The 229,013-nt window shown below is 42.9% G+C and carries 210 protein-coding genes; 105 read left to right on the forward strand and 105 right to left on the reverse strand.

The genetic code is table 11. From position 1 onward, the window contains the following. A partial coding sequence (locus ND16A_RS21280) for a transposase (protein WP_033077166.1) occupies positions 1 to 91 on the reverse strand: 91 nt, incomplete at its 3' end. Between the two features lie 358 nt (positions 92 to 449). Here ND16A_RS21280 and ND16A_RS10880 point away from each other — a divergent pair. From ND16A_RS10880 to ND16A_RS10855, 6 genes are all read left to right on the forward strand, one after another. Further along, entirely contained in the window at positions 450 to 959 is a 510-nt protein-coding gene (locus tag ND16A_RS10880; protein ID WP_033077276.1) for a hypothetical protein, read from the forward strand. After that, positions 956 to 1,645 (forward strand): hypothetical protein, encoded by a 690-nt coding sequence (locus ND16A_RS10875; protein ID WP_052073020.1) that lies wholly within the window; start codon positions 956 to 958, stop codon positions 1,643 to 1,645. The genes ND16A_RS10880 and ND16A_RS10875 overlap by 4 nt, the downstream gene beginning before the upstream one ends. Positions 1,646 to 2,168: 523 nt before the next feature. Next, entirely contained in the window at positions 2,169 to 2,486 is a 318-nt protein-coding gene (gene tnpA, locus ND16A_RS10870) for an IS66 family insertion sequence element accessory protein TnpA (protein WP_033077278.1), read from the forward strand. Then, positions 2,483 to 2,833 (forward strand): IS66 family insertion sequence element accessory protein TnpB, encoded by a 351-nt coding sequence (gene tnpB, locus ND16A_RS10865; protein ID WP_033077279.1) that lies wholly within the window; start codon positions 2,483 to 2,485, stop codon positions 2,831 to 2,833. Before tnpA ends, tnpB begins: the two co-directional genes overlap by 4 nt. A gap of 78 nt (positions 2,834 to 2,911) precedes the next feature. Beyond that, entirely contained in the window at positions 2,912 to 4,495 is a 1,584-nt protein-coding gene (gene tnpC / locus ND16A_RS10860; protein ID WP_033077452.1) for an IS66 family transposase, read from the forward strand. 126 nt (positions 4,496 to 4,621) lie between these two features. Further along, entirely contained in the window at positions 4,622 to 5,290 is a 669-nt protein-coding gene (locus ND16A_RS10855; protein WP_033077280.1) for a YceH family protein, read from the forward strand. 64 nt (positions 5,291 to 5,354) lie between these two features. On the opposite strand, the gene ND16A_RS19920 is transcribed toward ND16A_RS10855, so the two are convergent. Then, positions 5,355 to 5,693 (reverse strand): DUF1294 domain-containing protein, encoded by a 339-nt coding sequence (locus ND16A_RS19920; RefSeq protein WP_235282068.1) that lies wholly within the window; start codon positions 5,691 to 5,693, stop codon positions 5,355 to 5,357. 321 nt (positions 5,694 to 6,014) lie between these two features. Here ND16A_RS19920 and ND16A_RS10850 point away from each other — a divergent pair, with 321 nt between their 5' ends. After that, entirely contained in the window at positions 6,015 to 6,740 is a 726-nt protein-coding gene (locus ND16A_RS10850) for a helix-turn-helix domain-containing protein (protein ID WP_033077281.1), read from the forward strand. A gap of 176 nt (positions 6,741 to 6,916) precedes the next feature. On the opposite strand, the gene ND16A_RS10845 is transcribed toward ND16A_RS10850, so the two are convergent. Further along, the gene (locus tag ND16A_RS10845) at positions 6,917 to 7,813 is read right to left on the reverse strand and encodes a LysR family transcriptional regulator (RefSeq protein WP_033077282.1); all 897 of its coding nucleotides are present in this window, start codon (positions 7,811 to 7,813) and stop codon (positions 6,917 to 6,919) included. Positions 7,814 to 8,019: 206 nt separating this feature from the next. Between ND16A_RS10845 and ND16A_RS10840 the strand changes: the two genes are divergently transcribed. Genes ND16A_RS10840 through ND16A_RS10830 form a run of 3 tightly spaced genes read left to right on the forward strand, consistent with a single transcriptional unit; the run spans position 8,020 to position 10,355 of the window. Further along, a complete protein-coding gene (locus ND16A_RS10840; protein ID WP_081945543.1) occupies positions 8,020 to 8,460 on the forward strand; it encodes a DoxX family protein in 441 nt (146 codons plus the stop codon). Between the two features lie 13 nt (positions 8,461 to 8,473). Continuing rightward, on the forward strand, positions 8,474 to 9,331 hold the full coding sequence (locus tag ND16A_RS10835) for a pirin family protein (RefSeq protein ID WP_033077283.1): 858 nt from the start codon (positions 8,474 to 8,476) through the stop codon (positions 9,329 to 9,331). 52 nt (positions 9,332 to 9,383) lie between these two features. Continuing rightward, complete coding sequence (locus ND16A_RS10830) at positions 9,384 to 10,355, forward strand: glutathione S-transferase family protein (RefSeq protein WP_033077284.1); 972 nt, start codon at positions 9,384 to 9,386, stop codon at positions 10,353 to 10,355. 140 nt (positions 10,356 to 10,495) lie between these two features. On the opposite strand, the gene ND16A_RS10825 is transcribed toward ND16A_RS10830, so the two are convergent. After that, on the reverse strand, positions 10,496 to 11,734 hold the full coding sequence (locus ND16A_RS10825; protein WP_033077285.1) for a malic enzyme-like NAD(P)-binding protein: 1,239 nt from the start codon (positions 11,732 to 11,734) through the stop codon (positions 10,496 to 10,498). A gap of 205 nt (positions 11,735 to 11,939) precedes the next feature. Beyond that, positions 11,940 to 12,779 carry an outer membrane protein OmpK gene (locus ND16A_RS10820; RefSeq protein ID WP_033077286.1) on the reverse strand — a complete coding sequence of 280 codons (840 nt, stop codon included), beginning with the start codon at positions 12,777 to 12,779 and terminating at the stop codon, positions 11,940 to 11,942. A 324-nt stretch (positions 12,780 to 13,103) separates the two neighbouring features. Here ND16A_RS10820 and ND16A_RS10815 point away from each other — a divergent pair, with 324 nt between their 5' ends. The 7 genes from ND16A_RS10815 to ND16A_RS10785 all read left to right on the forward strand — a co-directional run bounded on the left by ND16A_RS10815 (position 13,104) and on the right by ND16A_RS10785 (position 22,651). Further along, positions 13,104 to 14,225, forward strand: coding sequence for a pyridoxal-phosphate-dependent aminotransferase family protein (locus tag ND16A_RS10815; RefSeq protein ID WP_033077287.1), 1,122 nt, complete (start codon positions 13,104 to 13,106; stop codon positions 14,223 to 14,225). Between the two features lie 78 nt (positions 14,226 to 14,303). Continuing rightward, positions 14,304 to 14,843, forward strand: a complete 540-nt coding sequence (hpt, locus tag ND16A_RS10810; RefSeq protein ID WP_033077288.1) for a hypoxanthine phosphoribosyltransferase — start codon at positions 14,304 to 14,306, stop codon at positions 14,841 to 14,843. A gap of 480 nt (positions 14,844 to 15,323) precedes the next feature. Further along, positions 15,324 to 16,577, forward strand: coding sequence for an efflux RND transporter periplasmic adaptor subunit (locus ND16A_RS10805; RefSeq protein WP_033077289.1), 1,254 nt, complete (start codon positions 15,324 to 15,326; stop codon positions 16,575 to 16,577). Between the two features lie 11 nt (positions 16,578 to 16,588). Continuing rightward, complete coding sequence (locus ND16A_RS10800) at positions 16,589 to 17,308, forward strand: ABC transporter ATP-binding protein (RefSeq protein ID WP_033077290.1); 720 nt, start codon at positions 16,589 to 16,591, stop codon at positions 17,306 to 17,308. After that, positions 17,305 to 19,716: an ABC transporter permease gene (locus tag ND16A_RS10795; protein ID WP_033077291.1), complete on the forward strand. Its 2,412-nt coding sequence runs from the start codon at positions 17,305 to 17,307 to the stop codon at positions 19,714 to 19,716. The genes ND16A_RS10800 and ND16A_RS10795 overlap by 4 nt, the downstream gene beginning before the upstream one ends. Before the next feature lie 206 nt (positions 19,717 to 19,922). Next, positions 19,923 to 21,299 (forward strand): sigma-54-dependent transcriptional regulator, encoded by a 1,377-nt coding sequence (locus ND16A_RS10790; protein ID WP_033077292.1) that lies wholly within the window; start codon positions 19,923 to 19,925, stop codon positions 21,297 to 21,299. A 14-nt stretch (positions 21,300 to 21,313) separates the two neighbouring features. Continuing rightward, complete coding sequence (locus ND16A_RS10785; RefSeq protein ID WP_033077293.1) at positions 21,314 to 22,651, forward strand: sensor histidine kinase; 1,338 nt, start codon at positions 21,314 to 21,316, stop codon at positions 22,649 to 22,651. A 136-nt stretch (positions 22,652 to 22,787) separates the two neighbouring features. Here the strand turns inward: ND16A_RS10785 and ND16A_RS10780 are convergent, their stop codons facing one another. Further along, positions 22,788 to 24,227 carry an NCS2 family permease gene (locus tag ND16A_RS10780; protein WP_033077294.1) on the reverse strand — a complete coding sequence of 480 codons (1,440 nt, stop codon included), beginning with the start codon at positions 24,225 to 24,227 and terminating at the stop codon, positions 22,788 to 22,790. Between the two features lie 938 nt (positions 24,228 to 25,165). Between ND16A_RS10780 and ND16A_RS10775 the strand changes: the two genes are divergently transcribed. Next, positions 25,166 to 26,773 carry a SulP family inorganic anion transporter gene (locus tag ND16A_RS10775; RefSeq protein ID WP_033077295.1) on the forward strand — a complete coding sequence of 536 codons (1,608 nt, stop codon included), beginning with the start codon at positions 25,166 to 25,168 and terminating at the stop codon, positions 26,771 to 26,773. Positions 26,774 to 26,879: 106 nt separating this feature from the next. Here the strand turns inward: ND16A_RS10775 and ND16A_RS10770 are convergent, their stop codons facing one another. Beyond that, complete coding sequence (locus tag ND16A_RS10770; RefSeq protein ID WP_033077296.1) at positions 26,880 to 27,314, reverse strand: GlcG/HbpS family heme-binding protein; 435 nt, start codon at positions 27,312 to 27,314, stop codon at positions 26,880 to 26,882. A gap of 124 nt (positions 27,315 to 27,438) precedes the next feature. Next, positions 27,439 to 28,227, reverse strand: a complete 789-nt coding sequence (locus ND16A_RS10765; RefSeq protein WP_033077297.1) for an IclR family transcriptional regulator — start codon at positions 28,225 to 28,227, stop codon at positions 27,439 to 27,441. Between the two features lie 358 nt (positions 28,228 to 28,585). Here ND16A_RS10765 and bhcB point away from each other — a divergent pair, with 358 nt between their 5' ends. The 3 genes from bhcB (at position 28,586) to bhcD (ending at position 32,157) form a co-directional block, all read left to right on the forward strand. After that, complete coding sequence (gene bhcB, locus ND16A_RS10760; protein WP_033077298.1) at positions 28,586 to 29,563, forward strand: beta-hydroxyaspartate dehydratase BhcB; 978 nt, start codon at positions 28,586 to 28,588, stop codon at positions 29,561 to 29,563. Between the two features lie 313 nt (positions 29,564 to 29,876). Then, positions 29,877 to 31,025 carry a 3-hydroxy-D-aspartate aldolase BhcC gene (bhcC, locus tag ND16A_RS10755; RefSeq protein ID WP_052073021.1) on the forward strand — a complete coding sequence of 383 codons (1,149 nt, stop codon included), beginning with the start codon at positions 29,877 to 29,879 and terminating at the stop codon, positions 31,023 to 31,025. 139 nt (positions 31,026 to 31,164) lie between these two features. Beyond that, the gene (gene bhcD / locus ND16A_RS10750) at positions 31,165 to 32,157 is read left to right on the forward strand and encodes an iminosuccinate reductase BhcD (RefSeq protein ID WP_033077300.1); all 993 of its coding nucleotides are present in this window, start codon (positions 31,165 to 31,167) and stop codon (positions 32,155 to 32,157) included. Between the two features lie 150 nt (positions 32,158 to 32,307). Here bhcD and ND16A_RS10745 read toward each other — a convergent pair whose 3' ends face one another. From ND16A_RS10745 to ND16A_RS10680, 14 genes are all read right to left on the reverse strand, one after another. Beyond that, positions 32,308 to 32,934, reverse strand: a complete 627-nt coding sequence (locus ND16A_RS10745; protein WP_033077301.1) for a TetR/AcrR family transcriptional regulator — start codon at positions 32,932 to 32,934, stop codon at positions 32,308 to 32,310. A 201-nt stretch (positions 32,935 to 33,135) separates the two neighbouring features. After that, on the reverse strand, positions 33,136 to 35,325 hold the full coding sequence (locus ND16A_RS10740) for a malate synthase G (protein ID WP_033077303.1): 2,190 nt from the start codon (positions 35,323 to 35,325) through the stop codon (positions 33,136 to 33,138). A 301-nt stretch (positions 35,326 to 35,626) separates the two neighbouring features. Next, positions 35,627 to 36,817, reverse strand: coding sequence for a urate hydroxylase PuuD (locus ND16A_RS10735; protein WP_033077304.1), 1,191 nt, complete (start codon positions 36,815 to 36,817; stop codon positions 35,627 to 35,629). 36 nt (positions 36,818 to 36,853) lie between these two features. After that, positions 36,854 to 38,140, reverse strand: coding sequence for a guanine deaminase (gene guaD, locus ND16A_RS10730; RefSeq protein ID WP_033077305.1), 1,287 nt, complete (start codon positions 38,138 to 38,140; stop codon positions 36,854 to 36,856). 223 nt (positions 38,141 to 38,363) lie between these two features. Beyond that, complete coding sequence (locus tag ND16A_RS10725) at positions 38,364 to 38,882, reverse strand: ureidoglycolate lyase (RefSeq protein ID WP_327144314.1); 519 nt, start codon at positions 38,880 to 38,882, stop codon at positions 38,364 to 38,366. A gap of 12 nt (positions 38,883 to 38,894) precedes the next feature. Continuing rightward, positions 38,895 to 39,236 carry a hydroxyisourate hydrolase gene (gene uraH / locus ND16A_RS10720; RefSeq protein ID WP_033077306.1) on the reverse strand — a complete coding sequence of 114 codons (342 nt, stop codon included), beginning with the start codon at positions 39,234 to 39,236 and terminating at the stop codon, positions 38,895 to 38,897. Between the two features lie 22 nt (positions 39,237 to 39,258). After that, complete coding sequence (gene uraD, locus ND16A_RS10715; RefSeq protein ID WP_033077307.1) at positions 39,259 to 39,768, reverse strand: 2-oxo-4-hydroxy-4-carboxy-5-ureidoimidazoline decarboxylase; 510 nt, start codon at positions 39,766 to 39,768, stop codon at positions 39,259 to 39,261. Positions 39,769 to 39,772: 4 nt separating this feature from the next. Next, positions 39,773 to 40,828 carry an allantoicase gene (gene alc / locus ND16A_RS10710; RefSeq protein WP_235282070.1) on the reverse strand — a complete coding sequence of 352 codons (1,056 nt, stop codon included), beginning with the start codon at positions 40,826 to 40,828 and terminating at the stop codon, positions 39,773 to 39,775. A 98-nt stretch (positions 40,829 to 40,926) separates the two neighbouring features. Next, positions 40,927 to 42,294 carry an allantoinase AllB gene (gene allB, locus ND16A_RS10705; protein ID WP_033077308.1) on the reverse strand — a complete coding sequence of 456 codons (1,368 nt, stop codon included), beginning with the start codon at positions 42,292 to 42,294 and terminating at the stop codon, positions 40,927 to 40,929. Positions 42,295 to 42,319: 25 nt separating this feature from the next. After that, the gene (gene xdhC, locus ND16A_RS10700) at positions 42,320 to 43,252 is read right to left on the reverse strand and encodes a xanthine dehydrogenase accessory protein XdhC (RefSeq protein ID WP_235282073.1); all 933 of its coding nucleotides are present in this window, start codon (positions 43,250 to 43,252) and stop codon (positions 42,320 to 42,322) included. A gap of 22 nt (positions 43,253 to 43,274) precedes the next feature. Continuing rightward, positions 43,275 to 45,644, reverse strand: coding sequence for a xanthine dehydrogenase molybdopterin binding subunit (gene xdhB / locus ND16A_RS10695; RefSeq protein WP_033077309.1), 2,370 nt, complete (start codon positions 45,642 to 45,644; stop codon positions 43,275 to 43,277). After that, positions 45,637 to 47,109: a xanthine dehydrogenase small subunit gene (xdhA, locus tag ND16A_RS10690; protein WP_033077310.1), complete on the reverse strand. Its 1,473-nt coding sequence runs from the start codon at positions 47,107 to 47,109 to the stop codon at positions 45,637 to 45,639. Before xdhA ends, xdhB begins: the two co-directional genes overlap by 8 nt. Positions 47,110 to 47,704: 595 nt before the next feature. Further along, positions 47,705 to 48,436 carry an LrgB family protein gene (locus ND16A_RS10685; RefSeq protein ID WP_033077311.1) on the reverse strand — a complete coding sequence of 244 codons (732 nt, stop codon included), beginning with the start codon at positions 48,434 to 48,436 and terminating at the stop codon, positions 47,705 to 47,707. After that, positions 48,426 to 48,794, reverse strand: a complete 369-nt coding sequence (locus ND16A_RS10680) for a CidA/LrgA family protein (protein WP_033077312.1) — start codon at positions 48,792 to 48,794, stop codon at positions 48,426 to 48,428. The genes ND16A_RS10685 and ND16A_RS10680 overlap by 11 nt, the downstream gene beginning before the upstream one ends. A gap of 245 nt (positions 48,795 to 49,039) precedes the next feature. Here ND16A_RS10680 and ND16A_RS10675 point away from each other — a divergent pair, with 245 nt between their 5' ends. The 3 genes from ND16A_RS10675 (at position 49,040) to ND16A_RS10665 (ending at position 52,741) form a co-directional block, all read left to right on the forward strand. Continuing rightward, positions 49,040 to 50,836: an acyl-CoA dehydrogenase C-terminal domain-containing protein gene (locus ND16A_RS10675; protein WP_033077313.1), complete on the forward strand. Its 1,797-nt coding sequence runs from the start codon at positions 49,040 to 49,042 to the stop codon at positions 50,834 to 50,836. 163 nt (positions 50,837 to 50,999) lie between these two features. Further along, a complete protein-coding gene (locus ND16A_RS10670; protein WP_033077314.1) occupies positions 51,000 to 51,443 on the forward strand; it encodes an SRPBCC family protein in 444 nt (147 codons plus the stop codon). Between the two features lie 119 nt (positions 51,444 to 51,562). After that, complete coding sequence (locus tag ND16A_RS10665) at positions 51,563 to 52,741, forward strand: DUF11 domain-containing protein (RefSeq protein ID WP_160173499.1); 1,179 nt, start codon at positions 51,563 to 51,565, stop codon at positions 52,739 to 52,741. Between the two features lies 1 nt (position 52,742). Here ND16A_RS10665 and ND16A_RS10660 read toward each other — a convergent pair whose 3' ends face one another. Beyond that, a complete protein-coding gene (locus ND16A_RS10660; protein WP_033077316.1) occupies positions 52,743 to 53,006 on the reverse strand; it encodes a hypothetical protein in 264 nt (87 codons plus the stop codon). 228 nt (positions 53,007 to 53,234) lie between these two features. Here ND16A_RS10660 and ND16A_RS10655 point away from each other — a divergent pair, with 228 nt between their 5' ends. After that, the gene (locus ND16A_RS10655) at positions 53,235 to 54,104 is read left to right on the forward strand and encodes a mechanosensitive ion channel family protein (RefSeq protein ID WP_052073023.1); all 870 of its coding nucleotides are present in this window, start codon (positions 53,235 to 53,237) and stop codon (positions 54,102 to 54,104) included. 66 nt (positions 54,105 to 54,170) lie between these two features. Then, positions 54,171 to 54,800 carry a DUF938 domain-containing protein gene (locus tag ND16A_RS10650; protein ID WP_235282075.1) on the forward strand — a complete coding sequence of 210 codons (630 nt, stop codon included), beginning with the start codon at positions 54,171 to 54,173 and terminating at the stop codon, positions 54,798 to 54,800. A gap of 38 nt (positions 54,801 to 54,838) precedes the next feature. On the opposite strand, the gene ND16A_RS10645 is transcribed toward ND16A_RS10650, so the two are convergent. Beyond that, entirely contained in the window at positions 54,839 to 56,197 is a 1,359-nt protein-coding gene (locus tag ND16A_RS10645) for an APC family permease (RefSeq protein ID WP_033077317.1), read from the reverse strand. Positions 56,198 to 56,447: 250 nt separating this feature from the next. Between ND16A_RS10645 and ND16A_RS10640 the strand changes: the two genes are divergently transcribed. The 3 genes from ND16A_RS10640 to bfr (ND16A_RS10630) all read left to right on the forward strand — a co-directional run bounded on the left by ND16A_RS10640 (position 56,448) and on the right by bfr (ND16A_RS10630) (position 58,012). Further along, on the forward strand, positions 56,448 to 56,918 hold the full coding sequence (locus ND16A_RS10640; RefSeq protein ID WP_033077318.1) for a hypothetical protein: 471 nt from the start codon (positions 56,448 to 56,450) through the stop codon (positions 56,916 to 56,918). A gap of 120 nt (positions 56,919 to 57,038) precedes the next feature. Continuing rightward, positions 57,039 to 57,527 (forward strand): bacterioferritin, encoded by a 489-nt coding sequence (gene bfr, locus ND16A_RS10635; RefSeq protein WP_033077319.1) that lies wholly within the window; start codon positions 57,039 to 57,041, stop codon positions 57,525 to 57,527. 20 nt (positions 57,528 to 57,547) lie between these two features. Next, on the forward strand, positions 57,548 to 58,012 hold the full coding sequence (gene bfr / locus ND16A_RS10630) for a bacterioferritin (RefSeq protein ID WP_033077320.1): 465 nt from the start codon (positions 57,548 to 57,550) through the stop codon (positions 58,010 to 58,012). A 25-nt stretch (positions 58,013 to 58,037) separates the two neighbouring features. Here the strand turns inward: bfr (ND16A_RS10630) and ND16A_RS10625 are convergent, their stop codons facing one another. Next, positions 58,038 to 58,229 carry a bacterioferritin-associated ferredoxin gene (locus ND16A_RS10625; protein ID WP_033077321.1) on the reverse strand — a complete coding sequence of 64 codons (192 nt, stop codon included), beginning with the start codon at positions 58,227 to 58,229 and terminating at the stop codon, positions 58,038 to 58,040. Positions 58,230 to 58,475: 246 nt separating this feature from the next. Here ND16A_RS10625 and ND16A_RS10620 point away from each other — a divergent pair, with 246 nt between their 5' ends. From ND16A_RS10620 to ubiB, 14 genes are all read left to right on the forward strand, one after another. Next, entirely contained in the window at positions 58,476 to 59,180 is a 705-nt protein-coding gene (locus tag ND16A_RS10620; RefSeq protein WP_033077322.1) for a hypothetical protein, read from the forward strand. A 173-nt stretch (positions 59,181 to 59,353) separates the two neighbouring features. Then, the gene (locus tag ND16A_RS10615) at positions 59,354 to 60,541 is read left to right on the forward strand and encodes an amino acid aminotransferase (RefSeq protein WP_033077323.1); all 1,188 of its coding nucleotides are present in this window, start codon (positions 59,354 to 59,356) and stop codon (positions 60,539 to 60,541) included. 195 nt (positions 60,542 to 60,736) lie between these two features. Next, positions 60,737 to 64,942, forward strand: coding sequence for an alpha-1,6-glucosidase domain-containing protein (locus ND16A_RS10610; protein WP_033077324.1), 4,206 nt, complete (start codon positions 60,737 to 60,739; stop codon positions 64,940 to 64,942). Positions 64,943 to 65,280: 338 nt separating this feature from the next. Next, positions 65,281 to 66,204, forward strand: a complete 924-nt coding sequence (locus ND16A_RS10605) for an aminotransferase class IV (protein ID WP_033077325.1) — start codon at positions 65,281 to 65,283, stop codon at positions 66,202 to 66,204. Between the two features lie 30 nt (positions 66,205 to 66,234). Next, positions 66,235 to 66,966: a hypothetical protein gene (locus tag ND16A_RS10600; protein WP_152593848.1), complete on the forward strand. Its 732-nt coding sequence runs from the start codon at positions 66,235 to 66,237 to the stop codon at positions 66,964 to 66,966. Between the two features lie 95 nt (positions 66,967 to 67,061). Beyond that, on the forward strand, positions 67,062 to 67,709 hold the full coding sequence (gene gmk / locus ND16A_RS10595) for a guanylate kinase (RefSeq protein WP_033077327.1): 648 nt from the start codon (positions 67,062 to 67,064) through the stop codon (positions 67,707 to 67,709). 174 nt (positions 67,710 to 67,883) lie between these two features. Further along, the gene (rpoZ, locus tag ND16A_RS10590) at positions 67,884 to 68,159 is read left to right on the forward strand and encodes a DNA-directed RNA polymerase subunit omega (RefSeq protein WP_033077328.1); all 276 of its coding nucleotides are present in this window, start codon (positions 67,884 to 67,886) and stop codon (positions 68,157 to 68,159) included. Positions 68,160 to 68,340: 181 nt separating this feature from the next. Then, the gene (gene spoT / locus ND16A_RS10585) at positions 68,341 to 70,458 is read left to right on the forward strand and encodes a bifunctional GTP diphosphokinase/guanosine-3',5'-bis pyrophosphate 3'-pyrophosphohydrolase (protein ID WP_033077329.1); all 2,118 of its coding nucleotides are present in this window, start codon (positions 68,341 to 68,343) and stop codon (positions 70,456 to 70,458) included. A gap of 87 nt (positions 70,459 to 70,545) precedes the next feature. Continuing rightward, positions 70,546 to 70,935: a RidA family protein gene (locus ND16A_RS10580; protein ID WP_033077330.1), complete on the forward strand. Its 390-nt coding sequence runs from the start codon at positions 70,546 to 70,548 to the stop codon at positions 70,933 to 70,935. Positions 70,936 to 71,008: 73 nt separating this feature from the next. After that, positions 71,009 to 71,719 carry a tRNA (guanosine(18)-2'-O)-methyltransferase TrmH gene (gene trmH / locus ND16A_RS10575; RefSeq protein ID WP_033077331.1) on the forward strand — a complete coding sequence of 237 codons (711 nt, stop codon included), beginning with the start codon at positions 71,009 to 71,011 and terminating at the stop codon, positions 71,717 to 71,719. After that, positions 71,719 to 73,836, forward strand: coding sequence for an ATP-dependent DNA helicase RecG (recG, locus tag ND16A_RS10570; protein WP_052073024.1), 2,118 nt, complete (start codon positions 71,719 to 71,721; stop codon positions 73,834 to 73,836). The genes trmH and recG overlap by 1 nt, the downstream gene beginning before the upstream one ends. Positions 73,837 to 74,010: 174 nt before the next feature. After that, entirely contained in the window at positions 74,011 to 74,766 is a 756-nt protein-coding gene (gene ubiE / locus ND16A_RS10565; protein ID WP_033077332.1) for a bifunctional demethylmenaquinone methyltransferase/2-methoxy-6-polyprenyl-1,4-benzoquinol methylase UbiE, read from the forward strand. A 41-nt stretch (positions 74,767 to 74,807) separates the two neighbouring features. After that, complete coding sequence (locus ND16A_RS20195) at positions 74,808 to 75,428, forward strand: ubiquinone biosynthesis accessory factor UbiJ (protein WP_160173500.1); 621 nt, start codon at positions 74,808 to 74,810, stop codon at positions 75,426 to 75,428. Beyond that, a complete protein-coding gene (ubiB, locus tag ND16A_RS10560; protein WP_033077333.1) occupies positions 75,418 to 77,055 on the forward strand; it encodes a ubiquinone biosynthesis regulatory protein kinase UbiB in 1,638 nt (545 codons plus the stop codon). The genes ND16A_RS20195 and ubiB overlap by 11 nt, the downstream gene beginning before the upstream one ends. Positions 77,056 to 77,107: 52 nt before the next feature. On the opposite strand, the gene ND16A_RS10555 is transcribed toward ubiB, so the two are convergent. Then, positions 77,108 to 78,070, reverse strand: a complete 963-nt coding sequence (locus ND16A_RS10555; RefSeq protein ID WP_152593849.1) for a hypothetical protein — start codon at positions 78,068 to 78,070, stop codon at positions 77,108 to 77,110. A 225-nt stretch (positions 78,071 to 78,295) separates the two neighbouring features. Between ND16A_RS10555 and tatA the strand changes: the two genes are divergently transcribed. Genes tatA through ND16A_RS10525 form a run of 7 tightly spaced genes read left to right on the forward strand, consistent with a single transcriptional unit; the run spans position 78,296 to position 82,953 of the window. Next, entirely contained in the window at positions 78,296 to 78,553 is a 258-nt protein-coding gene (gene tatA, locus ND16A_RS10550; protein WP_200880825.1) for a Sec-independent protein translocase subunit TatA, read from the forward strand. A gap of 2 nt (positions 78,554 to 78,555) precedes the next feature. After that, positions 78,556 to 78,903 carry a Sec-independent protein translocase protein TatB gene (tatB, locus tag ND16A_RS10545; protein WP_033077336.1) on the forward strand — a complete coding sequence of 116 codons (348 nt, stop codon included), beginning with the start codon at positions 78,556 to 78,558 and terminating at the stop codon, positions 78,901 to 78,903. After that, complete coding sequence (gene tatC, locus ND16A_RS10540) at positions 78,893 to 79,666, forward strand: twin-arginine translocase subunit TatC (RefSeq protein WP_033077337.1); 774 nt, start codon at positions 78,893 to 78,895, stop codon at positions 79,664 to 79,666. The genes tatB and tatC overlap by 11 nt, the downstream gene beginning before the upstream one ends. After that, positions 79,659 to 80,246 (forward strand): hypothetical protein, encoded by a 588-nt coding sequence (locus ND16A_RS20200; RefSeq protein WP_052073026.1) that lies wholly within the window; start codon positions 79,659 to 79,661, stop codon positions 80,244 to 80,246. The genes tatC and ND16A_RS20200 overlap by 8 nt, the downstream gene beginning before the upstream one ends. Positions 80,247 to 80,255: 9 nt before the next feature. After that, positions 80,256 to 81,053, forward strand: coding sequence for a TatD family hydrolase (locus tag ND16A_RS10535; protein ID WP_033077338.1), 798 nt, complete (start codon positions 80,256 to 80,258; stop codon positions 81,051 to 81,053). Beyond that, entirely contained in the window at positions 81,050 to 82,066 is a 1,017-nt protein-coding gene (gene hemB / locus ND16A_RS10530; RefSeq protein WP_033077339.1) for a porphobilinogen synthase, read from the forward strand. Before ND16A_RS10535 ends, hemB begins: the two co-directional genes overlap by 4 nt. 59 nt (positions 82,067 to 82,125) lie before the next feature. Next, a complete protein-coding gene (locus ND16A_RS10525; RefSeq protein ID WP_268746311.1) occupies positions 82,126 to 82,953 on the forward strand; it encodes a DMT family transporter in 828 nt (275 codons plus the stop codon). 60 nt (positions 82,954 to 83,013) lie between these two features. Here ND16A_RS10525 and ND16A_RS10520 read toward each other — a convergent pair whose 3' ends face one another. Both ND16A_RS10520 and rhlB read right to left on the reverse strand, forming a co-directional pair. Beyond that, a complete protein-coding gene (locus ND16A_RS10520; RefSeq protein WP_033077341.1) occupies positions 83,014 to 84,519 on the reverse strand; it encodes a Ppx/GppA phosphatase family protein in 1,506 nt (501 codons plus the stop codon). A gap of 8 nt (positions 84,520 to 84,527) precedes the next feature. Next, a complete protein-coding gene (gene rhlB / locus ND16A_RS10515) occupies positions 84,528 to 85,802 on the reverse strand; it encodes an ATP-dependent RNA helicase RhlB (protein ID WP_033077342.1) in 1,275 nt (424 codons plus the stop codon). Between the two features lie 309 nt (positions 85,803 to 86,111). Here rhlB and trxA point away from each other — a divergent pair, with 309 nt between their 5' ends. From trxA to rluF, 6 genes are all read left to right on the forward strand, one after another. Continuing rightward, positions 86,112 to 86,438, forward strand: a complete 327-nt coding sequence (trxA, locus tag ND16A_RS10510; protein WP_033077343.1) for a thioredoxin TrxA — start codon at positions 86,112 to 86,114, stop codon at positions 86,436 to 86,438. Positions 86,439 to 86,671: 233 nt separating this feature from the next. After that, the gene (gene rho / locus ND16A_RS10505; RefSeq protein WP_033077344.1) at positions 86,672 to 87,931 is read left to right on the forward strand and encodes a transcription termination factor Rho; all 1,260 of its coding nucleotides are present in this window, start codon (positions 86,672 to 86,674) and stop codon (positions 87,929 to 87,931) included. A 220-nt stretch (positions 87,932 to 88,151) separates the two neighbouring features. Beyond that, positions 88,152 to 88,724 carry an RNA polymerase sigma factor gene (locus ND16A_RS10500; RefSeq protein WP_033077345.1) on the forward strand — a complete coding sequence of 191 codons (573 nt, stop codon included), beginning with the start codon at positions 88,152 to 88,154 and terminating at the stop codon, positions 88,722 to 88,724. Then, on the forward strand, positions 88,711 to 89,307 hold the full coding sequence (locus ND16A_RS10495) for a hypothetical protein (RefSeq protein WP_033077346.1): 597 nt from the start codon (positions 88,711 to 88,713) through the stop codon (positions 89,305 to 89,307). The genes ND16A_RS10500 and ND16A_RS10495 overlap by 14 nt, the downstream gene beginning before the upstream one ends. Before the next feature lie 16 nt (positions 89,308 to 89,323). Then, a complete protein-coding gene (locus ND16A_RS10490) occupies positions 89,324 to 90,562 on the forward strand; it encodes a PDZ domain-containing protein (RefSeq protein ID WP_033077347.1) in 1,239 nt (412 codons plus the stop codon). A gap of 153 nt (positions 90,563 to 90,715) precedes the next feature. Then, on the forward strand, positions 90,716 to 91,579 hold the full coding sequence (gene rluF, locus ND16A_RS10485; protein ID WP_081945545.1) for a 23S rRNA pseudouridine(2604) synthase RluF: 864 nt from the start codon (positions 90,716 to 90,718) through the stop codon (positions 91,577 to 91,579). 107 nt (positions 91,580 to 91,686) lie between these two features. Here the strand turns inward: rluF and ND16A_RS10480 are convergent, their stop codons facing one another. From ND16A_RS10480 to ND16A_RS10470, 3 genes are all read right to left on the reverse strand, one after another. Next, positions 91,687 to 92,967, reverse strand: coding sequence for an amidohydrolase family protein (locus ND16A_RS10480; RefSeq protein WP_033077348.1), 1,281 nt, complete (start codon positions 92,965 to 92,967; stop codon positions 91,687 to 91,689). Then, positions 92,964 to 94,379 carry an amidohydrolase gene (locus ND16A_RS10475; protein WP_052073028.1) on the reverse strand — a complete coding sequence of 472 codons (1,416 nt, stop codon included), beginning with the start codon at positions 94,377 to 94,379 and terminating at the stop codon, positions 92,964 to 92,966. The genes ND16A_RS10480 and ND16A_RS10475 overlap by 4 nt, the downstream gene beginning before the upstream one ends. A gap of 125 nt (positions 94,380 to 94,504) precedes the next feature. After that, positions 94,505 to 94,762 (reverse strand): hypothetical protein, encoded by a 258-nt coding sequence (locus ND16A_RS10470; protein WP_033077349.1) that lies wholly within the window; start codon positions 94,760 to 94,762, stop codon positions 94,505 to 94,507. A 188-nt stretch (positions 94,763 to 94,950) separates the two neighbouring features. On the opposite strand from ND16A_RS10470, the gene ubiD reads away from it, so the two are divergent. Further along, positions 94,951 to 96,441, forward strand: coding sequence for a 4-hydroxy-3-polyprenylbenzoate decarboxylase (ubiD, locus tag ND16A_RS10465; protein WP_033077350.1), 1,491 nt, complete (start codon positions 94,951 to 94,953; stop codon positions 96,439 to 96,441). Positions 96,442 to 96,462: 21 nt separating this feature from the next. Next, positions 96,463 to 97,158, forward strand: coding sequence for an NAD(P)H-flavin reductase (gene fre, locus ND16A_RS10460; RefSeq protein WP_033077351.1), 696 nt, complete (start codon positions 96,463 to 96,465; stop codon positions 97,156 to 97,158). A 328-nt stretch (positions 97,159 to 97,486) separates the two neighbouring features. Here the strand turns inward: fre and ND16A_RS10455 are convergent, their stop codons facing one another. The 4 genes from ND16A_RS10455 to ND16A_RS10445 all read right to left on the reverse strand — a co-directional run bounded on the left by ND16A_RS10455 (position 97,487) and on the right by ND16A_RS10445 (position 100,958). After that, positions 97,487 to 98,257 (reverse strand): hypothetical protein, encoded by a 771-nt coding sequence (locus ND16A_RS10455; protein WP_033077352.1) that lies wholly within the window; start codon positions 98,255 to 98,257, stop codon positions 97,487 to 97,489. 326 nt (positions 98,258 to 98,583) lie between these two features. Further along, positions 98,584 to 99,894, reverse strand: a complete 1,311-nt coding sequence (locus ND16A_RS10450) for a hypothetical protein (RefSeq protein WP_033077353.1) — start codon at positions 99,892 to 99,894, stop codon at positions 98,584 to 98,586. Then, complete coding sequence (locus tag ND16A_RS20205; protein ID WP_052073029.1) at positions 99,884 to 100,447, reverse strand: c-type cytochrome; 564 nt, start codon at positions 100,445 to 100,447, stop codon at positions 99,884 to 99,886. The genes ND16A_RS10450 and ND16A_RS20205 overlap by 11 nt, the downstream gene beginning before the upstream one ends. Positions 100,448 to 100,658: 211 nt before the next feature. Continuing rightward, the gene (locus tag ND16A_RS10445; protein WP_033077354.1) at positions 100,659 to 100,958 is read right to left on the reverse strand and encodes a c-type cytochrome; all 300 of its coding nucleotides are present in this window, start codon (positions 100,956 to 100,958) and stop codon (positions 100,659 to 100,661) included. A gap of 209 nt (positions 100,959 to 101,167) precedes the next feature. On the opposite strand from ND16A_RS10445, the gene ND16A_RS10440 reads away from it, so the two are divergent. Next, positions 101,168 to 102,625 (forward strand): protein adenylyltransferase SelO, encoded by a 1,458-nt coding sequence (locus tag ND16A_RS10440; RefSeq protein ID WP_327144334.1) that lies wholly within the window; start codon positions 101,168 to 101,170, stop codon positions 102,623 to 102,625. Between the two features lie 58 nt (positions 102,626 to 102,683). Continuing rightward, positions 102,684 to 102,989 carry a DUF3630 family protein gene (locus tag ND16A_RS0119110; protein WP_052073030.1) on the forward strand — a complete coding sequence of 102 codons (306 nt, stop codon included), beginning with the start codon at positions 102,684 to 102,686 and terminating at the stop codon, positions 102,987 to 102,989. A 39-nt stretch (positions 102,990 to 103,028) separates the two neighbouring features. Here ND16A_RS0119110 and ND16A_RS10435 read toward each other — a convergent pair whose 3' ends face one another. The 6 genes from ND16A_RS10435 to ND16A_RS10410 form a co-directional block, all read right to left on the reverse strand. Continuing rightward, a complete protein-coding gene (locus tag ND16A_RS10435; protein WP_160173501.1) occupies positions 103,029 to 104,084 on the reverse strand; it encodes a zinc-binding dehydrogenase in 1,056 nt (351 codons plus the stop codon). A 51-nt stretch (positions 104,085 to 104,135) separates the two neighbouring features. Continuing rightward, positions 104,136 to 105,020: a radical SAM protein gene (locus ND16A_RS10430; RefSeq protein WP_033077355.1), complete on the reverse strand. Its 885-nt coding sequence runs from the start codon at positions 105,018 to 105,020 to the stop codon at positions 104,136 to 104,138. 101 nt (positions 105,021 to 105,121) lie between these two features. After that, complete coding sequence (locus tag ND16A_RS10425; protein WP_033077356.1) at positions 105,122 to 106,336, reverse strand: ATP-binding protein; 1,215 nt, start codon at positions 106,334 to 106,336, stop codon at positions 105,122 to 105,124. 3 nt (positions 106,337 to 106,339) lie between these two features. Next, the gene (locus tag ND16A_RS10420) at positions 106,340 to 107,026 is read right to left on the reverse strand and encodes a response regulator transcription factor (protein ID WP_033077357.1); all 687 of its coding nucleotides are present in this window, start codon (positions 107,024 to 107,026) and stop codon (positions 106,340 to 106,342) included. Positions 107,027 to 107,028: 2 nt separating this feature from the next. Continuing rightward, positions 107,029 to 107,457, reverse strand: coding sequence for a DUF3019 domain-containing protein (locus ND16A_RS10415; RefSeq protein WP_152593850.1), 429 nt, complete (start codon positions 107,455 to 107,457; stop codon positions 107,029 to 107,031). 8 nt (positions 107,458 to 107,465) lie between these two features. After that, positions 107,466 to 108,314 (reverse strand): MipA/OmpV family protein, encoded by an 849-nt coding sequence (locus ND16A_RS10410; RefSeq protein ID WP_033077359.1) that lies wholly within the window; start codon positions 108,312 to 108,314, stop codon positions 107,466 to 107,468. A 371-nt stretch (positions 108,315 to 108,685) separates the two neighbouring features. On the opposite strand from ND16A_RS10410, the gene ND16A_RS21860 reads away from it, so the two are divergent. After that, positions 108,686 to 113,821, forward strand: coding sequence for a S8 family serine peptidase (locus ND16A_RS21860; protein ID WP_033077360.1), 5,136 nt, complete (start codon positions 108,686 to 108,688; stop codon positions 113,819 to 113,821). Between the two features lie 178 nt (positions 113,822 to 113,999). On the opposite strand, the gene ND16A_RS10400 is transcribed toward ND16A_RS21860, so the two are convergent. The 3 genes from ND16A_RS10400 to ND16A_RS10390 all read right to left on the reverse strand — a co-directional run bounded on the left by ND16A_RS10400 (position 114,000) and on the right by ND16A_RS10390 (position 115,891). Continuing rightward, positions 114,000 to 114,194 carry a helix-turn-helix transcriptional regulator gene (locus tag ND16A_RS10400; protein WP_033077361.1) on the reverse strand — a complete coding sequence of 65 codons (195 nt, stop codon included), beginning with the start codon at positions 114,192 to 114,194 and terminating at the stop codon, positions 114,000 to 114,002. Next, positions 114,191 to 114,613 (reverse strand): hypothetical protein, encoded by a 423-nt coding sequence (locus ND16A_RS10395; RefSeq protein ID WP_033077362.1) that lies wholly within the window; start codon positions 114,611 to 114,613, stop codon positions 114,191 to 114,193. The genes ND16A_RS10400 and ND16A_RS10395 overlap by 4 nt, the downstream gene beginning before the upstream one ends. Before the next feature lie 288 nt (positions 114,614 to 114,901). Next, a complete protein-coding gene (locus tag ND16A_RS10390) occupies positions 114,902 to 115,891 on the reverse strand; it encodes an HpcH/HpaI aldolase/citrate lyase family protein (protein WP_033077363.1) in 990 nt (329 codons plus the stop codon). A 424-nt stretch (positions 115,892 to 116,315) separates the two neighbouring features. On the opposite strand from ND16A_RS10390, the gene ND16A_RS10385 reads away from it, so the two are divergent. From ND16A_RS10385 to ND16A_RS10370, 4 genes are read left to right on the forward strand one after another with little or no spacing between them, the layout of a single operon-like run. Then, a complete protein-coding gene (locus ND16A_RS10385; protein WP_033077364.1) occupies positions 116,316 to 117,437 on the forward strand; it encodes an HpcH/HpaI aldolase/citrate lyase family protein in 1,122 nt (373 codons plus the stop codon). A 20-nt stretch (positions 117,438 to 117,457) separates the two neighbouring features. Beyond that, on the forward strand, positions 117,458 to 119,137 hold the full coding sequence (locus ND16A_RS10380) for an acyl-CoA synthetase (RefSeq protein ID WP_033077365.1): 1,680 nt from the start codon (positions 117,458 to 117,460) through the stop codon (positions 119,135 to 119,137). A gap of 2 nt (positions 119,138 to 119,139) precedes the next feature. Beyond that, positions 119,140 to 120,048 (forward strand): HpcH/HpaI aldolase/citrate lyase family protein, encoded by a 909-nt coding sequence (locus ND16A_RS10375; protein ID WP_033077366.1) that lies wholly within the window; start codon positions 119,140 to 119,142, stop codon positions 120,046 to 120,048. Between the two features lie 28 nt (positions 120,049 to 120,076). After that, on the forward strand, positions 120,077 to 121,156 hold the full coding sequence (locus ND16A_RS10370; RefSeq protein WP_052073032.1) for a MaoC family dehydratase: 1,080 nt from the start codon (positions 120,077 to 120,079) through the stop codon (positions 121,154 to 121,156). Between the two features lie 138 nt (positions 121,157 to 121,294). Here ND16A_RS10370 and ND16A_RS10365 read toward each other — a convergent pair whose 3' ends face one another. Together ND16A_RS10365 and ND16A_RS20210 are read right to left on the reverse strand one after the other, a co-directional pair. Then, positions 121,295 to 121,555, reverse strand: coding sequence for a CDGSH iron-sulfur domain-containing protein (locus ND16A_RS10365; protein ID WP_033077367.1), 261 nt, complete (start codon positions 121,553 to 121,555; stop codon positions 121,295 to 121,297). Positions 121,556 to 121,815: 260 nt separating this feature from the next. After that, entirely contained in the window at positions 121,816 to 122,472 is a 657-nt protein-coding gene (locus ND16A_RS20210) for a hypothetical protein (RefSeq protein ID WP_052073033.1), read from the reverse strand. A gap of 76 nt (positions 122,473 to 122,548) precedes the next feature. On the opposite strand from ND16A_RS20210, the gene ND16A_RS10360 reads away from it, so the two are divergent. The 7 genes from ND16A_RS10360 to ND16A_RS10330 all read left to right on the forward strand — a co-directional run bounded on the left by ND16A_RS10360 (position 122,549) and on the right by ND16A_RS10330 (position 128,400). Then, a complete protein-coding gene (locus ND16A_RS10360) occupies positions 122,549 to 122,899 on the forward strand; it encodes a RidA family protein (RefSeq protein ID WP_327144386.1) in 351 nt (116 codons plus the stop codon). Positions 122,900 to 122,996: 97 nt separating this feature from the next. Continuing rightward, on the forward strand, positions 122,997 to 123,410 hold the full coding sequence (umuD, locus tag ND16A_RS10355; RefSeq protein WP_033077369.1) for a translesion error-prone DNA polymerase V autoproteolytic subunit: 414 nt from the start codon (positions 122,997 to 122,999) through the stop codon (positions 123,408 to 123,410). Beyond that, entirely contained in the window at positions 123,398 to 124,654 is a 1,257-nt protein-coding gene (locus ND16A_RS10350; protein ID WP_033077370.1) for a Y-family DNA polymerase, read from the forward strand. The genes umuD and ND16A_RS10350 overlap by 13 nt, the downstream gene beginning before the upstream one ends. Positions 124,655 to 124,800: 146 nt before the next feature. Next, positions 124,801 to 125,496 (forward strand): hypothetical protein, encoded by a 696-nt coding sequence (locus ND16A_RS10345; RefSeq protein WP_033077371.1) that lies wholly within the window; start codon positions 124,801 to 124,803, stop codon positions 125,494 to 125,496. A 118-nt stretch (positions 125,497 to 125,614) separates the two neighbouring features. Next, a complete protein-coding gene (locus tag ND16A_RS10340; protein WP_033077372.1) occupies positions 125,615 to 127,009 on the forward strand; it encodes a sodium/proline symporter in 1,395 nt (464 codons plus the stop codon). A gap of 242 nt (positions 127,010 to 127,251) precedes the next feature. Beyond that, positions 127,252 to 128,022: a peptidylprolyl isomerase gene (locus ND16A_RS10335; RefSeq protein ID WP_033077373.1), complete on the forward strand. Its 771-nt coding sequence runs from the start codon at positions 127,252 to 127,254 to the stop codon at positions 128,020 to 128,022. 18 nt (positions 128,023 to 128,040) lie between these two features. Then, positions 128,041 to 128,400, forward strand: coding sequence for a hypothetical protein (locus ND16A_RS10330; RefSeq protein ID WP_033077374.1), 360 nt, complete (start codon positions 128,041 to 128,043; stop codon positions 128,398 to 128,400). Positions 128,401 to 128,536: 136 nt separating this feature from the next. On the opposite strand, the gene ND16A_RS10325 is transcribed toward ND16A_RS10330, so the two are convergent. After that, positions 128,537 to 130,603 carry a S9 family peptidase gene (locus ND16A_RS10325; RefSeq protein ID WP_033077375.1) on the reverse strand — a complete coding sequence of 689 codons (2,067 nt, stop codon included), beginning with the start codon at positions 130,601 to 130,603 and terminating at the stop codon, positions 128,537 to 128,539. 193 nt (positions 130,604 to 130,796) lie between these two features. On the opposite strand from ND16A_RS10325, the gene ND16A_RS10320 reads away from it, so the two are divergent. After that, positions 130,797 to 130,994 carry a hypothetical protein gene (locus tag ND16A_RS10320; RefSeq protein ID WP_033077376.1) on the forward strand — a complete coding sequence of 66 codons (198 nt, stop codon included), beginning with the start codon at positions 130,797 to 130,799 and terminating at the stop codon, positions 130,992 to 130,994. Between the two features lie 62 nt (positions 130,995 to 131,056). Here the strand turns inward: ND16A_RS10320 and ND16A_RS10315 are convergent, their stop codons facing one another. Beyond that, positions 131,057 to 131,944: a LysR family transcriptional regulator gene (locus tag ND16A_RS10315; protein ID WP_033077377.1), complete on the reverse strand. Its 888-nt coding sequence runs from the start codon at positions 131,942 to 131,944 to the stop codon at positions 131,057 to 131,059. 115 nt (positions 131,945 to 132,059) lie between these two features. On the opposite strand from ND16A_RS10315, the gene metE reads away from it, so the two are divergent. Next, complete coding sequence (gene metE / locus ND16A_RS10310) at positions 132,060 to 134,330, forward strand: 5-methyltetrahydropteroyltriglutamate--homocysteine S-methyltransferase (protein WP_033077378.1); 2,271 nt, start codon at positions 132,060 to 132,062, stop codon at positions 134,328 to 134,330. A gap of 310 nt (positions 134,331 to 134,640) precedes the next feature. Here the strand turns inward: metE and ND16A_RS10305 are convergent, their stop codons facing one another. Next, a complete protein-coding gene (locus tag ND16A_RS10305; RefSeq protein ID WP_033077379.1) occupies positions 134,641 to 136,125 on the reverse strand; it encodes a M20 family peptidase in 1,485 nt (494 codons plus the stop codon). A 91-nt stretch (positions 136,126 to 136,216) separates the two neighbouring features. Then, positions 136,217 to 136,423, reverse strand: a complete 207-nt coding sequence (locus ND16A_RS10300) for a hypothetical protein (protein WP_033077380.1) — start codon at positions 136,421 to 136,423, stop codon at positions 136,217 to 136,219. Between the two features lie 163 nt (positions 136,424 to 136,586). Here ND16A_RS10300 and ND16A_RS10295 point away from each other — a divergent pair, with 163 nt between their 5' ends. Continuing rightward, positions 136,587 to 136,844: a hypothetical protein gene (locus tag ND16A_RS10295; protein WP_033077381.1), complete on the forward strand. Its 258-nt coding sequence runs from the start codon at positions 136,587 to 136,589 to the stop codon at positions 136,842 to 136,844. 169 nt (positions 136,845 to 137,013) lie between these two features. Then, positions 137,014 to 138,306 (forward strand): YdgA family protein, encoded by a 1,293-nt coding sequence (locus ND16A_RS10290; RefSeq protein WP_033077382.1) that lies wholly within the window; start codon positions 137,014 to 137,016, stop codon positions 138,304 to 138,306. A 102-nt stretch (positions 138,307 to 138,408) separates the two neighbouring features. Here ND16A_RS10290 and ND16A_RS10285 read toward each other — a convergent pair whose 3' ends face one another. From ND16A_RS10285 to hppD, 3 genes are read right to left on the reverse strand one after another with little or no spacing between them, the layout of a single operon-like run. Next, positions 138,409 to 139,416, reverse strand: coding sequence for a fumarylacetoacetate hydrolase family protein (locus tag ND16A_RS10285; RefSeq protein WP_033077383.1), 1,008 nt, complete (start codon positions 139,414 to 139,416; stop codon positions 138,409 to 138,411). Beyond that, on the reverse strand, positions 139,416 to 139,961 hold the full coding sequence (locus ND16A_RS10280; RefSeq protein WP_033077384.1) for a VOC family protein: 546 nt from the start codon (positions 139,959 to 139,961) through the stop codon (positions 139,416 to 139,418). The genes ND16A_RS10285 and ND16A_RS10280 overlap by 1 nt, the downstream gene beginning before the upstream one ends. Positions 139,962 to 139,971: 10 nt before the next feature. Then, positions 139,972 to 141,048, reverse strand: coding sequence for a 4-hydroxyphenylpyruvate dioxygenase (gene hppD, locus ND16A_RS10275; RefSeq protein ID WP_033077385.1), 1,077 nt, complete (start codon positions 141,046 to 141,048; stop codon positions 139,972 to 139,974). Positions 141,049 to 141,206: 158 nt separating this feature from the next. On the opposite strand from hppD, the gene ND16A_RS10270 reads away from it, so the two are divergent. Together ND16A_RS10270 and ND16A_RS10265 are read left to right on the forward strand one after the other, a co-directional pair. Next, positions 141,207 to 141,665, forward strand: a complete 459-nt coding sequence (locus ND16A_RS10270; protein WP_033077470.1) for a MarR family winged helix-turn-helix transcriptional regulator — start codon at positions 141,207 to 141,209, stop codon at positions 141,663 to 141,665. Positions 141,666 to 141,937: 272 nt separating this feature from the next. Next, positions 141,938 to 142,720, forward strand: a complete 783-nt coding sequence (locus tag ND16A_RS10265) for a 3-hydroxybutyrate dehydrogenase (RefSeq protein WP_033077386.1) — start codon at positions 141,938 to 141,940, stop codon at positions 142,718 to 142,720. A 135-nt stretch (positions 142,721 to 142,855) separates the two neighbouring features. Here ND16A_RS10265 and ND16A_RS19925 read toward each other — a convergent pair whose 3' ends face one another. The 6 genes from ND16A_RS19925 to ND16A_RS10235 form a co-directional block, all read right to left on the reverse strand. After that, positions 142,856 to 143,677 carry an alpha/beta hydrolase gene (locus tag ND16A_RS19925; RefSeq protein WP_235282077.1) on the reverse strand — a complete coding sequence of 274 codons (822 nt, stop codon included), beginning with the start codon at positions 143,675 to 143,677 and terminating at the stop codon, positions 142,856 to 142,858. Positions 143,678 to 143,948: 271 nt separating this feature from the next. Beyond that, entirely contained in the window at positions 143,949 to 145,307 is a 1,359-nt protein-coding gene (locus ND16A_RS10255; RefSeq protein WP_033077387.1) for a sensor histidine kinase, read from the reverse strand. Further along, complete coding sequence (locus ND16A_RS10250; protein WP_033077388.1) at positions 145,294 to 146,667, reverse strand: sigma-54-dependent transcriptional regulator; 1,374 nt, start codon at positions 146,665 to 146,667, stop codon at positions 145,294 to 145,296. Before ND16A_RS10250 ends, ND16A_RS10255 begins: the two co-directional genes overlap by 14 nt. A 155-nt stretch (positions 146,668 to 146,822) precedes the next feature. After that, the gene (locus tag ND16A_RS10245; RefSeq protein ID WP_033077389.1) at positions 146,823 to 149,246 is read right to left on the reverse strand and encodes an FtsX-like permease family protein; all 2,424 of its coding nucleotides are present in this window, start codon (positions 149,244 to 149,246) and stop codon (positions 146,823 to 146,825) included. Positions 149,247 to 149,251: 5 nt separating this feature from the next. Beyond that, complete coding sequence (locus tag ND16A_RS10240; RefSeq protein ID WP_033077390.1) at positions 149,252 to 149,989, reverse strand: ABC transporter ATP-binding protein; 738 nt, start codon at positions 149,987 to 149,989, stop codon at positions 149,252 to 149,254. A gap of 89 nt (positions 149,990 to 150,078) precedes the next feature. Beyond that, positions 150,079 to 151,335, reverse strand: a complete 1,257-nt coding sequence (locus ND16A_RS10235) for an efflux RND transporter periplasmic adaptor subunit (RefSeq protein WP_033077391.1) — start codon at positions 151,333 to 151,335, stop codon at positions 150,079 to 150,081. Positions 151,336 to 151,689: 354 nt separating this feature from the next. On the opposite strand from ND16A_RS10235, the gene ND16A_RS10230 reads away from it, so the two are divergent. Together ND16A_RS10230 and ND16A_RS10225 are read left to right on the forward strand one after the other, a co-directional pair. Further along, positions 151,690 to 152,349 (forward strand): alpha/beta hydrolase family protein, encoded by a 660-nt coding sequence (locus ND16A_RS10230; protein WP_033077392.1) that lies wholly within the window; start codon positions 151,690 to 151,692, stop codon positions 152,347 to 152,349. A gap of 135 nt (positions 152,350 to 152,484) precedes the next feature. Then, positions 152,485 to 153,336, forward strand: coding sequence for an alpha/beta hydrolase (locus ND16A_RS10225; protein ID WP_235282078.1), 852 nt, complete (start codon positions 152,485 to 152,487; stop codon positions 153,334 to 153,336). 131 nt (positions 153,337 to 153,467) lie between these two features. On the opposite strand, the gene ND16A_RS10220 is transcribed toward ND16A_RS10225, so the two are convergent. Further along, positions 153,468 to 155,327 carry a serine hydrolase domain-containing protein gene (locus tag ND16A_RS10220; RefSeq protein WP_033077393.1) on the reverse strand — a complete coding sequence of 620 codons (1,860 nt, stop codon included), beginning with the start codon at positions 155,325 to 155,327 and terminating at the stop codon, positions 153,468 to 153,470. A gap of 238 nt (positions 155,328 to 155,565) precedes the next feature. On the opposite strand from ND16A_RS10220, the gene ND16A_RS10215 reads away from it, so the two are divergent. Further along, positions 155,566 to 157,836: a winged helix-turn-helix domain-containing protein gene (locus tag ND16A_RS10215; protein ID WP_033077394.1), complete on the forward strand. Its 2,271-nt coding sequence runs from the start codon at positions 155,566 to 155,568 to the stop codon at positions 157,834 to 157,836. A gap of 49 nt (positions 157,837 to 157,885) precedes the next feature. Here the strand turns inward: ND16A_RS10215 and ND16A_RS10210 are convergent, their stop codons facing one another. From ND16A_RS10210 to ND16A_RS10200, 3 genes are read right to left on the reverse strand one after another with little or no spacing between them, the layout of a single operon-like run. Next, a complete protein-coding gene (locus tag ND16A_RS10210; RefSeq protein ID WP_033077395.1) occupies positions 157,886 to 159,388 on the reverse strand; it encodes a winged helix-turn-helix domain-containing protein in 1,503 nt (500 codons plus the stop codon). A gap of 57 nt (positions 159,389 to 159,445) precedes the next feature. Further along, complete coding sequence (locus ND16A_RS10205) at positions 159,446 to 159,712, reverse strand: hypothetical protein (RefSeq protein WP_033077396.1); 267 nt, start codon at positions 159,710 to 159,712, stop codon at positions 159,446 to 159,448. A gap of 22 nt (positions 159,713 to 159,734) precedes the next feature. Continuing rightward, positions 159,735 to 161,393, reverse strand: coding sequence for an alpha-amylase family glycosyl hydrolase (locus ND16A_RS10200; protein WP_052073035.1), 1,659 nt, complete (start codon positions 161,391 to 161,393; stop codon positions 159,735 to 159,737). Between the two features lie 270 nt (positions 161,394 to 161,663). Between ND16A_RS10200 and ND16A_RS10195 the strand changes: the two genes are divergently transcribed. Together ND16A_RS10195 and ND16A_RS10190 are read left to right on the forward strand one after the other, a co-directional pair. Then, positions 161,664 to 162,176 (forward strand): YgjV family protein, encoded by a 513-nt coding sequence (locus tag ND16A_RS10195; protein WP_033077397.1) that lies wholly within the window; start codon positions 161,664 to 161,666, stop codon positions 162,174 to 162,176. 124 nt (positions 162,177 to 162,300) lie between these two features. Beyond that, a complete protein-coding gene (locus tag ND16A_RS10190) occupies positions 162,301 to 163,491 on the forward strand; it encodes a DEAD/DEAH box helicase (RefSeq protein ID WP_033077398.1) in 1,191 nt (396 codons plus the stop codon). A 144-nt stretch (positions 163,492 to 163,635) separates the two neighbouring features. On the opposite strand, the gene ND16A_RS10185 is transcribed toward ND16A_RS10190, so the two are convergent. Together ND16A_RS10185 and orn are read right to left on the reverse strand one after the other, a co-directional pair. Next, positions 163,636 to 165,291: an Hpt domain-containing protein gene (locus ND16A_RS10185; RefSeq protein ID WP_033077399.1), complete on the reverse strand. Its 1,656-nt coding sequence runs from the start codon at positions 165,289 to 165,291 to the stop codon at positions 163,636 to 163,638. A 188-nt stretch (positions 165,292 to 165,479) separates the two neighbouring features. Next, on the reverse strand, positions 165,480 to 166,025 hold the full coding sequence (gene orn / locus ND16A_RS10180) for an oligoribonuclease (RefSeq protein ID WP_033077400.1): 546 nt from the start codon (positions 166,023 to 166,025) through the stop codon (positions 165,480 to 165,482). 104 nt (positions 166,026 to 166,129) lie between these two features. Here orn and rsgA point away from each other — a divergent pair, with 104 nt between their 5' ends. Further along, positions 166,130 to 167,161, forward strand: coding sequence for a small ribosomal subunit biogenesis GTPase RsgA (rsgA, locus tag ND16A_RS10175; RefSeq protein ID WP_033077401.1), 1,032 nt, complete (start codon positions 166,130 to 166,132; stop codon positions 167,159 to 167,161). Between the two features lie 113 nt (positions 167,162 to 167,274). After that, positions 167,275 to 168,147 carry an archaetidylserine decarboxylase gene (gene asd, locus ND16A_RS10170; protein ID WP_033077402.1) on the forward strand — a complete coding sequence of 291 codons (873 nt, stop codon included), beginning with the start codon at positions 167,275 to 167,277 and terminating at the stop codon, positions 168,145 to 168,147. A gap of 78 nt (positions 168,148 to 168,225) precedes the next feature. Here asd and ND16A_RS10165 read toward each other — a convergent pair whose 3' ends face one another. From ND16A_RS10165 to gspC, 12 genes are read right to left on the reverse strand one after another with little or no spacing between them, the layout of a single operon-like run. Continuing rightward, positions 168,226 to 168,975: a type II secretion system protein N gene (locus tag ND16A_RS10165; RefSeq protein ID WP_033077403.1), complete on the reverse strand. Its 750-nt coding sequence runs from the start codon at positions 168,973 to 168,975 to the stop codon at positions 168,226 to 168,228. Between the two features lie 39 nt (positions 168,976 to 169,014). Beyond that, a complete protein-coding gene (gene gspM, locus ND16A_RS10160) occupies positions 169,015 to 169,485 on the reverse strand; it encodes a type II secretion system protein GspM (RefSeq protein ID WP_033077404.1) in 471 nt (156 codons plus the stop codon). Then, positions 169,485 to 170,705: a type II secretion system protein GspL gene (gene gspL / locus ND16A_RS10155; protein ID WP_033077473.1), complete on the reverse strand. Its 1,221-nt coding sequence runs from the start codon at positions 170,703 to 170,705 to the stop codon at positions 169,485 to 169,487. Before gspL ends, gspM begins: the two co-directional genes overlap by 1 nt. Beyond that, complete coding sequence (gene gspK / locus ND16A_RS10150) at positions 170,705 to 171,814, reverse strand: type II secretion system minor pseudopilin GspK (RefSeq protein WP_235282082.1); 1,110 nt, start codon at positions 171,812 to 171,814, stop codon at positions 170,705 to 170,707. Before gspK ends, gspL begins: the two co-directional genes overlap by 1 nt. Continuing rightward, on the reverse strand, positions 171,801 to 172,427 hold the full coding sequence (gspJ, locus tag ND16A_RS10145) for a type II secretion system minor pseudopilin GspJ (RefSeq protein WP_033077405.1): 627 nt from the start codon (positions 172,425 to 172,427) through the stop codon (positions 171,801 to 171,803). Before gspJ ends, gspK begins: the two co-directional genes overlap by 14 nt. Further along, positions 172,424 to 172,822 carry a type II secretion system minor pseudopilin GspI gene (gene gspI, locus ND16A_RS10140; RefSeq protein ID WP_052073036.1) on the reverse strand — a complete coding sequence of 133 codons (399 nt, stop codon included), beginning with the start codon at positions 172,820 to 172,822 and terminating at the stop codon, positions 172,424 to 172,426. The genes gspJ and gspI overlap by 4 nt, the downstream gene beginning before the upstream one ends. After that, on the reverse strand, positions 172,809 to 173,384 hold the full coding sequence (gene gspH / locus ND16A_RS10135) for a type II secretion system minor pseudopilin GspH (RefSeq protein ID WP_033077406.1): 576 nt from the start codon (positions 173,382 to 173,384) through the stop codon (positions 172,809 to 172,811). The genes gspI and gspH overlap by 14 nt, the downstream gene beginning before the upstream one ends. Before the next feature lie 46 nt (positions 173,385 to 173,430). Then, positions 173,431 to 173,868 (reverse strand): type II secretion system major pseudopilin GspG, encoded by a 438-nt coding sequence (gene gspG / locus ND16A_RS10130; RefSeq protein WP_033077407.1) that lies wholly within the window; start codon positions 173,866 to 173,868, stop codon positions 173,431 to 173,433. Positions 173,869 to 173,877: 9 nt separating this feature from the next. Next, positions 173,878 to 175,092, reverse strand: coding sequence for a type II secretion system inner membrane protein GspF (gene gspF / locus ND16A_RS10125; protein ID WP_033077408.1), 1,215 nt, complete (start codon positions 175,090 to 175,092; stop codon positions 173,878 to 173,880). Between the two features lie 2 nt (positions 175,093 to 175,094). Beyond that, on the reverse strand, positions 175,095 to 176,690 hold the full coding sequence (gene gspE / locus ND16A_RS10120; protein WP_081945548.1) for a type II secretion system ATPase GspE: 1,596 nt from the start codon (positions 176,688 to 176,690) through the stop codon (positions 175,095 to 175,097). Continuing rightward, on the reverse strand, positions 176,683 to 178,809 hold the full coding sequence (gene gspD, locus ND16A_RS10115; protein ID WP_033077409.1) for a type II secretion system secretin GspD: 2,127 nt from the start codon (positions 178,807 to 178,809) through the stop codon (positions 176,683 to 176,685). Before gspD ends, gspE begins: the two co-directional genes overlap by 8 nt. Before the next feature lie 12 nt (positions 178,810 to 178,821). Next, positions 178,822 to 179,775: a type II secretion system protein GspC gene (gene gspC / locus ND16A_RS10110; RefSeq protein ID WP_033077410.1), complete on the reverse strand. Its 954-nt coding sequence runs from the start codon at positions 179,773 to 179,775 to the stop codon at positions 178,822 to 178,824. Positions 179,776 to 180,213: 438 nt separating this feature from the next. Here gspC and hslR point away from each other — a divergent pair, with 438 nt between their 5' ends. From hslR to ND16A_RS10090, 5 genes are all read left to right on the forward strand, one after another. Then, positions 180,214 to 180,627 (forward strand): ribosome-associated heat shock protein Hsp15, encoded by a 414-nt coding sequence (gene hslR / locus ND16A_RS10105; RefSeq protein WP_033077412.1) that lies wholly within the window; start codon positions 180,214 to 180,216, stop codon positions 180,625 to 180,627. A 3-nt stretch (positions 180,628 to 180,630) separates the two neighbouring features. Next, positions 180,631 to 181,488, forward strand: coding sequence for an Hsp33 family molecular chaperone HslO (gene hslO / locus ND16A_RS10100; RefSeq protein ID WP_033077413.1), 858 nt, complete (start codon positions 180,631 to 180,633; stop codon positions 181,486 to 181,488). Between the two features lie 468 nt (positions 181,489 to 181,956). After that, the gene (pckA, locus tag ND16A_RS10095) at positions 181,957 to 183,564 is read left to right on the forward strand and encodes a phosphoenolpyruvate carboxykinase (ATP) (protein WP_033077414.1); all 1,608 of its coding nucleotides are present in this window, start codon (positions 181,957 to 181,959) and stop codon (positions 183,562 to 183,564) included. Between the two features lie 273 nt (positions 183,565 to 183,837). Further along, positions 183,838 to 184,104 (forward strand): Rho-binding antiterminator, encoded by a 267-nt coding sequence (locus tag ND16A_RS0119125; RefSeq protein ID WP_081945550.1) that lies wholly within the window; start codon positions 183,838 to 183,840, stop codon positions 184,102 to 184,104. Between the two features lie 252 nt (positions 184,105 to 184,356). Beyond that, a complete protein-coding gene (locus tag ND16A_RS10090) occupies positions 184,357 to 184,704 on the forward strand; it encodes a hypothetical protein (protein WP_152593852.1) in 348 nt (115 codons plus the stop codon). A 4-nt stretch (positions 184,705 to 184,708) separates the two neighbouring features. On the opposite strand, the gene envZ is transcribed toward ND16A_RS10090, so the two are convergent. The 3 genes from envZ to greB form a co-directional block, all read right to left on the reverse strand. Continuing rightward, complete coding sequence (gene envZ, locus ND16A_RS10085) at positions 184,709 to 186,001, reverse strand: two-component system sensor histidine kinase EnvZ (protein WP_033077417.1); 1,293 nt, start codon at positions 185,999 to 186,001, stop codon at positions 184,709 to 184,711. 25 nt (positions 186,002 to 186,026) lie between these two features. Continuing rightward, on the reverse strand, positions 186,027 to 186,752 hold the full coding sequence (ompR, locus tag ND16A_RS10080; protein WP_033077418.1) for an osmolarity response regulator transcription factor OmpR: 726 nt from the start codon (positions 186,750 to 186,752) through the stop codon (positions 186,027 to 186,029). Positions 186,753 to 186,898: 146 nt separating this feature from the next. Continuing rightward, the gene (gene greB, locus ND16A_RS10075; RefSeq protein WP_033077477.1) at positions 186,899 to 187,378 is read right to left on the reverse strand and encodes a transcription elongation factor GreB; all 480 of its coding nucleotides are present in this window, start codon (positions 187,376 to 187,378) and stop codon (positions 186,899 to 186,901) included. Between the two features lie 262 nt (positions 187,379 to 187,640). On the opposite strand from greB, the gene ND16A_RS10070 reads away from it, so the two are divergent. Then, positions 187,641 to 189,974, forward strand: a complete 2,334-nt coding sequence (locus ND16A_RS10070) for a Tex family protein (RefSeq protein WP_033077419.1) — start codon at positions 187,641 to 187,643, stop codon at positions 189,972 to 189,974. A gap of 61 nt (positions 189,975 to 190,035) precedes the next feature. On the opposite strand, the gene ND16A_RS10065 is transcribed toward ND16A_RS10070, so the two are convergent. Both ND16A_RS10065 and ND16A_RS10060 read right to left on the reverse strand, forming a co-directional pair. Beyond that, the gene (locus ND16A_RS10065; RefSeq protein WP_033077420.1) at positions 190,036 to 190,710 is read right to left on the reverse strand and encodes a hypothetical protein; all 675 of its coding nucleotides are present in this window, start codon (positions 190,708 to 190,710) and stop codon (positions 190,036 to 190,038) included. A gap of 181 nt (positions 190,711 to 190,891) precedes the next feature. Next, positions 190,892 to 191,071 carry a carbon storage regulator gene (locus ND16A_RS10060; protein WP_033077421.1) on the reverse strand — a complete coding sequence of 60 codons (180 nt, stop codon included), beginning with the start codon at positions 191,069 to 191,071 and terminating at the stop codon, positions 190,892 to 190,894. 140 nt (positions 191,072 to 191,211) lie between these two features. Between ND16A_RS10060 and ND16A_RS10055 the strand changes: the two genes are divergently transcribed. Then, complete coding sequence (locus ND16A_RS10055; RefSeq protein WP_235282084.1) at positions 191,212 to 192,264, forward strand: hypothetical protein; 1,053 nt, start codon at positions 191,212 to 191,214, stop codon at positions 192,262 to 192,264. Between the two features lie 470 nt (positions 192,265 to 192,734). On the opposite strand, the gene ND16A_RS10050 is transcribed toward ND16A_RS10055, so the two are convergent. The 5 genes from ND16A_RS10050 to ND16A_RS10035 all read right to left on the reverse strand — a co-directional run bounded on the left by ND16A_RS10050 (position 192,735) and on the right by ND16A_RS10035 (position 196,188). Further along, a complete protein-coding gene (locus ND16A_RS10050) occupies positions 192,735 to 193,229 on the reverse strand; it encodes a S24 family peptidase (protein WP_033077422.1) in 495 nt (164 codons plus the stop codon). 40 nt (positions 193,230 to 193,269) lie between these two features. Then, positions 193,270 to 193,611, reverse strand: coding sequence for a hypothetical protein (locus ND16A_RS10045; RefSeq protein WP_033077423.1), 342 nt, complete (start codon positions 193,609 to 193,611; stop codon positions 193,270 to 193,272). 43 nt (positions 193,612 to 193,654) lie between these two features. Then, positions 193,655 to 195,628, reverse strand: coding sequence for a replication endonuclease (locus tag ND16A_RS20215; RefSeq protein ID WP_052073037.1), 1,974 nt, complete (start codon positions 195,626 to 195,628; stop codon positions 193,655 to 193,657). Further along, positions 195,628 to 195,864 carry a hypothetical protein gene (locus tag ND16A_RS10040; protein ID WP_033077424.1) on the reverse strand — a complete coding sequence of 79 codons (237 nt, stop codon included), beginning with the start codon at positions 195,862 to 195,864 and terminating at the stop codon, positions 195,628 to 195,630. Before ND16A_RS10040 ends, ND16A_RS20215 begins: the two co-directional genes overlap by 1 nt. A gap of 93 nt (positions 195,865 to 195,957) precedes the next feature. Continuing rightward, the gene (locus ND16A_RS10035) at positions 195,958 to 196,188 is read right to left on the reverse strand and encodes a hypothetical protein (RefSeq protein ID WP_033077425.1); all 231 of its coding nucleotides are present in this window, start codon (positions 196,186 to 196,188) and stop codon (positions 195,958 to 195,960) included. 169 nt (positions 196,189 to 196,357) lie between these two features. Between ND16A_RS10035 and ND16A_RS0119135 the strand changes: the two genes are divergently transcribed. From ND16A_RS0119135 to ND16A_RS10025, 3 genes are read left to right on the forward strand one after another with little or no spacing between them, the layout of a single operon-like run. Further along, positions 196,358 to 196,999 carry a LexA family transcriptional regulator gene (locus tag ND16A_RS0119135; RefSeq protein WP_081945551.1) on the forward strand — a complete coding sequence of 214 codons (642 nt, stop codon included), beginning with the start codon at positions 196,358 to 196,360 and terminating at the stop codon, positions 196,997 to 196,999. 2 nt (positions 197,000 to 197,001) lie between these two features. Continuing rightward, positions 197,002 to 197,271 carry a DUF5763 domain-containing protein gene (locus ND16A_RS10030; RefSeq protein ID WP_033077426.1) on the forward strand — a complete coding sequence of 90 codons (270 nt, stop codon included), beginning with the start codon at positions 197,002 to 197,004 and terminating at the stop codon, positions 197,269 to 197,271. Further along, positions 197,264 to 197,620, forward strand: a complete 357-nt coding sequence (locus ND16A_RS10025; RefSeq protein ID WP_033077427.1) for a hypothetical protein — start codon at positions 197,264 to 197,266, stop codon at positions 197,618 to 197,620. The genes ND16A_RS10030 and ND16A_RS10025 overlap by 8 nt, the downstream gene beginning before the upstream one ends. Positions 197,621 to 197,664: 44 nt before the next feature. Here ND16A_RS10025 and ND16A_RS10020 read toward each other — a convergent pair whose 3' ends face one another. Genes ND16A_RS10020 through ND16A_RS10010 form a run of 3 tightly spaced genes read right to left on the reverse strand, consistent with a single transcriptional unit; the run spans position 197,665 to position 201,685 of the window. Next, on the reverse strand, positions 197,665 to 198,543 hold the full coding sequence (locus ND16A_RS10020; protein WP_033077428.1) for a DNA adenine methylase: 879 nt from the start codon (positions 198,541 to 198,543) through the stop codon (positions 197,665 to 197,667). Beyond that, positions 198,543 to 200,087: a ParB/Srx family N-terminal domain-containing protein gene (locus ND16A_RS10015; RefSeq protein WP_052073039.1), complete on the reverse strand. Its 1,545-nt coding sequence runs from the start codon at positions 200,085 to 200,087 to the stop codon at positions 198,543 to 198,545. Before ND16A_RS10015 ends, ND16A_RS10020 begins: the two co-directional genes overlap by 1 nt. Positions 200,088 to 200,101: 14 nt before the next feature. Further along, on the reverse strand, positions 200,102 to 201,685 hold the full coding sequence (locus ND16A_RS10010; RefSeq protein WP_200880823.1) for an AAA family ATPase: 1,584 nt from the start codon (positions 201,683 to 201,685) through the stop codon (positions 200,102 to 200,104). Between the two features lie 101 nt (positions 201,686 to 201,786). On the opposite strand from ND16A_RS10010, the gene ND16A_RS10005 reads away from it, so the two are divergent. From ND16A_RS10005 to ND16A_RS09995, 3 genes are all read left to right on the forward strand, one after another. Further along, on the forward strand, positions 201,787 to 202,755 hold the full coding sequence (locus tag ND16A_RS10005; RefSeq protein ID WP_033077430.1) for a phage integrase: 969 nt from the start codon (positions 201,787 to 201,789) through the stop codon (positions 202,753 to 202,755). A gap of 213 nt (positions 202,756 to 202,968) precedes the next feature. Then, positions 202,969 to 204,123: a glycerate kinase gene (locus tag ND16A_RS10000; RefSeq protein ID WP_235282091.1), complete on the forward strand. Its 1,155-nt coding sequence runs from the start codon at positions 202,969 to 202,971 to the stop codon at positions 204,121 to 204,123. 82 nt (positions 204,124 to 204,205) lie between these two features. After that, on the forward strand, positions 204,206 to 204,781 hold the full coding sequence (locus ND16A_RS09995) for an NADPH-dependent FMN reductase (protein WP_033077432.1): 576 nt from the start codon (positions 204,206 to 204,208) through the stop codon (positions 204,779 to 204,781). A gap of 261 nt (positions 204,782 to 205,042) precedes the next feature. Here the strand turns inward: ND16A_RS09995 and ND16A_RS09990 are convergent, their stop codons facing one another. The 6 genes from ND16A_RS09990 to ND16A_RS20220 form a co-directional block, all read right to left on the reverse strand. Next, on the reverse strand, positions 205,043 to 205,603 hold the full coding sequence (locus ND16A_RS09990; RefSeq protein WP_033077434.1) for a hypothetical protein: 561 nt from the start codon (positions 205,601 to 205,603) through the stop codon (positions 205,043 to 205,045). After that, positions 205,600 to 206,115 carry an RNA polymerase sigma factor gene (locus tag ND16A_RS09985; RefSeq protein WP_052073040.1) on the reverse strand — a complete coding sequence of 172 codons (516 nt, stop codon included), beginning with the start codon at positions 206,113 to 206,115 and terminating at the stop codon, positions 205,600 to 205,602. The genes ND16A_RS09990 and ND16A_RS09985 overlap by 4 nt, the downstream gene beginning before the upstream one ends. After that, a complete protein-coding gene (locus tag ND16A_RS09980; RefSeq protein WP_033077435.1) occupies positions 206,112 to 207,260 on the reverse strand; it encodes an ABC transporter permease in 1,149 nt (382 codons plus the stop codon). The genes ND16A_RS09985 and ND16A_RS09980 overlap by 4 nt, the downstream gene beginning before the upstream one ends. After that, on the reverse strand, positions 207,254 to 208,018 hold the full coding sequence (locus ND16A_RS09975) for an ABC transporter ATP-binding protein (RefSeq protein WP_081945552.1): 765 nt from the start codon (positions 208,016 to 208,018) through the stop codon (positions 207,254 to 207,256). Before ND16A_RS09975 ends, ND16A_RS09980 begins: the two co-directional genes overlap by 7 nt. Before the next feature lie 9 nt (positions 208,019 to 208,027). Continuing rightward, positions 208,028 to 209,395 carry an alpha/beta hydrolase gene (locus ND16A_RS09970; RefSeq protein WP_081945553.1) on the reverse strand — a complete coding sequence of 456 codons (1,368 nt, stop codon included), beginning with the start codon at positions 209,393 to 209,395 and terminating at the stop codon, positions 208,028 to 208,030. A gap of 126 nt (positions 209,396 to 209,521) precedes the next feature. Then, positions 209,522 to 210,025: a Spy/CpxP family protein refolding chaperone gene (locus ND16A_RS20220; RefSeq protein ID WP_052073041.1), complete on the reverse strand. Its 504-nt coding sequence runs from the start codon at positions 210,023 to 210,025 to the stop codon at positions 209,522 to 209,524. Between the two features lie 191 nt (positions 210,026 to 210,216). On the opposite strand from ND16A_RS20220, the gene ND16A_RS09965 reads away from it, so the two are divergent. The 3 genes from ND16A_RS09965 to ND16A_RS09960 all read left to right on the forward strand — a co-directional run bounded on the left by ND16A_RS09965 (position 210,217) and on the right by ND16A_RS09960 (position 213,405). Continuing rightward, the gene (locus ND16A_RS09965) at positions 210,217 to 210,912 is read left to right on the forward strand and encodes a response regulator transcription factor (protein WP_033077437.1); all 696 of its coding nucleotides are present in this window, start codon (positions 210,217 to 210,219) and stop codon (positions 210,910 to 210,912) included. 7 nt (positions 210,913 to 210,919) lie between these two features. After that, positions 210,920 to 212,323, forward strand: coding sequence for an ATP-binding protein (locus ND16A_RS0119150; RefSeq protein ID WP_052073042.1), 1,404 nt, complete (start codon positions 210,920 to 210,922; stop codon positions 212,321 to 212,323). 74 nt (positions 212,324 to 212,397) lie between these two features. Next, positions 212,398 to 213,405, forward strand: a complete 1,008-nt coding sequence (locus ND16A_RS09960; protein WP_160173503.1) for an alpha/beta fold hydrolase — start codon at positions 212,398 to 212,400, stop codon at positions 213,403 to 213,405. Between the two features lie 97 nt (positions 213,406 to 213,502). Here the strand turns inward: ND16A_RS09960 and ND16A_RS09955 are convergent, their stop codons facing one another. After that, on the reverse strand, positions 213,503 to 214,408 hold the full coding sequence (locus ND16A_RS09955) for a cation diffusion facilitator family transporter (RefSeq protein ID WP_033077439.1): 906 nt from the start codon (positions 214,406 to 214,408) through the stop codon (positions 213,503 to 213,505). 109 nt (positions 214,409 to 214,517) lie between these two features. On the opposite strand from ND16A_RS09955, the gene trmL reads away from it, so the two are divergent. After that, positions 214,518 to 214,982, forward strand: coding sequence for a tRNA (uridine(34)/cytosine(34)/5-carboxymethylaminomethyluridine(34)-2'-O)-methyltransferase TrmL (gene trmL, locus ND16A_RS09950; protein WP_033077440.1), 465 nt, complete (start codon positions 214,518 to 214,520; stop codon positions 214,980 to 214,982). An 85-nt stretch (positions 214,983 to 215,067) separates the two neighbouring features. Here the strand turns inward: trmL and gpsA are convergent, their stop codons facing one another. The 4 genes from gpsA to ND16A_RS09930 form a co-directional block, all read right to left on the reverse strand. Then, on the reverse strand, positions 215,068 to 216,072 hold the full coding sequence (gene gpsA / locus ND16A_RS09945; RefSeq protein ID WP_033077441.1) for an NAD(P)H-dependent glycerol-3-phosphate dehydrogenase: 1,005 nt from the start codon (positions 216,070 to 216,072) through the stop codon (positions 215,068 to 215,070). 3 nt (positions 216,073 to 216,075) lie between these two features. Continuing rightward, complete coding sequence (secB, locus tag ND16A_RS09940) at positions 216,076 to 216,582, reverse strand: protein-export chaperone SecB (RefSeq protein WP_033077442.1); 507 nt, start codon at positions 216,580 to 216,582, stop codon at positions 216,076 to 216,078. Between the two features lie 69 nt (positions 216,583 to 216,651). Beyond that, entirely contained in the window at positions 216,652 to 216,915 is a 264-nt protein-coding gene (gene grxC / locus ND16A_RS09935; RefSeq protein WP_033077443.1) for a glutaredoxin 3, read from the reverse strand. 20 nt (positions 216,916 to 216,935) lie between these two features. Beyond that, complete coding sequence (locus ND16A_RS09930; protein ID WP_033077444.1) at positions 216,936 to 217,361, reverse strand: rhodanese-like domain-containing protein; 426 nt, start codon at positions 217,359 to 217,361, stop codon at positions 216,936 to 216,938. Positions 217,362 to 217,587: 226 nt separating this feature from the next. Between ND16A_RS09930 and gpmM the strand changes: the two genes are divergently transcribed. The 3 genes from gpmM to ND16A_RS09915 all read left to right on the forward strand — a co-directional run bounded on the left by gpmM (position 217,588) and on the right by ND16A_RS09915 (position 221,331). Then, positions 217,588 to 219,132, forward strand: a complete 1,545-nt coding sequence (gene gpmM, locus ND16A_RS09925) for a 2,3-bisphosphoglycerate-independent phosphoglycerate mutase (protein ID WP_033077445.1) — start codon at positions 217,588 to 217,590, stop codon at positions 219,130 to 219,132. Positions 219,133 to 219,212: 80 nt separating this feature from the next. Further along, entirely contained in the window at positions 219,213 to 220,337 is a 1,125-nt protein-coding gene (locus tag ND16A_RS09920; RefSeq protein ID WP_033077446.1) for a murein hydrolase activator EnvC family protein, read from the forward strand. A gap of 205 nt (positions 220,338 to 220,542) precedes the next feature. After that, positions 220,543 to 221,331: a divergent polysaccharide deacetylase family protein gene (locus ND16A_RS09915; protein ID WP_235282085.1), complete on the forward strand. Its 789-nt coding sequence runs from the start codon at positions 220,543 to 220,545 to the stop codon at positions 221,329 to 221,331. Here the strand turns inward: ND16A_RS09915 and ND16A_RS09910 are convergent, their stop codons facing one another. The 4 genes from ND16A_RS09910 to ND16A_RS09895 form a co-directional block, all read right to left on the reverse strand. Further along, positions 221,332 to 222,120 carry a S1 family peptidase gene (locus ND16A_RS09910; protein ID WP_033077448.1) on the reverse strand — a complete coding sequence of 263 codons (789 nt, stop codon included), beginning with the start codon at positions 222,118 to 222,120 and terminating at the stop codon, positions 221,332 to 221,334. Then, positions 222,113 to 224,854 carry an XrtA/PEP-CTERM system TPR-repeat protein PrsT gene (gene prsT, locus ND16A_RS09905; RefSeq protein ID WP_033077449.1) on the reverse strand — a complete coding sequence of 914 codons (2,742 nt, stop codon included), beginning with the start codon at positions 224,852 to 224,854 and terminating at the stop codon, positions 222,113 to 222,115. The genes ND16A_RS09910 and prsT (ND16A_RS09905) overlap by 8 nt, the downstream gene beginning before the upstream one ends. Before the next feature lie 133 nt (positions 224,855 to 224,987). Next, a complete protein-coding gene (prsT, locus tag ND16A_RS09900) occupies positions 224,988 to 227,732 on the reverse strand; it encodes an XrtA/PEP-CTERM system TPR-repeat protein PrsT (RefSeq protein ID WP_033077450.1) in 2,745 nt (914 codons plus the stop codon). Between the two features lie 201 nt (positions 227,733 to 227,933). Further along, on the reverse strand, positions 227,934 to 228,596 hold the full coding sequence (locus tag ND16A_RS09895; protein ID WP_081945554.1) for a PEP-CTERM sorting domain-containing protein: 663 nt from the start codon (positions 228,594 to 228,596) through the stop codon (positions 227,934 to 227,936). Between the last annotated feature and the right edge of the window lie 417 nt (positions 228,597 to 229,013).

A 229,013-nucleotide genomic window follows, 5' to 3' on the forward strand; every position in this document is an offset into this window, starting at 1 on the left:
TTCTGGATGCTTCTGCTTGCGAATAACCTTGTTCTTTTACTAAGGCTATTGCATCTTGTTTAAATTCTTTTGAATATTTTTTACGTGTCATTTTACTATCTCCAGTTAAGACTATTATCTCTTATCTGGGGTAGTGGAATCCATTAAACCATGTCACAGCTTACGAGAGCGACTTCGCAATATTTCAGTTATCTAAGTTATGCTATCAAGTATTAACATCAAAAGACGAAATACATATTTATAGTCAAATATTTGCGTTTGTAGATGATTTAAACATCGTTAATAATACTTTAAAATCTAGTTCAAGCTTTCAACTAAAAAATGTTAAGGATATTACATGGACTGGAGGGACTCATCCCTTAGAGTGTGATTTTAATTTTCATTATAAATTAGAAAAAGATAATGGAATCGAAGATTCGAGTACTGTTCTTACGTTAAGCAGCAAGGAGTTGTATAATAAGTTAAGTGCAAGTATCCCCACCAGTATTGCTGATCATACTTATTGCATATTATTTGAGAATGAGCCTCTAAATATATCTCTTATTAAGCCAAGTGAATTAAAAAAATCGCTCATGGCTATATGCTCTTACAGTGAAATTGACAAGCTAACCCAGTTACATACCGTAATGAAAGGAGTCTGGGAGAATAAAAAAAATGAGCTTACTTCTGTAAGTGACTTCTTATCAGAGATAGGAAAAATCACTCCCCATTTTTTACGTTCCTTTACTGCTAATGCTGTGCTAGAATCGCGTATTGTTAAAATCCTTGAAAATATTGATGGTTTTTCATACGAAGTCTTTGAAAATCAATTGAAATACAGCTACTCTTGTGATAGAAATAGTTTTAGTTTTGAAGGATTTTTGGAAATGGATTCTGATGATTTTGAAAATCTCTCGAAAGTAATAATCAAGGAAAATCCAAGTACATTTAGTGAACTACTAGGGTTGGAGCTATTATGAAAAAATTTAATAGGATTTATAATTTTGAAAATAAGCCTGATGTGGTTTCTGCATTGGATGCACTTCTTTCAAAAGAATCTCCTGAAGTTTATCAACAAGCAATGTATCGACTAGGTGTGTTCTTAGCTGATGAACTTATACCGAAGCTTGATAAGAGTAAATCTTATTGTCTAGCTTCGACTGCAGAAGATGTAGATTATTTAGCTAGAGGTCTATTAGACCGTATTAGTAATCATGTTAGCAAAGTATCGCTAGCTTGCTTTTGGAATAATCATCACACACCAATAGATGGTAAAGCTTCTACAGCTCCGATAATAAAGAAATTTATTGATGCACCTGCTCTAGAATCAGATGATATCATTATAGTTAAGTCTGTTATGTCTGGTTCTTGTGTAGTAAAAACCAACCTTACAGAATTAATACATCAGATGACACCTAGTACGGTTCATATTGTTTCTCCTGTTGCTCATGTAAACGCTGAAGGTAAATTAAAGCAGGAATTTCCTTCTGATATAAGTGATAAATTTGATTTTACATTTTTAGCGAAAGATGAAAAACGCAATAAGGATGGGGAGGTAATACCTGGCATTGGCGGAAACGTTTACCAGTTACTAGGTTTTACTAATCAGGCGGCAAAGAATCGATATACACCCAAAGCCGTATTAGAGCGAATGTCATTTGCTTAATCCATAAAAAAGAGCCAAAAGGCTCTTTTTTATTATCTAAAAGATTTCTCTTATCATTATACTTAGATAAATTCAGAATGTATCACCGACAAATATGATCTCACAACAACTCCTTGTTGGATTTCTTCGTAGGTGCGCTTGATGATCAGCAGTACGCCTGATATCTTCCTATATTGTTATTCCGTTGATTTTCGCAAATGAATATATAATTGTGAGCAACAAATGTATTTCTCATGGGAACGTGGAATTAAGTAGGTTAAATCATTATGCGTTCAATACAGTTGTCCCCTCCTGAAAAATCACCTAAGTATTAACATGAGAAGGATCGCTCAATAACATCCATGGAGATCACTTTTGAGTGAAAATGTTATTGGCTGATCTTCATGCGTGGTAATATGCAATCACCTAAGTCAAAAAACAAATCTTAATGGTGGGCTAATCGTAAGCGGTCTTTTAACCCCCACATACCCATTTTCACTTAGTTCTTAGATAATTATTTCGTAATTTTAAATGCGAGGTAAATATGGATATAAATCAAAAAAAGCAACACTGGCTTACGGTCATCGAACAGCAAAAGCAAAGTGGCTTAAGCATCTCCAGCTTTTGTAAAAATAACCAAATCACGGTTTCCACTTTCTATCTCTGGAAAAAGCGACTTTCCGAAGATAAAGCTGATGAACCTGCACTCGATAAAAAACACCAATTAGTGCCATTGTTTGTTACCGACTCTGTTCAATCAAATTCAACGATAACACTGACGACACCAGATGGGTATCAGCTCTCCTTTGGTGAACAATTGTCACCGACAAGTTTATCGGCCTTTGTAAAAGCATTGCAATGATACCTTCAAAGCAAGTTTATCTAGTGACTGGCTGCACGGATATGCGTAAGTCCATTAATGGTCTAAGCGTGATTGTAGCCGAGCAACTTGAACTCGATCCGATGAGTGAGGCTTGGTTTGTGTTTTGCAACCGACAGCGCGATAAGTTGAAAATTTTGTTTTGGGACACCAACGGTTTCTGGCTGTATTATCGTCGCTTAGAGCAAGGTCGATTTCAGTGGCCGCAGGCCAATGAAACTGGTCTTGCGATGCACATCGAATCACGTCAGTTGCAATGGTTATTATCCGGTTTACCTGTTCAAAATCAGACAAAACATCCAACCCTATCGGGTTTATCCGTCATGTAAAAAGGATCGTCTTTAAAGAACTTGAACGATCCTGTGAGTATGTCATGCTTTGCTCACTTTTGGCCTTTGATGATAAGCATGACAAAGAAAACTGACAACCTTTCTCTTGAAGAACAACTTACCGCTTTACAAGCACAGGTTGAATCGTTGCAGGCTGAAAAAGCATCTTGGTCAAAGAAAGATGAAACATTATCGAATGAAAATAAATCCCTCACTCAAACGGTTCAGCGGTTAGCTAAAGACAACGCCAGAATGAAAGCCCGCATAGATAAATTGCTGGCCGATCTTCAGTTAAGTAAATCAAGAGCGTACGGTAAAAAGAGCGAAAAATCCCCGCGCGGTATGTTTAACGAAGCAGAAAAACATCAATCAAAAGATGCGCCGAAACACCACAAAAAAGGCAAGAAAGTGTTGGCTGAGCACTTTGAACGTGAAGAAATCAATCATGAGTTAACCGAGCTTGATTGCCCTTGCTGTGGGCATGATATGCACTCATGCGGCAGTGAAGATACCGAACAAATCAAAATCATTCCGGCCCAAATCAGTGTGATTAAACACAAGCAATTTAAATACGCTTGTCGTCATTGTGAACACACCGGAACGCACAGTAAAATCATTACGGCGCCAAAGCCAAAGCAACCAATACCAGGCAGTATTGCCAGTCCTGAAGCGATTTCAGCGGTGGTTACCGCCAAATATTGTGATGCACTGCCTCTGTACCGACAGGCGGAAATTTATAAGCGTGGAGGTTTAGAAATCTCTCGCAGCACGTTAGCGAATTGGTGCATCAAAGCGGGTCACCTAATTAAGCCATTGGTTGAAGTGATGCAAGAGCACTTGGTGAATGAGTACAGCTTATGCGCTGATGAAACGCATGTTCAAGTGCTCAGTGAAGAAGGTAAACTTGCTCACAGCAAATCCTATATGTGGGTATATCGCAGTAATGAGGTAAGTAAGCAACCGGTGGTGCTTTATGATTACCAACCAGGAAGAAGTCGTGCTTGTGTGCAAAGCTTTTTGCCTGATTATCAAGGCTATTTACAATGTGATGGTTACAGTGTCTATGACAACATTGAGGGTATTACCCCGGTTGGCTGCTGGGCACACGCCAGACGAAAATACGAAGATGCCTTAAAAGCTGAGTCGAAAATCAAAGGTCGAGCGAACAAGGCCAAAAGTTTCATCAGCAAACTCTACGCCTTGGAAATAAAGGCGGACAAGCAACAACTCACCCCAGAGGAACGGTATAATCTCCGGCAAGAAAAAGCCGTTCCTATCTTAGATAACTTCAAGCTCTGGCTTGATGACACAAATAGCAAAATCATTAAAGGCAGTCATATTGGCCAAGCCATCAACTACACACTAAATCAATGGGATAAACTCATTCGTTATGTTGAAGATGGTCATCTGGGCATTGATAATAACGTAACCGAACGAGATATTCGGCCGTTTACTACGGGTAGGAAAAATTGGTTATTCAGTAAATCCGTGACTGGAGCAAAAGCCAGTGCCTGGCTATATAGTATCGTCATGACCTGTCGGGCAAATGACATCAATCCTTATTACTACTTCTTGCATTTGTTCAGAGAGTTACCAAGCCGAAATACTGGTGATGACTTGACCGACCTTATGCCCTGGAATGTGCAGCTAACGTTCGATTAAAGTTAGGCGCACTGCTTAATTGTGCGCTTACAAACACTAAATATTATTTTCAATAAAATTACATAGTATTATTCCATGTTGCTTGTTATAACATGCAGTACTACTGTCATAAGGATACTCTCTATAATGATCTCATTATCAGCGCAACAGTGTCGTGTTATTGGTGTAACACTAGAAAAAGAAATCACTACACCCGAACAATATCCCCTATCATTAAATGCTCTCACCAATGGTTGTAACCAAAAAAGTAACCGCGAGCCGGTAATGTCACTCTCTGAAAGTGAGGTGCAAAATGAAGTTGATCAACTTATTCAAATGAACCTGTTGATGATCGATCAAATGGCATCAGGCCGGGTGAATAAATATATCCACCGTTTCTGCAATACTCAATTTAGTGATTTGCAATTTACGCCACAACAAAGAGCCGTTATCTGTGTGCTGTTACTTCGGGGGCCGCAAACTCCTGGCGAGTTAAGAACCCGCACTAACCGATTAGCTGACTTTAGCGATGTCAGTGAAGTAGAAGCGACAATCAACCAACTGCAACACCTTAATGACATAGAGTTTGTTAAAAAGCTTGCGCGTGAGCCTGGCAAACGAGAATCTCGCTATGTACATTTATTTTCGGATTTTGACGAAAATATGATCGTTGAAAACGAAACATTTACCCAAGCAGTGCAATCAACGCCAGGAAACCAATCAGAACTTGCCGCACGAGTTGAGATGTTGGAACAACAGGTTGCATCATTAACTGAGGATGTTGCTCTCTTAACCGAATTACTTGAAAGCAAATAGTTATGAATTTAGTGAATAGGTAAACGTTATTTAAAACCTTTACCTAATCTTTTATCCATAGTGCTTATAAAACCATACTCATTAAGTATGTGCCGTTTGGTGACATCAACCAACATAAAGCCACTGTATTCACAATAACGGTAAGCCAAAAACCAATTCTAAATTCCCTTTTTTGAGATTTATGCCTAAGCAGTTGCTGGGCCATGGCAGCTCCTGGCCAACCACCCAGTAATGCAAAGAGATGTAAGGTGCTTTCTTTTGTGCGCCATACGTTTCGCTGCGCTTTAGATTTATCCAGCGCATAAATGAAGAAAGTAACGATGCTTAGGCCGAAATATACAAATACGAGTTGCTGCGGAAAGTGGCCAAGAGTAAATGCGATAGCAATAAAACTTAAAAACACTACTGATAAATATATGGAGAATTTATTAATTTTTTCAGCTTCCTTTTACTTTAACTTTGATATTTTGTGCCAGAGCGTACGATAACTGCTTCATCGTATTTTTTAAATAAGTTTCTCTATTCATCTAGCCACGCTCACCCAACGAATCAATAATTACGGCATAAACTCATATTAAAACTGCCGCATTTGATTAAAAAGCACTGATATTCATCTATATTCTCCAATATTCAGCTTTTTATCCCTGCAGGAATAACCAAGAATAAAGCATGCAAAACACAGCAAATGTGTTCTAAAATGATTAACAATGCATGGAGTATGAAAATGACTTTTGGTAAACAATTAAAAAAACTACGCAGTGAACGAAATTTAAGTCAGCCGCAATTGGCGGAGCTGGTGGGAATAGAGCAGTCGTATTTATCGAAACTGGAAAACGATAAATCGGTTCCGTCTAATGAAATCTTTCGGCAAATTTTACAGGCGTTAAATATTAAAATTGCTGATTTTTTAAAGAGCATCAATTCGGCTAGCGACAAACAAAACCTGGTTCAAATACCCGACGTAGAATTATGGTATATGCAGCAAGACAACAAAAACTTTAAACACCAGCGTCGTTATTTATATTTTTGCAGTGCCTTAATTGTGTTGGCGGTGACGTTGTTTTATACCGGCTTTAGCAAACTGGTGTTCAGTGAGGTGCGGTACCAGTATTATTCTGCGGGAGTGATTTTAGAGGGCGAGCCGAAGAATATTTTTCACGAGTGGAGCCGAATGATTGATGCCCCAATAGGGCAAATGGCGGATCTTCGCAGGACAAAAGAAGTTGAAATGACCAACCGCAAAGATGAGGTCGAGATTGATATGCCAATGTACCTTGGCAAGTCGTATATGCAAACGGTAGAAGGTGGACAACGACACTTCTCGGAACGTGGCACCATTAACATTCCTCGTGCCATTAATTCCTGGTTACAGGTTCTTGGCGTATTACTGTTTGCCTGTGGTGTTATGGGCTTTGTGTTAGAACGAAAACTGTTTTCAACTGAGCGGTAGTCTATACCAAGTTGACTAAATATCTGCTCATTTTTAATGGCTAAAACGAATAACTACGGCTTTATAAAATTGATAAGTATGAATAACTACTTATTAAATTTTATGCATTGTATTTATCCGTTTTCCCTCATGAAAAAGTAGATCATATACTTAATCAAATTGGTATTAGTCCCTCTTTAATACTTATCCCAATAGGGGTTATCACCAAACCTTGCCACTAAAAAGTCGATTAACGTTCGGGTTTTGATTGGCAAGTAGCGGTTTGGTGGATACACCGCATAAGCATGCATCGGCGCAATGCTGTAATTGCTTAATACCAAGGTTAACTGCTTGGCTTTCAGAGCTTGCCAAACAATGAAGGTAGGCTCTAATGCAATACCGTGGCCCGATATGGCAAGTTGCGTTAAGAAGTCACCATTGTTGGCACTAATTTTACTGCTCGAGAGTATGGAGTGTGATTTTCCATGTTCATCGAAAATGGTAAATGGCTGATTTTTGTATTTTAAAATACTGTGCCCAGGCAAATCCGTGTGGTCAACAATGGCGTTATTGGCCTTAAGATAATCCGGGCTGGCACAAAGCACGTGGTTTATTCTGGTAATTTTGCGAGCTTGCAAGCTGGAATTTTTTAAATCGCCAATGCGAAAGGCTAAATCAAAGCCTTCATCAACGATATCGACATGCCGGTCGGAAAAATCAATTTCCATGGTCAAATCAGGGTGTAGTTTGGCAAATTCATCCAAAGCCGTATTTAAATGTGCCAGACCAAAAGACAACGGCACCGACAACTTTAAATTACCCGCCAGTTCCCGGCCACTGTCTTTGGTATTGGCATCGAGTTCGTCAACTTCATCAATGATCAACAAACTGCGCTGATAATAATTAGCGCCCGCCTCGGTAAGGCTGGACGTACGGGTTGTGCGATTAATCAGCTTACTGCCCAATTCCTCTTCTAAATCTGCCAGGCGTTTGCTTACCGCCGATTTCGCCAGGTTCAGTTGTTCCGCGGCTTTGGTAATACTGCCCGCCTCAATCACCCGCACGAATAAGCGCATGTTTTCTAACTTACCCATTACATCACCTACTTATACCAAGTTAGTCAACTTGGTATAAAGCCAACCATTGTTCTCATTTTGAGAACTATCATTTCATATTTTTACTGTTTTTCTATTTATCGTCAACAAATATACTTACCCCAACTTAACGAAACAGAGCTCAGATTCACTAATATCGGGCTTTGTTAACACTGACTTATTAGACATTTATTTGGAGAATCAAGATGACGACGACTACATTTTCAACCACAAACGAAACTAGCACAAATGCAACCAGCTTAAATGAAAGCAAGGCGAAATACGCAATCCCAGCAGCACGATTTTTATTGGCGATTATGTTTTTAATGTCGGGGCTGACTAAGATGGGTCAATACGCCGGTACGCAAGGTTATATGGAAATGATGGGAGTACCGGGAGCATTGCTACCCGTAGTGATATTAACGGAGGTACTCGGTGCCTTAATGATTATCTTTGGCTTTAAAGTTCGAGTTACCGCCCTAGCCCTTGCCGGCTTTAGCGCCGCCTCAGCGATATTATTTCATAACGACTTTAGCAATGCGGCGGAGATCAATAACTTTATGAAAAACTTCACCATCGCCGGCGGCTACTTATTATTATTTGCTGTTGGCGCCGGTCCATTATCATTAGATAACCGTAATAAATAAGGTGGGAGCAATTATGAGTACACAATTATCTAACAGCCAAAGGGAGTTGCGTTATGCAACTCCCGGCATCCCCGCCAGTGATGGTGCGGGCGTGAGTATGACCCGAATTATCGGTTCACCACAATTAAATATGCTCGACCCATTTTTATTACTCGATGCGTTTGGTAGCGACCAACCTGATGATTACCTTGCCGGTTTTCCTACCCACCCGCATCGCGGTTTTGAAACCGTTACCTACATGCTGGCTGGTAAAATGCGTCACAAAGATAACGCCGGCAATGAAGGTGTGATTGAAAAGCACGGGGTGCAGTGGATGAGTGCCGGTAAGGGCATACTGCATTCGGAAATGCCAGAGCAAAGTGAAGGGCTATTAAAAGGCTTTCAACTGTGGGTGAATTTACCGAAGCAACACAAAATGATGGCACCGAAATATCAGGAGTTTCCGGCCGCCGAAATTGCCGAAGAAAATCAGCAAAATGGTACGCATATTCGAGTCATTGCCGGCACCACCAATGCCGGCACTACGGGCCCGGTACGCAATGAGTTTGTTCACCCTACGTATCTGGATGTCACGCTAAAACCCGGGGAAAGTTTTCAACAAGACTTAGCCACTGAGCACAATGCGTTTATTTATATGATTGCAGGCCAGCTAACCATAGGCGATCAGGGTAAAACCCTAAACCACAAAACGTTAGGCGTGTTAACCCAGGGCGAGTCGGTATCAGTGGTTGCCGGGCATACCGATACGCGATTTTTATTGGTCGCCGGCAAGCCTTTAAATGAACCAGTAGCACGTGGCGGTCCGTTTGTGATGAATACCAAGGCGGAAATTATGCAAGCGTTCGACGACTACCAAAACCATAAGTTTTAACAGCAGAAATTTTAGCAGCAGCTTTTAACAACAGAATTTTAAGGAATTTATCATGGGATTATTAGTAAATGGCCAATGGCATACCGACTGGTATGACACGGCATCAAGCGGAGGTCGCTTTGTTCGTAAAGATTCCTCTTTTCGTAACTGGATCACCAAAGATGGCAGCGCCGGCCCCAGTGGTAAAGCCGGTTTTAAAGCAGAATCCGGCAGGTATCATTTGTATGTGTCACTGGCTTGTCCCTGGGCACATCGCACCATCATCTTTCGCAAATTGAAAGGCCTGGAAGAAATGCTTTCGTTATCTGTAGTGAATGCTTTTATGGGTGAGAGTGGCTGGCATTTTGCTGATGGCGATGGCGTAGTGCCGGACTTTGTCAATTACAAAGAATTTATGCATCAAATCTATAGCCTGGCCGACAGTGATTACACTGGCCGGGTAACAGTACCGGTACTTTGGGATAAAAAACTAAATACCATCGTCAGCAACGAATCTGCCGACATCATTCGCATGCTTAATTCTGCCTTCGATGAAGTTGGTGCGTTAGCCGGCGATTATTATCCGCCAGCGTTGCGTTCTGATATCGATGGCTTAAACGAATTTATTTACCCAACCATCAACAACGGCGTTTATAAAGCCGGCTTTGCTACCACGCAACAAGCTTATGATGAAGCGGTGACCGAATTATTTAACGCGTTGGATATTTTAGAAAATAAACTGGCCAGCAATCGCTATTTAACCGGCGATAAAATCACCGAAGCTGACTGGCGGTTATTTACCACCTTAGTGCGTTTTGATGCAGTATATGTAGGTCATTTTAAATGTAATTTAAAACGTATTGTCGATTACCCGAACATTTGCGGGTATTTACGCGAGTTGTATCAATACCCAGGGGTTAGCGATACGGTAAATATTGCTTACATCAAGCAGCATTACTATGGCAGCCACGACACAATCAACCCTACCCGTGTGATCCCGAAAGGACCTGTAAGTAACTTTATGGAACCACACGGGCGCGGTTGATAGGTTTGAACCTCTTTGAAGCACAAGCAGCTGAGCTATTACTGCCCTGTGCTAATACTGCTCAGTGCTGATGCTCAAGGGTATTTGGTCTGCTGTGGGGGCAGGAGACCATCAATCCGCTTAAGTGGCGTTAATATCTTTTAATCATAGTGATTTGGCATTGGCAATGCGGCCACACCAGAGTCTACTGCCGCTTGTGCTACGGCTTTCGCTACCAGGTTACACAACCTTGGATCCATCGGCCGTGGAATAATGTAATCACGACTGAAACTTAACGACTGTTCACCACTGGCGATTAACACACTTTCTGGCACCGGCTGTTTTGCCAATGCGCGTATCGCATGCACCGCTGCCAATTTCATTTCATTGTTTATTTTTCGCGCTCGCACGTCTAATGCGCCGCGGAAGATAAACGGAAAACACAGTACGTTATTTACCTGGTTCGGGTAATCAGACCGGCCGGTGGCCATGATCAAGTCATCGCGAGTGGCATGGGCAAGTTCAGGTTTGATTTCTGGGTCTGGGTTAGAGCAAGCAAATACGATGGGCTTATCGGCCATTTTTGATAACTGTTGCGCAGACAATAAATTAGGGCCGGACACGCCAACAAATACGTCCGCTTCTTCAATCGCGTCATCTAAGGTGCGTTTATCGGTATTGTTGGCAAATAAGGTTTTGTATTCATTTAAAGCGGTGCGACGAGTGTGTACTACACCTTTGGTATCCAGCATGTATATTTTTTCACGCTTAGCACCACACTGGATCAGCAGCTCCATACAGGCAATAGCGGCAGCCCCTGCGCCTAAACAGACAATGACGGCATGGCCGATATCTTTGCCTTGAATGTCTAAGGCATTCAGCATGGCCGCAGCAGTAACAATGGCGGTACCGTGTTGATCGTCATGAAACACCGGAATCTTGCAGCGTTCATTCAGCGCTTTTTCAATGATAAAACAATCCGGCGCTTTAATATCTTCAAGGTTGATGCCACCAAACGTGTCGGCGATACTGGCCACAGTATTGATGAATTCTTCCGGGGTATTATGGGTGACTTCAATATCAAAGGAATCAATATTGGCGAACCGTTTGAATAGCAAGGCCTTGCCTTCCATCACCGGTTTCGACGCCATCGGTCCTAAATTGCCTAAGCCTAATACCGCACTGCCGTTAGAGATAACCGCTACGGTATTGCCTTTGCCGGTGTACTTATAGACATTGTCGATATCTTCGGCGATCTCGCGACAAGGCTCGGCCACGCCTGGACTATAAGCAAGCGATAGATCATCGCTGGTTTCGGCAGGTTTGGTGATTTCAATGGCAATTTTTCCGGGTTTTGGCTGGGCGTGATAATCCAGCGCGCGTTGTTTTAACTCGCTCATAGGTGACCTTTAAATGATTCTCAATGTATTAAGAAATAAGTAGTAAGTAAAAAATGTTGCTGCGAACAGGTAAAAAGTAAAATCAGCTGCATGTCCAGTACAGCTGATTTTGGTGCCAGTTGTTAAGGTATAACAAACAGCTTTTGGGAACTTGATATGCTGGCGGTTAAGCGGCTAAACCGCCTTAACGCCTGTTTCGAAATGATTAGAAACGCCACACCGCTAAAAATTGTACGGCATTATCATCGGTGTCTTTTTCACCCAGCTTGTTTTGCCAGTATTGGTATTCGATACCAACGAATAACTGGCCGGCTTTGTTACCTAAAACTTCACCTAAATCTAAGCGAACTTGTGGCTGGAATAAAATCCATGATTCAAGTTCGGTAGTACCAAAGTTATTGGTTTGTTCACGGCCATCGATGTATTCTAAGTGACCTTCGATGCTCCAGCTGGTTGAACCAATGTTGAACGGGTAGGCCCAGGCAAAGTCGACCATGAAACTTGAGTCTTCATCAACCACGGTAAACACCGGAGAGTTTTTGCTACCGCCGCCTTGATGTACGTAACCAGTCACATCAATTTGAGCAAAAGCAAAACCAGGCAAATCTAATGAAAAGCGCACGCCGGGTAATAACCAATAGCTGTCAACTTCCGGGGCAAAATTAAAACCGGCAACAATACCTATGTCTTTTACCGGACCAAACGCCAGTTTATTGCCGCTGATCGCACCTAAACTGAAGTTTGAATACCACTCGCCATAAAATTCACTGCTGTCATCAACAGGAAAGTTAGCATCATTGTTTTCGCTGTAACGTAAATGGTCGACGAAGAAAAAGTTATCTCCATATTCCCAGCCGCCGGCATGTTGAAAAGTAATGATAGTGGTATCGGCAGTACCACCGGTACCTACTCGCTCTAACTCACCAAAGGCTTGCAGGTGTACTTCGGTGCTGCTCCAGGTTTCCGCAAAAGCTGTGGCACTCACTAATGCCGTTGCGGCAATCATGGTAGTGGCAACAGCATTTAACATTTTATTCGTTTTCATAGTTTACCCTTATGTATATTTATATTGTTTCTTGATTCGTTTGTTTATTAATTTCGTTTGTTTATTATAATTATTATCAATGGTAGATGAACCAGATTTATTAAAAGAACCTGTGCAACCCCAATCAAAAAAAAATTAACATTTGCTTAAGTTTTCATTAAATCTGGATTTAAAATTACAAATCCTGACACTGATGTCAATTAATCATTTTCCACCATGTGGATAAAAAAGTTTCGAACCAGCCTAAAACTTGACACTTGTGACAGGTTTTGTTATCAATTAAATAAGTACTCGTCATTTCAACAAATAAAGGCATAAACTAATATGAACTTTCAATCATTCAATCCTCCTCGCAGGATCTTAATGGGCCCAGGCCCGTCAGACATTAGCCCAGAAGTATTATCGGCATTATCACGACCGGTGATCGGTCATTTAGACCCATTATTTGTCGGCATGATGGATGAAGTAAAAGCATTACTTCAGTATGCTTTTCAAACAAAAAATGAATTTACCATCGCCCTTTCAGCGCCTGGCTCGGCGGGTATGGAAGCCTGTTTTGTTAATCTGGTAGAAGCCGGTGATAAAGTTATCGTCTGTCGTAATGGCGTATTTGGCGACCGCATGATCCAAAATGTAACCCGCAGTGGTGGTGAAGCAATTGTGGTTGATTCCCCCTGGGGCCGCGCGGTTGAAGTAGACAAAGTAGAGCAAGCCTTAATTGCCAATCCGGATGCGAAATTTTTGGCTTTTGTCCACGCTGAAACCTCTACCGGTGCAGTATCTGACGCGAAAACCTTATGTGCGTTAGCGCAGCAACACGACTGTTTAACTATCGTAGATGCCGTTACATCCCTTGGTGGCATTGAGCTTAAGGTAGATGACTGGGGCATTGACGCCATTTATTCCGGTTCACAAAAATGTTTATCTTGTGTACCAGGCTTATCGCCGCTGTCATTTAGTGAAAAAGCGGTAAATGTGATCAAAAACCGTAAAACAATAGTACAAAGCTGGTTCCTGGATCAATCACTTGTGATGAGTTACTGGTCTGGTGATGGTAAACGAACTTATCACCATACCGCCCCGGTTAATTCACTGTACGGTTTGCATGAGTCTTTAGTACAATTGCAAAATGAAGGCATTGAGAACCGCTGGGCACGCCATCAGGCACAGCATGAGATGTTGGCCGAAGGCCTGAAAAAACTGGGTATTGAATTTATCGTGCCGAAAGAACAGCGTTTACCGCAATTAAATGCGATTGCTATTCCTCATGGCGCTGATGATGCGAAAGTAAGAGATTACTTGTTAAACAAATACAACCTGGAAATTGGCGCCGGCTTAGGCGATTTAGCAGGCAAAGCATGGCGCATCGGCTTAATGGGATATACCGCCAGAAGTGAAAATGTCGCGTTATGTTTAGCCGCTCTGGAAGATGCATTAAACCAATAAGAGCAGCAATAAGCCCAATTTATTGACAAGATTTACTGACAAATTCTTTCCATAATGTGGAATCAAAAAGAGATTACAATGGAACATACAATTGAAGTAATGATCTCAGAACAAGAGATCAAAAGTCGAGTTGCCCTGTTAGGGCAACAAATCAGCGATCATTATCAAGATAGTGATAATTTGGTTATGGTGGGGTTGTTACGCGGTTCATTCGTGTTTATGGCCGACCTTGCCAGAGCAATAAATGTTAACCACAGTGTTGATTTCATGACGGCGTCCAGTTACGGCAACAGCATGGAAAGCTCTCGTGATGTTCATATCCTGAAAGATCTCGATGATAACATTGAAGGCAAAGATGTATTGCTGGTAGAAGATATCATCGATACTGGCAACACCTTAAGTAAAGTGTTGCAAATTCTGCACTTGCGGGAACCAAACTCTATCCAAATCTGCACCTTACTCGACAAGCCAACGCGCCGTGAAAAGGAAGTCGAGGTGAAATGGGTAGGGTTTGAAATCCCGGATGAATTTGTCGTTGGTGTTGGTATTGATTACGCCCAAAAATATCGCCATCTGCCCTATATTGGCAAAGTCGTGCCAATAGTGGCTGATACTTAACGCAATCTCTGAATATTCGACTAACAACTTTTAGCTTTACCCGCAAACAAGCTGAATGTTGACAAAAAATTAAATGCTCGCGCATGATACCAAGTCTACTAAATTTTTTCCCACTCAGTGAGAATTAAAAGACTCAATGCCTTTTAATTCTCACCCATGGGAGCTTGTCAGTGGCTCACTAATTGCACAAAATTTCATTAATATAGAATAACTATATCAATAAAATTTAGTTTATTATTGAACCACTGACATAGCTCTGAGTTGGAAAAAAACTTAATAGAATCGGTATAATCAAAAGCCTGAACTGCATCTGCAGTTTAGGCTTTTTTCTTTTTTGATTTCGTAAAAACTCTTTTATGAAATCGGGAAAACTGTATGTTACAAACCCCACCAAAACAAATTATTTACTGCAAAATCAATTAATTACAAGTATGGCATATCGTTTGCAGCTTAAGGTTATCACAAACTTAGGAGCAAACCATGGACGTTAAAATCAAACAAACAAAAAATAACCAGGCGAGCAAAACCAAGCTGATCTGGGTCGTTGGAATTTGCGCACTAAGTGTATTTGGCTGGCTGGCGCTACAGCCAAGCGGTGCACATAAAGTATCGCGCGATAATATTTGGTCGGCACAAGTTCAACAAGGCGATTTGGCGGTACAGGTGCAAGCCTACGGTAAACTGAAATCGAAAGCGCAACGCTTATTAACGGCACCTGCCGATGCGGTTGTCGATGAAATCGTATTAAAACCAGGGGCGATAGTGACTGCCGACACTATCTTGTTACGGCTATCAAATCCTGAAATTGAGCAACAAGTAAAAGATACCCGCCGGGAGCGTGAAAACCGTCTCACCAACTATCGTCAATTGATGATTAACCAACAATCTGAGCTGTTATCCCGACAAGCCAGTTTGGAATTGTTGCTCTCGGATTTGGAATTGGCAAAGCTCAAGGTGGAAGCGGAAACACCACTGGTGGCCAATGGCATTATTTCAACCATTAATTTCAAACGCTCTGAGCTCGAACAAAGGCAACTGTCTCGCCGTTACGACATCGAGCAACAACGGTTAGCGCAATTGAAACAATTGCATCAAGAAAATCTGCTGATTGCGCAAGATCGCATCGAGCAACAAAATGAACAAGTTGCCGTGCTCAACCAGAAGTATGAACGCTTAACCGTTCGCGCTGGCATCGACGGGGTATTACAAAGCCTGCCTTTGGAGTTAGGGCAAAGTGTCAGTTTTGGCCAGCAACTGGCACTGGTAGGCAGCATGGATAAACTCATTGCCACGTTGACCATCCCGCAGTCACAGATGCAAAAAATTCAACTTCAACAAGATGTCAGTATCGATACCAGAGCAGGTGTTGTTGCCGGTACAGTCAGCCGCATCGATCCGGTGGTCGTTGATGGCAGTATTCAAGTTGAAGTCGCCCTTAGTGGCGAGCTACCAAAAAATTCTCGGCCTGAATTAAACATCAACGGCACCATTTTTACCGCCAGCTTACACGATGTCTATTACCTGAAAAAACCGGTCAATGCACAGCCTGGCGGCATCGGCACACTATTTAAATTACAACAAGATTCATCCGTCGCCCAGGCAGTAGATGTTACCTATGGCGAAGAAACGGGTGAATTTATTCAAATTTTAACTGGAGTCAACTCCGGTGATTCATTTATCCTATCTGATATGTCCCGTTGGCAGGACCTCACTCAGATAACAATAACAAAATAACGGGAACCATTATGAAACCAACAGACAACAAAGCATTAATCATCGAAATGAAAAACATCACCAAGGTATTCCTGACCGATGAAGTAGAAACGCATGCGCTACGTGGCGTAAACCTGGCGATTGCCGATGGTGATTATATTTCAATTTCCGGTCCGTCTGGTTGCGGTAAATCGAGTTTATTATCGATTCTTGGCTTGCTCGATAGCCCTAATGACGGTAACTATCTGATTGAAGGAAATGATGTCAGCACCCTTTCGGTTAATGAGCGCGCAGTATTAAGAAACTTAAAAATTGGTTTTGTGTTTCAGGCTTTCAATTTAATCGATGAACTGAGCGTATATGACAACATTGCCCTGCCGCTGCGCTATCGTGAACAGTCGATGTCAGCCAAAGAAATCGAGCAAAAAGTCATGGCCAGCCTTGAAAAAGTACAAATGTCGCACCGCGCAGCGCATAAACCGAACCAGCTCTCCGGCGGACAGCAACAACGAATCGCCATTGCCCGCGCATTAGTCGGTGATCCGGCACTATTGCTGGTCGACGAACCGACAGGAAACCTGGATTCCACCAACGGCGATGCGGTGATGAAAATGCTCGCGCAATTGAATGCCCAAGGTACCACCATATGTATGGTGACTCACGATCCACGTTATGCCGATATTGCAAAGCGTCAGTTGCATCTGCTTGATGGTGTCATGGCCAATGAACTAACGTTATCGGAGGCGGTATGAAAGCATTAATACAAGAGCTTAAACTCGCGCTGCATGCACTTTGTCGGGTGACCGGTTTTTCCGCCACTATCATCACCACGTTATCATTAACCTTAGGCGCGCTAATTTGTATATTCAATCTTAATCACCTGTTATTGGTGAAAGAGTTACCGTATCCAGATGCCGAGCAGTTAGTGGTGATCAAGCAATTAACCAAAGAACAGGGTAAAGAAGGCGCCAGTGCGCAAACAATACCCGGCATGCTGATGTGGTATAAAAATCAAACCGCAACCTCCTCTATGGCGATGCTCTATTATGCGCAGGCAAGCATTAGCGATCATCCTGAGCAGCCACGCATTCAAGCGGCTTACACTACCAATGAATACTTTTCATTACTGGCGCCGCCTATGCACTTAGGCCGGGGGTTTAGTGATGATGAAGGGTTCGAACAACATCGAGCCGTTGCCGTATTAAGCTATGCCAGTTGGCAGAAGTGGTTTAACTCTGACCCCAAAATTATTGGCCAGCAAACGCAAATCGGCGATAGCAGTTTCACTATCATCGGCGTCAGCGCTGAGGGTTTCCATGAACCACGACTGCACCGCAGTGAAGATATGGCGATATTTTTGCCGTGGGACTTTCAGGCGAATGATGTCACCGATTGGGGCATGCGATACGGCTCGGTGCTGGCGTTTGCCAAACTCAAAACCGGCGTAACGATGAAGCAAGCCAGTGCCAATTTAAGCAAAAGTCTGAACACCTTATTTCTCGATCAAGACAATGTCAAACCGGGTGAAAGTATGTCGGCCCAGTTGACCAGTTTCAAAGACACGATTATCGGTGATAGCCAAAATATTACCTTAACCTTACTTGCCGGGGTGATTGGTTTATTGTTAATTGCTGCCACGAACGTTACGAATTTGTTTCTCTCCCGGGCCGCGCAAAAGCAGCGTACCATGGCGATTCAAGCGGCATTAGGCGCAAAACCCGGGCATTTATTTACCGCGATGTTTGCTGAAAGCCTTATTTTATGTGGTATTTCCGCCTTAATCGGCCTGGTAATTGCCGGCTGGGGCTTTGTCTTACTCGGGGAATTAGCCGCGGGCCATTTACCGCGTTTAAATGAACTGTCACTAGATGCTGTAACCTTGCTGTTTAGCGCGCTTATTGCGGTGTCTTTAGCAGCTTTGTTTGCCAAGCTCTCTAGCCGAGTGGTGAATTATGAAAAACTGAAAGAGCAATTACAGTGCAGCGGTAAAGGCTCGGGACTGCAAGTCTCTAGCAGCACCCGCAATATCCTTGTTTGCTCGCAAGTTGCCTTAGCCAGTTTGTTATTAATGGGTGGTGCGGTAGTGATTGAACAGGCAGTCTCGACCGTATTAAAACCGTTAGGCTTTAATGAACAGCAGCTGATGCATTTGCGCATTGATGAAGGTGAAAGTTACACCAGTAATAAACAACGCAATATATTAACTCAGGAAATCAAAGACAAATTATCGACCTTGCCACAGGTGGCGCAGGTATCTCGCTCAATGTCGGCACCAATTGATGGCTCTATTAGTATCCGTCTTAACGATGTTAACCAACAGCCTGTGGGTGGTTACCAGGTTAATCTGATTGATGATAATTATTTTGACACGTTGCAGTTACCAATCATCCGTGGCCGTACGTTTACCAAAGAGACCAGCCTGGAACAAGATGTATTAGAGATCATTTTAAGTGAATCATTGGCGCGTAAACTTGCACCCACTGGTGATGCGTTAGGAAAAATTTTTCAGCTTAACGCGCGCGAGCCATTAAAGGTTGTAGGCATTGCAAAAGATTATTATGTGCCTAACGCCAATCAGGAAAATCCAGCAGAGCGTTATTATCTGCCATTCACCTCGTTTATCCATTTAGGCTTTGATATTAAATTGAAAACCAATGGCGAATTGAGCAAACAACAGGTGATTAATCTGCTTAAACAAATACACCCGAATATTCGGATAGCTAAATTTGAATCACTGGTGGAAGTGCATCACCAGAAGATTTATCGTAATAAATTAGCCGCAGGCCTTGCCATCGCGCTGACCCTGTTAGCATTATTGCTGGCTGCCGCAGGTATCTACGGCGTATTAAATTACAGTACGCAAATGCGTCGTTATGAGCTCGGCATTCATTTAGCCCTGGGTGCCAAAACCCATACAGTGATGGCCAGGGTACTGAAGGAAAGCTTCATTCCGATTGCGCTTGGCTTATTATCAGGTATTGTTCTTGCGGCGCTGGCTTACCTGGCAAGCAGACAATATATTGCTCAGCAAATTGAATTTAATCAGCTTGTTTTCCTCGTTACCTTTCCGGTAATATTGCTGACTGCTTTCATTTCCTGTTATCTGCCGGTGCGAAAAATTATCCTGGCAGATCCGGTAAAAGCACTGAGAAGTGAGTAAGTCATAAGTGGTGAGTTAAAAGTAGTAAGTAGAAAGTAATAAGTTGTAAGTAATAAGTAGAAAGTAGTAAGACTAACAGGCAGAGCGAATTTTTCACCGAACAGGCTCTGCCTTGGCTTTATACCAATCCGTATAATGATCTGATCATTACGCGAACTGGTATTATACCAAGTTGATTACATAATAATAAATTGGAAAAATAACCGATGAGCAAAACGATTTTAGTGGTAGATGACAAGGCAGATGTTCGCCTCAGTGTCAGTTTTTTGCTAAGTAACCATAATTATCAGGTGATTGAAGCAGAGTCACCGATAATGGCGATGGCGATGTTGGAACAACAAGCTATCGACCTTATTTTGCTCGACATGAATTACTCTTGCGATACTACCTCTGGTGAAGAAGGGCTGCGCTTTTTAGCACAACGACTCAATAAAAAAATTACTATTCCGGTTATTGCGATGACGGCATGGGCCAGTGTTGAGCTTGCGGTACAGGCTATGCAGCAAGGTGCCGGAGATTTTATTGCCAAGCCCTGGGATAACCAACGCTTATTACAAGTGGTTAAACAACAGTTGCGCATGCAAGGGCTGGAACAACAAAATAACAGCTTACGCCAACTGAATGCGCAACTGCAGGCCGACGATGAGTTGTTATGGGTTAGCCCGAAAATGCAGCAACTGTACAAAAAAATTGAGCGCATCGCGCAAACCGATGCCACCATTTTGCTCACCGGGGAGAATGGCACCGGAAAATCCTGCATTGCCCAGATGATCCACCGTTTATCGACGCGTGATCAGCAAAACTTTGTCACCGTAAACATGGGCGCAATTCCTGAAAATTTATTTGAGAGTGAAATGTTCGGCCATAAAAAAGGTGCCTTTACCGACGCCAAAGAAACCCGAGCCGGTCGCTTTGAAATGGCGCAGCAAGGCACGTTATTTTTGGATGAAGTCGCTACCATTCCGCTGTCACAACAGGCAAAGATGTTGCGCGTGTTAGAATCAAATGAATATGAAATGGTTGGCTCAAGTGTCACCCAAAAAACCAATGTTCGGCTGATAAGTGCTTCCAATGCCAATTTTGATCAGATGCAGCAACAAGGCTTATTCCGCCAGGATTTGTATTATCGGTTGAATACCATAGAACTGCATATTCCGCCGTTAAGAGAACGCAGCGAAGACATCATGGTGCTGGCACAGCATTTTGTTAACAAGCATGCACAAAAATATCAAATGGGCGAGCTTACGTTATGTTCGTCTGTCAATGACGTGCTCTGCGACTATCCTTGGCCCGGTAATATACGAGAACTCAGTCACGTGATCGAGCGTGCGGTATTGATGGCTGACATGCCAGGCTCTGGTCCTGGGGTGATCAGCCGAGATGATCTGCAGCTTAAACAAAACAAGACCACCGAGCAAGCATCCGGTTTAACCTTGATGACGCTGGAAAGTGCCGAACGCCAGCTCTTACAAATGGCCTTAAAACAAACCAATGGACAAGTTAACGAAGCCGCAGGGTTATTGGCCATTAGCCAAAGCGCCATCTATCGACGTTTAGAAAAATTCGATATCAAAACCAGATAAGAGGAGCCTACACTGTGTCGAAGTCACTCGAATACGACTTGAAATATTTTGCCTCAGCCATCGCACTATTAGTGCTCCTGTTAATGTCGTGGGTGTTATATTTACTCGATAGTTCAGCACTTGTTTCGGTCACCCTGTTCGGCGCTATTGGTATGCCGTTAGCTATTGCCAGCTTGCGGGTTTATCAACGCACCATTGCACCATTTTATCGATTAAGCTCGCTGGTAGAAGCGATACGTCTTGAAGATTACAGTTCGCGGGTCAAGCCAACTTATAACCAGGGGATCCTAAATGAACTGTCGGTTGAGATAAACAATCTGGCGGAGTTATTACAGCAGCGGAAACAACGATATGACCAACATGCTTTTTTGATTTACCAATTAATGGAGCAGCTAGATACCCCGATAGTCGTCTTTAACGACAGTTTACAACTCAGCCATGCTAACGATGCTTTTTCCACCTGGTGTCAGCAGCCCTGGCAATCGTTACGTCATTACTCATCACAGCGGCTGGGGTTCGTGCTCAATGAGCAACAACAATGGCAGATATTAAGTGATAAAGACAACCAAAACAGCGAGCAAAACTGGCAACTGAGACAAAGTAACTTCATCAAAGATAACCACAAATATCATTTATTGGTGTTAACCGATATCGGCCAGGAAATTCGCAAGACCCAGCAAGATTCCTGGTTGCAAATTATTCGGGTATTAAGCCATGAAATCCATAACTCGTTAACGCCAATAAAATCATTGGCACAAGCAATGGCGGAAATGCCCGGCACCGAAGCACGCTCAAAACAGGCGTTAGCGGTAATTGTCAAACGCAGTATCTCGCTCGATGAATTTGTCAGTCGCTATGCCACCCTGTATCGTAATTTTAACGTTCAGCCTTGCTCGATAAACAGCAGCGACTTTGCCAGCAACTTAAGCACCCTATTTAGTCAGCAAGCTATCGTTTTTGAAAATAATATCCGCGAAATTCCTGCCGACCCGGCCTTACTTGAGCAGGTGATGATTAACCTGATCAAAAATGCCATTGAAGCGCACCCCGATGCGACGAATACTAACGGCAGCGATCATAAGCATGCTGAAGTCACAGTAAGCTTTAATCAACTCCAAGGCAAAACCCATATTGAGATCATTGATCAAGGCCGCGGCATCAGTAATCCGGAGAACCTGTTTGTGCCCTTTTATACCACCAAAGAAACCGGTAATGGTATTGGCCTGGCCTTGTGTCGTAACATCATCGAGCAACATGGCGGGACACTAAGTTTAGTGAATAATAGCAATGGCGTTGGCGCCAAAGCAGAGATTGTCTTACCGAACAAACTAATCACTATCGCGGATGGTTAGCTTACTACTTAAGCCCGGGACAGACACTGAACAACCCCACTCTAAAGGCTGTCCTGCCTGTCGTGGATAAGTTCTTCCCTGAACAAAAAGGGCCCTTCGTGAGAAGGGCCCTTTTCGAATCAGTTTCAAGCTTAGGTTAATTTAAGAACATAAACTTAGCGATGAACAGAGCCGTAAGCGCCCAAACACCAGCAGATATCTGGCTCGATTTACCAGCACCGACTTTTAGAACGGTGTAAGTGATGAAGCCAAAAGCAATACCGTTAGCGATAGAGAAGGTGAATGCCATCATTACCGTAGTACATACTGCCGGCGCATATTCCGTTAAATCATTCCAGTCCAGGCCTTTAAGAGAACTCATCATCAACATGGCAACGTAGATAAGCGCGCCGTCAACGGCAAAACCTGGTAGCATTTGCGCAAGCGGTAAGAAGAACATACCGACAGCGAATAACAAACCGATAGTTACAGCAGTTAGACCGGTACGACCACCGGCAGCAACACCTGCTGCAGACTCCACGTATGACGTCACTGGTGGACAACCAAAACCAGTACCGATAACAGAAGAGATAGAGTCAGCTTTTAAAGATTTGCTTAAGCCTTCAATTTTACCGTTTTTGTCTTGTAAATTAGCGCGCTCAGCAACACCCATTAACGTACCCGCGGTATCGAAGATGTTCACGAATAGGAAGGTCACAATTACCGGGATCAAGGCAACTTCAAAAGCACCAGCGATGTCCGCTTTCCACAAAATGGGTTCAAGTGCCGAGAACTCAGGTACCGCTAACAGGCCGGTGTAGTTGACAAAACCCGACGCCGGTGCCCAAGCTTTCGCTTCTTCAGCAATAACGAAGAAGTCAGTCGGCAAAACCCAGGTCATGGCGAAGGCAATAAAAGTAGTGGCAGCAATACCGATTAGTACAGCACCAAACACTTTACGATAGCTAAGAATGGCGATAAGTAAAAAGCTTAAGAAACCCAGAGCCGGTGCTTCAGGGCCGAACTTGCCGAAGCCAAAATGAGTAAGGTCAGCAAGAGCAACAACGTTATCCGGGTTAGCCACAACGATACCGGTGAAACGCAGACCGATGAAGCCTAAGAACAGACCAACACCTGCCGTCATCGCCAGTCGTAAGCTCATCGGTATACTGTCGAGCATCCATTCCCGCAGCCGGGTGACACTCATTAGAACGAAGATAACCCCCGACAGGAATACTGCACCTAGCGCAATTTGCCAGCTATAACCCATAGCACCAACGACGGAGAAGGTGAAGAAAGCGTTTAGTCCCATGCCCGGAGCAAGACCTACCGGCCAATTTGCGTACAGACCCATTAGGATGGTTGCAATCGCGGCACCAAGACAGGTTGCCAGGAATAATCCATCAAACGGCATGCCGGTTTTCGACATGATAATAGGGTTTAAAAACATAATGTACGACATGGTCACGAAGGTGGTAAGACCCGCCATGATCTCAGTTTTTACCGTCGTATTATGTGCAGACAGCTTAAAGAATCGTTCTAACAGACCGACCTTACCCGCTTGGTTTTCTTCGTAACTTTTACTAACCTGTTCCATAACTACAGTTCTCTCGTTAATTGTTAAATAAGGCCGTTTATTTTTATGTTTTAAAGTGTGACCTGTGTGTTGCTGAATTACCGATAAAAAAGTAATCTCAGTTTTTGCTAGTTGTAAGAAAGAGGCTGTGTTCTACCCTAATTCTGTGTAGCTAACTCAATAAACCATAAAAAATCGCCAAAGTTAAGCATGAACGCTTGTTTATGATTTCACATAGTGGAAACAATATGCGTTATCGCCGCTAGAATCGCCGGAGGCGAAGCAAGTAGCTGATGAATAAACCCAGTTAAATTTCACATCGTAAAAATTAACTTTATGTAATTAAAACAACCAAATGTCGTGGTTCTGGTTAAGTATAGTCGGTTAATTTACCTTGGTTTAGGCTACTGAGTAGCGGTGCGATTTTGGCTAATAAGTGGTTAAAAACACTTAAAAAAATAATTATCACCGTTGTTGCCATTGCACATTATGGCTAGTTTTTAGCCGCTATTTTTATTATAATTAGGCCATCAATTAAGTCGCGGCTTAGTTGATCATTTCTTGGTTTTTTAAACCCGAAAATCTGTCGACGGTTCAGGTGTCTGGTTTATATGAATACCAATCCGTATAATGATCTGATCATTGAGTAACTCAAATAAACAGCACATGAGTTACCCTTAGGGAATCTATATAAAGCTTGATAACTTCTTGAAATTTCAAAAAGATATGAATAACTATCTCTTTAAAATTTCAGTTGTTCTAAAGCTTTCTATATCATTCTCAATTGATCACATCATTACGCGAACTGGTATAAACACATCATCTCTGGTTGTTTTTTGTTCAGTACCTATAATTGCTGTCGGACGGTTGACCTGAGTATTATTAATACCAAGTGGATTAAATATCTGTTCATTTTTAATTCACTTGCTATAGCGCAAACATTTTAACATTAGGTAGCTATGCTTTCTTTATCACATTTTAATCGACATACCATCAAGGGTGACATTTTTGGTGCATTGACTTCGACCATCGTTGCATTGCCCTTTGCTTTAGCCTTTGGTGTAACTTCTGGTGCTGGTGCCAGCGCTGGTATTTATTGTGCCATCATCACCGGCTTATTTGCCTCATTATTTGGTGGTACTAATCAGCAAATATCGGGACCCAATACCGGCTTAACCGTGGCCATGGTGGCGATATTAACCAGCTTCGTTGCCCAGTCTCCTGAAAACGGTATTGCCATGGCATTCACCGTGGTCAGTTTGGCCGGTTTATTCCAGATGCTATTTGGCTTTTTTAAACTAGGCAAGTATTTTATCCTGGTCACCTATCCGGTGATATCGGGTTTTACCTCTGGTATTGGGGTGTTGATCATACTCTCCCAAATTGAGCCGTTATTTGGCCGCTCATTGCCTGAGCTGCAGCTGTCATTAACGACATTAACCAGTACCAATACCTTACTTGGACTTGCTTGTTTACTGGTGCTGTTTTTATGGCCGCAAAAATACAGCAGAGTGGTGCCCGCCAGCATTATTGCGGTGATTGGCGCCACTATCTTTTATGTGTTTGTTGGCGTTGATATGCCGGTTGTTGGTGCCATTGCCAGTGAACTGCCTTCATTTAATATGCCGGTATGGGACACTGCCTTAGCCGGTGAAATGATTAAGTCGGCATTGCTAATTGCCACCTTAAGTACGCTAGATTCATTAATGACATCACTAACGGTGGATAGTATCAGTAATGACCTGCATGACTCGGATCAAGAGCTTGTCGGTCAGGGCATTGGTAATATTGTCGCCGGTTTATTTGGCGCATTGCCTGGTGGTGGCGCGACCATGCGTACGGTAACGAACTTAAGAGCTGGTGGTACAACGCCATTATCTGGCATGCTGCATGCAATTTTCATCTTAGCCATTGTGCTATGGGCGGGAGAATACACCGCCTATATTCCCGTTGCCGTGTTAGCCGCGATATTGACTCATGTGGGTATTAGTATTATTGATTGGAACTTCCTCAAACGCATTCATCAGGTACCATTATTCAGTGTTGGCTTAATGCTATCCACCATGTTTATGTCGGTCGCTTTTGATTTGGTGACGGCGGTATTAATTGGCGTATTTATCGCAAACTTAGTGACCATTCGCCGGTTATCCGAAATCCAGTTAGATAATATTAAATTGTGCACGGCAAAAGATGCTGAACATCTCTCGCCGCCGGAGAAACAGTTATTAGAATCGATGGACGATAGCTTGCTATTGCTGAATATCTCTGGACCCATTGGCTTTGGTGTTGCCCGTGGCTTGAAGCAGAGTGTCTCCAATGCGGATCAAGATAAAACCTTATTGATAGATTTAACCGATGCGCGCCTGGTCGGCATTACCAGTACCATTGCCATTGAAGAAATTATTATTGGTTATCAAAGTCAGGGACGGGATATCTTATTATCGAGTGTCTGTGAGCGAGTGCGAAATGATTTTAATAAATTAAAATTACTCGACAAAATATCGCCAGAACATATTTTTGCGACCAGGTTGGATGCACTGAAATACGTGAAGCAGAAACTTGCTTAGTGCACTAGCCAGCGACTAAAGATCACTGGCTTTTCTCGATTCCATTCGATAAACGATGGGCGCAATGAAGTATTAATTGCATACTTCATTGCGACCAGTAACTAGCCTATAGAACAGAAATTCGACTAAAGGTATCAACTCCAGCTTGCGCACAACCTAAATCCTGCTCTGGCGATCCTGAACTAACACCAATGCCACCAACCACTTCACCGTTGGCATAAATGGGCAAACCACCACCAACAATACACATACGTCCACCTAAGGCAGTATGTATACCAAATAGGTTATTTTCATGACCCGGTATACACGCCTGATTAAATTCATGGGTGCCTTTGCGAGCCGATGCCGCGGTAAAGGCTTTATCCTGAGAAATGGTAATACTGTGGATTTTACCGCCATCCATGCGTTCAAAGGCGAGCAAACTCCCCGATTCATCAACCACAGAAATACACATAGGTATACCCAGTTCGTTGGCTTTATCTACTGCGCCGTCAATGATTAATTTCGCTTCCGTTTGATTTAGTCTATTTACTGTTAACATATTTTACACTCTTGTAGTTTTAAAAACTGGTGGATCAAACAAGATTAAAAACAATGACGGATAGTGAAAGGTGAGACGTCTAATTGTTTACTTGCCTGATATTATTTGAAGCTTGCTTTGAAAGTTAATTTGAAACTTGCATTGAAAGTTGATTTTCGACATAACCAAGCTCTGCTGATATCGATTTTCCAGCCGCTAATAAGTCATTAACCCATTCATCTTTACGCCGCTCAATCGGGGCCGAAACAGATAATCCGGCGACCACTTCGCCGTAGCGGTCATACAAGAGTACGCCAATACAACCGACGCCAATCTCAGCTTCTTCATTATCAAAAGCAAAGCCTTGTTCAACACAGCGCATGCACTCATCCACCAGAGTATCTAATGTGGAAAAGGTTTTACGGGTATAACCGGGTAAATTGGTGCGCTGCGCATAGCCACTAATGCCTTCTTTGCCTTCCATGCCCAACATCATTTTGCCGACGCCGGTAACATGCAAAGGCGCACGGCTACCAATGATTTGTTGCACGTGCATCATGCGGTTAGGGATCGCTTTTTCGACATAAATAATCACATCACCTTCACGAGTGGTAAGGTTAATGGTTTCACCAAATTTATCGCGCAGTTTTTCCATGTACGGAATCGCCACTTTACGAAAATCAATGTTGCGATTTTGATTGCTACTTAACCGGATTAAGCGACCACTTAATTGATATTTACCCGTGTTGTCTCTATCAACAAAATGGTTATCGATGAGCGAATGCAAGATACGAAACGCCGTAGAAGGCGCCAAATTAGTATCCGCACTCAGTGCTTTTAGTGTTACCGGCATGGAATAGCGTGATATTGCATCTAATAACATCGCGGCTCGGTCAATCACTTGAATTCGAGATTCGGGTTTAACTTTTTTCATGATTTTTTACTACTCATTGCAACGGCGCTCATTTTGAATATAAACCTAAAAGTACAATAAAACCACAATATGGTATGCGCTTCTTCATTTCACATTATGGAATTTCTATATTCTCAATCATTAAAACCACAAAGTAAAGCTGATTTATCAGCCACTTAGATACATACGATGTAAGGTGAGGCAACAATGATTCCACAATGTGGAATCCTTGTTGTTTGCGAGAAGGTGATCTTTTTCATAAGGTGGAATTGAAATTGAAAATTAAAGCAATAACTCAAATTAATAGGTAAAGGTATCGTCAAAGCAGCATAGCTGACTAATTACATGGCAAGGCTTTGATGAATATTGAGAGGAAAATATGAGCAGTTCAACCCAATCAACGATGAACATTCCAAACTATGATGATGTATTAGTGGCCCATGAACGTATTAAACCCTACATTCATGAAACACCGGTATTAACATCTCGCTTCTTGAATGAATTAACCGGGGCCGAATTATTTTTTAAATGTGAAAACTTGCAAAAAGCGGCCGCATTCAAAGTTCGTGGTGCCTGTAACGCCGTATTCGGATTAACCGATGAAGAAGCCAAAGTCGGTGTCGCCACCCACTCTTCCGGCAATCACGCATTATCGCTTTCCTATGCCGCAGGACAACGCGGTATTCCGGTCACAGTGGTGATGCCAAGGACAGCGCCGCAAGCGAAAAAAGATGCGGTAATTGGCTATGGCGGCAGTATCGTTGAATGTGAACCGTCTACCAGTTCCAGAGAAGCGGTCTTCGCCGAAGTGGTGGCAGAATCTGGCGCAGACTTTGTTCACCCTTATAACGATCCTCGTGTTATTGCCGGCCAGGCGACTTGCTCAAAAGAACTGGTTAAGCAGGTGCCCGATTTAGATATGGTGATAGCGCCAATCGGTGGCGGTGGCATGATTTCCGGCACCTGTCTGACCATCTCGACGATTGCACCAGAGATAAAAATTTATGCTGCAGAGCCACTCAATGCCGATGATGCTGCCCGTTCATTTAGGGCCGGACATATCATTGCCGATGACGCACCAAACACCGTTGCCGATGGTCTTAAAGTACCCCTTAAAGATTTAACCTGGCACTTTGTTAAAAACCATGTGACCGACATTTTAACCGCCACGGAAGACGAAATTGTCGAGGCAATGAAACTGGTTTGGCTACGGATGAAAATTGTCATTGAACCGAGCAGTGCCGTGACGTTAGCAACTATTTTGAAAAACCCTGAGGTATTTAAAGGCAAGCGTGTCGGGGTAATTATTACTGGCGGCAATGTCGACTTAGACAAGCTGCCGTGGATGAACAAATAACACTGATATTAAACCGGAATACCAAGTTGATTAAGTTATTTCCCACTCAGTGAGAATTAAAAGGCTTATAGGCAAGGCATTGATTGAAGAGAATGGTTGTTCCCTTGTCAAAATCAATAACGCAGCGTAGAAGCCTTTTAAACTCACCCTTGGGAGCTTGCTTTAGGCCCACTAACGTCCCAAAATTCATTTAATATAGAACAACTATATCTAAACAAATTTTGCTTGTTATTGAACCTAAAACATAGCTCTGAGTTGGGAATAAATTTAATCAAATTGGTATTTAATTAAAACTAAAATTTTGGAGATGAAAATGGCTAGAGGAAGTGAATTAGAAGTAGGTTATGACGTTCCTGCAGTACCGGGTATGAATGAAGCAGATATTCAAACCCCATGTTTAGTGGTCGATCTGGATGCGTTGGAGCGCAATATTAAAACCATGGGCCAATATGCTAAAGACATGGGCGTGCGCCACCGTGTGCATGGCAAAATGCACAAATCGGTCGATATCGCATTACTGCAAGAGCAACTGGGGGACAGTTGCGGCGTGTGTTGTCAAAAGGTTTCAGAAGCGGAAGTGTTCGCTCGTGGCGGCATAAAAGACGTTTTAGTGTCTAACCAGGTACGTGATCCTGCAAAAATTGATCGCTTAGCACGGTTACCAAAACTCGGCGCTCGTACCCTTTGCTGTGTCGATGACATTGACAACGTTGCTGAGTTAGCGGCTGCCGTTGAGAAATACGGCACTGAGATCGAATGTCTGGTAGAAATAGATTGTGGTGCCGGTCGTTGTGGCGTCAGTGAAGGTCAACCTGTGGTGGATATCGCCAAAGCAATTGCCGCAACACCGGGGTTAAAATTTGCCGGCATTCAAGCGTACCAGGGTGCGATGCAGCACATGGAAAATTACCAGCAACGGAAAGAAAAAGTGGATATCGCTATCGATATGGTCGCGCGTACAATCGCGATGCTTAAATCTGAAGGACTTGAGTGTGACATCGTTGGCGGTGGTGGTACAGGTTCGTATTACTTTGAAGGTAACTCAGGCGTTTTCAATGAGTTACAATGTGGTTCTTACGCATTCATGGATGCCGACTATCAAACCATTTGTGATCAAAACGGCGAAAAAATCTCGGAATTCGAAAACGCATTATTCATCTTAACGTCAGTAATGAGCCATTCGAAAGCCGACAAAGCCATTTGTGATGCCGGTCTTAAAGCCCAATCTGTAGACAGTGGCTTGCCATATATCTTTGGTCGTGACGATGTCGAATACATTAAGTGTTCAGATGAGCACGGCGTGATTTCAGATCCTAGCGGCGCGTTAAAAGTGAATCAAAAATTAAAACTTGTTCCGGGCCATTGTGATCCAACTTGTAACGTTCACGATTACTACGTAGGCGTTCGTAACGGTAAAGTAGAGACTTTATGGCCAGTATCTGCGCGTGGTAAAGCTTACTAAGAAAGCAAGTCCGATAATTTATTGCCCATTTAAACTCGCCCTACGCAAGTTTGAACAATAAATTGTCGGAATCGATTATAAAGCATCATGCCCCCTTGGTGTTCACCAAGGGGCACAATCACTATCTAGGAAATAAACAATGAGTGATCAACATAATAACCAAGGCGTAGTCGTAGTAACCGAAGAGGTTTGTCAAGCAATCATGGGCCGCAGCGATGCATTTACCGCAGTAGAAAATGTATTTGCTGCGATGTCTAAAAATACCGCCTACAACTTCCCGGTCATCCGCGAAGCTATCGGTCATGCCGATGCACTGTATGGTTTTAAATCCGGCTTTGACCGTGACTCTATGGTATTAGGATTAAAATCAGGCGGTTACTGGCCTGGTAATGTCGAAAAAGGTCTGACCAACCACCAATCAACGGTGATTTTATTTGATCCTGATACCGGAAAATTAAAATCGCTGGTCGGCGGTAACTATCTTACCGCAGTACGAACTGCCGCATCATCGGCGGTATCGATAGCGCATTTAGCTCGCCAAGATTCTAAAGTGTTAGGCATGATTGGCGCAGGTCATCAATCAACATTTCAGTTACGCGCTGCCGTTGAACAACGAAACTTTGAAAAAGTAGTCGGCTGGAATATTGATCCGGAAAGGCTTTCTATTCTCGCCGAGGTGTGTGCAGAGTTATCACTGCCGTTTGAGTCAGTTAGCCGAGAAGAGTTGTGTGCACTATCTGACGTTATCATCACCATTACTTCCGCCTTTGAAGCATTACTGGACAACGCCTGGATTAAACCTGGCACGCACATCGCGTGCATGGGCACAGACACCAAAGGCAAGCAAGAAGTTGACGCGAAACTGTTCCGCACCGCCACCGTGTTTACCGATGAATTAGCGCAATCGATTACGATTGGCGAAGCGCAACACGCGATCCAGTCTGGGTTGATTGTAGAATCGGACATCGTGCCAATTGGCGAGGTGATCAATGGCACCAATTCAGGGCGAACCAGTGAAGATGAAATCACCTTATTCGACGGTACCGGTGTTGGTTTACAAGATTTAGCCGTTGCTTCAGTTGCCGCAGAATTAGCACAAGCCAAAGGCCAGGCATTTTACATAAATTTATAGACAAGTTTTATCTTACCAAGCTAATGTAACAGTCCATTAAGGGAGTGCCTGATTGCGGGTACTCCCTTCTTACCAATCTAAGTTTCAGACACCTACCTCAGTAATTTAAGCCAAAGTTCAAGTCTGTTTTTCGACGCTAAATAATTGCTATCAGTGGATGCCACAGCCTTTTAGAATGATTTGCGTTAACGAGGCGACAACCTCTTCAAAGTCGTCATCGTTCATCTGTTCTTTGTTTAACGCCGCCACCACTTGCACATTAAAGTCAGCGTAGTGTTGGGTGGAACTCCAGATTAAGAATAATAAATGGTGTGGGTTGAGCTGATCGATTAAGCCTTGCTCAATCCAGGCGTCAATTACCGCGACTTTACTTTGCAGCCAGGCTTTAAAGTCAGTATTAAGGTAGTCATTCAATACTGGCGCGCCATGAATTAATTCACTGGCAAATATTCTCGACGAATCCGGGTCATCCCTGGAATGCATCACTTTTGCTCGAATATAGGCACTAAGGGCCTGTTTCGGCTCCAAATCGGCATTTAAGGTATCGTAATCTCTGTTCCAGACTTCGATGATGTTGCTCAACAGTTGCTGATAGAGATCGGTTTTATCTTGAAAGTAATAATGAATATTTGCGCGAGCGATGTTCGCCCGTTCGGCAATACGTTTAATAGACGCGCCTTTAAAGCCATAAGTGACGAATTCTTTTTTCGCCGCATTGAAGATTAATGATTTATTTTTTTGGCGAATATTGCCTTTTAACGTTCTAACTTTTGTCACAAATGCTCCTGAAATAAAATCAGCTGCAATATCGGTGTTGCACCATGCAGCTGACTTTTATTATTAGATAATAAAAGTTGCTCCGTTTCAACCCGATAAGGCGAAGTTAGCTTTACTTTATTAGGGGCTGTTGACCTTTGCTGTGCATTTTTGAACAAAATTTGTACCGCAAAGTTCAACAGACCCTAATATCTTTTCCATTTATTTTACTGCTTTTAATTCAATCCGACGTTGATGCAATAATGGCTCGGTATAACCACTGGGTTGCTCTTTGCCTTTGAAAATTAAATCCATTGCCGCGTTAAAGGCAATGTTACAGTTAAAATCAGGTGCCATCGGCGTATAGCTGGCGTCAGTAATATTTTGCTGATCAACCACTGTTGCCATGCGTTGTAACGATTCCAGCACTTGCTCTTTGGTTAACATACCATGCTGTAACCAGTTGCAAATGTGCTGAGATGAGATGCGCAGAGTGGCTCTGTCTTCCATCCGGCCGATGTTATCAATATCGGGAACTTTTGAACAACCTGTGCCCTGGTCAATCCAACGTACTACGTAACCCAGCAGGCCCTGGACATTGTTATCCAGTTCGTGCTGAATATCTTGCGCACTCAATTGCTGTTGATTTTGCAGTAAAGGGATAGTTAATAAATCGCTTAAGTCATCACTATTTTCACTGTTTGAAAATTGCTTAAGCATACTATCCTGAATCTCGCCGACATTAACCTGGTGATAATGCAACGCGTGTAAAGTTGCTGCCGTTGGTGATGGTACCCAGGCGCAGTTTGCACCGGATTGGGGATGACCAATTTTCGCAGCCATCATCGCCGACATTTCATCGGGTATTGCCCACATGCCTTTGCCGATTTGCGCTTTGCCTTTTAGCCCGGCTTGCAGGCCTATGCGCACATTGCGGTTTTCATAAGCGCTGATCCATTTTTCATTTTTCATCAGCTCTTTACGCGCCATCGGCCCGGCTTGCATGCTGGTATGTATTTCATCGCCGGTACGGTCTAAAAATCCGGTATTGATAAAGGCAAGGCGATTTTTGGCGGCACGGATACACTCTTTTAAGTTCACCGAGGTACGACGTTCTTCATCCATAATACCCATTTTAATGGTATTGGTGGCTAAGCCCAGACACGCTTCAATGCGGGTAAACAATTCATTACTAAACGCCACTTCATCGGGACCGTGCATTTTCGGTTTGACGATGTAAATGCTACCCTTGCGCGAGTTTTTAACCGCTGAATTGCCTTTCAAATCATGTAATGAAATTAACGTAGTGATCAAACCATCTAAAATCCCTTCCGGCACTTGCTGGTCATCTTTGGTCAATACCGCATCATTGGTCATTAGGTGGCCGACATTACGAACAAACAGCAAGCTACGACCGGGTAAGGTAAAAGGTTCGTTATCGGGCGTGCTATAACTTCTGTCGTCATTGAGCTTACGGGTAATGGATACGCCATTTTTTTTCAGGGTTTCAGTTAAATCGCCTTTCATTAACCCTAACCAGTTGCGATACACCGCAGTTTTATCTTCTGCATCTACCGCTGCAATAGAGTCTTCACAATCTTGTATGGTACTTAACGCCGATTCTAAAATAATATCCGCAACCGATGCCGGATCGGTTTTCGCTACCGGCATACTCGGGTCAATTTTTATTTCAATATGCAGGCCATTGTTTTTGAATAAAATGGCACTGGGGTTTTGCCTGCTGCCACTATAGCCAACAAATTTACTTTCATCGGCTAAACCTACGCGCTCGTCGGACTTCAGCGTAACGACCAACTTGCCAAAGGAAACCTGGTAGCTCACCGCCTCACTGTGACTGCCAGCGGATAACGGCATCACCTCATCTAAAAATTGACGGGCATAGGCTTGTACTTTGGCGCCACGAACCGGGTTGTAGGTTTTGTTAACTTCCGCGCCATCTTCGTCACTAATCACATCGGTGCCATACAAGGCATCGTACAAGCTGCCCCAACGGGCATTGGCGGCATTTAAGGCAAAACGGGCATTCATTAATGGCACCACCAGTTGTGGTCCGGCAACGCTGGCAACTTCATCATCAACATAAGTGGTGGTAATAGCAAAGTCTTGCTTTTCCTCGACAATATAGCCAATATCGAGCAAGAATTGCTGATATTTTTCCTGGTCAAAAGGCTGATTATCGGCCTCTAAATGCCAGGCATCGATTTGTCTTTGAAAATCTTGCCGAATGGCTAACAACTGTTGATTTTTCGGAATGAACTGATCGAAGATATCGGCCATCGATTGCCAAAAGTCTTCCACATCGATACCCGTTCCCGGGATCACTTCATGATTTACTAGATTATAAAGAGACTCTGCCACTTTATATCCGTGTTTGATTACTCGTTTATTCATACATACCCGCTCCATTTCAATATACAGGTTTCAGAGTTCTTGAGCGATGCCAATACAAGGCGCAGTTATGTAGAAATGGTTATTCCCGGCAACTGCTCCTGCGTTGCTCTAATACTGTACATCCGTGTACAAACCTTTCAAATAGCTGCAACGCCGTAGTGGTATTGCTCAAGTACTTGTTCTGTTTCACATTAAACCGTTATTTACGGCTTATATTAGTTACGACAAAAGGCAATGGAACACCATTGCCTTATTTATGCCCGTTACCATGCATTATGCAGGGCTTAGCGTTATTGCATAGTTAACTATTATTGGCGATCCATATTGCCAGCAACTCGCGTTCTTGCTCGGTCATTTCAGTTTTATTCATAAATGGCATGTCTTTCGAGTCGATCACTCGCGCTTTAATTCTCGGCGCCCATTGCTCAATCGAGGCAATGTCATTAAATACCACACCACCTGGTGCTATGGTAAAGACCTCGTCGGTTGGAGTTTGAGAATGACAACTACCACAACGTTGTTCGATAATGGTTTGCACTTTAGTAATATCAACTGTTTGCTGTTTTTGCTCAGCCGTTAACTCGGTTGAACGCGGGGCAATGGCAAAGGCAAGAATGATGGTAGCAACGACCGAACCCACCAATACCATTGGCTTTTGTTTACCAAAATGACGCAATACAAAGTACTGACGAACCGCGGCAGTAATTAATATAATGCCTATTAGCACCAACCAGTTGGCACTATGATTATAGGTCATCGGGTAATGATTTGAGATCATAATAAAGATGACCGGCAATGTGGTATAAGTGTTATGGGTGGAACGCAGTTTGGCATTTAAACCGTAAGCTGGATCTGGCGTTGTGCCCTCTTCAACCGCTTTTACCAGTGCCCGTTGTGATGGCATAATGCCAAAGAATACGTTACCAGCCATAATGGTACCGATAATTGCCCCCATGTGCATGTAAGCACCGCGAGCACTAAATACCTGGGTTAGGCCATAAGATAACGCGGTAGCGACAACAATTAAAATCAAGCCTAATAGAACGCCATGTTCTTTTAATTTGGTTCTGACTAGAATCTCATAACTACCGACACCAACCACGATAGAGCCAAGGCCTAAAGCAATCGCCTGCCACTGGCTAATATCAGCAACGCGTTTGTCGATTAAATACGATTCGGCGCCGACATAAAACATTAACGACAGTAATAAGAAGCCAGTGATCCAGGTGGTGTAGGCTTCCCATTTGAACCAATGCAAAGTGGTCGGCATTTTTTCTGGTGCCAGTTTGTATTTTGCCACTTCGTAAAAACCACCACCGTGGATGGCCCATAGATCACCACCAATGCCTTTATCGGCTTTCCATTGTGGCGGCTTTTCTAAATGATTGTCTAACCAGACAAAGTAAAATGAGGCACCGATCCAGGCGATGCCGGTAATAAGGTGAGCAAAGCGAATGACTAAATTTAGCCATTCATTAATATACGGATCCATAATATTCCTTAATTCTTTTATTTGGAAAAAGCTGAGTTAAACGCGCTCACCCATTATATGAGTGGCTTTAACGTGGCGTTCGTCGCCTAACATGCTTAAGATAAAAAGCTTTTCTGATATATTTTTACTGTGTTGCACACGCCTATCCATCAGCGGCGTGGCATGATAATCAAGCACAATAAAGTCAGCTTCTGCGCCTTTGGTGAAGTTACCGATAGTGCCCTCAAGATCTAACGCTATGGCGCCCCCTAATGTGGCCAGATAAAACGATTGGAATGGGCTGAGTATGTCGCCGCGCAGTTGTTGAGTTTTATAGCCTTCGTTTAACGTACTGAGCATTGAAAATGTGGTACCGGCACCAATATCGGTACCCATACCAACATTGACATCAAACTGTTGCGCCTGTTTCAGGTTAAATAAACCACTGCCTAAAAACAGGTTAGAGCTTGGACAAAAAGCAATGGCCGAGTCAGTTTCCCCCAAACGCTGACATTCTTTATCATGTAAATGCACACCATGAGCGAAGACACTACGACGACCTAATAACTGGCTTTTATCGTAAACGTCCAAATAGCCGTCATCATGGGGAAAAAGCTCTTCAACCCAGGCAATTTCATTGATGTTTTCAGATAAGTGAGTGTGTAAATATACGTCTGGATACTCAGCTAGCAGTTCTCCCGCTTTGTTTAATTGTGCTTTTGAACAAGTTGGTGCAAATCTTGGGGTAATTGCATATTGTAAACGATCCGTTTTATGCCATTTTTCAATTAATGCCTTGCTGTCGTCATAGCCAGTTTGGGCAGTATCCGATAAGTACTCCGGACAGTTTTGATCCATTAATACCTTACCGCAAATCATCCGCAGTTTTTTCTGTTGCGCGACAGTAAAAAACGCCTCAACCGATTCTTTATGAACCGTACCAAACACTAGTGCGGTGGTAGTGCCAGCTTCAACTAATTGCGTTAAAAAGAACTCAGCCACTTTTTTGCCATGTTCTAAGTCAGAAAACTGATCTTCAAACGGAAAGGTGTAGTTTTCTAACCATTCGAGTAATTGTTCACCGAATGAGGCAATCATTTCCGTTTGCGGGTAATGCACATGCGTGTCGATAAATCCGGGCATGATCAAACCATTTTCATAATGGGTAACATCAATAGTTTCATCTAATGTCGGCAATAAATCTGCGGCCTCACCGACTTGTTCTATCAAGCCATCTTTGATGATTAACAAGCCATCTTCAATGTATTGATAACTATCTTCTAGAGCCACTTTGGCTGGATCGGCCAAAAAGTGTAATAATTCTCCGCGATAAACTTTTAACATGTTGTTCTACCTTAATGCATTATCGCTGTGTATTTTAACAGATAAGGCGATATGCTTTGTGCTGTAATATATTGTCGTCTAATTGGTTATTCTGTGTTAGCAAACCAGTTTAATCGACTTCTTGCTTGTTGCCTTTGTGCTCTAGATTTTTGGTACCTTGGGCTTTTTCTAAATATTCTTCTTGCTGATTTTTTCAATGTATATTCCCGGCCAACTAAATGAGTTAACTATTCGCGATAACCAACGACCCATCTAATTCTAGTACGTCACAATTGTCGCCTTCGCCGCCTCTATCAACCACGAGAAAATCAGTTTCGCTGCCAAGAGCCAAACAAAAGTGATGCCAAGTGCCTTTGTGGTAATTCACCCCCTGATTTGCATTGGCGATGAATACTTCAATGTTATTTACATCGAATTCGCCTGCCGGAGCTACTACAACTAAATATGAGTTAGAGCCCATTGGGATAAAGGCCTGGCTACCATGCGGGTGGCGTTCCATCATTTTAATGGCTATTGGTTGTGCCAAAGGTGTTGAGCGGAAAATATTGATCAAGGTATGACCGTCATTATCATTGACATCAACCTTAGCTAAATCGTGATAACGCTGGGTAAAACCGTCATTAATGGCAAAGTTTTTTGCCTCAGAGCTAGCTTCAATAACATCACCAAAGTCACTAAAGGCTTCACTGGTTAGTGGTTTAGGTGTGATAGTTTGCAATTTATCAGTCATCATAGTTTCCATTTGAATTACCTTTTAGCTGCCACGATAGGTTGAGTAACCGAACGCCGTTAATAGCAATGGAATATGGTAATGGGTGTGACTACCATCGAGTTCAAAAACAATATCAACATAGGGATAAAATCCATCTTCTTTATTGGCTTTGAAATAAGTGCTGGTGGCAAAATGCATCCGATAAACACCGGCAGCAAGCACGACATCATGACCTAATAAACCAGGCAAACGTCCATCTTCGTTGCTCATACCTGAGGCTAGTTGTTGCCAGCCATCATTAGTTCGTGCATATAAAGTGATTGGTACACCAGACGCGGGAAGGCCACGAGTGGTATCGAGTACATGAGTAGTAATTTGGCTCATAATAATTCCTTAATGTTTTGGATTAGCCTTCGGCTAATGCTTTATCAATGCGTAATTGGAAAATTTTTCGCTGCTCTTCGGCCGCATTGACTAATTCTTGTGCTTTATTATTTGGTAAACGAGCCTGCAGTAAATCAGACATTTGTTTCGCACTTTTACCGGTGGCACAAACGATAAAGATAAAACCAAACTTGGCTTCATAGTCACTATTGCCTTGCGCCAGTACTTCCAGCACATCGTCATTGGCTTCTTTTACCAGGCCTTGCTCATTACCCGCCAATTCTTTGGTATTGGCATATTTAGCGCGCAGGCTACTCACATCGCCAATTTTTGGGTGACCTTCGAACGCTTCTAAGAAATCACTGTCACTAAGACCTTGCCATGCAGTATCTGCAGCGGCTCTTAACCCTTGTTCACTAGCAAAAGATCGTGCTGCTACCATACGCTCTACCCACGCTGTAGAGGTACAGCATTGCATAAACGTGTGATTCGCTTGCTCGGGCGTTTGATTGTTTAACTCATCTAACGTCATCAGTTTAGCCCTTCTTACCGAACGTCCGTAAACGCGAAATACCACCATCAGGGAAAATATTTAACCGAATATGGGTAAACGTTTCTGTACTTGCCGGGATAATTTCATTGATAAATAAGTGCTCACGATGGGCGTACAATTTAGTACGGGCAATAATTGGTTGCCATTTATCTTCTTGCTGACCATCAGTGAAATCATCGCTCGTCGACACCATACCTTCTAAGGTAAAGGTATCTGGGAAGTTGCCTTTAAAGTGACAAGTATCAACGATAACTTTTTCAATGCTACCTTGACTGGCGAGTTTAACGATTGACCAATCCGGACCCGGATCACGACGACGTTTAGTCTCCCAGCCATCGCCCATATCTTTACCACGACCAGGCATGATCAAGTTGTTTTTGTCGCTAAAGAACATGTCACTGACTAATAACGCCTTACCGCCATTTTTGATGTAAGCCAAATCGATTAATTCACCAGCGATAAAGTGTTCCCAATTAACGTCTGCTTCGCCGTATACACGTAAACGTGCAACACCGCCGTCAGGGAACATGTTCAGACGTACATGGGTGTATGCCTTGTCATTGTTAATGGCAAAGATGTTTTGGCTGTGGGCTTCCACTGATGCTTGCTCAAGCACGGTTTCCCATACGGTATCGGCGTTTGGTTCAACTTCACTGACACACCCTTCTACCGATACCGACTCAGGCGCATTACCGCGGAAGTAGTTAGTATCGATGTCAAAACCGCGAATAACGCCTTTAATACCAAGACGAATAATGCACCAGTCAAATTCACGACCATTATCACGGCCGTAACTGCGACGAGATTCCCAGCCGTCCATCCATTTGCCACGGTCGGTGAATTTATCGTCGATAAAAATACCACGACCCGGTTTGATCAAATTTTCCATCTCGGCAAAAAAATCATCACTACAAGACAGTGTTTCACCGCCAACGCGTTCGCTGGCTAAATCCACACAATGGGTTTTTAATTTTGTTTCTAACGCAAGCGGCGCACCGCTTAGTTTATTCTGTTCCTGAGTATCTATGTCTAGCATCATGGCTTTGCTTTCCTACTTAAAATTTATTCTTGATATGGTTGTTATACCCATAGGTATTACTGTAACTATTGCTGGTGAGCACCTCTGCCAACTGATAATTACAATTTTCCTTTTAATAAAGGCCGCCCTTTTGGCGCATTAATGAATTCATCTAGCTGATATACATGGTGGCCACGAACAAAGGTATGTTCTACTTGGCCCGTGACTTTACGACCGGCATATGGGGTAATGTGGTGACGATGTTTGATCATCTCATTGGTGATGGTGTAGCTCACCTCAGGGTCAAATACCAAAAAGTCGGCGTGGTGGCCTACGGCAATCTTGCCCTTGACCGAGTCTAAACCGGCAAACTTTGCGGTTTCACTCGACATCAAACGAGCCAAATCCACCAAGGTAAAGCCACGCTCTTTCGCTTCGGTCCAAATTAATGGTAAGCCAAATTGCAATGCTGAAATACCGCCCCAGGCTTTTTCAATATCGCCAGTATCTATGTGCTTTAATTCTGGTGTACAAGGAGAATGATCAGAAACGATAAAGTCTAAGCGGCCATCAGTAACGGCTTGCCATAAGTGTTCACGGTTTTTGTTCTCGCGAATTGGCGGACAACATTTGAATAAGGTTTTGCCATCAGGGATATTTTCAGAGGCAATGGTTAAATAATGCGGACACGTTTCAGCGGTAAAACGTAAACCTTTACTCTTTGCCTGGGCGATAGTGGTTAAGGCTTCGTCTGAAGAAAGGTGAACGATATGTACTTTACAATTATCGCCCTGCTCTTTTGATTCTCTCGCCATATCCACCATTAATGAAATGGCGTCGTTTTCCCAGCTTTTTGGGCGAGATTCTAAAAACGAGTTGTATTCTTTGGTGATCACCACGTCATTGAAGCTACCACAGTCTAATTCCGCATGGATCAGGTAGGGTACGTCATGTTTCGCCAGGATAGGCATGGCGGCACGCATATCTTTGGCTGCCACCGGTGGAAACTCGGCAATACCAGAGTCAATCAAGAATGACTTAACTCCCAACACACCAGCATTAAGCAATTCATCTAAGTCATCGATGTTTTGTGGAATTACGCCGCCCCAAAAACCACAGTCGACCCATAACTTATCGTCAACGGAATCGAGTTTTTCTTGAAAAGCAGCTTTCGTGGTGGTAACTGGAATGCAGTTTAATGGCATATCGACTAACGCGGTAATACCACCGGCGGCAGCAGCTTGAGTGGCGGTGTTAAACCCTTCCCACTCGGTACGACCCGGTTCATTGATATGTACGTGTGAGTCAACCAGACCTGGCATGATGACTTTGTCACCAAAGTCTTGTACCGGGCAAGACAATACTTGTCCATGTGGATGAATGGCGTAGGTAAGTTGATCTTTTATTTCGACACAAGCGGCGATCATTTCACCGTCGCCATTGTTGTCGACTATGACATTGTTACTTTGTAGGGCAAAATGCGACACTTTGCTTCTCCTCTGGTTTGTACGGCTAATCAGTTGACTCTTCGCTGGTCAGTAATTGCTTAAATTCTTGCCAATGAATGCCCTGTTGTGAAACCGGACGGGATTTTGACTTCTGAGTATGGGTTGTCTTTTCACTGTGCTGAGCGGCGATTTGATTTTCGGCTTGCTGCTTTTCGCACTGATAATGTTGAATAATCTCTCCGGCAATCGACACTGCAACTTCCATTGGCAGCTTGCCACCTACTTGCTCAAGGCCGACCGGACAATTCATCCGCGCCACTTGTTGCGGGTCAATTTCTCGATGCTTAAAGCGTTGCTCAAAGCGACGTTTTTTCGTGTCCGAAGCGATTAAGCCTAAGTATGAAAAATCACCTCGTTTTAATATCGCCTGCGAAATCTCAAAATCCATTTGGTGATTGTGCGTCATCACGATGTAGTAGCTGTTTTCCGGCATCGCTTTTACTTCACGCTCGGGCTCATCGCTCACCACTTTTTCGACATTGTGATAAGTTTCAAGGCCTACCGGAAATTGCTCTTCACGACTATCAACCCAAGTTACCTGACACGGTAACTGCGCCAGAATCGGTAGCAATGCTTTGCCTACATGACCGGCACCAAACAACATGATATTGACGCCAACCGCGGCAAAGCATTCAAACATTACCGTGGCGTTCCCGCCACAACACTGGCCTAAATTACTGCCCAGTTGAAAATGCTCTAAGTGTTGAGCATTGTTACCGGTGGCCAGCATTTTTTGCGCGTACTTAGTGGCTTTATGCTCAAGATGACCACCGCCTATGGTGTCAAAAATGTCATCACGGCTAATCACCATTTTTGTACCACTGTTTCTCGGCGTTGAACCAGAGACCCCAACCAAAGTCACCAACACATAGGCTTGACCTTGTTTGCTTAGTTGGTATGAGGCACTGTTCCAGTTCATTTTTGTAGTCATAGTCATAACATTGCTCCTAAGCGGTTGCTTACGATTGCGCTTTCATCGCTTCAACGGCCCAAAGCACTCGCTCCGGGGTTGCTGGCGTATCTAGCATCGGACTGACTTTATGATCAGCAACGCTCGATATTGCATCTTTTAATGCCGACCAAACCGACATACCTAACATAAACGGTGGTTCACCGACGGCTTTTGAATTGTAAATGGTGTGTTCACGGTTTGGCGCATCTGGCACTAAGGCGACACGGAAATCTTCAGGCGCATCATTGATCGCCGGGATCTTGTACGTTGCCGGGTTATTTGAAAGTAAGCGACCTTGCTCATTCCACATTAACTCTTCCGTCGTTAACCAGCCCATACCTTGCACAAATGCACCTTCGATTTGACCAATATCAATCGCTGGATTAATCGAATGTCCTACGTCTTGTAAAATATCGGTACGCAGCATTTTGTATTCACCGGTTAAGGTATCAATTAACACTTCCGATACCGAAGCACCCGTGGCGTAGTAGAAGAATGGACGACCTTTACCGGTAGCCCGGTCAAAATGAATTTTAGGGGTTTTATAGAAACCGGTAGAAGATAATGAAACCCGTGCCATATAAGCGATTTGCGAAAACTCGGCAAAACTAAAGGTCTGCTCACCAACGATAATATTGTTATTTGCAAATGTCACTTGTTCTGCCGTTACCTGGTACTTTTCACAAGCAAAGTCTATTAAGCGTTGTTTAATGGTTTTTGCTGCTGCTTCCGCCGCTTTACCATTTAAGTCAGTACCTGACGATGCCGCCGTTGGCGACGAGTTTGGTACCTTGTCGGTACGCGCTGCAGAAATGGCAACCGTATCCACATCAACCTGGAATTCTTCGGCAACAATTTGCGCAACTTTGATATTCAAGCCCTGACCCATTTCACTACCACCATGGCTTAAGTGAATCGTACCATCAGTATAGATATGAACCAGCGCACCTGCCTGATTCAAATGCTGCACGGTAAATGAGATACCAAATTTAACCGGCGTTAAGGCGATACCTTTTTTCAGTATGGCGTTGTTGGCATTAAATTCAGTCACCGCCTGACGACGGGCCTGGTAATCAGAGCTTAGTTCTAATGACTCAATGATTTCAGCTAAGTTGTTATGTTCAACTTCTTGATGATAGTGAGTTTCGTTACGTTCATTATCACCATATAAATTAATTTTTCTGATTTCTAACGGATCTTTACCTAAATGACGGGCAATATCATCCATCACCATTTCAATCGTCATCATCCCTTGCGGGCCACCAAAACCACGGTATGCCGTATGCGATACGGTGTTTAGTTTACAACGATTACCGGTCACGGTTGCCTGGTCTAAGAAATAGGCGTTATCAGAATGGAACATCGCTCTATCAACAATGGCATCGGATAAATCCGGTGAATAACCACAGTTACCGTTTACTTCAATGTTAATCCCTTTGATTTGACCATCTTTGTCAAAACCAACGGTGTAGTTATTTTCAAATGGGTGACGCTTACCGGTCATGATCATATCGTCCATACGACCTAACTTGAATTTAACCGGACGATTGGTTTCATTGGCAAGTAACGCGGCAAGACATGCCCATGGGGCGGCCTGGGTTTCTTTACCACCGAAACCCCCACCCATACGGCGCATATCGACTAAAACTTTGTTCAATGGAATATCAAGTACTTCAGCAACAAGTTTTTGCACTTCACTTGGATGCTGTGATGAGGTGAAAATTTCCATGCCACCGTCTTCGGTTGGTACCGCCGTTGACACTTGACCTTCAAGGTACATGTGCTCTTGGCCACCGACAACGATTTCACCCGATAATTGATGCTCAGCACCCGCAATCGCGGACTCTGAATCACCACGCTTCATCGTAAATGGCGGGCGCACAAAGTTTTGTTTCTGCAGTGCATCTTTTACCGTTAATACCGCTGCAAGCTCTTCATATTCGATTTTCGCTAACTTTGCCGCTTTACGAGCAAGGTCATAGCTTGTTGCCGCCACGGCAAAAATTGGTTGACCAATATACTCTACCTTGCCGATGGCAAGTACCGGGTCACCCGGGAATACCGGACCAATATCGGTATGGCCAGGCACGTCTTCAACGGTAATTACAGCAACAACACCTTCAGCAGCTTTAACCGCGGATAAGTCCATGGAAAGGATATTCGCGTGTGCATAAGCAGATTGACCGGCAGCAGCGTGTAATTCGCCACGTAGTGCCGGACGGTCATCCACATAAATCGCAGAACCTGCGACTTGCTTGTCAGCACTGTCATGCTTTTTAGAACGACCGACACCACCTAAACCGACATTTTTTTGTCCGTTTACCACACTTTTATCAGTGTTTGAACTTGCTTTTCTTACATCAATTAAACTACGCATAATTTACCACTCGTGTTTCTATCGTTCTGCTTTGCAGCTCTAAATAGCACTTTTCAATAAGGTTTTGCGCAACGCGCATACGGTATTTGTCTGAAGCTCGAACATCAGACATCGGTTGGAAATCGGTTGCTAAAGCAATTTTTGCTTGCGCCACTGATTCTTTCGTTAGGGTGTTACCTTGCAACACGGCTTCTGCGGCCGGAGCTCGTTTAGGAATAGCCGCCATACCACCAAAAGCGATACGGATATTATTAATTATTTGACCCTGGCTCTCGCTTTTTTGTTCGATGAAGATGGCGGCCAATACGGCAGAGATATCGTCATCAAGGCGTTTAGAGATCTTATAAAGCTTTAAGGTTTGGCCAGCGGTTGGTTTAGGGATTTGGATTGACTTGATAAATTCAGCAGGTTTAAGTACGGTCTTTTTGTAGTCGACAAAATAATCTTCAACTAAAATTGTGCGTTCAACGCCAGCAACATGCAACGTCATTGTCGCACCAAGAGCAATAAGTGCTGGTGGCATATCACCAATAGGGGATGCGTTACCTACGTTACCACCTAAAGTACCGGTGTTACGTACTTGCTTTGAGCCGATACGTTCAATCATCTCGCCCAAATCTGGGTAATAATGATGCAAGGTGTCAATGAACTTACTGTATGGCAGTGCTGAACCAATCACTATTTCAGTATCGGTTTCTTCGATAGTCGTTAATTCTTCAACGTTACCAAGGTAAACAAGTTTATTTATCGTTGCTAAGTTTTGCGTAACTGATAATGCTAAATCTGTACCACCCGCCACTAACGTGGATTCAGGCTCACTGGTTAATTCATATGCTAATTCGTCGATATTTTTTGGGGCAACATAATCATGACCATTACCCGCTAAGCTTGGCGCAGGTAATTTTTGAAATTCTGTCAGCGTTGCCACCGTTTCCTGGTAATGCTTAGCAAAACTATCTTCTTCACTATCTACACTTGAGGTAATTGCCGCTTCGATGATTGAACGGTAGCCAGTACAACGACATAGGTTACCTGCTAGTGCTTCGAGCACTTCTGCACGATTGGGCGTTTTCTTTTGTTTATGTAAAGCAAATGATGACATCACAAATCCCGGAGTACAGAAACCACATTGTGAACCGTGGTTGTCAACAATGGTTTGTTGGGCATGATGTAACTTAACCCCATCTTTCAAATCTTCGACAGTGATCAATTGTTTACCATGTAAGCTACCAACGAAGGTAATACAAGAGTTGATTGATTTATAATGCAGCTGACCGGCATGGTCAGTATCGAGCTCTGCGAGTACTACGGTACAAGCACCACAATCCCCTGAAGCACAACCTTCTTTAGTGCCAGTATTGAATTGTATTTCGCGTAGGTATTGTAGGACCGTCAAGTTCGGGTCGATGTTTTCTATGGAAACAACGTCGTTGTTTAATAAAAAACGAACTGTACTATTTGTCATAATTTCTTCCGTTTCTGATCTGATCGAATTGGGGAATGATCAATTTGCTATGACTTAAATATATCAGAATCAAAACTTGACACAAGTGTCAATTTTATAAAATGTGTCAATTTTGTTAATAAAATAGGAAATATATGATTATTGTAGTTATTGGTTTACCTCTAAAAACATTGCAATCACACCCAAAAACCTAATAAAAACACTTTAAAATCAAAACGTTGAAACTTAGCCGTAGTATCCGAAGAATATTTCTCCGATTTATTTTCAAGAAATATTTTGCGCGATAATTTATTTGCTAATAAATCTGAATTGTAATGAAATTGACTGGTTCGGCTGGCATATTCATCGCTCAAGGATGAAAAAGGCATAGCCTAAATAAGAAAAAAAGGAAGATGATAAAGCCGAGTCGGCAAATGAAATATTTCGCCAGCAGCGATTGAAATAGAAATTTGTCCCAGCACTGAATTGCAACAATATTTATGCAGCCGGGTAAAAGTATCGATGCTGGGATGGTGAACAGATAACAGCGGGAATGGCTATTATACCAACCTCAGCTTCGAGGCTGGTATGAAATGATTAATCACCTTGGCTGGGCTTATATTATTGCCAAAGCACTGAGCAGCCAAGGCAACATAAATGCCGTAGTAAATGACGCTAAAGCCATACCTAAGCCGGAAAAAGCGCCCATGGTATTACTTTCCTGAAACGCTACGGCCGTCCCTAAGCCATGTGACGTTAAGCCCATGGCAAGGCCTCTGAATCGATCATCTTTAACGCCAATTAATGAGAATATTTTTATGCCCATAATGCCACCAACAACGCCGGTGGTTGCGGCCAACCCTGCAGATAAGGATACGATGCCACCTATTTGCTCAGATATGCCCATGGCCACCGGGGTAGTCACGGATTTAGGCGCTATTGATATTTGCGTTTGCACACTGGCACCAAATAAATCGGCGATACCGATAGCGCTTAACGCACCAATGAAGACGGAAGCAATTAAGGTAATAATAATGGGAATGAATAATTGCTTAATTCGATGCAATTGGTGATACAAAGGCACCGCTAAGGCAACGGTAGCAGGGCCAAGCAGAAAATGAATAAATTTCCCGCCGGCAAAATAATCCTGGTAACTGATACCAGTAATCAATAGCACGCTAATCACCACGACCATGGAAGTAATAAAAGGACTCAACACCGGCTGGTAATTTGATTTTTTATACAGATACATGGCAAGTACATAAGCCAGTAGGGTTAAACTTATGCCCGTTAACGGCGAGCCCTGGAGCATTAGCCAAATCGCTGAAATTTTTTCATCAAAGGTCATGCTTAGTCTCTTTTATCAAAAATTTGCTAGCAAAAGACATGATTAAAGCTGTACTGATCAGCATGATGATAGTGCTGCCGATTAGGGTAATGGTAATGGGTAACCACTCATCCATTAACAGCTGATAATGTGCCATTAAACCGACACTGACGGGGACGAACATTATCGACAAATGTCCCAACAGTGTGGTCGATGCGGTATTTAACGATTTGCCGACGCTGCCTTTTATGATCAGAGCACCAAGCAGCAGAACAATGCCGACGACCGGGCCAGAGACAGGTAATTCGAAAAAGATGACCAGCGCCTCACCTAATAACTGAAAAATTAATAACAACACGAAGCCTAAGATAAAGTCCATGGCGAGCCCTTAACAATGCTGGATTTACGGATATGGAGATTGGATAATCAATAGATGATAGCAGCAGTAAATTGCAATTTCATTTGATTTATCTCACTGGAGCAATTAAGGTAGAAAAACACAAGTGGTCCGACGTCTGATGAGTTAAGCGGTATAATTATCGTACATGTCTATCCAGCACGCTAATTTAGTTACCTTTAATGCGGCCAATAATCATTTTAATTTTCAGAGATTTTGAGTAAAACATGCCAGAGTATAAAGCCCCAGTACGTGACACTAAGTTTGTCATGCAAGAACTTCTAAATTGTGAACAGCATTATCAAACCTTAGGTTATGAAGACGCCAGCATTGACATGGTAGATGCCATCATCGCTGAAGCCGCCAAATTTAACGAGCAAGTACTGGCGCCAATAAACCAGATAGGTGACCAACAGGGCTGCAGCTGGTATGAGGGTGAAGTTTCGACTCCCGATGGTTTTAAAGAAGCTTATCAGCAATACGTTGCGGGCGGCTGGCCGACGCTGTCACAACCGGTCGAATTTGGCGGTCAAGGTCTGCCATCGTCATTAAACACCGCAATAGGCGAATTTAGCTCTGCCGCCAATCACAGTTTTGCCATGTACCCAGGGTTGAGCCATGGCTGTATGGCAACCCTGGAAGGCCATGGCAGTGAGCAACAAAAACAGATGTTCTTACCAAAATTGGTGGAAGGTAGCTGGACTGGCACCATGTGTTTAACCGAAGCACACTGTGGTACCGATCTGGGCATGTTACGCAGCAAAGCCGAATTGAATGACGATGGTACTTATCGCATCAACGGCAGCAAAATATTTATCTCTGCCGGTGAGCATGACCTGTCAGACAATATTATTCATGTGGTGATTGCCCGTATCCCCGGCTCTCCTGCTGGCACCCGTGGGATTTCATTATTTATCGTACCCAAGTTTAACGTCAATGATGACGGCAGCATAAGTGACAAAAATGGTGTCAGTTGTGGTTCAATCGAACATAAAATGGGCATTAACGGTAGCTCTACCTGTGTGATTAATTTTGACAACGCCACCGGCCATTTAATTGGCGAGGTGAACCGCGGCTTGCATTGCATGTTTACTTTTATGAATGCTGCTCGTCTCGGCGTAGCCAACGAAGGCGTGGCCGCCGCCGAAGCCGCATTTCAAGGCTCATTAGCTTATGCCAAAGACCGTTTGCAAATGCGCTCGATGTCTGGCCCGAAAAACCCTGAAGGTCCTGCCGACCCAATTATTGTCCATCCAGATGTGCGCCGCATGTTGTTGACGCAAAAATCCATTAGTGAGGGCGGCAGAGCCCTGATTGGTTACTTATCACAGCAGGTAGACATAGTTCAAGCAAGTACAGATGATGTGGCAATCGCCAAAGCGGAAGCAAACCTGGCATTACTGACACCAATCGCCAAAGCCTTTTTAACCGAAACGGGCCTGGAATGTACCAGCCATGGGGTACAGATTTTAGGTGGCCACGGTTTCATCAAAGAATGGGGCATGGAACAATTGATGCGGGATACCAAAATCAGTTGCTTGTACGAAGGCACCACCGGCATCCAGGCCCTGGATTTGCTTGGTCGGAAAATACTTGGTAGTAAAGGCGAGTTACTAAAAGGTTTCGCCGCAGAAATTGCCAGTTTTTGCTATGCCAATGGCCAAGACCCAGCTTTAAGCAATTACTGCCTGACGCTTGGCGGTTATGTCGAAGAGTTAGGAAAGTACACCGAAATTATTGCCGCAAAAGCGATGAAAAACCCGGATGAAGTCGGCGCTGCCTCGGTTGATTACCTAATGTATGCCGGCTACGTAACTCTCGCCTATTTTTGGGCTCGTATGGCAAAAGTTGCCAATGAGAAGTTGGCCCAGGACTCGGCAGACGGCGCGTTTTATCAAGCCAAAATGAAAACTGCCAAGTTCTATTTTGATCGAATTTTACCCAGAGCCAAAGGTCATGCTGCTTGTATGGAAAACGGCGCCGGGAGTATGATGGCGCACGCCGTTGAAGATTTCGCTTTCTAAAACCAAAGAAAATTCTAGGCAGCGCTCTTTCTAACGACGATGAGAAAGAGCGCACCGCATACATTGCCGCCAACAGCATTCGAAAAACTGCAGTTACCAGCCTGTTATCGTTTATTTTGCTACACTTTCTTTAACATCAAGTTGCCTACGAGGGAGGATAGTGATGAATAATATTTCACATCGGATCGGCATCAAGGCAGATATCAGCCGGGTATTTCACGCGCTAACAACCAATCAAGGGTTATCGCAATGGTGGACCAGACACACCATTGGCGATGCCAGCCAGGGCAGCATATTAACCTTTAATTTTCCTGACCATGGCCCAAGCTTTAAAGTGGTCGAACTCATCGCCAATAAGCGGGTGCACTGGCAGCACCACGGTGACATGCCTGAACAATGGCAAGGCACGTCAGTGATTTTTGAATTAACACAGGATGAGCAGCAGACCTGGTTGCATTTTTACCACAAAAACTGGCAACAGCGGTGCAGCTTTATGAGTCATTGCAGTATGAAATGGGCGATATTTATGCTCAGCTTGAAACAGTTCATCGAAACCGGTTGTGGCCGTCCTTTCCCGGATGACATTCAAATCGATCATAATGACTAAGCCCTTGTTCAAGGGCACAATTTTATTATCGGCAAGCAGTAACCTAGCTATGACACACGCATAAAAGCTGTTAGCATGTTTAGATATTGATTGTCAATTGAGTGGATGATATGGAAGTCTTGCGTTCTCTAATTTTTTCTTTTCTGCTGTGCTTTCTGTTGGCGGCATCGATAGCATGGGCTGCGCCTAATCCTGATTTTGGTAAAGAGGTTCCTGGTGAGGTAGCAGACAACCTGGTACAAACTACATTGGAAGATTGCCATGGTGCCGCTCAACAGGGTAGTACCTCTGGCACCTCTCCCTGTCAGGATTACAATTCGGACTTATATGAAAGTATTGACTATGATGCAGGTAAGGCTGAAAGTGCTGATATAAAAACGTTAAAAACAGGTTACGATAACGTTTACTATTATTTTGAAGTCGATTTTGTCAATCCCTGGAGCGTGGCGAACTCGACCGGGCATAGCATAAGTATAGAATTTGATGTTGACGCCGATGTTGAAAGCGGGCGAGGTGACTACTACATAAGCATTTATCAAAAAGAAGAATTTAATAAAAGTAGCTGGCAAGATGCTAAAGATCACGGCGGTTATGAAGCTTATGTGGATGCTAACAATGACGTTGGTGGCAATAATACCTCATCCCCCGATTCGGGAAACTCCGATGGCTATGAGTCCGATGTTAGTCAAGACAACAATAAGGTTTGGGCGCGAATAATCAACGGCAATTTTCAATTGGCCATTCACCGCTCTCTGCTAGGTACCGACGCGGCCTATACGCGTGTCTGGAGCCGTCAATCGACCAGTCTGCCGAAAGACAAAGTATATTTTCATGATCAAAATCCTTCTGATGCCATCAAGCAAATTGATAACCTATGTGGTTTGCCTATCCACGAAAACTGCGGCGGTGTCGGCCCCGCGCTCGAGCCGACATTGACCGTAGTCAAGTCAGCTGATACCAGCGTTGCCGCCCCGGGTGCTACCATTACTTACACGGTACTGGTGTCAAGTACCGCTGCCGGCGGTGAAGCCGAAAACGTCGTTGTGATAGATGACCTGAGCCCTTATGCTGTTTTATCCCTTGATGCCTATGGAACAAATGCGCCCTTCCAATTCTCGCCGGGGTCTTCAGGCCTGACCATGGAGACACCTTTGTATTCGAATAACGATGGCACATCGTTTTCCTATTCACCTACTGGCCCCTTTGATAACAATATTACCGATGTTCGAATACCGATGGCGGGAGTGATGAGCAATGGTGAAACATTCACACTCGAATATCAGGTTCAGGTGAAATAAATTATAACTGTCGTAGTTCTTCGTCCAATTGATATTTTTTGTCGGTAATAATCGCTTCTAATGTTGCTACTCTTTGTTTCAGTGTGTGCAGTTCAACAGCAGCACTAGGGTTAGTTTTACCGCTAGTCGAGTCGAACCATAGTTCGTTTGTCAAAGCCAAATGATCTCTTGCTAAATTTAAGTCAAGATTAAATTTTTCCCCAACCCAGCTTAACCCCACTATTAGTACCGAAATGCTGCTAAATAACAGTATAAACTCCATCATTTTTTATCCTCGTTTATGAAAATTGCCCGATTTATATTCAATAGTCTGGCGAAACTGAATTTTATTACAAAGAGTGAAAAAATAATGGCAAATAACTGCAAAGACTTGCTTAAAATCATCAATTTTAGAAATATCGACTATATTCAACTAAGTAAGCTGAGCTCAGGTTTCGTAAACGAATAGCCTAGGTTTAGGTTGAACCGTGGTTAATAACAAAAGGGTAAGCTGATGGATGCAATTGAAACCTCTGAAGTCCTCGAAAATATCGATATCGATGTGATCCAAAAACACCTGGATACTGTTATCGATTTGGCCATTACCTTCAGCACAAAAATCTTGGTCGCATTGTTAGTACTGTGGATCACTACCTGGGTAGTAAAACGCATTGTCAAACTCGTCGATTTAGCGATGAAGGCGCGAAAAGTAGAGCTTACTTTGCATAAGTTTCTGGTAAGTATTATCAACATTGGCTTACGCACCATTTCCATTATCATCTTTGCATCGATGATCGGCGTTGAAACTGCATCATTAATTGCTTTACTCGGTGCTGCGGGATTAGCCGTAGGTTTGGCATTACAAGGCAGTCTGGCGAATTTTGCCGGCGGCATTATTATCTTATTCTTCCGTCCATTTAAATCTGGTGATGTCATTGAAGCACAGGGCTTTGTTGGCACCATAGATGAAATTCAAATTTTTAACACCATTATGATCACCTTTGATAATCGTAAAATTTTCATTCCCAATGGTTTATTGTCGAACGGCTGTTTAGTGAACGACTTTAGCCAAAAAGTACGTCGCGTGGATATGAAATTTGGGGTCAGCTACTCCGATCATATTCCGAAAGTGAAAGAAGTGATAAAAGCGGTTTTAGATGCCGATAAGCGTATTTTGAAACAGCCGCACGCCGATATTTGGGTGGCAGAGCATGGCGCAAGTTCAGTAAACTTTTTTGTTCGTCCCTGGGTAAAAAGTGACGACTACTGGGATGTCTATTTCGCCATTCATGAAGAGATGAAGATGGCTTTTGATAAAGCCGGTATCAGCATTCCATTCCCACAACGCGATGTTCATATGATCTCCGTTGAAAATCCGGGTTAATTGTCAGACTATGCAACTATTTGTGATAACCTGAGCATAAGCTTGGGCAAAATATGAGAACGAAAATTGCTGTTAACTGAATTTAATACCGTAAACTTTTCTCCATCGTGTGAACGAAATAAACATGCCATTGCCGAGCAGTTATTGCGCTATTTCAAGCACAGCAAATCGGTCTTGGAAATAGGTAGCCTGTCGGGACAACATGCCGCACATTTTGCTCCGCTTTTACCCCACCTCCGTTGGCAACCCAGTGATTTAGCAGAAAATGTCAGAGCCTTAACACAGAATATCGCAAACTCAGATATCAGCAACATTGAAGCGCCTATCGCTTTAGACGTAAGCCATAGGCATTTATGGCCGGAGCAAAAATATGACGGTATTTTTAGCGCTAACAGCTTGCATATAATGTCTTGGTCGCATGTGGAATGTTTTTTCAAAAACCTACAACAATGTCTCGTCGAACATGCGGTATTGTGTATTTATGGTCCGTTTAAATATCAAGGTGAATTTACCAGTCGCTCGAACGCCAATTTTGATCTTTGGTTAAAAGACAGAGACATGGTCAGTGGTGTCAGAGACTTTGAAATGGTCCATCAGTTGGCAGAAGATATTGGCTTTAGCCTTAAACAAGACATCAATATGCCGGCCAATAACCAATTACTGATTTGGCAACGAAAATCCGGCTCTGCCAAGTAGAACGTGATTTCCAAATGGAATAATCAATTTGGCATTAATTAAGTTGATTTTTTAGCGCGAGAAAAAACGTAGAAAAGTCCCCCAAGCAAAGTCCAGCCCAACACCATGGCCCACTCATAGGGCCAAAGTAGTGCCCCAGGGCCCCAGGGCATATACACCCAGCCCAAACAAATGCTCACTATCAATGCGCTCCAACCGACAAATTTACCGTGTTTTACTCGAAATGGCCGAGGCATGGCCGGCTCGGTTTTACGCAGTTTAATAAAAGCATAGGCCACCATGCCATAGCCAATAACCACAGCAAAGCTGCCGGCATCAATTAGCCATACCAGAATGGTTTTACCAAAAAACGGTGAGATACAACACAGTAAGCCGATGAATAATATTGCCATATACGGTGTATTATATTTAGGGTGAAGTTTGGCAAATACCGCCGGTAACATTTGCGCTTGTGCCAGGGCAAACATAGCCCTACTGCCTCCTAAGATAAATGCATTCCAGCTACTAATAATGCCGGCAACACCGGCCAGTACCATTAAATCACCCGCCCATTGCCCGTTCCAAACATTGGCATTGGCATCGGCAGTGGCCATCGAACTGGTGGTTAATTGTTCATTGCTCATCGACAGTGCCACCGCTAAGGAGATCAGGCTGTACCATAAAATTGCCATCACTACTGAGAACACCAATATTTTGCCAATCGCTTTCGGGTTTAAATTTATTTCTTCGGCCGATTGCGGGATAACATCAAAGCCTATCATCAGGGCCGGGATCATCGTTAATACGGCAAAAAAACCATGATAATCATCGACAAATAATGGCGTGATATTGGTGAAATTAAATTTACTGGTAACGCCCATAATGAACATAGCGCCGACAATTAGAAAACCGGCGGTGATGGTAGTTTGGACTACCGCCATAAACTTAACTCCCCAAACGTTCACCAGAGTTAACGCCACGGTGGCAAACACCCCAATAAAGGCATAACTGAGGTATACATCGGCATCAAAAACCGACCATAAATAGCCGGCTTTAAAATCCGGAAATAAGTATTCAAAGGCCGTAGGCAGGGCCGCTGATTCAAACGTAGGTACGGTAATATACGCCATGAGAATTGCCCAGGTACAAATAAATGAGCCGGTTCGACCAAAGGCTCGTTCCGAATATACGTGCTCACCGCCGACCTTGGGCATTGCCGAAACCAGTTCTGCATAGGTTAAGCTGATCAGTAAAATCGCGACGCCACCAACCAAAAATGCCAGCAAGGTTCCGAAGGTACCGGCTGAAGTTAGCCAAATACCGGTCATGATCACCCAGCTCCAACCAATCATCGCCCCTACGGCTAATACCAGTACTTCTTTGCGTGATAAAGTGCGAACTAACCCTGCGCTCGACATAATCTGTTATACCCTTGTTTTTATTAATGAGTATTGTAGGCTTTCACCAATAATGCCAGCCTACAAACTTGCACCAATCATTACATTTGAGTAACGGCATAAAATTAAGTTTTAACTATAATGATAATTGTTGAATGTACATTCATTCATTTCTCCCCCAGAGAAACCTTTTAAGCACCTAATTTAGGTGCTTTTTTTTTGCTCAGGGAAGAGCTATGATAAAAGCAACTGTTCTCTATTATTTATTTCTATGCGCATTCTCGTTCTCTCGTTATTAATGCTTTGTCCACTCACCAGCATTGCCAAACCCACCACCAAAACGGCAACAGCAGATCCGGACGAAATGGTGCGTAAATTTGCTGAAATGCATCAACAACTGATGCCCATTGTTGCCGTCGCCGATATGTTCTATGGCTGTAATATCAGCAGTAAGCAAACTCAATTTAGCCTGCAGCATTTAATTTATGATATGGATAAAGACGTGCTTGCGACTAAACTGAGCCGTTGCTTAGGTGACGAAAATATTGCATCAGATAAAGCCCTAAATTTTGGCTTGCAAGCATGCCTTATTGACCAGATGTCGCACCTGCAGGGGGCTGAAAAAAAACAAAGGTTGCGCGAAGCTAATGACATCATCAAACAATTACCAAGGACTGAGCGACAAAAAAGCTTTACCCAATGTGTGAACAATCAAACGCTAAAATATTTGAGGCAAGATTAGCGCCTGTTAATCCTTCGATCCACTAACCTCTCCTTTAAAGCAAATATTGTTTATAAATCATTTCGTTTTTTCAAATTAGCTCCTATCCTTATCTCATACCAATTAAATCAGGAGTTAATCATGAAGGGCAGTCCAAAGGTTATCGATAGCTTGAATAGTTTATTGGCAAATGAGCTGGCGGCGATAGATCAATATTTTATTCATTCACGGATGTACGAAGACTGGGGCTTGAATAAGCTCTATGAGCGTCTGGAACATGAACGTGAAGAAGAAACCGAACATGCCGACTGGTTAATTAAACGTATGTTATTCCTCGAAGGTAAGCCACACATGGTCAAGCGTCGAGATTTAATCATTGGCAACAACGTCAAAGAAATGATGAGTAATGATTTAATTCTGGAAATGGAAGTGGTTGCCGCGGTTAGAAATGTAATTGCTATTTGTGAGCAAGAGCATGATTATCAATCACGCGAAGTCTTAGAAAAGCTGCTTTATGATACCGAAGAAGATCATGTTTACTGGCTCGAACAACAGCTCGGCCTGATTGATAAAATCGGCGTTGAAAATTATATCCAATCGCAAATGGGCGACAGTCCGGCGGCAGATTAAATAGCATAAGGCGAACCACGATGAAAAGCAGCACCGAAATAATTATGCAGTTAAATAATGTATTGGCGAATGAACTCATTGCGATAAATCAGTACTTCTTGCATGCCCGCATGCATAAAAATTGGGGCTTCGAGCAATTAAATAAAGCGGATTATAAACGCTCGATTAAAGTGATGAAAAATGCCGATGAGATCATCGAGCGAGTATTGTTTTTAGAGGGACTGCCAAATTTACAGCACCTGGGGCGATTACGTATTGGCCAAGATTGTGAAGAAATGATCCAGGCCAATTTAGATTTCGAAATGGACTCACGAACGACTCTGGTAGTGGCAATAGGTCTTTGTGAAACGGCACAGGATTATATTAGCAGAGACATGCTTGAAGATATTTTAGAACATCAGGAAGAACAGATTGACTGGTTAGAAGCACAACAATTTTTAATTGAGAAATCGGGTTTGAAAAACTATCTGCAGGCGCAAATGTAAATTCAATCTATTTGCCTGGAATGCGTTACGCCGCCTCTACCGCTAAATCGTAATTAACGGTCATGTCAGTCAGGATATTTTTGGCAAATTGCACACACTTGCCACATTGGCTGGCAACATTTAATTGTTCACGCAACTCTTTCATCGTGCCGGCACCTTGCTCAACCGCAGCGGCAATATCTTTTTCGGTAATGGCATGACAAATACAAACAAACATAGTGACCCTTAAAAGTAATGCTCTTTGAGCAGGTATTGATGAATTAAGGGCATGTTAATCTAAATGATAATGATTATCAACAAGATTTGTGTGAATTAATGTAACCGCTGCGGTTAAATTATCCCGCTTTAAAAGAAAACCACCTTGAATAGAGTAACTTAGGATTGATATAATTTTTTTACTTTATCTGACCAAAACATCACCATGTTTGGGCTATTTACCTAATCCATTAAGAAGAGACTACTCGTGAATAAAAGCGTTATCACCAATCTAATTGCCCTGCTTGTTGCCGTTGCTGGCTATCTGTTAAAGCATGACATGTTGTTTTATGTGGGTATTTTTGCCGTATCCGGTGCCATTACCAACAGCCTGGCTGTGCACATGTTATTCGAAAAAGTACCCGGACTGTACGGTTCTGGCGTTATTCCGGCTCGCTTTGAAGATTTTAAGGCCGGCATTCGCGATTTAATGATGAAACAATTTTTCACCGAAGCGAACATCGACAAGTTTTTATCGGAAAAAACTGGTGAAGCCAGTCATTTAAATTTCACTCCAATTATTGAAAAAATCGATTTGGAGCCTGCCTTTGACACCTTACTAAAAACCATCGAAGAGTCTTCGTTTGGCTCTATGCTGGCGATGTTTGGTGGTAATGAGGCGTTAATGCCGTTAAAAGAACCCTTCATCGAAAAAATGCAAGGCTCGTTAATCGAGATCAGCAGCAGTGATAAATTCAATGAGTTAGTGCGTGACGAACTGGAACAACCGGAAGTGATGGGCTCAATGCGCGATAAAGTGGAAGACATCATTAACAAACGACTGGATGAATTAACGCCAAAAATGGTGAAAGACATTATTCAGGAAATGATCCGTAAACATTTAGGCTGGCTGGTGGTTTGGGGTGGCGTATTTGGCGGACTCATCGGCTTGATTTCGGCAAATATTCTGTAAATAACATTTGCCAAATTCTGTAAATAACATTTGCCAAACGATGAATTGCAAACTTATACAAAGATACAATTATTATGCCGTTGGCCTTAATTTTCAGCGCCAACTGATATATGCTGGCTCTTTAACATTTAGGCATTGAAAACGAATGCCGCAGCTAAAAGGTAAAAGGCACCATGTTCGGTTATTTATCAGCACTGCCATCAGATCCTATCTTAGGATTATTGGCCAAATACAGAAATGACGAAAACCCTAATAAAATTGATTTAGGCGTAGGCGTATATAAAGATGAATCGGGTATTACCCCAATTCTTGATTGCGTAAAAGCCGCTGAAAATTTCCGCTTCACCAATGAAGAGACCAAGGTCTACATTGGCCCTACCGGTTCGCCATTGTTTAATGATGAGATGACCAAACTCATTTTTGCTGAACATAAAGTGATCAGCGAACATCGTGTACGTACGGTTTCGACTCCAGGGGGCACTGGCGCGCTGCGAGTTGCTGCAGAATTCCTCAGTTCATGTAAACCCGGCGCGACTATTTGGGTAAGCGATCCAACCTGGGCGAATCACACCGGTTTGTTTACTGCTGCCGGTTTAACGGTGAAAACTTATCCGTATTACGATTACGAAAACAAATCGTTAAAGTTTGCCGAGATGATGGCGGCTTTAGCCAATGTTGGTAAAGACGACATTGTGCTGTTACACGCCTGTTGTCACAACCCAAGTGGTATGGATTTAAATCAGCAACAATGGCAACAAGTGGTCGCACTGGCCGTTGAAAACAAATTCACGCCATTTATCGATATGGCCTATCAGGGCTTTGGCGATGGTTTAGATGAAGACGCCTATGGTGTGCGTTTAATGGCTGAAAATGTTGAAGAGATGGTGTTGGCAAGTTCTTGCTCGAAGAACTTTGGTTTATACCGTGAACGCATCGGTGCTTGTTCGATTATCGGCAAAGACGTAGCATCTGCCGATATCGCCAATTCAGTATTGCTGTCGGTAGTACGTGGTATTTATTCAATGCCGCCGGCACACGGCGCTGCGATTGTTGAAACCATTTTGTCATCGGATGAATTACGTCAACAATGGTTTGCTGAACTTACTGTAATGCGTAACCGCATTAACGGTAACCGTAAGTTATTAGTGGATAATTTAATCAGCCAGGGGGTTAGCCGTGATTTCGGTTTTATCAACACCCAAAAAGGCATGTTCTCGTTCCTCGGCATTAGCCCTGAGCAAGTGCAGCAATTACAAGATGATTACAGTATTTACATGGTAGATTCAAGCCGCATGAGTATTGCCGGCATTAGCGATGATAATGTTGAGTACTTAGCACAAAGTATTGCCAAAATTCTCTAAGTAAGATAAAAAATTAATATAAAGCTCCTTTAAGGAGCTTTTTTTTTAATTTTTTTATCTTAATGAATACGTATTCATCAGCTAAATTCACAACTTGAAAGTATGAATACGTATGTAGAAACAATTCATTTACAAAAAAATAGTCTAGGTTATTGAGTTGCACTAAAGCTAAAAACTATATTAAAAGGTGTTCAAATGTTACCTAATACTATGAAAAAGCTGCTTCTAATAACCTCACTTAGTTGTGGTGTTGTTGCTTGTGGCGGTGATTCCAATAATCCTATTGGCACGCAAGTTGGCAATAGCAATAACCAAGCGCCGACCATCAGCGAATTTACATCAGAAGTTAACCCTACCGATCCTCTGGTATACACCTATTCCTGGGTTGTTGCTGATGCCGACGGTGATACTTTAACCTGTACATTGACACCAGGTGATGGTCAGCAAACGCCAATTATTAATGATTGTGCAACCAATAACTCGATTGAGATCAGTTATGAAAACGCCGGGGATTTTTCGCCAAGTCTGCGCGCCAACGATGCCGACAATGCCTATGCCGTGGTGAGCACTGACGTGACCATAACCACAGGTATTGTGATGCCCGAGCCAACCGTAGTTGCCGGTGATAATCAATTGGTTATTTTTTATAATCGTCCCGACAATGTATATAGCGATTGGATTTTGCATTTATGGAATAATGGCGACTGTGAAGCCTATGCAGACTTTCCCATCGATGGCGGTACCGATTGGGCCACAGGGCAAGCACAAAGTGGCATAGACCCAAATTTTGGTGCCTACTGGGTACTGGACTTAAAAGACGGCTACGCCGATTGTGCCAATTTTATTGTCCATAAAGGTGATGAAAAAGACATTGGTGGTGTTGACCAGCAAGCCGATTTAACTGGCGACAGAATGGTGTGGACACTTTCCGGCAAAAATTTCTTATTCAGTCAGGCGACATTATTCCCTGAAGGCGCACAAATTGCCGATATTGCAGCCCATTGGGCCAACGCCAATACCATGTATTGGAATGTATCCGCCGCCAATACCGCCAAAGTCAGAATCTACAGCTCTTCGACCGACGATTTAGGCTTTGATGGCGAATCCGGCATCGACTCAGACAACTACCTTGAGTACCTGCCAGATAATTCAGCAACGCATCCGGCAATCGCTTTAGGCATGCCGAGATATCAGGGCCAAGCCGCATTTACCAGTACCAATGCCGATGAAGCGAAAGCCAAGCAAATGCTGACGGGTAAGCTGTTAGCCGTTGCCTATGACGACGCAGATAAACCAATAGCCGCAACCTACGTACAAACGCCGCGGATAATAGACGCGTTATACACTGCAGCCATGGAGGACGCCGATGAGGCCGAACTCGGGTTAAGCTACGACGGCAATAACATTATTAGCCGTATTTGGGCACCCACGGCGCAACAGGTATCGTTAAAAACCTATGATGCCGACAAGTCATTACAAACGACTCAAGCGATGACATTAGACAGTGACACCGGTATCTGGTCATTGAGCATGGAAAACAGCGTCGACCGTCTATTCTATCGTTTTGAGTTAACGCTTTACCATCCACAAACTCATCAAATTGAAACCGTAGAAAGCACTGACCCTTATTCGGTGTCGCTGGCGACCAATGGTAGCTACTCGCAGTTTGTTAACCTAAACGACAGCGATTTGATGCCAAATGGCTGGCTTGAACAGCAAATTCCAGCAGTGGTGGATGCCGAAGATGCGGTCATTTACGAAGGCCACATTCGTGATTTTAGTATTCGCGATAGCAGCACCAGCGCCGCCAATCGTGGTAAATACTTAGCCTTTACCGAGGAAAGTTCAGTGCCAGTGACGCACTTAAAATCTTTGGTCGCTGCCGGTCTAACACATTTTCAAATGCTACCGGCCAATGATATCGCCAGCATCAATGAAGACAGCGCTACGCGGGTAAATTTAACCGATAGCGTTGCCGATTTATGTGCGCAAAACGATTCGGCGCCAGTGTGTGGGGTTGAAGACGATGCGGCAACGTTATTGTCAGTTTTTGAAAGTTATGATGCCAGCACCACAGATGCGCAAGCATTACTGCAATCAATGCGCGGTTTGGACAGCTTTAACTGGGGGTACGATCCAAAACATTACAGCACGCCAGAAGGCAGTTACGCCTCAAATCCAGACGGTGTAACCCGTATCCTGGAAATGCGTGAAATGAACCAGGCCCTGCATCAAATGGGCTTACGGGTGATTTTAGATGTGGTCTATAACCATACCAATTCATCCGGTTTATATGACGACTCGGTACTGGATAAAGTCGTACCTGGTTATTATCATCGTCGCGACCTGGTGACCGGCAATGTATTGACACAAACCTGCTGTCAAGATACCGCGCCTGAGCATAAAATGATGGACAAGTTAATGTCAGATTCATTGATGACCTGGACCCAGGCGTATAAGTTTGACGGTTTCCGTTTTGATATCATGAGTAACAACTCGGTGGATTCCATTCTAAATGCCCGCACACGAGTGCAAACCGTTGATGCCGATAACTACTTCTACGGTGAAGGTTGGACTCGCTCTGATCAAGGTTACAATCAAGCGCAACAAAATAATATGGCCGGCAGTGAAGTGGCGACGTTTAACGACCGTCCAAGAGACATTATTCGCGGTGGCGATTTATTCAACCCTGACAGTAATTTGAATAACCTCGATATTATCCGTTTAGGCTTGGCCGGCACCTTAGAAAACTATGTGTTGCAAGATAAAAATGGCATCGAAAAACTCGGCAAAAATTTCTCGCAATCCGCTTATGCGAAAGACCCGGCCGATATCATCAACTATGTATCAAAACACGACAACGAAACCTTATGGGATCAATTGCAATATGGCTTAGCCAGTGACATGTCGGTAAGCGATAGAGTGCGAGCACAGAACATTGCCGCCACCTTACCACTGCTCAGCCAGGGCATTCCATTTTTCCAACTTGGTGGTGATTTCATTCGCTCTAAGTCAATGGACCGTAATACTTATGATGCCGGCGACTGGTTCAACTATGTCGACTTTAGCAAAACCAGCAACAACTGGAATGTGGGTTTACCGTTAGCGCAAGATAACGAGTCTAAATGGTCTGCCATGGCCGATTTGATCAGCAATGCTGAAACCACAGTACAAGCCAGTGATATGGAAATGGCGAGCATGGTGTTTCAGGAATTTTTACAAATTCGTCAAGCCAGCAAACTGTTTCGTTTAACCACTGAACAAGACGTACTGGCTCGAGTTGGCTTTCATAATACTGGTGCCAGTCAAACTCACGGCTTGATTGTAATGAGTATCGACGATGGCTTAGGCTTAACCGATTTGGATGCCAATAATGATGCCATTGTGGTGCTAATTAACGGTACCTCAACAGAACAATCACATACCATATTAACGGCAAGTGATTTTATCTTACACTCAGTGCAACAGACCTCAACCGATAGCAGTGTGCAATCTGCAAGTTTTGCCGCGGATATGAACGAAGGTACATTTACTGTACCGGCATTAACCACTGCCGTATTCGTGAAACCACAAGGTGCTGAACAAGGTAGTGGCTTAGCGGCAGACGTTACCTCAAACCGTGAAGACGTAGCGCCATACGCTGACACCATTGTTTACTTGCGTGGTTCAATGAATAACTGGGGTAACGATGGTTTAACCGAAGCAGACAGTTTCAATTATGAAGGTAATAACATTTATAGCCTTGACGTTAGCTTATTGGCTGGCCAGCAAACGTTTAAAATCGCTTCAAGCGACTGGTCTGCGGTTAACTTAGGCTACAATGAAATGACCTATGGCGCCAATTCGGTCGCCGTTGCTGACGATGGTGGCAATATCACCTTCGATGTTGGCGCAGACAGTTCCTACACCTTTACTTTAGATGCGTCATTACCGACTCCGGTATTAAGCATTGTTGAGAAAAACGAAACCGTAGATTGTACTGCCTTAACCGACTCCAGCGATGCCGTGCCCTTTGCCATTACTGGTGGCGGTCAGTTGTATGTTCGCGGTTCACACTCGGGTTGGGGTGCCGAAAGCGATTATCAGTTGCGTTATAAAGGCGATAACACGTATCAGGCGGTCGCCAATTTTGATGGCGAGTTTCAATTTAAACTGGCCTCGGATGACGGCAGCTGGACCACGCAATTATGGGCCCAGGCGGCAGGTACTACGGAGATGAACACTGAGAACCTGGAAGTGGGCGTAAGTTACGCGGTCGCCTATAACGACGGTGGCACCACCAACAACCAAACGAATTTGGCTGCCGGTATGTACAGTATTTTACTCACCCTTAACGAAGCCGACCCGGCACAGGGTTTCGATGTTGGCAGCATGATCATTCAACAATGTCAGGCGCAATAACTGATTCAAACAACTGCTTTATTAATATCATTATAGCCACTCAATAGAGTGGCTTTTTTTCAGCTGCTAGCAACGAGCTACTGGCCACTGGTTGACGGGGTTTGAATGCTTTGCATAGAAGCCTAATTAAATGGCTTTAACCTCGCAGGTTGGCGGGGTTTCAACCTCGCATTCGTTGATGAATCCACCTATCGTGTAACAATACCAAGTCTGCCCGTAGCCCGACGCCCGTAGCATGATATTTTTCACATTTTTAACACGGAGCTTTCCCTTAACATTGCTATGTCTCAGCTTTGCCGCTAATTTAAGCAATAGGCGAATTAATAAGCGAGCAAATTATGGGTAAAGGAAGTCACCACAGCAATGCCGATCCGCGCAATGCGGATATAAAAATCAACATTAATGGCGAATTATTCCATCGTGATCAGGCGAAAGTTTCAGTATTTGATTCAGGCTTTATCCTCGGTGACGGGGTGTGGGAAGGATTGCGCCTGCACCAGGGGGAATTGCCATTTATCCAGCAGCATATGCAACGCTTATTTGAAGGGGCGAAAGCGCTGGATATGGATATTGGCATAAGTAAAGATGATTTAATTCAGCGTATTTTAGCGACCTGTCGGGCCAATGAGATGGAGGATCATGTGCATATTCGGCTAATGGTCACGCGCGGGGTCAAAGCTACCCCTTATCAAGACCCTAGAGTGACTATCTCATCGGCGACTATCGTCATTATCCCGGAATACAAAATGCCGTCGCCGGATGCACTCGATACCGGCCTGGATTTATATACCGTGTATGTACGTCGTGGCTACCCGGATGTGCAAGATCAAAAGCTCAACAGCCACTCGAAACTGAATTGTATTTTTGGCTGTATCCAGGCAACAAAAGCCGGCGCCGATGAAGCGTTAATGCTCGACCCGCATGGCTTTGTTGCTACCTGTAATTCCACCCATTTCTTTATCGTGCGCAATAACCAAGTGTGGACCTCAACCGGCGATTACTGTTTATCCGGCATTACTCGCGCCAACATCATTCGCTTGTGTGAACAACACGACATTAAGGTCTATCAAAAAAACTTCACTCTATCGGAAGTTTACGGCAGCGACGAAGCCTTCGTTACCGGAACATTTGCCGGCGTAACGCCGGTAAAATCGGTTGATGGTCGTGACATAGGTGACTATCCGCAGCGTCAGGGCAAAGGGGAAATGGTGGCCCGTTTGCAACAACTCTATCAGCAAATGATCGTCACAGACTTTGGCTAAATACTATTTAATTATCAGTGACGAGGATAAATGATGACAATACGACTGGCGATGTGGTCAGGGCCAAGAAATATTTCTACCGCGATGATGCGCTCCTGGGAAAATAGAGACGACACACAAGTGATCGATGAACCTTTTTATGCCTACTACTTAGCGGCCAGTAACGCTGTCCACCCGATGACAGATGAAATATTGAGTAGTCAGCCGAATAACTGGCAAGACGTTGCCCAACAGTTAACAACGAGTGCCTGTACGCGAGAGATTTATTACCAAAAACAAATGTCCCATCATATGCTCGACGAGGTCGACTTAACCTGGTGCAAAGCACTGCAACATTGCTTCTTAATTCGTGATCCACGGTTTATTATCAATTCTTATGTGAAAAAAATGCCGTCGGTGAACTCTGAAAATATCGGCATCAAAAGGCAGTTCAAGCTTTATCAACAGCTCAGTGAGCTCACCGGACAAGACATTCCAATCATCGACAGCAAAGATGTGTTACAAAACCCTGAAGCAATATTAACCAAGCTTTGCCAACGCCTAAACATTGCCTTTGATCAGAACATGCTTGCCTGGCCAAAGGGTAAACGCGCCAGTGATGGCGTTTGGGCCAAACATTGGTATGAAAATGTCGAAGCATCGAGTGCTTTTGCGCCCTACTCACTAGCTGAAATAAAACTTACCAAGGCACAAAAACAATTAGCCGAAGAAAATGATGTGTACTATCAGCAACTGTTTCAAAAACGAATCACACCAATTTAACCTTAAAAATATTCTTACCACAGTCAATTTCGGGTAGAATAGCGACCTTATTCGCCTTGGGCGGTATTTATAACGTTGATTATTTTGGAGTTCTTGTGACAGTATCAGGCAATTTATTTATCTTATCGGCGCCAAGTGGCGCAGGAAAATCTAGTTTAATCAATGAATTACTGGGTCAAGATAACTCACGTCAGTTGCAGGTTTCCGTATCGCACACTACCCGCGCCCCGCGCCCGGGGGAAGTAAACGGTGTTCATTACCATTTTGTTAGTGTTGACGAATTTAAAAAATTAATCAGCGATGGTGCATTCTATGAATGGGCGGAAGTGTTCGGCAATTATTATGGCACCTCGGAGTCGGCCATTGATAATCAGCTGGCCCAGGGTATTGATGTGTTCCTCGATATCGACTGGCAAGGAGCGCAGCAAGTACGGCTAAAAAAACCTCAGGTAACAACGATTTTTATTTGTCCACCGAGCCGGGCAGAATTAGAAAGCCGCCTACGCAACCGTGGACAAGACAGTGAAGAAACCATTCGTCAGCGGATGGAGCAAGCAGAGTCTGAGTGCTCACATTACCAGGAGTTTGATTACATCGTGATCAATAATGACTTTGCTGTTGCCGTTAATGAGTTGAACACCATCATTAACAATCAACGACTAAAACAGTCACAACAAGCCGCGAAACATCAGGATTTGTTTGCTCAACTGGTCAGCGCCGAGATGAATTCTGCCGAAAAGTAACAAATAACGGTGAAATGAGCAGAAAAGATCCCGTTGTTGCCATTAATGGCTAGCATAAAGTTTAAGCATTTAGTAAACTGTGCGATTGTGTCGTTTGAAAACAGCTTTTAGGCGCCACGGTTATATACCTTATTTATATACCTTATTAAAATTTTTGTTCTATGGAGTAGTTAAATGGCTCGCGTTACTGTTGAAGATGCAGTTGATAAAGTTGGTAATCGTTTTGATTTGGTGCTTATCGCATCACGTCGTGCCCGTCAAATCGCCACAGGCGGTAAAGACGCATTAGTTGATATTGAAAATGATAAGCCTACCGTACTGGCGCTTCGTGAAATCGAAGCAGGTTTAATCGACTCTGACGTCATGGACAATGCTGATCGCCAAGAACAGGTTCAACAAGAATCTGCTGAACTTGCAGCCGTTGCTGCTATTGTTGGTAATCAAAGCTAATTGTTAGCTTTTTAGCTAAACATCAGATAAAAACAGAAAGCCAATGACGCAAGTCATTGGCTTTCTTTGCATTTAAAGATATTCTAAGATTAGATAAGCTGAAATCGGGATAAGCAGCGATTGCTCAACACTCCGAATTCAGGCTATAACATCCCAAATTACTCAGCAGTCGGAGCATTAGGTGTACCTTTTTGAACCTTTAAAGAAACAAGCAGAAACCTACCTGTCTGCAGAGCACATAAGCCTGTTAAAACAAGCTTATGTTGTCGCTTTTGATGCCCATGACGGGCAAATGCGCTCAAGTGGTGATCCTTACATTACTCATCCAGTCGCCGTCGCTCGTAATCTTGCCGATATGCATCTTGATCATGAAACCTTGATGGCGGCATTGTTGCACGATGTTATTGAAGATACCGAAGTTACCGGCGATGAATTAGCCGAGTTGTTTGGCAGCACCATAGCCGAACTGGTAGAAGGGGTGAGTAAGCTCGACAAGCTAAGCTTTAGCAATAAGCAAGAAATGCAGGCGGAAAACTTCCGTAAAATGATCATGGCGATGGTGCAAGACATCCGGGTGATCCTGATAAAACTTGCCGACCGTACCCATAACATGCGTACCTTAGGCTCATTGCGACCGGAAAAGCGTCGCCGTATTTCTCGTGAAACGCTGGAAATATACGCGCCAATAGCCAATCGATTAGGCATACATGGCATTAAAAACGAGTTAGAAGTACTCGGTTTTGAGGGGCTGTATCCGATGCGCTCACGTGCCCTTAAAGCAGCCGTTAGCCAGGCTCGTGGCAATCGCAAAGAAATTATCGATAACATTCGTGATGAAATTTCTACCCGGTTAGCAGAATCCGGCATTGAAGCACAAATTATCGGCAGAGAAAAACATTTATATTCGATTTATAAAAAAATGCTCAATAAAGAATTGATGTTCAACGAAGTGATGGATATTTATGCATTTCGAATTATTGTCGATGACAGATTTGATACCTGCTACCGCGCTCTCGGTGTCGTGCATAATTTATTCAAACCGATTGAAACCCGCTTTAAAGATTATATCGCCATTCCCAAATCCAACGGTTATCAGTCATTGCATACCTCGTTAATTGGCCCGCATGGTATCCCGGTAGAAATTCAAATTCGTACCAATGAGATGGATGAAATGGCCGACAAAGGGGTAGCTGCCCATTGGATTTACAAACAAAAAGGCGATGAAGTCTCCGGCTCTGCGGCACAGGCCCGAGCCCGTAAGTGGATGCAAAGTTTGATGGAATTACAGCAAAGTGCCGGTAGTTCTTTTGAATTTATTGAAAACGTAAAGTCGGACATGTTCCCGGAAGAAATCTACGTATTTACTCCGGACGGTAAAATCATTGAACTCCCTATGGGCGCGACTTCGGTAGATTTTGCTTATGCTGTCCATACCGATGTCGGCAACAGTTGTGTCGGCGCAAAAGTAGAACGCAAACCTTACCCATTAAGAAAGCCGTTACTGTCAGGGCAAACCATTGAAGTGATCACTTCCGTTGGTGCCCGTCCAAATGCAACCTGGTTAAACTTTGTGGTCACCGCCAAGGCGCGTTTACAAATTCGAAACTACCTGCGTTCGATGGAGCAAAATGAATCTCTGAGCTTAGGTAAACGGTTATTAACCCATGCGCTGGGACAAGCAAAACTTGAAGACATTGATACTGCTCTGGTAAAAGACGTGGTATCTGAAAACGGCTATCAAAATCTGGATGAACTCCTGGTGAACATTGGCTTGGGTAATGCCTTGAGCATTGGCGTTGCCCGCCGACTCACCGGCGAATTTACCAGCGATAGCCCGGAGCCAAGTTACGGTAAGGCAAAAATGCCAATTAAAGGCTCTGAGGGTATGCTGGTAACCTACGGTAAATGTTGTCATCCAATTCCCGGGGACACAATAGTTGCCTACATCAGCTCAGGCAAGGGCTTAATGGTACACCAACAGGGCTGTCGCAATATTGGCGGTAGAGAAAAAGAATTAGGCAAATTCTTCCCGGTAAAATGGGATAAAGACATCGATAAAGAATTTATCGCCGCGCTGCGGGTTGAAATCATCAATCATCAAGGGGTGCTATCACAACTGACCTCAGTGATCACCAAAACTGATTCGCATATCCGCACGCTGAACACCGAAGAAAAAGATTCAAATTTATATTTAATCAGTTTAGAGGTGACTTGTCGCGATCGTATTCATATTGCCAACATCATTCGTAAAATTAAAATCATGCCCGATGTACAACGGGTGATCAGGCCAAGAAAGTAATAGATAAATGCTAAAGATATTTAGCGATTGGTTAAATATTGAAAACCAAATTAAGAAAATAAAATTAAATTTAATTGAGAAAAGCAAATGAAAACGATTATTGAAACCAACGATGCACCGAGTGCAATAGGGACATACAGCCAGGCCGTGAAGGTAAACAATACGGTTTACCTGTCCGGACAAATCCCATTAATTGCTGACACCATGGAAGTGGTAAGTGGTGATTTTGCCGAACAAGCCGAGCAAGTTTTTAAGAATTTAGTGGCCGTTTGTGAAGCCGCTGGCGGCAACATTAATGACATGGTAAAAGTGAATATTTTCATGCTTGATTTAACCCATTTCGCCACGGTAAATGAAATCATGAGTCGTTATTTCAGCCAGCCTTATCCAGCGCGTGCTGCCATTGGCGTAAGCCAGTTGCCGAAAGGTGTCGCAATAGAAATTGACGGTATCATGGAATTGCCAAGCATCAATTAACTGCGTATTGGGCCTAGTCTGATAATTTACAATCTGCACATAGGCTCGGTTAACTGTATTTAGAGAAATAATTATGACCCCAGAAAGACATCAGCGCATTCTCGAAATGCTCAATAAGCGCCAGGTAGATTTAACCGTTTGCATGGAAGGCGTGCACAAACCTCACAATTTGGCAGCGGTAGTACGTACCTGTGATGCGATTGGGGTGAATGATGTGCATGCGGTATGGAAAAGTGAAAGAATGCGTGTTGGCGGCGGCAGTGCCGTTGGCTCACAAAACTGGGTAAACGTCCACAATTACGACAATACCAAAGACGCCATCTGCCGGTTAAAAGAACAAGGCATGCAAGTGCTGGTGACCAACTTGTCTGAAACCGCAGTAGATTTTCGTGAAATCGATTACACCAAACCAACGGCGATCATTCTCGGCCAGGAAAAATTTGGCGCTTCCGATGAAGCATTGGCCATGGCGGATCAAGACATCGTTATTCCTATGGTTGGCATGGTGCAATCACTAAACGTGTCGGTCGCCTGTGCAGTCACTCTTTATGAAGCGCAACGTCAACGGCAATTCGCCGGTATGTACGATACTCCTTCAGCGGTTACTCCTGAACAACGTAACCGGGTATTGTTTGAAGGTGGTCACCCCATTTTTGCCAAAGCCTGTAAGCGTAAAGGCTTGCCCTACCCTGAAATTGACGATGACGGCGAAATTGTTGCCAGTGATGCGTGGTGGCAAAAAATGCAAATGAGCAAAGAAGCCTGGCAGGACATCGACGAGTAATGACAGTAGCGATAGCGCAAGGATTGCAACAGAGCACTTTAGACAACTTGGCAAATACGCCAGTGACTGTGCTCAAAGGCGTTGGTCCTGGCGTTAGCGCAAAGTTAAAAAAGATTGGCGTAAATACCCTGCAAGATGTTCTGTTTCATCTGCCATTAAGGTACGAAGACAAAACCCGGGTATATATGATCCGCGATTTAATGCCAGGCATTCATACCGGTATTATTGGTGAAGTGGTCGACAATCAAATCCAACAGGGCCGCCGCCGCATGCTTCTGGTGCGCATTAATGATGGCAGTGGCGAATTAACACTCCGCTTTTTTCATTTTTCCGCGGCGCAAAAAAACAACCTAAGTGTTGGCACCCGTATTCGTTGCTTTGGCGAAATTCAACGTGGCGGCCGCGGCTTTGAAATCATTCATCCTGAATATAAAAAAGTGGAAGGTGATATTAATGCACCGGCGCTGGAAGAAACGTTAACGCCTATCTACCCTACGACCGACGGGTTACGGCAAATCAGCTTGCGTAACATTTCAGAACAAGCGCTAATGCGCCTGCAGCGTGGCCAGGTTGAAGAGTTGTTGCCTGATGATTTTTTTGCCGAACCAGTGAGTTTAACTCAGGCGTTAATAACCTTGCATCGGCCTACTCCTGATGTTTCTATCGCACAATTAGAAGAAGGTAAGCACCCGGCGCAATTGCGTTTAATCAAAGAAGAATTACTCGCCCATAACCTGAGCATGCTAAAACTGCGACAATCGAGTGATAAGCACCCGGCCATTCCATTAGTCATAGACAACAAGCTTGAACAACAATTTTTGACCAGTCTGCCATTTTCCCCCACCAATGCGCAACAACGGGTGGTGGCTGAATTACGGACTGATCTTGATAACAACATACCGATGATGCGCTTAGTACAGGGGGATGTTGGCTCTGGCAAAACCTTAGTTGCCGGCTTAGCCGCATTAACCGCTATTGGCCAGGGCTATCAGGTGGCATTAATGGCCCCCACCGAAATATTGGCCGAACAACATGCCATCAATTTTGCCAACTGGTTCACCCCGCTTGGCATTCAGGTAGGCTGGCTCGCCAGTAAGAGTAAAGCCTCGGTGAAAAAGCATGCACTGGGCGCCATTCGCGATGGCAGCATGCAAATGGTGATTGGCACCCACGCCTTGTTTCAGCAACAAGTCGAGTTTCACAATATGGCGCTGCTGATCATTGATGAGCAGCACCGCTTTGGCGTGCATCAACGCCTGGAACTTAGAGAAAAAGGCAAAATAGGCGACTGTTACCCGCATCAGTTAATTATGACGGCAACGCCCATTCCGCGAACCTTGGCAATGACCGCTTACGCCGATTTAGATACCTCGATTATTGATGAATTGCCGCCGGGTAGAACGCCGATTAAAACCGTAGCCGTCTCTGATATACGCCGTGAGGATGTGATCGAGAGGGTGAAAGTGAATTGCCTGAGTGAAAACCGCCAGGCTTATTGGGTATGTACCTTAATCGAAGAATCGGAAGTGCTTGAATGTCAGGCCGCTGAAGATACCGCCAGCTATTTGCAAGCCCAACTCGGAGATTTGAAAGTTGGCTTGGTGCATGGCCGCATGAAACCCGCCGAGAAACAAGAAGTGATGGATGCATTTAAAGCCGGCGATATTCATTTACTGGTCGCCACGACCGTCATCGAAGTTGGGGTCGATGTGCCTAATGCCAGTTTGATGATTATTGAAAACCCGGAGCGCCTTGGCCTCGCACAATTGCATCAGTTACGAGGTCGGGTCGGACGAGGTTCTATCGCGTCACACTGTGTGCTGATGTATAAAAGCCCATTATCAAAAACAGCCACCAAACGACTTGGGGTATTGCGAGAGTCGAACGATGGTTTTTTAATTGCGCAACGGGATCTGGAAATTCGTGGCCCCGGGGAACTGCTCGGTACCAAACAAACCGGTTTGGCCGATTTGAAAATTGCCGATTTATTACGGGATGCCGATTTGATCGCCGAAATTCAACAGCAAGCCTATTTGCTCTGGCGACAAAGTCCTGATAAAGCCGAGGCATTGATCAATCGCTGGCTCGGCAATAAAGAAAAATATTCAAATGCATAGGAACGGTTAATTTATTGATTTGAAATAATATCAAACAATCATTAAGCCAATTAATTTGCTCCGGTGCGGCGCAATGCAGTAAACTAAGCCTATAAATCATTAATACCGAGTTGATTAAAATGAACAGATATTTAATCAACTTGGTATATAACATTCAACACGGCAATAAAGAAGATGACAACTGAGAAAAATGATACTACCCATTTTGGCTATAAAACGGTAAAAGCTGACGACAAAGAGTCTATGGTTGCCGGTGTTTTTCATTCGGTTGCTAAACAATACGATGTGATGAACGACTTAATGTCATTCGGTGTCCACCGTTTATGGAAACGATTTACTATCGATGCCAGTGGCGTGCGCCCAGGTAACGCGATCTTAGATCTGGCTGGTGGTACTGGCGATTTAACGGCAAAGTTCTCCAAACTTACCGGCCCACAAGGCAAAGTGGTGTTGGCCGATATCAATTCGTCAATGCTCAATGTTGGTCGTGATAAATTGCGCGATTTGGGCATAGTGGCAAATGTCGATTACGTACAAGCCAATGCGGAAGCCTTACCGTTTGAAGATAACAGTTTTGATATTGTTACCATCGCTTTTGGTTTGCGTAATGTTACCGATAAAGACAAGGCGTTACGGTCAATTTTTCGCGTGTTAAAACCGGGGGGTCGTTTGCTGGTATTGGAGTTTTCTAAGCCAGAGCATGAGTTACTCAATAAAGCCTACGATTTTTATTCGTTCAATATTTTGCCCAAAATGGGCGAGTTTGTCGCCAAAGATGGTGAAAGCTATCAGTATCTGGCGGAATCAATTCGTATGCACCCAGATCAAGAAACGTTAAAGTCGATGATGGATGACGCCGGTTTTGAACAAACGTCTTACCACAATTTGACCGGTGGTATTGTTGCTTTGCATAAAGGCTATAAATTTTAACCTTTATGAGCATGGCTAATTCACTGTTTGCAAATATGTTAATGCCAAAACAGGCACTAACGGCGTTATTGGAAATTATAATCAACAAAGCGCTGAGTCTTGATCAGCATATCGAGCCGCAGTTGAACGCCCTGGATAATAAAAGCCTGACGCTGTTATTGTCAGAGCTGGACTTTCCTATTACCTTGCTGGTCAATCAAAACGTCGTCACCGTTCTGGCCAGTAAACTTTCCAGCGATTGCCTAATTCAAACCAATGTAAAGACCTTACCTAAGCTTAAACAACCAGAATTGTTAACCAGTCTTATCAAGTCTGGCGAGCTCGATATTATTGGCGACCCGAAGCTGGCACAGCAATTTGCCAATATCAGTGAACAGTTGAACATTGACTGGGAGCAGCAACTCGCCGCACGAATCGGTGATCTGCCGGCGTACAAATTAGGCAAATTAACTAAGGATATCGTCGATAAAGTTGAATTTGCCAAAAACCAAATCAGCCACGATGCCAGTGAATATTTGCTGCATGAACAACGCATTATCGTCAGCGATACGGAAATTAATCATTTTAATCAGCAGGTGGCCGCAACAGCGCGACAAACTGATGATTTATTACAACAATTAAATATCATAGCCAGCAAGATAGGGAAAACAGGTGCGCAGTAGACGTCTTTATCAAATCGTAAAAACCTTTCTCAATTACGGTTTAGATGAATTATTACCCGCTAAAAAAACGCCATTGATCGCAAAAATTGCTCGATTCAGTTTATTTTGGTTACGCAATAAGCATAAAAACCAACCGATAGAGCGCAGGTTTCGTTTGGCAATAGAAGCGCTGGGCCCGGTATTTATCAAATTTGGACAAATGCTCTCAACCCGCAGAGATTTGTTATCTCCCGAACTTGCGGCGGAGTTAGCGCAACTGCAAGATCAAGTAGAAGCGTTCGACGGCGAACAAGCAAAAGCCATTATTATTGACGCCATGGGCGAAGAGTTATTCAATCAGCACTTTATAGATTTTGACAGCACGCCGCTGGCATCTGCCTCCATCGCGCAAGTACATACTGCGACTTATGTTAATGGCAGTAACGCTGAGCAACAGCAGCAAGAGGTCGTGATAAAAGTCATTCGCCCGAAAATTGAGCGTATAATTAACGCCGATTTAAAAGTGATGCACACCTTTGCTAGTCTGGTCAGCCGCTTTTATTCGCAAGGCAAACGCCTGCGTCCGGTTGAGGTGGTTGCGGAATATCGCAAAACCATCACCGATGAATTAGATTTATTGCGTGAAACGGCTAACGCCATTCAACTGAATCGTAACTTTGTTGATGACAAAGTGTTGTATGTACCGGAAGTACACAGTGAGTTTTGTTACAAGAACGTCATGGTGATGGAGCGAATTTACGGCATCGGCGTTGGTGACATCGCCGAGCTCAATAATCAGGGCGTCAATATGCAGCTATTGGCTGAACGCGGCGTTGAAGTGTTTTTCACGCAAGTGTTTCGTGACAGTTTCTTTCATGCCGACATGCACCCGGGCAATGTCTTTGTTGATGCCACAGATCCACAAGATCCAACCTGGATCGCCATAGATTGCGGTATTGTTGGCACCCTCAATAAAGAAGACAAGCGCTATTTGGCGGAGAATTTCGTCGCCTTTTTCAACCGCGATTATCACAAAGTGGCGCAGTTGCACGTGGATTCTGGCTGGGTACCGGCCAACACCAGTGTCGATGAATTTGAATTTGCCATTCGCACCGTCTGCGAACCGATTTTTGAAAAGCCATTAGCGGAAATTTCCTTTGGCCAGGTGCTGGTGAATTTATTCAATACCGCCCGCCGCTTTAATATGGAAGTGCAGCCGCAATTGGTCTTACTGCAAAAAACCTTGCTCTATATCGAAGGATTAGGTCGACAGCTCTACCCACAGCTTGATCTTTGGAAAACCGCCAAGCCATTTTTAGAAGATTGGGTAAAACAACAAATGGGACCAAAGGCGCTATTCAATTCGGTTAAAGACAACTTGCCATTTTGGTCAGAAAAGCTGCCTGAATTACCCAATTTGGTCTATGACTATTTAAAAATGGGTAAAGAGTCGGCACTGGCGCAACAGACCTTATTAGCGCAGCTACAACAACAGCAACAAAAACAGCATCAACGCTTAACCTATTCTATCTTCGCCGCTACGTTGTTTATTGGCGCAATCTTGTTGCATACCGATGATCAGACGGTGATGTCAGTGTCGCTGTTATTGCCTGCGTTACTGTGTTTCGGCTTAGCCATCAAAAAATAACAGCTGCACCCAGACTCGGTTGAGTGTACTCGAGCCTGGATTAAGCCAGGCATTAGTTATCTTTAAAGTACCCTTCTACCCGCAGGGCGATGCCGGGAGTTGTTTTGTAACTTTGATCTTCTGGCCATTCAATAAACGGCTCTATTTCAAAATAGAGCCAGCGACGGTAGGTATTCACCCGATAGCGATAGCTTAGCGTGTAGTTTTCTACTTCATAGCCGTTGTCACCATTGTCCTCACCTTTTACCACGAAGCCTAATGCGGTTGCCGTATATCGGTCGTGTTGTTGCAAATAGTAATAGCCATTACGCCAACGATAACCGTCAAACGCTTCTGATGTACGAATACTGTAGTTTGCGCGAAACTGTTGCTGTTCCGCAAAATTATAATCGTATTCAAAAAACAAGCGAGTACCGAAGCCATCGTCGAGGTAGTAAAATATTGATGGTTGAAATTTGAAAACATGAATTTGCGGAGAATCCGATTGGAACTTAGCGCGAACTTTGGCGAATATATCACCGCCAGAGATACCGATACGACTATCGACAAATTTAGAGAACTTATCGACATTTACCACCCGGATCGCTGCCGTAAATGAGTCGTCGAGACTGTCGCCGGTTAACGTTCGGCTTGCTTCTATTTGATCAGTGTCCTCACCATCCTCTTCATCGGTGAGGATCAAATCGACTTTATTTTCTAAATGCGGCAGCCTTAGGCGTAAACGAAAGCGCTGGCTAAACACATCGAACTCTCGGGCTCTTGGTTCATAGCCTAAACGTATTCTCGCTAATGTTTCTGGCAGCAACTCTTCATCTTCGTCGGTGGCAAAAAATTTATCAAACCATACGGCGCTGCCAAATACCGAATCACTGATGGTATCGTGAAAGCCAAACAGCCAATCATCTTCAGGATTCGGGTGAACAATAATGGTTTCCCCCATTTCCTTGCTCTCCTCCTCACTGGCAAAGCTGCTGAAACTGTGCAGCATGATCAGTAAAAATAGATTTCTAAGCAATAGTAAGTCCTTAATAGCTATCCATAATCTGCAACTTTGCAGGCTAAAATTATCGGTCGATCATTCCTAAGTATAAGCATCAAGATAAATAACAAAAAAATCAATATAAAATGTTTATTAAATTGGTAAACTTTAATCTAGATCATGAGCAAAAACCTCTGTATCTTGATATAATCCAGCTAGCACTATATTACATAGCATTTACAATATTTATTGATTTAAGGAATTTTTATGGGCGGCATCAGCATTTGGCAGTTATTAATCGTATTCGCAATTATCGTTTTATTATTCGGTACTAAAAAATTGCGTAATATTGGTGGTGATCTAGGCTCAGCCGTAAAGGGCTTTAAAAAAGCAATAGGTGACGATAAAGCAGCCGATAAAGAAGTAGATAAAGAGCCAGAGCAATTGGATCAGAAACAGCAAAGCGCTGAACAAAGCACTGACCAAAGCACTAAAACGAAAGAAAAAGATCAGGCGTAACTATGTTTGATATTGGTTTTTGGGAATTAACCATTATTGCGGTAATGGGTCTGATCGTATTGGGCCCGGAGCGTTTGCCGACGGCAATAAGAACAATTCGTGGCTGGGTGCGCAACGTCAAGCAATTTAGTAATACCGTGCAAACGGAATTAAAAGAAGAATTACGGATTCATGAGTTGCACGATAATTTGAAAAAAGCAGAACAACAAGGGCTAAAAAACCTGGCACCAGAACTGCAAGAATCGGTGGACAGTTTAAAAGCGGCTGCCGAGCAAGCCAATCGGCCATATGCAAAAGATACAGATAGCACTCCTAAAGTAACAGAAAGTGAAGTGAAAAATGACAAGTAAAACCTCTACCACTACCGGTGGCTCGTCTTTGTTTGATCATTTATTAGAATTGCGTAGCCGCTTTCTTTCTATGGTGTTAAGCATTTTACTCATTTTTATCTCACTGGCTTATTTTGCTCAGGATATCTATCAATATCTGGCGCAGCCATTAATGTCGGTTATGCCTGAAGGCAGCAACATGATAGCAACCGACGTTGCTTCACCATTTTTTGCACCATTCAAACTTACTCTGGTGGTATCGATATTTCTCGCCATGCCCTATATCTTGTATCAGGTGTGGAGTTTTATCGCCCCGGGTTTGTATAAAAATGAAAAGCGCTTAGTGGCGCCATTACTGTTCGGATCCAGTTTTCTGTTCTATGGTGGTATCGCTTTCGCCTATTTCGTGGTGTTTCCACTGGCCTTTGCCTTTTTTAGCAGCGTTGCGCCCGAAGGCGTGGTCATTGCCACCGATATTTCCAGTTATCTGGATTTTGTCCTAAAATTATTTTTCGCCTTTGGTGCCGCTTTTGAAATTCCCATTGCCATTATTTTAATGTGCTGGACTGGGTTTACCACACCGGCAAAACTCAGAGAAAAAAGACCCTATGTGGTCGTTGGGGTTTTCGTCATTGGCATGTTATTAACCCCCCCGGATATCATTTCGCAAACCTTATTGGCCATTCCAATGTGGCTGTTATTTGAGGCTGGTGTCATTTTAGCGTCATTTTATAGTCGCAGCGATGATGAAAAAGAAGAAGAAGAGCAAATTGACAATGGTTAAATCGTTATTCACCGGATTGATTTTATTAATCCCCGCTATTAGTAGCCTTGCCGCCGTTGACCCGAGCCTGCAAGCTTGTAGCCAAATCAATGAAGATGACAAACGCTTGCAATGCTTCGATACCTACATTGCAGCTCAAAACAGTGTGGTTACGGTAAACAAGCCCGTAATCCACTCGAATACAGAGGATGTGCCAGAGCCGTTTGTATTGTCTTCTACCCCGCCCGAAACCGAACTTATTGCTGGTGCCGTACCTCCGGTGGCGAAGAGCCAAGCGCCTAAGTTGGCCAACGACAATCAACAAAAAGAGATTGAACAGGGCTTCGGTTTGGAGCATAAAAAAAGCGAGGCAGAGCTCGCTACAGATGAAATTAGCTATACCATAACCAAGGTAAAAAAATCGGTTCATGGTAAATGGACATTGTCATTCGCTAACGGTCAAAGATGGGTAACCATTTCACCAGAACGAATGAAGTTTAAGAAAGATCAGCAAGTGATTATCAGCCGGGGGGTGTTCAACTCGTTTTTGCTTAAACCTAAGGACTCTAACCGTACGGTGAAAGTAAAACGTTTAAACTAGGACAAGCCATTGTTAATTGATATTGGAGTAAATCTTACCAATTCACGATTTGATAAAGACCGAGCTGATGTCATTAAGCAGGCTAACGATGTCGGCGTAAGATCGCTATTAATTACCGGTACCAATGTTAGTGAAAGCCAGCAAGCCGTAGCCTTGTGTGAGCATTATTCGAATCTTTACAGTACTGCTGGTGTTCACCCACATGATGCTGACCAGGTGTCTGCTGACTATCTCGATCATTTACGCGCCCTCGCCCACCACGAAAAAGTGAAAGCCATTGGCGAATGCGGTTTAGATTTTAATCGTAATTTTTCTACGCCAGAAAATCAGCAACGAGTGTTTGCTGAGCAACTTGTCTTGGCAGGACAAGTTTCCCTACCCGTATTTTTACATCAACGTGATGCGTTCGCCACCTGGCAATCGATATTAAGCGAGCATATTCACACCTTGCCTGGCGGTGTCAGCCATTGTTTTACCGGTAATTTAACTGAGTTAAAAGCTTGCCTCGATATGGGCTTGCATATTGGCATTACTGGCTGGATTTGTGATGAACGGCGTGGTCAGGAATTATTCGATATCGCCCGCTATATTCCCCTCGATCGAGTGATGATTGAAACCGATGCCCCGTATTTAACCCCGAGAACGATCAGGCCAAAACCGAAAAGCTCTCGTAACGAACCCAAATATTTACCCTTTGTTGCCACCACGTTGGCCAAAGCAATGAATGTTGATGAAGATGAATTAATTATGCATACCAGCAACAATGCCGAACGACTTTTTGCATTTGCTGGCCAGGAGATACGATGAATAACAACCAGCAATTTGGCCAATACCCGGCCCGTAGAATGCGCCGCATGCGCAAAGATGATTTTTCTCGTCGATTAATGGCGGAAAATCAACTGACCGTCAATGATTTAATTTATCCGGTATTTGTACTTGAAGGTGAAAACCAGGTGGAACAAATTGCCTCTATGCCAGGTGTTGAGCGCAAAAGTATAGATTTATTATTGATTGAGGCAGAAGAATTAGTCGCTTTGGGAATACCTGCTATCGCCCTGTTTCCGGTAACGCCATTAGATCAAAAGTCTTTATTGGCTGAAGAAGCCTATAACGATGATGGCCTGGCCCAACGTGCCGTACGTGCACTAAAGGAAAAGTTTCCACAGTTAGGGGTGATCACCGATGTCGCCTTAGATCCGTTTACCACCCATGGCCAGGATGGCATCATTGATGATGAAGGTTATGTGTTAAACGAAGTGACTAAAGAAATATTGGTGAAGCAGGCGTTATCCCATGCCAAAGCCGGAGCCGATGTGGTTGCACCATCAGACATGATGGATGGCCGAGTCGGGGCGATTCGACAAGAGTTAGAACAACAAGGTTTCGTGAATACCAAAATTCTGGCTTATTCGGCCAAATACGCGTCCAATTATTACGGGCCATTTCGCGATGCGGTGGGCTCGGCTAGCAATATTAAAGGCGGTAATAAATATTCATACCAAATGGATCCGGCGAATTCTGACGAAGCCTTGCATGAAATTGCCCAGGACATTTATGAGGGTGCCGACATGGTCATGGTGAAACCGGGCATGCCATATTTGGATATTGTTCGTAGAGTTAAGGATAATTTTCAGGTTCCCACTTATGCCTATCAGGTAAGTGGTGAGTACGCCATGCACATGGCCGCCATACAAAATGGCTGGCTGGCAGAAAAGCCTTGCGTTATGGAAGGTTTATTAGCATTTAAACGTGCCGGTGCCGATGGTATTTTAACTTACTTTGCCAAACGAGTAGCTCGCTGGTTAAAAGAAGAGTCATAACCATTAGCAAAAACACCGTAATATCAATCAGTAAAGCACAATCCAGTGCCCTACTGGCACTGCATATTGCGGTGTTGTTGTTTGCCTTGTGTGCTTTATTTGCCAAATGGCTAAGTTTGCCGGCAATATATATCGTGATAGGCCGCAGCTTGTTTGCCGCACTCGCCATTTATGGCTTTTGTCGGTACCGCGCTATCGCCCTGCATCTGCCAAGAAACTATCATTACAAATTACTTGCCAGTGGCTTACTGTTAGCGCTGCACTGGTGGAGTTTTTTCTATGTTATTCAAATTAGCAGTGTCACTTTAGGACTGTTAACGTTCGCCTGTTTTCCAATGTTTGTCGGCGTTATCAGCTATTTTTTCGGTCAGCAGAAAATCACACTGGTGTTTGTCGCACAAGCATTACTTTGTCTGGCCGGTATTTATCTGGTGCTGCCTGGGGAACAAGCAAATCTCAGCAATGTTAATGCGGTACTCATCGGTCTGTTTTCAGCACTGAGTTTCGCCTTACTCACCGTGTTTAATCGCCAATATGTGCAAAACATGAAGCCAGAGCGTATCGCCTTCTGGCAAAATTTATATGCTGCAAGCTGGCTGCTGCCATTATTATTTACCTATCAAATAATTCCCAGCCTCAATGAACTGCTTGTTTTAGCATTACTGGGAGTGGTATTTACGGCACTCGCCCATACGTTATTGTTGTTTTCACTAAAAACTATTCCGGCGTTTACGGTAAGTATTGCCGTATCGTTAGAGCCGGTATACGGTATTTTTGCCGCGTATCTGCTACTCAATGAAACCATGACAGTAGCGATTTTCGCTGGCGGGCTGCTGGTACTAACCGCCAGTGTCTGGTCAGCTAATAGCAACCGGCATAAGAAATGAGTCACTCAGCGATTGGGGTAACACTCAAGCGAATGCCCCTTAACTCAGGTTACTTTTTTCTTAGCTGGGGATTATGGTAAGTATTAAACCAAGCTCACTGATATCCGTCATTTCTTGTTTAAGTTCCGCAGAAATGAGTGGGTGTTTACTTAAGAAAGTCTTAGGAAGAGTTAATTCAATGGCATTGTCAATGCCGCCAATGGTGAAGTCAGGCATAACATCATCACGACGACGTTTCGCCAAAATGACGGCTATACGCAAGATAAAGATAGCATAGATTGCTTGTTGCTTACTGATCAGACTTTGTTTATCTAACACTTGCTGATTAACATCGGTTTTATAATTTGCCACCAGGGCAATCAGCAATTTTCGTTCGGCATTTGAAAAGCCGGCGATGTCGGCATTATCGAGAATATATTCAGCGTGTTTTTTATTACCTTTGTACTCAAGTGACAAGCCAATTTCATGCAACACACAGGCTGACTGCAACAGCATTGCTAACTCATCGGTTAATTGCCAGCTATCGCGTAATTGCGCGAAGGTTTCCTCGGCGATACTTGCCACCCGAAACGCATGACGTTCATCAATACTAAAGCGTTCGATGAGGCCAGTTAAGGTGCGTTGCCGAATATCAACATTGCGCATATTTGGTAATAATTCATAAAGCAGGCCTTCTCGAATCGCGCCACCGGCAAGGTGTACCTGTGTTATTGAAAAGCTGGTAAAGATCGCCGTTAATATTGCCACGCCTGCAACAAACACCGGTTTACGTTCAGCTTCCAAACCAACAATATTCAACTTATCGATATGTTGGCAGTGAATAACTTGTTGCCGTATGTCAGTAAGATTGGCTAACGTGATCCGTTGTAACTTGCCTTGTGCAGTAAGCACTTCGGCCACCGCTTGCAACGTCCCGGAGACCCCAAGCGCAATATCCCAACCAATCGCCTGATAGACTTGTTGTTGACTTTTTAGAATTGCTGCGGCGGTGCTAACGGCATTATCGAAACCACGTTGACTCAACACGCCATCAGCAAAAAATTGATTATTAAAGGTGACACAGCCCATATCCAGGGAGCAGGCTTGTATCACCTCAAAACCGGAACCGGCAATCAGCTCAGTACTGGCGCCGCCAATATCAATCACCAAACGTTTATCGACCCCGCTGGTGGTATGGGCCACGCCTAAATAAATATTATGGGCTTCTTCAATGCCGGAGATCAGGTGAATTTTATGCTTAAGGATAGCTTCCGCTTTGCTGATAAACACTGCGGAATTAACCGCCAGCCGCAGGGTTGCGGTGGCGACAATTTTGATGTTTTCGGCCGGGATATCTTGTAGACGTTCAGCAAAAAAGCTTAAACATTCCCAACCCCGTGCCATGGCTTTTTGATCGAGAACATTCTCGTCATCTAAGCCTGAGGCCAAGCGTACCTTACGTTTCACTTTATCCACCACCTGGACGCTATCGGCGACCAGGCGAGAGATTAACATGTGAAACGAATTAGAGCCTAAATCAATAACCGCATATAGCGGTGGTGGGCAAGATGGTAGGCTTGCACTCATTAACGCGTTTACCTCGAGTGATGCGAGCGACGCGGAGCACGATTACCACCTGAACGTCCACCTTTACCACGACTATTTGGCTGATGGCGGCGCGGCTTATATTTAGGTTTCGGTAAATCGGTTAGCAAGGCATCAGGATCGTATTTACTTACCGGTAAACTATGTTCAATATAGTCTTCAATGGCAGGTAGATTAAACACTGAATCTTCACAAGCAAAACTTATCGCATGACCCGAAGCGCCTGCGCGGCCGGTACGACCGATACGATGCACGTAATCTTCACAATCATCGGGTAAATCGTAGTTAAACACATGGGTAACACTAGGAATATGCAGGCCACGTGCGGCAACGTCAGTTGCTACCAGGAAGTCCAAATTACCTTTGGTAAAGTTGTCTAAAATCTTAATACGTTTGTTCTGTGCCACATCTCCGGTTAACAAACCAACACGATGTTGATCGGCCGCGAGATGTGAATAGACTTTTTCACAAACATGTTTGGTGTTGGCGAAAATAATTGCTTTATCTGGCCATTCTTCTTCAATGATGGTTTGCAGTAACGTCATTTTATCTTCATTGGACGGATAAAATAACTCTTCGCTAATGCGTACGTTGGTTTTTTGCTCGGGCGCAACTTCAACGCTTTCCGGATCATTCATGTGCTCAAATGCCAGTTCTTTCACCCGAAATGATAATGTTGCTGAATACAACATGTTTAAACGGTCTTTTGCCGCCGGCATACGGCGAAACATGAAACGAATATCGTTAATAAAACCTAAATCGAACATACGATCGGCTTCATCTAAGACCACGGCTTCAATATTATTTAGCTGATAAATACCCTGCTTTAAATAATCGATTAAGCGGCCACAAGTACCGATAAGGATATCGACACCGCTTTGCAGTGTTTGTCGTTGTGACTCATAGCCTTCGCCGCCATAAACAACACCAAGACGCAAGCCCGTGCTTTTCGCCATCTCTTTCGCATCATTATGAATTTGAATCGCCAACTCACGCGTCGGCGCCATAATGATAGCGCGAGGTTGCGAGCTGTCACCTTTGCTATTAGTCAATAAATGGTGAAAAGTCGCAGCAAGAAAGGCGATCGTTTTGCCTTCACCCGTTTGCGCCTGACCAGCAATATCTTTACCTGATAGTAATATTGGTAATGATTTTTCCTGAATCTCTGTACAGTATTGAAAGCCCATGGCTTCGAGTCCGGTCACTACTTGCGGAGCAAGCCCAAGAGCGGAAAATTTGGTTTCGGTTAAATGTGATTTTTTCATAGCCGATAGGGTAACACTTTAAGCCAGGGGTATTAAGTAATATCTTATTTTCTCCCAATAAAAAATTAATCGCGAACAAGTAATTTTTGCAACAATCAAAAAATATGTTTTGATTTGGCTGTTTAACTGGCAACAATTGCTTAACACTAAGGTATTTAGCAAAAAAAATACCTTATGACTATGTTATATAAATCAGTTATAAAATAATCTAAATTTAGCGGCGATATTGACTTGTATTACTTGCAATAAGTCCCAAGATAGATAACATGCAACATATTGTGGCATTTAGCCAATTTAACGGAGAGAAAAATGAGCGATAAAATTGTTCAGCTAACAGATGACAGCTTTGATGCTGATGTAATCAATGCTTCAGCCCCGGTTTTAGTAGACTTTTGGGCAGAATGGTGTGGTCCTTGTAAAATGATTGCTCCTATTCTTTCAGAAATTGCTGAAGAATATGACGGTAAAGTTACCGTTGCCAAATTAAATATCGACCAAAATGCTGGCACCCCACCGAAATATGGTATTCGTGGTATTCCAACATTGTTATTATTTAAAGACGGTGCAGTTGCCGACACCAAAGTAGGCGCACTTTCTAAAAACCAATTAAAAGAATTCCTCGAAGCGAATCTTTAATTGTTACAAAAGGTCGGCATTTGCCGACCTTTTGCTTTTAATACCATAAAAAAAGTACGATAATTAAGCTCTGACTTTACCAAAGGTAAATTTAGTGCTAACTTAAACAATCATAACTAAGCATTTCTTAAGCCTTTTCGTTTGAACTCGTTGTTCAACCAGTTCACGCAAAAAATTTTAGCTAATTAACACTAAGCAATACTACTTAATAAAAAATCACAAAGACCCATCATATGAACCTAATCGAACTCAAAGATAAATCTATTGGCGAACTAATCAAACTCGCTGAATCAATGAAGCTTGAACATTTAGCCCGTACCCGTAAGCAAGACGTAATTTTTGCCATTTTAAAAGCGCACGCGAAAAGCGGCGAAGATATTTTTGGTGGTGGCGTACTGGAAATATTACAAGATGGATTTGGTTTCTTGCGCTCGGCAGATTCTTCATATTTAGCCGGTCCTGATGATATTTATGTATCGCCTAGCCAAATAAGACGCTTTAGTTTGCGAACCGGTGATAGCGTATTTGGTAAAATTCGCCCACCAAAAGACGGCGAGCGCTACTTTGCCCTGTTAAAAGTTAATGAAGTTAACTTTGACAGACCAGAAAACTCGCGCAACAAAATTCTTTTCGAAAACCTCACTCCAGTACACCCTGATGAACGCCTTACCATGGAACGTGGTAACGGCAGTACGGAAGATATTACCGCCCGGGTATTGGATTTAGCCTCTCCTATTGGTAAAGGCCAACGTGGCTTGATTGTGGCACCGCCAAAAGCGGGTAAAACGCTATTATTGCAAAATATTGCGCAAAGTATCGCCCACAACCATCCTGAATGTGAATTAATGGTATTGCTTATTGATGAACGTCCGGAAGAGGTTACCGAGATGCAGCGCCTGGTAAAAGGTGAAGTAGTGGCGTCAACCTTTGATGAGCCAGCCAGTCGTCACGTACAAGTGGCTGAAATGGTGATCGAAAAAGCGAAACGCTTAACTGAGCACAAAAAAGATGTGGTTATTTTACTTGATTCAATCACCCGTCTGGCGCGAGCGTATAACACGGTAATTCCATCGTCAGGTAAAATATTAACCGGTGGTGTAGATGCCAATGCCCTACATCGTCCAAAACGTTTCTTCGGTGCGGCTCGTAACATTGAAGAAGGTGGTAGCTTAACCATTATCGCCACCGCACTTGTCGATACTGGCTCGAAAATGGATGAAGTGATCTACGAAGAGTTTAAAGGCACCGGTAATATGGAATTGCACCTTTCTCGCAAAATTTCCGAGAAACGTGTTTTCCCTGCCATTCACTACAACCGCTCAGGTACCCGTCGTGAAGAGTTACTGACCAAGCAAGATGAGCTACAGAAAATGTGGATTCTACGTAAAATCGTCCATGAGATGGGCGAGATTGATGCGATGGAATTCATGATTGATAAACTGTCGATGACCAAAACCAACAACGAATTCTTCGACTCGATGCGACGGAAATAATTGCACCGAACAACCTGAATGGAATTAGGTACAAGATACAAGGTACAAGGTACAAGGTACAAGGTACAAGGTACAAGGTACAAGCAGTGTAGTTGAAACCCGGCGAATGTCGGGTTTTTTTATGCCTAAATTCGATGAAAAGTTAATTTATTAAATTATATGTAACCGTTTTCCAGCTGCTGTAGTCTATTAAGATAACAACAATAAATATTGAGCAAGTATGTCATTTAAATCTGGCTTTAGTGTAGAGATCAGCGTTGATTTATTAACGCAGGCAAAAGCAGGAAACATCAATGCTTTTGAGGCGATCTACCAGACTTATTCCGGCGCTTGTTATGCGTTAGCCTGGCGGGTCACGGGGCAGGAAGCATTAGCTCAGGAAGTGGTACAAGAATCATTCATTAAAGTGTTCAGAAAAATTCAACAGTATCGCTTACAAGGGCCGTTTGCCGGTTGGCTACGACAAATAGTCGTGCGAGAAGCCATTGACAAAATAAAGTTGGAAACTAAGTTAGGCCGCACAAGTGATGAAGAACTTGCGCAAACAGCAAGCAATGATTTATTTGATTTCAACTGGTTAGAGTCTTGTATTGCGCTTGAACAACTCACTCAGGATTTATCGGTTACCAGCCGGGCAGTATTGTTTCTGCACGAAGTAGAAGGCTTTAGTCATAATGAAATTGGCGTATTCTTCAATAAATCGGCCAGCTTTTCAAAAGTAACACTAAGCCGAGCTTATAAATCATTAAAACAAAGAGCGTTAAAGCAGGAGTTAAATAATGCATTTAAGTGATCAGCAATTACTGCAATTAACCACGGAGTCCAATCTGCACCTACAAGGATGTGCGGTGTGTAAACAAAGAGCTGCGGTTTTGCAAAGTGTTAGGCAACAGCTCAAACAACCACCGAAAATGCCGGATCTTGCGATGAGTTGGCAGAAAATTGAACAGACTCTTTCTCAACAGGAACAGCAAGATCAACAGACGGCTGGCATCGCAAAAGTTAAAAAGCAGGCAAGTCTATGGCGTTATAGCAGTTTTGCCTTAGCCGCAACCTTGCTTGCTTTGCTGATTCTGCCACTGCTCAATATTACCAACGTAGAGCGCCAACCTAATGATGAAGGCAAAATGCTGTCCTCCTGGATACAAGAAAGCAATCAGCTACAACAACAATTAGAAGCATTGATAAAGGCCGATGCGCCATTAGGGCTTGATGTTGAGCAAGTTCACTATCAATTGGTGGTGATCGATAAAAAATTGCAACAGGCTTATTTACAAAATAGACCGGACAACGACAAAAAACAATTATGGTTACGGCGTAAGCAGATCATCGAAACCGCGCTAAAACCTATGCCGATGCATGTTATCTCAATATAGAAACCAGGAGATGTTAATGAAACTATTTTCAATATTATTGTTAAGCTTTGTGTTCAGCTTAGTATTAACCAGCAGCGGTTATGCCGCAGCACAAGAGCCAGAGTACAGTAAAGAATCAAAACAGTTGTTAATGGAAATGGAACAACAAATTAAAGCCACAATGTTTTCGGTAAGTAAACTCGAACGCAAGGCGGGCAATGAGATGAGTGATTTTTCCTACTCGGTTGCCATACCGGCGGAACATCAATTTCGATTAGGCTTAGTGTTAGATACGCAAAATCCAAAATCCGGCTTTCAGGTTTTATCGATGACCCCGCAAGGCATAGCCGCCAAGACTGGCTTATTAGTTGATGATCAAATCACAGCCATCAATGCCATGCCAGTAAATGAACAAACTTCAGCACAAGCGATCAGCCAACTAACTCAGCTAAATAGCTCACAAGTGCTGACTTTGGAGGTTATATCTAACGGAAAAACTAAACAAATACAAATCCCGGTAACCCCAGAGTACATTCCGGCGATTAACCTTAGTATTGGCACCAAGATAGCTGAATTAACCGCAGTAAATTCAACTTCCGCAATTAATAAAAACAGCTGTGGTGAAATATCACTGTTCATGACCCCACCGCAAACAAAAGATTTATACCCGGCATATATCGTTTCCATCGATGGCCAAAATATGCGGCAATCAAAGGAAAAATTTGTGCTGAAACCGGGCAAACATTTAATCAAAGTACATGAACTCATTACCGACCCCAGAGTTAAAAGAAGCAAAGGCATTGTCTCGGCAAAAGAATTCATCGTCACCATTGAGGCCAATAAAAGTTATCGTCTCGCCGCCGAATTCATCAAAGAACATCGCTTAAAAACAGTATCGCAACAATACTGGCAGCCAAAGGTATGGCATGTTTCTGAAAAACAATGTTCCGGCACTGTGCTCGATGCTGAACTGAATGTTAATGAATTACGCGAAGACATCGCGGTGCAGGCCGCAAAATGTTACGACGCACATATTAAAGCAAGAACCGATTTATCTAAAACAGGGGAAGCGGAAAAATATAAAGAATTGATCGGTGAATTAATCGGTAAAGGAAATATTAACAAATATGTTAATTCTGCTAGCGATATCAAAATAAAAAGCAGTTATATCACCGGTTTCAGTCATGTTGTGGGTGAGGCCAAAAGAGGTCGCAGATACTGCAGTGACTTAGATCAAAGGCTGGCAAACCTAAATCAATTGCTCACAAATAATTAATCGTTATGGCGAAGTCTAATGACAATATAGCATTTATTAAATTGATTCATTAAATGCTTCGCAGCAAGGAAATTATTTGATTTTTACAGATTATCTGTTCATTTTAAGCGATAATAACCATTAACATAATTGATCTAACCAGTGGAACTGTCATTGAACAACGAAAGCGGTAAACGTCTCAACAAATTTATCAGTGAATCGGGCTATTGCTCACGCCGTGGTGCCGATAAACTAATTGAGCAAGGCAAAGTTAAAATTAATGGTCATTTGCCCGAGCTGGGCACAAAAGTACTGCCTGATGATATTGTTACTGTCGATGGCAAGGCTATTGCGGCAATGCCAGAAAATAAGTCGGATCGTGTTTACCTCGCTTATAACAAACCCATTGGCATTATCTGTACTACCGAGCTTGATGTTAGAGACAATATTATCGATGCCATTGGTCACAAAGAACGTATATTCCCCATCGGCCGGTTAGATAAACCATCGGAAGGATTAATATTTTTAACCAGTGATGGCGATATTGTGAATAAAATTCTGCGTGCTGAGAATGCTCATGATAAAGAGTATGTGGTAACGGTCGATCAACCGATCAGTGAACGCTTCCTTCAGCGAATGGCCCGTGGCGTGCCTATTTTGGGCACCATCACCAAACCTTGTAAAGTCAGTATGGTTGGTAAGTTTGTCTTTAAAATTGTATTAACTCAAGGACTCAACCGGCAAATTCGCCGCATGTGTGAATACTTAGGTTATGAAGTCACCAAGTTATCCAGAACTCGTATCATGTCGATATCTATCGGCAACTTAAAGCCTGGTCAGTGGCGCAATTTAAACGCGCAAGAGATGAAAGAAATTAACGATGCGGTTGCCGGCTCAACCAAAACAGCGCCAGAAAATCATCGCAAAGTGAACCCAAATGAAAAAGTAAACCCCTGGGCGCAAATTGAAGCCGAGTTGAACACTAAAGGCCCTAGTGATAACACCACTGGCACCTTAAGCCTGAAGAGTAAAAAATAAGTTCTAATAGCGATAACAAAAAAGCCGGTACATCACTGTACCGGCTTTTTTATTAGTCGTTGTCATTCAAATTGCATGAACTGCAACTAGATAATGACCTTGATAAATTAAGGGCGCGTATATTGTTGCGGCTTTGCTTTATCCAGGGTTAAGTAACGGTCACGAAGCTTGGTTTGACGAGACTCAAGTTTCACCTCGACGCCGTTAATGATCACATTCGTCGGCGCTTCCATCACTTCGAGTGGATCGCCTGACCAGACCACGATGTCTGCTTGCATCCCGGCTTTGAGACTACCCACTTGTTGATCGATGCCGTAAATTTTTGCCGGCGCTGTGGTTAACGACGCTAGCCCTGCCTGCCAGGGTAAACCATTGGCTACCGCATTACCGGCATGTTGTGGTGCTAAACGAATATTATGAGTACCCATACCAATCGCGACATTGACTCCGGCATCGTGTAAACGGGCGGAATTTTCCAGAGTTGCGCCATTTTGCTCAAATGAATACGGCAAATTTGATTCCGGGTTTAAAATCACCGACATGCCGGCAGCGGCAATTTCATCGGCTACCCGCCATGCTTCCGCAGCGCCCACTAAGGTAATATTTAACCGTTTAAAGTTATTGGTTATTTTAATTACCCGGCGGATATCGCTGGCACGATGCACTTGCACTAACAACGGCATTTCACCTTTCACTACCGGGATTAACGCCTGTACATTGGCTTTACTTAATGAGCCATGCCACTCAGTTTGTGGGGTAAAGGTGATTTTTTGTGCGTAAATCGCTTCATTTAGCGCATTACGCAAATCGACCCAAAGGGCGGCACGGCTGCCACCATTAACGTCGGCACCATGGTTAGACACATCGATAGTCATAAACGCCCGCGGTTTCATTACCGGGTCAACATCATCAGCCAAAGTAATAATCGCACCTCGACCTTTATACATGGTGTCGGTGTAAGTCACCGCGGTAGCGGCACTGGTGATCCCCTCAATTCGGCTGATGTTGCGCAATGTGGTATCCGGGTTTACCGCAACGGTGGCATCTAATGCGGCATGCAAAGCAGATGCCGCGACACTCGAGTCGACAGTGTTGGCCCAGCCAGACACTTCCACTAAACCAAGCGAAGTATAAGCACCAATAAAACCTGGCGTTACCACTTTACCTTTGGCATCAATAACCCGATAACTTTCATCGGTAGAAACGATTTGTGGAATAATGTTGCTAATTTTTCCATCTTCAATTAACACTGTCGCCTCTTCAATAGAGCCTTGTGCTGTCATGGTATGGACGGTGCCACCAATGATGGCAATTTTTTCTGCCTGCGCTGCATTACTAAACGCTAATGTGGTCATTGCCGCGAATGCGGTTAAGGTTAATTTGCTCATTTGCGGTCTCCTTCAGCCACTTGTCCTAACTCATAGTCACTGATTGCCCAGGTTTCGGGTTTATTGCGGTCAAACGCTAAACCGCCATCGATAAATACCAGTTCAGCTTGTGAATAAGTAGAGAAAGGCTCTGCCGACCACAACACAACATCGGCATTTTTACCCACTTCAATTGATCCGGTTTGTTCAAAGATACCTAATGATTTGGCGGCGTTTGAGGTTAGCCACTGCCAAGCTTCTGCTTTTGAAATATCAATACCGATACGCTGGCCATCAGATAATGCTTTCGCCGCTTCTTGATTTAACCGCTGGATCCCCTGGTCACTATCTGAATGGACAATGGCACAGGCTTTTGCTTGATGCACCATAGGAATGTTTTCGCGAATACCATCGTAAGCTTCCATTTTAAAGCCCCACCAGTCAGCCCAAAGTGCTGCACAGACATTATTTTCCGCCAATTTATCGGCAATTTTATAGGCTTCGACCCCATGTTGGAAAGAGGCGATTTGGTAATCAAATTCTTTCATCACATCCATCATAGTGCCCATGTCATCGGCACGGTAACAATGCATATGCACTAAAATATCACCGCTCAATACGCCCGCTAAGGTTTCTTTCGCCAAATCACGCTTCGGCGCTTTTGCATCTTTACCGGCATCGTAATCGGTTTTGTATTTGTCCCATGAACGTTGGTAATCTTGTGCATCAGCCCAGGCCTGACGATATCCGGCGACGTTACCCATGCGGGTCATTGGCCCACCTTTTTCGCCGTAAACACGTTTCGGATTTTCACCACAGGCCATCTTGATACCATAGGGTGCATCTGGAAATTTCATGTCCTGAATAACCCGGTTTGGCAGATTTTTAACGGTAACGCTACGGCCACCGATCAAATTGCCCGAACCAGGAAGAATTTGCAAGCTGGTAACACCGCCAGCTAAGGCACGACGAAAACCCGGATCTTGTGGCCAAATAGAATGTTCAGCCCAAACACCAGGAGTGACGGGTTTAGTCATTTCGTTACCGTCGGCATGCGAACCAGTATCCGGCGTGGCATAAACGCCTAAATGACTGTGTACATCGATAATGCCTGGCGTTAACCACTTGCCCTGGCCATCAACTATCTTGGCATTGTCCGCAGCTTCTATGCTGCTGCCAATGGCTAATATTTTGCCTTGATTCAATAACACCGAAGTGTTTTCTACTAAGCCACCAATACCGTCGTAAACGTTAACGTTCTTGATCAGCGTCGGCACACTTGGCAAAGCTTTATAGGTACTAGGGAATGGGTCTTGGTTGATTTCAACAAATGGCGCTTGCTCTTTTTTTGCTTTATCACCACCACAACCGGCTAAGGTTGCAACAGCAACTAAAGTAAAACCGGTGAACAAGGCTTTATTTAGGTTTTTCATCGTTAATTTTCACTTATTATTGGATCTGTCGATGCCATGCTATCAGCCCGAGGGATTAATGTCATGGTAACTTGTCGTATTAATATGGTTAACTAACTATAGCTTAACTGGGCTATTGGGGTAATTTATTGGTTAGTTGCTTTTGCGTAAGTACCATCAAATAACGTGGCCCAGGTTTTGCCCTTATCATTACTCTGTTGCCAGAGCTGTCTTACCTGATTATTTACTGGGTTAGTCACCTGCCATTGACCTAACCAAAAATCAAATTGCTGGTACTCTGGCGTCTCACAGTTACCTTTTGCCTGTGCCATAACTAAGCAGTTAGCAATACTAAACAGGCTGATCAATATTGTATTAAACACGGTTTTAAGCATTGTTTTCATTGTTATTCTCTTACTCGCAATTAAAGTAAACCTGTATTTAGCCGTTACCATTCAAGATGCAGGTTTCAGAGTTATTGAATGCTAATGACTATAGATACTAAGTGGCTTTGTGAAAAAATTCAAATTACCTGCGCTTACGGGTATAATGCCGACAAACAACTACTTACATCGATTGATAGCCAACATATATGAAATATAAGGATCTGCGTGACTTTCTCGACCAGTTAGAAAAACTGGGCCAGCTTAAACGCATAAAACAACCGATTTCCACCGACTTAGCAATGACCGAGATCAGCGATCGTACGCTACGTGCTGAAGGTCCGGCGTTGTTATTTGAAAATCCCATTGGTTATGACATGCCGGTGCTAACCAACCTGTTTGGTACGGCTGAGCGAGTTGCCCTGGCAATGGGACAAGAGGATGTCAGTTCGTTACGGAATGTGGGCAAGTTATTGGCGATGTTAAAAGAACCGGAACCACCTACGGGCTTCAAAGATGCGTTTGAAAAACTCCCGGTGTTTAAGCAAGTATTAAACATGCCAACCAAGCGCCTGAAAAAAGCACCATGCCAGGATGTGGTGTTTAGCGGTGATGAGGTAGATTTGACCCGACTGCCTATTCAAACCTGTTGGCCAGGTGATGTGGCACCCTTAATCACCTGGGGCTTAACGGTAACGCGAGGCCCGGAGAAAGAACGTCAAAACTTAGGCATTTACCGCCAGCAATTACTGAGTAAAAACAAGGTCATTATGCGTTGGTTATCGCACCGTGGTGGCGCTTTGGACTTTCAGGAGTTCAAGAAAAAACACCCGGGTGAAAACTATCCAGTGTCGGTGGCATTAGGTGCCGATCCGGCAACCATATTGGGGGCGGTAACTCCAGTACCTGACACGTTATCTGAATACGCTTTTGCCGGTTTACTGCGTGGCAGTAAAACCGAAGTGGTCAAAAGTATCAGCAACGACTTGGAAGTACCGGCTTCGGCGGAAATCATCCTTGAGGGCTATCTGGCGCCTGATGAAATGGCACCGGAAGGACCTTATGGTGATCACACCGGTTATTACAATGAAGTGGATGAGTTCCCGGTATTTACCGTAACCCACATCACCATGCGCAAAGACCCGATTTATCACAGCACCTATACTGGCCGTCCACCCGATGAGCCGGCGATTTTAGGGGTTGCCCTAAACGAAGTCTTTGTGCCAATTATTCAAAAACAATTTCCTGAAATTGTCGATTTTTACTTGCCGCCAGAAGGTTGCTCTTATCGAGTGGCAATTGTCACGATGAAGAAGCAATACCCTGGACATGCCAAACGAGTAATGATGGGTGTTTGGTCGTTTTTACGACAATTCATGTACACCAAGTTTGTTATTGTTTGCGATGATGATGTCAACGCCCGTGACTGGAAAGATGTGATTTGGGCAATGACGACCCGCATGGATCCGGCGCGTGACACCACGCTGGTGGAGAATACGCCAATAGATTATCTGGATTTTGCCTCGCCAGTTTCGGGTTTAGGTTCTAAAATGGGTATGGACGCTACCAATAAATGGCCAGGCGAAACCACACGCGAGTGGGGTGTGCCAATGACCATGAGCGATGAAATTAAACAGCAAGTTGATGATATTTGGGATGACTTAGATATTTTTAACAATACCGACAACCAGAACACTTAATTGAACAATTTAAGAGATACGATGAACACCATTAGTTGCCAAGTGCACACCATTACCCCGTTAACTGACACTGTCTTTCAAGTGCTGTTAAAGCCTGAACAAAGCGTTGAATTTGCTGCCGGCCAATATTTAAATTTTGTCATGAGCGACGATGACAAGCGCCCGTTTTCCATCGCTTCCAGTCCCAATTGTGAATTAATCGAATTACAAATTGGCGCATTTGCTGCTGACAGTTGGGCAATGCAAGTGATTGACCATATTAAAGCAAATGACACAGTAACCATTGAAATGCCAGGGGGCAATGCCCAGCTTAGAGTGGCTAGCTCTCGTCCAATTATTTTGCTTGCCGGCGGTACCGGTTTTTCTTACATCAAATCAATTCTTACCGACTTGGTTAACCGTAACGCCAAACAACCGGTATTTGTCTATTGGGGCTTACGTGAACCGAGTGCCTGTTATCATTTAGAGCAAACACAAGCGTTAGTGGATAAGCTTAGCCAGGGTAAATTTATCCCGGTGGTAGAAACAGCAGACGACACCTGGCAAGGTCGAGTGGGTAGAGTGCACGAACCATTACTGCACGACTTGATGGGGCTTGAGTCATACGACATTTATATGGCGGGTCGTTTTGATATGGTCGGCTTTTTACGGAATGAATTTATTGAAAAAGGCGCTTTAACTGAACATATGTATGCCGATGCATTTGCCTTTATTTAATACCAAGTTGATTAAATATCTGCTCATTTTTAATGGTTAAAAAATTGTATGGAACAATTTTTCTTGGCGAAGCAGTTCGAAGAACCGAAGGCATGGATGCTTGAGATCAAACGAATAACTACTACTTTATAAAATCTATAAGTAGAATAACTACTTACTAAATTTTATGCATTGTATTTATCCGTTTTTCCTCATGAAAAAGTAGATCACATACTTAATCAAATTGGTATAGTAACTACTTCCTTTAAACAGCAAGGGAGCCGGCAGGCTCCCTTACTGTTTACTTACTGCTTATTTCTCACTAGTACTTTCTTTTCAAGTTATGCGATTATGAGCTTTCGATTTTAATGTCCCATAAATAGTCTTGATGAGAGCCACAAATACTGCTGAACTCCTCACTGATTTTGCTGCCACCGTCGTCATAAAATATCTCATTTAAAATCCCGGCTCGGGCTTTTAATAAATCTTCATAACTTTCCGCCGACATCGTCGCCAGTTTTCGGTATTTACCGCCAACAACATGCGATAACCAGCCCCAGGAAGTAAGCTTGCCTTTACCAATAAAACTGTTGTAAATCGGGGCGAAATTGGTTTTGATAATTTCATCGGCCCGTTCTTCCTTGTTAAAGTCACACACCATATAAACTGACATGCTGGCTTTACCTCTAGGCGTACTGTCGTTAACGGAATTACTGCCTGCAACAAACTGCCAGATATAGTCATCATGGGTTTTACAACCCTTGGCTACTGCATCTGGTGCTTTGCCTAATGCGGCATCAAGCTTTTTGCCCATGCTATCTTGTGCATCAAACAGGCCCTGCACACTCGGAGCAGAATGATACAAAATTCGCCGCCATTTGCCGCCGGTATGATGGGCAAGCCAGCCCCAACCAGCAATTGCGCCGTCTTTAACGGCAGCGTCGTAAACCGGGGCATACTTAGATTTCACCAAGTCATCAACCGCCTGCTCTTGCGCCACATCACATTGAAAATAGGTGGCGTAGCTATACATTTCGGTTGCTTTTTTTTCTTCTGCACTTGCGGCAAAAGGGAGTAATAGTGAGACTGCAAAACTGAAGAGAATCTTAAACTGTTTCATATTTTTGGTTCCTTATCCCATTTGGGGAATCTTCCTCTGTGCAAGAATTTGTGCACATTGGTAAAAGATTCAGGCTAAGCTTAGTTGAAATTGCAGTAATTGCTATTTTCCCTGTACAAACCCCACCATCCTAGGTTCGGCAGGATAAGTAGAAAATATTCATCGCTTCGGGCTGCATTGGTATTGTTACAAGATAGATGAATTGATCAAAGTGCGCGAGGTTAAAACCCCGCCAACCAGTTACTATGCCAGTACAAGTTGCTCGAAGCTAAAAATAAAAAGGAGCCATAAGGCTCCTATTTTTTAATTTTGATAAACGTTTTCTTCTAACGAACAACCATCATTGACGCGCTTTTGGGGTTCGATAATAAATCGGCAAAGACTTGCCAGCGTTTTTTGTCATCATCGCCACTGCGAAATTCAACATAATCTTTAACCAAATCCTGACCAAGATTATAGTTAATTACATAGGCCCGATAGCGTTCAATAAAACCGATACGTTGTACCGATTTCTCTTCACTGCTGAGCGCGTATTTCATCAAAAAATCTATCGCTTGTTGCTTATCGATTTGACCGTCTAAATAGCGTTTCGCCGCAACATTACCGGCGTAAGTTAACTTACCTAGAATCGCTTCTACCTGGTAATAGGTTTCCACTTTCGAGGCATCCAAGCCCGCTAACGGAAATAACACGTTCTTTTCAAAGGCGATACGATCATGATGATTAAACGCTACCTGAATACCGTAATTTGCACTGCCTTCGGCTAACAAAGAAAGCGGCGAATATAACGGATATACGGAATACTCAACCCAACCTTTGCCATTGACCAAATGCTGTTCCATTAATGAATTAAACACATGGTGCCCGGGGTATCCTTCATGACTGGCTAAATCGATAGCACGATCAATTTGTATTGGGAAATCTGTATTTACCTGGATCAAACTGTAACTGTTGCCTTTATACCAGTTGTAACCGCTCCAGGGCTTATCGTTAACGTATTCTATGGTAAACGATTCATTCTCGGGTAATTTAATATTGGCTTTGGTGCGCTGTTGCGATTCTTCGATAGCGGCGACAAAAACTTCGTTTAGCTTATCTAATGGCACCACAAACTGTGCTTTAAAATCGACTAACCTTGGATTTAAATCACCCTGCCCAGGCAATAAGCTGTCGAGTTCGGTCAAGGCTTTATCAAAATCAGTTTCGGTTAAATTGGGCGATTTGGCGTCATATAAGGCCATCGACTCTTGATCGAAGCTGAACTGCTTGCCATTTAATTGCTCAATAAAGGCTTTCACTGAGCGGGTTTGCACCACTAACATATCTTTGCGCAGTTGCTCACCGGCAGTTGCAGTCGCCTTATTTATATCGGTTAATAAGTCATCCGCTTGCACCAGTAAAGTTGTTAGTGGTAATTTTTCCGCTTGCTGTTGCCATTCACTTGGCCCGTAATAAGCATCAATATAGAAATCTTGATGCTTTCCAACCAATAAGGCTAATTTCACATAACGTTCGGCCAGTTGATTCATTGCAACCTCTGCTGTTATTGCTTGTTCGGGGGATTTTGACGGGGATTCGTCGCCACAGGAAAATAGTAATGCGGTTAAGGCTATGGCAATACAATTATTAATTTTCATTCGAATTTTCGTTCGTTTCAGGACTTGCATTAAACTCTCCATTGATTTCAATATGACTGATGCCACTGCTAAGACTGGCATAATAAGCTGCTAATTCAACCAGCTCATCTTCATTTAAACGACTCACCATCGGCGACATCACCGCATCTTTTCTGCGTCGATATTTAAAAGCCAATAACTGTTTGAGCAAATATTGCTGATGTTGACCGGCAAGATTTGGATAAATAGGCAAATTAGATATACCATTTTTACCATGACATGGCGCACAAAACTCAATTTGTGTATCCAGCTGCTGTTGTTTTGCCAAGGCAGCAGATTCATCGAAGTTGATTTCATCTTCGGCCAGTTCAATGGCGCTATCAAAAGCCACAGATTGTGTATCCAGCTGCTGTTGTTTTGCCAAGGCAGCAGATTCATCGAAGTTGATTTCAGCTTCGGCCAGTTCAATGGCGCTATCAAAAGCCACAGATTCTGTCGATTGTACAACGCCATTCTCGGCAAAACTTGTCGCCGAAAATATAAATAGGAAAAGTATGATTTGATATTTAAACATAGGAGTAGTTTTTAAGACACAATACAAAGATTATACAGTTCTTGCTATGTTTGCATATAGTTCATCGAAGAACAAAGCAGAATAGGTCCCTTCCCTGATAATTGAAGTGTCCATAAATAAGTCCTAAAAGTGTAAACCTATTTCAGCACGGGACACCATGAACAAAAAAAGCGCATTTAAAATGCGCTTTTTTTAATGTCTGTATTATTACTTACTTAATGCTTGCGTAATACGCAGATAAGTTAGCAATATCAGCGTCAGTTAATGGCATAGCCATACTGCCCATTACCGGGTCTTTACGCGTTCCTGATTTAAAATCTTTAAGTTGCTTGGCAAGGTATGCTTCTTTTTGACCAGCAAGATTTGGATACATTGGAATCGCAGAAATACCAGCTGCACCGTGACACGCGGCACACATTGCTGATTTTGCTTTACCTGCTTCAACGTCAGCAGCCATTGCTGGCGCTGTCATTACTACTGTAGCTGCTAATGCTAGAGCTAATTTTTTCATAGTGACTACTCTTATTATGTTAAAAAACAGTATTTGATTATATGGAAAAAAGTTAATACTGTCTGTGCTTTTTTCAGTAAAATACTATTTTAGATCAAAAAAAAACGCTTAAACTTACAGCAAACACCGTTAAAAATAGCTTTCTTTGCATTTTTCCTAGCTATTTTAGTTTATTATAATTACAGCATAAACTCAGAGTTAAGTCCTTCATGATGAAATATTCCAATACTTACATCAAACTTGGCGATGCTTTTTTTCAGCGCATCGAACCGGCAACGGTGGCAGAACCAAAATTGCAACTATGGAACAAAGACTTAGCGGCAAGTCTGCAACTAAGTTCAGACGAGTGCCAAGATAAACACAAACTTGCTCAGGTGTTTTCCGGTAATGAATTAGCAGACAGCGCCGAACCTATCGCGCTTGCCTATGCTGGCCATCAATTTGGTCACTTTAACCCGCAACTCGGCGATGGTCGTGCCCATTTGTTAGGTGAAGTTATTGATAATGAAAACATTCGCCGCGATATTCAACTCAAAGGGTCGGGCCGAACCCATTTCTCCAGACAAGGCGATGGACGCTGCGCTCTTGGCCCAGCCATTCGTGAATACATCATGAGTGAAGCGATGTACGCGCTTGGCGTACCCACATCGAGGTGTTTGGCTGTGGTAACCACCGGCGAAAATGTTATCCGTGAAGTAGCGTTGCCCGGTGCAGTAGTAACACGGGTCGCAAGCAGCCATATCCGTGTAGGTACATTCCAGTACTTTGCCGCTCGAGGTGACATTGAGTCTTTACTCTCTTTGGCCGATTACACCATTGCTCGCCACTACTCAGATATTACAGACGACACTACTGAGCGTTTTGTACAGTTGCTTGAACGCGTTATTGAAAAACAAATTCAATTGATCGTGCAATGGCTGCGAGTCGGTTTTATTCATGGCGTCATGAATACTGATAATACCGCCATTTGCGGAGAGACCATCGACTTTGGCCCTTGTGCAATGATGGGGGTATATGATCCTGCCACCGTATTTAGTTCTATCGACAGAAATGGTCGATATGCATTCGGCAATCAAGCGAAAATTGCCCAATGGAACATGGCGCGTTTCGCTGAGGCGTTATTGCCTCTTATCGATTGTGTTCAAGACAGTGCAGTTAAACGAGTCGAGCCGTTAATTATCAATTTTTCGACCCAATACGAGCAAGCGTTTAATACCATGCTTGCCAATAAATTAGGTTTTGCTCACCCTGATGATGCCGATATAGAGCATCTTAAGGAGTTATTGATCATCATGCACAAAAACTCTCTCGATTATACTCAAACCTTCACCCAGCTCACCAATAGCTTTGAGCAAGCCGATATCGCCGATAAATTAAAGGCAACGTTAGGTAGTTGGTATGATAGCTGGCAAGCTAAATTATGCGCTGCCAATATCGATTTTGCTGCAGCAAAACAGTTAATGCAACACCATAATCCACTGTTGATACCAAGAAACCATCATGTAGAAGAAGTGCTCGATAAATGCCAGGAAAGTGGTAACAGCGATGCTGCTGAACATTATTTAAGGTTTTTGCGATCGCCTTATAATGCGCAAAATGGCATGGCGTATTTCCAGCAAGCCGATGCCGAAGCCGATGAAAATTACCACACATTTTGTGGCACTTAACCCTAAGAATAGTTAAAACTTAAGCTCAAAACCTGAGCAATCAACCACTGGATATTGCATGACGAACGTAAGCAAGTGTCAATTAACTGATGACGCATTAGTGTTAATTAATTTTAATTTCAACTGGCACCAAGATGACATTCGCGACTTAGCCACAAATGTATTTTCCCTTTTGCCTGAACACAGAATTATCGAACACATTGTTGGCGCCGACAGAGAATATTATCGCTTTAAATTTTTAAGCGAATATCTAATTTTACACTTTGAAAGCTATAGCAACTCTTGTTGGCTTGAAGCCGAAGATCAATTAGAAAACCCGGCACTGGCAATCATTGCAACACAATTAAACAACGCCATCAATTAGCCTTGTTCAGCAAAACAGCAGGCGATAAACATAGCATATTTAATCGAATGCCAAGATGACCTTACCATCACTTTTGTGGGCGGCATAATGCGCTAATGCCAGGGGAAATTGTTCGGCATTAAATTGCCCATAAATATCCGTGTGGAAAATGCCCTGGGCCATGAGTTTTTGCACTTTTCGACTCAAACTCAGCACCTGCCACGGGGTTGATTTGCCAATGTGGGTCGCCAGCCAGAACCCTTCGATTTTTTGGTTCCTGAATATCACATCGCTAACACTAAACTGACCACCCATTGGATGTTGAGTTTCGGTTAAGCGGCCATAAACGATAGCGGTGCTGCCATTGGGCATGCAAGACATCGTAGTGGGCGTATCAACATCGGCAACGGCATCTAATAATACCGTCGCATGCAAGGCTTTACTTGCCTGCTTTAACTGTTCTTTAAAGGTGTCAGCAGTCGTTAATAACACCTGATTGGCGCCCAGTTTTTTTAATACCTCAACATTCGCGGCTGAGCGCACCGTCGCAATCGTTTTCATGCCCAGCATGTTGGCATAACGAATAGCGCCTTTGCCCACCTGGCTTGCTGCCGCATTAATCACAACCGCTTTTGCCCCCAGCGTTTTTGCTCGTTCGATTAAACATACCGAAGTGCAAGGGTTTACGATGATAGTCGCGGCTTGTTGGTCGTTAATCTCTTTACGAACCGGTAAACAATAACTGGCTTTGCTGATCGCATATTTTGCCCACACGCCATCACGTCCTGGAGCTGCAGAGACCGCAACACGTTTGCCGGTTAGCCATTTGCCATATAAGCCGGCATTCGCTGCAATTACCCGACCACAACCTTCAAACCCCGCATAGGCACCATCTATTGGCGGTAAACCATATTTACCCATTAAATAAACCAAATCTGAAGGGTTGACTGGCGAAGCCAGCATTTTCACCAACACTTCGCCAGGCTTTAACGCCGGTAGTTTTTTTTCCGTTAACTGAATACGCGCACTGAATGGCGCATCAAGATCGTCCATCAAGTGTAAACTAAAGCCAATATTGCTGTTTGGGGTGACCATCTTACTGTCCTGTCTTTCCATGTTTTTAATACCAATCGGCATAAGAATTCAGTGTTGCAAAAAAGCAAGCGACTACAAGCCTCGTTGCCACTCCTGGCGCAAAGGAATGGCATTGTTTAACGCCATTTCTACTTTCGTTAATAACTGCTGTTTATCTTTACCTAATACGCCTTTGAGTATTAAATAATTCGATGCATGATCTGAGCGAAAAATGGTTTTGTTTAATTGCAAATGAGTTAACAAGGTATGCATTTCCATAAACAACTCTTGTTGCTTAAGTTGCCTGAATTTGCCATTGAAATTTTCAGCGAAGCGCTCTTCCCCTAAAGGAAATGACACCACTAAGGTTGATAGATAATCCGGTTGCGCCACGTTCATTAATTTTGCCGAATTAATGGCGTGCTGCTGAGATAACTCAGGGCCGCCGAGACCGTTTAAAATCATCACCGAACTTTTCATTCCGGCTTGTTTTATTTTCTCCAGAGCAATAAGCGAGCTTTGATAGGTTTCGCCCTTTTCGATCAGTTGTAACACCTGATCATCACCACTTTCACAACCGACATACAGTAAACTTAAGCCTAACTGTTTTAATTCACTGAGTTGCTCTACGGTTTTATTACCCAGATTGCGCGGCAAACAATAACTGGAGATACGGCTGACATCAGGAAAGTATTGGCGAATGAGTAGCAAAATATCTTTTAGTCGATTGAACGGCAACATCATCGCATCGCCATCGGCTAAGAATATTCGCCGAACCGGTAAAGAGGCTTGTTTAATGGCCGCTAATTCTTGTTCAATGATATCGAGTTTCTTCGGTTTAAATTTTTTATTATCGGCGGTGTACATATCGCAAAATGTGCACTTATTCCACGAGCAACCATTGGTCACTTGCAAAATCAGGCTTTGCCATTCACTCGGTGGCCGAAATACCGGCTCTATATAATTTAATGGGTACATATCGGTTAATACTATTTAGTCGACTTGGTATTAGCTTTGCTGCAAGTTTAAATGATATCACTGACATTTACGATATTGAGCGCTGAAATGATTCCTGGCTGTTAAGGAATATTTGGCCAGGACAAGGTAACTTTGGCCCCTTTTAATGAAGGGCTGTTATCCAGTTCAAGTTCACCTTGATGCCAGATAAGTATTTTCCTGACAATGTATAAACCAAGGCCATAACCGGTTTTGCAGTCCCCCTGCGATTCTTTACGGACAAAGGGTTGAATTAATTTTTTTGCTTCTTGGCCAACACCGGGTCCATCATCGGAAACTTCGAGAATACAGATGTTATTCACTATGCTAAAACAAACATCAACACGGTTATTGGCATAACGCAGCGCGTTATTGATTAAGTTTTGCAGCGCTCGGTTCATCGCCTGTTCATTGAAATACGCCTGCTTCACTGTTGATTGTAAATTTACTTGTATCCTGCTTGGGTAATAATCAAGCTTGGCCGACATCTCGCTGAAGAATTGCTCAACGTTTACCTTTTCTTTAGCCATTAAGTAATGCTTATGTTCCAGGCGTTCAAAAGACAGGTATTCGTCCATCATTTGTTGTATCTCGCCAATATCAGCCAATAAGCGTTGCTGTTGTGTTTTTTCGATCATCGGCGCGATAATTTCAGCAAGAAACTTCATTCTTGCCAACGGCGTTCTAATCTCATGGGCTATGGTACGCGACAAATCTTGATGCATTTGCATAGTGTTGACAATCTGGTGAGACATTTTTTCAAACGCTCTTGCCAGTGGATAGATGTTGGACGATGGCGATATTTCACTATCTATCGAATTGGGTTGTTCACCAAAAGCAATCGCTTGTTGCTGCAATTTGGCCAAATCTTTAAATAACGGCCAAATAAAACCCAACACTAACAGCCCCAGTGCCGAATAAAACAAAATGACAAAATAAAAGTCATCATTTTGACCATTATCATCACCTAAAGATATCGGTCCCATCTGGTACAGGGTTTTTGGCCCAAGTAACTGATAAAAATAGACAAACCCTTGCTCATCGGCGATTTCAATGACTTCACCTTGCTCTAACATTGACTCTAGCCGTGCAGGCATCGCAATAGTATTTCTGGCAACCTGCTTTAACTGAATTTGTGGATTACTCGGTTCGCCAACATGGGCAAATATTTGCTGCACATCTAACGAGTAGCTTTCCGGCGGTTTCATCAGGTTGTTATAGATTTGACCAAACAAGTAAATGATCAAAAAGGCCAATAACACAATTAAGACATACAAGCGGGCAAATTGAAAAATCATCCGTTATTCACCACAACTTAGCAAATAACCTTTGCCGCGAATAGAGCGGATCACCAGGTAGTCGATGGACAATTCTTCCAGTTTTTTTCTTAATCGGCTAATGATCAAGTCTACCGCCCGGTCTAAGCCGTCATAGTCTCTGCCAATAATACTTTTAAACAACACTTCTCTGGGGACAATTTCTAAATGGTGTTGCGCCAGCAGATATAAAACATCAAACTCTTGTACGGTGATCGGCAGCGCTGCGCCCTGGTAATAAATTTTCTTCTGCTGAGAGTCGAGTACCAGTTTGTTTAATCGTAATGTTGATGAAGACTCCTGGTTGCGCAAGCGCATATGAACCTTGATGCGGGCAAGTAAAATTGCCGGGTCTACCGGTTTGACGATATAATCTACCGCGCCTAAATCCAGACCATAAATTTGGTCTTTGTCATCATCGAGTGCGGTAAAAAATATTACCGGGCAATGAATTTCTTTATTCAGGGTTTTAAATAACTCAAAGCCACTGATATCCGGTAACATCACATCACAAATGACAATATCAAATTCATTTAAGTTAAATAATAAATTGACTTCCTCACCACTGCTAACATGTACCACATCGCATTGATTCGCCCGTAGATATTGACAAATTAATGATGCCAGCGGCAGATCGTCTTCAATTAACAATAACTTACAGAGAATGCTCATAATTATAAAATATTCCAACTATAGCGCCGACGCTTACGTTTTTTCACTGGCTGATATGCCGCTACTTTAAACATAGCCCAGGCAATCATTTGCTGCTCATTCAGGTCTTCAACAATGATCATCACACTCTTACTGGTATTTACCGCAAAAAAGAAACCCGCGGCCTGATGGCCTTGATAGCATTGCCGGGTTTCTAATTTGTCTTGGGTATATACGCAAAATGGCGAGCTGATATTTGCCGGTAATTGCAAACTTAGGGTGCGGCGGCAACGGCCCTGTTTTGTTTCCAACACGCAAATTCTTGGCTGTAAAACTAGTTGTAGATCAGTTAATTCTGAGCGGATTTGCTCGGCTTGAACCGGTAAAATACAGACACACCACAACAGGAGGAAGCTCCCCATATGTTGCTTTGCTGGTAGCTGTTTAATCATATAGGGGGTCAAAACTGATATCTCAAGCCAACGAAACTGGTCAAATAATTACTATCCTCGACCAGTAAACTTTGCTTAATATGGTTACCAAACTTGGTATATTTAGCGATGCCGACAACAGCAAATGATTCAGTAATTGGCACATCCACTTGTACCTTGTAGTAAAAGTTATGGCTTTTACCGCCTGTTTTTAATTCGTCGACCCCCTCGAGTATGGATAATTCTTCCGGCTGAAAGCGGTAATAGTATTCAACAATTTCACGACTTTTTATCACCTGGCCGACTTCAACTAAAGTGTTAAACCAGCGATTAGCGAAGCTGGTGGCAATACTAAAGTGGATTTCATGGCCATGGTGTACGCCGGTAACATCCTGAAAATAGCCAATACGAGTATCAAAGTAATCATTAATCACGGTGAAACTGACTCCGCCTAAATAAGATAAATCGCGTTTTACTGGCTTAAATTCCTGCCCTGGTTTAATCGGACCACGTATCGGATTAAAGCCCAAAGCACTGCTGACGGTTAAGTCTTGTTGATCTTCAAAATGATAAAACATGCCATCATCGTTAAGTAAGCCGACCACATCAACGATCATCTCGTCATTTTCCAGCAAGCTATAGCCTAGGGTCGTGCCTTCGAGAAAAAACTTCTCACCATAATAACTCACTGACGGAAACAAAATAACATCGAGATCTTTAAAATTAACAATGGGATTTTCAATTTTACCTTCGCCGAGAAAAATCGAAAATGTCCATTGCTCAATCGCTACTTCATCGCGAGCAGCGTCATCGTTAGCACTTAGCGGCGCGGAAAAAGCAATGATAAGGCTAAAAAGCCAAAACGGGTAAATTTTCATGAAAACATTGAAATCCAAATAGCAAACCAGTTCATCTGAGTTTAACAACTTACACAAATGATTAATACGAATGTACAAAAAGCTACAAAACTCAAAGCGGTTAAACTTTAACCGCAACGCCCGTATTTAAAGGCCACTGGCAACAAAAAAGCACGACACAGAGCAACCGTCATTAACATTTATTTAACATAAATATTGTCTTTAATACCATACCATTAGAGTAAATATAGCGCTTGCCAGAGCAAAATTCCACGTACAAAACGCTACAGTAAAACTGAAGATTTTCTAGTCAAGAGTATGGTTATATTTGAGGTCATTGCTGAATTAACATTCAACAATTCCAATTAAATATAACTTTTATGGAAGGTCTCATGAAGATAAAAATGCTTGTAACTGCCGTTGCTACCGCACTGTATAGTGTTGGTATGGCGCAGGCGGCTTTAGTCGGTGAACATGCTGAAATAAATAATAAACTTACAGCACCCAATGTTACTACTGAACAAATAAAACAATTTCAACAACAGTTAAACGTTAACGATGCATCTATGCTACAAAATGCCGGGCTTAACGTGCAAATCAATCAACAACACCACAAGTTTACCGAAGAAGAAGACATCTTTGGCGAGCATGTTTATATTGTTCGTCTAAACGATAGCCCGGTTTCGGCGTTGGCGAAACAGCCGGACTCAAACATTGCCCTGGCGATGAAAAAATCTGGCAGCAATAAATTATTTAGCAAAGGCCAACCTATGCTAAGAGAAGTTGCGCAATATCAACAGCAATTGCTTACGACTCAACAGCAAGTGTTGCAAGGAATGTCGACGTTAGTGGGCACTAAACAGGCACGTAAACATTTCACCAAAGCGATCAACGGTTTTTCGGTTGAAATGACTCAGGCCGAAGCACAACGGGTATCTACCTTAGGTAACGTTGCTTCGGTTGTGCGCGCGAAAACCTATGAGTTATTATCAGATACTGGCCCTAAGCACATTGGCGCAGATGGTATATGGCAAGGTACGGCGACTACCGATGGTATGGAGTACAAAGGTGAAGGTCAAATTATGGCGATCATCGATACCGGTATTAACTCAGATCATCCATCGTTTGCCGATGTTGGTGGTGATGGTTATAACCACACCAACCCTTGGGGCGCAGAGCAATACGTTGGTAATTGTGCCGATGCAGAATTGGCGGAATTGGTCAATTGTAACGACAAGCTTATTGGTATGCGTTCATATTCGTCAATCACCGATAATTATGAAACCATGCGTCCAGGTTGGCCGGCAATTGCCGAAGATTATCAGGGCCATGGCTCGCACGTTGCTTCAACCGCCGCGGGCAATGTCTTATATGACGTTGACTATGTATTACCCGAAGCAGGTGAAAACGCAGATGGTGTGGTATTAAAAGCAGGTTTATTTCCTGAAATTTCAGGGGTTGCGCCACATGCCAACATCATCGCTTACCAGGTGTGTAATGCCAACAACGATGATGGTTTTAGAGGTTGTCCTGGCGAAGCGCTGGTTGCCGGTATTGAAGATGCCATCGCCGATGGTGTCGATGTGATTAACTTCTCTATTGGTGGTGCCGACTCCAACGTTTGGGGTGACCCGGTACAACAGGCGTTTTTATCTGCTCGCGAAGCCGGCATTAACGTCGCTGCCGCCGCGGGTAACGCTGGACAAGCTTGTGGTGCTGAGTGTATGGGTATGCTGGATAACTCCTCGCCCTGGCTTGCACAAGTGGCTGCCACCACTCACGGTCGTGAGATTGCGGTTGAAACTATGGTTGAATATGCCGGTTTCATCGATGAAAATCTTGGCTCTGAAATTCCTGCCTGGTCTGATGTTGGTACCTCAGGTGGCGCGATCAATACCACTGAATTAACCGGTGTTGTGGTTTGGGCCAAAGATTATGAAGATATTGATGGCAACAAGGATTACAACGGTTACTGTAGCACTGAGTATCCTGCCGGTACCTTTGATAACTTTAAAGATGGCACAGCAATTCCAGGAGCCAGTGATGGCAGCACTAACGTTATCGTCGTGTGTCAACGTCATGATCCTCAAGATCCCGCTGCCAATGCGCGTACCGCAAAAGTTAGCCACGTAAAAGCTGGTGGCGCCGATGGCTTTGTGATGTTTAACAAGATTGCCTCGCAAGGAACTGTACCAACTGAGTATGAATTACCTGCGGTGCATTTCACTTACGATCAATGGAATGGTAAGTACCTAGGTTATAACAACCCGGATAATACCGATGGTTTGGAAGACTGGATAGATTCCTATGCTGAATTAGGCCATATGATCACCATTAAAGAAACGGTTATAGAACGCCGAGTTGATGAGGACAATGCTGACTGGTTGGCAAAATTCTCTTCTCGTGGCCCATCGTTCTCTAATGTTGAAGTGTTGGCGCCAGCAATGGCAGCACCCGGGGTAAATATTTTAGCGGCATACTCAGATGAACAGCCGTTTACCGCTAACCCGTATGGTCAGGATTATGCTGCCATTAGTGGTACTTCAATGGCATCTCCGCATGTCGCCGGAGCAATGGCATTACTTCGTCAGGCTCACCCTGAATGGTCTGCTACCGAAGTACAATCGGCACTTTCAATGACCGCTGACAATATCGTCAAATATCGTCGTTTAAATAATGATTCCGACCTTGAAGGCAAAGCGGAAATTTACCGCGCCGGTACCGGTCGCATCAATGTTGCCAACGCGGTAAAAGCGGGTCTGGTAATGGATGAGTCGGCAGATAATTTTAAAGCGGCCGATCCATACAATGGTGGCACTCCGCATAAATTGAACATGCCAAACCTGGTAAACTTTAGCTGTGCGCCAGAGTGTCAATGGATCCGTACGGTGAAAGCAACCCGTGACGGTACCTGGTCGGTGAGTAACTCAGATGTGCTCAACTGGAATTTTGATATGAAAAATCAAAGTGCCCAGAACGGCGTCAATATTGAAGTTACACCAAAAGAATTCTCTCTGAAAGCCGGCGAGACGCAAACCATAGTGGTGAAAGCGTCAATCATGGATACTCAGGATTGGTTCAGTAACTCGGAAGTGGAGTTACATTCAAATTTGATCTTTAATGCCGAAGAAAGTGATATCCCACAAGCGCATTGGCCGGTTGTGTTTAAGTACGACCGTGGTGAACTACCAGCACGTTTACAAGCTACCGCCCATCGCGACAATTCCAGCTACCAGATTAATCAGGTGATGCTGCCTATGGTGGAAATGCCTTATTCTCGAGTGTATGAGCCGGTTAAAGCGAACGTGGAAACGGTTACCTTAACAAAAGATGATGACGGCAGTTTTCCATGGTCTAGCAGTGCCGATTTAACGGTTCCCATGAGTGAGCGTTTAGATGAAGCCACTCATACCATACACATCAGTGTACCTGAAAATGCGAAACGCTTGATTGTGGAATCGCATGGTACCACCGAATCGCCAGCGCAAGGCACTTTGGCTTTAGGTAATGCTCTGATTTATGTGGGTAAAGATTACAACGGTAACGGCGAGGCCGACTTATTTGAAGAGCTATTGTGTGTGTCAAGCCACGTACTTTACGACAACTTCTGTAATATTAACAACCCGGAAGAGGGTGAATATTGGGCAGTTTTGTATAACTCACAAAAAAGCGGTGAATTTGATCAGGCAGCAGAAACATTCACTTTTGCCGCGGCCGTAGTCACAGATCAAATTGCCAGTAATATGACGTTAGAAGCGCCAGCGAGTGATGGTCACCAAATGGTTGATCTCACCTTGAACTGGGATATGCCAATGACTGAAGGGGATATTTATTATACCGCCCTGGATATTGGTACCTCAGCGGTTAACGCCGGTAACATAGGTAACATTCCATTTAAATTGGCTCGAGGTAAGAATGATGTCAGCCTTGATGTGCCAGCAGAGCAAACGAAAACTGGCGTTCAAGTTCCTTACACCTTTGAAGTATTAGCAAATAACACAGGTGCCGATCGTGCTTACACCATTACCGCCAACTTTCCACAAGGTTTGATGGTTAACCCTGATAATGTATTTTCATCTAATGATAATGTCGATGAAATCATCGTTGACGGCAACACAGTAACCATTACCGGTACTCAGCCGAATACTGCCGATATTAAGCCGTCTTATAACATTACCACCAACTTAACCGATGAAATGTGTCGTACACCAAACTTTGGTAATGCCAACCCTGGTGGCTATGTCGATTTAAGTAGTTTTGGTATAAGGGCATTATTTGGTGGCTTTGACGAAATCGGCAACCCGGATTATCGTTTTGGTACCCAACTACCGGCAAGCTTAGTGTTTAACGGTGCTACTGACAGCGTACATTTGTTTAATAATAAAGATAAGCTAAATAGCGATCCTAAAATGTTTGCTATCCGTGGTAACGGTTTTATCGATTTATGGGGTCAACCTAACTTCTGGCCCGACTACCGTCCATTCCCATATGAATCATTCCCGTATGAAGGTATTGGCGTGTTATGGCGTGGTTGGGGTGCTAATGAAGCAGGTCAGGCACCTAACTGGGATGTGATGAGTACCGAACTTGGTTATAACTCAGGTATTTCATTGGCAAGTACCGGCCAGTGGACCATAGTCGAATGGGACAACGCTGCCGATTATGGTGATCCGGTACGCAACCCGGATCGTACCTATAGCTGGAGCAAGCGTGATAACAGCTTTGATTTTGAATTAATCATGAACAAAGACACTCTTTTTGGTCGTGGTCAGTACGAAATGTATATGGCGTATGATAATCTCGATTATGGCAGTACCGATGCCCGTGGTTCTATTGGTGTGCAAGGTTTCACCGGTCCTGTCTATAGTCGTGGTCCACTATCTGCGTACAAAGGCGCCGAATACACCTTCAATGATCTTGACCAAATGATCGCCGATGATTTAGTGGTTTGTTACGACTACGTCGGTCCGGAATCATCACAATTTGAAGTCACCGCCTGGGTTGATGTACCGGAAAGTGCAGCAGGTCAAATCCTGGAGTTCACCGCCGTGTCAACCGTTGATGGTATGGCCGATATTAAAATGAACCATACCTTAACGGTAAATAGTAATTTATCGATTGGCGAACTTAACGACATGGAAACTGAAGAAGAGCAAGCGGTTTCATTTGCAGTGTACTTTGCCGATGAAAAAAACTCAGTGAATGAAATCAGCGCTAGCGGTGAAGGCATTGAGTTTAGTGTTGACGGTAATGAAGCCGGTTCTACTGTCACTATCACACCAGTGTTAGATTTTTACGGTCAAACAGAAGTTACCGTAACCGTTGCAGATGTTGAAAACCCATCAGACGCGGTAAGCACAAGCTTTATGTTAACAGTAACTGATGTTTATGATGCGCCTGTTACCGTGCCAGTTGAAGAAGTACCAGAAGCAGAAGCAGAGAAGAAATCTTCTGGTGGTAGCTTTGGTATGGCAACCATGCTGATGCTATTGATTGCTGGTTTGCGCCGCAAATCTTTAAGCAAGTAAGATTAAGATGTTAACCACATCAATTATCTAATCATTACTTAACTATAATGAACAAAGCCCACTTCGGTGGGCTTTTTTAATTCACGGATGAATTGACCTATCATGTAGCAATACCAAGTCTGCCCGAAGCCATAAGTTATTAATATATTGTCAACTCAGCACTTATGCAGATTGGTATTTATGCTTCATCCTGAAAAATCTCTTCAATGGCTAATTCAAATAAACGCGCTGCTTTGAATGCTAATGGTAAACTGGGATCAAACTTACCTTTTTCGATGGCATTAATGGTCTGTCGGGATACATCCAGTGCTGTGGCTAGCTGTGCTTGCGTCCAGTCACGCTCAGCTCGAAGCACCTTTAAACGATTCCTCATTTGTACTTCCTGTGACCCAAGATAATGCCAGTCATATAGGCAAACGTCATTAACATAATTAAATGTGATATCTCCGGCTCAAAGGCGATCAATTTTATGTCTTCTAATTGCTCATAGCTGATGCCAAATACCAGGCCAACTCCTAATGACAGTGCCATCGCATTGAGCTGAATTTGCTGCATCATTTCGTCTAAGCCTTTCAGGTGTTTTCGATTGGCCAGGATCATGCCAATACCGACACCAATATTAAGCAGAACAGCGACTATCGATAATGCCGTATTAAAGTCCCATAAATATTTTGGCCCAAAGGCAGTCAAAGCAATGGTCAGCACCCAGGACAATGTCCAGCCAAAAAGGTGAACGGTGTTTTTAGCGGTGGTGGTTTGCCAATCTTTGTCATCTGTCGTGTGTTTGTTCATAAATATCCTCTCTTGGTTATCGTCTCATGTCTTGCATGTTTGTCAATATGTAAAGCTTACTTGACTGAAGAGTAATCAACACCTGACACAAAGTCAAGCTAGCCTTACAAAAAGATTAGTATTAATGACTTTAATGGTGATTTTTATAAAACACAGGCGTAGATCAAGCGCTGAAAAAGCAGATGAATTGGTTTGGGTAAAACATCAGAAAGATAAAAGCCTTATTTCAACATTGAAATAAGGCTTTATTTTTGCGTCACAATCTTGATGAACGATTAAAGTTGATGTTTAGAAAAATGCCGCTTTAGCTTCGGCACTCACAGCAATACCGCTTACATGGGCGCGTTGCAATAGCTCCCAGAAATAACGGTAAGTGGCACGGTCATGCAATTCACCTTTGTGCTGAATTGGTCCCCAGCTGTTTTCTTGGGCGGCAAGTAAAATTGCCTCTGCGTCTGCCACTTCTTCATAGTTTGGCTTCATCGCATTGACAATAGCGGTAATTTGGGTCGGATAAATACTCCACATGCGCATGAAACCAAACTCGTTACGAGCACGCGTTGCGTCATCGGTGGTTTGTTGAGCATCTTTCAAATCCAAGGTCACGTTATGAGCAGGAACCACACCATTGGCTAATGCCGCTGCCACCATCTCGGTTTTTGCGCGTTTTAATAACGCATGATCAAATTGCCCGGGGCTACGCATGCAAGACGCAGGAATGGCGCCGTAATGGCCAGAAACAAAATCCATCATGCCAAAATCAAGTACTTGTACCCAATCAGTGGCGGCAATTTGCCAAACATCTTGCAACGCACCATGGGTTTCAATTAACACATGAATTGGAATTTCACGGGCAATAGAATGTAAACTCGCAAGCCGCTGAATGTAGGTGACCATTTCTTTAATTTGCGCGCCTTGTGTACACTTTGGCAAGGTAATATAAGCCAGCTTTTCACCACAAGCAGGAATTAAAATATCTAAATCTTTTTGCCAATGCGGATGAGATGGATCGTGAATACGCACCCCCATCATATTAAATTCATTATCCGCACTACCAATAATGCGAGCCACCATTTCTGCATGCTCTTGTTCAGAGCCTGCGGCGGCGCCATCTTCACAATCACAGGTAATATCAAACACCGGGCCAGTTTCTTTTTGCATTTGCATGGCTTTAAGGATCAACTTTTCACTGCCGGCAAAATGTTCACAACTTGGGATGACTGGAAATGGCTGCTCTGCATCAAATAGGGCTTCGTTTGGATGAACGGTTGATGACATGGGTGTCTCCTTAAAAATTAATGATAATGATTACTGTTGTAAATTAATTACATATATTCTGTTTCGATGTCAAACCCTGTAGTGCTAACTACTACTAATTAACTAGTTATGGCCGCGATGTTAATGCTTCCTACTACTAATTGGTTATATACACTTGTTCGGTTTGCGTTTATAAATTTATCTTACATAGTTAGTTAATAAGCGACTGTACCTTAGGTTACATCACCTGGTAACGACTTGTTGTATCTTACACTAGCGTTATGGAGAAAATAATTCAAACACTTTTTTAAACTATTGTTTGAAATAATTACTCTAATCGTGTAATTATAGATGAAAGTTTACATTTTTTTGACCAGAAACTTATTCAAAAAGATATTCAAATAATAATTTTTTCACCAATCGACAACCTTTAAGGGGGAGTAAAATGAACTATCACAATGAGTTCTTAGAGCAGGTAAATGAAGAAGATGTGCTAGGTGGATTTTGGCCTGGCATCCAGTTGTATTACCCGCCGGTCAAATACTCTCCTAAAAACGAAGAATATGAAAACATGGAGCAAGCAACAGAGCGGATGCGCAAGCACGCCCACAATTGCCCGGCTCATACCTTGCTGTTCGATTTAGAAGATGGTTGTCGGCAAAAGGAAATGAGTCGTGAGCTGTTACTTAAGGAATTACCACAATTTCCTGAACGTGACTTTCAAATAGCGCTGCGTATCAACCCTTTTCGTACCGAAGAATACGAAAAAGATTTAGAGTTAATCATGCAAGTGGCGGCACATATCGACGTTATCGTGTTGGCTAAAGCCGGCGAAATGTACGGCGCGGCAGAAATCAGGGACTTGTCCGCCTGGCTACTGGCGGTAAATCCTAAAATTGAGATCCAACCCATTATTGAGCATCCGCGTTCGTTAAAAATTGCTGACGAATTAATGGCGTTTCCGTCAGTGAAACACGTGGTGTTTGGTATTCACGATTTCTCCAAAGCAATGGCGATTCATTTAACCCCAGAGGGCTGGATTGATGAACTGCTTACCTACTTGCGAACCTTGTTATTAGAAGCTCGTATTGCCGGTAAAGGCGTGATTGGTGGCGTTGAAGTATTGATTAACGAAACGCCAATGCCCGATGAATTTATTGAACCCGATGACGTTCGTCGTTGGTTAGACTTGCATGGCGACCATGAATCACATGTGGTTCATGGCCATGCCGTGGTAGAAACGCAAATGGGCTTAACCGGTAAACAGCTGATCCATCCTTATCATATTCATTTATGTAAAATGGCGTTTACCCCATCGCCAAAGGTGATTAAACGCAACGTCAAAATTTTGCAAATGGCGATTGATGCCGATGCCTTATTAGGCGGCGCCATTAAGTTTGAAGGTGAGATGCTCGATCCGCCAATGTTTGGTAAAGCATTGCAAACCTTACTGCGTGCCTATGCATTAAAGTCGTTAACCGAAGAAGACAAGCAATTTGCTGTGGCGGTATTGAAGAAATTACCCATTAGTGTAATTCGTGAAAACTGGCCATACGGTCGCATTTAGAGCTAGGCAGGAGAAATAATATGATTAAATTTGATGATTTACTAACTCAGGATGCCGCTGGCTGGAACTGGCAGGTACCCGAACATTTTAACATTGCTTATGCCTGTGTGCGTCAGCACGTTGAGCAAAACAACGGCAATAATACTGCCTTGATTATTGAAGACGATAAACTTGGCACCTGCGAATTAAGTTATGCCAATCTGGACATGCTAAGTGGTCGTTTTGTTTATACCTTAAAAGAATTGGGTTTAGGCAGCGATGACAGGGTGTTAATTCGTTTACCAAATTCCAGCGATTATCCGGTCAGTTTCTTTGGTTGTTTAAAGCATGGTGCCACCGCAGTACCAACATCAACCTTGCTGTCGGCGCCAGAAGTGGCCTATTTAGCCAAAGATTCCGGAGCAAAAGTTCTGGTTACCGCCAAGTCTATGTGGCCAGAACTTAAATCCATTTTAGCCGAAGACACCCAGCTAACGGCGGTGCTATTGGCGGGCCCGGGAGAGATGCCTGAAGATAGCCAGGGGCTTGCGGTTAAAGTCCTCGATTTGCATCAGTTATTAATTGACAGCCCGGTGGATGACTCCATTGTCGCCAGTAAAGCTGACGAACCGGCGTATTTGGTCTATACCTCTGGTACCACAGGTTATCCGAAAGGCGTGTTACATGCGCATCGTTCGTTAATTGGTCGTTTACCGGCGAGTCGCTTCTGGTTTGACTTTAAAGAAGGTGATCGGATTATGCATTCGGGTAAATTTAACTGGACCTATGTATTAGGTTCGGCACTGATGGACCCGCTCTTTCATGGCCATACGGTCATTGTGCATGAAGGCAAAAATGATGCTTCAACCTGGCCAACATTAATTGCCAAGCACCAATGCACTATTTTCATTGGTGTGCCAACCATTTATCGACAAATCATTCAAAAGACCGACTTTAAAGGCAGTGATGTGCCATCGTTGCGCCATTGTATGAGTGCCGGTGAACATTTAAGTGACGAGATGTTACTGGCCTGGCGAGAAACCTTTGGCATGGATGTGTATGAAGCCATTGGCATGTCAGAATTTTCTTATTACATCTCACAAAATAAACAACAACCCATTCGTCCCGGTGCCGCAGGTTTTACCCAGCCGGGTCACGACGTAGTGTTGCTTGACGAAGAAAACAAACCGGTTAAACCAGGCGTTGAAGGCATGATTGCCATTCCTGACAACGACCCGGGATTATTTTTAAATTACTGGCAATTGCCTGAGGAAACCGCAAAAGCACGCCACAGCGGCTACTTTTTCACTGGCGATTACGCCCGTGTCGACGAAGATGGCTATATTTGGTTTGTTGGCCGCAAAGACGACATCATCAATACCTTTGGCTACCGGGTGTCGCCGCACGAGATAGAGCGCATCATTAAGACTCATCCCGATGTTGCCGACTGTGTGGCGCTTGGTGAAGAGCTGGGTAAAGATAAAATACTGGTCAGCGCTTGTATCATTCTTCATCCGGGAGCAACGAGCAGCGAAGAAGATATGCTCGCGTTTGGAAATAACAATCTAGCCAAATATAAAGCGCCTAAAATCGTCCATTTTTATGATGATTTTCCGCGCACTAAAAATGGCAAAGTATTACGAAAACAAATGCTTGCTGAATTAGCCGAACAAGCTAAAAATAAACAATCGACAAAGCAAACTGCAAGCCAAGGAGCCTAACCATGAATTGCATCAACGACACTCATTACCGACCGCGACGCAGTGCTTTGTATGTGCCCGCTCATAAAGTGCGATACATTGAAAAGTCACGTACTTTAAATGCCGACTGTATTATTTTTGATTTGCAGGAATCGGTACCACCTGCTCGAAAAGCTGAAGCACGACAACACCTGGTTGAGCAGCTAGAAAATAGTGATTTTGGTTACTCGGAGCGCATCGTTCGAGTAAACAAGTTATCCTCGACTTGGGGGGCAGAGGATCTTGCCGCCATTGCCCGGCTTGATATTGACGGCGTATTGTTTCCCAACATCGAAAGTGCCGATGAAATGCATTTAGCGATTGCCGCGCTGGATGCTGCTGGCGGTGAAAACAAATTCGTCATGGCGAATATCGAATCGCCATTAGGCGTTTTACGCGCAGAAGAAATTGCCGCAAGTTCCGATAGATTGACCACCATTGTTATGGGTACCAGTGACCTGGCGAATTCGTTACGCATTAATGTAACGCTTGACCGACAAGGCTTACTTACTTATTTATCTATGTGCATTTTGGCCGCACGAGCCCATCATAAAAGTATTATTGATGGTCCGCATTTTAATTTAAAAGATGTCGTAGCTTGTGAATACAGCTGTCGCCAGGCACGTGATTTAGGTTTTGATGGCAAAGCGGTAATTCATCCGATCCAGCTAACGTATACCAACGATGCATTAACGCCAAAAGGGGTCGACATTCGTAAAGCCAAAGACATAATTAGTGCGATGGAACAAGCAAATGCCGAGGGTCAAAGCGTTGCCGTTATCGATGACCGGCTGATTGAACCTTGTTTAGAACAGTGGGCCAATAGAGTCATTTGCTTATACAACAAAGTAAAAGAGTACGGCCAGTCTGAATTGCTCGGGCGTGAAAGGTAATACAAACATAAAAAAGGTATTGTAAGCAATGACAACACAAGCACACTATTTGCCAACGCCTGAAGGTTTTTATTTTGAAGATTTTCAGCTGGCGCAAGTATTAAATCATGGCGTACCACGAACGATCACCGAAGCGGATTGTACTTTATATACCGCACTAACCGGTTCGCGCTTTGCCTTGCATTGCGCGAAAACGGTCGCCGAAAACGCCGGTTTTGCCGCCATGCCGGTGGATAATTTTCTGTTATTCCATATCGCTTTTGGTAAAACCGTGAATGATGTATCGCTAAATGCGGTTGCCAACCTGGGTTATGCCGAAGTGATCTTTAAGCACCCGACTTTTGCTGGTGACACCATATCGGTGCGCAGCGAAGTGATTGGTCTGAAAGAAAACTCCAACGGCAAAACGGGTGTGGTCTACGTGCATTCCACCGCGGTAAATCAGCATAACCAACAAGTGTTGAGCTTTAAGCGTTGGGTCATGGTACATAAAAAAGATGTCGCCACAGCATGCGCTGCACCACAATTGCCAACACTTGCTCAACAGGTAAGTCCTGAGTTGCAAGTGATACCAGAGCAGCTAACATTGGCGAACTGGCAAGGTAGCGTTGCAGATAATCAGTTTAAAGCCAGTGATTTTAACGTTGGCGATACCTTGTTTCACCGTGACGGTATTACCATTAATGATTCCGATCATTCTCTTGCCACTCGTCTCTATCAAAATAATGCGCGAGTGCATTTTGATCAACACCTGATGAATGATTCAACCCATGGCAAACGTCTGGTTTATGGTGGCCATATTATCTCACTTTGTCGGGCATTGAGTTACAACGGTTTAGGCAATGGCATTTGGTTAAGTGCGATACACAGTGGCAGCCACTGCAATCCGTCCTTTGCTGGCGATACCATTTATGCACAAAGCACGATTTTAGAGATCACCGATGCCGCTAACAGAGATGATCTGGCACTGGTTAAAGTGAATATGTTGGGCATTAAAAACAACTCTCCAGAGCAAATGGAATATTTATTTGATAATACCAGTGGCCGGAAAAAGTACCATAGCGATGTGGTTCTCGATCTTGAATTGACTCTGTTGATGGTGAAATAAAGCCATAAATACTGCTAAAAACGCGTTTCATTGATGGCAAGCAATGTCCCAACCCATTGTTTGTCATCCCCTTCCCGGGCAATAAATACCAATCCCTATAAAAATCCAGCCTTGCTGGTCACTGAACTCAGGTTCAGTTTACTTGCCTATATCATCGCTAGAAAATTGTTTATGAGTGCCGTCACAAAATGGTATATGCGCACTATGCTTGCACGCGCAAAGAAAAAAATCTCCGCTTTTTTCCGGACTAAAAGCTTTCGGCTGAAACGCTGAGCCTTGATGAGAACCGTCACAAAACGGTTGTTTGGCAGATCTGCCGCAGGTGCAAAAGAAATAGTCTTCGCCCTTACTCAGGGTTACTTTTTTAGGCTTATTGTCGGCAACAATTGGTTTAGTCATAATTATCCGCCATTGAAATTCTGCGTTGCAAATTATCAGTATAGGTTAAAAGAAGCTTTACTGATAAAACCTGCTTAGCTAGGTATACTCGTATCCAGGATGTAAAACACTAATTTAAAAGGATTTTTATGAAATATGGTAATAATTCAGATTCAAACTCGGAATTGGACTTGAATCTGGTTTGACGATTGTAATGCAGTTACGATAAATTGGCACAAGGCATTGAATCCACTCAATGCCCTTTTACTTTTTACTCAGGATTACAGGCTACCGCTTACCGTATCTACGACTTGTTTTTTGCCGACTTCAATGAACTTAAACTTGCTATAATCATCCCCCATAATATACACACTACAGCCTTGCCAGCTTTGCGGCACATGCCACAAATTGTCTTCTGCTATGGTGAAAACATGCCTTTTGTTCGCACATCTCACTTCTAATTTATGCAGTTCTCCCTCAATATTGGCAATCGAAAATTCATTGCGTGATAACGCATAATGCCAACTTTCATTTTGCTCAAGATCGGCATCGATAACGATGTCTTTATCACTCTTGATAAAATCATCAATAATCTGCAATTGCTCCCTGTAGGTATCCTTTACGCCCTCATCTTTCGATAGCTCAATGATTTTCTGCGCCGTCGTCGTTGCGCTAGTTAAATCATTAAGTTCAAGATCCAAATAGTGGATTTGTTTCAATAAGCTTACCTGGTAATCGTCTTTCAATAAGCGTTCACCTTCATGCAAGGCTCTGGAGTAACTGTTTCGCTGTAATTTATGGTTTGCTATCAAGCCAGCGTAATGACCTCTTGCTAACTCATAACGCATGCGTTCACCGGTGACATTGCTTTGTTTTTTTAAGGCGGCGAATTGTTTCTCGATGTTGTCGACATCTTTGGCCTCTATTTGCTTGATCACGTCCTGATAAATTGGTATTACTTTACTGGAAAACAGTTAGAATGTAACCGAATAAAATTGATTAACGTAAAGGTAACTGATGATTGAACGTATTGAAACCAAGCAACGAATGAGCCGCATCGTAAAGCATAATGGCACTGTCTACTTATGTGGTCAGGTATGCAAAGATGCCGAGCAAGGCATTAGCGAACAAACCCAAACCATGCTCGATAAAGTCGATGCCCTGTTACTGCAAGCGGGCAGTGACAGAGAGCATATCTTATCGGCCACGATTTACCTTAAAACCATGGATGATTTCAAAGCCATGAATGAGGTCTGGGATAACTGGGTGCCTGCAGGATTTGCGCCCGCCAGAGCCTGTGTGCAAGCGAGCATGGCCAGAGATGTGCTATTGGTAGAAATTTCTGTTGTTGCTGCCGAAAAATAATCATTATTGCTAAATCATAGAGCACTGCCGTGATCTAAATTGCTTTTATTTGTCGCGACAACTATACTGTAATAATATACAGTATAGTTGTTGTTTTATGAAAGTTATCCCCATTTACGCTCAAGCAGGCATCAGCGGTTTTGAATCGCCCGCGGCTGAATACAAAGAGCTTAATTTATCACTTGATAGTTTGCTGATTGAAAACCCCAATGCCACCTTTATTGGCCTTGCCGCGGGGCAGTCGATGCAAGATGTTGGTATTTTTGATGGCGATTTACTCTTGGTAGATAGAGCCAGAGATGTCAGTCAGGGCGATGTTATTGTTGCCAATTATAATGGCAGCTTCGTTTGCAAAATCATCGACAAAGCACATGCGCAATTGTTGTCGGCATCAACACAATTTAAGCCGGTAGTGATCAGTAGCGAGGATGACTTTCAAATTGAAGGCGTAGTGACTCGCACCATTCGTATCTTCAAACAAATTCGTGAATTACCCGCATGTATGCATTAGTGGATGCGGTCTCGTTTTATGCTTCTGCAGAAAAGGTGTTCGACCCCAGCATTCGCAACAAACCTGTGGTGGTGCTAACCAATAATGATGGCTGTATTTGCGCGGTTTGCCCAATCGCGAGAACGCTTAACATTCCAAAATTTGGCCCCTACTTTAAAATCCAACAATATTTGGCCAGGCACAAGGTAGTGGTCCGTTCATCCAATTATGAACTGTATGCCGATTTGAGTGATCGGATGATGAATGTGGTCGCCAGGTTTTGTGATAACCAGCACATTTATTCCATTGACGAATCTTTTTTGCAATTCAAACATTACCGCCAGATCATCGACGACTGGCATCAATACGGACAGCAAATACGCCAAGCCGTATGGCGAGAAACCAAGCTACCCGTAGGTGTTGGCATCGGCAATACTCCCACCTTAGCGAAAGCGGCAAATCACGCGGCGAAAAAGCTTCAGGGTTTTGATGGTGTCGCGGTGATCGACAGCGAACAAAGTCGTAAGTATATTTTGGCGCAAATGAAAGCCTCTGACGTTTGGGGCATTGGTGCAAAGCTAGCCAGTAAACTCAATATAATGGGCATACATACCGCGCTTGATTTGGCCAATCAAAATGCAAAAAGCATGCGCAAACAATTTAGTGTGGTGGTAGAGCGCACCGTCAATGAGCTTAACGGCATCGCCTGCTTAACCTGGGATGAGGTACGAGAGCCAAAACAAGAAATATTTTCAACCCGCAGTTTTGGTCAACGCATCACCAACCAGAGTGCATTGGCCGCGGCACTCGTTAGTCACGCCAGCATTGTTGCCCGTAAGGTTCGCCAACAACATTCTTTAGTGAAACGCTTAGTCGTGTTTGCCTCAAGTTCACCGCATCAAGATGGCTATTACAAAAAATCCATTACCGTAGAATTTCCACAAGCCACACAAAACACCTTAACCCTGGCCAGCGCGGTTGGCCAGACAGTTGCCCAGATTTATTTGCCCGGTGTATTGTTTTATCGCTGTGGCGTTGGTGCCATTGAGCTGGCCAGCAGTCAGTTTCAACAACCGGATTTATTTGCCAAAAGCACCGAAAATAAAGCCCTGATGCGTTGTTATGACGTCATCAACAAACGCTATGGACAAGGTACATTGCAACTAGCCAGCGAAGGTAAGCAACAACGTTGGCAAATGAAGCGCCAGCATTTATCACCGAGCTATACCACCAAATGGTCCGACATCCCAAAAATCCAGTGTTAATGGCATGCTAACAGACGTAAGCTGTTTAAATTCAATTGGAAAGTCAGTATTGTCGACAATTATAGTCGAAATTCATTAATTAAATCATATATATTGATGATTTGAGGTATAATTGCCGACAATTACCCCAGTAAGAAAACACATGAATGAATTCATACAACACCTTTGGCGCGATCAACACCCTGTTTATTTTTATCAGCCTGCTTGGCGTACTGTCGCAGCTACGAACAATATGGCGCAGAAAGCAATGTGCGGCCACTGAGCATAATGCCGCAGAACTGCTCTCCTTAAACCAGTTCTCGGTAAGCTTTCTCGCTTACTTTTCGTTTTTTGTCTACGGCTATTCTCTTGAGCCGTTTAACCATTATATCGTCTGGCCCAGGCTGATTGCCTCAATACTGGTCGGGCTGATATTGTTTGAAATTTGGCGTGACCGGCAGAGCAAAGCCTCGATGACTTGTCTTGCCATCGCGGTAATTATCTTCATACTCGGCAGCGCAGGGCTTAGCATAGGTAATAGTTATAGCGATGAAAGTCGATTGCTGTCAACGACCTTAATCGTTGTCGTTACCTTGCTAATTGGCCAGGGTTATTATCATCAGATCATGCTGATCATCCGTTCCGGCAAAACCGGCGCTATCGATTTGCGGATGAGCCAGTTCATTCTGATGATGGACATTTCCACCATAGCGTTTGCGCTGAGTATGGGGCTTAATGATGGCTGGCCACTATTAACCCTTGCCATAGTGAGTGGCATCACCAAATTAATCATAATGTTTTTATTTCGCTGGGTGAAAATAAGTAGCACCGCTGAGCTGCGACGCATGGAAAATGTCGCATAAGCTAATTGTTTATAGCAGTTTGATTAAGCACGCCTTGATGCAATTGCTTGCTTAAATTGCTATGCTTTTCTCTGAATTGCAAAATAAAAATAACTAAAACAACTAGAATAAAAGCATTATGGATTACACCACAACCGTTCTCGTTACCCTGATCGCGTATAAAGTCATCCTGATTGGTATCGGCTTTTATGCCAACCAAAAAACCAAATCTACCGAAGATTACTTTATTGGCGGTCGGGGTTTAGGCCCTTGGGTCGCGGCGATTAGCTCTGCTGCCAGTGCTTCTTCGGCCTGGACGTTACTGGGCATGAGTGGGGCGGCGTATGCCATGGGATTACCCGCTATTTGGCTGGTGCCGGCAGTGGTCAGTGGTTATGTATTTAACTGGTTGTGGTTAGCGCCAAGATTACAAAAAAAGGCAGAGCAAGAACAATCGGTTACCTTATCCGAGTTACTCGCTCATGGTAGCGGCCAATTTAAAAAACCGATCTTGTGGCTATGTTCTTTATGTATTGTGTTTGCTTTTACCTTTTACGTTGCAGCCCAGTTTCAGGCAGCCGGTAATACCTTTGCCTCTACCTTTAATGTTTCGATGGAAAGCTCAATCGCATTGGGCACCTTGATCATCCTTATTTACACCTTATTGGGTGGCTTTTGGGCGGTAAGTATTACCGATACCTTGCAAGGCATATTAATGGCGGTGGCCGGTTTGATATTGCCCATTGCGGGATTAATTGCGGTGGGTGGTTTTGCTGAGCTATGGCTACAAATGCAATCGGTTTATACCGGCTCGCAATTGCAACTCAGCGGAGAATATAATGGCTTAATGGCCCTGGCGTTTATTGTTGGTTTGTTTGGTATTGGCTTAGGCCAGCCGGGGCAACCGCATGTGGTAAACCGGATGATGGCGCTTCGCGATCAAAAAGCGGTTCAACAAGCGAAAATAATCGCCATTGGCTGGGCGGCCATTGTGGTGGGCGGCATGCTCATTGTCGGCTGGTGTGCGAAAGTACTGATTGAACCGGTTGCCAATAACGAGCAGGCCTTACTGGAAGTGACGAATGTACTGTTTCCACCAGTGGTTGCCGGCGTGATGATTGCAGCGATTTTATCGGCAATTATGTCAACCGCAGACAGTCAATTACTGGTATCCGCTTCGGCTATGTCTTACGACATTAGTGAGGACAAAAACCACAAAAATAGCCTGTTATATTCGCGCTTAACCGTGGTGCTGATGTGCATTATTTCAATGCTCATTGCAATCTACATCCCGAAAGATATTTTCACTCGCGTATTATTTGCCTGGAATGCCTTAGGTGCTGCCTTTGGCCCCTTATTAATCGTAAAAGTGATCAGTAAATCGGTAGATGGTAAATATGCTTTTGCCGCCATCGCTACCGGGTTTAGCTTGTCGGTAATTTTAAGCTTATTTCCATCAACACCAGGAGATTATATAGAGCGGTTAATACCATTTAGCTTGGCATTTGTTATCGCCTGGTTAGGCAGGCGATAATAACTTATGGCTTCGGGCTATGAGCTTCGGGCAGACTTGGTATTGTTACACAATAGGTCAATTCATCAAATACACAGCCCGTGGCCAGTAGCTCGTTGCTTAAAACAATTACCTTCTAAAGGCTTCCAGCCTGTAGGGTATAAGTACTTCCTTGTACAAAAAAATGCTCTCAATTGTTGTGTTCCCTTGATTTACCAGTCAATTAGTTTAAGCTGCCATTTCATTTAAAATAAGCGGTAAAAATGATGAAATTTTTAAACTTTTCTTTAACTGCAGTCCTATTGTCTGGTCTGCTCACGGTTAGCTCTCCAGCAAATGCCACCATTGTCTTGTTCAAAACTTCAATGGGTGATTTTGAAGTGAACCTGTTAGATAACGACACGCCAGAAACTGTCACTAACTTTTTAGCCTATGTTGAAGCTGGTGCCTATTCAAACTCTATCGTTCATCGCTCGATGCCAAACTTTATCGTTCAGGGTGGTGGCTTTATCTACAACGGCGAGACCGATGAGGTAGAAGAACCAGTTACCTTTGACCCGGTGATCAATGAACCGGTCTTTTCCAACGTACGTGGCACCATAGCCATGGCGAAAAAACCTGGCGATGAGAACAGCGCGACCAATCAATGGTTTTTCAATAATGCCGATAATTCAGCAAATTTAGATAACCAAAATGGTGGTTTTACTGCCTTTGGTGTAGTTACTGGCAACGGCATGGAAATTATTGCTGCAATCAACGCTTTGCCAAGATACAACTTAGCCGGTGCATTTGACAATACGCCGTTACAGAATGTTCCTGCGGAAGGCGTGCCTGTCACCGATGAGCACTTAGTGATGATTGAATCGGTTACCGTAATTAATAACAATAAAGATACTCAACCAGAGCTACCACCATTGGCTGATGTAGATCCAGTGCCGGTACCACCAGAAGATAACGATTCAAGTGGCGGCGGCAGTACTGGCTTTCTGCTGTTAAGTGCTTTAGTCGGCATTCGTTTATTTCGCCGCAACTAAAGCTGGCAATTTATTGTAATGAAATTAAGGGTATTTATTTTTAAAGCGCCAATTCGGGTCATTCGGATCCAGAGGCGGCGCAGTGTTTATCGTTTTAGACGACAAATGCTTACTCTTAAACTCGCCCTTAGTCAGGAAAAAGCTGAAACCAAAGAGATGCTCAGTATTTATCGCAAATACACCCGCCGGCAAGCCAGCGAAGAGGAAATGCAAATCGCCAATCGGCAATTTCTCGACTTGCTAAAAGGACTCGGCTTAGGAGTTTTTGCCATACTGCCGTTTGCGCCAATTACCATTCCGGTGATGATAAAACTGAGCCGCTTAGTGGGCGTAGAGATACTGCCAAGTTCGTTTTCTCAAGACAAAAACAAGCCTTAAGCTATCATTAGGTGACGTATTTCAATATAACTAACCTGAGCTCGGGAAAAGCAGCGCCTATTAAACGTAAAGAATAACAAGGGAGCCAAATGGCTCCCTTGTTATTTAAGTGAATGAGTTAGCTCACACAAACAATTTATTGTTCCGTTTTATCGGTTCGATATTTTTCAAACCAGGCCATAATATTACCGACTTTTTGGATTAAATTACTCGGCCGATTGGCAATGCCATGACCCGATTTTTTAATTTTAACCATTGCCGAATCAATGCCTTGTAACTGCAACGCCTGATAGTATTGCTCGGTTTCACTCATTGGCGTACGGTAGTCATTTTCACCGGTTAACAACATGGTTGGCGTCACTACATTTCCCACTAACGATAGTGGCGAGTGCTTCCATAAATGTTCGGCATTATCCCATGGCATGCCCGGCATCCAATATTGAGTAAAATAGGCATAACCGTCAGCGGTTAAACTAAAGCTCATCCAATTGATCACCGGTTTTGCCACCACCGCGGCTTTAAAGCGGTCAGTTTTGCCGATGATCCAGGACGTTAACGTACCACCACCAGAACCGCCGGTAACAAACAGTTGCTGCTCGTCGACATAGCCTTCCTCAACAACACCATCAACCACATCCATTAAATCGTCATAATCTTGTGATGGGTAGTTGTGATGGATCAAATTGGCAAAATCTTCGCCGTAGGATGTGCTGCCACGCGGATTCGCCCAGACAACAACATAGCCTTTGGCTGCCATTAATTGTACTTCCATCGAAAAGTTTGGCCCATATGCCGCATGCGGTCCGCCGTGGATTTCAAGAATTAGCGGGTATTTTTGCTCAGGATCAAAGCCTGGCGGTAATGCTATCCAGGCTTCAATGGATTTTTCATCAATTGAGGAAATCACCGTTAAGCTGCGCACTTTCGCCAAGCTTTTATGGGCAAATACATCTTCATTCAATGAGGTCAGTTTATTCACTTCCCCTTTGGTATTCACTATGGCTAAATCTGCAGGCCGGCTAGGAGTACCCAGAGTGAAAACCACCCGGCCATCGCCTACTGCCTGGTAATCACCTGAGGTATAAGGACGCCCCAAAGACTGGCCACCGAGCTTGGTTTTCATTTTGGTAATATTACCCTTTAAATCGACAAATCCCAGCTGCTGCTGGCCATGGTCAGTAAATGAAAAGTACAGGCCTTTGCCATCGTCGTGCCATTGGATATTGCCCACAGGGCGATCGAGTGTTGCGGTTAAATCTTTATTGTTTTTGCCATCTATGGTCATCACGCTCAAGCTGGCATTTTGACTGGCCAGTTTTTTATCTTCAAAACCCAGGTAAGCGATGTACTTGCCGTCGGGACTGATCAGCGGCTGAAAATCCGGTCCTTGGCGCGTGGTCAACTGAGTAACTTCGCCATCCAGCACATTCATCGCATAAACATCAGTTTCTCTGGGTCTAAGCTGCCAGTTTTCGTTGAGATCGGCGTCAATAATTAGCTGATCGCCATCTTTACTCCAGTTAATTGGGCCATTGTGATGAAAATCGCCTTTACTGATTTGCCGCGGGCTACCGCCCTCACTTGGCACCACATAAATATGATTAAAGCCTGGAGCGACATAACCGCCACCATCATTACGATAATTGGTGGTGTCGATATACGTAGCCGTGCCTGCCCACTTTGCTCCCTTGGGTTGTTTCGGCATGTCTTTAAACAAAGAGCTAGCTTTACCCGGAGTAAACATTGAAAACGCAATGTATTTGCCATCTGGAGACCAGGAAAGTGCACCAGGAGAATGCTGTAAATTGGTGACTCTTACCGTTTGACCATTATCCAAATAACGTACATAAAGCTGATTAGAGCCATCATGAGCTGACATATAGGCTAAGCGTTTACCCTTGGGTGAAAACGTCGGCGATCGAAAGCTTGCTTTACCGGAAAGTAGTGGCCGGTTGCCGCTACCATCCAAATTCATTTGCCATAGACTGCTACGAGTATTGTCGCCCATAATATCCATAGAACGACGTTCATAAATCAGGGTTTTGTTATCTGGGCTTACTTGCGGCGAGGCGGCATATTCGAGTTCAAATACGTCTTTATAATCTACTACCTGTTGTTCGCTGGCGGTGCTAGCAAAAGTGGCTATTGTCGCAGCAATAGCTATGGCTGCGGGCATAGATTTGCCAATTAATTTCCCTTTCATAATTCCCCTCATCTCTATCATAACTAATGAAAATCAGTTACTTACTGTTTTATTAATAAGTGCTCAATCACTGTACCGTATGATGATAAATTAGTATAGCTAATAGGTGTGTCAAAATATGAATGGTGATGGACAAAGCAGGTGAGTTTCAATATGCTGAAATTACACCGGTATTTAGGAGCACAAGAAACCGATGAAGTTAATCATGCGCACTGAATTTGATAATTTAAGGCTAAACGACAGTCATGCTTTTGCAACCGATAGCAACGGCGACAAGCAAGTGGTGAAAATATACTGCGGTGAAAAATTAATTGCTAAAAAAACCACGGTAAAAAAATCCATTCGTTATTTTGGTGTTAAGGAATACAAAGACTATCTCACTGACGAGTAGTGAGTTGTGAGAAAAGTTAATAACAAACTAAGTAAGCTGAGCTCGGGTTAAGTGACTTAATTTTACTGGCCGCTGGTTTTGGCCAAGTGAATCAATTGCTCTAAATAAACCGGCCTTTGCTCAGCACTGCGCAAACCGATATAAATGCATTTATGCACACCATTTTTACCTAAGCGCACCGCTTTGATCGGCATTTGCTGCTGAAACTCTGCTACCAACCAGGCAGGTAACGCCGCGACGCCGCGATTAGCGTTGACCATTTGCAGCATAATTTCCGTATTTTCGATGGTTTTATGTTTTTTCACACAGGCTCCTGCCGGGGTAATAAACTCGTTAAAAATATCAAGCCGGCTGATTTCAATTGGATAAGTGAGCAAGGTTTCTTCCGCCAGCTCACTGGCACTAATACAGTTTTTATCGGCAAAACGATGTTGTTCCGACACCACCAGTACCTGCTCATAATCAAATACCGGAATATAATCCAGGCCTTGCTTATGCAAGGGATCTGGGGTGATCAATAAATCAATGTCGTACGACAGCAGAGCGCCTAAGCCGCCAAACTGAAACTCTTTGCGAATATCAACATCCACATCAGGGTATTGCTTCAAAAATGGCGCGACCACTTTCAACAACCATTGAAAACAGGGAGAACACTCCATGCCAATGCGTAACGTGCCTTTTTGTCCTGCCACTATGTCTTGCATTTCCAGTTCGGCATGCTCAAACTGTGGCAACAAACGATTCGCCAAACTCAATATTCGCAGACCAGACTCAGACAACTTCAAATTTCTGCCACGCTTTTGCCATAGCTGGACACCGAGTTGTTGTTCCAATTTTTTAATCGAATGACTTAGCGCCGACTGCGTCAAACACAGCAAATTAGCCGCCTCGGTCAACGTTCCTTGCTGATCTACGGCACGGATGATTTCCAGATGATGTCGTTCAAGCATAATGTAAAACACCTCTATTAATGAGTAAAATTCATCGAACAATGAATTAATACCAATTTTATTAATTACTTAGCTTGCCTATTATAGCCACTAAATTAATCAAATGGATAGATAGATGGCTAAACTACATAATCTTGGTTTTCCCCGCATCGGCGAAAACCGACAATTAAAATTCGCGCTTGAGCATTATTGGCAAGGCAAAATTGACCAACAGACGTTGCAAGACAATGCGCAAGCAATCAGAGCAAAGAACCTAAAACTCCAGCAACATCTGGATTTTGCCCAGGTTGGAGATTTTTCTTTTTACGATCATGTTCTTGATACCAGCTTCTTGCTTGGTAACGTGCCTAAGCGAGCGGATCGTGATGGCGAAAATACTTTAGATGATTATTTCCGCTTAGCACGTGGACAAGCACCGGGTGATACTAGTTGTTGCGGTATTGCCGCAGGTGAAATGACCAAGTGGTTTGATACTAACTATCACTATATTGTTCCTGAATTTTGCCAGCAAACCTCGTTTGAACTGAATGCGGATAAGTTAATTAAACAAATAAACGAAGCCCGGGCGAAAGGCTTTGTCACCAAACCAGTGATCTTAGGGCCAGTGACCTATTTGTGGCTAGGTAAAGCCAAAGACGAAAGTAACCCGCTGCACTTACTGGATACCTTACTCCCGGTTTATCAACAGCTGTTAACCAAACTGGCAAAATTAGGCATCGAATGGGTACAGTTTGATGAACCAGCGTTGGTCACTGATTTAGACAACGAATGGTTGCTGGCGTATCGTTATGCTTATCAATATTTAAAAGAGCGACAAGTTAAAATATTACTCACCACCTATTTTGGGGCATTGGCAAGTAATTTACCGACCGCCTGCCAATTACCGGTAGACGGAATTCATCTTGATGCGATTAAAGGCAAAGCAGATATTGCGCAAATTTTACCGCAATTAAGTGAGCAACAAGTGTTATCACTGGGCGTCATTGACGGTCGCAATATTTGGAAAACCGAACTCAACAAAGTACTGGATTTTATTGAACCGATAGCCGAACAGCTTGGTGATAGATTGTGGTTGGCGCCGTCGTGTTCTTTACTGCATGTGCCGGTTGATTTGGATGTGGAAAACAATATTCCCGAAGAAGTAAAAAACTGGTTAGCCTTTGCTAAGCAAAAACTCAATGAATTAACTGTTTTGGGCAAAGCGCTAAAGTTTGGTCGTGAAAGCGTAGCCACAGAACTGGCCGAGAATACTCGCTGCTTAGTCGCAAGAACCTCTTCTGCGTTGGTAAACAATGACGCGGTGCGCCAGGCGGTACAACAAGTACGGGCAGAAGATAGCCAGCGTCAATCGCCCTACCCACAACGTGCCGTGTTACAGCAAAGCAAATTAAAGTTACCACGGTTTCCAACCACCACCATAGGCTCATTTCCGCAAACCAGTGAGATCAGAGCCACGCGTCGAGAATTTAAGCAAAACAAAATTGACTTAAGCAGTTATCAACAGAAAATTAAAACTGAGATCAAGCAATGTATCGAAATTCAGGAAGAATTACAGCTTGATGTATTGGTACATGGCGAAGCCGAACGTAACGACATGGTGGAATATTTTGGTGAGCAGCTTTCCGGTTTCGTCTTTAGCCAGTTTGGCTGGGTGCAAAGTTACGGTTCGCGTTGCGTCAAGCCACCAATTATTTATGGCGACGTGAGTCGACAAGGCAGCTTAACCTTAGACTGGACACTTTACGCACAGTCGTTAACGAAAAAGCCGTTAAAAGGCATGCTCTCCGGGCCAGTGACCATATTGAACTGGTCTTTTGTTCGCGATGATCAGCCAAGAAGTGAAACTTGCCAGCAAATTGCTTTGGCCATCCGTGACGAAGTTATTGACCTGGAAGCGGCCGGTATTGGCATCATTCAAATTGATGAGGCGGCATTGCGAGAAGGCTTACCTTTGCGTAAAAGCCAATGGCAAGATTACCTGACCTGGTCGGTAAATGCCTTCAAGCTTAGCGCCAATGGCGTACAGGACAGCACGCAAATACACACTCACATGTGTTATTCAGAATTTAATGACATCATCGAAGCCATTGCCAACATGGATGCCGATGTGATCACTATTGAAACATCTCGTTCCGATATGGAGTTGCTGGATGTGTTCGACCAGTTTGCTTACCCGAACCAAATTGGCCCGGGTGTTTATGATATTCACACGCCAAACATACCCACCGTTGATTCTATTGTGCAATTAATGAACAGCGCGAGCGAAAGAATTCCGGCAGAGCGGTTGTGGTTAAATCCTGATTGTGGTTTAAAAACCAGAGGCTGGCAGGAGGTAACGCCAGCACTGGAAAATATGATGGCGGCAGCACAAATTTTACGTCAATAAAGCTACGAGCAACGAGCTACTGGCCACGGGCTGTGTATTTGATGAATTGACCTATCGTGTAACAATACCAAGTCTGCCCGAAGCTCATAGCCCGAAGCTATTAATATTTTCTGCTTATACCCGGTTGGCAGTAAGCCTTTTGATAGGATTTGTTTAGTGTCCCGTCCATCAATTTTAGTAACTGGTTGGCGGGGTTTTAACCTCGCGTACTTTAATGTATTCACCTATCGTGTAACAATACGAATGCTGCCCGAAGCCCGTAGCCAGAAGCTATTAATCTTTTCTACTTATACCCGACAGGCAGGACGCCTTATGAGGGAGATGGGGCTTCGTTATCAAACGATACCTTGCGCAATAATTCATGAAAGTATTGAATGCCTTGCACGTAATCGACTATTTTTATCCGTTCATCAATGCCATGTACGGTTTTTCGAATATCAGGAGTTAACTTTATCATTAAAAATCGATAAACCGAATCGGTTAACGGATAAAAATACTTCGAATCTGTACCTCCCATTACCAAGTATGGCGCCACTAAAGTTTCTGGTTCAAACTCTCTGATGGTTTGCGCAATCCATTTATAACCATCCGACTCAATACTGGAAACCGGTGATGGGTCATTGTTCATAAACACTTCGTAAGTGACGCGTTTATCATCAACAATGCGTTCAACATCGGCTAATACCGTTTTCCAGGTTTCACCTGGTAATATTCTCAGATTTACCACCACACTGGCTTTCGTCGGCAAAATATTCGACTTACTGCTGCCCTTCATCATGGTGACTGCTGTGGTGGTACGCAAACCGCCAGCGGTACTTTGATTGGCCAATAATTGTTGCTTAACGACTGGAGCTAACAGCCATTGATTGGCCATCGCAAAGCGGGTGTAAAAATCGGCATAACTGCCAATCGCATCGAAGGTTGTGTTGGTATAACGTAAGGTTGCCGGAAACTTATTATTCTCTAATTTTACTATTGCCTGTGCCAGTATGCCGGGGCCGGTATTTTCTGGAGGCATCGACGAATGTCCGCCCGGACGCTCTGCAATTAAACGAATATTGATAAAGCCTTTCTCAGCAATACCAATAATGCCTACTGGTTGAGAAACGGTTTTAATATAACCTTTTAAAATTGCCCCGCCTTCATCGAGCACAAACTCAAAATTCACTCCAAGCTGTTGAAAGTATTCGGCCACTTTTTTGGCGCCTTGACTGCCACCAATCTCTTCATCATGACCAAAAGCAAAATATACGGTACGCTTCGGCGGTTTACCTGAAGCCAAGCTAAGCTCCATAGCTTCCATCAGCGCCATCACTGTGGCTTTATCATCTAAGGCGCCCCGCCCCCATATTTGGTTATCATCGACCACGCCCGCAAACGCTTCATGGGTCCATTTGTCTGCGGTATCTTGGTCCACAGGCACTACGTCCATATGGCCCATAAATAGAGCGGGTTTTAAGCTAGTGTCGGTACCCTGAAATTTGTATACCAATGAGTAGTTATTAATGATTTCTCGGCTGGCAACAGCATGCACAATGGGAAAGCTGGCTTGCAAATGCTGGTGAAAAGCCAAAAACGGTTCAGCGAGAACTGGCGCCGGATAATCGTGGGAAATAGTGGCAATTTGAATCGCTTTCGAGAAATTAGACACCACTTTGTCTTGATCAACTGCGACTCTATTGCTGTGCTGTTGCGGATAATACTGCTGATCGGGATACATGGTATTGGCTCGATAAGTAGCCAGCAGAAAAATACCAATAACGGCTAACACCAATAAACCTATTACTTTTTTCATTTTATTCTCAATAAGTTAGTAATACGTTTAAAACTTTAGCACAATATTATAATTATGCTTAAACCGACGAATTCAAGCCAAAAGTTAATATTTAGATCACAAAAGCCATCACCACAATAACTAAGACAATCACCACTACCGTGTATAGAAAGATATTATCGGACCATTTTTCCGCTCTTTTTTCGGTTGCATGTTTAACTGGTTTTTTCTTGGCTTTTCTTATTTTTGCAGTCATCCGTTTTCCCTTATTATTTTTGTTTTCAGTTAAAACCATAGCACTAATATTGCTCAGCTGCATTAGCGTAATTTCCAGCAAAATTCGCTTAATTAAATTTTTTCATGGAAAACTTGCTTATATTAAAATCATGTCATATGCTTATATGAAGACATACAAGAGATATTGATGAATATTCGACGCATCTCATTATCTCAGTTTGAAATTAATATCGGGAGGGTTCACCATGAATGTTCTAACTTTTAATGAAAAAACAAACCAACCGGCTACCGCAGTTGTTACAGAATCGCGGATAGTGTTTCGCCGGTTCAGAACACTAACAAAAATAACCATCACCTTATTGATCTTTGTTGGTTTTTTCAATACTGCCATGAGTTCATCTGATATTTATTTCACTCTGGCATCGATGATATGGTTGTGGCAAAGTGCCCTGATAAAAATTGAGTTTTCAATTTTTAAACAAATGATCAGTCTGTTCAGATAGGGCAAGTACAACAGCAATTGAAACCTCTCTATTGAGTTGTTTTTTGCTTGCGATTAATCTGCAGCTTTCTCCTAACCTTTATCCAAACTCGCCAATAAATCATGCTATTATCGACTTAGCTCATCATAAAAAACTAATAAAAAATATATTGGATAAGGAAATTTCTTCGATGAAAAAACGCTTTATTGCCACCGCCGTAGTTGCCGGGCTGCTAGTAGCCCCTTACTTTTCTGGTCAACTTGCCGAAACAGAAATGCGTAATATGGTTGCCAAAATGCAAAGCATCCCAGGCGTTTCAGTTAGCATTGAGAACTACCACAGTGGCTGGTTCAATTCGACTGCCGATGTGGTACTAAATTATAGTCAGGAAATTGATAGCCAGGTTGCTCCGCTGGAGATGAAAATAATCAGCAAGCAAAGCATGCAACATGGTCCCATTTTATCGCAATCTAATGGTCTGGGTTTTGGCTTGATTGATATCGCCTATGATTTTGATTTGACCCATAATCAAGGTGCCGCAGTTGAATTTACCCATAACTTTACCAAAGACAAGTTAGAATCATATATGCGTATTGGCTATACCGGCACCATGACTTCTTTTGTCAGCTTGCAACCAGTTCAAATTATGAGTGCTGATGGCAACTTTGATATCAAAGCGTTTGCTTTTGATTCCGTCTTTAGTCGTGATGGCCAATTACAATTTTCAGGTAATTGGCAAGGTCTCGACGTGACTAAGCTAGCCGAAAAGGTGATGTCGATAGGTGAAATGCAATTTTCAGCGGATCAGCAAGTGGTACGCGGCGATATTTTTAGCTATAACGCCCTGGCGTTAGGCGATAGCAACTTCTACATTAAAAACATTGAAATGATCGGCGCTACGGCTGCCGAAAGCGTAACGATTAACGATTTAACCGTACTCTCTACCAGTCACGAAGAAAATGGTTTTATGTATGCCGATGTCGACATCAATATCGATAGTATTAACGCTATCGGACAAGAGTTTAGCAAGTTTGCTTATCAATTAAGTTTGAACAAATTAGATTTGGATGTCTATCAAGAGTTTCAAAATTTGATGATACAAAATAATGCTCAACAAGACCCTGATATGTTGATGATGCAGATGCAGGCAATGCTGCCGGAACTGTTAACTTCAGGCCCTGAACTTAAAATTACCAAGCTCGGCATGCAAACTGCGCAAGGTGAAATTGCTAGTCAGTTAAACATTCGCTTTGATCAAAGCGTATTAGACGTTAACAATCCAATGACGATGTTTATGGCGCTGCAAGCCGATGCCAGTGGCAGAGCTCCCATTGAGTTTTTTAATAGCATCGGTATGCAGCAGAACATTGACCAGTTACTTATGCAAAACATGCTGGTGCAAGACGAAGAGCAAGTGAAGTTTGATTTCACTTTTAGCGATGGTCAGGCATTGTTAAATGGCGAACCTGTGCCATTAGGCTAATTATACCAAGTGCCTTGTTATAATAAAAAAAACCGTATTAACACAGTTAATACGGTTTTTTAAAAAGAGCGCTTTATAATTTTTGTGTTTTACTAGAACTAACTAAGCTTGTACAACATCTTGGTTGATTTGGCCAAAGATAGATTGACCATCTTGGTTAAACATTTCAATTTGAATGTTGTCACCAAAACTCATAAATGATGTCGACGGCTTACCATTTTCAATGGTTTCAATCATCCGGATTTCCGCGATGCAACTGTAACCTACGCCACCTTCAGCAACTGGTTTGCCTGGGCCATCGTTTAGTTTATTCGAAACTGTGCCTGAACCAATAACCGTACCCGCGGCTAATGGACGAGTTTTTGCCGCGTGCGCTACTAATTGACCGAAGTGAAAGGTCATATCAACGCCAGCTTCTGGCTTGCCAAATAGTTCGTTATTGTATTTAGAGCATAATGGTAAGTGTAACTTACCACCTTGCCATGCGTCCCCTAGTTCATTGGGTGTTACACATACCGGGCTGAATGCGCTCGAAGGTTTCGACTGGAAGAAACCAAAGCCTTTCGCCAATTCACCAGGGATTAAGCCACGTAAAGACACGTCATTGACGATCATTAGCAAATTGATGTGGTTTAATGCATCTGCCGCTGAAACGCCCATCGGCACATCACCGGTGATAATTGCAACTTCGGCTTCAAAGTCGATGCCAAAACCGTCAGATTGCGGCATCACGATGGGATCACGAGGTGCAAGGAAGCTGTCTGAGCCACCTTGATACATTAATGGTTCGGTCCAAAACGTAGCTGGCATTTCAGCATTTCTTGCTTTGCGTACCAACTCAACGTGATTCACATAAGCACTGCCATCAGCCCATTGAAAGGCACGTGGCAGTGGTGAGGCACATGTACTTTGCTCAAATGCTTCACCGGCAATAGCACCAGTTTCCAAATCATTAAAGCGTGCTTCAAGTTGTGGTTCTACCGTTTCCCAGTCATCTAAAGCGGCTTGCATAGTCACAGCGATATCTGCTGCCGATGCCATTTTAGTTAAGCTGGAGTTCACTACATAAAGGGCGCCATCGCGACCTGATTTAATACTTGCTAATTTCATTATTTATCACCCGGAAAGTCTTCACCACTGTGTAACCATGCGGCATGGTTTGGTGCTTTTTTAGTAATTGCCCACTCATCAAGCATAGCAGGAGCAACACGTTTTAATTCTTTTAACATGCTTGGCTTACCCGTATTGGCGGCCAGCTCAATTCGATGACCATTTGGATCAAAGAAGTAGATAGATTTAAAGATAGTATGGTCGGTTGGGCCAAGCACATCAATACCTGCATCTTCTAATTTTTGTTTCGATGCAAATAGTTCATCCATCGACTCAACTTCAAAAGCAATGTGTTGTACCCACTCAGGTGTGTTAGTGTCTCGCCCCATAGGTGGTGAATTTGGAATTTCAAAAAACGCCAATACATTGCCCTGACCGGCATCCAAAAATACATGCATGTAAGGGTCAGGAGCTTTGGTTGAAGGAACTTCGTTTTCGGCAATCGCCAATTGAAATTCCATGCCCAATAAATCTCGATAGAATTCTACCGTTTCTTTAGCATCATTGCAGCGATATGCTACATGATGGATGCGCTTGATAGCCATAATCTACCTCTTACTTGTCTTGACCGATGACACCGCGTTCAATTTGGTCACGTTCAATCGATTCAAATAATGCTTTAAAGTTACCTTCACCAAAGCCTTCGTCTTCTTTACGTTGAATAAATTCAAAGAATACCGGACCTAATAACGTGTCAGAGAAGATTTGCAATAATAAACGTGGCTTGCCATCACCCGTTGTGCCATCGACTAAAATGCCACGTGGTTGTAATTGGTCAATTGGTTCACCGTGACCAGGAAGACGATCTTCTAACATGTCATAGTAAGTGCCCGGTGGAGCGGTCATAAACTTGATGCCTTGCGCCTTAAGTTTATCCCAACAAGCAACAATATCGTCACAGGCAAAAGCGATATGCTGAATACCTTCACCGTTATATTTCATTAGGTACTCTTCAATTTGACCGCCGCCGCCAGCTTCTTCGTTTAATGGAATACGAATTTTTCCATCAGGAGCTGTCATTGCTTTTGAGGTTAAGCCGGTGTATTCACCTTTAATATCGAAGTAACGAATCTCACGGAAGTTAAATAAGTTCTCGTAGTATTCAGCCCAATACGCCATACGACCACGATAAACGTTATGGGTTAAGTGATCTAAGGTATGGAAACCACAGCCTTCTGGGTTACGGTCAACACCTTCAAGCCAGTCAAAATCAATATCATAAATGGTATTAGTGCCTTCATATCTGTCGATTAGATACAAAGTAGCACCGCCGATGCCTTTAATCGCGGGTAAACGTAATTCCATTGGGCCAGTTGTTACTTCAACAGGTTGAGCGCCTTGCTCAATAGCACGTTCATAAGCGGCTCTCGCATCTTTCACACGAAATGCCATGCCACATGCTGATGGACCATGTTCCTGGGCATAGTAATCCGCGTGGCTTTTGGGTTCGTAGTTGCTGATTAAGTTGATGTCGCCTTGACGCCATAATTCAACTTGCTTTGATTTGTGCTTAGCAACAAGGGTAAAACCCATAGACTCAAACACCGGTTCTAAAATGCCGCGCTCTGGCGCCGTAAATTCTACAAATTCAAAGCCGTCCAGGCCCATCGGGTTTTCAAATAAATCAGCCATGTTTTTCTCCGTGTTCATTCACTGCAATAACTATAGTCCTAGTTTAGGGAATAGTTTAAAAATTGATTGCCGTGACGTTTATAATTAATATGTTATTATTAGTTTCAGATGAAACTATATTAGTTGCGTTGGTAACTAATTACAATCAAGGTATGTTTATGGCGACGACAGATAATGGCACCTTATCTTTACAGAATTTTTTACCGTATCGTTTATCGGCGTTATCGAACCGCATATCGCAGTCGCTAGCAGTTAAATACAACAAACGGTTTGGCATCACAGTGCAGGAATGGCGGGTGCTAGCGGCGCTTGGCGAGGAAACCAACCTTAGTGCGGTGACCATCACCAATCGCATCGCCATGGATAAAGTGGCGGTGTCCCGTGCGGTGAAAAAATTAATCGATAAAGGCTTAGTGATTAAACAGCGGGTTGTTAGCGATAACCGCAGTCATCAATTAACGCTGACAGACAACGGCGACAAAATGTATCAGCAGCTAATCCCTATAGCGGTCGAACATGAACAGCAAACCATTGAAACTCTTAGTAAAGATGAGCAAAAACAGCTGTTAATGCTATTGGACAAGCTAGATAAAGTGCAGCTAAAATTAAAGCAATAGTTCATTTTATTTGCTGTCAGTACAATGATTACCGACCGTTTTCTTCCTAAAACGACCAAATTAAACAGACAACATTGCTCTGTAAAGAAATAAATACAACCCTCCCTTTCTCCTTAGTTCTTAGCCCTTAAATTATCCATTTAACAGCTGAGTCTGGTACTAAGGTGCTAAATAAACTTGCCTGCATTTAACGTATTGTTAGTAGTATTAACCTGAGCTCAAGCTCAGGTTAACTACTCATTTAAACGTTTATTACAGATCAGGAAAATACCATGTTAAAAGGTAAAGTTGCTTTAATCACTGGCTCCACCAGCGGTATTGGTTTAGCCACCGCACATGTTTTAGCAGAGCAAGGCATAGATTTAGTCTTGCATGGCTTAATGTCTGAACAAGATGGTGCTGCCTTGGCTGAGGAGTTTGCGGCAAAATACCAGATCAACACCTTGTTCGATAATACCGATTTAACCGATGCCGATGCGATCGCCCACTTTATTAATAAGGCCATTGCCAGCCTGGGCTCAATTGATATTTTGATTAATAATGCTGGCATTCAGCACACCGAAAATATTGCCACGTTCCCGGTGGGTAAATGGAACGACATCATCGCCATTAATTTATCTGCCGCCTTTCATACCATCCAACAGTGCTTACCTGGCATGCAAAAAAATAACTGGGGGCGAGTAATCAATGTTGCCTCAGTGCATGGTTTGGTTGGATCACTGCAAAAATCGGCCTATTGCGCAGCAAAACATGGCATTGTTGGCCTCACCAAAGTGGTGGCGTTAGAAAGTGCGGAGCAAGGAATAACCGTGAATGCCGTGTGTCCAGGTTGGGTGGATACTCCTTTGGTCAATGACCAGATTGCCAAGTTAGCAGAGAAAAACGAGGTGTCGTTTACTCAGGCAAAACACAAGCTGGTCACCAATAAACAAGCGTTACCCGACATGGCTGAACCGCGACAAATTGGTGAATTTATCTTATTTTTATGCAGTGATAGTGCCCGCTCTATTACCGGTGCCGCGCTGCCAATGGATGGCGCCTGGACGGCACAATAACCGTCCCTGAATGAGCTCACTCTAAAGGCTCCCTGCCTGCCGTGGATAAATACTTCCCGTAAACAGAAGCTTTTCCATCCATGGAGCTTCTAAGTTAATTCATCCGTGAATTAAACAGCATAATCGAATAAGTGGTTATGCTGTTGGCCTATTGTTGATAAAATTCGCTATGCTCTGATAGGTTTGTTCACACTCTTCAACCACCAAAGAGTGCAGCAACATATAAGCATGGACCATTCCGTCAAAATGTTGATGTTCCACCTTAACGCCAACATTTTCTAGGGCATTGACGTAGGCAAAGGCTTCATCTTTCAACGGATCGCAGCCACCACTAAACACTAAGGTATCTGGCATATTGGCGGTAAAATCAGCAAATAGCGGTGAGGCTTTTTTTACCCGCTCTTCGGTTAAATTTTGTGTTTGGAAATATTGTTGGAAATAATACTGCACTTTATCTTTTTCCAGCAAAAAACCCTGGCCATTTTCATCCATTGAGGCAAAGCTCATGGTGTAATCTACGCCAGGGTAAATTAAAATTTGTTTATCAATTTTGAGCGCCTCATTGGTGACACTGTTCATCGTTAAGGTAGTGCAAATTGCACCGCCAGCACTGTCGCCGACAATATAGATTTGCTCACCATAGTTCATATCAACTAACGCTTGCTGGTAGTGGAGCAATGCCTGCTGACAGTCATTAATGCCTGCTGGATAAGGGTGTTCTCGCGCCAGTCGATACTCAACGCAAATAACGATACACTGGCAGGCAATGGCTAACCGGCGACTGACTGGATCGTACAAATCAATACTGCCACACATATGACCGCCACCGTGAAAGTGCAACAGCACCGGCAATTTTTTATCCGGTGCAGGATGGTAAACTCTAACGGCAATGTTTTGACCTTCACAATTAAGCTGTTTATCCGTTACCACACTCACTTGTGGACCATCGCCGAGCAACGCCGAGCAACGCCGATAATTTGTCTAAATTGGCACGGATGATCTCTGGCTCAAACGCGACGTTATTTGCTTTCGCATCCTTAATGGCGATATTGTTATCTGCTGCTTTGGCGGATTTGAAATCATCCGTCGGATTGAACTGTTAAGACCCTGTTTTGGCCTTAAAATGAGCAACGACTATAGCTTACCAATACAGAAGCTCGGTTATGTTGCCGCCAGTGTATTAATACTCCCCATTGGCTGGCAAGTATTAGCCTAACTCAGACCTAACTCAGGCAAGATAAGGTAAAGACAATACTGCTTCGACTCCCGAGTGTCCGGCAGTATTTCTTAATTTTATTGAGCCATTATGATTAAACATGATTTGCTTACATAAGGCCAAGCCGATACCGCTGCCTTTATTTTTGGTGGTGTAAAATGGCACAAATAAGTTATCGCTATTGGCAATGCCAGTACCATGGTCAATGATGGCGATATATTGCCATTGTCCTTGTTGGTAACAATTAATGGTGATTATCTTTTCATCCTGTGTGGCCATCGCTTCCAGCGCATTTTTAAATAAGTTTATTAATACTTGCTCAAATTGACTTTTATCCGCTGCAACAGTGATAGCACAACTGTCATTAATCACTATCTTGCCTTCCGGAAAAAGCGGAGACAGATTTTCAATCAAAGTGGCTAATGCAAATGACGACTTATTCGGTTGTGGTAAATGCGAAAGTTGACTATAACTGGCGATAAACGTGCTTAGTGAGTCAGCTCTTTCATTAATAATATTGATACCGGCAAGTAATGAGTCGGTATTTATTGGTTCGGATGGTTTTTGTAACTTGCTTTGCATTGACTGACTAATGGTGGCAATAGGAGTTAATGAGTTATTGATCTCATGGCTTAATACTCGGAGTAAACTTTGCCAGGCTTTACGTTCTTTTTCCATCATCAAACGTTCTGCATTGGTAAGCAAATACAGCTGATGACTTTTGCCCTCGCTTAAAAACGGCTCTTTAAATAAAAAGTGCTCGCCCGTGAGCTGCTGCTGCTGATCAAATTCTATGATGCCAGTTTGTGCTTCAACAATTTTCGCACCTATCTTTAAAGACGTCAGTTCGATATTGGTGTAATCATCAACATTGCCTAATACCAGTTTATTGGCGGAAGCATTCGCCATCACCACAAAACCCCGTTCATCGGTTGCCAATACCATGGCATCCATCTGCTCCATGATCCGCTCTAAGAGTAACCGCGATTGCTTGGCTTCAAATTTATGCTTCGACAAGGTATCGGCCAGGTTATTAATCAAACCTAACAGTTGTTGAAATGCCTGGTTGGTATGCAGGCGCCCCCTTAAGGTATAGTCACCATCAATCATCGACTCGATCAAATTTGATAAGGTGCGCACCTGGTATTCTGAATTTTGCTTGCTGGCAACCACCACAAAACTGCAAAGTAGTAACAAAATGATCAGGATAAAAGCGATCAAATAGGCTGAAATCTGTGCCAAATACAGCGATATTGCGCTGACCACAAAACATGGCAAGCAAACCAACAGCACTAATTTATGCAAGTTATCGTCAAGACGATGTTTCCTTTTCGTAAACAATCGCTGCCGCAGTGCATTAATCCAGTTCATACTTACTCAGTCGCCGATAATAACCGCTGCGGCTCAGCCCTAACGACTTAGCGGTTGCGGTGACATTGCCGCGATGAAATTGCAACCGTTTCACTAATGCTTTCTTCTCAATGTCATCCATGGTTAAGTCGGGTTGATCAAGCGAATCAATTTTTTCATTGTTGTCGGTTAATACCAGATCACTGGCATCGATAAGGTCTTTTTTACAGGTGAATAGTACCCGTTCCATTAAATGGCTGAGTTCACGGATATTACCCGGCCATGGATATTGCTGAAGTTTATTGATGGCAGCAGTCGAGAGTTGTGGACAAGGACGATGGTATTTAACACTAAACGAGTGTAAAAAATGCCTGGCTAATGCTGCAATGTCTTCAATACGTTCACTCAGTGACGGCACTCTAATTTGAATAGTATTAAGGCGATAATATAAATCCTGGCGAAAACTTTGTGCTGCAATCGCGGCGAGTAAATCACTATTGGTTGCCGAAATAATACGAACATCTGCATGTTGCGATTTACTGCTACCTACCACCTCAAATCGTTGCTCTTCTAGCACCCGTAATAATTTCGCTTGTTGAGCAATGGGAATATTCGCCAATTCATCAAGAAAAATAGTGCCTTGTTCCGCCATTTCAAAGCGGCCAATGCGATTTTCTTTGGCATCAGTAAACGCACCTTTAACATGACCAAACATTTCACTTTCAAATAAGGATTCAGGAATAGCTCCCATATTTACCGGCACAAATGAGTTTTCGGCACGCCGAGAAACTCCGTGTACATAAGCGGCAAGCATGCTTTTTCCGGTACCGTTATCGCCGGTTAACAGGATACTCATATCACTTTTTGCTAAATCATCCAGACTTGCCAATAATTCTTGCATCACCGGAGATTCGGCAATGATGCCGGCCCGATTTGCAGGATGGGCTTGCGACGTTAATAATTGATTCTGTTGACTGAGTCGTTGCGCTTTTTTATCAATACTTGCCAGCGCAAGCTGGGTATTGATAGCATTGAGCAGAGACTCGTTTTTCCACGGTTTTTGGATAAAATCTTTCGCCCCTGCCTGCATCGCCTCAACCGCGATATCAATCGTTGCCCAACCGGTCATCACAATAATAGGAATGGTTAAATCAACGGCGTTAATGGCGGCAACTAACTGCAAGCCTTCTGCTCCGGATGTGGTGTCTTGCTGAAAGTTCATATCGAGCAAGACCAAATCAACCGTTTGCGTGGTTATATTCTCCAGCGCCGCCTGTGGCGTTGTTACCGCCACAATATCAAAGCCCTCTTCGGCCAGTACATATTTCAAACTGGCGAGGATATTAATATCATCATCAGCAATTAAGATTTTTTTAGTCACTTGAAATAAAACTTCCTAAATCAAATTGTTATCCGCTGTTCACCAGCGGTGATAAACGTTAAGAAAACCAAGATTCGCCTAATAAAAGCAAGAATAGCACATAACATTATTCATGCATGCGCTATTATTTTCGTGCTTTATACCCTGCTCTATGGTTATTCGTAACGTAATGCTAAGCTAGGCTCCATCTTCACGGCGCGTTTAGTTGGCGCAAAGATCGCTAACATCACTATCATTGATAACGCTACCACAACAACAAACGCCAGCCCGAAATAGAAAGACACCGGGAAAAGTTCTTCGGTAAACTTATGAAAACCAAACGAGATCAAGGCAAAACATACTAACGCTAACCCTAGTCCGATGATCAGTTGCCTGGCGCCTTGTTTTAAAAACATCAGGATAATATTGTTATCACTAGCACCGACAGCTCGTCTTATGCCCACTTCATGGGTGCGTTGTGCCACCGAATTTGCGGTTAAGCCGTAAATGCCCACCATGGCCAATAACAAAGCAAAGCAACCGGTGCCAAAAGTAACGTTTGACATCATCCGCATTGAATCACGCATTAGATCACGATTTTTTGTCGCCAGCTGTACCGAGTAATTCATTTCAATGGAACGGTCGGTGTTAAACATTGCCTGATAAAAAATCTCTTCTGCGTTTAAAGTGTGCGGTAAAATTCGATAATAGACGATTTGAAAACTATTGAAGAATTGCAAACCTGACAAATATATTTCATCGGCGCTGTCTAATTGGCTAAATAACGTGCTTGGGTTCATCCGATCAGTGACCACGCCGACAATGAATACTTTTTCCTGTTTGTCATCAATATTAATTTGAAAACTCTTTTCCAGCACCGATTCACCCGGCCAATAACGGTTAGCCATTGACTGGCTGATCAATGCCGTTTTACGATTACCGGCTTTATCTAAGTGGGAAAATTGTCGGCCAGCGACTAAATTGATACCCACGGTTGCCGTGTCACCGATTACGGTTAAGGTATCTATTTTAGGTTTATCTTCTTCGGTGGCATAATCCACGCCTTCTAGCGTTACCACAGCCCCAGGACTCCAATTATTTGCCAACACATCCACCACTTGTGGATGTTGCTTAATTTGCTCTTGCAAAGATTGATACAACGCCCGTTGCTGCTCTACTGCCGGGTATTTTTTCTCCGGAATAGTCATTCGTGCGGTCATCACATCCTGATAGTTATCGCCCATTTCAATATTGATGAATTTATGCGCAATAAAGCCAGAAACCGAGCCAATTAACATCAGAGTTGCCACCAAAAAGATTTGTGCGGTCACTAAAATTTTCGATATGCGCCCAGACTTTTTGCTTTGCGCGCCACGAGTACCGTCTCTTAATGTGGTATTAATGTCTTGTCTTGCTGAGCGCCATGCCGGTAAAAATGCGGCTAATAAAATGGTCAGCACAGTGAACGCAACCGCCATCAACAGAGTTTCAACATCCATGCCCCAATGCCACCAAAAAGCACCGCCATCGGGCATCCAGGAACGTAACACAATTTCGGTATAATCAAGCGCGGCGCCCACCAATAGCAAAGACAATACCCCGCCCACGGTTGAGATAATGATACCTTCCCACATCAATTGACTGACCAAACGAGAAGTTGTGGCGCCAAGTGCGGCCCGAATGGCGGTTTCTTTTTGCCGTTCAATAGAACGGGCCAGTAACAAGTTACCGACATTGATACAGGCAAGCAGTAAAATCAGCCAGGCAATACCATTGATGAAGGCAAAAATTGTGCTGCCTTGCCCGCCGGTTTGAGCCATTTGAAAGCTTAATAATCGCGTACTCTTTTCCATTTCAGGCAGATCATAGAGTTTGACATTTTGTTGATATAACTGGTTAACGGCCTGGCCTAATTCTGCTTCGGCCTGCTCAATTGTTGCACTTGACTTAATTCGGGCATAGGCATTAACGTACTCACTTAGTTCGGCGCTTGCATTGAAGATATCGTCGCTCATAGGTAACCACACTTCCGATGTATTTGGAAAACGATAACCTTGTGGCATGACGCCAATAATACCGGTGATTTCACCATTAAGTGTCATCGTTTTTGCTAATACATTTTCATCACCATTGAGCTCGCTTTGCCAGGTTTCATAGCTAATTAAGGCAACAGGTTCCGCACCGACTAAGGTATCTTCTGGTTGAATGGTGCGCCCCAAAATTGGCCTGGTTCGGCTAAATTCGAAAAAGCCGCTGCGCACATAACTGCCTGAAATATTTTTTCCAGACTGCTGCACTGAAATGCGAATGTCTCTGTCGTCATAAATACCAAATTCAGCAAATGTCGATAAGCCTTGTTTCACCTGATTGAATTCATCGGCGGTAATGGGGTTGTAATTGCCATCAAAGAGTACCGAAACAGATTTTGCCGTGTCGCCTTCTGGCAAAGGTAATGGTTTATAGACAATGGAGTACAAAAATGAAAAAGTGAATAAGCTTATCGACAAGCCACCAATTAATACCGCCAATGTCATCGCGGTAAATTTGGGCTCTTTAAACAACAACCTCAACGCGTATTTAATATCTATTAGCATCGACATAGTTTCTACCCCACCGCCAATTCAACCGGTTGAACATTATGTTCAGACCCTGCCTGATGATTGATACTGTCTTTAATTAACTGGCCGTCGAACATCTCTAAACAACGACTGGCGCGTTGCGCCGATGCCGGATCATGAGTCACCATGCAGATAGTCGCGCCATCTTGATGAAGCTGGTCAAACAACTGCAACACCGCTTCGGCATTTTTCGAATCTAAATTACCGGTAGGTTCATCCGCTAAAATGATTGCCGGATCGTTCACCAGCGCTCTGGCAACTGCGACACGCTGTTGTTGACCTCCGGATAATTGTGCTGGGTAGTGATTTTTACGATGTGCCATTTCGACTTTTTCGAGTACATCATTCACTTTTGACTCTATCACCGTTTTCGCTAAGCCAGTTTGATAGGTTAATGGCAACATCACATTTTCAAACACGGTTAAATCTGAAATCAAATTAAATGATTGAAACACAAAGCCTATTTGTTGGCTTCGTATTTTTGCTCGCTGGTTCCGCGTCAACGATGATGCATCTTCTTCCGCCAGTTGGTAATCGCCCGTGGTTGGTGAATCGAGCAAACCCAGTAACGACAGCAGTGTTGATTTACCGCAACCTGATTGACCACTCAATGAAATGTATTCGCCTTTGTTGATTTGCAAGTTAATGCCATTTAAGGCGCGGGTTTCGATTTCTTCAGTTAAAAAGGTTTTGCTTATATTTTTTAAGCTAATTAATGCTGTCATTATTCTGCTCCATTATTATCGGCGGCTTATAGCGCCAATGATCTGTTATCGGTGTTAAACCAAGTTGGTTAAATACGCTTATGTTTGAACTAATTAATCATGATTTGTTGATGTTCTTGCCAGCTTGAGGTGTCTGAAATAATAATTTCATCACCAGCAGTTAACCCTGACAGAATTTGGATTTTACTCACTGAACTTTGACCAAGATTTACCGATTGCTTGCTGGCAAACTGTTGATCGACGCTGAGTTTATACAGCCCAATGGCACTATGCCTTGGCGCAAATACCGGACGTTTAACAAATAAGGCATTATCGATATTGCTGATCTCAATTAGGCTATCAACGGTGAGTTCCGGGCGTGCTTCATTCGGCAATTGGCTGGTTAATTTCACATCGATTAATACCATGCCGGCATTTACCGCCGGGTCAATACGCGTAACGATACCGGCAATTTCACTGGTGCGGGTATCCACGGTCACTATTTGGCCTAAAGCGATGTCTCTCGCTCTCACTTCCTGCACTTGTAATTCTGCAAATAAGGTTTTTTGATCAGCCACTAACGCGACGCTATCCCCCACTTGCGCCCGTTCTCCTAGAATCAACGACACTTGTTGCACCACACCATGAGTAGATGCTCGCACTTGCAAAGCGTCAACTTGCTCTTGCACTCGTTGATAATTATTTTCCACTAAACCAATACGTGCTTGTTGCGCCGTTTTTGTTGCCGCCAAATTTTCTTGCATCTTTTTGGTTTTTTGTTGTTGCGCTTGCCAGTATTGCATTTGCTGTTTTACCGCTAACTGGCTTTTTTGATAATCCAGCGCTGACACCGTAGCATTGCCTTGCTCCATCAACAGAGTTTCTGCATCGAGCTTTAATTTTGCTGACTGATAGTTAAATCCGGCAGATACGACCGAGTTCTGCAAATCAACCATTTGCGACTCGAGCGCGACAAAGGCGGCATGGCTTTCGGCTTTATTGGCTTCAAGTTCCCAGCGGGCTGTTTCCAATTCGCGATGCAGTTCAGGGTTTGACAGCTGAACTAACACATCGCCTTCACTGACTTCGGCCCCGGCTTTGACAAAAACTTGCTCAACACGCCCTGATACTTGCGCCGACACCCAACGAATATTCAGTGGTTTTAACACCCCGGTGGCACGCACATTGACGCGAAAATTGCCCTGTTCAACGGTGGCAATGACTACCGCATTCTTTTCCACAATATAGGAAGCATCCCCTAAGATATTTCTTAGAAAATAAGTCGCAATGAGCAGTATAATAATCGGCATCACATACCAATATTTACGCCATAGTGGTGGTTGGGTGATTTGTCGTTGTGTATCCATAAGCCATCTACATTTTTACATTACTGATAGCTTTATGTTACAAGTGTCGTGCCAACTTAGTAAAAACGACTAATCATTTGATATTGTTCATATTTTAATTGCACGTCGATTTATTGAAATAACTATATGTGTCGATACCGACACAAAAAAAATGTGCTGGTGTTGCAGTTCTGATACAACAAGAAAAAGCAAAGAAATCTACCAAGAGCAGTTTACGGAGAGAATTTTCCGCCATACAAATTTTAAATAAATTGTCAATTGATTATTAATCAGTTGGTTGACCACCATGATATAGTGGCAAATTACCAATGTCGGTAAGCCCTAGCCAAACATCAACAGGAAAGATAAAAATACATGTTCAAGACCCTAGCCGCCGCAATAATCAGCCTCATCTGTGTCTTCATCGCGCAAGCCGGAGAAGTATATGAAGACTTTCCAAATGAAATAAAAGCCAGTGAAAAATATGTGTTTTACTCGCACGGGTTTATTGTTGAAGGGGATAATCCTACCCCGGTCAGCGCGCGTTGGGGAACTTACCAATTCCCACAAATAAAAACTGCGCTTAGCGACGAAGGCTACAATCTGATTGCCTATCATCGGGCAAAAGGGACAGATCCCTATCAGTTTGCCAAAAAACTTGTTGATGATTTCAATGCCCTGGTAAGCCATGGCGTGTTAGCTGAAAATATTTATCTGATCGGTTTTTCACGAGGCGGGGCGATCACCGGCTTAGTGTCACATTATGCAAAATCGAGCAAACTCAATATGATAATTCTTGCCGGCTGTGGCACCTTATTGCGTAACAATCCGCAAGTGGACTTGTATGGCCAGATCTACTCCATTTATGAAACCTCTGATGGTGTCGGCTCTTGCCAGTATGTGATTGACCGCAGCAAGCAGGTAACATCGTTTACCGAGATTGCCATCAGTACCGGCAAAGAACACGGTGCGTTTTACACACCGATTGAAGAATGGCTGAGCCCGGTGAAAAACTGGATCAAATCACCTAAATAGTTTTAGGCTGAAGTTAAACGCAATTGTTAAAGCATAACAAGTTAAGCGGCTCAGGTTAAACCACCTGAGCTATTAGCCATTAATCAACATATAACGATGCAATGGCAGCGACTATCATTTTCCCAGGAGTATTCATTGCAGCATTTTATCTATCTTGTTTTCTTGTTCATTAGCTTGTTACCACTTTCACTGTTGGCCAAAGACAACACCGCATTTGCAATACCACGAAGTTCGGTGGTTGAAATAACCGACAGCAATACCAATCGGGTTTACCCGCTGTTTATTAAGCTGCCGAAATCGTATCAAAAAAAACCGGACAAACACTACCCGGTGATTTATCTCAGCGATGCCTGGTATGCGTTTCAAATTGTCTCTGGCGCCACCCGCTACCCGATGAATGTTGGTAAAATGGAAGAAGCGATCATCGTCGGTATTTCTTACTCAAAAGAAGCCAAGCGGGACAACAGTCGGGTGCGCGACTATACGCCAACAACCAACAAAAACTGGCGACAACAAACCGGGCAGGCCGAGCAACACATGGCGTTTATGGTTGATGATCTGTTTCCCTATATTGAACAACACTACCGCACCGACCCGAACAATCGAACCTTTATTGGTAATTCATTAGGCGGCTTATTTGCCAGTTATGTGTTACTGAACAAGCCGGAAATGTTTAAAAATTACATCATTGGCAGTCCTTCTTATTGGTATGACAACAAAGTGATCTTTGATTTAGAAACAAAGCGGGCAAAACCAACAAAAGCCATTCATGCCAATGTATTTATTGCCATAGGTGAGCGCGAAACCAAGGCCTTGGAAAGCAGTTATGACATGGTAAATGATGCCAGACTATTTTATCAGAAACTTTTGGCCTGGCAGCAACCTCAGCTGAAAGTAAAGATGATGGTGATTCCGGAAGCTAACCACCAAACCGCATTTCCTACTACCGCCATTCAAGGGCTTTACTGGGTTCACCAAACACCCTGAGCACAATTCCTGAGCACCATAAAGTGAATGCGATAGCTAAACTAGCCCTCGATGCCAATCTGCATTAGTATCAGGGCTAGTCTAGCTATCGCAGTTAACTAGTTACTTTAGGTATTAAGTTACTTTAGCCATTATGCCCAAATTTGCAGTCCAATCACGCCAAACACCAGCAAGTAAACCGTAACCAGGGCATGCACTAAGCTACAAGTGGCAAAGTATCCGTAACTAAACTTACCGACAACCTTACGATTCAATTTAATGATCTTAAAGCCGGCAATCACTGAACATAGCGCAAAGGCAATGGAGGACAGCATCAAGGCCAACGAGAATGGCGTAATATTGCCCATGTTGGCGTAAGGATTTTGCATGCCGAGCACCAGAGAAAGCAACAAAATCAATGCCGATAGCGATGCCAGGCATGGCCAAAGCACCATAGATTTACTCTCTTTGGGGAATTTCTTGCCAAACAATCTGCGAATATTCCATATCAGCAATACCAGCACAGACGTGAAGATCACCACTACCCACAAGATAGCAACGCTGAGCTGACCAAACACGGCAAAAGCACTGGTAGGCTTCAACACTTTGTTGCCGTAGTGAAGCACTTGCCCTGCCAATGGGTCGGTGGCTAGGGTTAACTCAACCAAACCGTGTTCTGACGATTTAAAACGGCCTTCAGTCACAGGTAAGAAATACTGTGGCAGGGTTTGGAATAATAACCCCCTAACCGTCAGCTTATCGGCTGGCGCATCAACTTTATACACCGCAATTAACCGGTTGAGAAAATGGGCCACTTCAAAACCAGGATTGATGGTGTAGTAATACCCGCTAAGCTCAGCTAAGGCTTGGCTAGACTGAATTTCAGCCTCAATTTTTGCTACCGATAATTGTTGAGTTTGGTAGGTTACAATTTGCTCGCGTATTTTCTTCATCGCCTGCTGGTTGTCGCTGTTCATTAAAATCACGAAACCGACACCCGCTTGCGGTAAATAACGAAGTTCGGCTAACGCCCCATTGACCGAACCATCATGGCCGTAGTATAGCCATGGTCCGTATTTAACCGGATCGTTGTTTAACCCATAGGCGGCTTGCACGCTGCCCGCATTGGTTGATTCACTACGTTCCATACGAGCAATTGACTCATTCGCCAGAATGGGAGCGCCCCGTTGCAGGAACATTTGGGTCAGTTTTGCCATGTCGGAGATTGATGCATTCACCGCGCCAGCGGGGCGGTAGATAAGATGTTTATAGGCTTGTGCCCTATTGCCTTTATATGAGGTTGCGCCATTACTTTTCACTTGTTCAGTGTGTTGATAAGTTGCATCAATCATATTCAACTCAGTGAAGATAGCCTCATCGACAAAGTCTTCAAACGTCTTGCCGGTGATTTTTTCAACAATGCTCGCCGCAACTGCCGCACCTGAGTTTGAGTAAGCCGAACGGGTACCGGCAGGCCAGCGAGAGGTTCGCGATTGCGGATAAAATGACAAACTGTCATGCAGACTTTCATTGGGATTGTTTTTTCGAGCGAATTCCTTTAACGCCAAATCGTCCCAACCGGTGGTATGCTCAAGTAAATGCACGACGCGAACAGGATGAGTTTCTTGCCAGCGATTATAAAACTTAACATTTGGCACCAGGCTGGCAACTTCATCATCCAAATGCAAACGCCCTTGTTCGACCAATTTCATGATTGCGATTGAGGTCAGCATTTTTGACACCGAGCCAATGCGGTACAAAGTTTGGGGACTCGCTTTACCTTGTGTTTCGATGTTTGCCAGGCCATTTACCTGCAGCCATTCAATACCCGTTTTATCCAGCAAAGCATAGGCAACCGAGGGAATATTGGCTTGTTCTGTAATGGTAGATATTTGTGCGTCCAGTTCTTCTAGGGTTGTTGGTTTTGCTGACGCTGCGTTAGCTTTTGTTATCGGTAAACACAGCAATTGAACAATCAAGCTCAAAATAATCGCCGTTCGTAAATAGGTCATAGGCTTCTCTTATTTCTCCAGTTATTTTAATAACGATAGTTCGAGTCCTAACCATTTGATTACACTTGAGTGAATGTTGTAGTTGTTCAAGACTCGGCCTAACACTTGCCTATTAGAATTAATCAACGACACTAATAATCACAAACAACCTTTTGTTATCTATTGTGAAATCGTGTAATAATTGAGTGTTCACAAAAAGTCACAGTAGTGTTTTGGCTAATTTTTATGGGAATAGTTTATGGGTAACAGCGGACAATTAAACATGGCTAATTGCATTGTCTTGGGTGAGTTTAAGATTCACCTGGCCAGTGAACGCGTGTTTAAAGATGGGGCAGAGATCAAACTGGAACCGCAGATTTTTGCGTGCCTGGCATTATTGATCGCACAATCCCCTAACGTTATTTCCCGGGAACAAATACAAAGGCAAGTATGGGCTGGCCGACATGTGAGTGACGAAGCCATTAGAGCGGCGTTTAAAAAACTGAGGAACGTGCTCGGCGATGATGCCCGCGCGCCCAGGTACATTAAAACGGTACCCAGACAAGGATACAAATTAGTCGCAGAAATAGCGGTAACAGAAGAAACTGAGACTCATGAGGTAGCCGAAAAAAAAGATAATAAAAAAATTAGGATAGTAAATTATTCCTCGGCGCTACTGGTAGCCGCGATTATTATCCTACTGTTGATATTGTCTAAATGGTGGCAACAGGAACAATCAAACAACAGCGCTAATAGCACCCCCGCTGATTTTCAAATCAGTAAGCTCACCCAACTTGCCGGCTCGGAAATTTACGGCAGTTATCAGCCGAATAACCAAAAAATTGCGTTTTTACATCGTAAAAACAGTAATGCACCACAACAAATATTTATCAAGGATATGGTAAATAATCGACTGCAACAGCTCACTTGGGACATGGCCCATTACACCGACGTTCATTGGTCACAAGATGGCCGCCGTTTGGCCTCCACCCGTACCACCAAAGGAAAAGCCGTTAATATTGTGATTGATTTTGCCGATGATGGCAGTGTGCTGCAACTTAGCGAACTCGTTGACAGCACGTTAACAGATACTTATGTACTTGGTTGGGCGGGCAATAATGGTCTGTATCTGGCGCAAGAAAAATATGCCGCCAGCAATCGCAGTATTTATCGAATGGACTTACCGAGCCAGCAATTGCATAAAGTCACCTCACCGAATGTCGGCGGTTCTGGCGATTATTTGGCGGCCGAATCCTTAGATGGTAAAAAGCTGGCGATAGTGCGGGAGGTGGCCGATGGTGAGTTTGCGTTGTTAATCATCGAGCTTGGCTCAGGGGCTTTACTGGCAAACAGGGTGCTACCTATGTTTGCCAGTCGCATTATTTGGCATGGCGATCATAATACCCTCACGGTAAGTGCATTCAATGGCTTAGCGGTAACCTTTAATATTGAAAAAAACAGCCTGGAAAGCTTGCCCCCATTGCCCGCCTATAGCAATGATATCTTCGCCGAGTGTGGCGAACGGTGTTACTTTATGCGCCAACACAATGGTAATTATTTTGATATTCAGGAACAACCCAACCCTTTAGCAGAACCGGTAGCCGAGCGGCAAGGCGATGAAAATATAGGGGAAAGTGTCGGTAAAAATAGTGCTAAGCAAAGCTCGAACAGCATAGTGGCCAGTGATATTTTAGCGCTACCGGGCGCACAAGACTTGCCGACTTACTCGCAAGATGCTAATTCCATTTACTTTGCCACTCTGACCAGCCAGGCATTGATGATACACAGAAAAATATTAGACGATAAATTGCAAGTGATTGCCTGCTGGCCGAGTGATAGCAAGTTGGCATCTCTTCGAATTAATGACGATGAAACTTACCTGGCTGCAATCGTCAACCACAGGTTGGTGATTGAGTCGATTAACAGTGAAGTCGATTGCCAACAGCCCCCATTTTCAGCCGACACTAGCGACAATATGGTAAGTGAGCCTAATTACATCACTCACGCTTTAGAGAAAGTCGCAAATCCTCATTGGCACCCGGATAACCAATCGCTTTTTTTAACCGTCTATGAAAATGGTGTGCCAAATATTGTCAGCTTGAATATCAACTCAAATAAACAAACCAAGGTGGTGAGTAACTATGTGTCATATCAACCGGTAAGTGGCGTGCAAGGTTATCATGGCGTTGCTGTGGATGAGCAACTAATCGCCTGGTTGCTCAGTGAAGATGGCACTGATACACCAGTCAAAATCAGGTTGGCGAAACTGGGGGCAGCAAATTCTCATCGTTGGGCAGTGACCGACAAAGGGCTATATTTCAGCACCCGAGAAGGACGAGAGGCTTTTTTGCATGCGCGCTATTTTGCTGAATTATCGCAACATAACAGGCAAGGGTCGGTAGCAAGCAAACGCGCTTCTATTGGCACCAACTCCTTCAGACTCGGTTTCGATTTACATCCGAATGAAAGTAAGGTTTTATTGGTGGAGTCGTTGAGTGCAGAAAGTGATTTAGTAAAAATCCGCTGGTGATCAGCCACAAAATTCAGTTTATCATTTAGGAGCATGGCCTTAGGGTCATCTAACCGGCAGCACCAACGTGGTAGTTTGCAAACTTTTTTTCGTATTCTGCCAACATTGAATAAAGGAAATCAAGCTTAATGCGCTCAATGTTTTGTTTGGCTTGCAAATAGGTGTTCATGCCTTGTTCAATGTTTCCTTGCTGGTACAGGACATTGGCCAAATGCAGTAAGGTCGAGTTGATGCCAATTTGGCTCTGCGTAATTTGATAAAAAGAAAGCGCTAGATTAAATGCCTGAGCCGATTGGCTCAGCAAATTTTGCTCTAGATAAGCCAGGCCTTGCGCTTGTGCGATGCTTGCTTTTAAAAACCAATCCGATTGTTTTGAGTGGCTTGAGTGTTGTTCAAGTTGCTGCGCTGCTTGCTGATAAAACGGCATTGCTTGTGGCCAGTTTTTTTGGTTAGCAGCGATCCTGCCTTTGATTAAATCGATATGTGCCGCTTGTTGAAGATCTTCGCCATTGAGCTTAGCCGCTTTTTTAATTAGCTCGCTGGCTTGTTCGGCTCTATCATTCCACAAATACAACTTGCTTAAATAAATCAAGGCGATCACTGAATCAGGATTTAATGCCAAATAACTTTCAAAAAAGCTGATCGAGGTTTGCCAGTCTGACTCATAACTGATCATAGCTTCGGCAAATAAAGCGTCGCTAAACTCTTTCATCGGCACATTTTCACTGCTTTGCAGCGGATGATTGATAAACGCGGCTACTTTTTTTGCCAATGAGGCCAGTGCACCATTAATGCTGGTGTCAAGAATAACCCCTTGTTTGATATCGTTCGCGAGATGAAATTTATACACCAGTTTATAGTCATAAACGTTGCCGTGAATTTCAGTTTCAACAATTAAAGTAGCGCCGGATACGGTAAATACCTTGTTTACATCTCCAGAGTTAAACTCCCGGTCTAGTCCCGCAATGTGCATTAAGCGTGGTATATAGGTGCCCTGATAGACAAAAACTGAACTTGGCAAGCCTTGCAATTTAGCGATGAGTTGCTCCATCGCCCCTAAGTAAATCCATTCGTTTTGGGCATAGGGAACACGACTTTTCACCGGCAACACCACAATACTTTGCCCATAGTGTACGTCGAGAGTTTCATTACTATCGGGTGGCAGCAATTGCCACAAAACAAGCAATAGCACAGCGGCCGGTAAAAAATACTTTAATACCGAAAGCATTGCTGCCCGCTGCTTGTTATCTTCGCTAACAGGGCGGACCTGCGCGGTAAACTCATAGCCCTTACGCGGATGATTTTGCAGGATGTTAGGGTTGGAAAATAATTGTCGAATCTCCCGAACCGACTGAAATACTACGCCATCGTCCACGTTTACATCATCCCAAACCCGATCCAGCAACTCCTGTTTGCTGATGATCTGTCCGGCTCTATCGATAACATATAACAGCAATGCTAAGGTTTTCGGCCGAATCTGCTGACAGCTATTTTTATCAGATAGCGTGCGCGCCTGGGTATCAAGAATAAAGGGAGCTATTTGATATTTCATTAAAATCGCAGATGTACTAGTTAGTGACGCTATATTAACAAATATTATCGGTAAAACTTAACAAATAAGCTGTCTAATTTCGTGCTCCAAACTTTCATCTATAATGTAACGCTGTTTCACAAACTGCAACATGGCTTGCGCAGATTCAGCACATTTCTCCATGCCTTGTGAGCATTGCCATAATAATTTGTAGCCATCATTAGTGTTTTTAAAGCACCAGGCGATGTCATGTATGTGTGTCAGCCAATCCAGGTTATCGATAAACTCTTGCTTATGCCCTTTTGCTACGATGGCGAAGAAATTCAAATCAGAATACTCATCCATACAATTTCCAATGGCAGTTAGACTAGATGGCTTTGCCAAGCAACGCATAAGTAAAATCACTATTAAGCGTGATCGCGCCATTGCTAACGACAACCGATTGTTGCGAGTAATAATCAAATAGTACGTCGTCATCTTTAAATAACTGATAAACCGAGATGGTTTTCTTGCCTTTGGCCAGTCCTTGGGCCACCAGCACCCGATCTTTGCCTGCTAACTCACGTTTGAAGATGTAGGGAGATTGATTTAACTGCTGATGTTCGCCTGAACCAACAGCGTCATGGGCACGGCGAAATTGCCCCAGTTTTTGCCAATGGGCCAAAATTTCCTGGGTATCGGCTTTTGCCAAGTCTTGCCAGTTCATGAAGGTGCGCATATGGGCATCGCCGAAGGCCGCTTCGGCATACATAGGGCGAGCCAGCTCATCACCGTAGTAAATTTGTACACCTCCTGGGGCTAACATTAATTTAAAAGCTGTTTCGAACGGCTTTTCGCGCTTTCTGTCATAAGAATCGTGATCATCATGGGAGCCGATATAATTCAAAATACCGATATCATTTAGCGCTCCATGATTCAGTGCTTGTGAATAGCTGGCAAATATTTGCTCCGCGGATTGTCCGGCATGGGCGACGAAACCCATATTGATTAACGCATCAAAACCAAAATCAAAGAAATCCACTTGCTTATCGCCATAGTCGTAGGCACGGCCATCTTGTGCGGTATTTTTGAAACCGTTTACGCCCCAGTTAAACACTTCTCCGACCATATAAAATGGCAAGTCATCGGTGCCAAGCTGTGGGTTGTTACTTTTCCATGAGTTAAAGGCGAATTCACTTTCTTTTTTTAATACCGTCCAGATCTCCGCTTCCACATGTTTGGCGGTATCGACGCGAAATCCATCGACACCGTATTCTTTGACCCAGTCTGTTAGCCATTTAACGATGTAATACTTGGGCGCCCGTGGATAGCCGGTGCGTTTAAAAAATGCCTCAAGCTCAGCCAGCTCCTGTTGCAGTCGTCCTTCGCTTTGCCATTTGCTCAGTAACTGCGCTGGCAGCTCAACGTCGGCATTTATTTCGGTTTTGATGTCGGTAAGAGAGGTTGCCAAAGCACATTGGGTATTTTGTTGATAGTTTTGCCACTGGCAAATGGGGTTCGTTCTGATCCAGTCAGACGGCCATGCCCAGTCGGCTTGAGTTTCCGGGCCGGTATGGTTAATGATAACGTCCATCAGTACTTTAATATTGTGCTTATGGGCGGTGCTGATCATTTTCTTCAAATCGGCTTCGGTGCCGTAGTTGGCATCGACTGCGGTCCAGTCCTTCGGCCAATAGCCGTGATATGAATACGTTAACCCGGCCGATTCATCATAGCCATGTACTTGTTCGATTAACGGCGTCATCCATATAGCATCTACCCCCAGGCGGGTAAAATAGCCGTCTTCAATCTTTTCGATGATGCCTTTAATGTCGCCGCCTTCGAATCCTCGCAATACTGCCGATTCTTTCGTCCGATTATAAGAGTGATCGTTGTCATGGTCGCCATTATTGAATCGGTCGGTCATCATAAAGTAGACGGTGGCATTTTTCCAAAAATCCGGAGCGGCTGGTGCAGCGTGAAGGTTAAGGGGGTTAATGAAACAACATGCTGCAAGCAGCGGAAGAAAAAATTTTTTAAAACGCATTATCTGGTTACCTGTTTGTGTAGTTTGGTGACCACATAATTAGCTTTTTACTCGCGTAGAGTTAACTTAAATTTTCTTAAAAAAACTTAAACAACTGAAAAATAAAGAAATAGCTGCGACTTATTGTTTCGCCGCAGTGTTATAAAAGCCTCATATTATTTCAGCACAAAATGATCATTATAATTAATAACCAAACAATTCGGCCTAGCTCTATCGTTTTCGTGTATGATTAGCGTTCATTTAGCTATTTATATTCGACCATGGATCCTAATGGAATCAGCAACAATAATTGCTCAGAGTGTTGGCCTGCTCAGTTTTGTGATTGGTGCCTGGTGTTTTACGCAAAAAGATGACCGCAAGTTTAAATGGATCATGGTTGCTTTAAACATTAATCATGCTCTACATTTTCTCTTACTTGGCGCATACACCTCTTCAGCATGCAGTGTATTATCCGCAAGCAGAACACTGACTTCGCTAAAAGTACAATCTAAGTTTGTCGCTTACCTATTCATTTTAGCTATGGTGATGGTGAGCTCATTGTGGGCAACCATGTGGCATGATTGGTTAGCGATATTGGGTGGCTGCATTGGTACTTATGGACTGTTTTGTTTAACCGGCATAAAAATGAGAGCAACAATGTTAATCGGTTCTTGCTGCTGGTTACTAAATAATATTATTTTAGGCTCGATTGGCGGTACCATGCTGGAGCTGATGGCGATCAGCGTTAATCTGACCACCATGATACGAATGCGACAAGCTGTACAGCCGCAATACAGTAACTAAGCTGGGTTAGGGATATTGACGGCTTTTGCTGTTATACTTCACGCCTCTATTCTTCCTCACGATCTGCTACTAGTATCACCAAGCTAGCGCAGTCCGTAAATTATGCCAATGCCCGAGGCTTTATATGTCATTTTCAAAACTTGGATTATGCGATCCTATTGTAACAGCTTTAACTGAGCTGGGTTATAAAGCTCCAACCGCCATCCAGGAACAGGCGATACCCGTTATCTTGTCTGGTAAAGACATAATAGCCGGGGCGCAGACGGGTACGGGCAAGACCGCCAGCTTTGTTTTGCCAATATTGGAATCGTTAAATACCGAACGTAAGCTGCGTGGCAAGCGTATTCGCACACTCATTCTTACGCCAACTCGCGAGCTTGCTGTACAGGTTGAGGCCAGCATTAGTAATTACGGCAAGTATCTTAACTTGAGCTCGATGGCAATGTATGGTGGCATTGACGCCGCGCCCCAAATACAGCGGCTGATATGGGGCATAGATATTCTGGTTGCCACCCCAGGTCGGTTGTTAGATATGGCGCATCAACGGGTATTACATTTTGATGAACTGGAAATGCTGGTGCTGGATGAAGCCGACAGAATGCTGGATATGGGCTTTATCGATGACATCAATAAAATTATTGAACGCCTGCCCAAACAACGGCAAAATTTATTGTTTTCTGCCACCATCACCGATGATGTTCGTTTTTTGGCGAAAAGAACGCTCGATGATGCGGTAGAAATATCGACTGCGGCGCAAGGTGCAACAGTTACGAAAATTAATCAGTGGCTGATCACCGTAGACAAGAGCAATAAATCAGCCCTACTTAGTCATTTGATTAAAGAGCACGAGTGGCAGCAAGCGCTTATTTTTATCGAAACCAAACACGGCGCTGCCAAGCTGGTAAGTCAATTGGAGAAGCGCGGCATTAACGCTGAATCCATTCATAGCGGCAGAACGCAAGCGGTGCGAGAAAAAATTCTCAGTGAGTTTAAATCGGGTGCGATCAAATTTTTAGTGGCCACCGGTATTGCCGCCCGCGGCATCGATATTGGTGAGCTTGCTCGTGTGGTGAATTATGATTTGCCCGACAAGGCAGATGATTATATTCATCGCATTGGCCGTACCGGACGCGCCGGCTTAAGTGGTGAAGCCATCTCTTTTGTTGCCAAAGATAATTTTAGAAATCTGTGTGCTATCGAAAGTCGACTCGGCCATATTATTGAACGTAAGGAAATTGCGGGCTTTGCCGTCAAAAAGGTAGTGCCAGTGTCTATTTTGAATTACGTGCCTAAGAATAAGCCGCAAAGAAGATAGCTGTATGCTGGCATCGAGCTACTGGCAGATCGCGTGAGCGACAAGTAAATATACTTTTAGATTTCTGGGTTCGGCTACAGCTTTGGAATAGCGTCGAACATATAATGTCTATTCCACTGCCCGTAGCTCGTAGCCAGTAGCCCTTTACGCTTCTTCAACATAGCTGACAACTTCATCCATTGCCTCATTCATTTCCACAATGATGGTCACGGCTTGGTGAAGATCTTCCTTCTCGCATGCTTGTTGCATCTGCTCACAAGTTTTTATCAGCCTTGGTGCTGACAATAAGCCTGCTGTTTTTAATATCGAACCATTGATTTCGGCCACCTCGGTCATATCATTTTGCGCCAGGGCTGCTTTAAGCTTTTGCAAGTTATGCTTGTTTCGTTTCATATAATCATCAAGCATATATACCGCCATTTCGGGCGAGCCATGATATTGATTGAATTTTTCCAAATTAATGACCAATTCATTTATCTGCTGATAACTTATTAGGTTATTATCTTCTTCATCGACGTCTTCAACAACTTCTACTGTGCTTTCATTTTGCCCAACTTCAGCTTGCAGGTTAATTTGCAGTTCTTCTTCTAGCTTGGCTTTTTCTTTTAATTTCAACTTTTTCAATGCTCGTTCAGCTTTCGTTTCATTTTGTAGTTCAAACTCAATCCCAGCGCGATAGCTGCTATTGACTAAGTTCAGTAACCGCCATGCCAAATATAAGCTGGTGGATAGCAGAATTAAAATAAAGAAGAAGCCCACCGGTTGCATGGTCGACTCTTTAACCTTAATGCCAATAATTGGCAAACTTAACTCAAATTCGGGTAAGTCATAAAAATTGGGTCGCTCGATTAACGAAGCGGCTTGACTAAGGAAAATTTGATACGAATTTAACTGCTTTATCACTTTCCCAGTGGTTAAGTTTTCGTCACGCCATTTGGCAAACAACTGGCCAGAGCCCATTAACTGATTGATGATGGCTTCGATATCTTTGGTCAACAAGGCTAACGTTTTATCTTCTGAATGCTCCTGTAACTTAATATTGATATTCTTGGTTACGTTAGCGATTCGAGTAGAGATTTGATTGAATTGATAATCACTCACCGTCGATGATAATGCCGTTAATTGAATTTGTAATTTCAATAATTCCTGATAAATGTATTGGTAAACTTGTGCATATCTCATCACCCCGATCATAGATTGAAAGTTGTTTTTTTGCACAACATTTTGACTGTTAACGACCTCGTATGAGCTTCGAGTTAGCATAGTTTGCTTTTCTTGACGTAAAACATTCACTCGTTCAACGAGCTCAGCTATGGTTTTGCTATTGGCGATATACTGTCCATTGCGTGATTGCCGGATCAAAATTAAATCATCCACCAAAATCACAAATCGTTTATAGCTGTCAGCAAATACCTGCGCCGTTTGGGCAATTTCATCGGCGCTATTGGCGCGCAGATCATCATTTACCATGACTACATGTTGCTTACTTAAGTCGACTATCTCTAACCAGGCTTGCTTAGCATCCTCTAGAGGTTGATCAAGTTGTTGATGAGTAATTGCCAGCTGTTGGGCGACTAACTGATTTTCCAGTTCCGCCACACTTTTCATCAATTGAGCATTATTTTTAATGAATGGAATCTGATGTTGTTGCAGGAATTCGGATTTTTTAGCCTGTTGGCTGTACAGCCATAGAGATGTGCTAACAAGTAAAACCATCGTTGCTAACAGCAATGCGATGTATAATATTGCCTTAGTTACAATGAAGCCCGGTGTTTTTACCGATGAATTAACGCCATGCATAGCCACAAACCTTTATTTTTCTTATTAGCTGACAAAATATTACTACTAATTTATTAGTAACTGCTATTCATTAGCTTAGTACAAAAATTCATGATCGTTAGGTTAATTCATGGGTAAATGAATTTTTCTAAAAATTGTGGTAATTCTGGCATTTAAATCGCTGTGCTTTGGCACTTTTTGCCTGACGCTTAAATTTTAAAAACCTGTTGTCGATATACTTTTAATTCGGCAATAGACTCTCTGATATCATCCAAGGCTAAATGGGTCCCCTGCTTTACCACTTGTTCTAATATCGCGGGTTGCCAACGTTTAACCAACTCTTTAATGGTACTAACATCAATATTTCGATAATGAAAATACTCTTCAAAATCAATCATGTATTTATTAATGAAGCGCCTGTCCTGGCCAATAGAATTACCACACATAGGTGAAACGCCTTTCTGAACATATTGTTCAATAAATGCAATTGTGGCCTGTTCAGCTTGTAGTAACGTGGTTTTTGAATCTCGGCAGCGCTGCGTTAAACCACTTATTCCGTGTTGTTTTATACACCACTCGTTCATATTATTTAATACATCATCATCTTGATGAATGGCAAACACCGGCCCCTCTGCCAAGATATTTAACTCACCGTCGGTAATGATTGATGCGATTTCAAGGATCACATCATGTTCTGGTTCTAAACCGGTCATTTCTAGATCTAACCAGATTAAATTGTTTGCATTTACCGCCATTTACCCGTCCATTAGTTTGATTTTCATTCTTGCTCTGGTACGAGTATAATACGGGATAAATTAATGCTTTCATAATCTAATCTAAAAACTAATGAATTTTATCCGTGGCTAAAGCTAAGAAACTGACCAAAGGTCAACACCGCCGTATTAAGCAAAATATTGCCAACAAGTTAAACAAAGAAACCCAGATAACTTGGCAAGATAATGAGCTTAGTGAACAACAAACTGGCATTATTGTCAGTCGTTTTGGCCAGCATGCCGATGTTGAAAGCCCTGACGGCGAAGTGTTTCGTTGTAATATTCGCCGCACTGTTGACAGCATAGTTTGCGGCGATATTGTGGTATGGCGCCAAGGCAAAGAAACTCAGCACAGCATACGCGGTGTTATTGAAGCCGTACATGAAAGAACTTCAGTGCTGGCAAGGCCTGATGTCTACGATGGGGTAAAACCCATTGCGGCAAACATTGACCAAATATTTATCGTTTCCTCGGTGGTACCGGCGTTTAATCCTGACATTATAGACCGCTATTTGGTGGCCACCGAATTAACCGGCATTAAGCCAATCATAGTACTGAATAAGATTGATTTGCTGAGCGCTGAAAACAAGCTGAAAATTGACCGACACTTGCAGCTTTATCACGACATAGGCTATGAAGTGCTGTACACCAGCTCGAAGGCACAACAAGGCATAGAAAACATTACCGACAAATTAAATGACAAAACCAGTATTTTTGTCGGCCAGTCGGGTGTGGGTAAGTCCACTCTGGTCAATTCATTAATGCCAGAGCTGGGCTTGCTTACCAAAGAAGTTTCAGAAAATTCAGGGTTAGGCCAACACACGACCACGGTTGCCCGTTTGTATCACTTTCCAACCGGCGGGCGCTTAATCGACTCACCCGGTATTCGCGAGTTTGGTTTGTGGCATTTATCGCCGGAACAAGTGGATCAGGGTTTTATCGAATTTCAGTCATACTTTGGTTATTGTAAATTTCGTGATTGCAAACATCAAAACGATCCCGGTTGCGCTTTGCAACAAGCGGTCAGCGATGGCAAAATCAACCCTTTGCGCTTTGCCAGTTATCAGCGGATATTGGCCAGTCTGGGTGATAATAAGCTGACCTCACGCTTTAACTAAGCGGACAAATTTAAGCATAAAATATGCATTACATAAAAATACTTTAATCATTTAATAATTTACGTCGGTAAATCACTTTTTACTGACACTGTATCGTTTAAAAGGAAACTCTTGTGTCATTGGATAATATGAAAATTGCCCTACAATACGCTATGCCAAAACATGGTTTATCTCGTTTAGTGGGCAAGTTTGCCGGCGCCAAAGCGGGGCCTTTAACCACCTTTGCTATTAAGCGTTTTATTAAAGCTTACAGCATTAATATGAGTGAAGCCAAGCTGCAAGATGCCGCTGATTTTGCCACTTTCAATGATTTCTTTACCCGTGAATTGCAAGATGGTGCACGCACCATTAACCCCGATGTTAAGGACGTCTGTTTCCCGGTGGATGGTGCTATCAGCCAACAAGGTGACATAATTGACGATCAAATTATTCAGGCCAAGGGCTTTAATTATTCGCTGGAAACCTTGTTAGGTGGCAAAAAAGCAACGGCTGAACCGTTTCAGGGCGGTAAATTTTCCACCATATATCTGGCGCCGAAAGATTATCACCGCATTCATATGCCAATCGCCGGTACCTTGCGCGAAATGATTTTTGTGCCTGGCGATCTATTTTCGGTAAACCCGCTGACGGCGAATAATGTACCGAATCTGTTTTCCCGCAATGAACGCGTAGTGGCTATTTTTGATACTGCCATCGGACCGATGGCGATGGTTCTTGTCGGCGCCACCATTGTTGCCAGCATTGAAACCGTTTGGGCCGGCACAATTGCCCCAAATAAAGAAAAACAAGTGATGACCTGGACCTACCCGAGCACCGGTGAAAACGCCATTCACCTGGAAAAAGGCGCAGAAATGGGCCGTTTCAAACTTGGCTCAACCACGGTTTGCTGTTTCCCGCCAAATACCATTGAATTTACCGAAGGGGATGGCCCTGAAACGGTAACCCGGTTAGGTAAACCATACGCCACAATTATCAAGGAAGATTAAAAAACGCAATTAATTGGGCAGTCTGCAATTGTTGGCTGCCCAGCTAAGCCATTTAGTCGGCTAAAATATCAAGGACTATTATAGACTGATTTTATAGCGGCCTTGCCGATCTTTGTTACCGATAAAACCGAGTACAGGTTTCAAGTTTTCTGGAAACTTATCGCCTGGGGTTAGATAACCATTCGCCTTTATTCGGCTTTTACTCAGCACATAGGCGGTAAGCTCCAGCCCTAAATCATTGTTCGGATCTATGGTAATATTGAGCGAGCCCTTTTCACAACTGAGCAGGGCTGTTAACGAGCCCAATTCAACGTTTTCTTCCAGCGCATTTACTCTGGCATTCGGCCAGTTTATTGCACCTTGGGCAACCTCACATATCGGCTTACCTATGGCAAACTCTGCCATGGTCAAATGAATTTGGCCGGCGGCAGTGACATCTATTGGTAAGTTTAACTGGCCAATAACTTCATTAGCATCTATCTTAATATCAGCATTGGATATTGCTAGCTCAGAGGTTAAATTTGATAGCTCAAGTCGACCTGAGATACTGGCTAAGTTACTGCCCATAGTTACCGTAACCTCTGGCTTTAGTGTTATCAGCGAAAAATAACTCACTGACCAGTTCACATTTTCAAGACTGAGTTGATTAATCGTTAACGTCTTCGCTTTGCCGGAAAAAACAGAACCGCTAATATCGTGCAAGCTTACCCCTGTTGGCAACTCTATACGCGACAGTAATTTATCTGCTGGCGCCAAATTGACCAAAAACACTAAATACAGCAGGATAAATCCGGTAAAAATGGCTAAATATTTTTTTATTTGTTTCATACTAAAGAAATTCTTGTTTTTTTATTTGGTTAACAACAATTAAGCTTTGCCTAACTGTAAACGTCGCACTTTAACTGTGCCAGATTTGCTGCCAGTAGCAATGTCTGCGGCAATAATGTTAACCCCTTCATTGGTGGTTAAATGCTGTAACCAGGCTAACAGCGCGTTAAATTCCACTTCATCAACCCACACCTGTAAATCGTCACCTTGCGGCTGCATTCTTGCTATCTCGATGGCCTGACGTTTCGCCGTACGGTTAACCACACTCGATAAACTGCCCGATGATTTTTTAGCACCACCACTGCGTTGCAATTGTTTATATTGAACAATATTATCACTAACCCACGCGGCCAGTTTTTGCTGCTTCACCAGCTTTACTCGTGATTTTTCAATGCTTTCATTTAACGGCTGCCAGACCAGGCTAATGAACAAGAAAATAACAACCACCACTGACATTGCTGCAACCAATTGCTGCTCACGGGCATTTAACCCTTGCCACCATTGTTTCATTATTTACTCCTGATATTGAATGAACCAGTAACCTGGTCACCCTGGTTGTTTTGCGCGCCAGCATCGACAATTAGCGAAGCACTTTCTAACGCCTGTTTAAACTGTTCAAAACTTTGATAATCATTAGCCGTAACCGATAACCTCAGTTCCTGACGCTTGGCGTCATAACGTAATGTTTCGGGTTTTAATTTCGGCACTTTAGCAAAGGCAGGTTGTACTTGATCTAACATGACTAACAAGCCAGTATCTGAGCTGGCAGTACCAAATTCAGCCAGTTTGCTGCTGAGTTGCCGTTTTATCGTTGAAAACCGCACTCGCTTAGTTTGTGGGAAGGCCGTTTTATAATCCGCTTCAATGGCGGCACTAACGTCTGCATATTGACTGTTCAATTGCGTCAGTTCAACAACCTTACCGGTAAGATTCAATAACAAAGCAAACACGGCAATACCAGCAACCCACAACCAATTGTCAAGTTCTGGCGAGCGTTGCTCCTTAACCAGATATTCACCTTGCAATAAATTAAACGTTTGCTGCTCGACGCCTTTGGCTAACAGTAATAATGGCAATTCTTCCGGCTCTTCGTTTATCTCTAACTGCTGATGTTCAAGCTCTATTGGTGAGTATGAATTTAGTTGTTGTGGCTCTTCATGATCAACCAGTAATTGCTCAACCACCAAATCACCTATGCTGTCATTGATGATGAGTCCTTGCCAGTGCCCGGTTCTCATTAATAGTTGTTGGTTAATTACCACTGCCGACCAGTGATTGTTCACTAACGGTAAAGCCAGGTAATCGGGTACCATTGATTTCACCGTGATATTGGCCGCTTGAAACCAAGATAGCCAGGTATCTATCTGCTTGCTCGCGATGACGGACAAAAAGCAATTTTCATCGCCAAGATGCTCTTTCGGTTTGCTCGCATAGGCAAAAAATAGCTGTTCCACATCTTCCGCTAAATCATCTTCTAGCATATATGGCGCTGCCGCTTTTATCGCCCGTTCAGACTTACCCGGTACGGTTAAGCAGTGCAAACGAACATCGGCACCATTAATGATAACCTTTACCGTTCGTCCTTGCGCTTTTTCAGTGAGTTGATCCAGACAATCTTTATTGACCAATTCGCCACTGGCAATTTCATCACTTTGCTGATCATTGGTAATTAGCCATTGAACTGGATCGCTGTCTTGGCTGCCAATGCGAATATATAAAGTTTCTCGCACTATTGTTCTCCAACACTTCTATTAACCACGCTAATGGTTTCATCTTTATTAATTTTCATAATTGAATTCATACTAAAATAACTATCATTAAATGATGTTTTGGTGATCAATTTAAAATATTCGCTATCAACCACAAACTGTCGTTTAAATTGATCAAAATCTTGTAACCCTGTTACGGCACTAACGCTATAAAAGTCGTCAATGGTTTTAAATCCTTCTTCGCCACGCTGTGAGAATATTTCTTCTACCACGCTGGCATCAACACCACCAAGTAGTGCTTGTAATAACTCAGTATGTTCTTCATCTATGGTGTTAATATTAATTTTATGCATCTCAGAATTAGGGATCACACAGACATGATCTTTTAAAGCATAGATGACTTGTGGACTAAAGTGCTCAATCAATCTTAATTCATTGACACTGGCTAACAAGCCATTGGCGGCCAGGTAAGGATATTCTTTAGCCGCATAATCATTATCTTCGGCGCCGCCGGCGCTGACAATTGACGAGTCTTCATCTAACCAGTCGAGTAAGGCATCGCTCATCGATTCGGCTTCAAAATTGCCTACTCCGTCAATATTGAGTGATGAGATTAATTCAATCAAGGCAACCTTTGCCATATTTTCAATTTTTTTACCACTGGCCGATGCACCGGGTTTTCCTTTTTCCTCATCTTCAGAAGGGGCGGAACTCCCAGGAGCAGCTGAGCTGTCACTATTATCCTGCTCTTTATTGATCAACGAATTTAAATTAAAACAGGCCTGCATGTCTTTAATCTCACCGCTGATTGAGCCTAAATCCACGGGAAAACTGGTTTCACCACTGGCCCAAATTTGACCTAAATGAGTCACCTCCTTGTCGTCTTTTTCTTTAAAGGACAAGGTCAGTACCGATTTGGCGAATGCTTCTGCGCCCATGGCATGCCAATAGGCTTGCTGGTTTGAATTCAAATTATCGGTACGTTGAATTTGAAAAATTAAGGCCGAACTCATTTTTGTTGCCAGCACAACGGCAACGGCTACCACTAACATCACGGTAATTAACGCTACGCCGCTTTGCTGCTTAGAGTGCGCCATTAAACCTTCGTTGAGTGAATTAAGTTTGATCATCTTCAGCCTTAGGTTCAGCGAGACCAGGAACCAAAAATTGACGACGAATTAGCCCTAAATCATTCAGTTCTATTTCAATGGCAATGGCTAACGGCAGATCTTCTTCAGGTAAGTCTTTCAGCCATTTTTTACCATTATAAAACTCAAAGTCGACCTTTTCGACGCCGCTAATCAGCGCTCTTATTTTCGGCTCATCGCCGGCAACAGCATCGACAAAGACATAATGCATTCGATTTAAAATATCTTCTTCTAACTGATAAGCAACCGCCTGGACATCACTGCGCGGCAACATTAGTCCAGGATTACGCCAGCCTTGTCGAACAAAGGCAATACCATGGGTATTGGCTGAATAGGTTGATTCATTAGTATGGATAAAGCTCTTTAACGGCTCATCGCCATTTAAACGTACGCTACGACGGGTGATCTGGATAAAATCTCGCTCCATCACTAAAAACGCCCGTTGCAACTCACTTAATCTATCACTATGAAGTTTTCCTTGCTCGCTGCTATCAATGATGGTGGTTAAAATTTTTGCACTGGACAATGAAATTAATGAAAATAGCACAATGGCAATGAGTACTTCCAATAAGGTGAAGCCGCGTTGATTCCTCATTTTTGTGCCTTAGGATTGCTGACGTAAGTAATCAAACTGGTGACCGAGTATTCATCGTCCTCTTGTTCTCTTACTTCAACGGTGATGGCACGCATATTTTTATCTTCAGTTTCCTGAATAACCCGTTGCCAATGCCATTCTCGCCCGGCCATTTCACTCTTGCCAGATTTCTTCTTTGGTGGCCAGTTTTGCTCTAAATTAGCTTCTACCAGCTGGTTCGCAGCTACCCATTGCGCCACACTTAAGCGCTCTAAGCTAGCCGTGCCCATTAAACTGGAGCCCGCGACCTTTAATAACGCAGTTGCGGCAAAGGCAAATACCGCGAGAGCAAGCAGCACTTCCAGTAGCGTAAATCCGGCAATGGTTTTAATTGTTGAGCGATTAGCGAGTTTCATCAATAAAAGGCCCCTCAATGGTTAGCGGAATGGTATAGCTACCAACCACATCATAATGCATCGGCAAGTCGAAATCGTCGTCGTAACTGAAGGTAAGTTTAAATGGGGTGATATCGCCACCGGAGAGGATGAAAATTTGCGGGTACACCGGCTCTTCTTCTTCGTCGAACGCCGCTTCTTCTTCAAATTCTTCAAACAAGCTTTGGCTAACCATCATTTGCCCATCACTGGGCAAATCATCGAGCGTGAGCGTGATCGCATAAGGCTCTTCAAAATAAGCCTGGGTTAAGCTGTCTTGTTCGGGTACCGGCACCCAACGCAAGCCATCAAACGCCAAAAATTGATAGCTATTATCTTCAACCAACAAGCCAAGCTCGATATTATTGAGCAACGCATATTCACTGGCTAAATTAAACAGCGCGGCAAATTTCTGACTTTCAAGCTCAAGCTTATCTTCAATAGGAGAACCAGTAACATTGCCTACCAGCACCTTTAAGAGCATACCTATGACTACCAGCACCAGCATCACTTCTAATAGTGTAAATCCCCTATTGTTTTTCATTGATATTGCTCGTAACAAATACTAGCTGTTATACAAAATTGATTAATTATCTATATTCATCAACATTCCAGTTGCCGATGTCATCATCTGTGCCAGGCTCGCCATCAGGACCAACGCTGAATACGTCAATAATGCCATTTTCACCTGGATTTAATAACACGTATTCATTACCCCAGGGGTCTACTGGCAGACGAGGTAAATAACCACCTTCCGGAAAACGTCTTGGTAATGGTTCTATATCGGTTGCTTCAACCAAGGCTTCTAACCCTTGCTCAGTCGACGGGAAGTTATAATTGGCCATCTTGTACAATTTTAACTGCTGTTCAATTGAGCCGATATCAGCCACTGAAGTTTTGATTTTTGCGGTGTCCAGGTTGCCCATTAAATTAGGCACAACCATTGCTCCTAAAATACCTAAAATTACGATTACAACCATAACTTCTAGCAAGGTAAAACCTTTGACTTTGTTGTGTTTTCTGTTCATTTTTACTACCTAAATTAATGTATTTAACTGCATGATTGGCTGAATAATTGCCATTACGATAAATAATACCACGGCCGCCATACTCACCATGAGTGCAGGTTCGAAGACTTTTAGTGATATACTTACCACCGCTTCAAATTCACGATCCTGGTTATCTGCGGCACGTTCCAGCATTGATTCTAACTCACCCGATTTTTCGCCACTGGCGATCATATGTAACATCATCGGTGGAAATAATTTTGTTTTTTTCAACGAAGCATGCAAACTTGCCCCTTCACGTACTTGTGCAGAGGCTTCTTGTACTCTTTCTTCGATATGATTATTGGTTAGCACTGCACCAGCAATTTTCATACTTTCAAGTAGTGGCACCGCACTTGCTGTACATATACTTAATGTGCGGGCAAAACGTGCCGTATTCAAGCCCCGGGTTACTTTTCCAATAATGGGTATCGACAGGGAGCGGCGATGCACCCCCATTCTAAAGGCCTTTCTTTTCATCATTTGTTTAAAAGCAATACTGCTAATAATAATAATGCCGACAATGAATAATATGTAGTCTTGTAAAAACTCACTAATGGCAATTAAAAATGTTGTGGTGCCCGGCAATTCTTGGCTCATATGTTCAAACTGGCCAACGATTTCAGGTACTACGGCAATCAACAGAATAACGATTACCGCCACCGCGACTATGGTCATAATAACCGGGTAAATAAGTGCCTGGATCAGTTGTGACTTCATGTGCTGCCGTTGCTCAGTATAATCGGCAAGGCGATTTAAAACGTTATCTAAATGCCCCGATTTTTCACCGGCAGACACCATGGCACGAAACAAACCATCAAATACGCTGGGAAATTCAGCCATCGATTCCGCCAAACCATAACCTTCGGTCACTTTTGAACGTACCGACATGATCATGCTTTTCAATTTGTCTTTGTCGCATTGCTCGGCAACCGCAATCAAGGCTTCTTCAAGTGGTAAACCCGATTCAACCAAAGTCGCCAATTGGCGGGTGATTAACGCAAGTTCTCCGGCAGAAATTTTCTTCTCGCCAAAACTGGGGCGATTCGACTCTTTCTTGGCTTTCTCTAAACTCGGGGTCACTTCAATTGGAATTAACCCTTGCTCGCGCAGCTGACTACGCACCTGTCTGGCGTTATCGCCTTCGAGCACGCCATTTTTGTTTTTACCACGGCTATCTACCGCTTTATAATCAAATGCTGCCATAACTAGTCTTCTCTGGTAACCCGGAGAATTTCTTCGAGCGTGGTTTGGCCAGCAATCACTTTTTCAAAGCCGTCATCACGTATGCTTGGCGTATGGCTACGGATCAATTTTTCAACCGCCTGCTCGCCGGCATTATTTTGGATAAGTTCACGCACGTTATCATCGACCACCAATAATTCATGGATACCGGTGCGGCCTTTATAGCCTAGATATTTGCACTTTTCACAACCCTTGGCGCGATAAATAATTGGGTGCTGATGGCTTTCTAAACCCAACAATTTCACTTCTTCGTCCGATGCCGGGTGCGCTTCTTTACATACCGGACACAAAGTTCTGACCAGACGTTGCGCCAGTACGCCGATTAAACTGGACGATAGTAAGAACGGCTCTACGCCCATGTCTTCTAACCGGGTAATGGCACCGGCGGCGGTATTGGTATGCAAGGTAGACAAGACTAAATGACCGGTTAAACTGGCTTGTACAGCAATTTGCGCGGTTTCCAGGTCGCGTATTTCGCCCACCATCACCACGTCAGGATCTTGCCGTAATATCGCCCGTAAGCCACGGGCAAAAGTCATATCCACTTTGGTATTGACTTGCGTTTGGCCGATGCCTTCGATGGAAAATTCAATCGGGTCTTCGACCGTTAAAATATTGCGTTCGCTGGCATCAATTTGGGTCAAGCCGGCATACAGGGTAGTACTTTTACCGGAACCGGTAGGCCCGGTCACCAAAATAATGCCGTGTGGTTTATTAATGACTTTGGTAAAGGTTTCCCGGCCGGTATCTGTCATGCCTAAATCTTGCAAATTCAAACGCGCCGCATTTTTATCCAATAACCGTAACACCACACGCTCGCCGTGGCTTGATGGCATGGTGGATACCCGAACATCCACCGCCCGGCCACCGATACGCAATGAAATACGGCCGTCTTGTGGCACCCGTTTTTCGGCAATATCGAGTTTCGCCATGACCTTAATACGTGACACCAGCATCGAGGCGAGTTTACGGTTAGGTTTTAAAATTTCACGTAAAATACCGTCGACCCGAAAACGAATTTTCAGTATTTTCTCAAAAGTTTCAATATGAATATCAGAGGCATTTTCTTTGATCGCCTCCGACAGCATGGCATTAATCAACTTGATGATCGGTGCATCATCTTCGTTTTCCAGCAGATCTTCGGCTTCATGAATTTCATCGGCCAACGAGTATAGATTCGCCTCGTTGCCAATATCTTCCATCATCTGCTGAGCTTCAGAAGAGTCGCGTTGATAAGAAAGCGTAAGCAATTGTTCAAACTCTTCAGCGTTATGATTCACCACGCTAAAACGACGCCCTAAAAAGCGTCGTATTTCCAATAATATTTCGACTTTTATCGAGCTAGTGATATGTACAATCAGATCATTTTCGTTTTGCTCCACCAACACGCTGTGGCGCTTGGCAAAACCAAAAGGTAGTTGATAGGGCAATTGTTCAACCAATTCGTCTGCAAGCTCTGTTGATGCCGAGTCTGCGCCGTTATCTATCGACAAATTTGTTGCTAACTCGTTGCTGTCTTCTTCGCCAACAATGCTAGTATCCGCGCTACTATTACTCATTGCTGTCATCTTGCTGGTCGCCAGCCACATCTTTGTTTAATTCTTCTACCGCACGCTCATTCATATAGTCATTAAACGTCGGTGGCAATTCTAAATCATCTTGCCATTCTGGCAATAATGGTAATACCGCATCATCCATTAACGATAAACCAGCGTCCTGCTTGCGGATTTGATCGGCACGGATATAGTTGTATTTCTGTTTTGAAATTGAATCCATTAACGCGCCGTCACGAATGATAGTAGGCTTTAAAAACACCATCAAATTTCGTTTACGGGTAGTGCTGCCGGTAGAGCGAAACAAAGCGCCAAGGATTGGAATATCCCCCAAAAGCGGCACTTTTTGCATGCTTTCCTGCACATCTTCATCGATTAAACCGCCAAGAATGATGGTGGAGCCGCTATCGGCCATGACCGTGGTTTTGATTTCGCGCTTGTTAATCGATACATCCACACCCGTGGCGCCACTGACACTCGATACTTCTTGCTCGATGGTAAGTTGCACCCCAGAGCCTTCGTTCACTTGTGGCGTGACTTTTAGCTTGATGCCAACCTCTTTACGGTCCACCGTTTGGAACGGATTGGCATTATTCGAGCCCGTTGCTGAACCGGTAATGATTGGAATTTCCTGACCGACAATAAAGTAGGCTTCTTCGTTATCCAAAGTGGTAATACTCGGCGTTGCCAGAATATTGGAGTTCACGTCTGAGCTGACCGCTTGTACGATTGCGCCCCAGTTATCATTAACCACGCCAAACATCATGCCACTGACGTTGCCCAGCAATTGGGCCAGAATAGTAAAATCACCATCGGTATCAGGGTTGGTCGTTGTTACCGGGTTACCATTACCATCAATGGTAGTCACGGTATTACCATCTTCGCCTTCGGCGGCAATCGCACCGGCGGCAACACTACTAATCGGCACTACACCATTACTGAACTGGGTAAAGCCACCTTCTTCATGGAACCATTGCACACCAAGCTGGGCACCGTCTGATTCAAACACTTCAACAATAATTGCTTCGACTAATACTTGCGCACGACGGATATCGAGCTGACGAATGACCGACTCTAATGAACGTAACATATCTGGTTCGGCGGTGATAACTAACGTATTGGTATCTTCATGAGCCTCGATACTGACCGCACGATTTGAACTGCTGCGGCTACGGCTAGCCGTTTTCGAGCCGGAACTGGCTTTAGCAGTAGTGCTTCTTTGCATCGAATCACTCACACTTTGCAAGACCGCGACTAAATCTTTTGCTTTTGAGTACTTCAGGTAATACACCCGGGTGTTACCCGAGGATTCCAACTCAGAGTCCAGCTTTTCAATTAAAGCAGCAATGCGTTTGCGAGCCTGGCCTTCACCACTGATGACCACCGAATTGGTTCTGTCATCGGCGACAATTTTTGGAATTAAAAATGCCGGAGTATCCGACTTGCCTGAGGTAGGTTTATTGATGTTTTCAATAATGCGCACCATTTCACCAGCGGAAGCGTATTTCAGTTTTACAATTTCAACGTCCTGATCACCGGCTCTGTCAACCCGGGTAATAATATTGACCAAGCGGTTTACCACGGCAGCGGTACCGGTAAGCATAATAACATTTGATGGTTCGTAATGAACTACGTTACCGCCACCGGCCTGATCGCTTAATTGCCTTAGTAATGGCGATAGTTCACGAACCGATACGTTTTTAACTTCCACCACTCGGGTAACCATTTCATCACCCATGCCCGGGTTTTCATCACCCACCACCGGTATCGAAGCGCTTTTGGCATCTTTATTCGGGATCACTTTTATGACGTTGTTGTCCATTTCGACCACGGCAAAACCATAGACTTCGAGCACATTCAAAAAGAACTGATAGTATTGCTGCTCGGTTAACAAGTCATAACTGCGCACGTTGATTTTGCCGCGCACTTTCGGATCAGTAATAATCGTTTTCTGCAAATTTTTACCAACAATATTGATAAACTCAGTGATTTCCGTGCCTTTAAAGTTTGGTGAGTATTGGGCAGCCGAAGCCGAAGCTATGCACAAGGTACAAGCCATAGTGATTGCTGCCAATATGTTTGCGGATGCACGTTTTAACTGCTTTGCGCTAAGAGTCAGGCGCATGAAATTCTCCATCTAATTATTTAAGCCTAATGACACGTCGTGTAGTACACCGTCACGTTCTACTAATAGGTCTACTTGTTCTGCTTTTCTTAATTCGATAAGCGCTTTGCGAGCTTCGCGCACATCGGTTAAATCTTTACCATTTATTTGTACCGCGATATCGCCGGGTATTAACCCCACCTCAGTGAAGAATTCTGGATCTTTACTCGGCATTAACCGGTAGCCTTTGATTTTGCCATCGACACGATAGGGCGACACTTTAATGTAATCGGTTAGTTTTCCCGGATTTTGCAGTATTTCACTTCTCGCTTTCGCGACGCGGTCTTTAATGCGTGCCGACTTTTGCGGGTCTGCTTTCGATTTGCCGCGGTTGGTTAAACTGGTTTTTTTCGGCCTATTTACCGATGTTGTTACCGTCGGCTTTTCCCTGTCGGCGCCAATTTCTTTGGAGTATTCAAAACCATCGAGCATCAATGTTTCCATTCGACCTGACGATTCAATAATCACCCGGTCGGAATGCACCTGCTTTAGCAGTGCTCGTGTACCTTCAATTTTATCATCAATGCCGTAGGTTTCTTGTTTGCCTTTGGATTCGATGATGGCGGCTGCAACTGAGCTGTCATCGGAAGCAACCAGACCGGTCAAGGTGAGTTTTAATCGAGTTTCCGGCGCCGATTCAATTTTTTCGACCAGTTTCACCAGTTCTTGCTGCTGATTAAATTCACCAAATAAATTTAATTTTCGAATTGCTGCGGTATTTATTTTATTAGCCGTTGATACTGTATTGGTGTTTATTGCGGTATTTTTAGTGCTTTGCTGGCCTTGCGGAAAAACGCTCCAGGTAAAATTTGCACTCCAAAAGGCAATGTAAATAACCAACAACGAAATTAACCCTTGTGTTAAATACTTTTGTGGCACTTTTTGCCATAAAAACTGTAACCGAATTGTAATTTGCGCTAAATCCATGGTGATTTCATTTACTTTTTATAATGGGTGTAAAATTACTAGTCTCCCGATAATACGTGAGCAAAGGGACAGCGACAAGTGAGTTAAGGCATTTTTATTGCCTTAATGTGCAGGTTTACACTTGCATTACATATTTATTGTATTCAAGTGTTTACAATGGACCTTAGTCACGATTTTTTAACGAAGGTTCATTACAATTTAACATAGCAGCAAGATCTATTACTAGCAAGTATGTGATGTTTAGCGTTAGGGTGAATAATCAACCAGAGGTCGTTATAAACTGTTGCTTTAAAATAATATCAGGCACTTACTATGCGAGTTGCGGTAGAGAAAACTTAGCGAAACTACGTCGGGTGACTGGAGAATTATTGGCAAATATGTTAATTTTCGCGCAAAATTATCACTGTATTGGTAGTGAATTTACTAAAGGCACAATTGATGGCAAAGCAGCAGGTAAATAGTTCAGATAACTTAACCCAAGTTCGATTGGATAAGTGGCTTTGGGCGGCACGGTTTTATAAAACCCGGGCCATTGCAAAAACCATGATCGATGGCGGTAAAGTGTTTTATAATGGCCAACGCAGTAAATCGAGTAAAGCCGTCACTGTTGGTGATAAAATTAGAATTCGCCAGGGCTTTGATGAGAAAGAAGTCATTGTCACTGCCGTTGCCGAGCGTCGTCGTGATGCCACGTTTGCCCAAACCCTGTATCAAGAAACCGAGCAAAGCATTATCACCCGAGAAAAAACTGCCCTGGCGAAAAAACAAGGCATTTTACTAAGCCCGGCCAGCGATACCAAACCCGATAAAAAACAACGCCGTAAACTACGTGAATTTAAAGAAAGGATATAACCTGTGAGCGCTACTTCCGATGTCTTAAATCGATACCTTTTTGATAACTACCATGCTCGTGGTGAACTCGTGCAACTTGATAGCAGTTTTAAAGAGATCATCAAAAACCACGACTACCCGCAAGCCGTAACCGAGTTGCTTGGCGAACTAATGGCGGCAACCTGCTTATTAACCGCAATGCTAAAATTTGAAGGTGAAATATCGGTACAAATTCAGGGCAATGGTCCGGTTAAATATGCGGTGATAAACGGCAATCATTTACAACAAATGCGTGGTGTTGCCAGCATTGTTGATGAAATTACCGGCTCCAGCCTTGTTGATTTAATGGGTAAAGCCAATATGGTGATCACCATCATCCCTGAAAAAGGTGAACGCTATCAAGGCGTAGTGGCACTAGAAGGGAACACTTTGGCTGAGTGTTTAGAGCATTATTTTGCCACCTCAGAGCAACTGGCCACCAAAATTTGGTTATTTGCTGACAGTAAAAATATCCAGGCCGGTGGTTGTTTGCTGCAAGTGGTACCCGATTCCGAAGACAAACAGCAACAACTGGCAGATTTCGATCATATCAGTCAACTAACTGCGACCATCAAAGCCGAAGAAATTTACCAATTAAGCGCCAATGAATTGTTGTATCGTTTGTATCATCAAGAACAGGTTCGCATGTTTGAACCGCAAACTGTCAGCTTTGTTTGTGGCTGTTCCGAAGACAAATGTTTGGCCGCGATTGCTAATTTAGGTAAAGATGGTATTGAAAGCCATTTGGCAGAACATTTGCAGTTCACCATTACTTGTGATTTTTGCAAAACTACCTACCAATTTGATCACGATAAATTACACCCACTATTAAACCCAAATTAGTGGCATAAAAGTCCACTAAAAATTAGCTCCAATAGCAAGCTACCCCATATACCCGTCACCATTCAAAGTGCAGGATTTCAGTGGGATTTAAAAGTGATTTAGGCAAGGTATGTATTTTAGAGAATGGTTATTCCATTGTTAAAATGCATAACGCTGCATAAATCACTTTTAAACCCATCAAAGAAGCGCTTGAGCAATCCCACTTCTTCGTTCCATCTATTTGCAAGGGAATAACCATTACTGTATAGATGCGCCTTGAATTGGAAATTCTCAAGCGCTCTGAAACCTGCATCTTGAATGGTTACGGCTATATATATCTGTTATTGGTGTTAATAATGAAAGTTGTATAAAAAACTTTCACATTAACCCACATTTTGCTTTTCATCCCTTCACCTTTTTTGTTACCATTCAACTTATCAATTGTATTTTTAGACCTTTTACTCTAACCAAAGCCTGGAGCTAGTCATAATGACCACCGCTAAGACTGTCGATTTATCACAATACGGTATTAACCAAACTACAGAAGTTGTATATAACCCTTCTTATGATCTTTTATTTGCTGAAGAAACCAAAGCAGGTCTTGAAGGTTACGAAAAAGGCACGGTTACTACTTCAGGTGCGGTATCTGTCGATACGGGTATTTTTACTGGTCGTTCTCCAAAAGATAAATATATTGTTCGTGACGATACCAGCCGTGATACGGTGTGGTGGTCTGATCAAGGCAAAAACGATAACAAGCCGATGACACCGGAAACCTGGTCTCAGCTTAAAGGCTTAGTCACCGAGCAGTTATCAGGTAAACGTTTATTTGTAGTGGATACCTTTTGTGGCGCCAACGATGATACTCGCTTGAAAGTACGCTTTATCACTGAGGTTGCATGGCAAGCTCACTTTGTGAAAAACATGTTCATTCGCCCTACCGATGCGGAACTTGAAAGTTACCAACCAGATTTCGTGGTAATGAACGGTGCCAAAACCAATAACCAGGACTGGCAGGCACAAGGCTTAAACTCAGAAAATTTTGTGGCATTTAACTTAACCGAAAAAATGCAGTTAATTGGTGGTACCTGGTACGGCGGCGAAATGAAAAAAGGCATGTTCTCAATGATGAACTACCTGCTACCGCTTAAAGGCATCGCTTCAATGCACTGTAGCGCTAACGTTGGTAAAGACGGCGATACGGCAATTTTCTTCGGTTTATCCGGCACTGGTAAAACGACTCTTTCAACCGATCCAAAACGTGAACTGATTGGTGATGATGAACACGGTTGGGACGACAACGGAATTTTCAACTTTGAAGGTGGTTGTTACGCAAAAACTATCAACTTAAGTGCTGAAAACGAACCAGACATCTTCAATGCTATCCGTCGTGATGCATTGTTGGAAAACGTGGTTGTTGGTGCTGATGGCGTGGTTGATTATGACAACGGTTCAAAAACTGAAAACACTCGTGTTTCCTACCCAATTCATCACATCGACAATATCGTTAAACCGGTTTCAAAAGCTGGCCATGCGAAGAAAGTTATCTTTTTAACCGCCGATGCCTTTGGTGTGTTACCGCCGGTTGCCAAACTTACGCCTGAGCAAACTGAATACTACTTCTTATCTGGTTTCACCGCAAAACTTGCCGGTACCGAGCGTGGTATTACCGAACCCACTCCAACTTTCTCAAGTTGTTTTGGTGCCGCTTTCTTAAGCTTACACCCAACCAAGTACGCCGAAGTATTAGTGAAACGCATGCAAGCTGCCGGTGCAGAAGCTTACCTGGTTAATACTGGCTGGAACGGTACTGGCAAGCGTATCTCAATTAAAGATACTCGTGGTATTATTGACGCTATCTTAGATGGTTCAATCGATGATGCTGAAGTACACAATCTACCAATGTTTAACTTAAGTGTACCAATGGCATTACCAGGTGTTGATAGTGGCATACTTGACCCACGTGATACTTATGCTGATGCCAGTGACTGGAATGGCAAAGCTGAAGATTTGGCAAAACGTTTTGTTAATAACTTCGACAAGTTCACTGACACTGACCATGGTGCAGGCCTAATCGCGGCAGGCCCAAAACTTTAAACGACAATCGTTTTTAGTTTCAACAAAAAGCCGCATTCGCGGCTTTTTTTGTTTTTAGCTTCGAGCAACTAGCTACTGGCATATTAACTGGTTGGCGGGGTTTTTAACCTCGCATATTTTGATGAATTCACCTATCTTGTAACAATACCAATGCTGCCCGAAGCTCATAGCCAGAAGCGATTAATATTTTCTACTTATACCCGACAGGAAGGGTGTCTTTAGAGAGTAACCGGACTACAATGAGTTATTAGCCAGCGTAAATTAACTACCACTATGGCACTACTAGCTTGCGATTTACATGACTACATAGAAGTTATTTGTTTATACCGGTACCGGGTTAGATTGACCCTAACTGATGGTAAATGTATCATTGTAACAGCCAAAGATGTCCTCACTTGTGAACAACGAGAATTCCTGCTCGGTTTCGATCAAGAAAATCAAGCACTGCAAATTGAATTAACCACGATTAGATTAATCGAGCCACTCGAAGCTGCTGCAAAATTTCAGCAACTTAACTTGCAAACGGGCCAATGCCGTTAATAATACCAAGTCCGATAATTTATTCGTCAATAAATTATCGGACTTGGTATCAACATATTATTCGACAGATTATTTATCCTGCTCACATAGTAAATTTGTAAAAGCAAACTACACTTAATAGCAATATTCATTCAATAAAAACTCACTAGCAAAAGGAGCGATGCCGAAAACGTGTTACCAGTTTTGGACTAGGTAAATGGATCTAATAATAATAAAACATAATAAGGATGTTGATTCGACATGAAAGCATTCATGATAATTTTAGATCAGCAAGTTTATTTAAAATATAATTTTTTTTACGCTTTACAAACCCACCACAGTTATTGGTATTTATTGCTATTATCGGCAGTAATAGATTATGTGACCACGCTGCAATTTATGATCCATGGCAGCATTGCCATGGAGGCTAATATGGTGGTTAGGTTCCTAGCCTATGAAGTTGGTATTTTCTCAGGAGTGATGGTTGGTAAATCTTTGCAAATCTTTGCGGTGATGGCATTTTGTTCATTATCGAAAGAACTATCAAGGCCGGTGCTATTATTGATGATTTTGATAAATTGTATAGCCATTTATCTCAATACCTCGTCTAGTTGGGGCTAAACGTTTAGCTCGCGGGTAACTCTACTTTCGCCATTAAACCGCCATCATCGCGGTTCGATAGCGTGACTACGCCACCATGGCCATCGACAATACGCTTAATGATTGCTAAGCCCAATCCACTGCCTTCGGTTCCTCTGGCAGTATCGCCTTGAGTAAAGGGTTCAAACAGCCGGTCAATGTCATTGTGCTGAATGCCAGGGCCTTGATCGCACACACAAAAATAGACTCGATTTTTTCCTTTGACTCTCCCTGAGCACACTTTAATGCCGGCATCGGAATATTTAAAGGCATTCTGTATGAGGTTAGCCAACACCCGTTTCATTGCCGCATAAACCATAGGGATCTCAACCTCGTCACCAAGGTCTTGTTCAATATTCCTGCCATCAACGGCTTCATGATCTATCACTTCATTGATCAGCTGATTTAAGTTGGCAAGCTCTGAGGTTTCCATCATGTCATGGCGAATATAATCGATAAATTGATCGATGATAGCATTCATATCATCAATATCTTTTTCAATGCCATCTTTAAGGTAATCTTCGTTTTCGCTCATCATTTCACTGGCTAAGCGAATCCGGGTAAGCGGGGTGCGCAGGTCATGAGAAATACCTGCCATCAATAAACTGCGATCGGCTTCTAATTGCTTTATGCCTTTCGACATATGATTAAAGGCACGGGTAACCGCGGTCACTTCACTGGACCCTTGCTCGGTCAATGGCTCTGGAAACTGGCCTTTACCCACATCAATCGCTGCTTTTTGCAGTGCCTTTAATGGTCGGTTCAGCTGCCTGATAAATAGCCAGCCACCGGCAACACTTAACACACCGATCAGCACAAGATAAAAAATTAATGGATAAAAACTGGCTTCATCTAAACCGTGCAAAGGTATTTTCACCCACAGACTCGGGGCTTGTGGCGGTCTTATCCAAATGAGATATTCATCACCTTGGGAGATCCGAACTTCAGTTTCGCCGTCGAGCAATTCACTCATTTGCAACGACAAATAGGGGTAATGCGCCGCTTCTGCGAGGCCGAGCATTAGCGCATCATTTTCTCGATAAACGCCAATACCGGTTTCCTGATGAAACGCCTCCGCCAGCGCCGGGCTGAATTTTGAATTGCCGCCATCAATAAATACCACTTTCACCTGTTTGGCGAGTAGTTGGTTGATTTGTTCAAGGTTGGGCTTGATCACATAAATGGCCACCGACAAATACGATACTACCTGGTTAATTAACAATAAAAAACCTATTAGTAATACCGTTTGGCCAAAGGCGCTACGCGGCAAAATTTTCATATCTATCTACAACACATTGCCACAATTACCCGCTAGTACTACCATCGGGTACGAATACATAACCAAGACCCCATACCGTTTGGATGTATCTTGGATTGGCTGGATCTTGCTCTAACATACGACGTAAGCGTGACACTTGCACATCGATACTGCGCTCAAGCGCAGAATAATCTCTGCCGCGTGCTAAATTCATCAGTTTATCGCGCGATAACGGTTCTCTTGGGTGGGTGATCAAAGATTTTAACACCGCAAATTCGCCACTGGTTAATGGCATAGATTCCTCACCTCTGCGCATTTCCCGGGTGGCCAAATTTAACGAAAATTCACCAAATTCATAAATTTCCTCTGCAATTGACGGCGCTCCTGGTGCTTCTTGGGTTTTACGACGCAATACCGCTTTCACCCTGGCCAACAATTCCCGCGGATTGAACGGTTTTGGCATATAATCATCGGCACCAAGTTCCAAACCAATAATACGGTCGACTTCGTCGCCTTTGGCGGTGAGCATAATGATAGGAATTTCATTCTCTTCCTGACGTAAACGACGACAAATAGATAGGCCATCTTCACCGGGCAGCATTAAATCGAGCACTAGCAGATGAAAGTTTTCGCGTTCTAACAAGCGATCCATTTGCTCTGAATTGGCCGCACTGCGTACCACAAAACCTTGTTCTACCAGATAACGCTCAAGTAAAGCACGTAAGCGCATATCATCATCTACTACTAGTATTTTTGGGGTTTCCTGGCCCATAACACCCTCTTATAAGATTTTTTAGAATTAACTCTACTATGGACTATAAGCTAAATTGGTGTATTTTCAAAAACTAATAAACGATTTGAGCCGGTTTAGATTGTTACAAGGTATTGCCAAGGTTAATTTTGAAAGGTCAACAGACCCTAACGTTTTTCGTATTCAATTTTATTGATGAACCAAATCACTGGCCCATCGGGGGTATTAACCTCTACTTCATCATCCACGGCTTTTTTCAATAGTGCCCGCGCCATTGGTGAATCGATAGAAATATAGTCTTTGGCATCGCCATAAATTTCTTCCGGGCCAACAATACGAAAAGTTTTCGTATCACCACGTTCATTTTCAATTTCTACGCGAGCACCGAAAAAAATTTTGCCATCTTGTTGTGGTGAGTAATCAACAATTTTTAAATCTGGCAGAAGCTTTCGAAGAAAACGAACTCGACTGTCGATTTGACGAAGTACGCGTTTATTAAAATGATAATCAGCATTTTCCGATCTATCACCAAGACTTGCTGCCCAAGACACAATCTTAGTGATTTCAGGCCGTTTTACTCGCCAAAGGTAATCTTCCTCTTGTTGCAGTTTTTGATAGCCTTCACGAGTGATTAGTTTGGTTTTCACCATATATATCTTCTTTTTTTAGAGTTATGTCTCATACCTGCAGTTAAGTTACCGATATTTTATAAATTTACTGGTAAAATAACTGTGCTAGAGGTATATATATCCGATCCACTTCAAGATGCGGGTTTCAGAGTTCTTGAAGTGGAACGGGTATACCCGTTCCATTATGCAGTATATACCCAAACCTTCTCAAGATGCAGAATTGTGTTTGCTATCTTGATACTGCAATTGCTCATTGCATAAAAATCAGGACTATTGATTAATGATAAACATTTCGCAAAAAATTGCTGAAGAATTAAACGTTAAAGAAACTCAAATAGCTGCCGCCGTTGGCTTGCTTGATGATGGTGCTACCGTGCCATTTATTGCCCGTTATCGTAAAGAAGCGACACAAGGCTTAGATGACAATCATCTGCGCCATTTGGAACAGCGTTTAACCTATTTGCGTGAACTGAATGAGCGCAAACAGCTGGTATTAAAAAATATCAACGAGCAAGGCAAGTTAAGCGATAGCTTAAAACAGCAAATCAATGCGGTGGATAATAAAACCGAACTGGAAGATTTATACCTGCCGTATCGACCGAAACGTCGCACCAAGGGTCAAATGGCCATTGAAGCCGGCCTTGCACCTTTGGCAGATAAATTATTTCAGGATTGGTCGATTGATCCACAAACCGCTGCTGCTGAATATCTGAATGTCGCAGCAAACTACGCCGACAGCAAAGCCGTGCTCGATGGCGCTTGTTATATTTTAATGGAGCGTTTTAGCGAGTCGGCCGCGTTAATTCAGAAACTGCGCAAGCACATTCTAAAACAGGCATTTTTAAGCAGTAAAGTAATAAAAGGCAAAGAAAGCCAAGCCGCTAAATTTAAAGATTATTTCAGCCATAGCGAGAAACTGGCAAAAGTGCCTTCACATCGCGCCTTAGCCATGCTGCGCGGCCGTAATGAAGGCCTATTGCAGCTTACGTTAGACGTAGATCCTGGCTTTGAAGCTGGCAGCGAGTCCAGCTGCGAACAAATCATTCGTGATCATTTTAATCTGCGCTTATCGGCGCAAGCGGCAGCCGCATGGCTAAACCGGGTGGTCCGCTTAACCTGGCGCGTTAAATTATCATTATCTTTAGAAACTGAATTACTCTCTGCCATGCGTGAACGCGCCGAAACCGATGCGATAAAGGTATTTGCCGATAATTTAAAAGATTTATTGATGGCAGCACCCGGTGGCGCAAAAGTGACGATGGGCATCGACCCGGGCATTCGTACCGGTTGTAAAATTGCAATTGTCGATAGCACTGCAAAACTGCTCTACACCACCACCATTTACCCGCATGAACCGCAAAAGCACTGGGATAAATCGTTAAGAACCATTGCCACTTTAGTGCAGCAATACAAAGTGCAACTGATTGCCATCGGCAATGGTACCGGTTCGCGTGAAACCGATAAATTAACCGGTGAAGCGATCAGTAAAATTGACAATAACAAGCCGAATAAAATCATCGTCTCGGAGGCCGGTGCCAGCATTTATTCCGCGTCAGAATTTGCCGCCAATGAGTTTCCAAAGCTTGATGTATCCTTGCGTGGCGCGGTATCCATTGGCCGAAGATTGCAAGACCCGTTAGCCGAGCTGGTAAAAATTGAACCGAAAGCCATCGGCGTTGGCCAGTATCAACACGACGTTAGTCAAAGCCAGTTAAGCCGAACTCTCGATGGTGTGGTAGAAGATTGTGTAAACGCGGTCGGGGTAGATTTAAACATTGCTTCAATGCCGTTGTTAAATCGAGTGTCTGGTTTGTCGAAAACCATGGCGCAAAACATCGTCAATTATCGTGAGCAAAATGGTCGCTTTGAACAACGTAGTGAGTTGAAAAAAGTTGCCCGCTTGGGACCAAAAGCGTTCGAACAAGCCGCCGGTTTCTTGCGAATTAGTGATGGCAAAAATCCACTGGATAGCTCAGGCGTACATCCTGAAAGTTATGCGGTGGTGGAAAGCATTTTGGCGAAAACCCAGGGCGCTATCGGTGAACTTATTGGCAATAGCGCTATCATCAACAACTTAAACGCTGATGACTTTACCAATCAGCAATTTGGCTTACCGACGGTAAAAGACATTATCAGCGAGCTCGACAAGCCTGGTCGAGATCCTCGCCCGGAATTTAAAACCGCCACCTTCAAAGAAGGGGTAGAAAGCATCAAAGATCTGCAGTTGAATATGATGCTCGAAGGGGTGATCTCGAACGTCACCAACTTTGGTGCCTTCGTCGATATCGGCGTGCATCAAGACGGTTTAGTGCATATTTCCTCGCTGACCAATAAGTTTGTCAGCGATCCGCGCGAGATTGTCAAAGCCGGTGACGTTGTAAAAGTGAAGGTATTGGAAGTTGATATTCAGCGCAAACGCATCAGTTTAACCATGCGTTTAGAGGAAATGGCCAATGCTAACGCCAATAAAGCGAAGCATGAAAGTAAAACTAAACCTGCCGCCCAAGGCAACCGACATCACAAGAACAAGCCGAATAAAAAGCCAAGCCAGCCGCAAAACAGCATGATGGGTAATGCCTTTGCCGATGCCTTTGCCAAGGCGAAGAAGCCTTAATTTATAAGGGATGTGGCTAATAATACAATTTTATTGGCCACATTTTGACCACGATTAATTATCAAACTAAGAGATCATTTCTAAAAAAAAGAGTCAACAAAGCTAATAAACTGATTAAATAAGGAAACAATAAATCCAAATATTCACGATACTTAAATAGTGACTCTATTTGGTATCTAGCTTCAAAGATTAACAAATGTAAAAAGTCTTTAAATTTCCAATCATCATTTAATTTATTTAGTTCAATATTTGCAATATACGAATAGACACCATGAGTATCATCTTGACCATGAGAGTCATAAACTAAATTCCTTTTGAACAAACCAATAACCTTATATCTTGGGGACTGAAGTCCGGGTTCATCGCCCGTCCAAATATCAATTCGTTTGCCAAGCAAGCCTGTAATATCATCTTCTGTTGGGGTATAAGAAAAAACTCGGTAGTCACTAAGCATTCTTTGCGACCAAAAATTGAATAGTTGTGCATGATAAGCCTGAGCATATCCGTAATAACGGAGTGTCATATAAGCTAAAGATATAGAGATAAAATATATTAGACCGGGATGGTTTGTTAACTTTATTTTAAAAATGAAAGTATTAGCTTCTTGTAAAACAGCCCCACTGCAATTCATACCTATAAGAATAACAGCTATTGTTATTAAAATTTTCCGTTTAGACTTTAACCCATCATCATTATCAATTTTTTCTCTAAACTGTGACAATTCTTCTTGGCTCATAAATTGCTCTCTATAAAATATTATTGAAGGAATGCCAAAAAGTTAAATAAACTGAGTAAGGTTCGAAGTACCGAAACAAGGAGAACGGCCAGACCGAAGCCTGCCTCACTCAGTTCAATAATAAATATGCCAGATAAAATGTTTTAAGTCACCAGTAATAATGTACGTAAGTCACTTTAATTTATGCAGTTTCTATTAATTGGTTTTTAATTCTCCAATAAATTTCTTCCCGGCGGACCTTTACTTCGCCAGGCGCATCAACACCAATTTTTACATGCTTATTTTGAATTGAACTAATCGAGATTATGATATCGTTGCCGATTCGAATTTTATCACCGACATTTCTGGTTAGTATTAACATATAAGTCCTTTTAGTTTATTTTAGTTTTTGGGGGTGGTTACTCCTTCCCTCTGTAAACTAAACTTTAGTTTATTTTGAAATAAACACATGAATTTTGGAATAATAATGAGTCCAGTTAAAACGTTTAATTAAGGAATATTTTGGAAACTCAAATACCAAACTACCAAGGTAAGCCCACGGCATACTTAGATCAAAATATATTGGATTTATTCGTCAAATACGATTTAGATGAGCTGATTAAAATTTTAACTTCAAAATATCAAGTCGTGTATTCCGATGAAACCCTCAAGGAAATTGATAGATCTGGTGACTCTGCAATGCAGTTCATTGAAGCTTTAAAAAGATTAGATGCATATCACTTAAAATTAGTTTTATCTCAACCTAGTTTTAAAGCTACAGATAAAGCAACAATAACGAAACGTGACCCTAACGATGCCTTCAAAGAATATATTGAAAATAAACACCTAACTGAAATCTCATTAGAAGGTATTGAACAGTTTTTATTTAAATTCTGTGGTGGACGAAAAGGCGATCCTTTGTCTCTAATTGAAGAGGAGCAAAAATCGGCTTTCGAAAAACTAATGTTTAAAATTAAATCTGATGCCCAAGAACTAGACGAAATAGAACCTAATTTTATAAAAACAATAGAAGCGGCAACAGGTGATATGCAACGCGAGTTTAATAAAATTTCTGATTCGACATCAGCATTGATGAAGGAAAATATTCCTGATGATAAAAATTGGTCTGGCATAAAATCATTCAGAGAAGCTGTAGCTTTAGGACCTATGCAGTTAAACAATATTGAACCACCTTTTGTTTTGCGACAAATTTGGGATTTTTTCAAAAATCAAGAGCCATATTCGTCTGGTGAAAAAGATATTGATGACTTTTTTGGACTAAAAACTAATCCTATTTATCCAGATCAACCACATTTTGATCATCAAAAAGTTACCAGCATATACAGCATGCTTAATACTATTGGTTATTATCCTGACTCTAAAGTTCACCAAAAACGACGATTTACTGCCGCAATGAGTGATACTCAGCATGCCTCGTTGGCTACATTCTGTGATACCTTATTATCAGCCGATAAAGCTTTTATTAAAAAGGTTCGTGCAGCTTATGAATATTTAGCCGTTCCAACAAAAGTAACATTTGTGCAGATAAATAAAAAAGGAAGTAGTGATAATTAATTGTTTTTCCAATTTACCTTAAACTTTTAAATTCGGAACCTATACCGAAATTTTCGCTATAAGAAAAATATGCAAAGTCAGTAAACACGTGCTCTGTTCGCTATGTTTTCGCTATTGGCAAAATAGAATCTTTTTTCAGTTCGCTATCGATACCGAAATTTTCGCTATTAATTTCGGTATCAGAAAAATGCACAAAGTCAGTAAACGCGTGCTCTGTTCGCTATGTTTTCGCTATTGGCAAAATAAGGCCTTTTTTCAGTTCGGTAGCTATACCGAAAATTTCACTCTTAGTTTCGCTATAAGAAAAATGTGCATAGCTGATGTTCTCTGCTCTGTTCGCTATACATTCGCTATTGGATTATTAAGTCATAATACCTAAAAGCTGAAGATACGTGCTCTAGTCGCTACGTTTTTGCATTCAAGTTAGGCTAAGCCAGGAAGAAATAGCGCAGCTTAGCTGCGCAAATCAGTTAACGGTAGGTTTTATTCAATTGCCACTCAACATGGCCAATCACACTAAAGTCATCATCCTTTGCCACAAGCACATTATTGTGTTTTGGGTTGTCGTTGATAAACCGATAACCTTTATGGATAAGCTGTACCCGGGTTACAAATAGCTGGTCGCGCATGCGAATTAAAAAGATACCATCGTGGGTAAGTCTATGGTTTGGGTCAATAACAATGATGTCACCTTTTTGGTATGTTGGCGCCATATTATTTTCTTCAACCACCATGCTAAACAAGCCAGGTTTATTGAGGGTAAACTTCTGCCGTTCCATTTGCTTTTTTAACGAGGGCAAAGGGAAGCTATTCGCGGCATTTTCTGGTTGGTTTCGCTCAAACTGAGCTTGGCCGTTATGCTCTTTTGCCTGTTCTAGTGCTTCAATAAATAAAATACCAACTACGCTTCGGTTTGCTTCTTGTTCAATTACTTGGTTGATATCTACGTCATTACTTAAATTCATTATTTTTTACTCTCTACAGATTAGTTTTAATTGTTATTTTTTACCTAGCTTTTAGGCCTAACGCTAAACCCACACACGCTAATACTCCGGCGAATAGGCCCCAGCCGGCAGAGCTTTTTTCTGGCTCTGGTTCTTCTTCGTTATTTTGGGTCTCAACTGGCGCTTTTTCCGGTTCGTTTATCGGCTCTTCAACAACCGGCTCTTGTTCGCCGTTTATTGCGCGTTGCCACTTAGCTTGCAGAATTCCCCCTGTTCGCTGGTCAAGGCCGCAACTTGTGCAATGCAAATACAAAAGCTTTTTGCCATTATTTCGCTGTTTAATTACGGCTTCACCACTGCAACCTTCACAAGGTGTTGTACCCAGTACTTCCTTACTTTTCATAAAGTCCTCGTTTTGTGATTAATGTAAAAAATTGATGTTGAGGCTAATGCCGCATCGATTTATAAACTTCATACGGTGATTTTTGCGTTCTAATTTGCCGTAATTCGTTATTTCGTATCTGGTATGCGATACCGTTGTCGGAATACACCAGTTTGCCCTGGCCTAGCCAGTCTATTTCACCGGTTGAAAACCCTAGCCGCTGTAGTTTTTTTCCTTCGGAAACGCTTAGCGTACAATTATTCCCACAAGTCCAAGAAAGGTTTCCGGCTTCGCCTTCAACTTTAGATAGCGCCCAATTTGTTGTTCTGGAGATCACCGAAAAGTCAGTAGAGGTAACCCCTTTTACTTTTCGAACTAATTCGCCGTACTCATTACCCTGGGGAATTTCTTGATAAGCAGTTTTAAACTTTGCCTGGCGGCTGCTGTTCATACCGCCCATGGCTTTAACAAAGCCTAGCCAGTTACCGGCATCGGCTTCACTGCGTACTTTTTCCATTTCAGGGCATTTAACGGCCTTGCGAATTTTGCGTAATTCGCGATAAACAGTCACCGACGGGGAATATTGAAATTGAAACTGTCGTATGTTCCAGGTACTTGCCCAGGCAGCCACCGGATTAATACTTTCGCTAATAGGTTTTTCGGTTTCAGCATCTTCATGATCAGCCATTTTGAAGCCATCAATATTCTTAGAAATGTATTTGGCAATGTATGAAGTTGCCGAGCCGTATTTTTTATCAATGCGCACAACGTCAAAACGGGGCGTAAACGTGCGATAAAATTTATATGGGGCTTTGGCCTTAATTCCCTTACTTTTCTTATATCCGTAGCTTTTTCGTGCCTTTTTGTGGGCTTTAAATAACTTTTCGCGGTTTTGGTAGCGTTGGTAAAGCTCGTCTCTGTCTTCGGTAATGGCATATTTGCGCAAAATAGCAGTAATTTCTTGCTGGTCCTTTTCGCGCATAAACAACGCCATGTGCCAATGCGGTGTACCATCTGCATGCGGCTCGGCCACCCGGACACCAAAATAGCTTAGGTTTCTACGGCCTAATTTACTGCGTATTTTGGCCCACATTTTATTAAAATATGCATTACTGTCTTTCGGGCTTTTGCCATTCCATTTGTCAGAATTAGCGTGGTAAGCGCTTGGTGCGGTAATGGTGTAAAACATGCCAACATAGCCAACTTCGTCGGCATACTCTTCCATATGTCGCATGCGTAGCATTAACTCGTTGCGGCGGTTTTCAGGGTTAGCCATGCCAGATTTATAAGCATCTTCCAGGCTAATGGTGTTTTCAAAAAAGCGGCCAGTATCTTCGTTATAGCAATCAGCTTTAAGCTCCATTACGCTCATCCATTCGGCACAGCTTGTTTGCCTGGCACGATATTCACTCACCGCTACCCTACTTGCATATGGATTACCGCTTGCTTTGGAGACTTCACCCGTGGCAATTTCTAACCATTCCAGTGCTTGCAAGCGAAAGCGTTTAAGCTTGCCTTTCCACCACTTTTCATTGGTCATTTTTCTAATGGCCACTTCATAGGTGTGTTGTAATAATTCAGAATTGTCTAACTCAACACCAGAGAACGGCGCCGTAACGCAATGGTCGTCGCACTTGGCGGCTAAATACTCATATGTTGCGGTTAAGTTATCGATGTATTCACCGGTTAACTCGCTGGCCATTTCAACCAAGTTATTGTTCATTTCCATGGCAATATTTTCTGCTCGCTTCTCCATACGTTTAGCGTTGGAAAGTTCGCGCCACGGATGGCTTTGCCTGGTCATGAAGTTAAAAATATGGGGAAACCTTGGTTTAATTTTGGCTAAGGTTTTTTGTAAGTAGCTGTTGGCGGTAAATTCAACGCTTTTACCATCACGACTTACATTATTAGAAAAGTGGTTTGCGTAACGCCTGGCAAACCTAAGTTGCAACGGATATGGCAGTTTATTGGTTTGATTGTGCCAGTGGGCGGCGTTGTCAGCACCGCCCATCATTAGCAAAGATTTTGGAGATGTCATTAATGCTTGCTCTCCAACTCTTGTTCCATGCAAACAATGTCTTTTTGTAAGGCATGATGTTTATCAAACCAGTATTGATATTCTTCTTTGTAGCCATCATTTTGAGCTTCAATTGCCCACCCCATAACGCGCTGTTTCTCACGTTTATTGGCCGCAATTCGTTCATGCAAAATTACCGGTGGAATATTAGATAAATTAGGTATCGCTGTATTTTGGTTACAGGTAGGTTGGGTCATGATGTTTTCCTTGTTTTAATTTTTCTTATTTTTATTATTTCCTTGAAAAATGGCGGGTTCGCTTCGAATACTCCCCCGCCGACAAGGAACTGTTTAATTATCCCAGTTGGCTTTTTCCCATTCTTCTTTGTTGCCTTCGGCTTGTGCACACATGTTCGCTAGCTCGACCATATTGATAAAAATTCGCCCACTTTTTCCCTTAGGCTGTAAAGTAGGTAATGTGCCGTTTCGAATTTGATGACGAACGGCATCTAATTTCTGCATGGTTTTAGAGGCATAAGCGTCTACATCCAGCATTGGCATTTCGATGAGAACAGAAACCATTAAAAACTCCTTTATTTATGAGCTGTTGCGTTATACATTGAAAAGTTATTACTTACGGTTGCAGATCAATGCAAATAATCCCGATTGCGAAATACTATAGATCGCAAACGAGATTATAACAACCCTTATTTAAGCCTCAAATGAGCTTTAATTTTTAATTTAGGTATATATGGAATTAAATCAGATACTTAGCAGACTGAAAAAAATTACGAAAACTGATTCAGATTATGCTTTAGCTAAGATAATAGGTAGAAAACCTTCTTCAATTGCGACATGGAGAAGTAGAGATACAATCCCTTATGAGTTATGCACCCAAATCGCTATGGAATATGATGTTCCCATTAAGTGGATTATGATTGGTGAAGGCACTAAAACTGAAATGGCGGTTTCTAATAAAGTAAGTCTCCCTTTTTATGAAATTTCAGCTAGTGCCGGTCCTGGTATGCTGGCTTTGACTGAAGAGTTTCCAACCGAAATAAGCTTTGATCCCGAATGGCTGCAAAAGAACTTAGGCGCGAGTGCAAAAGATACCTTCATCATGCTTGCTGAAGGTGACAGCATGGAACCAACCATAAAACATGACTCATTGATCATGGTAGATAAAACTAAAACCTCAAATACAGATGGCATTTACGTACTACGTTATGGTGATGCACTCCTGGTTAAAAGACTGCAATTTCAATTTAAAGACAACTTAAAAATAATTTCTGATAACGCCATTTATCAGCCATTGGATGTTAAAAGATCAGAACTAGTCGACAACGAACTAGAAATTATTGGCCGCGTTGTGTGGTCAGGACAAAGGGTTTAATTATGAGTGATAACCAAGATCTGCCCCTGTATACTGAATCAAATCAGTGTAAATGGGAAAAAGACAAAATGAGATGCAATAACAAAGCAAGCAAAGATGGTTACTGTGAAAAACACTATCAAGCACGTGGTACCAATATTATGGGCGGCTCTGTTGGCGCGGTTGTTCTCGCAAGTTTACTAACAGCAAACCCACTTGCATTAATTGGCGCCGCGGTAGTCGGCGGTTTATTAGGCTCCAAAAATAATGAAACGGAGCATAAAAATGGATGATTTCTTCATTCTCTTTGATGAAACTCAAAGAGAAAGAATATTGATGCTCATTGTATTTACTGCACTGTTTATATTATATATTTGTAAACACCGAAGTGATATTAGCGGAAAAGTCACTGTTAGTAACATGACAGGTTTAATGTTGCCCGTTTATACCATTTTTGCAGGAGCATCTATTGGTTATGCCTGGTTGTTCAAAGCTGTTGAACTAAAAGCAGTAATAAGCAATAGTGAATTATTGTTTATTGCCGCAATTGTCTTAGTTGGCAAAGGTATCGGTGATTTATGGAAATTATTTGAATTTAAAAAGCCTGCAGTACCAAAAGAATTAGCTGCTACCGGTAAGTGAATCAGAATAAAATGCTATTAGCTTTTAGTTGCCCTATAAATATCTTAATTATTTAGCTTTTTAAATTTTTCAATTTCTTTAAAAGTTACATCTGGCTTATAGCCACATTGCAATAAAGAAGGTTTATGAATAATTACTTCAGAACCTTTTCTTTTTGTTTGTGCCGTATATGTTAAACCAAAAGCTTGAGGATCAAACTCAGAATAAATTGAATTTATTTCAGGAGTATTGTCATATGTAACAATCCATGGTTGTTCTAACCTTTCCACACTTTTGTATAATCTGTAATGATCATCATGTACAAAAAAGTTTTGATATAAACCTTTGCCTTTAACGTAATAAGGTGGATCAATATTTAGTAAACATTTATAAGAAATATCTGGTACATATTCATCGATAAACTGGGATGCATCAAGATTCGTAAGAATTACATCATTTCGCCTTTCGGCAATAGCACGGATTTTCCCGATTAAAGCTTCTTTGTTATATCTACAATCAAGTTTATAATTCCCATCTTGCTGCAGGCCACCAATTACTCCGGCTTTGATAATTCCAGAACGATTCGTTCGGTTTAGGAAAAAGGTTGAAAAGCCTAATTCTAAAAGGCTTGGCTTGTCGCTTAATTGAATATCTCTTTGCCTGTGCCATTCATCGATTGTTACAGGCGTTTCTTCAATTAATTTACATAGTTCATCAGTTTTATTTAATACTGAATACCAAAAAGCATGAATAGAAGGGTTTAAATCATTAATAAAGACTTTATTAACATGCCCTTCTAAAAGCAAATACCAAGCTATGGCACATCCACCAGCGAATGGTTCCACATAAGCACCACCCTGTAAATTGTTTAACTTTAGAGTTTCAACAACGTAAGCAGTAAGCTTTGATTTTCCACCTGGATATCTTAGTGGTGAATAAAACATTACTTTTCCTTTAAAGAGATTAATACAGCAAATAATGGCGTCATCATATCCCAAAAGCCATTAAGAAATCTTCTTTCTACTTTATGGGTCTCGGCGCCATGGATATAGTTATTAAGGGTGTCTAAACTGTGTTCATTATCATTTTGCAAAAGCTTCCGGATAACTTTGTTAGCCGCGGCATCTTTTATTTCAGTTTCAACTAAAAATCTTAGGCGTTGCGCCAATGTGACTTCATGATAGCCTTTTTTATGTTCTTTGGCCACTCTCCCTTTTAGGTCTTCACAACTAATAAATTCATCCACCGAAAGATCAAGAAATACTCTCAAAGATGCAGCTGTTGTATTTGGATATTTCCATACTGGTAGATATTTGAATTCATAAAACATAGCCTTCAATTTGCTGCTAGATACATCGATTTTCCAATTTTTTACAACCATCTGGTTTCTACCAGGGTTTTTGTTTAAGATCTTGGTAGGGCTCGCCGTTGGCTTGTCAGTATTCGACGGTTTGGTTTCACCTTCTTGCTGTTTAGGCTCACCTTCTTTTTTGGCTCCGTATTCGCCTTGACCTTCTGCGGTTTGAGTAGCATTTTCATCTTTTGAAAAAGAAACCGTTGGCAGTATGGCTAAGAACTCTTTATTTTTTTCAGGTATAGAGCGAGTATTAGGCTTAATTGTTTGATCAGAAAATTCTACTGAGTTAAAGATCCACTTTAGTAATTTTCCATAAGCATATAAAAAGCTCTTTTCATTTGACGTGATTTTAATATCACTTTCCGCATACTCAATGCCCCAAGCTTCTTTAACATCAGCACTATCAAACCAGCGCTCTATAATAGTCATAGGTATTCTATGGCTATATATAAGCTCTTTCTCTTCAGGAGTCATTTGAGTAAGTACTTCGTGTCGCGTTGCCAAATCTCTGATTTTTACATAGCGTAAAGTTTTCTCTATTTCACCTCGAGCAAAACCTGTTTTTTCGCGAATTATATCGAAGTCGTTATTGTATTTTTCGCACATAGCTTCTATCCAGCGCTGCTGCTGGAGGCGTTCCCACGTGTTTTGTAAAGAGCTAGAGGAGTGACGTTGTAAAATGTACCATTCACAGCTTTCAAAATCAGGCGCCAGACACACTTTTATTTTTTCTATATCGTCTCTGCTAATAAAGTGTGATTGTTCGCGAATATAACGTCTTATTGATCTTGGAGCTTTTTCAGGATCTCGAAGTAACTTCATAGCAAGAACCCGACGATTTCCCTCGGCGACAACATGCTTACCTTTTTCATTTCGCCAAACAATTACCGGTTCAAATGAAATAAAACCTTTAGTTGCAATAGACTTTACCAAAGCTAAAAATTGCTTTTTATCGCTATTATCTTCAATAAAAGCTTCTGCAAAATCTGTTAATTTCACATGTTCTTCAGATGGGTCAATTCGCGGGTTTTGCGCCCACAATTTTAACTGGTCAACAGATCTGGTAACGCGCTTTTCCCACCAATTTTCGTTTGTATTTTTCTCTTCAATGAGTATTTTTTCTTCAATCATTTCCTTGCCCCTTTTTAAAGTCCTTTTGCAGATACAATTTTGTTATATATTTCTTCAAACTTGTTTTTAAATTCTGCTTTTTCTTTTGGTTTGTCCTCTAACCATCGCGCGTAAAGCTTAGCCGCTCCACGCCCCCAGGCTCCAGAATCTTTTTGAGTGTTGTACCATTCTTTGGCTTTAACACGAGATTTCGGTGCCATGATGTCCTCGTAGCTTATATCTCTAAAGCAAACAAGTTTGTCATAATCAGGGTTACTGCTTACCCAAAATGGATCTCGATCGCTTAATTTACTTAAAAATGTCGCTAGCTCCCTTTCTGGTGAATCCGTTCCAGGCAATACAATAAAATTTGTTTTACCTCTAAGCTTTTTACTTTTTTGTGCATCGCCGTCTAATACGACTATTGAATTTGGAAAAATAAAATCCGGTACATGTTGTCTACTTAGTTCTAATAACGTCTCACAACCAAGCTTACATTTTTTAATAAAGTTAGTTTTGGGGAATTTTCGACCTAGAATTGCCTGCGCGAACTCTCTACACTCATCATCTTCGGTAAAAACATTAAACTTTTTGACAACTTTTTTATCGATGGAAACGCTTAGTTTATTGAGAATTCCTTTAAAAGTTATATCCTTATTAACTTCTACTTCACCGTCTAGCTTTTGTAAAAATATAACTTTACATTGGCCTTGTCTTGCTGGCTCTTTTTCTATTTCGAATACACTTTCAATCATTGAAAGGGAATGACTTGTTGCTAAGATTTGAATATTAAATTTTGAACAAAATTTAATAAGGTGTCCTATAAGCTTAATTTGAGCGCCAGGATATAAGGTAGCATCTACTTCATCTATAGCTAAAATACCCCCTTTATAATCATTTGGATATTTGAGTTGAAGCCGTCTAAAAGACAAAACAGCCAATAGCAGTTTACCAATATTATCTTGCCCTGCCGAGTTTGAATTCCAGTCATACTTATCTGCAGAAACGCCAATCGTATCTTTGTTTGTACTGTTTAAATAATCGACGTCTTGAATATTATCTTGTGTAATAAGTATTTTTTTATACCATTCAATAAAAAGCGCTTGTTCTTTGGCATCTAAGGTAACTTTGTTACTTTGTTTCAATTTTTTATCTTCACCAATTGGCAGTAATCTCTTGAGGCTAAGATAAATAACCGGCATTTGAATATAGCCACTCCCTTTTTCTCTAGTTCCTTTTTGCCAAAAACGTATCAACCCCTTTTCTCTATCCCTATGAATGCTTTCTACCGTAAACGGGTCATCTTGCGTTGATAAATGAAGGGTCCATTCATGATCATTGGCTTTATCGAATTTTGTGGATAATTTAAACTTGTCTGCAAAAGCTGATTTATAGTTACCGCCACATAATGGGATTTCATCTTTTAGAGGATTATCTTCCTCTGAAATGGTAAAAGGCTGAGTGAGCATACCCAATAGAGTACTTTTTTGTGTGCCATTTAGACCTGTTATAAATGTTAGATATTTACCGAGTTCAAATTCAACCTCTTTAAATCCTCTAAATTTTTCGATTTCTACCTTGTTAATGATCAACTGCTTAATTCCCTTTTCAAAATCCAATTTTTTATTTTTATAATTTGTACAATTTAACTATACTGTATATATTACCAGTCATTACATGAAACTGTACAGAATATACAACTATATGGTGGTGAATTTCTTTGTCAATCAAAAAGCTAGCAGTTAACTCATATTCTGTAGATATTCGCCCTGATGGCCGAAACGGCAAACGCTATCGAAAAAAATTCCCCACTAAAACCGAAGCATTAAAGTATGAAAAATACATACTTAGCCAATATCATGACAAAGCCTGGTTAGAAAAACCTAAAGATACCAGGCGAATAAGTGCATTAATTCCACTTTGGTATAAACATCATGGTTCACAACTTAAAAACGGTGATAAAGATTTAATTCGAGTTAAGGCTATTAATGAATTGATGGGGAATCCCCGGGTTTGTGACATCACTAATAAGTTTATGGCTGAATTTGCTGCCGAACGTATGCAATCAATTAAAGCGACAACCTATAACCGCGATATTGCAGTGATCAGTAGTGTGTTCACACAATTGATAAAGTCTGAAATATTGCAGGGGGAAAACCCCATTAAAGGCAAAAAGCAGAAGGAAAAGCGTACCGAGCTTGCCTTTTTGACTACTGAGGAAATTAAAACACTACTTACTAAGTTAGATGGTGACAGTTTGAAAATTGCCAAGGTATGTTTAAGTACCGGTTGCCGATGGAGTGAGGGCCAGTTACTCAGAGCTAGTGATATTCATAACCAGAAGATCACTTTTGTAGATACCAAAAATGGCAAGCCACGTAGCGTTCCTATCACAAAGAGTTTATTTGAAGAGCTTAGCCAACATAAGAAACAAGGCCAATTGTTTGAAAGTTGCTATAGTACGTTTATGTACCGCTTAGGAACTAGCGGGATAAAGTTACCCAAAGGGCAAGCCAGCCATGTAATGCGCCATACTTTTGCCAGCCACTATATGATGAATGGTGGTAATCTATTATCATTGCAAAAAATACTTGGCCATGGCGATATTAAAATGACCATGAGATATGCTCATTTAGCACCGGATTATTTGATTGAAGTGTTGGATAAAAACCCGTTAAGCAACTTGTAAAAGTGTCCACACTTTGACCACAATCATTACAAACCATTACTATACATTTATACAGTATGCGTATTTAAGTTATTGATATTACTCGCACCCCTTATTAGTATTGATGTTAAGAATGCCTTTGCCGATGCCTTTGCCAAGGCGAAGAAGCCTTAATTTATAAGAGCCCTGCGTTAGCGTATTTATCACCGCTGAAGGAATGAATTGTTGAAGATAGTGATTGCACCCGACTCTTTTAAAGAATGCTTAACCGCTTTCGAGGTGGCAAGTGCGATTGAAAGCGGTTTTAAACAAGTGTTTCCCGATGCCAACTACGTTAAAGTGCCGATGGCTGATGGAGGCGAAGGCACGGTACAAGCTATGGTAGACGCTACCAACGGCCGTATTGTAAATGTTTACGTTAAGTCGCCATTAGGCGATGAAATAGCAGCTTTTTACGGCATTTTGGGCGATGGCAAAACCGCGGTGATTGAAATGTCGGCAGCTTCCGGCTTGCATTTGGTTGCTGCTGAGCTTCGCGATCCAAAAGTGACCTGCAGCTACGGCACCGGGCAATTAATTAACCATGCGTTAGAACAAGACATTGAGCATATCATCATTGGCCTTGGTGGCAGCGCTACTAACGATGGCGGTGCCGGTATGCTTACCGCTCTCGGTGCTCGACTGTTAGACCAACAAGGGCACCAACTTGCGCCCGGCGGTGGTCATTTAACCGATTTACGCAGCATCGATTTATCACAGCTTCATCCGAAAATTACGCAAACCAAATTTGACGTTGCCTGTGATGTGCAAAACCCACTTTGTGGTGAGCATGGTGCCAGTGTGGTTTTTGCGGCGCAAAAAGGGGCTTCCGCCAGCGACATCGAAATATTAGATCAAGGCTTGTTGCATTTAGGCAAACAACTTGAGCGAATTTGCCAGCAAGCTATTGTTGACAAGTCCGGTGCCGGGGCCGCCGGTGGCATGGGGGCAAGCTTGTTGGCCATTTTAAATGCCAACCTATCATCTGGTGTAGACATAGTCATGACAGCCCTTGATCTGGCCAGCAAAACTGCAGATGCTAATTTAGTGATCACTGGTGAAGGCCGAATGGATAAACAAACCCTATTTGGCAAAACACCGATAGGCGTTGCCAGAATTGCCAAGCAAACTCAGTGCCCGGTAATCGCGATTGTTGGCTGTGTAGAAGCTGGATACGAAGTGGTGTTTGCGCATGGCATCGACGCCGTTTTTCCTGTTCTCTCCGCCCCTTCCAGTCTGCCAGCAGCTCTAGCCAAAGGCTATAGCAACATTGAGAGAGCAGCAGTCAATATTGCCAAAACAATTTTCCTCGCAAACCATGCTAAGCCATTGAAATTAAATCAAAATTAACTTTTAACCAGAAAAACTGGTAAAGTCAATTTGTCTGTTCTATGTTAATTATTACGGTAAATAAAAAAATCATCTTATCACTATGTGCAAAATATTAGCGTTTTCAGGCAGTGCTCGTAAGGGCTCTTTTAACCAACAGTTAGTGTCGATTGCAGCCCGCGGCGCCGAAGCTGCCGGTGCCGAGGTTACGCTGATAAACCTGGTTGATTTTCCGATGCCGATATTTAATCAAGATCTGGAAAGCGAGCAAGGCATGCCAGAAAATGGGCAAAGATTGAAAACGCTGTTAACCGAGCATGACGGCTTGCTGATTGCCTCCCCTGAACACAACAGTAGCTACAGTTCTTTACTAAAAAATGCTATCGATTGGGCATCGCGTGCCACCAGTGCCGACGAAGTGCCGCTGAGTGCTTTTCAGGGAAAATATGCAACAATAATGGCCGCCTCGCCCGGGGGTTTAGGGGGGTTGCGTGGTTTGGTCACATTACGCATGCTGTTGGCCAATATTGGGGTAACCGTACTACCAAAACAAATCGCGATCTCTCAGGCGTTCTCGGCATTTGAGCAAGGCAAGCTCGTTGACGAAACCAAACACAATGAAGTAAGAGCCATGGGCGAAAACTTGCGCAACTTATTGCAAAAGCTAAAAGAGAGTTAGGGTCTGTTGACCTTTGCTGTGCATTTTTGCAGCGTTTAGGCACCATTTTAGCAAGGCATCGCTTTTTGTCGTGTGGTGAGCCACATAAAAAAAGCAGAAACGCGGCAAAAATTGTGCCTAAACGCTGCCCTTTGGGTTCAAACAGGCGAACTTTGCACCGCGTTATGGCTCAATTATTTGGAACAACCAAACTTCAATCGCCAAGCCTTGTTCAAAGCTCGCCTGTTTGAACAAAATTTGTATCGCAAAGGTCAACAGACCCTAGTCTTGTGGTTCGTTTAATTGCTCCAATAACTGTTGGTAATACTGTTTTTTCGCCAATTGTCGTTTCCGGTACCACTGGCCCACCACCACAATGCAGGCAGAGTATGCAACTAACCAGATAATCAATCGATTTAATTTTTCGGCTGCGACCGAATAATAAATTTCCAGGCCGATAACGATAGTAAATACTACAACCGCAAAAATATACGTCACGTAAATCAATTGCATTGCACCTTCACAGCGATGAATTGAGAGTTTTAATAAATTTTTGCTATCAAGCTCCCCCGCCCCCCAGGTGGTGGTTCGTAACCACAGCATATAGGCGGTCCCTAAACTGATGGAAATAATCATTACCACGCCCAAAGCAAAGCTGTCTGGTCGCTCATTTGCCCGGATAAAGACACAGGCCCAAATAACAAACCCGAACCAGAGGATAAAATCGAATAACATTAACAAGAACATTCTACGCTGTCGTTTTTTTGCCTGATTGATTAATTCGACAATTGACATGCTGGCTTGCTGGCCTTGCCATAATGATTTTAATGGCTCTAAACTCATGATGATTCCTCGGTAAAAAATTGCGATAACTGCTGTTTAATTCGATTGAGCATAACGCCGACATTGCTGGTGGTTAAACCACAAACATCTGCAATTTGTTGATAACTAAACCCTTCTAAAAACAAGGAAATAACTTGCTTTTGCATGGTTGGTAGTTGTCGTATTTGCGCCAATAACTGTTGATACTTTTGTTGTTCACTTAACTGCTCATCAATAAAGGCCGATTGGCATACATGCTCACTCAATTCTTGCTCTGCCAAATTTTTTACCGCCTTATCAACGTGGCTGATGCAACGGTTATGGGCGATGCGGGCAAAGTAGGTTTTCATTGCCGAATCGCCTTTAAACTTGTCAAACGATGACCAAATTGCCAACACCACCTCTTGCATCAGTTCTTGCTGAATTGCCGGGATCGCTTCATAAGACGCGACAATACGTTCGAGCATCGGCAAATGAGTTTGTAATTGTTGCTCTAAAGTTGACTGGCTGCGCCAGCTCTTAAAAAACATCATCTTTCGAAAATAATATTTTCCTGATTAAGTTTAACCCGTACTGCAAGCAGACACATTAGCGCAAGGGCGATGGTGAACAAAGATAGCGTAAATGTAACAGTAAGGTTGAGTGTTTGTCCTGAAAATATTTGCTGTAATAATTGTTGCTGACCAATCAGTGGTAGTAAGTGGGCAAAGCTTATATCCGCCCATTTATCACTCATAAACACCGCTAACATCGGCAAAAAGCTGAGCATGGTTAGATAACTTTGCCCCTCTTTATATGTTTTCGCGGTGATTGCCACCAGCATTTGCAGCGCAGTTACCAGCAATGCTAAAGGTAATAAAATGCAGGTACCGAATAACATCACATTTAGCGACCAATGAATTTGCATGTCTAATTCATACAATGGCAGTGAATTAATTAAATTAAAGCCGAGTACCATAGTGATCGCAGTGCCGATGATACCAACAGCGCCGCCAACAAGCCATTTAGAGACAACAATGTTCAGTCTTGCTACCGGTTGTGATAACAACGGCATTAACGAGCCTCTTTCGCGCTCACCGGCGGTAGCGTCATTGATATAATTGAGGCTAATGATAAACGGCGAAAGCAATAAGAAAATTAATAAGCTGTCTAATAGCCGTTTCCCACGAACGGTATGTTGGTTTACTTCATGCACGTTAACTTGCCAATCACTGATATATGGACTGGCCCCCTGTTTTAACAAACTGTTGGTATTTTCCTGAGCAAGGAAACTGTTCATCACTTGCTGCATTTTTTTTAGTTGCTGCTCACCTTTACTGTCCTGGCTGTCGCCAAATACATTGATGTTAAGCAACGGATAGCCTGATGCGGTGCTGCTCTTATTCACTTGCAGCACAATATCAACAAGACCATCGGCTAACGCCGTTACTGCTTCTCCCTCAATATATTGGGTTTGAATTTGTTTGTAGTTTAAAAACTGCTCAATATAGTCAATTTGCGGGTGTTGTTGATAAATGCCAACTTTCACTTGGGTAGTGCCGGTGATCGTGGCAATTAATCCTTTTAACACGATAAACAATAACACCGGGCCAAAAAATGCGTAGGCAAAGGTCGCCAACATTGAACGCTTGTCACGAAACAACTCTAGCCATTCTTTTTTCAATAAGGCGATTAACATGATGCGATTCCTGTCGTTATTTTCGGTGTTACTGGAGCTGTTATTAAAGATTTAGTGGGCTTAATTGCTTGCAGAAATGCGTGCTCTAAATCGGTTGACGTTTGTTTTAATTGACTAAGTTCGCCATCAAAACATACCTGGCCGTCATTGATGATCACCACCTGGTCACAAAGCCTGTCAATTTCTTGCATCACATGGCTGGAAAATAAAATGCAACAACCCTGACTTTTCAACTCTAACAGGTATTCTCTTAGTACTCGGATAGCCAACACATCTAAGCCGCGGCTAGGTTCATCAAGCACCAGGTATTTAGGTTGATGCACCAGGGCTCTGGCCAAACCCACTTTCATTCTTTCACCAGTAGAAAAACCCGACACTTTGCGATCGGCAAGCGCCCTAAGGTGTAACCTGTCAATAACCGCCTGACTCGCTTGCTTGCTATTGTTCAAGCCTTGCAAGGCGGCAAAAAATTCTATGTTTTCACGGGCCGTTAAATTGCTGTACAGCCCTTGTGCCGTTAAAAACAAGCCCACCTGTTGTTGTACTAACATTGGCGTTTGCACCACACTGGCACCATTAATGTGTACATCACCAGTATCTGGTTTCAGTAACCCGGATAATATTTTTAGCGAGGTTGACTTACCCGCGCCATTGACGCCGAGTAAGCCAGTAATGGTGCCTTTATCACAGCTAAAATTGATATTGTTATTGGCTTTTATCTCACCAAACTGCTTACTAACTTGCTTAAATTCAATCATCAAGGTTCCTTAAAGGGCAAAAGGCGGAAATTTGTTGTCATTAACACAGCTGCTGTCGCTAATGGCACCGGTTAAGATAAATTCATTAATTAATCTTGGCATGCAGCCACGGCTAGAATTGGTATGCCCGGCATTCGGCATGATCAGATGCGTACTATTGGTTAAATAGCTCAACGCCTGTTCGGCACTTTGCTCAGGAGTGATCGGGTCGAGTTCCCCGGAAATCATCAATGTCGGCATGCTCAGCTGTTTCGGCAATTGCACTTGTGCCGTTTTCATTAACGTTTCCTGACTGCAAATATCTGCCCAGATACGATAATAGCTATCGCCAACAAAGCTGTTTTCTCCGAGTTCTTTGGCTAATGCTCCCTGCCCGGCAAATACATGCTCCTGACATAACACGCCCATGGTCAAGCCCAAATACATGCTGTCGGTTGCAGCACCCGCGGTGGCTTGTGAGATGGCATTAAACATAGAGAAATCGCCAGCACTGGCCCTGTCTATTGCCAACGGTAAGCGTGCAGAAATTTCAGGGGAATATAGCGCAGAACGAATTAAATGCATCAATTCAACACCATCAATTAAGGTGTCATTGTTTAACGCCACGGGTTGTGTATTCAATTGGCTTTTAAGCGCTAAAATTTGCGCGGGCCAATTGTCAAAGCGCTGACGACAACGACGGTCTTTTTGGCACAAAGCGTATAACCGTTGCAGTGCGTTTTCGGCATAAGGGCCACCATTCACTAACGGGTTAGCGGTTAATGCTAAAACAGCATCCAACAATAATGTATGCACTTGTTCAGGAAAGTAACTGGCATATGCTTGTGCAGCAAAGGTACCGTAGGAGCCGCCCCACAAAGAAATTTGTGCATAACCAAAGTGTTTTCTGACTTGTTCGATATCTTTTACGTACGTTTCGGTGGTGAGCTCTTGCATGTAGGGCAATACGTTTTCCCGGCATACATCAAAGGCTGCAGTAATGTCGTCTTTGGTGAGCAAATCATGGGTGTCACAACCCAAGCCAAAACTTTTTCCGGAGCCACGCTGGTCAATAAAGATAATATCGTGTTGTTTTAATATTTGCTGAAACGCGACATTGATATACTGAGTCATTTCGCTGGCAGCTTGTCCTGGGCCACCGGCCAACACAAACAAAGGAGGGTTATTGCTAGCTGATTTTGCTGGCACTCTCACTATGTGTATTTGCCTTGAAGCAGAGTTTTTCTGTTCATATAGGCGCGGTACATCAAGAGTAGTGCAACTAACGTGTTGGCTTTGACCTTTGACAAAACAAGCCGAGGCATCGGGGGAAAATGCCACAGCCTGGCTGATCATTAACACACAACAAAGTGGGACAAAATATTTCAAATATTTCATTTGGTTATCGACCTTTTTAACAAGTATTGGTATCTATACCTGTAATAGTCGGTAAGCAAACGTATTTATTACAAAAAATTTATATTTTTTTTAACCGTCACCGCTAATACTAATATTTAGCTAATTTTACTGCTCAGTTTTACTGACTTTAGCGTCTCGGTGTTTCTGTTTATTGCCTTGCTTTCTTTCACGTTTTTGCTGTTGCATCTGTTCCAGTTTTTGCTTTTGTTCTGGCGTTAATAGTTGATACAGCTGATGCATAGTTTTCGCAGTTATCAATCCAGCCTTAGCCATCTTCGCCGCTTTTTTCTCTTGCATTAAGATAAATGCGGTTTCGTCGAACGTTTCGGCTTTGATCAATTCCGCCATCGCGCTCCTGCCATTTTTATCCTTGCCATCATCACTACTTTTTAGCGCCATCAATTGCTCTTTCTTTGCCGCTTGTATGGCTTTTACTTGCTGCTGTTGTTGCTCGCTTAAATCGAGTTTACTCATCATTGCCCGCATATGACGTTGCATATCCTGGCCACGATGGCTTTTACCGTGCTCTTTCGCCATTACACTTGTCCCCAGAGTAAGAGCCACTAATGTGGTACATAACAGAGCGATATTTTTAATTTGCTTATTCATAATTGATGTTATCCTATTTATTTAGCTTATTAGTTTGCTAACTAAGCTTGTTAACGTCTTAATAAGCATAAAAGAAATCTATGCAAAGTTGTGCAAAGCAACGTAAAGATTAAGTAAAGTCAATGACGTAAGGCGAATAACTGGTTATATTGATCATAGAAAAAACCACTGAATTACCACAGAGCACAAGAATGACGAGCAAACACTTACTATTAATCGACGACGATCAAGAGTTGGCAGAATTACTGAATGAATTCTTAGCCAGTGAAGGCTATCAAGTGAGTTGTTGTTTTGATGGTATTAGTGGCTTACAACAAGCCAAAACTCAGCTCTATGATTTAATATTGCTGGATGTAATGATGCCCGGTTTAAGTGGTTTTGAGTTACTAAAGGCCTTGGGTGGCAAACATCACACACCAATTTTGATGCTAACTGCAAAAGGTGATGATACCGATAGAGTGTTAGGGCTTGAGTTGGGTGCCGATGATTATTTAGCTAAGCCATATAATCCCAGTGAATTATTAGCACGCATTAAGGCGATTTTAAGGCGGGTTGATATTATTGAAAATAAAGATAAAAAACCGGCGTTGGAGTATAATCAGGTATTATTGAAAAATGCCACGCGCGAGGTGTTTTGTCATCAGCAAAGTGTCGCACTTACCGGTACCGAATTTGAAATGCTGCATTTATTAATGGAAAATCTGGATGCCATCGTCTCAAAAGAGCAGCTGTCTGAACAGGTGTTAAACCGGCCTTTAAGCGCTTACGATCGCAGCATAGACATGCATATCAGCAACATTCGTCGCAAATTACAGCAACATTCCGCACTCGAGAAAATTAAAACCATACGTGGTGTCGGCTATGTATTTATGAGTGGTGATAGGTAGAGTATTGATGCCGATCAGATCTGTATTCTCATCACTTACGCTAAAAGTCTTTTTAGGGTTTTGGATCATTGCGATAAGTGCGATATTGGTTACCCGCTGGGTGTCGTTACAGTTTAGTGAGTATAATCAAGTCACCGCGCTTAGTGAAAATCAGCAACAGCAGTTAACTAAAGTCGTGAGCCGGATTAACTCTCTGGCAAAACGTCAACCAGGAAATGTACTGCAACTGATTGCCGCGAAAGACCGTCGTTTACCCAGAGGAATTTGGTTAAAATCAAGAGCCAGCGGAACAATTATCACCAATAGTAAATCCCCTCACCCCGAGGTAATGGATAATATTGATGCGCAAAAATTTACTCAACCCGTAGCATTACACTTGTTTGGTTATCAATTGATTGGACCGAGTACTATCACCTTGGATAATCACCAGTATCAGCTATTTACCGGAAAACCAGTACGACCCCGTGATTTTGCCGGCATGCTACGGCAAATGCCATTTTGGTTGCGCATACTCACCGGTTTATTAGTAACGGCGTTATTGTCCTGGTTATTGTCCTGGTATTTGATCAGGCCATTGAAAAAACTGACCCGCGCCAGCGAACAATTTGGTAGTGGTGACTTATCCACCCGAGTGCCAGAGTTTGACCGGCGTTTCGATGAGGTGGGTCAACTTGGGCAAGCGTTTAATTCAATGGCCGACCATTTGCAAACCTCCATTGCCGCCCAGCAGCGCTTACTAGGTGATGTGTCACATGAATTACGTTCACCGTTAACCAGGCTACAACTGGCGTTGTCATTAGCCAATAAAGTTGAACACAAACCAATTGAAATGGAGAAATACTTTCAGCGCTTTAACATTGAAATACAGCGCCTGGATGAAATGATCGCGCAAGCGCTGCAGTTATCTCGTTTAGAAAACCAGTTGCAACAAATTCACCTACAAGCGGTGAATCTTAATGAGCTCATTAACAACATTATTGATGACGCCGAATATGTGTTGAAGGAAAAACAAGTCACCGTTACTTTTGAAAACCCTACAACCATTAACATCACAGCAGATGGGCAATTGCTCGCCAGCGCCATAGAGAACCTGCTCAATAATGCCATGCGCTTTAGTCCGGCGTCGGCACAAATCGATATCTCATTAACGGTGCAAATCAATACTATAGTGTTCAGCATTTGCGATCAGGGTAAAGGCGTGGCGGCAGAGCAATTGCAGAAAATTTTCAAACCCTTTTATCGTACCGCTCAGGCAAGAGATAGAGTCAGTGGCGGTACCGGTTTAGGATTAGCCATAGCGAGTCGTGCGGTTGAATCTCACCACGGTAAAATTTATGCGCAAGCGGCAACAACCAATAGTGAAAACCCAGGATTGAAAGTCACCATCGAATTGCCGTATGCTACGAGGTAACGATTAGCCAAAAAACACTGTTTGCTATTATGCGCTTTTTACTTCTCTTGATTACATCACTGGGTTTAAATTCTATGTCGGTTACGGCCAAACCATATAAATTTACGCAAGAACATGAATTACTAACGAAACAAGCTGAAATTGATCAGTTTTGGCAAAGCGGTGAATTTTCCTCTTTCAAAAGCTACGATCAGCTAAACATACATTATGCGCTATTTACCAAAGCCAAACACAAGCAATGTATCGTGCTCTCATCGGGACGTAGTGAAAGCTACCTTAAATATAAAGAACTCGCCTTTGATTTACAAAACAATGGTTACAACGTTGCAATGATAGACCATCGAGGCCAGGGGTTGTCACAACGCGAACTAGAAGACAACGATAAAGGCTATGTAGACGATTTTAATGATTACGTCATCGATATGCATCAATGGTTAAACACCTACGTGATGCCTGAATGTGGCGACAACATGTACCTGTTGGCCCACTCTATGGGCGGGACCATAGCGACACTTTATGCACAACAATTCTCCTCCGCTTTCAAAGCGGTGGTGTTGTCTTCTCCGATGATTGCGGTAAATGGTGGCAGTATACCTGACTGGCTTGGTAAACCTTTGATTAAAACAAGCCACTTTGTTGACAATTTATTTGGCGATCAATCCGCCTATTTTTTTGGCCATGGACCGTATCAAAGCAAGCCATTTAAGGGCAATGATTTAATGCAATCTCAAATCAGATATCAACACTTTAACCAGCTTTATCAACAAACACCTGAAATACAATTAGGCGGTGTCACGTTAGCCTGGCTCAATGGCGCGGTAAAAGCTGAAGCGCAAATATTTGCTAACATCGACAAGATTACGACTCCGCTATTGGTATTGCAGGCGGCCAGAGATACTGTGGTAAGCAATGAAAAACAAACACAATTTTGCCAGCAACTGCATCAGTTGCAACCGGCTTCATGCCCTGACGGTAAGCCGGTGGTGATAGAAAATGCTTTGCATGAGCTATTGTTTGAGCAAGATGAGATCCGCAATCAAGCCCTCAGGCAAACACTTAATTGGTTTGCTGAGCAGCAATAACCATCCGTGCTTTTAGTAAAGTTGTGCAGCGTAAGGCTAAGTTAAGCATAGCTGAACTAGTTTGAATGCTACTGCGGCTCAGCGCATGCAATCAGCCTCAACCTTTTTGTAATCTTGACAACTCTGTTGGGACTACCGATTGTGGGTCTTGATGAATAAACACTTCGGTATGGGCAAACTGTGTCAATATTGCCTGTTCAATTTCGTCGGCAATCTTATGGGCCTGCACTAAAGGCAAATGATCGGGCAATTCAAGGTGAAACTGAATAAACTTCATTTTGCCAGCTTGTCGGGTTCTGAGTTCATGAAACCCTAGCGATTTAGGGTTTTCATTAATGACTTGCTCAATGATTGCCAACTCTTCATCGTCCAACTCTTTATCCATTAAATCGTGCACGCTTTGATAGACAATATTGACCGCTCCGGTAATTAAAAAGATACCAACAAAAATGGTAAATAAGCCGTCGGCCTGGGCAATTTCATACTGACTTAACACTAAAGCAATGATCACCCCAAGGTTGAGAAATAAATCCGATTGATAGTGCAAAGAATCGGCCGAAATGGCTATCGATTGGGTTTTTTTAACCACCATTTTTTGCAATATCACCAGCGCCAGGGTTAACGCGATGGCCAAAATACTGATCACGATGGCAAGATTTGTATGCAGTATGGGTTGCGGGTTCAGTAGTCGGTCAACACCGTGAAAAATAAGTAGCAAAGCGGAACCTAAAACAAATGAAGACTGCATTAAGGCGGCAAGGTTTTCTGCTTTACCATGACCAAACTTGTGTTCTTTATCCGCAGGCGCGAGAGAATATTTTAATATGAGGAAACTGGTCAGTGAGGCAAACACATCCAGTAATGAATCGGTGGTAGACGCCAGCATTGCCGCAGAGCTAGAAACCCACCATGCATAGAGCTTGCTCAGCACTAAAATAAAGGCCACGCCTATGGCTGCCTTGCTGGCCAATTTTACTAAACTTTCATAATCTCTTGCTTGCATTACTTACTACTACTCTTTAAAGATACATATCAGACTCTAAATAATTTTAAACTTTTCTGTTGGTCGTTGTATAATAATTTCTTTAACTTTTTTGAGCCAATCCCCTACCATGCTAGACATTGTTCTGTTTGAACCCGAAATTCCGCCCAATACCGGTAACATTATTCGCTTATGTGCCAATAGTGGTTTTCGTTTGCATTTAATCGAACCGCTAGGGTTTGATATTGATGATAAACGATTACGCCGAGCAGGCCTTGATTATCATGAATTTGCCAATTTAAAAGTTCATAAAAACTATGATGAATTTATCAAAACGGAACAACCAAAACGTGTATACGCTTCCACCACTAAAGCCACCCGTTTTCACGGTGAAGTAACGTTCGAGCTGGGGGATTATATTATCTTTGGCGCGGAAACCCGTGGGTTACCTGACTCGGTTCGTGATCAAATTCCGAATGAACATAAAATTCGCATTCCGATGCTGGCCGATTCAAGAAGCATGAACTTATCCAATTCAGTAGCGGTGATTGTCTATGAAGCCTGGCGTCAACTGGATTTTGATGGTGCCATTTAACCGGAATTAGAGAGTATAAGTATTTCCCTATACAAAAAAACGTCCAGTCGGACGTTTTTGTACTGATTTAATTTGTGTTCCGCAACTATTCGGTCTTTCTATCCCGGCTCAACAAGTTAATGGCCGCTTCTTTCGCCGGCAAGTCTTGATAGAGCACTTGATAAATTTGTTCAACAATTGGCATCTCAACCTGATAGCGTTTCGCCAGCATGTACACTTCTTTGGTATTGCGGTAGCCTTCGACCACCTGGCCAATATTGTCGATGGCGTGCTCAACGGTATCGCCGGCACCCAACGCCAAACCAAAGCGACGGTTTCGCGATTGATTATCGGTACAAGTTAATACCAAATCGCCCAGGCCAGCCATGCCCATAAACGTAGCATTTTGTGCACCAACGGCTGCACCCAAGCGGGTCATTTCCGCCAAGCCTCGCGTAATTAATGCCGTTCGGGCATTCGCACCAAAGCCAATGCCATCGGCAATTCCGGCACCTATGGCGATCACGTTTTTCACCGCACCACCTAATTGCACGCCGATAAAGTCATCGTTTTTATACACTCGGAAGGTTTTTTCACAATGTAGTAAATCGGAAAGTATCGCTGCAAAGGCATCGCTGGTTGACGCTAATGAAATTGCGGTTGGTAAGCCAGCGGCCATCTCTTTGGCAAAAGTAGGGCCAGACAATACTGCTAAACTTACGTCTTCACCTAAAATGTCTTGGGCAACATCTTGTAATAACCGACCTTCTTTTGGATCTAAGCCTTTGGTAGCCCAGGCAATTTTATGCTGCGCCGTTAAGTAAGGCTTAATTTGCTCTAACATATCGACAAAAGCATGGCTTGGCACGACAATTAAAATGTTAGTGCTGGCTTTAATCGCAGCGGCTAAATCGGCCTGTAGCGACAAAGATTCGGGAAAGGTAAATCCGGGCAGGTATTTTTCGTTGCTGCGCGTAGCAGCCATCGCTTGTACATGCTCAGCACTTCTGCCCCATAATAAGGTGTTATGAGAATTTCGGGCTAAGCAAAATGCCAGAGCAGTGCCGTACGACCCTGCTCCAATCACACTAATATCAGCTTTAACTGACATCGATTATGCGTCAGCTGTTTCTTGCGCTGCTTTCGCTTCGGCTGCACGTTTTTGTACGTATGAAGCAAACAATGCATCAAAGTTAACCGGTGCTAAGTTTAATTGTGGGAAAGTACCACGAGAAACTAAGCTGCTAACTACTTCGCGAGCGTATGGAAATAAGGTATTCGGGCAGAAAGAACCTAAAGTGTGAGCAATTTGTGGCTCAGGCATGTTACCAACAGTGAAAATACCCGCTTGTTGTACTTCACATAAGAATGCAACTTCTTCGCCTAATTTAGCCGTTACCGTTAATGCTAAGATCACTTCATAAGTGTCGTCCGCTAATTTGCTTGAACGCGTATCAAGATCTAGTTTAATTTCTGGTTGCCAATCTTTTTGGAATATTGATGGCCCTGCCGGCGATTCAAAAGATACATCTTTTGTGTAAATACGTTGAATAGCGAACGCTGGTTGTGCAGCTTGTGCGTCGCCGCCGTTAGCTGCCGGAGTTTGATTTTCTTCAGACATGTTCTGTATTTCCTAATTTATCTTGTTGGTTACTGCTATCTTAATTGTAACAGTTATTGTTTATTTAAATTACGCCTGAGCGCTTAAAAGCGTATCCAATTGTTTAGAATATTCCAGAGCCATTAACTCATCACAACCGCCGATGGCGTTATTGTTAATGAAAATTTGCGGCACTGTCATTCCACCATTACTGCGTTGGATCATTTCGGCACGTTTTTCTGGCTCTAAATCGATACTGATTTCGTCAAACTCAACTTGCTTGTGTTGTAACAGCGATTTTGCTCTTACGCAAAAGCCACAAGTCATGCGAGTATAAATAACCACGTTTGCCATAAATTTACCTTGTAATGCGTTTATTTAGCGACTGGTAAATTTGCACCCTGCCAGGCAGAGAATCCACCTTTAAGGATACTTACCTGAGAGAAACCTGCTTTTGCTAACGCATTGGCTGCTTTCGATGCACTCATACCAGCAGCACATACAACTATAATGGGATTGGCTTTTTCTTTTTCAAGGGCAACCAGGTCATTGTTGCTAATTTTTTCCAAAGAGTGCTGCTTTGAGCCGATAATATGGCCCTTGTTAAAATCAGCTTCGCTGCGAATGTCAACAATCACGCCATTTTCACGGTTCACTAACAGCGTTAGCTGCTGCGTGCTAATTTCTTTAATTTTTGACAACTTGCTCTTAACGGTAATAAATACCAACATAGTGGCAATTGCCAACCACGCCATACTTAACATTGGGTTATTTACGGCAAATGTGATGTATTGATCCATAGTACTCTTACTCTGTGTATATCGTATATTCGGCGCAGCAATACTTTGATACGCATTTATAAAGGTGACAAGTATACCGTTTGCACTTTAAGATGCCAGTGATATGTTAAATCGTTATAATAAATACTGGTTGATTTAGCAACAACTGTAGCCCTGAGCACAGATATTTGGCAGAATTAGCCTCAATTACCCAATATTTAACAATTCTCATTAGCAAGGCATCGATATGAACCAGAAAAAGACCATGGCATTATTAATTCTCGACGGTTGGGGATATCGTGAAAACAGCGATTCAAACGCAATTTTTCATGCCAACACTCCGGTACTCGATGGTTTGAAACAAAACTACCCGAATATGCTAATTGAAACTTCAGGCATGGCGGTAGGCTTGCCAGACGGACAAATGGGAAATTCAGAAGTCGGCCATGTCAATTTAGGTGCCGGCCGCATTGTCTATCAAGATTTCACTCGTATCACCAAAGCGATTGCAACCGGAGAGTTTAAGCAGAATGAAACGCTGATAAGTGCCATCGATAAGGCGGTAAGTAATGATAAAGCGGTTCATGTTTTTGGCCTGATGTCACCGGGTGGCGTGCATAGCCATGAAGAGCATATTTTAGCCCTGCTTGATATGGCGAAAGAACGTGGCGCCAATAAAGTATATTTGCATGCCTTCCTTGATGGCCGTGACACCCCGCCGCGCAGTGCCGAATCAACACTGGAAAAAGCAGAACAGAAATTTGCTGAATTAGGCAATGGCCAGGTAGCATCACTGATTGGTCGCTATTATGCCATGGACCGAGACCAGCGCTGGGAGCGCGTAGAAACGGCCTACAATTTACTGGTAAGTGGTGAGTCATCATTTACGGCCACAACGGCCGTTGATGGCTTAAAAGCGGCATACCAGCGTGATGAAAATGATGAGTTTGTCTCGGCCACCAGTATCCTTGACGCTCAGGGTGAGTCCATTGCCATGAATGATGGCGACTCATTGATTTTCATGAATTTTAGAGCCGACCGCGCGCGTCAGTTTAGCCGTTGTTTTACCGAAGCTGATTTCGCTGGATTTGACCGTAAGCAGATTTTACAAAATAGTGAATTCGTCATGCTTACCCAATACGCTGCCGATATCAACGCTCCAGCGGCATTTCCACCAGCAGAATTGAACAATGTGTTAGGTGAGTGGTTGCAAAAACACGACAAAACTCAACTCAGAATTTCTGAAACCGAAAAATACGCCCATGTCACTTTCTTTTTCAGTGGTGGCAAAGAAGACACCTTTGATGGTGAACAACGTATTTTAGTGCCTTCACCACAAGTCGCCACGTACGATCTGCAACCAGAAATGAACTCTACCTTACTTACCGACAATTTAGTGGCGGCCATTGATAGCGGCGAGTACGATTTGATCGTTTGCAATTACCCCAATGGTGACATGGTTGGTCATACCGGTAAATTTGATGCCGCGGTCAAAGCTTGTGAAGCGGTTGATGCCTCAATCGGGCGAGTGGTTGCCGCTTTACAAAAGAATGGTGGTGAATGTTTAATAACCGCCGACCATGGCAATGCTGAAATGATGGTAAATAGTGAAAGCGGTCAGGCGCATACCGCGCATACTTGTGAACCTGTGCCACTAATTTATGTCGGCCGTGATGCCGATGTGGCAAATACCGGTGCTTTAAGTGATATTGCTCCTACCTTATTGCATTTAATGGCGATGGAACAACCTGATGAGATGACCGGGTCATCGTTAATGCACGTTAAAGACTAAAGACCGAGATTTCGTTAGTGACTAAGTTTACAAGGAAGGCTGTTGCTATTTTCCACGCTGGTATACCATCGATAAAGACAATGCAGTCTTTATCGATTGGTTTATTCTGTTTGCTCAGTTTTATGCCAGCCCTTGTTGTTGCGCAAAGTAATGACACGAAAAAAGACTTAACCGATGTTAAACAAAAAATAGAGCAACAAAAAACAGAAATAGAACTTAGTAATAAGCAACAACAACGGATTGAACAACAGCTTAAAAGTGATGATTTAGCGATAGCCGCCAGCGCGGCTAAAATGAATGCCACCAGTAAGCAACAAACACTCACCCGGGATAAAATTAACAAGCTAAAACAACAGCAGCAGATTCTGCTAAAAAGCAAGCAACAGCAAGAAGCGGTATTGGCAGAACAAATTCGTAGCGCCTATTCGGCCGGCCATCATGACTATTTGAAACTGCTATTAAATCAACAAGGTCCGAGTAATGTAGAGCGCACCTTAACCTATTATCAGTACCTAAATGATGCCCGGATGAGCAGCATCGAGAATTTTGAACAAGTCATCATTGAGCTTGGCAAAATAGAGCAGCAACAAATAATACAAGCTGAGCAACTGCAACAGTTGGTGCAACAACAGCTTGCACAAAAACAAGCCATAGAAGCAAAGCAACAACAACGCCAAGCCACCTTGAAAGCACTAAATTCGCAAATTTTGTCGAGCAAACAGCGCTTAAACAAACTTGAAAGTGAAGAAAAATCACTGATCCAAACCTTAGCTCGCATTCAGGCACAATTGCAACGAGAAAAAGAATTAAAAGGCTTAAGCAAGCTAAAGAAAAAGCTTAAGTGGCCGGTAAAAGGCCGTATCGCTCATAATTTTGGTACCAAGAAACAAGGCTATTTACGCTGGAAAGGAGTGCTATTAAACGCATCCATAGGTCACAACGTCAACACCATTCATAACGGTACCGTGCTATTCGCCGACTGGTTAAAAGGCTATGGCCTGGTAATAGTAATTGATCACGGCGATGGTTACATGAGTTTGTATGGGCACAACCAAACCCTACTGAAAAGTGTCGGTGACCGGGTAGAAATTGGTGAATCTATTGCCTTAGTAGGCCAGTCAGGCGGACAACGCCAATCGGCATTATATTTTGAAATTCGTCACAAAGGAAAACCGGTAAACCCTAAATTTTGGTGCCGGGGTTAAAGGGGTACAGGGTAATTTCAGCATACCGTTGACCTTGGCAAGTGACACCACATTATTTTTGCTCTGCAACTGCAGTGCTCGCCAAGTATTTGTAAAAACAACTGATTTCATTTTTAGCGCTCGATTTTGAGAAATATTATTGTTATTCTCAATATTAACAAACATGGTCAAATCCATGTATATTTATAAAAATAAGAATCCTCGTGTGCATATATTTTTTTCTTTTATTATTTTAGCAATTTTTAGTTTTTTCAGCGCAGCCGCCCTGGCTCAAAGTAAAGACAAAATCGCTATCGTTATTGACGATATCGGTTATCGCGCGACAGACAAGTCAGCCCTACAACTACCGAAACAAGTTACCTTTTCGGTATTACCCCACACCCCATTTGGTCGTGAATTGGCCGAACGTGGCAACTCTCAACAGCGTGAAATTTTATTGCATGTGCCAATGGAGTCGATCGATAACTTACTCCTAGGCCCCGGGGCATTAACGGCAAGCATGGATGAAGCCAACGTAAAAAAAACTCTGGCCGCTTCAATAGCCGATATCCCACATGTTATTGGCGTAAATAATCATATGGGTAGCCGCTTAACGCAAATGTCTGAACCCATGGCCTGGACCATGCAATTTTTGAAAGATAATGATTTATTTTTCTTAGACTCAAGAACCAGTAAATACTCACAAGCGGAATATGTCGCGCAGCGCGTAGGTGTACCGAGCTTGCACCGCCATTTGTTTCTCGATAATAAAATTGATGAGAAATATATTGAACAGCAATTTCATAAACTGATCTCAACCAGCAAGCAAGAAGGTGCAGTTATCGCCATTGCTCATCCGCATCCTGAGACACTTCGGGTAATAAAGAAAATGCTGCCGATTTTAGCGATGAATGGTATAGAACTGGTTGAAATTTCAGCGTTACTGCCAGTCCAAAAGGTCCGTATTAGTCAACAAAAGCCGCCATCAACCGACGCAAAAAGCCTCAGTGAATAATCAGTTAGCATGAATATCTAAGTGAGAATTGGCGATTAATTCATGCAAAAACTTTATCGGTATCGCATAAGTAATGCCACTTGGGTTGGTGATCGCTGCCTCTTTAGTCTTTTGTACAAATACTTTATTTATTACTGCCACAACCATCCCCTTATCAATATCATAAACCGGACTACCACTATTACCCGGGTATGCAGTGGCATCGAGTTGATAAACAAAATAAGGTTCTTTTAATAGCTTTATCATCGACGCAGACAATTCAGCAGCACCTCTGGCAGGGATCACGACAGGCGTTATACTGGCAATAAAACCTTGATGGGTGACTGGATACAAGCCAAGAACCGCGCCAATTGGAAACCCGGTAAAGGCCACGGCACTACCTTCGTCAATAAACCCCCCGGCCGCTAACGTCATTGGCAATAATGGCGGCCCATGGTGTTTTAAAATCGCTAAGTCATGCTCCTTTGACCTCGCCACCACAGAGGCCTGAAAAATTTCACCTTGTTTGCCAGAACCGGTAAATATAACATGGCGATTAGTACTTTTCGGCTCGTCCTCATTCGCGATGACATGATAATTAGTCGCTACATATTGGCCATTACCGATTACAAAACCGGTGCCTGAGAGGACATTTTGTGGCCGCCCGGTTGGGGCATGAGTGCCGATGCCAACTATAGCTGGTTTCACCCGTATAATTGTTTCTACCAGCGATGACGCATAATTGCTTGTGGTAAAGAGCAATAAAGAAATCGTGAATAAAAATTTAACCCCAAATTGCGAACTAGCCATTAATATTCGCCAATAAGTCGAGTATCTTCTGCTTTTTGGGACTTTCCTCAATGTTGGCAAGCACAAGTTTAGACTCACTTAACTTATTTAGATGGATCAATACCTCAGCGTAATGCATTGACACATCCGTATCGTCAGGTAATGCTTGGGTGACTTTTATTAACAGTCTCTCTGCCTCCTGGTATTTGCCGTTTCGCATCAGGGCAACCGCCAATGTATCTTGTACCTGGGGCATTTCGGGGGCAATTTTTGCCGCTTTTTGCGCATAAGCTAAGCCTAGTTCGTATTTATTCGCCATAATTGCCGACCAGGCAAGGTTATTTAATACGACAAAATTATCCGGTTGTTGCTTTGCCATATCTTGATAAATAGTGAAAGATTTTTCCGGGTTCATCTCTATATTTATCTCAGCCAGCAACGTTTCCAGAGCAGGGTGACTGCCATTTTGCTCAATTGCCGAGATGACTACTTTTTCAGCTAACTGATTTTGCTTTAATTTTTGTAAAATTAAGGCATAGCGCAGTGCGTTTTGATTATTTGGTGCTAGTTGATGCCGTTCTTGGGCGTACTCAAGGGCAAGTTCATACTCATTTTTAGCGAGATGCAAAGCCATTTTAAGGGCCAGATATAGTGGTCGACTCACCTGCTTTGAGTTAACTTCGGTCAGGGTTTGTTCTGCGTTTTCAACCTCACCAAGCATTAATAAAAAATTGACTTCGAATAACCGGTAATTTTTGTTCTGCGGAAATAGTTGTTGTGCTTTTTTTACTTGCTTAAGCGCCAGTTGATACTTTTTTTGCGCCTCATAGGAAAATATTAACCCCAGCAGAGCGTGTTGGTGTCTGGGTGATGTTTCTAACAGCTTGGCAAATAATTCCTCCGACTTATCAAATTGTCTGGCTCTAAGGTTCATATCGGCATAAGTAGTAAGGTAGAAAACATTTTTATCTGCCACAACTTCAGCCCGGGCGAGAGTCGCCAGCCCTGTTTCTCGGTCCTGCAAATTTTCATAAGACTTGGCCAGCGCGACCACTAAGTCAATATTTTCAGGTGACTGTGCAAGCAGTTGCGTAAAAAATGCCGGAACCGTTTGCTTATCTTCGATGCGTTTAGATATTTCGGACAATCGTTCAAGCGCACCGCGGTGATTAGGGTTTTTGGCTAAGATCTCTGCCAACTTAACATATGCGGCCTGGAACTTTTTCTCTAGAATATCGTAAAGCGCCAGATTAAATTTGCCACCAACACTATCTGGGTTCTTTGCTAACGCCAAATTAAATGAAATTTTTGCTTGCGCGTCATTTTTTTTCTTTTGCCAAACAAGCCCCTGGGCTAAATAACCGCCATCGCTATCAGGCTTGGCAACAATCCATTCATTGGCAACCGACATTGCTTGTTCGAAATTGTTGTTGTCAAGGTGGCTGTTTAACAAGGCGATACGGGCCAGAGCGTATTCCGGAGAAACCGTAATCGCCTGTTCTAAATCCTTAAATCCTGACTCATCATTAAGCGCCAGCTTTAACAAACCTCTTTGGCTCAGTGATCTAGGACTTTCAACTTCAACCAACTCCAATCTATTGATGTATTCGCCCGCCCGCGCTGTATTGCCTTCACGCATCAAGATAAAACTAGCCGAAGATAGCAAATTAAAGTCATCTTCGGTAATGTTGGTTTTTGCATCTATATCGGTAAGCACATCTTCGGTATAACCTAATGCTAACCTTAACCGAGCAAGGATCTGAGTGCCAATATGCCCCTTGGGCATGACATCTTTGATCTGGATTAAATGATGGTAAGCCAGCTCAGAATTATTAATTTGGTGATGACTAAGGCCAGCAATTAAATTTGCTCTATACGAGTGTGGCATCGTTAGAATCGCGGTATTGGCATAGTCCGCGGCTTGTTCATAGCTCTGCTGCAAAAATGAGATCTCTGCTTTTTGTACACTGAGAATGGCGGAGTTAGGATTATTTTTCAGCAGTGCATCAACTTGCCATTCAGCCCTATCTAAGTCATTCATTTTTATTAATAAAGAAATATAACTCACTCGGGCGAACAAATTATAACCATGGCTGTTTATATAACTTTCGTAGTTAGCGATAGCAAGCTGGTTATGTGTTGCCAGCGCATTCAAACTAGCATGCAACAATAAGCCATCATTAAATTCATTATCGTTTTCACTCAATCGTGCCGTTAATGCAATCGCCTGTTCTAACTGATCATTTTTTGCAGCGATGAAGGCTTTGGCGAGTTGAAAATAAAAATTATCACTTTGCTCAAGCGCCAGAACGTTATTAACTAACCCAATGCCACGTGTTGCTTTACCCATCATGGTCAGGCCAATGCCAGCAAGGTAATTTAATTCCATTAGGGTCTGCTGTTTCAGCCAGTCGTTTTGTAAATAGGTGTCGATGGCATCAAATTCCGCTAGGTATAGTTTCGTCCTGATTAATAACGGGAAAATTACGTTACTGTCACCACCTAATTCGTAGGCCCTTGCCAGTTCCTTGTTAGCTCCCGAAAATTGGCCGGTTAGCAAATACGATTTGCCGAGTAAATATCTGGAGTCGATCGAATCTGGCGTCTGCGCCACAGAATTTTTCAGGAGGATGATGGCCACCTTATAATCCCGGTTTGCCATTGCTGTTTTGGCTTCGGTGATTAACTGATCTGTGGTTTTAGAGCTATTACAGCCAGCAATAAACAAAACGGTGAGGAGGAGAAGTAATCGCATGGTTCTTCCTTGTCATTCTTAATAATTATTGTTGTGAATTTCCAATAACAGTATAGAACAAAAATTAAAGACTGCATTTTTACTAAAAAATGTTTGTTCTATGTTGCCGTTGTTGGACCGTAAGCAGTAAAAGCTATTCTGCATGTTTTTTCAGTAAATTTAATAAAGCCTGTTTTTCAATACTTGAAGATAATTTATCAAGGATTTCTTTTGACCGCTCAAATTTGTTTAAATAAATTAATGTTTCAGCGTAATGTAATGATATATCGCCATCAACAGGAAGAGACTCTAGTGCTTCTTCGAGTAGGGTTTCAGCCATGCGGTATTGTCCAACACGTAAATAAGCAAGTGCTAACGTATCTTTTATTTGCGGCTGTTCAGGCGCTAACTTCATTGCTTTTTGCGCAACTTCAAGGGCTAAATCATATTGCTTTGCCATAATAGCTGCCCAGGCAAAATTATTAAGAACGACAGGATTTTCTGGATTTTCCTTAAGCAGTTTTTGATAAATATTAACCGCGTTTTCAGGATGAATACCCACACTCAATTCAGCCTTCAAACTTTCGAGCGCTAATGAACTGCCATATTTCATTATGGCCTTATTGACGACTGTTAGAGCCAATTCATTTTGGCTTAACCGTTGCAATAGCTGAGCATAAGTAAAAGAACTTTGTAAGTTTGGACTTCTGCGATGCAGTTCTTCGGCAAACTCTAGCGCCCGTTGATGCTCATTTTTTACGGCGTTGAGCTTTATATTAGCCGTTAACAACAACGTCCTATTTACCGTATTCTCATTTATTACTGCAAGCAAGCTCTCGGCTTCAGCTACCTCGCCGATTTTAAGCAAATAATTTGCTTCATAAATGACCAGGTTTGCGTTGTCAGGAAATAGGGCTTGAGCATTTTTTATTTTTGCTAAAGCCTGTTGATCTTTGTTTTGCGCACCTAAAGAGAAAATCAAGCCCACATGTGCCTTAACATCCTTGGCAGATACACCTATGATTTTAGTAAACAATTCCTCCGCTTTAGCAAAACCACCTGCCTTATAACTCATTAAGGCGTATGTCTGCAGGTATTGAATATTATTATCGGCGGTTTTTTGTAAACTAAATAATAGCTTTAAGCCGTTATCTTGTTGATGTAAGTTCTCAAAAGTTCTGGCAAGAGCCAATGACAGAATAATTTTATCAGGGTAGGCAACTCTAAGTTGTTCAATAAAATCTATAATTTTCTGTTGGTCTTGCCAAACCGTAGATAATTTAACTAGTCGCTCCAATGCCCCCCGATGTTCTGGGCTTTTGTCTAATATTTCTACCAGTTTTTGATATGCCGCTTGATAATTTTTGTTCTGCACATCATAAGTAGACAAATTGAATTTAGCGCCAATACTTTCGGGATTTTTTATAAGGGCCTGCCTGAATGATGCTTCAGCCATTTCTGGGTAATTCTGTGCTTGCAAGACAATGCCTTTGGCAAGGTAACCCAGATCTTCTTCTGGATTGTTGCTGATCAACGCATTGGCAAAACTCAGCGCCTGGCTTAACTGATTATTATTTAAGTAATTATATAAAATAGCAATCTGTGCTTTGAGATAATTTGGATTTTCTGCCAGGGCTTGTTTTAGGTCATCAATGCCAGTTTTGTCATTAACAGACAACTTTAAAACGCCACGTTGGGTGAGCTGTTGATGACCCGACACCTCTAACTCATTTAACTGTTCGATATACTCTTTAGCTTTGTCGCGCTCACCCGATTTGATTAAAGCACTGGAAGCATTCGACAATAATTGAAAATCCGCTGCACTAAATTGCTCAAATTCATCTATTTTGGCCACCGCCTCAGCAGAATAACCTAACTGAAATTTTAACGAAGATAAAAGTTGAAATACCAGGTGAGAGGGGGGTAAATAATTTTCAATTAAAATTAGGTGATGATAAGCCATCTCATCGTTTTGTTGTTGGTGATAACTTAATCCCGCAATTAAGTTGGCTTTAAATAAAGATGGCTGTGTCGCCAATGCAATATTTGCATAGTCTGTCGCCGATTGAAAACGTTGCGCCAGAAATGCAAGCTCGGCTTTATAGGCATTAATACTGGGGAGCCTTGGATACGAAGCTAGTAGTAAATCAACCTGGTTTTCCGCTTTATCGAGGTCATTCGTGGCAATTAATACCTCGATATAGCCCATTTGTGCAATAAAGTTAGTGCGGTGCAGAGTTAAAAACTGAGCATATTTTGCCGCAGCCAATTCATATTGCCTAGCAAATGCGTACAATCGAGCGGTGAATAACAAGGCATCATTAAATTCGTTATCCGCTTCACTAAGTGTGGAGGTTAACTTTATCGCTTCATCTATTTGATCATTCGTTGCCGCCAGCCATGCTTTGGCTAATTGATAAAAAAAGTCATGCTTTTGTTCGAATGACATTACCTTATGTAACAACGACAAGCCTTCGGTTATTTGACCGCGGACGATCAAATTTCCCGCAAAAACAGTATGTAATTCAATGATGGTCTCTGGGGTGAGAGCATGCTCTTCTTGTCCATAATCCTCTACAAACTCAAGCTTGCCGAGAAAAATATCGATGCGAAGTAAGAATGTCATGACTTTATTGGGGTCAACCCCTAATTCAAGCGCTCTTTGTAATTCTTTCCTGGCTGCAGGTAATTGCTCGCTAAAAAAGTATGATGTACCTAATAAAAATCGCGCTTCTGCTAAATTTGGCTGTTGTAACAAAGCGTTTTTTAATTCGATCACGGCAATTTTATAATTTTTGTCGGCGATGGCACTTTGGCCAGTTCGCAAGTATTCATCCGCTGATTTCGAGTTGTTGCAGCTAAACAGCAACAAAGAAGTGATTAACAATAGCCTCTTCATTTGTCTTCCTTGGAGTTATTTTTATTAATTAGCGGAGGGTTTACATCCTCAATTTTATGTCAAACCAAGTATAGTCCAAAATAAATAAGTTGCAGTTTGCCAATATAAATTTTAACGGCGTAGCACAGCCAATATTATTTTAAAGGACAAAAAAACCAGAAACTCACATTTCTGGTTTTTTGTGCTTTAAAGTGGTGTTAGTTAAAATACTTTTTTTCGTCCTAGGATCAGCCCAAATAAGGCAGCAGAAAGTAACACTAGGGTACCTGGCTCAGGCACCGTCTGACAATCCGAACAACCAGTGATCATATCGTTATAGTCCCGATCAGGGTACCCGGCTTGATCGTCTAGGGCAAAAATAACACTTGCCTGACTAAACGGATAGTTGCCAGCGTGCTCCGTATAAAAAGCTAAGAAATGATCAACCCCACCATTGAGAGCGGATTCTGAGTACCAAGTGCCATCATCGGTTACTGAGTACACACCAAAGTGGATAACTCCAGCGCCAAAATCCAAAGTTGTCGTGCCATTTGAGAATTCACCATCATCCCAAGTGAGGTTAGCAAACATGGGTAGGCCTACTATGGAGTTGCTTTGCGGAAATATCTCTATTTTTTGACTTGGATTATACGGATTGTAAATACCAAAAGAGTTCATATAGCTAGCATTTCTTTCAAAAAGCCAAGTCCCCGCATCATCATCATCGCCATCGGTATCGGTAATGATGAATAATTCGGCACCGCTTTCATAAACACTACAAAGACCAGTGGTATCTGTAGATAGGTTCATATCACACAATGTACCAGCGTTAGAACTGGTACTGAACAGTAAAGTAAGGAAAATAAATATAATTTTTTTCATCATTTGATCCCTCCGGAAACCTTAGATTTAAAATAATTGATTTTTTGCAAAATCAATCAAAGATGAATTTTGCTAAACAAATAAATGCAAAACTCTTGCCATAATTTAACGCGTTGTTTTATATGCTTTTTTTTAAGTGTTAAAAGTTAGGTGTAAAATATTTCGACGATCTATGGCCTGTTATGCGCGTTCTTTATCCCCTTAAAGTTAAACTCCTCAGGCAGCAAGCATTGCAAACTAAACAACACAGATACTAGCTGCACGATTATTTTCTGATCGATAGTGATGAACTGCGCGTTGACTCATAAGAAAAGGTAACCGAAGGTTATATCCTTATTCTCACATTAGGTGTAACCGTAATAAGTTTAAATATGACTTTCAGTTTCCTTTCTATTTTAGTCTTTAATTGAAATGGATCTA

The organism is Thalassotalea sp. ND16A, from assembly GCF_000764205.1.
Classification (GTDB): domain Bacteria; phylum Pseudomonadota; class Gammaproteobacteria; order Enterobacterales; family Alteromonadaceae; genus Thalassotalea_A.

Coding starts and splice junctions, on each gene's coding strand:
- ND16A_RS10875 (WP_052073020.1), top strand. CDS start 956: ATGAAAAAATTTAATAGGATTTATAATTTTGAAAATAAGCCTGATGTG.
- tnpA (WP_033077278.1), top strand. CDS start 2,169: ATGGATATAAATCAAAAAAAGCAACACTGGCTTACGGTCATCGAACAG.
- tnpB (WP_033077279.1), top strand. CDS start 2,483: ATGATACCTTCAAAGCAAGTTTATCTAGTGACTGGCTGCACGGATATG.
- tnpC (WP_033077452.1), top strand. CDS start 2,912: ATGACAAAGAAAACTGACAACCTTTCTCTTGAAGAACAACTTACCGCT.
- ND16A_RS10855 (WP_033077280.1), top strand. CDS start 4,622: ATGATCTCATTATCAGCGCAACAGTGTCGTGTTATTGGTGTAACACTA.
- ND16A_RS10850 (WP_033077281.1), top strand. CDS start 6,015: ATGACTTTTGGTAAACAATTAAAAAAACTACGCAGTGAACGAAATTTA.
- ND16A_RS10845 (WP_033077282.1), bottom strand. CDS start 7,813: ATGGGTAAGTTAGAAAACATGCGCTTATTCGTGCGGGTGATTGAGGCG.
- ND16A_RS10840 (WP_081945543.1), top strand. CDS start 8,020: ATGACGACGACTACATTTTCAACCACAAACGAAACTAGCACAAATGCA.
- ND16A_RS10835 (WP_033077283.1), top strand. CDS start 8,474: ATGAGTACACAATTATCTAACAGCCAAAGGGAGTTGCGTTATGCAACT.
- ND16A_RS10830 (WP_033077284.1), top strand. CDS start 9,384: ATGGGATTATTAGTAAATGGCCAATGGCATACCGACTGGTATGACACG.
- ND16A_RS10825 (WP_033077285.1), bottom strand. CDS start 11,734: ATGAGCGAGTTAAAACAACGCGCGCTGGATTATCACGCCCAGCCAAAA.
- ND16A_RS10820 (WP_033077286.1), bottom strand. CDS start 12,779: ATGAAAACGAATAAAATGTTAAATGCTGTTGCCACTACCATGATTGCC.
- ND16A_RS10815 (WP_033077287.1), top strand. CDS start 13,104: ATGAACTTTCAATCATTCAATCCTCCTCGCAGGATCTTAATGGGCCCA.
- hpt (WP_033077288.1), top strand. CDS start 14,304: ATGGAACATACAATTGAAGTAATGATCTCAGAACAAGAGATCAAAAGT.
- ND16A_RS10805 (WP_033077289.1), top strand. CDS start 15,324: ATGGACGTTAAAATCAAACAAACAAAAAATAACCAGGCGAGCAAAACC.
- ND16A_RS10800 (WP_033077290.1), top strand. CDS start 16,589: ATGAAACCAACAGACAACAAAGCATTAATCATCGAAATGAAAAACATC.
- ND16A_RS10795 (WP_033077291.1), top strand. CDS start 17,305: ATGAAAGCATTAATACAAGAGCTTAAACTCGCGCTGCATGCACTTTGT.
- ND16A_RS10790 (WP_033077292.1), top strand. CDS start 19,923: ATGAGCAAAACGATTTTAGTGGTAGATGACAAGGCAGATGTTCGCCTC.
- ND16A_RS10780 (WP_033077294.1), bottom strand. CDS start 24,227: ATGGAACAGGTTAGTAAAAGTTACGAAGAAAACCAAGCGGGTAAGGTC.
- ND16A_RS10775 (WP_033077295.1), top strand. CDS start 25,166: ATGCTTTCTTTATCACATTTTAATCGACATACCATCAAGGGTGACATT.
- ND16A_RS10770 (WP_033077296.1), bottom strand. CDS start 27,314: ATGTTAACAGTAAATAGACTAAATCAAACGGAAGCGAAATTAATCATT.
- ND16A_RS10765 (WP_033077297.1), bottom strand. CDS start 28,227: ATGAAAAAAGTTAAACCCGAATCTCGAATTCAAGTGATTGACCGAGCC.
- bhcB (WP_033077298.1), top strand. CDS start 28,586: ATGAGCAGTTCAACCCAATCAACGATGAACATTCCAAACTATGATGAT.
- bhcC (WP_052073021.1), top strand. CDS start 29,877: ATGGCTAGAGGAAGTGAATTAGAAGTAGGTTATGACGTTCCTGCAGTA.
- bhcD (WP_033077300.1), top strand. CDS start 31,165: ATGAGTGATCAACATAATAACCAAGGCGTAGTCGTAGTAACCGAAGAG.
- ND16A_RS10740 (WP_033077303.1), bottom strand. CDS start 35,325: ATGAATAAACGAGTAATCAAACACGGATATAAAGTGGCAGAGTCTCTT.
- ND16A_RS10735 (WP_033077304.1), bottom strand. CDS start 36,817: ATGGATCCGTATATTAATGAATGGCTAAATTTAGTCATTCGCTTTGCT.
- guaD (WP_033077305.1), bottom strand. CDS start 38,140: ATGTTAAAAGTTTATCGCGGAGAATTATTACACTTTTTGGCCGATCCA.
- ND16A_RS10725 (WP_327144314.1), bottom strand. CDS start 38,882: ATGGAAACTATGATGACTGATAAATTGCAAACTATCACACCTAAACCA.
- uraH (WP_033077306.1), bottom strand. CDS start 39,236: ATGAGCCAAATTACTACTCATGTACTCGATACCACTCGTGGCCTTCCC.
- uraD (WP_033077307.1), bottom strand. CDS start 39,768: ATGACGTTAGATGAGTTAAACAATCAAACGCCCGAGCAAGCGAATCAC.
- alc (WP_235282070.1), bottom strand. CDS start 40,828: ATGATGCTAGACATAGATACTCAGGAACAGAATAAACTAAGCGGTGCG.
- xdhC (WP_235282073.1), bottom strand. CDS start 43,252: ATGACTATGACTACAAAAATGAACTGGAACAGTGCCTCATACCAACTA.
- xdhB (WP_033077309.1), bottom strand. CDS start 45,644: ATGCGTAGTTTAATTGATGTAAGAAAAGCAAGTTCAAACACTGATAAA.
- xdhA (WP_033077310.1), bottom strand. CDS start 47,109: ATGACAAATAGTACAGTTCGTTTTTTATTAAACAACGACGTTGTTTCC.
- ND16A_RS10685 (WP_033077311.1), bottom strand. CDS start 48,436: ATGACCTTTGATGAAAAAATTTCAGCGATTTGGCTAATGCTCCAGGGC.
- ND16A_RS10680 (WP_033077312.1), bottom strand. CDS start 48,794: ATGGACTTTATCTTAGGCTTCGTGTTGTTATTAATTTTTCAGTTATTA.
- ND16A_RS10675 (WP_033077313.1), top strand. CDS start 49,040: ATGCCAGAGTATAAAGCCCCAGTACGTGACACTAAGTTTGTCATGCAA.
- ND16A_RS10670 (WP_033077314.1), top strand. CDS start 51,000: ATGAATAATATTTCACATCGGATCGGCATCAAGGCAGATATCAGCCGG.
- ND16A_RS10660 (WP_033077316.1), bottom strand. CDS start 53,006: ATGATGGAGTTTATACTGTTATTTAGCAGCATTTCGGTACTAATAGTG.
- ND16A_RS10655 (WP_052073023.1), top strand. CDS start 53,235: ATGGATGCAATTGAAACCTCTGAAGTCCTCGAAAATATCGATATCGAT.
- ND16A_RS10645 (WP_033077317.1), bottom strand. CDS start 56,197: ATGTCGAGCGCAGGGTTAGTTCGCACTTTATCACGCAAAGAAGTACTG.
- ND16A_RS10640 (WP_033077318.1), top strand. CDS start 56,448: ATGCGCATTCTCGTTCTCTCGTTATTAATGCTTTGTCCACTCACCAGC.
- bfr (WP_033077319.1), top strand. CDS start 57,039: ATGAAGGGCAGTCCAAAGGTTATCGATAGCTTGAATAGTTTATTGGCA.
- bfr (WP_033077320.1), top strand. CDS start 57,548: ATGAAAAGCAGCACCGAAATAATTATGCAGTTAAATAATGTATTGGCG.
- ND16A_RS10625 (WP_033077321.1), bottom strand. CDS start 58,229: ATGTTTGTTTGTATTTGTCATGCCATTACCGAAAAAGATATTGCCGCT.
- ND16A_RS10615 (WP_033077323.1), top strand. CDS start 59,354: ATGTTCGGTTATTTATCAGCACTGCCATCAGATCCTATCTTAGGATTA.
- ND16A_RS10610 (WP_033077324.1), top strand. CDS start 60,737: ATGTTACCTAATACTATGAAAAAGCTGCTTCTAATAACCTCACTTAGT.
- ND16A_RS10605 (WP_033077325.1), top strand. CDS start 65,281: ATGGGTAAAGGAAGTCACCACAGCAATGCCGATCCGCGCAATGCGGAT.
- ND16A_RS10600 (WP_152593848.1), top strand. CDS start 66,235: ATGATGACAATACGACTGGCGATGTGGTCAGGGCCAAGAAATATTTCT.
- rpoZ (WP_033077328.1), top strand. CDS start 67,884: ATGGCTCGCGTTACTGTTGAAGATGCAGTTGATAAAGTTGGTAATCGT.
- ND16A_RS10580 (WP_033077330.1), top strand. CDS start 70,546: ATGAAAACGATTATTGAAACCAACGATGCACCGAGTGCAATAGGGACA.
- trmH (WP_033077331.1), top strand. CDS start 71,009: ATGACCCCAGAAAGACATCAGCGCATTCTCGAAATGCTCAATAAGCGC.
- recG (WP_052073024.1), top strand. CDS start 71,719: ATGACAGTAGCGATAGCGCAAGGATTGCAACAGAGCACTTTAGACAAC.
- ubiE (WP_033077332.1), top strand. CDS start 74,011: ATGACAACTGAGAAAAATGATACTACCCATTTTGGCTATAAAACGGTA.
- ND16A_RS20195 (WP_160173500.1), top strand. CDS start 74,808: ATGCCAAAACAGGCACTAACGGCGTTATTGGAAATTATAATCAACAAA.
- tatB (WP_033077336.1), top strand. CDS start 78,556: ATGTTTGATATTGGTTTTTGGGAATTAACCATTATTGCGGTAATGGGT.
- tatC (WP_033077337.1), top strand. CDS start 78,893: ATGACAAGTAAAACCTCTACCACTACCGGTGGCTCGTCTTTGTTTGAT.
- ND16A_RS20200 (WP_052073026.1), top strand. CDS start 79,659: ATGGTTAAATCGTTATTCACCGGATTGATTTTATTAATCCCCGCTATT.
- hemB (WP_033077339.1), top strand. CDS start 81,050: ATGAATAACAACCAGCAATTTGGCCAATACCCGGCCCGTAGAATGCGC.
- ND16A_RS10520 (WP_033077341.1), bottom strand. CDS start 84,519: ATGAGTGCAAGCCTACCATCTTGCCCACCACCGCTATATGCGGTTATT.
- rhlB (WP_033077342.1), bottom strand. CDS start 85,802: ATGAAAAAATCACATTTAACCGAAACCAAATTTTCCGCTCTTGGGCTT.
- trxA (WP_033077343.1), top strand. CDS start 86,112: ATGAGCGATAAAATTGTTCAGCTAACAGATGACAGCTTTGATGCTGAT.
- rho (WP_033077344.1), top strand. CDS start 86,672: ATGAACCTAATCGAACTCAAAGATAAATCTATTGGCGAACTAATCAAA.
- ND16A_RS10500 (WP_033077345.1), top strand. CDS start 88,152: ATGTCATTTAAATCTGGCTTTAGTGTAGAGATCAGCGTTGATTTATTA.
- ND16A_RS10495 (WP_033077346.1), top strand. CDS start 88,711: ATGCATTTAAGTGATCAGCAATTACTGCAATTAACCACGGAGTCCAAT.
- ND16A_RS10490 (WP_033077347.1), top strand. CDS start 89,324: ATGAAACTATTTTCAATATTATTGTTAAGCTTTGTGTTCAGCTTAGTA.
- ND16A_RS10480 (WP_033077348.1), bottom strand. CDS start 92,967: ATGAGCAAATTAACCTTAACCGCATTCGCGGCAATGACCACATTAGCG.
- ND16A_RS10475 (WP_052073028.1), bottom strand. CDS start 94,379: ATGAAAAACCTAAATAAAGCCTTGTTCACCGGTTTTACTTTAGTTGCT.
- ND16A_RS10470 (WP_033077349.1), bottom strand. CDS start 94,762: ATGAAAACAATGCTTAAAACCGTGTTTAATACAATATTGATCAGCCTG.
- ubiD (WP_033077350.1), top strand. CDS start 94,951: ATGAAATATAAGGATCTGCGTGACTTTCTCGACCAGTTAGAAAAACTG.
- fre (WP_033077351.1), top strand. CDS start 96,463: ATGAACACCATTAGTTGCCAAGTGCACACCATTACCCCGTTAACTGAC.
- ND16A_RS10455 (WP_033077352.1), bottom strand. CDS start 98,257: ATGAAACAGTTTAAGATTCTCTTCAGTTTTGCAGTCTCACTATTACTC.
- ND16A_RS10450 (WP_033077353.1), bottom strand. CDS start 99,894: ATGAAAATTAATAATTGTATTGCCATAGCCTTAACCGCATTACTATTT.
- ND16A_RS20205 (WP_052073029.1), bottom strand. CDS start 100,447: ATGTTTAAATATCAAATCATACTTTTCCTATTTATATTTTCGGCGACA.
- ND16A_RS10445 (WP_033077354.1), bottom strand. CDS start 100,958: ATGAAAAAATTAGCTCTAGCATTAGCAGCTACAGTAGTAATGACAGCG.
- ND16A_RS10440 (WP_327144334.1), top strand. CDS start 101,168: ATGATGAAATATTCCAATACTTACATCAAACTTGGCGATGCTTTTTTT.
- ND16A_RS0119110 (WP_052073030.1), top strand. CDS start 102,684: ATGACGAACGTAAGCAAGTGTCAATTAACTGATGACGCATTAGTGTTA.
- ND16A_RS10435 (WP_160173501.1), bottom strand. CDS start 104,084: ATGGAAAGACAGGACAGTAAGATGGTCACCCCAAACAGCAATATTGGC.
- ND16A_RS10430 (WP_033077355.1), bottom strand. CDS start 105,020: ATGTACCCATTAAATTATATAGAGCCGGTATTTCGGCCACCGAGTGAA.
- ND16A_RS10425 (WP_033077356.1), bottom strand. CDS start 106,336: ATGATTTTTCAATTTGCCCGCTTGTATGTCTTAATTGTGTTATTGGCC.
- ND16A_RS10420 (WP_033077357.1), bottom strand. CDS start 107,026: ATGAGCATTCTCTGTAAGTTATTGTTAATTGAAGACGATCTGCCGCTG.
- ND16A_RS10415 (WP_152593850.1), bottom strand. CDS start 107,457: ATGATTAAACAGCTACCAGCAAAGCAACATATGGGGAGCTTCCTCCTG.
- ND16A_RS10410 (WP_033077359.1), bottom strand. CDS start 108,314: ATGAAAATTTACCCGTTTTGGCTTTTTAGCCTTATCATTGCTTTTTCC.
- ND16A_RS21860 (WP_033077360.1), top strand. CDS start 108,686: ATGAAGATAAAAATGCTTGTAACTGCCGTTGCTACCGCACTGTATAGT.
- ND16A_RS10400 (WP_033077361.1), bottom strand. CDS start 114,194: ATGAGGAATCGTTTAAAGGTGCTTCGAGCTGAGCGTGACTGGACGCAA.
- ND16A_RS10395 (WP_033077362.1), bottom strand. CDS start 114,613: ATGAACAAACACACGACAGATGACAAAGATTGGCAAACCACCACCGCT.
- ND16A_RS10390 (WP_033077363.1), bottom strand. CDS start 115,891: ATGTCATCAACCGTTCATCCAAACGAAGCCCTATTTGATGCAGAGCAG.
- ND16A_RS10385 (WP_033077364.1), top strand. CDS start 116,316: ATGAACTATCACAATGAGTTCTTAGAGCAGGTAAATGAAGAAGATGTG.
- ND16A_RS10380 (WP_033077365.1), top strand. CDS start 117,458: ATGATTAAATTTGATGATTTACTAACTCAGGATGCCGCTGGCTGGAAC.
- ND16A_RS10375 (WP_033077366.1), top strand. CDS start 119,140: ATGAATTGCATCAACGACACTCATTACCGACCGCGACGCAGTGCTTTG.
- ND16A_RS10370 (WP_052073032.1), top strand. CDS start 120,077: ATGACAACACAAGCACACTATTTGCCAACGCCTGAAGGTTTTTATTTT.
- ND16A_RS10365 (WP_033077367.1), bottom strand. CDS start 121,555: ATGACTAAACCAATTGTTGCCGACAATAAGCCTAAAAAAGTAACCCTG.
- umuD (WP_033077369.1), top strand. CDS start 122,997: ATGAAAGTTATCCCCATTTACGCTCAAGCAGGCATCAGCGGTTTTGAA.
- ND16A_RS10350 (WP_033077370.1), top strand. CDS start 123,398: ATGTATGCATTAGTGGATGCGGTCTCGTTTTATGCTTCTGCAGAAAAG.
- ND16A_RS10345 (WP_033077371.1), top strand. CDS start 124,801: ATGAATTCATACAACACCTTTGGCGCGATCAACACCCTGTTTATTTTT.
- ND16A_RS10340 (WP_033077372.1), top strand. CDS start 125,615: ATGGATTACACCACAACCGTTCTCGTTACCCTGATCGCGTATAAAGTC.
- ND16A_RS10335 (WP_033077373.1), top strand. CDS start 127,252: ATGATGAAATTTTTAAACTTTTCTTTAACTGCAGTCCTATTGTCTGGT.
- ND16A_RS10330 (WP_033077374.1), top strand. CDS start 128,041: ATGAAATTAAGGGTATTTATTTTTAAAGCGCCAATTCGGGTCATTCGG.
- ND16A_RS10325 (WP_033077375.1), bottom strand. CDS start 130,603: ATGAAAGGGAAATTAATTGGCAAATCTATGCCCGCAGCCATAGCTATT.
- ND16A_RS10320 (WP_033077376.1), top strand. CDS start 130,797: ATGAAGTTAATCATGCGCACTGAATTTGATAATTTAAGGCTAAACGAC.
- ND16A_RS10315 (WP_033077377.1), bottom strand. CDS start 131,944: ATGCTTGAACGACATCATCTGGAAATCATCCGTGCCGTAGATCAGCAA.
- metE (WP_033077378.1), top strand. CDS start 132,060: ATGGCTAAACTACATAATCTTGGTTTTCCCCGCATCGGCGAAAACCGA.
- ND16A_RS10305 (WP_033077379.1), bottom strand. CDS start 136,125: ATGAAAAAAGTAATAGGTTTATTGGTGTTAGCCGTTATTGGTATTTTT.
- ND16A_RS10300 (WP_033077380.1), bottom strand. CDS start 136,423: ATGCAGCTGAGCAATATTAGTGCTATGGTTTTAACTGAAAACAAAAAT.
- ND16A_RS10295 (WP_033077381.1), top strand. CDS start 136,587: ATGAATGTTCTAACTTTTAATGAAAAAACAAACCAACCGGCTACCGCA.
- ND16A_RS10290 (WP_033077382.1), top strand. CDS start 137,014: ATGAAAAAACGCTTTATTGCCACCGCCGTAGTTGCCGGGCTGCTAGTA.
- ND16A_RS10285 (WP_033077383.1), bottom strand. CDS start 139,416: ATGAAATTAGCAAGTATTAAATCAGGTCGCGATGGCGCCCTTTATGTA.
- ND16A_RS10280 (WP_033077384.1), bottom strand. CDS start 139,961: ATGGCTATCAAGCGCATCCATCATGTAGCATATCGCTGCAATGATGCT.
- hppD (WP_033077385.1), bottom strand. CDS start 141,048: ATGGCTGATTTATTTGAAAACCCGATGGGCCTGGACGGCTTTGAATTT.
- ND16A_RS10270 (WP_033077470.1), top strand. CDS start 141,207: ATGGCGACGACAGATAATGGCACCTTATCTTTACAGAATTTTTTACCG.
- ND16A_RS10265 (WP_033077386.1), top strand. CDS start 141,938: ATGTTAAAAGGTAAAGTTGCTTTAATCACTGGCTCCACCAGCGGTATT.
- ND16A_RS10255 (WP_033077387.1), bottom strand. CDS start 145,307: ATGAACTGGATTAATGCACTGCGGCAGCGATTGTTTACGAAAAGGAAA.
- ND16A_RS10245 (WP_033077389.1), bottom strand. CDS start 149,246: ATGTCGATGCTAATAGATATTAAATACGCGTTGAGGTTGTTGTTTAAA.
- ND16A_RS10240 (WP_033077390.1), bottom strand. CDS start 149,989: ATGACAGCATTAATTAGCTTAAAAAATATAAGCAAAACCTTTTTAACT.
- ND16A_RS10235 (WP_033077391.1), bottom strand. CDS start 151,335: ATGGATACACAACGACAAATCACCCAACCACCACTATGGCGTAAATAT.
- ND16A_RS10230 (WP_033077392.1), top strand. CDS start 151,690: ATGTTCAAGACCCTAGCCGCCGCAATAATCAGCCTCATCTGTGTCTTC.
- ND16A_RS10220 (WP_033077393.1), bottom strand. CDS start 155,327: ATGACCTATTTACGAACGGCGATTATTTTGAGCTTGATTGTTCAATTG.
- ND16A_RS10215 (WP_033077394.1), top strand. CDS start 155,566: ATGGGTAACAGCGGACAATTAAACATGGCTAATTGCATTGTCTTGGGT.
- ND16A_RS10210 (WP_033077395.1), bottom strand. CDS start 159,388: ATGAAATATCAAATAGCTCCCTTTATTCTTGATACCCAGGCGCGCACG.
- ND16A_RS10205 (WP_033077396.1), bottom strand. CDS start 159,712: ATGGATGAGTATTCTGATTTGAATTTCTTCGCCATCGTAGCAAAAGGG.
- ND16A_RS10200 (WP_052073035.1), bottom strand. CDS start 161,393: ATGCGTTTTAAAAAATTTTTTCTTCCGCTGCTTGCAGCATGTTGTTTC.
- ND16A_RS10195 (WP_033077397.1), top strand. CDS start 161,664: ATGGAATCAGCAACAATAATTGCTCAGAGTGTTGGCCTGCTCAGTTTT.
- ND16A_RS10190 (WP_033077398.1), top strand. CDS start 162,301: ATGTCATTTTCAAAACTTGGATTATGCGATCCTATTGTAACAGCTTTA.
- ND16A_RS10185 (WP_033077399.1), bottom strand. CDS start 165,291: ATGCATGGCGTTAATTCATCGGTAAAAACACCGGGCTTCATTGTAACT.
- orn (WP_033077400.1), bottom strand. CDS start 166,025: ATGGCGGTAAATGCAAACAATTTAATCTGGTTAGATCTAGAAATGACC.
- ND16A_RS10165 (WP_033077403.1), bottom strand. CDS start 168,975: ATGAAACAAATAAAAAAATATTTAGCCATTTTTACCGGATTTATCCTG.
- gspM (WP_033077404.1), bottom strand. CDS start 169,485: ATGAAACAATGGTGGCAAGGGTTAAATGCCCGTGAGCAGCAATTGGTT.
- gspK (WP_235282082.1), bottom strand. CDS start 171,814: ATGATCAAACTTAATTCACTCAACGAAGGTTTAATGGCGCACTCTAAG.
- gspJ (WP_033077405.1), bottom strand. CDS start 172,427: ATGAGGAATCAACGCGGCTTCACCTTATTGGAAGTACTCATTGCCATT.
- gspI (WP_052073036.1), bottom strand. CDS start 172,822: ATGAAACTCGCTAATCGCTCAACAATTAAAACCATTGCCGGATTTACG.
- gspH (WP_033077406.1), bottom strand. CDS start 173,384: ATGAAAAACAATAGGGGATTTACACTATTAGAAGTGATGCTGGTGCTG.
- gspG (WP_033077407.1), bottom strand. CDS start 173,868: ATGAACAGAAAACACAACAAAGTCAAAGGTTTTACCTTGCTAGAAGTT.
- gspF (WP_033077408.1), bottom strand. CDS start 175,092: ATGGCAGCATTTGATTATAAAGCGGTAGATAGCCGTGGTAAAAACAAA.
- gspE (WP_081945548.1), bottom strand. CDS start 176,690: ATGAGTAATAGTAGCGCGGATACTAGCATTGTTGGCGAAGAAGACAGC.
- gspD (WP_033077409.1), bottom strand. CDS start 178,809: ATGCGCCTGACTCTTAGCGCAAAGCAGTTAAAACGTGCATCCGCAAAC.
- gspC (WP_033077410.1), bottom strand. CDS start 179,775: ATGGATTTAGCGCAAATTACAATTCGGTTACAGTTTTTATGGCAAAAA.
- hslR (WP_033077412.1), top strand. CDS start 180,214: ATGGCAAAGCAGCAGGTAAATAGTTCAGATAACTTAACCCAAGTTCGA.
- pckA (WP_033077414.1), top strand. CDS start 181,957: ATGACCACCGCTAAGACTGTCGATTTATCACAATACGGTATTAACCAA.
- ND16A_RS0119125 (WP_081945550.1), top strand. CDS start 183,838: ATGGCACTACTAGCTTGCGATTTACATGACTACATAGAAGTTATTTGT.
- ND16A_RS10090 (WP_152593852.1), top strand. CDS start 184,357: ATGATAATTTTAGATCAGCAAGTTTATTTAAAATATAATTTTTTTTAC.
- envZ (WP_033077417.1), bottom strand. CDS start 186,001: ATGAAAATTTTGCCGCGTAGCGCCTTTGGCCAAACGGTATTACTAATA.
- ompR (WP_033077418.1), bottom strand. CDS start 186,752: ATGGGCCAGGAAACCCCAAAAATACTAGTAGTAGATGATGATATGCGC.
- ND16A_RS10070 (WP_033077419.1), top strand. CDS start 187,641: ATGATAAACATTTCGCAAAAAATTGCTGAAGAATTAAACGTTAAAGAA.
- ND16A_RS10065 (WP_033077420.1), bottom strand. CDS start 190,710: ATGAGCCAAGAAGAATTGTCACAGTTTAGAGAAAAAATTGATAATGAT.
- ND16A_RS10060 (WP_033077421.1), bottom strand. CDS start 191,071: ATGTTAATACTAACCAGAAATGTCGGTGATAAAATTCGAATCGGCAAC.
- ND16A_RS10050 (WP_033077422.1), bottom strand. CDS start 193,229: ATGAATTTAAGTAATGACGTAGATATCAACCAAGTAATTGAACAAGAA.
- ND16A_RS10045 (WP_033077423.1), bottom strand. CDS start 193,611: ATGAAAAGTAAGGAAGTACTGGGTACAACACCTTGTGAAGGTTGCAGT.
- ND16A_RS20215 (WP_052073037.1), bottom strand. CDS start 195,628: ATGACATCTCCAAAATCTTTGCTAATGATGGGCGGTGCTGACAACGCC.
- ND16A_RS10040 (WP_033077424.1), bottom strand. CDS start 195,864: ATGACCCAACCTACCTGTAACCAAAATACAGCGATACCTAATTTATCT.
- ND16A_RS10035 (WP_033077425.1), bottom strand. CDS start 196,188: ATGGTTTCTGTTCTCATCGAAATGCCAATGCTGGATGTAGACGCTTAT.
- ND16A_RS0119135 (WP_081945551.1), top strand. CDS start 196,358: ATGGAATTAAATCAGATACTTAGCAGACTGAAAAAAATTACGAAAACT.
- ND16A_RS10030 (WP_033077426.1), top strand. CDS start 197,002: ATGAGTGATAACCAAGATCTGCCCCTGTATACTGAATCAAATCAGTGT.
- ND16A_RS10025 (WP_033077427.1), top strand. CDS start 197,264: ATGGATGATTTCTTCATTCTCTTTGATGAAACTCAAAGAGAAAGAATA.
- ND16A_RS10020 (WP_033077428.1), bottom strand. CDS start 198,543: ATGTTTTATTCACCACTAAGATATCCAGGTGGAAAATCAAAGCTTACT.
- ND16A_RS10015 (WP_052073039.1), bottom strand. CDS start 200,087: ATGATTGAAGAAAAAATACTCATTGAAGAGAAAAATACAAACGAAAAT.
- ND16A_RS09995 (WP_033077432.1), top strand. CDS start 204,206: ATGTGCAAAATATTAGCGTTTTCAGGCAGTGCTCGTAAGGGCTCTTTT.
- ND16A_RS09990 (WP_033077434.1), bottom strand. CDS start 205,603: ATGAGTTTAGAGCCATTAAAATCATTATGGCAAGGCCAGCAAGCCAGC.
- ND16A_RS09985 (WP_052073040.1), bottom strand. CDS start 206,115: ATGATGTTTTTTAAGAGCTGGCGCAGCCAGTCAACTTTAGAGCAACAA.
- ND16A_RS09980 (WP_033077435.1), bottom strand. CDS start 207,260: ATGTTAATCGCCTTATTGAAAAAAGAATGGCTAGAGTTGTTTCGTGAC.
- ND16A_RS09975 (WP_081945552.1), bottom strand. CDS start 208,018: ATGATTGAATTTAAGCAAGTTAGTAAGCAGTTTGGTGAGATAAAAGCC.
- ND16A_RS09970 (WP_081945553.1), bottom strand. CDS start 209,395: ATGAAATATTTGAAATATTTTGTCCCACTTTGTTGTGTGTTAATGATC.
- ND16A_RS20220 (WP_052073041.1), bottom strand. CDS start 210,025: ATGAATAAGCAAATTAAAAATATCGCTCTGTTATGTACCACATTAGTG.
- ND16A_RS09965 (WP_033077437.1), top strand. CDS start 210,217: ATGACGAGCAAACACTTACTATTAATCGACGACGATCAAGAGTTGGCA.
- ND16A_RS0119150 (WP_052073042.1), top strand. CDS start 210,920: ATGCCGATCAGATCTGTATTCTCATCACTTACGCTAAAAGTCTTTTTA.
- ND16A_RS09960 (WP_160173503.1), top strand. CDS start 212,398: ATGTCGGTTACGGCCAAACCATATAAATTTACGCAAGAACATGAATTA.
- ND16A_RS09955 (WP_033077439.1), bottom strand. CDS start 214,408: ATGCAAGCAAGAGATTATGAAAGTTTAGTAAAATTGGCCAGCAAGGCA.
- trmL (WP_033077440.1), top strand. CDS start 214,518: ATGCTAGACATTGTTCTGTTTGAACCCGAAATTCCGCCCAATACCGGT.
- gpsA (WP_033077441.1), bottom strand. CDS start 216,072: ATGTCAGTTAAAGCTGATATTAGTGTGATTGGAGCAGGGTCGTACGGC.
- secB (WP_033077442.1), bottom strand. CDS start 216,582: ATGTCTGAAGAAAATCAAACTCCGGCAGCTAACGGCGGCGACGCACAA.
- grxC (WP_033077443.1), bottom strand. CDS start 216,915: ATGGCAAACGTGGTTATTTATACTCGCATGACTTGTGGCTTTTGCGTA.
- ND16A_RS09930 (WP_033077444.1), bottom strand. CDS start 217,361: ATGGATCAATACATCACATTTGCCGTAAATAACCCAATGTTAAGTATG.
- gpmM (WP_033077445.1), top strand. CDS start 217,588: ATGAACCAGAAAAAGACCATGGCATTATTAATTCTCGACGGTTGGGGA.
- ND16A_RS09920 (WP_033077446.1), top strand. CDS start 219,213: ATGCAGTCTTTATCGATTGGTTTATTCTGTTTGCTCAGTTTTATGCCA.
- ND16A_RS09910 (WP_033077448.1), bottom strand. CDS start 222,120: ATGGCTAGTTCGCAATTTGGGGTTAAATTTTTATTCACGATTTCTTTA.
- prsT (WP_033077449.1), bottom strand. CDS start 224,854: ATGCGATTACTTCTCCTCCTCACCGTTTTGTTTATTGCTGGCTGTAAT.
- prsT (WP_033077450.1), bottom strand. CDS start 227,732: ATGAAGAGGCTATTGTTAATCACTTCTTTGTTGCTGTTTAGCTGCAAC.
- ND16A_RS09895 (WP_081945554.1), bottom strand. CDS start 228,596: ATGATGAAAAAAATTATATTTATTTTCCTTACTTTACTGTTCAGTACC.